The following is a 226,021-nucleotide window of genomic DNA, read 5'->3' on the forward strand; positions in this document are numbered from 1 at the left end:
ATCGGCGTGATGAATCTCGGTCGCTTGCTCGAGAGCGGCAAGCCCGATGAGTTGTACGCGCGACCGGCAACGCGTTTCGTCGCCACGTTCCTGGGCGCTGCGAATCTGTTGCTCGCTCGTCAGACCGAGCAGGGCATTCGCTTTGGCGCGGCGCCGGTGAATGCGCGACGGGTCGAGAAGCTCGACGGCGGGCGCGAGCAGGAAGTGGTCGCGGTGCTACGCCCTGAAGAAGTCGAGCTCGCGCCGACGCGCGACAACCTGCGCACCAACTTCATCGCGAATGGCATCGTCGAAGAGCAGGTCTTTACCGGCGCGTATGAGCGCATGCGCGTGCGCATGGCCGATGGCGCGGCCACTGCTCACATCGCGACGCCGAACACGAACGGCGGCAGCGCACCGGCGGCGTTGCTCGACGTGACTCGCACCCAGCATGAGCAGCGTCTGTTCCCGGTGGCGCTCGGACAATCGGTGGCCATCGGCGTACGCCGCATTCACGTGTTGCCGACGCCGCTGTCCAGCTACACTGCGTACGGTTCGGATGAGGCGTCATGCGAACGACTGTCTCAGCATCCGTTCCTCGTTGAGCTCGCGAGCCGGATGAAGACGCGGATCATCAAGCGCAGCGAAGCGCCGCTGGTCGCATGCGATGCGCCGGCGAGCGCGCCTGTCTCCGGTGTGGCCGTGATTGCCGCGGGTCAGAAGACGGCGGAGCAATTGCAGTGGCTGTTACAGAACGGCGCGGGCGAAGTGCTGGTGTTGCCGGCGCATTCCTCGCCGCCGCAACGAGTGTTGATTCATTGGGCGGACGATTCGGCACGCCGGTCGACGCTCGCCGTCGCCGCGAGTCTGCTGCGTCATGTGGCGGCCGAAGCGGTGTACGTCGGCATTCTGCCCGAAGGCTCGAGCGGTGAATCGCAGCGTCCTTTCGGCGTGCGCACGCTGCTCGATGCGCGATCCGAAGCGCAGGCCGTGCATGGCCTGGAGATGCGCACCGAGTTGCGATTCGGCGCGGCCGCCGACGAGTTGCAGCGGCAGTTGAATGAATCTCAGGATCCGATGTTGATTCTCGGCGTGTCCGATCCGGCCCAGCTGCGTAGCACGTTCGGCGCGTTGTTCACGGCGGGTGCGACCTATCCGATGATGATCGTTTATCGGCCCAGCAAAGACACTGACGGAGCCGCTGAATGATCCGCTTCAATAAGCAACTGCTGCTGGCCGCGGGCCTCGGGTTGATGACGCTGCTCGCCGGTTGCGGCGGCAAAGAAGAATCCGGCCGCGTGACCTTGCTCAATGTCAGCTACGACCCGACGCGAGAGTTGTATCGCGAGTTCAACGAGAGCTTCTCGAAGAAGTGGGAGCAAGAGCACCACCAGCGTGTGACGATCAAACAATCGCATGCCGGCTCGGGCAGTCAGGCACGTGCGGTGATCGATGGTCTGGATGCGGACGTGGTCACGCTCGCGCTTGCTTACGACATCGATTCGATCCAGATCAAAGGCAAGCGGCTCGGCGCCGACTGGCAGAAGCGTCTGCCGGATAACAGCTCGCCCTATACCTCGACCATCGTGTTCCTGGTGCGCAAGGGCAATCCCAAGCAAATCAAGGATTGGCCCGATCTGATTCGCGACGGAGTGTCGGTCGTCACACCGAATCCGAAGACTTCGGGGGGCGCACGTTGGAATTATCTCGCCGCGTGGGGCTCGGTGCTTCGCACGGAGCTCGGCGGCGATTGGTCCAAGCTCGACGATCCGGCATCGGAGCAAGTCGTTGCGGCCGCGGAGAAGAAGGCGGAAGCCTATGTGACGGCGCTGTACACGCACGTACCGGTGCTCGACAGCGGCGCGCGTGGCGCGACGAATACGTTCGTGCAACGTGAGATCGGCGACGTGCTGCTCGCGTGGGAGAACGAAGCACTGCTCGCCATCAAAGAATTGGGCCCCGACAAGGTTGAGATCGTGGTGCCGAGCGCCAGCATTCTCGCCGAACCGCCGGTGGCGGTGGTCGATACCGTCGTCGATCGTCGCGGCACGCGCCAGATCGCCGAGGCGTATCTGAAGTACTTATATGAAGAGCCGGGCCAGGAGTTGGCCGCGAAACATTACTTCCGTCCGCGCAATCCCGCGGTTCTGCAGCGGTACCAGGAACAGTTCCCGGCGCTCGAGCTGTTCAACATCGATCAGGTATTCGGCGGCTGGAAGGCGACGCACGAGAAGCACTTCGCCGACGGCGCGATGTTCGATCGTATTTATGGCGGCGGGAGCAAGCCGAAATGAGCTTCCGGCAGCCATCCATCCTGCCGGGCTTCGGACTGACGCTGGGCTTCTCGACCTTCTTTCTGTCGGCCATCATCCTGGTGCCGCTCGCGGCACTGGTCATGAAGACCGCGACCATGGGTTGGAGCGACTTCGTGCGCGTCGCCACCGATGCTCGCGCGTTGGCGTCGTATCGATTGAGCTTTGGCGCCTCCATCCTGGCCGCGACCTTGAACAGCGTGTTCGGCTTCATCATCGCCTGGACGCTGGTGCGCTATGAGTTTCCAGGCCGCAAAATCATCGACGCTCTGATCGATATGCCGTTCGCGTTGCCGACCGCCGTGTCCGGCATCGCGTTGACGGCGGTGTTCGCGGAGAACGGCTGGATCGGTCAGCACCTCGCGCCGTTCGGTATCAAGGTGGCCTACACCTGGATCGGCGTGGTCGTGGCCTTGACGTTGATCGGGTTGCCGTTCGTCGTGCGCTCGGTGCAGCCGGCCATCGCCGAAGTGCAGCGGGATCTGGAAGACGCGGCCGAAACGCTCGGCGCGGGGCGCTTCACAATTTTCCGTCGCATCGTATTGCCCACCGTGTTTCCTGCACTGGCGACCGGCTTCACGCTGGCGTTCGCACGCGCGGTCGGTGAGTACGGCTCGGTGATCTTCATCGCCGGCAACCTGCCGATGCGCACCGAGATCACGCCGCTGCTGATCGTGATCAAGCTGGAGCAGTTCGACTATAAAGGAGCGGCGGCGCTCGGCTTCATCATGCTGACCATGTCGTTCGTGATGCTCCTGTCCATCAACCTGCTACAGGCCTGGAGCCGTCGGCGCATCGTCGCGGGGGCACGCTGATGGCCGGCGGTCCTTCCAAGGAAATGTTGGCGGAAATCGCGAGCCGGCCCGGCCGCGATACGGTGGTCTCGTCCGTCGTAAAGTACATTTTCATCCTGACGTCGCTCGGCTTCCTGGCGGCGCTGCTGTTCGCGCCGCTGGCTACCGTGTTCATCACGGCCCTGAGCAAGGGCTGGGAGATGTACTTTGAGAGCTTCAAGGACGAAGACACCCTCGCCGCGATCAAGCTGACGCTGACGGTGGCCGCCATCGTCGTGCCCACCAACACCATCTTCGGTATCGCCGCGGCCTGGGCGATCGCGAAGTTCGAGTTCCGGGGCAAGAGCTTCCTGATCACCCTGATCGACCTGCCGATCGCGGTGTCGCCGGTCATATCGGGTCTCGTGTATGTGCTGCTGTTCGGCGCGCAGGGCTGGTTCGGCCTGTGGCTGCAGGAGCATGACATCAGCATCATCTTCGCGGTGCCGGGCATCGTGCTCGCGACCATGTTCGTGACGTTCCCATATGTCGCGCGCGAACTGATTCCGTTGATGCAGCAGTTGGGCAACGACGAGGAAGAGGCCGCGATCACGCTTGGCGCGGGCGGCTTGATGACGTTCTTCCACGTCACTTTGCCGAAGATTCGCTGGGGCCTGGTGTACGGCGTAATCCTGTGTAACGCGCGTGCGATGGGCGAGTTCGGCGCTGTCTCGGTCGTGTCCGGTCACGTGCGTGGCCTGACGACGACTATGCCGCTGCACGTGGAAATCCTTTATAACGAGTACAACTTCGTCGGCTCGTTCGCAGTGGCTTCGCTGCTGACCTTGCTGGCGGTGCTGACCTTGATCATCAAATCCTTAGTGGAGATGAAGAGGAAGTGATCGATCGCTTCTTCTCGTATGTGATCGACCGCATTCAGCAGTTCATCGACGGACTGCAGATCGATACCTCGCGCGCGAGTCTCGGGGTGTGGATCGCGGTCATCAACGTCGCCATCGTGCTGTTGCTGGTCGGCGGTATTTCCATTTCGGCGATCGGGTCGCTGCGCGATCTCGCCGATCAGCAAGGCAAGTCACGCGTTCAGCTGGCTGGCGCGATGGCGCGTGAAGATATCCGGCGGTTTAGCGAAGACGCGCTGACCCACGCCAAGTCCGTTGCCGATCGACAGACGCTGCAACGACTGCTCGCGGATCGGCGCTCGGCCACGGTCGGTCCGTATCTGCGTCGTTCCTGCAACTCGGACACCATTGCTTCGTGCGCGGTGTTCGAAGGCGGTCAGCTGATCGCGCAAGCCGGCGTGGAATTGCCCTGGGAGTTGATCCAGTCCTCCGCCGCCGAACAGGGCGAGCGATTCATGGCCGTGCCGTTGGGATCTCAGTACGCGTTGCTCGGCGCGTCGGCGCAGGTCGGTGGGGCGACAGAACGACGTGTGTATGTCGCTCGCCTGCTCGATGCAAGGATGGCGCAGCTGTTGACCGAGCGTGTCGGCACGCCGATCCGGCTGATCAACTACCGCTTGTTCATCGAAGATCGCAAGGTCGACGATTTCACTCGTCTGCACTCGGCGGGACTGTCCGACGGGCGCTCGGCGGTGATGCGGCTCGATGATCTCGACTTGTACGCCGCGAGCTTCCCGATTTTTGCAGTGTCGGGCGAAGCGATCGCATTTCTCGAAGCGCGCTTGCCGTCGTCGGAGATCGACGCGTCGGTCGGCGGGCTCGCGAAACGGTTGCTCATCACCGCCATCATTCTCGCGGCGCTGGCTGTGTTGGCTGGCATCGTGCTCGGCCGGCAGGTCACGGGTCCGGTCACAACGCTGACGGATGCGGTGGAAAAACTCGGCCATGGCGACTTCTCCACGTCGATTCCGGTCGGCGGCACGCGTGAGGTCGGCAAGCTCGCGCGCACCATCGAGGACATGCGGAACAACCTGGTCGAGCTGACGGGCACATTGCGTCGTCGCGAAGCCGAGGCGCAGGCTGTGCTCGATGGCATCGTCGAAGGCGTGTACGCCGTCGATAAATCGCGCGTCATTCGTTATTTGAATCCGCAGGCCGCTCAGTTGCTGGGCGTGCAAGCTCACGAAGCCATCGGCCGCTTCTGCGGCGATGTGTTGAAGCCGTGTCGCGATTCGAACGGCGTGCGTCCGTGCGAAACCAATTGCCCCATCCTGCGTGCGCGCCACGAAGGCAGCTCGCAGGCGACGGAACGTTTGCAACTGAGCGACGGCGCGCCGCGCATCACGATCATCACGAGCTCCAGCCCGGTCGATGAATTGCAGGTGCAGGTCATTCGCGACGAGACCGAGCTGGAAGGTGTGCGTCGTGCGCGCGACTCGGTGCTCGTCAATATCTCGCACGAGTTCCGGACGCCGCTGGCCGCGCAGCTCGCGTCGATCGAACTGTTGCGTGATGGCTTCGATTCGATGTCCACCGACCAGCAGAAGGAACTGGTGCTGTCGTTGGAGCGCGGCGCCTTGCGCTTGACGCGACTCATCGACAATTTGCTCGAGAGCGTGCGCATCGAGTCAGGCCAGCTCAGCATTCGCCATCAGGCGGTGGCGCTGTCCGAGGTGGTCGAAGATGCGGATGCGCTCATTGGCGCTTTGCTCGCTCAGCGTCGCCAGCGCCTGGAAGTGGATTTGCCCGAAGACCTGCCGAATGTGGATGGTGATGGCCCGCGACTGACGCAGGTGTACGTCAACCTGCTGGCGAACGCGAGCAAGTTCGCGCCGGAAGACAGTGTCGTGCGCATTGGCGCCCAGGCGACGGGTGAGTTCGTCACCAGCTGGGTAGAGGATGAAGGTCCCGGCGTGCCCGAGATCGAGAGTAACTCGATCTTCGATCGGTTCTATCGCAGCGGTAGCCAGGAACCGGAGCCGGGTGGCTTGGGTCTAGGATTGTGGATCGTGAAATCCATCGTCGAACGGCATGGAGGTACCATTGCCGCGCGACGAACCGCCGAGGGACGCACCCGTTTCGAAGTGAAGCTGCGACAGACTGCCGAGTAACCTAATGAAGATTTTATCTGCCGACGATGACAAGGATCTGCTGGCGTTGATCGCCTTCACGCTGTCGCAGGCGGGCTATCTGGTGGTCAAAGCCAGCGATGGCACGCAGGCCTTGCGCGCGTTCGAGAGCGAAGGGCCCGATCTGGTGATCCTCGACATCAACATGCCGGGTGCCACGGGCTTTCAGGTGTGCGAACAGATTCGCACCAAGTCGCGCGTGCCGGTGATGATGTTGACGGTGCGGGGCGAAGAGGAAGATCTGGTTCGTGCGCTCGAGTTGGGCGCCGACGACTATCTGAGCAAGCCCTTCAGTCCGCGCACGCTCCTCGCACGCGTGAAAGCGCTGCTGCGTCGGGCAGGGATGGAGAACACCGCGCCGCTCGCGGCCGGTCGTATTCGGCTCGATGTGGACGAACACACCGTGCAGGTCGGTGCGAATCAGCCGCTGCGTCTCACCAAGCTCGAGCTGCGCCTGTTACAGATGTTGATCGCCAATGCCGGGCACACTGTCAGCTCGGATCGTTTGCTGATGCAGGTGTGGGGCCACAAGGGCTCGGGCGATCGTCAGTTGCTGAAGCAGCTGGTGCATCGGCTACGGCAGAAAATCGAGATCGATCCGGCCGCGCCCCAGATGCTCCAGACCGCCCCGGGTGCCGGTTACAAACTCGTTGTCGAGTGAGTCGGCCGCACGCATTCTTACGCGCGTGTGGTTATAAATCGGTTGTAAAGTCATAGCATTCCCTGCGCCGTTTCGTGACTGCCACGTTACAGACTTGATACCGTCCATTCCCTAGTCTGTCGCTTCCAAAGCAATGGGAGCGACGATTGGCGGGGCTGCTTCGAACCATAGTGATTGTCGGCGGCGGATTCAGCGGCACGGTGGTGGCCGCGAATCTGTTGCGACGTCCGCCGCCGGGACCGACGCGTCTGATCCTGATCGAGCGTGCGGACCAGGTGGCGCGAGGCGCCGCTTACGCTGAGCGTGGCTTCCCTTATCTGCTCAACGTGCCGGCCAGCCGTATGTCGGCGAATTCGGCGGCGCCCAAGGAATTTCTGGAGTTCGCGCAGCGGCGCATTCCCAAGGTCACGGGCGAGGATTTCCTGCCACGTACCTTGTACGGCGAGTATTTGAGTGAAGTGCTGCTCGCCGCGCAGCTCAGCGCGCCAGGAAACATTCGTCTCGAGATCGTCAAAGGCGCGGTCGCCAACCTGCGGCGTATCGAACGTCATCTGCCGTTGCGGGTGGAACTGGAAGACGGTCGACGCTTCACCGCGGATGATGTGGTGCTCGCGCTCGGCAATCCCAAGCCCGCTTCTTTGTCCGCGGCCAGGGATGTATTGACCCATCCGGCGTACATCGCCGATCCGTGGACGGTCGATCTCAAGTTCGCTCGTTCGCAAACCGTATTGTTGATCGGCACGGGCCTGACGACCGCGGACATCATCAATGTCGCGGCGTCAGATCCGCAACGGACGCCGACGTTGCATGCCTTGTCGCGTCATGGGCTCGTGCCGCCTCGACAAACGCCGTTCCGTCCCGATGCATTCAAAGGCGACGGCAATGCTCTGTTGTTGGCGGCATCGACGTCGCTTCGACGCCTCGTCAATACCGTGCGTCTTCTCGCTAACGAAGCGGAGCAGATGGGCGGCGACTGGCGCGAGGCGATCACCTTCGTTCGTAACATGGCGCCGACTATCTGGCAGCGATTGCCGGAGCGCGATCGAGTGCGGTTCCTGCGTCACGTGCGTGCGCATTGGGACATCTATCGCCACCGTCTGCCACCGGAGCTGATCCAGAAGATGGACACGCTGCGTAATGCGGAGCGTCTGACCATTCACGCCGGCCACATCAAACAAATCATTCCGCGCGAAGAGCGGATCGAAGTGGTTTGGCGGCCGCGTGGCAAACAGCAATTGCGCACTCAGCAATTCGATCGAGTCATCAACTGCACGGGCCCCGACTACGCCATCGCGCGCTCCACCGAGCCGGTGTGGCGCAACCTCGTGCAATGCGGGCTGGCGGTGCCCGATTCGCTGGGGCTGGGGCTGCGTACCGGACCGAATGGCGCCGTCGTCGACGCCGATGGCTGGCCGGGCCCGCATCTTTTTTATGTTGGGCCGATGTTGCGTGCCGACCATTGGGAGGCAACTGCGGCTCATGAACTACGCGGGCACGCTGAAAAGCTCGCGGCATTGTTGGCTACGGAGCGCCGTTGAAGCCATGAGAATCCTGGTCGCCGATGACGATGCGGATTTGCGGGCACTGATCGGATTCACGCTGATGCAGGCGGGATTCGATATCTGTACCGCGGTCGATGGGGAAAGCGCGTTGCAAGCGTTCCAACGCGATTCGCCCGACATGGTGCTGCTCGATATCAACATGCCGGAGCCGAATGGCTTGAAGGTGTGTCGTGAGATTCGCGGCCGCTCGCCGGTGCCCATCATGATGTTGACGGTGCGCGATGTCGAAGAGGATCTGATCGAAGCGTTCGATTCGGGCGCCGACGACTACGTGCACAAGCCTTTCAGTCCGCGTGCGTTGCTGGCGAGAGTGCGGGCATTGATCCGGCGTTCGGAGCCATTCGATTCGGGGCCGGTGACGGCGGGGCAGTTACGCCTCGATCCGGATCAACGAACCTTGCAGTTCGGCGCGGCGCCGCCGATTCGACTCACGCCGCTCGAATTGAAAGCCATTCAGTTGCTCATGGTGACGCCGGGCCGAACCGTCACCGCGGAGAAGTTGTTACTTCATCTGTGGGGACGTGCCACCGCTCGCGAGCGTCGCACGCTCAAGCAGCTCATTTATCGGCTGCGTCACAAGATAGAGACGGATGCGTCGACACCGGAAGTGCTGCAGACCACGCCGGGCGCGGGCTACAAGCTCGTGGCCGACTAAGATCGTGTTGCTATCTGTTCATAGCGCATAACCGGAGATCGGGCCAGACGACGAGATCGCTGACCGGCGTGTCACTGGCCATCGACTGACCTCATGACCCGCGCCGCGTAAATTGCCAGACCAGCGGTACAGCAATCGACAAGGGGTTGCGGTGCCGTGGGCTGCAAGCCGCATTCTCCCCCTGGGCCGGCAGTCTTAGTTCGCCCCTCTCGTCGCCCCCTCACTGCGACGAGAGGGGTCTTTTCCTTTCTCGTAGCTCGCCACGAATTCCGGACTCGCGCTCAACCGCTCCGCCAGCTGCGGTTGCGTGAGCGAGGCACGTTGCCGCGCGGTCGTGAGCCTGTCGAGCAGTTGCCGATAATTCGGCGTTCGAAGCGACGTCATCGGGCGTTCATCCTGCCGGCGGAATATCCCATTTCGAGATACTGTAGCAGTTCACAAATCGTGGTAAACGCGGGGAAATCCAGGCGCCCCGGCCGGCTCGGATCCCCCTTGCGACCCGCTTGTGTCAATAACGTAATGTTCTTGTGACCGCCGCGCGGCAGAATGCCGGCCTCCTTCCGGGTTGCACAGGAATCTACGGACAGTGGCCGACGCAGTAAGCGGGTGGGCAAAGTGGCGCATCTGGTTGATCGCGGCCGGCGCCGGTCTGATCAGCCTGCTGCTGTTCGACGCCTTCCGCGTGCTGCTCGCCGAAGTCCACTTCTACAAGGTCTTGCAGCAGATGGAGTCCGAGCCTCTGCAGGACCTGCTGCTGGCGCTGGGCGCGACGGCGCTGAGCTATCTGGTGCTCACCGGTTACGACCTGTCCGCCATGAAGTACGCGGAGGTGCAGATCCGTCGGTCCACGGTCCTGCTGACTTCCTTCATCGCTTACGCACTCGGTAATACCGTCGGTCTGGGCGTTCTGACAGGCGGCGCGGTCCGCATGCGCCTGTACACGGCCGCCGGTATCGAGGCCAACAAAGTCGCGCAGGTGATCGCGTTCAATGCCAGCGCATTCACGTTCGGCACCGCCGCGTTTGGCGCCGCCGGGTTGCTGTGGGGGGCGGACGGAGTCGCTCAGCTTGCGCACATGCCAGCGTGGCTGTTGCGGGTGATTGCCGGGGCGGTGTTGATCGGCGTCGCTGGGTTCATCGCGCTGTCGGTCCGACGCCGCGAAATCATGGTCGCATGGCGCTGGAAAGTGCGGTTGCCGCCGGCCGGCCTGGCCGTCCAACAGCTCTTGATCTCAGCGCTGGATTTGATCGCCTCGGCCGCGACGCTGTGGGTCCTGCTACCGCCGGGCGCCGTTCCCGCAGGCGAGTTCATGGCCTGGTACGCGATCGCACTGGTGCTTGGCCTCTTGAGTCATGTGCCGGGCGGCCTCGGTGTGTTCGAAGCGGTGATCCTGCTCGCGTGCGGCGACCGTGCGCCGGTCGAGCACATCGTCAGCGCGCTGGTGCTCTACCGCGTTATCTACTATTTGTTGCCGCTGATTCTGGCGGCCGTGCTGTTGGCCGCCTATGAAGTGCGAGCCGGCATCGCTGCTCCGATCGGTCGCGCAGCGGTGCGACTGTCGCCGATGTTGCTGGCGACGATGACGTTCATTGCCGGCGGCTGGCTGCTGGTCTCGGGTGTCACGCCGGCTTCGGCGCAAGCCACCGATATGCTGGCCTTGCGGGTGCCGCTGACGTTGGTCGAGGCGTCGCATTTTCTGGGCAGTGTCACCGGCTTCGCGATGATCGTCATCGCGCGTGGTTTGTTACATCGTCTCGATGCCGCGTGGTGGTCGGCGTTCGTGCTGGCGCTGGTCGCCGCAGTGTTGGCGATGCCCAAAGGGTTCGCACTGATTCAAGCGTGCTATCTCGTGGTGCTCGCAATCCTTTTATATATGTCGCGTGCGCAGTTCGATCGACGCTCGGCACTGTTCTCGAATCCATTGCGCGGCGTGTGGTTGCTCTCGGTGGTGTGGATGGTGGCGGCGACGGTGTTCCTGCTGTTCTTCGCCTACCGTCGCGTCGACTACACCAACGAGCTGTGGTGGCAATTCGAGTTCAATGCCAACGCGCCACGCTCACTGCGCGCCATGATGGGTGTGATGGTGGCCGGCTTGGGATTCGCGCTGTGGCAACTGTTGCGCCCGTCACCGGGCGCACCCGCGCTGCCGTCTCATGAAGAACTGGAGCGGGCGAGTAACATCGTGCGCACTCAGTCCTCGGCGGAGGCGAATCTCGCGCTGATGGGCGACAAGCATCTGCTGTTCTCGACGCAAGGCAACGCGTTCATCATGTATGGCCGGCAGGGCCGCTCATGGATCTCGTTGTTCGATCCGGTCGGCCGGCAGTCCGAGTGGCAGGAGCTGATCTGGCGCTTCATCGAGCTGGCGACCGATCACGGCGGTCGCGCCACGTTCTATCAGGTGCGCGGCGATTCGTTGCCGCTGTATCTCGACGCCGGCATGCGGGCTTTCAAGTTGGGCGAGTACGCCTACGTCCAGCTGCAGGACTTCACGATCAAGGGCTCGAAGCGCTCGCATTTGCGACAAGCGATCAATCGCGGCGAGCGTGACGGGCTCGAGTTCTCGCTGGCGCAGCCGGCGGAAGTGAGCGCTCTGCTGCCACAACTGCGGACCATTTCGGATGCGTGGCTGGAAGGCCAGGAGACGCGCGAAAAAGGCTTCTCGCTCGGCTCGTTCGAGCCGGCGTATTTGTCGCGACAATCGTGCGCCATCGTGCGGCAGCAGGGTCAGATCGTCGCCTTCGCCAATCTGTTGTGTACGCAGATGAAGAACGAGGCCAGCGTCGACCTGATGCGTCAGCTGCCGCTCGCGCCCCCGGGCACCATGGATTTTCTGTTCACCAAGCTCATGTTGTATTTCCAGAGCGAGGGCTTTCAGCGCTTCGGACTGGGCATGGCGCCCATGTCCGGCATGGCGAGCCACGAGCTGGCGCCGCGCTGGCATCGCTTCGGCCGGATGCTGTTCGACTATGGCGAGACGTTCTATAACTTCCGCGGCCTGCGCGGCTTCAAAGACAAATTCGATCCGGTGTGGGAACCTCGCTATCTGGTCGCCGGCGGCGGCTTGACCCCGCTGCTCACCCTGGCCGACGTGGCCACGTTGATCAGCGGCGGATTGCGAGGAATGATTGCGAAATGAGCTTAGCCCGCTGCTGGTTCGCGCTGCTGCTGTTGGTGCTGGGATCGACCGCGTCCGCTGAGACGATCTCGCACGGTCGCTTCGACAAGATAGCCATCTATCGGCCGCAAGGCGAAGCGCAACAGACGGTGCTGTTCTTTTCCGGCCAGCATGGCTGGAACGTCGAGCTCGACCCCATTGCGCAATCGCTGGCACGGCAGGGCGCGCTGGTGGCGGGCATCGATGCGCCCGCGTTCTTTCGTAACCTGGACAAGGACGGCGACAAGTGCGTGTCGCCCGATGGCGATCTGGAGAATTTGAGTCATTTCCTCCAGGCCTACTATCGATTGCCGACGTATCGGCCGGCGTTGCTGATCGGCACATCGGCCAGCGCGCAGTTCGTGTATGCAATGTTGGCGCAGGCACCGCAGGGAACGTTCGGCGGCGGCATCTCGCTCGGGTTCTGTCCGACGCCTGCGTTGAAGAAGCCGTTGTGTCCAACCAGCAAGACGGCGACGTCGCCCGTTCTGAGTGCGCCCTGGACGGTGCTCCAGGGCATTCACGATCGACAGTGCCAGGCTCAAGCCAAGTCGTTCCTCGCGGGCGTGAAGCAGGCCGAGGTAATCGCCATTCCCGGCGATAACTATGGCGAAGGCGACTTCCACACTTGGGAGCCACAGTTTGCAGCTGCGTTCCAACACCTGGCGGCGCGCACGCGTGGCTTGCCAACGGTCAGCGCGGCTGAGCTGAAAGATCTGCCGCTTGTCGAAGTGCACACACCCAGCGATGCCGACACGCTGGCTGTGCTGATCTCCGGCGATGGCGGCTGGGCGGGCATCGACAAGGAGCTGGCGGCGGCGTTGTCGAAGCAAGGCATGCCGGTGGTCGGTCTCGATTCGCTGCGCTACTTCTGGAAGAAGCGCACGCCCGAGAGCACCGCGGCTGACGTCGATCGTTTGATGCGCTATTACTTGAACGCCTGGAAGAAGAAGCAGGTGTTACTGGTCGGTTACTCGCAGGGCGCCGACGTGATGCCCTTCGTCGTGAATCGATTGCCGACCGCAACACGGGATCGACTGCGCATGGTCGCGTTGCTGTCGCTCTCGCAGACCGCGGTGTTCGAATTCCATTTGCAGAACTGGATTGGCGCAGCGAAAGACGCAATTCCTGTCACGCCCGAGCTGTTGAGAATGAAAGGCGTTCACGGCGTGTGTATCTATGGCGCGAATGACACAGACTCGTTGTGCGGCAAGCCAGCGGCTAAATCATTGCAAGTAGTGAAGCTTAGCGGCGGTCATCATTTCGATGGCAACTACGCCAAGCTGGCCGCGTTGCTCTTGAGCCACATGCGCTGATCCTCTCGACATGCCGCGATGATCTGAGCGGAGTGGTCACTCGTTGCGTGCTTGCTGTACGCTGCGTCGGCAGATCTCAGTGACGGGAACTGCAGACACCCTGACGCGTTAGTTTGCGCGCAGTCGAACAGCGGCGCTTGACCCGAAGGCGGGAGCAGCGAGATGAAGAACAAGTCCGAGACGCAGACCTGGAGCGAGTGGCAACAGGCTGTCGTGAAGCTGATTCGTGAAGACTTCAGCGATGTGCTCACTGAGGTGGGTGAAGAGGACGTGGATTGGGACGCGTGGCGCCCGCTCTACGAGCAAGGGCTGACCCCGCGAGAGGCGGTGGCCGACGCCTTCCTGTTATTGCCGGCCTGACGCCGTCATAACACTTATGCGCGGCGACCCATAGTAAGCAGGGCCCGCCAGTCCAATACTCTAGGCTCTGTCACACTGGAGCCGCCGAGTGAGCGCATCCCAACGTTTGCCCGTGATCTTCTTCGGTCACGGCAATCCCATGAATGCCCTGGCCGACAATGTATACACGCGCGGCTGGCGGCAGATCTGCAGTGCGTTTCCCAAGCCGCGAGCGGTGTTGTGCGTGTCGGCGCATTGGTATGTGCCCTACACCGCAGTCACGGCTGTGCAGTCGCCGCGAACCATTCACGATTTCGGTGGCTTCCCTCGCGAGCTGTTCGAGTTTCAGTACCCCGCGCCCGGGAGTCCCGAGATTGCGGCCGAGGTTCGCGATTTAGTCGGCGCGGAACTCGACAGCACCTGGGGATTGGATCACGGCTCGTGGAGTGTGCTGTGTCACTGCTATCCCGATGCCGATGTGCCAGTCATTCAACTCAGCATCAATGAGACGCTGACGGCGCGAGACCACTATCGCCTCGGTGCCGCGCTCGCGCCGTTGCGAGAGCAGGGCATTCTGATCGCCGGCAGCGGCAACCTCGTTCATAACCTGCACACGTACGGTTGGGGTCGACGAGTGGTCGAGCCTTACGATTGGGCGGTGCGCTTCGAGCAGCAGGCACGTGCGTGGATGCTTGCAGGTGAACATCAACCGCTGATTGATTACGAAACATTGGGCAAGGACGCGGCGCTGTCCGCCCCGACGCCGGATCATTATCTGCCGTTGCTATATGTATTAGGGGCACGGCTGCCCGGCGACAACGTCAGCTTCCCCATCGAAGGCGTCGACGGCGGATCGATCTCGATGTTAACGGTACAGCTGAGTTAGCTATTACCACTTCAGGCACATGGATGTGCCCGCCGCCCTGCGGCGGCTCCGAGGGAAAAATCGCATTTTTCCCGTCGGAGCACGGCCGGCGCGACAGGATGTCGCGATCGGCCGTCCGATTAAATGTTTAGCCGCCGCCCTGACGTTCCTGCAACTTCGCAGCGACGCGCTCGCGCACGTCGGCATTAGCCGTCATCGTTTCCACGATCTGATTGAACTCATCGACCTTCAGGCCGGACTTCTCGACCGCGGCGATCATGTCGGACTCGGCCTTCGCTTTCACTTGATCCGCTTGTGCCGGCTCCTTTGCCGTCTGCAGATCGTTGGCCGCCTTTTCCTGAATGGTCTGTACTGCGACGTACGCATCCGCGAACTGCTCGATCTTCTGATCGCTGATCTGCGCGGACGCGGCGGAATTCGGGGCTGGCGCCTCATTCGTCGGCGGCGTTTCCGCCGGCGATGCTGGAGACGGATATTCCTGGGCCGGCGGTGCGGGCTCTTGCACCTGCGCCCATGCCGCGGGGGCTCCTACGGCGCTCGCAGCGAATAGCGCGGTGTAAACAAGGTTGGAACGTAAACTCATGAGGATCTCCTCGTCTTGCGGCAATCTCCAGGGGTGAATACCGCCCGCGCAGACGAGGTTCCCCGCGCGCAAACATTTAGTAAATCGCTGTCGTCACAGGCCGACGCGTGTGGTCAGCCCTCGGACGTCACAATCGGCAGACACTAAGAATTTTTCACCATCGACATCACCTGGCCCGCGTCGAGCGTGCTGGCTTTGTGCTGGATCTCAGACGAGTACTGCCCTTGTAATTGTTTGGCCTGACCGAGCAACGACTGATAGGTCTGTTGAATCAGTGCCGTGTTCATCTGCCGGCCACCAGAGTAATAGCGCTTCGCGAGCTGGCCGAGCGCATACGTTGTTGCAAACGAGAACGCGGCGCCCGCTGTGGCACGGCCGAGTCCGCGACCGAGGCCGCCAGCGACGCTGCCGAGCAAACCACCCAGCAACTTGCGACCGATCTGTTCGACGTATTGCGAAGTGAGGCCGACGCCGGCGGTCGCGATGAACTCACGAATGTGACCTTTGTCGAGCTGAAAGCCGTAAGCCTGACCGATGCGATACACCAGTTTGATTTGCAGCGGAATGATGGCCATGGTGGCCAACGACTGTGGCAACAACTCGATGGCGCCATTCACGATCGAGTGATTGAGGATGTACTTGTCCATCTCAGCGTCGGACATCGTTGCTTGCCGGACGCCGTTATCGATCGGCAGCGGGGCGTCGGCGAGCACTGCCGCGTCCTTTTCAAGTTGTGCCGTTTGCTGAGTGTCGAGATTCAGCGCCACGCGCAACTCTTGCAGAAACTTCTGTTCGGCGGGGCTGGCAACCGCGTCGGCATCGCAGACGCAGACCGCCATTTCATAAGCGAGCTGACGATGTGAAGGCTCGCTGAGCACGGCTGCCGCTTGCGCGACGTTCACGCGCTTGAGCAGCACATTCTGATACAGCTGCGACAGTTGCGGCGCGCCGGGCTCGCCGGTCAAGGACTCGGCGATCCGTTTGATCTCCTCACGCTCGCGCTCGTCCTTGGCGCCGTCGCTAAATGCCGCCAGCAGGGCAATGGTCAGAACAGCTTCTTGCTCGCGCGCATTCATCGACGTCACCTGTTTCGTGTGGGCACTCCGTTATTTCTTGGCCGGAGCGCGCTGTTGACTCAAGGCCACGCCCCCCAGAATCAATGCGCCGGCAACGGCCATGCTGAGGGTGAGCGGCTCGCTCAAAAACACCCACGCCCAGATTACGCCGAACAGCGGCACCAGATAAGTCACCGTCGACGTGCGGGGCGCACCGATGCGATACAACAGCCTGTAATAAAGGAAGTACGCAAGGCCAGTGCACAGCACCCCTAACATGACCGCGGACAACCAGGAAAGTGCCGGAGGAGACACGCTCGGCCAGGTCGCGAACGCCAGCGGAGCGACGGCGATCGAGGCGCAAAGCACCGTGCCGGCAGCCACCGCGCTCGGTGGCAGATCGTGCAAGTAACGCTTGGTGAAATTTCCACCAAAGCCATACAGGATGGAGGCGAGTACGCCCGCGAGGGCGGCGGGCAGCACGCTGCCGCCAGAGGTCTTGCCGCTCGCGAGCACGGCGACACCGATGAAGCCGAGTAGCAAGCCAAGCGCGCTGCGTTTGCTGATCTTTTCGCCGAACAATGCCCACGCGACGATGCTGGTGAACATCACGACCGTCGCGTTACTGATCGCGACCACACCCGCGGGTGCCCGCTGAGCGGCCCAGGCGAAGAGCACGAACGGCGCGGCGGAGTTGACGATGCCGATGCCCAGAAAGCGCAACCAATGCGATGGCTTGATCTGATCCTTCACTCGTAGCAGGAACGGCAACAGGATCAGCGCGCCGAGTGCCAGACGCATTTCGACCAGTGCGAATGCGCCGAAGTCTTTGGCCGCGATCCGCATGAACAGGAAGGAGCTGCCCCACACCGCGCCGAGCAGCAGCAACTCGCCCGGCGTGAGCCAGGCATGGACCGCCGGAGCAATGGGAGTGGCCGCGGCCGAGGACCGCAAAGTGGGTTCGGAGCTGGACATGGGATGGACCGGAAAAGTTAGCGGCGCGTCGTCATCGACGGCCGGACAGCAGCGAGTTGCGCGACACAAATATCATTTGCGCCCCACGCTGTCACGGTGTTTGCCCGATATCGGCAGCGACTGTCCCGTGCGGATAACTTTAGTTGATGCCGGCCCGGTGATCGATAAATCTGAGCTAACGATAGCCCTTGGCCTGCAACGAGAACAGGTGTGAGTAATGACCGTTCAACTGCATCAGCGCATCGTGACTGCCGCGCTCGATGATCCGACCGTTCTCGATCACGACGATCTGGTCCGCCATGCGCACGGTCGAAAACCGATGCGAGATCAGGATCGCGATCCGGCCGCGGGTCAGCGTCCGGAAGTGCTCGAAGATGGTGGCTTCGGCGCTGGCATCCATGGCCGACGTGGGCTCGTCGAGCACCAGGATGTCGGCACGCGAGCGCATGAACGCGCGTGACAAAGCGATCTTCTGCCACTGACCGCCCGACAGCTCGCGGCCGTCGTTGAACCACTTGCCGAGCGGCGTGCGATAGCCGGCCGGCAATGTTTCGACGATGGGCGCGGCCATGCCTTTCTCGCCCGCGTCACGCCAGCGCTCTTCGTCCTCGAAGTGACGCACGTCGCCGGCGCCGATGTTTTCACCGAGCAGCAGCTGATAGCGCGTGAAGTCCTGGAAGATCACGCCGATACGATCGCGCAGCGCTATCTCATCCCACTCTTGCAGATCCTGACCGTCGAGCAGGATGCGCCCGGACGTCGGTGTGTACAACCGCGTCAGCAGTTTGATCATCGTCGTCTTGCCCGAGCCGTTCTCGCCGACCAATGCCAGCGATTCGCCCGGGCGGATGTGCAGATCGATGTCGATGAGCGTTGGTTGTTCGGCACCGGGATAAGTGAAGCTCACTTTCTCGAAGCGAATGCCGTCGTCGGGTTTGGGACCCCGTGTGGCTGCGCCTTGGTCGCCGTTCACGGGTGTTTCCAAGTAGTCGTACAGCGTCGACAGATACAAATTGTCTTCATACATGCCGCCCACCGCGGACAGGATCGCCGACACCGCCGATTGTCCCTGCCGGAACAACATCAGATACATCGTCATCTGGCCCAGCGTGATGCGCGTGGCGATGGCGGAGAGCGCGATCCAGGCGTACGCGCCATACAACGTGGCTGTCCCGATCAGCCCGAGGAAAAAGCCCCAGGTGTCGCGACGGATCGTGAGATTGCGATCCTCGTGATACAGCTTGTTGAAAATGTTTCGATAGCGATCCAGGAACAAAGGCCCGAGCCCGAACAGCTTCACTTCCTTGGCGTGATCCTCGCGCGCGAGCACCGTTTCCAGATACAGCTGCATGCGCGTTTCTGGCGAGCGCCACAGGAACAAGCGGAACTTATCGCCGGAGAACTTCGCCTCGGCCAGAAACGCCGGCAGGCCCGCGAGAATCAGCAGCGCGACCGCCCAGGGCGAGAAGTGCAGCAGCAACGAGCCGAAGCTCAGCAGCGAGATCGCGTTCTGTGCCAGACCGAACGTGCGCGTCACGAGCGACAGCGGACGGCTCGATGCTTCGCGCCGTGCGCGGGTGAGCTTGTCGTAGAAGTCGGAGTTCTCGAAGTGCGACAGCTCGAGCGTCAGTGCCTTCTCGAGGATCATGACGTTGACGCGCTGACCGAGCTGAGCTCGTAGCAGCGATTGGCACAGATTGAGTCCGCGCTGCGCGCCCGCGATCGCGGCGACGAGCGCGCCTTCGCCGACCACCAGCCACAAGGCGTGATTCGTTAACGCCTCGCGAGTGCCGGGCGTTGCCTGAATGGCGGCAACGACCGCGTCGACAATGAGCGCACCAACGTAAGCGACGGCAGCGGGCAGGGCGCCCGCGACCAACGTCAGCAGCGCGAACGCAATCGTGAGCGGACGACTCGTGGTCCACACGAGCTCCAGCGCACGCGTGCTATAGGCGAACACTCCGGCGAAACCACGCGCCAGTTCAGGTTTTGTATTGGTGGGTCGTCGCAATGAGCTCATGCGCGCGTCTTCGATTGCTTTGTCATCTGCAGCAGCACAGAATCTCCGGCATCCAGTGGTTCAAGAGATGGCCCTTTCATGAGCGATCCCCGGGATAAACGATCCCAGGAGCCTCCCGCCCCAACCGGAGCTGCCGACGACTCGCAAGCCGACAAGCGCTCCGGACGGATCTCCTATGATGAGCGCGGCAACTCGGTGTGGGAATGGCAGCTCGAGACCGGCGTCTACAGCCGCGACATCAGCACGCAGCGCCTGAAGAAGCTCGACCTGAACGATCTGTCCATCGCCGATACCGCCACTCATCAGCGGCCGCCGGGGCTGGAGCCCGAGCCCCGCAAGCCCGGCGGCGGCTCCAATCCTTACGACAATTCCTCGACAGCGCGCGGCAACGTTGGCACCAACCCGTACAATAGTGGCGGCAAAGCGCCACTCAAGCCCGCCGCCGACCCGAAGCGCAAGCCGACCGACCTGAAGAAGCTGCAGGAATGGATGGAGCTGAGGAAGCGCGTCGAGCAGAACAAGCGCGACGACGAATAAAAAACGACCGATCGGACTCCTGTCACGACGGTCGTGCTCCGTCGGGAAAAAACATGGTTTTTCCCTCGGAGCCGCCGCCTCTTAGGCGGCGAGGCACATCCATGTGCCTAGGGTGGCTCCGATTAAGCGATCAGTTCGGTGCGTAGATTTGATCAAAGACGCCGCCGTCGGCGAAGTGCACCTTCTGCGCCTGTTCCCAACCGCCGAAATCCTTGATGGTCACCAGCGGCAGCTTCGGGAACGTCTTCTCGTACTTCGCGGCTACGGTCTGGTCGATCGGGCGGTAGAAGTTCTTGGCGATGATCTCCTGCGCTTCCGGGCTGTACAGGTACTTCAGGTACTCGGTCGCCACATCGCGCGTGCCTCGCTTCAGGACGACCTTGTCGACCACCGTCACCGGCGGCTCGGCCAGGATGCTCAGGCTCGGCACCACAATTTCCACCTTGTCCGGGCCCAGCTCTTTAATCGAGAGGAACGCTTCGTTCTCCCACGCCAGCAGCACATCGCCGATGCCGCGCTGGACGAACGTCGTCGTCGAGCCGCGGGCGCCGGTGTCAAGCACGGGCACGTGGCTGTACAGCTTCTTCGTGTACTCTTTCGCAGAAGCTTCGCTGCCGCCGGGCTGCTTCAACGCCCACGCCCAGGCGGCGAGATAATTCCAACGCGCGCCGCCTGACGTCTTCGGATTCGGCGTGATCACTTCCACGCCCGGCTTCACTAGATCGGCCCAATCCTTGATGCCTTTCGGATTGCCCTTGCGTACCAGGAATACGATGGTCGAGGTGTACGGCGAAGAGTTGTGCGGCAGGCGGGACTGCCAGTTCACCGGCAACAATTTGCCGTTGGTGGCGAGGGCGTCGATATCGCCGGCGAGCGCCAATGTCACAACGTCGGCTGGCAGGCCATCGATGACAGTGCGCGCCTGTTTGCCCGAGCCACCGTGCGATTGTTTGATCGTGACTTTGTCGCCGGTCTTCTTCTGCCAGTACGCCTCGAACGCTTTGTTGTAGTCCTCGTAGAGCTCGCGTGTCGGATCGTAAGAAACATTCAGCAGAGTCACGTCGGCGGCTTGCGCCACCGGACCGCTGAGGGCGAAGCCGGCGAGCGCGATGCCCGCCCACTTGCGCCATGAGAACAGTTTGGAACCAGTCATGAGTTGCTATCTCCAGTAGTAACGATGATCAGAAACCCACCGCGAAGCGGGTAAACAAAGCTTTCTCGTCGGGGCGGTCGCCGGTGGCGGCGCCGCCATCGAAGCGGGTGACGTCGTAGTCGAGCGACCATTTGTAGTTCTGGGTCAGATACCAGTTCACGCCCACGCCCCACGCGCTGGCTTTGCTGGCACTGGTGGCCAGGTTGGCGAACGAATCGGCATCGCCGACGAACGCGTCGTCGTCGATATCGAGCTCGTGATAGCGTGCGACCAGCTCGATCGCGCCCCAAGTGCCCTGGCTCGGATCGAACACGGATTGCGACGTGAAACCGCGGAAGGATTGGTCTTCGCCGGTCGCGAACCACGCGAATTGCAGCTGCCAGGCGGAGTTGTCGAGCGTCGCGCGACGCAGGCCCGCGGTCGGCGTGAGTCGCGAGACCTCCTGAGAAACCTTCACGTACTCGCCGAGCACGGCGAAGCTGCCGAGCGCGTAGTACGCTTGCGGCGTCCAGCGCAAACGCTCGCCATCGGCGATCGTGCCGTTCACGGCGGGCGCAGTAGCACTTGCCGCGGTCGTGGCGCGATAACTGAAGAATGTCTGTTGACCCGGCGTTCGGTAAGCGGGAAGCAGCGAGCTCGTCGTGCTGCCGGTCGAATTCACGTACGTGCCCGCGATGCCGAAACCCAGGCCGCGGAGTGCGAAGTTGTCGGAGTTCAGGAAGGGCTGGAAGAACACACGCGCGGCCCAATCGCCCTTGGTGTCGTTCTCCACATCCGGGTTCGGCGTGTTGGCGTCGCTGCTGCTCCCGTCGCTCACGCCGTTGAAATAGCCGATCGAATAATTCACCACGCCGCCGATGATGTCGCTGCCAATCTGCACACCCAGATCGCGGTTGGGCACCAGGCTGGTGGGAAAGCCGCGTTCGATGAAACGCAGATCGTTGGCCGATACCAGCCGTTCGAGACCCACCGGCACTTTGAACTTACCGGCAGTGACGGTCGCCCACGGTTTGAAGCGCGCGGCCAGGAATGCGTCGAGGATGATGGTGCGGCCGCCGGCGAAATCCGGCGTGAAGCGAAAGTCATAAATCTTGTTCAACGTGCCTTCGAACGTCGGGCGCACGCGTCGCAGGATCCAGGTGTCGGCGGTGGCAGGCGTGACGTCGTCCGGGAAATAGCGCCCGTCGAAATGCAGCGTGCCGCGGAAGCGGGCGACGTTGGCGCTGTCGGCGGACTGAATGCGAAAGCCTTGCTGAGGCGACGCGCGCACGATGGGCGTGATTGGCACCGCGGCCTTCGCCGCTTCTTCGTTCAATTCGAGCTTGCGTTCGAGAATGCGGATTTTTTGTTCCTGCTCATCCAGCCGTTGACGCAGATCGGCCAGTTCGTCCGCATGGACGTTGACCATGGCCAGACTCAGGACCAGGCCGAGGCTGCCTCGGATTGCATTGGAAGACATAAGATTCCCCCATGAATGTTCGGAAGTGGCAGCACCGTTAACCAGTTGCGACGGCCCGAGGGCAATCGTAGGAGGGGGCAGGTGATCGATCAGTCGGGGTAACGTGACAAACGGGTATCAACCCGGGCGCGTAGGTAGAACTTGCGGACCCGAGCGCTTACCGGGACATAACCCGATTGCATACAGGGAAGTTGACTGAGGCTCGGGCGGCCGGTAATACTCGCGCCCATGATTCAGTCGCTTGCATCCCATCGCTGGTGGTGGCGACCCTCACAGGAGAGGGCCGCTGGAGCTCGCTGGGCGTAACAAACACACACTAGCCAAGCATCCAAAGAACCCATCTCCGCGCACCGATCCGGAGATGGGTTTTTTATCGCCCCTCGCCGGACCGAAGAGCACGGTTCATCGCCGAGGACAGTTCAGTGCAACCACCCTTCGACATCGCCGCAGACCTGGATACTCCAGTCTCGGCCTATTTGAAGCTCAAGCCGTTCAAGCCGCGCTTTCTGCTGGAAAGCGTCGAGGGCGGCGAACGGCTGGCGCGGTATTCCTTCATCGGCTTCGGCGACTGCCTGGAGGTCCGGCTCGATGAGCGGGGCCTGAGCATCGACGGCCGCATCGGCCCGCCGCCGCAAACCCAGGCCGAGTTGTTGAGTGCACTGCGCAGTGCACTGGCCCGAGCACCCCAGCCCAGTCCGCAGATTCCTGGCGTGCCGTTGCCGGGTGGTTTGGTCGGTGCCGCGAGCTACGATTTGGTGCGCCGCTTCGAGCGCCTTCCGCCGCGAACGCCGCTGGCCGAGCCCACCCCCGAAGCGCACTACCTCGCCCCTCGCTCACTGCTCGTCTTCGATCACCTCACCCGCGGCGTCGCGCTCTTGCATGCCGGCAGCGAAAGCGAGCGAATTGCTCTGCGCCGGGAAGTCGTCAAGGCACTGCGCGGTGCCATTCCGGCCAGCGACAAGAAGATCAAGTATTCGCCGGCCGTCGGCAGCCTCACCGAAGAGCAGTACATCCAGGGCGTGCATCGTGTGAAGGAGTACATCGCCGCCGGCGATGTGTATCAGCTGGTGTTGTCGGTGCGCTTTGCCGGTCTATGTGAGATGGAGCCGTTCGAGGCCTATCGCGCGCTCCGTCTGCTGAATCCCTCTCCTTATATGTATTTCTGCGAGCTGGGCGACGCGACTATCGTCGGTTCCTCGCCGGAAGCGTTGGTGAAGTTGTCGCGCGGTCGCGGCTCGATGCGTCCGATCGCCGGCACCCGGCCGCGCGGTCGCGATTCGGTCGAAGATGCTTTGTTACAAAAAGAGCTGCTGGCCGATCCGAAGGAAAACGCCGAGCACATCATGCTCGTCGATCTGGCCCGCAACGATCTGGGTCGAGTTGCGAAGGCCGGCACGGTCAATGTGAATCCCTATCGTAGTATCGAGCGCTACAGCCATGTGATGCACATCGTCAGCGGTGTGAACGGCGAGCTGGCGCCCGGCAAAGATGCCTTCGATTTGTTTGCTGCTGCTTTCCCGGCGGGCACGCTGGTCGGCGCGCCGAAAGTGCGCGCGATGGAAATCATCGATGAGTTGGAGCCGATACGACGCGGCTTCTACGGCGGCACCGTCGGCTATTTCGGCCACGGCGGCGACATGGATCACGCGATCACCATTCGTACGATGGTCTTCCGCGGCGATACTTATAGTTATCAAGCAGGCGCGGGTGTGGTCGCGGACAGTGTCCCGGCCGCCGAATATCAAGAAGTCCTGGCCAAGAGCGCCATCCTGCGTCGTGCCCTGGCGTTGGCGGAGGAAGGGTTGTGAGCCACCATCAAGAAACAGCGCGTTTGCTGCTGATCGACAACTACGATTCGTTTACCTACAACCTGGTGCAGGCCTTCATGGTGCTCGGTGCCGAAGTGCTCGTGCATCGGAACGACAGCATCACGGTCGATCAAGCGAAGTCGCTGAAGCCCACGCATCTGTGCATCTCGCCGGGCCCCGGCACGCCATACGATGCGGGCGTGTCGATGCGAATGATCGAAGCGTTCGCGGGCGAAGTGCCGATTTTCGGCGTCTGCCTTGGACATCAGTCACTCGTCGAAGTCTTCGGCGGTAAAGTTGTTCGGGCCGGTCGTCTCATGCATGGCAAGACGTCACTGGTTCATCACGACGGCCAGAGCATTCTGAAGAACATGCCCGAGCCGTTCGAAGCGGGCCGCTATCACTCGCTGATCGCGCAGCCCGACACGCTGCCCGATACGCTCGAAGTGACAGCGCGCACCGATGAAGGCGAAATCATGGGCGTGCGGCACAAGACCTTCAACATCGAAGGCGTGCAGTTCCATCCCGAAAGCGTGCTGACCCCGCAAGGGCCGGTGCTGATGGGCAACTTCCTGCAGCAGCGTTCCGGCAAGCGAGCGGCATGATCATGCGCCAGACGCTCGAACGATTGCTCGACCGCAATAACTTGAGCGAGCAGGAAGCCTCGGAGCTGCTGGTGGCGTTGACCGATCCGACGCTTGCTCCCGCCATGGGCGGCGCGGTCCTCGCAGCGTTGCGAGCGAAGGGCGTGACGGCGGATGAAGTGCGCGGTTTTGCGAAGAGCATGCGCAAGCTCGCGCGTCGTCCGGAGTTGCCGCCGGGCGGGCCGTTGGTCGATATGGTCGGCACGGGCGGCGATGGTTCGGGCAGTTTCAATCTTTCCACCGGTGCTGCGTTGCTGGTCGCGTCGATGGGCATTCGTGTCGCGAAGCACGGCACCAGCTCCGTTTCCAGTCGCAGCGGCAGCGCGGATGTCATCCGAGCGCTTGGCTTGAATCTGCCGCTCGATGAGCGGACCGCCGGTGAATGTTTGGGCTCGACGGGCTTTACGTTTTTCTTCGCGCCTCACTATCACCCGGCGATGAAAGCGGTGATGCCGATTCGGCAAGCGCTCGGCGTACGTACTGTGTTCAACATTCTCGGCCCGTTGTCGAATCCCGCCGAGCCGGATTTTCATTTGATCGGCGCTTATAACGTCGACATCGCGGCGTTGATGGCCGAGACGATGGCGGGCATGCCGTTGAAGCGCGCTTACGTTGTGCACGGCGCGTCGGGATGGGATGAAGCGACGCCGATCGGGCCGTTCACGCTGTTCGACGTCACGCCCGGCAAGGTTGTGCGGACGACCCGTAGCGCCGAGGAATTCATGCTGCCCCAATGCAGCGTCGAAGAGTTGAAGGGTGGCGATGCGGCCTACAACGCCGAGCATTTGCGCGCCGTTTTGGAGGGGCGGGAGCAGGGTGCTCACCGCAACGCGTTGATCCTGCAAGCGGCGCTGGTGCTCGAATTGCTCGGTAAAGCCGCTTCGGCGCAGGATGCGGCGCATATGGCGCAGGATGCCATCGAGAGCGGCGCCGGGCGGCGTCTGCTGGAAAAATTGACGGCTTTCGGCCAGAAGCAATCGGCCGCGAGCCAGGGGCGCTGATATGTCCGGCTTGCTTGCTCAAATGACTCAATCGAGCCAGACGCGGCTCGAAGAAGCGCGTGCGCGCGAACCCGAAAAGGCGTTGTGGGCGCGAGCCTGCGATATGCCGGCGGCACCTCCGCTGCGGCTGTCGCCCGAAGGTTTCGACGTCATTGCTGAGTGCAAATTGCATTCGCCGTCGGCCGGCGATTTGTCTGCCAACACCAGCGATGTGGAAAGTCGCGTTACTGAATATGCGTGCGGTGGAGCGTGCGCGGTGTCCGTGCTCACCGAGCCGCTGCGCTTCGGTGGCAAGCTCGAACATTTGACCAAAGCGGCGCGCGTGCTTGCACCTCACAACGTGCCGGTGATGCGCAAAGACTTTCTCATCGATCCTTATCAAGTGATCGAAGGTCGGGTGGCTGGCGCGGGTGGCGTGCTCGTCATCGTTCGCATGCTCGACAAGAGTCGCATCACGGCGCTGCTCGACTGCGCGGCGATGCTGAAGATGTTTGTTTTGCTCGAAGCCTTCGACGCCGCCGATCTGCAGATCGCGCGCGAAGTGCTGGCGCTGCGCCGAGGGCACGATGAGCAGATCCTGGTCGGGCTCAATTGCCGCGATCTGGACAAGCTCACCGTCGAGCTGTCGCGCTTGTCGGATCTCGCCGATAGCATGCCGACCGGCTTCGCGCCGGTGGCTGAGAGCGGTGTGAATACGCTCGACGATGTGACGAAGATCGTCAGCCTCGGTTATCGCGTCGCCCTGATCGGCACGACGCTCATGAACTCGCCGCAACCGCGGGAGCTGCTGGGCAAGATGCTCGCGACCGGTCGTCAGACCGCGATGGGCATGGCCACTCGCAAGCTGCGCATCGCGAAGGGCGAAGTGAGCTGAGAATGAGCGCCACGCGACCCTCAATGCTCGCACTCGACCTTTGCCTCGATGGCACGCGTCGCTGCCATCACGCGGAGCACGACATCGCTGCCATCCACGGCGGCCAGTGCATCCAGCAAATGGCGACCACGCGCACGGTCGAGTTGTGAGCGACAGCATGTGGGTCAAAGTCTGTGGCTTGACCACGCCCGATGCTGTCGCGGCGGCGGTCGATGCCGGCGTGGACGCGGTCGGTTTCGTATTCGCCGAATCGAAGCGCCGAGTAACGCCGCGACAGGCGGCGGAGCTGGCGCGCGATGTACCACGTGAGATCGTGAGGGTCGCAGTGATGTTGCATCCATCGCAGGCCGAGATCGACGAGGTGTGGTCGCAGTTCCGGCCGGATGTTTTGCAAACGGATGCCGACGATCTCGCGTCGCTGCAGGTGCCGACGGATTTGAAAGTGACGCCGGTGTTTCGAGCAGGCCGTGAACTGCCAGCGACGCTGCCGTCGCGACTGCTATTCGAAGGCCCGACGAGCGGCACGGGCGAGACGACAGATTGGTCGGCCGCCGCAAGGCTCGCGGCTCGTACGCAGCTGATATTGGCGGGTGGCTTGAAGCCGGCGAACGTGGCCGATGCGATCGCCGCGGCAAAGCCGTGGGGCGTCGACGTGAGCAGCGGTGTAGAAGCGCGGCCCGGCGTGAAGGATCCACAGAAGATTTATGACTTTGTCCGTATCGCAAGGGCGGCGGGCAGCGGAGCAACGAAATGAAACATTCCTTGAGCAAGAGCGAGCAGCAGACGCTGATCGCCAACGTCCAGCAGGACGCCTATCCCGACGAGCGCGGCCGCTTCGGCCCCTTCGGCGGTCGCTATATTCCGGAGACGCTGGTGCCGGCGCTCGACCGGTTGCAGGTCGGCGTCGACAAATATCTGCGCGATCCGGAGTTCCTGCGCGAATTTCACGACGAGCTGCACAACTGGGTCGGTCGCGCCACACCGCTGACCTTCGCGCGCACCCTGTCACAGAAATGGGGCGCTGAAATCTGGTTGAAACGCGAAGACCTCGCGCACACCGGCGCGCACAAGATCAACAACTCCATCGGCCAGGTGCTGCTGGCGAAGAAACTCGGCGCGAAGCGAGTGATCGCCGAGACCGGCGCAGGTCAGCATGGTGTTGCATCGGCCGCCGCGTGCGCACGACTCGGCATGCCGTGCACGGTGTATATGGGCTCGGTCGACATGGAGCGTCAGGCGCCGAACGTCGGCCGCATGAAGTTGCTCGGTGCCACGGTCGTTCCGGTCACCAGCGGCGACAAAACATTGCGCGCTGCTGTCGACGAAGCGCTGCGTGACTGGGTGTCCGATCCGAACGGCACGTATTACTGCCTGGGCTCGGCGATCGGTCCGCATCCGTATCCTTACATCGTGCGTGAGTTGCAGTCGGTCATCGGTCGCGAAGCTCGCGTGCAGATCCTCGAGCGCACCGGCAAGTTGCCCGACCTCGTCGTCGCCTGTGTCGGCGGCGGCTCGAATGCGATCGGCATGTTCCATCCGTTCGTCAAAGACAAGGACGTGCAGATGCTCGGTCTCGAAGCCGGCGGCATCGGCTCGGGGCTCGGTCAGAACGCGGCGTCCATCGCTTACGGCACGCCGGGTGTCCTGCAAGGATGTTTCTCGTTGTTGTTACAGGACGAGAACGGCCAGATTCAAGAAACGCATTCCGTGTCGGCGGGTCTCGACTATCCCGGTGTCGGTCCGGAGCACGCGCTGCTTGCGAGCATCGATCGCGTGAAGTACGAAGCCGTGAACGACGACGACGCGCTCGCCGCGTTGGCCGAGTGTTGTGCGGCCGAAGGCATTCTGCCTGCGATCGAATCGTCGCACGCACTGGCCGGCGCGAAACGCTCTGCCCTCGCCAATCCGGGCAAGCGCATTCTGATCGCGCTCTCGGGTCGCGGCGACAAAGACATGCCGACGTTGCAACGTACTCTGTTGAAGGATGTGCTCTGATGCCCGCTCGTGATTCCATCAGCACCGCGATTCGCAACCGACGCGCCACGGGTCAGCCGGCGCTGATCGCTTACATCACCGCGGGCTTTCCCAAGAAGGAAAGTTTCATTCAGCAACTGAACGCGGTCGGCGCCGTGGCCGATGTCGTCGAAGTCGGTGTGCCGTTCACCGACCCGATGGCCGACGGCACGACCATTCAGCGTTCCAGTCGCGCCGCTCTGGATCAAGGCGTGTCGTTGCGCTGGATTCTGCAGGAGCTGACGCGTGCGGAAGTGAAGCCGAAGGCGCCGTTGCTGCTGATGAGCTATCTGAATCCGCTGCTCGCCTATGGCATCGACAAGTTGCCCGAGGACGCGGCGCGTGCCGGCATCGCGGGCTTCATCGTTCCCGATCTGCCGTTCGAAGAAAGTCACGAGCTGCGTAACGCATTGGATGCGCGCGGCCTGGCGCTCGTTCAGTTTGTGACACCGGTGACGCCGGTGGAGCGCATGCAGATGCTGACCGAAGGCAGCGGCGGTTTCATTTATGCGGTGACCATGACGGGCACGACCGGCAAGAACGTGGCGGTTCCTGAAGAAGTATTGCAGTACTTCGAGCGCGTCAAAAAGATTTCGCCGGTGCCGGTGTGCGCGGGCTTCGGCATTCGCAGTCGCGAGCAAGTGCAACGCCTGGCGCCGTTCATCGATGGCGCGATCGTCGGCTCGGCGCTGGTCGAAGTGCTGGAGCGAGGCGAAGACCCGGCGAAATTCCTGCTCTCGCTACGCGAGTAAGCAGCGAGCGTCGACACTGTCGTGCGCGAGCGACGGTAAATATTTCCAGTTGATGAACGCGCTGCTACGTTCAGGTGACGTAGTGGCGCGATGGGTCCATCGTTCACTTGCGTTGCGGCCGTGACTCCAGGAACAATCCGCCAAAAGACGATGTGGGCGGGGAGTGATGGCGTCGAAGTCTCCAGGATTTTTCGCAGGGTTGTTTGGGGCCAAGAAAGCCCCTGAGCCCGCTCGTCCATCTGCTACTCAGACTAATCCATATCACGCCGTGTCGGTGCTGCCTGGTACCGATGCCTGCGCCGCTGCTTATCGATTTTCCGGTCAGCGCTTTTTGTCCCGGCAGGCGCCGCGCCTGCCGCTGCCCAGCTGCGATGCCAAGACTTGCGGCTGTAGGTTCAAACATCACAAGGATCGTCGCTCCGGGCCGCGCCGGAACAGCGACATCGGTATGGTGATGGCGGGCTTTTCAGGAAACGAGCGCCGGCAGACACGCGGCCGCCGCGCTACCGATCACTACTAGCGCTTTCCGGCGAGAACGCTGACAGACGGCTCTGCGTACGGAGCATGTCTTCTTCGGTCAGCTCTGGAAGATCGGCGCGCATCTTCAGCAGCAGCGCTTCGAAGGCCGGTGCCGGCACCGCCGGACTACAGAAGAATCCTTGATACTGATCGCAGCCCAACTCGCGCAAGTAGCCGAGTTGCTCGGCGGTTTCGACGCCTTCCGCCACCACACGCAGCCGCAAGTTGTGAGCAAGCGAGATGATGGCTTTGACGATGGACGCGTCGTCCGGATTGGACATCAGGTCGCGCACGAAGCTGCGATCGATCTTCAGCTTGTCGAGCGGGAAGCGGCGCAGATAACTCAAGCTCGAATAACCGGTGCCGAAGTCGTCGATGGAAATATGCACGCCCATGGTGCTCAGGAATTCCAGCGTCGAAGCCGACTTCTCGGCGTCGTCCATGATGGCGCTTTCGGTGAGCTCGAGCTCCAGATAACCGGGCTGCAGTTGCGCCTCGTCGAGCGCGGAGCGCACCACCGCGACCAGATCGACGTGCCGGAATTGTTTGGCTGAAAGATTCACCGCCACGCGCACCGGCGACATTCCTGAATCGATCCAGGAACGCACCTGGCTGCAGGAGGTGCGTAGCACCCACTCGCCGATCTGCACGATCAGTCCGGTGTCTTCGGCAATGGGAATGAAAACATTCGGCGGCACCAGCCCGCGCGTGGGATGACGCCAGCGAAGCAAGGCTTCAGCGCTACGAATGCGATTGGTGCCGATGTCGACCTTGGGCTGATAGTGCAGCTCCAGCTGACCCAGCTCGATCGCCCGACGCAGATCGTTCTCCAGCGCCACGCGCTCGTCCGCGGCATTCGACATTTCCAATGCGTAGAAACGATAGCTGCCGCGCGTCGATGCTTTCGCGCTGCGCAGGGCCATCTCCGCCCGACGCAACAGCACGTCGAACGTTTCGCCATCGAGCGGATACATGCTGACGCCCATGGTCAGCGAGGTATGAATGTCGAACGACGCAATGACGAACGGCTCGCGCACCGCTTCGGTAATCTTGTTGACCAGCGCCTCGGCCTCGCGCGGGCCCTTCAGCTCGCGCGCGATGATGGTGAACTCGTCACCCGCCAGTCGGGCGAGCACGTTGTTGTAACCGAGCACGCCCCGCAATCGTTGCGACAACGCGAGCAACAGCTCGTCGCCGGCCTGGTGACCGAGCGAATCGTTGAGGGGCTTGAGGCGATCGACGTTGAGGACGATGACCGCGAATTCATTGCCGCTGTGCTTGGCATCGACAATGGCTTGGGCGGCGACGGCCGCGGCGGCGCGCCGGGTGGGCAGGCCGGTCAGATAATCGGCGCCGTCACGTCGGCGCAGGACCCGCTCCCGATGCAATTGGATCGCGAACCAGGTGGCGACAGCGGTGGGGGCCGCGAGGATCGCGAGCAACGGCAAATACGCCAGCCAGTAGTGAAAAGTCCCTTGCATGTAACCAAAGCGTCGTCGTGCCCCGCCGAGCGAGACGTCTGTTGAACATATCGGGCACAGACCCTGGGGCTTGAGCCCCCTAGGCCCAAAGAACACTGACAGCCATCGTCCAAGTCGCGAAGTGTGCGCCGGTTCGCACGGCTCGTCGTCTCGATTAACGTAATGCGACCTCGGTTAGAATCGGGGCATGCGCTCCATCTGTGTGTTTTGCGGCTCCAACCCGGGCCACCGCCCTGAATATATGGACCTGGCCCGGGAGACCGGTCGCCTGATCGCCGAGCGACAGCTCACCCTGGTTTACGGCGGCGGCAAGGTGGGGCTGATGGGCGCCCTCGCGGACTCGGCGCTGGCGGCCGGCGGGCGGGTCGTCGGCATCATTCCCCAAATGTTGCTGGAGCGCGAAGCGGGTCACCGTGGTTTGACCGATCTTCGGGTCGTCAGCACCCTGTCGGAGCGCAAGTTTCAAATGGGTGTAATGTCCGACGCCTTTCTGACCCTACCTGGGGGCATCGGCACCATGGACGAGCTGTTCGAGGCCTGGAGCTGGGCCCAGCTGGGGCTGCATAAAAAGCCCAGCGGCCTGCTGAATTTCCGCGGCTATTACGATCATCTGGTCCAATACCTGGATCTGGCCGTGTCCGAGGGCTTTCAGCAGGCGCAGCATCGGGCCGCGCTGCTGGTCGGGACCGAGGTCGGGCCGTTGCTCGATCAGCTGCAGGCCGCCGCCAAAATCGCCCCAGCGGCGTAATTCCGCTGCCACGAGTCACCTTGACACTGATGCCCCCGGCCTGCAGCCTTCGGGCCGCTCATCGACCGTAGAGGATTCCTATGTTCCGAACCATGCTCCAGGCCAAGCTGCACCGGGTGCGCGTGACCCAGGCCGATCTCGATTACGAAGGATCGTGCGGTATTGACGAAGGGCTGCTGGAAGCGTCCGGTCTTCGGGAAAATCAGTACATCGAGCTGTATAACGTCAACAACGGCGAGCGCTTCTCGACCTACATCATCAAGGCGCCTCGCGGCTCCGGCGCGATCTCGTTGAACGGCGCGGCCGCCCGCCGGGCGATGGTCGGGGATCTGCTGATCATCTGCTCGTATTCTCAGTATTCGGAAGCCGAGGTCGAGAATCACCAGCCCATCGTCGTGCTCGTCGACGAGAACAATCAGCCCCGCGTGAAACCGCTGCGGGCCGCGTCGTAAGGCGCCGTTCGTATGGAGCTGGTCACCTGGTTCATCGATTTCATCCTGCATCTCGATAAACATCTCATCGAGCTGATCGCCGATTATTCCTACTGGATCTACGCGATCCTGTTCGTGATTATTTTTTGCGAGACCGGCGTGGTGGTGACGCCTATCTTGCCCGGCGATTCCTTATTGTTTGCACTGGGTGCCTTGGCGGCGGTCGATACCACCGGGACATTGAATGCGCCGGCGTTGTGGGCGATGTTGATGATTGCCGCCTGGCTGGGCGATGCGACCAACTTTCGTATCGGCCGGGCGGTGGGGCCGAAGGCGTTCAGCGGGACCATTCCCTGGCTGAAGAAGGAATATCTGGATCGGACGCACGCGTTCTATGAGAAGTACGGCGGCAAGACCATCGTGCTGGCTCGCTTCGTCCCGATCGTGCGGACGTTCGCGCCGTTCGTGGCGGGCGTGGGCGATATGAATCGAGCCAAGTTCTTCACCTACAATTTGCTGGGCGGGTTCCTGTGGGTGTCGATTTTCATCTGGGGCGGGTACTTGTTCGGCAATGTACCGCTCATCAAGGAGAACTTCGGCATCGTCACGATTTTGATCATCGTGATTTCGGTGATGCCGGTCGTGTGGGAACTGCTCCGCCCGAACAAGCCGGCCGGCGCGTAACTACTTCCGCAGCGTGAACAGGCCCGCGATGCTCGCGCCGAGTAGCGTGTAGGCGAGCCAATCCGGGCCGGTTTCACTCACGAGGAGCAGGACGCTGATCAGCGCGCCGGCGGCGGTCACTATAGTGACGTCGCGGCGGCGGCCGTCTTCTTGGATGGTCTGTTTGAGACGTTCGATCTCCGTCGTATCGATGGGTACGCGGAAGCGACCGTCCGACGCGCGTTGGATCGCATTCTCGACGAGCGGCGGCAATTGATGAATCGCCTGCAACATATCCGGCAGCTGTTTCCGCACATCGCGGGCCAAAGCACGCAAACTCCAGCGTTCGGCGACCCACTGCCGTAGCAACGGCTGAGCGGTCTTCCAAAGGTCCAGGTCCGGGTACAGCTGACGACCGACACCCTCGATCTGCAGCAGTGTCTTCTGAATCAGCATGAGCTGAGGCTGCATCTGCGCATCGAAGCGCTGGGCCGCTTCGAACAGGCTGATCAATACCTGGCCAAACGAAATCTCCCGCAGGGGCTTATTGGCAATAGGCTCGCACACCGTCCGCACCGCCGACTCCAGCTCATCGACGCGAACGTGCGAAGGAATCCAGCCCGAGTCGATATGCAGCTGAGCGATCCGGCGATAGTCATGCTCGAAGAACGCAAGAAAGTTCTCAGCGAGATAATGCTGGTCGCGCGGTGCCAGCGTGCCGACGATGCCGAAGTCGACTGCGGCGTATTGAGGCTGCTCGGGATTGTCGAGCAGCACGAAGATGTTGCCGGGATGCATGTCGGCGTGGAAAAAGTTGTGACGGAACGCCTGCGTGAAAAAGATCTCCACGCCATTCTCGGCCAGCCGCTGAATGTTCGCACCGCGACGCTGCAGTTCGGCGACGTCATTGATCAGCACGCCCTGCACCCGCTCCATCACCATCACGTTACTGCGGGTGTAATCCCAATAAACCTCGGGCACGTACAACAACCGCGAGTTCACGAAGTTACGTTTGAGCTGCGCGGCGTTGGCGGCTTCGCGCTTCAGGTCCAGCTCATCGAGAATGGTCTTTTCATATTCGCGAACCAGCTCGACCGGCCGCAGCTTCGGCGCATCGCTCCAGTAACGATTCGCCAGGTCGGCGAGCGCATACAGCACTTCGACATCGCGCTCGATCAGCTTGCGAATGCCAGGCCGTACGATCTTGACGACCACTTCTTTGCCATCTTTCAGCTGAGCGCCATGTACCTGCGCGATGGTGGCCGCCGCCAGCGGGGCGGCATCGAAGCGAGCGAACACATCGCCAACCGGACGCTCATAGGCCGACTCAACAATCGCACGCGCCGCTTCGTTCGAGAACGGCGGCACGCGGTCCTGCAACTTCTCCAGCTCGTCAGCGATGTCTCGCGGCAGCAGGTCGCGACGGGTCGAGAGCGTCTGGCCGAACTTCATGAAGATCGGGCCCAGCTCTTCCAGCGCCAGGCGCAACCGTTCGCCGCGCGAGGCCGAGGCCTTGCGCCGGAACCAGGTGTTCGGCGACAGATAGAACGCGAACCGGACCGGCCGGAACAGATGGGTCGCGACGATGATCTCGTCCAGGCGATGACGCACCAGGACGCGTTGAATCTGCAGCAGCCGGGAAAGAACTCTCAGGCGCATGCGTCAACCGCGCTTGCGTTCGAGCAGGGCCAGGCGAGCTTCGAAGCGATCGACATCGTCGCGCACCTTGTCGACGCCTGTGAGGAATTCGTCCGCTTCAGTCCGGCTGGGAGCATCGCGCCCTTCTTCTTGGAGATATTCAGAAACATTCTGCGCAAAGGTGTCCGCGGCCCGTCGTGCGAAGCCGAGCGCCGAGCGCGCGACGTTGCCGACCTGGTGAGCGGCGACATCGCCGATGACTCGCGACAGCTCTTCTTCCAGATCGGGGCGCGCATGCTTGAGCAGCTCGCTGAAGGTTTGCGCAATCTCGGCATCGCCGTGAATGTGCACCGAGCTGGTCCGCAACGCCGTTTCAGGCGCGGGGCCGGCCATGCGAAGCAACGACAACGGCGTGCCCGACAGCGTCGCATTCGGCGTGCCGTCGTGCTGAGTGTCGAGCGACATCTGCTCGCCGTTCGACTTGAAATAAATGCTGAGTGGCAAGCCATCGATATGCAGTGCCAGCACCTTCGAATCAAGACGACGACACAACGCACGCGCCGCCGATGAAGCGGCGATGTTGCGATTGAGCGCGGATTCCAGCGGCGTCAGGCGCATATCAGAAACGATAGCCGCGATGCAGGGCGACGATGCCGCCGGTGAGATTGTGATATTTGCAGTTCTCCAGCCCCGCCTCCTGCATCATTTCGATCAAGGCCGGCTGCGTGGGGAACTTGCGAATCGATTCGGCCAGGTAACGATAGCTGGCCTCATCGCGCGCCACGACTTTGCCCAGCCAGGGCAACACGGAGAACGAATAGGCGTCGTACAGCGGCTTCAAGCCCGGAACGACAGGATGCGAGAACTCGAGGATCAGCAGCTGACCGCCGGGCTTCAGGACGCGCGTCATGGAGCGCAGAGCCGCAGCCTTGTCCGTGACATTGCGCAATCCAAAGCCAATGGTCACGCAATCGAAGGTGCTGTCGGGAAACGGCAGCCGCTCGGCGTTGGCGAGCGAGTAGCGAACATTGTTCACGAAGCCGCGGTCGGTCATCGCGTCGCGACCTTCCGCCAGCATCGCCGGATTGATATCGGTCAAAACGACCAAGCCGTCTTCGCCGACCTGCTTGCACATGCCCGCCGACAGGTCGCCGGTGCCGCCGGCCACGTCGAGTGCACGCTGGCCGGGACGCAAACCGGTCTGCGACAGTGCGAAGCGCTTCCACAGCCGGTGCGTGCCCGCCGACATCAAGTCGTTCATCAGGTCGTAGTTGCCCGCGACCGATTCGAACACGGCCCGGACCCGCGCCTGTTTTTCCGCGACCGGCACCTGCTGGTAGCCGAAGTCGGTGGTGGCGTCCTGGGAAGACTTGGGGGAGTTGGCGGTCATGGTCGTCGCTGGCTGTGACGAGCCATTTTAATCAAGATCGCCACTGACCTGCGACTTCATCTGTCATCCGTGGCAGGGAAATGTCCTGGCCGGCGAACGTAGCGATATCGACAGGCTCGGGATCGGCTACCGCGGCGGCGGCTTCAACGAAAACGCGCCCGCCGGCTTTTTCGGCAGCACGGTCGGATAAGCGATGCCCAGTTCCTTGAGCCGGTCCAGATAGCTCTGCCATTTCTGCGGCCGGTCCCGGCCCAGCTCGTACAGGTAGGCCCAGGTGTAGAGGCCGGTATTGTGGCCGTCGTCGAACACCAGTTTGACGGCGTAGTTGCCCACCGGCTCGACCTGAGTGATCGTGACTTCGTGCTTGCCGAGCTGCAGCTGTTCCTGGCCCGGGCCATGACCGCGCACCTCGGCCGACGGCGAGAACACCCGCAGATATTCATACGGCAGCTCGAACACCGAGCCGTCGTCGAAGCTCACTTCCAGCACGCGGGACTTGGTCCGCGATTTGATGTTGGTCGGATGCGGCATGGCCGGTCTGACGCTACAGGATGTAACGGGTCAGGTCTTCATCCTTCACCAGTTCGCCCAGGTGCTTCTCCACATAGGCCTGGTCGACGGTGACATTGAAACCATTCTTGTCGGCCGCTTCATACGACAACACTTCGAGCAGGCGCTCCAGCACCGTGTGCAAGCGACGCGCGCCAATGTTTTCGGTGCGCTCGTTCACTTGATACGCGACCTCGGCAATTCGGCGGACACCGCTCTCGTTGAACTCGAGCGTGACCCCTTCGGTCGCGAGCAGCGCCTTGTACTGAGTGCACAGCGAGGCATCGGGCTCGGTGAGAATACGAATGAAGTCTTCGACTTTGAGCGCATCGAGCTCCACTCGAATCGGAAAGCGACCCTGCAATTCGGGAATCAGGTCCGAAGGCTTGGACATATGAAACGCGCCGGACGCGATGAAGAGGATATGGTCCGTCTTCACCATGCCGTGCTTGGTCGTAACGGTGCTGCCTTCCACGAGCGGCAGCAAATCACGCTGCACGCCTTCACGCGAAACGTCGGCGCCGTGAGTTTCCTGGCGACGCGCGATCTTGTCGATCTCGTCGATGAACACGATGCCGTTCTGCTCGGCGTTTTGTAACGCGCGCATCTTCAGCTCTTCTTCGTTGACCATCTTCGCGGCTTCTTCGTCCGTGAGCAGCTTGAAGGCTTCACGAACTTTCACTTTGCGCGTCTTGGTGCGCGAGCCGCCGAGGTTGGAGAACATGCTCTGCAATTGATTGGTGAGGTCTTCCATGCCGGCGGGCGCCATGATCTCGACGCCGACCGGCAGGGCGCGGACTTCGATCTCGATCTCACGATCGTCGAGCTGGCCTTCGCGTAGCATCTTGCGGAATTTCTGCCGCGTTTCGCCGTCGCGCGGCGTGGGCTCGGGCTCGGAGGTGAAGCCCATGGATTTGGGACGCGGCAGTAACGCATCGAGCACGCGCTCCTCGGCGGCATCCATGGCGCGATGACGCACCTTTTCCATTTCTTCTTCGCGAGTCATCTTGACCGCGACGTCCATCAAATCCTTGATGATGGAATCGACCTCGCGGCCGACGTAACCGACTTCGGTGAATTTGGTGGCTTCGACTTTGATGAACGGCGCCCGCGCGAGGCGGGCGAGACGACGGGCGATCTCGGTCTTGCCAACGCCGGTGGGGCCGATCATCAGAATGTTCTTCGGCGTGATTTCAGCGCGCAGCGCTTCGGCGACCTGCATGCGGCGCCAACGGTTGCGCAACGCGATGGCGACGGCGCGCTTGGCCGCGCCCTGGCCGACAATGTGCTTGTCGAGCTCTTGAACGATTTCTCTGGGAGTCATTGACATACAGGTGGAAGAGTTATTTCAACTCTTCGATCGTGAGATTGCGATTGGTGTAGATACAAATATCGGCGGCAATGTTCAATGCCTTCTCCACGATCGTGCGGGCATCGAGCTCGGTGTTCTGTAACAACGCGCGGGCGGCGGATTGAGCGAACGGGCCGCCGGAGCCGATGGCCATGATATCGTCTTCGGGCTCGATGACGTCGCCGTTGCCCGAAATAATGAACGAGCTCTTGGTGTCGGCCACGCACAGCAGAGCTTCCAGGCGGCGCAGGCTGCGATCGCTGCGCCAGTCCTTCGCGAGCTCGATGGCGGCGCGCGTCAAGTTGCCGTACTGCTGCAGCTTGGCTTCGAAACGCTCGAACAACGTGAACGCGTCGGCGGTGCCGCCGGCGAAACCTGCCAGCACTTTACCGTCGTAAAGGCGCCGCACCTTGCGGGCGTTGCCCTTCATGACGGTGTTCCCTAAGGAGACCTGACCGTCGCCGCCGATGCAAACGATGCCGTTGCGACGGACGGAGAGGATGGTGGTTGCGTGGGGTGATTCGCTCATGTTCTGTCTGCTTACCGCGCCGTCAGCTCTTCCGGCGTGCCCGCGGGTGGGCAGCATCGTAGATCTTGGCTAGGTGCTGGAAATCAAGGTGGGTATAAATCTGAGTGGTTGCTATGTTGGCATGACCCAGCAGTTCCTGTACGCCACGCAGATCCTGGCTGGACTCCAGCAGATGCGTGGCGAACGAATGGCGGAACATGTGCGGGTGAACGTGCACGCCCAGGCCTTGGCTCTGGGCCCACGCTGCCACTTGTTTCTGAACCGAGCGCGGGCTGATGCGATCGCCGCGTTTGCCGACGAACAGCGCGGTATTTCCTACGTCGGCGAGCTTGGTGCGCTCGAGCAGCCAGCGACTGATCGCTTCCACCGCGTAGCGGCCGACAGGCACGACGCGAGTCTTGCCGCCTTTGCCGAGCACGCGAACGGTGCGATCTGCCAGGTCGATGTCGGTCAGATCGAGTCCGACCAGCTCCGACAGACGCAGGCCCGAGGAATAAAACAATTCCATCATCGCCTTGTCGCGCGCACTGATTTCTTCGACGGTGCGGAAGCTGAGCAGGCGGGTCATCTGATCGACGTCGATGGTCGAGGGCAAACGTTTCTTGGCTTTCGGCGCCTGCACCTCGACGCCGGGGTTGGCCTTGACCACGTTCTCGCGCAATAGAAAGTTATAAAAACTGCGCAGCGCGCTCAGGCGCCGTTGAATGGTTCGAGGCGAAGCGCCGGAGCGATGCTCGGCGGCGGCGAAGGAACGAACATGCTGACCGTCGACCTTCGACCAATCGGTCAGGCCGTGCTTGTCGCAATGAGCGACGAAACGTTTCAGGTCGCGACGATAGTTGGAATCCGTGTGCGGCGACATGCGCCGCTCCACGGACAGGTGGCTGAAGAATTTCGGCAGCCAGGCGAGGGCGGACTCATCCATTGATCGACGCCCGCGCGACCGCGAAATCAGGCGGCCGCGACGGCCTCGCTCACCAGGTCACCGATGCGCGCCAGGAAGTCGGTGCTCATGGTGGGGTGGAAACGTTGCGCATCCGGGCTGCCGATCGCCAGCAGACCGAAGCCGAGCTCGCGGCCCAGCGGCACCAGCGCGGCGGAGCCGATCTCGATCGTGCCGGCGCCGAACAGGAAGTCACGTTGGCTGTCGCGAATCTGACCGCAGCGGGGCCGGGCCGATTCGAACAGGGTGTCGAACATTTTCAACTCGGTCGCGTTCGGGTCGATCAGGCGCAGATGACGGCTGTCGATGCTGGTGAAGCCGGTCGCGCGGGTCGGTGCGAGCAGCAGCAACCATTCGGAAGCGCCGAAGTCTTCCCGCAGCGATGTTTCCATCGAGTCCAGCAAGGTGGCGGCATTGCGTGCGCGCACCAGGCGGCTGGCGAGGCGATGGATTTTCGCGGCCAGCACGTCGTTGCTCCGAGCCACGTCGATCAGCTCGCGCAGACGGGATTCCAATGCCTGATTTTTCTCACGCAGCGCCGAGACCTGACGCTCGACCAGCGACACGGTGGCATTGCCACGGCTGTGCGGGAGCTTGAGCTTGGTGAGCAGCGTGGCGTGCCGCTCGAAGAAGTCGGCGTTGTTCTGCAGGTAATCGGCGATTTCGGCCTCGCTGGGCCCACTGTCAGCCAGCTTGCTGGTCACCGCCGGGGTGAGCGTTTCCACATCGGCACCGCGGACCGGTTGCTTGCTCATACAGTTGCCTTGTTCTCTCGATTCGCGTTCAAACTTCCACCGTCCCTTCGAAAACGGTGACCGCCGGGCCGGTGAGCCACAGCGCTTCGCCAGGTCCGGGCCAGCGCACCATCATGCGACCGCCCGGCGCGTCCACCTGCACTTCCGCTTGCAGCAGACCCCATCGTCGTCCGACTGCGACAGCGGCGCACGCGCCGGTGCCACAGGCTTGCGTCTCCCCTACGCCGCGCTCGAACACCCGCAGCCGGATGTGAGTCGGGCTCACCACTTCCATGAAGCCCACGTTGGCGCGCTTCGGGAAGCGGGAATGATTCTCTACCGCGGGCCCCAGCGTGTCCACGGCGGCATCCCGCACCGAAGGCACTTGCATGACCGCATGCGGGTTGCCCATCGAAACGGCGCCGATCTGCAGCTCCTTCTCGCCGACCCGCAGCGGATACACGTCGGCTTCTCGTGAAGCTTCGAACGGCAGCGACGCGGGCGAAAAGTCGGGCACGCCCATATCGACGGACACCAGGCCGTCGTCCCTCAGGAAGCCGTTGACCCGGCCGCCGGGGCTGTCCATCTGCACGCTGGATTTACCGAGCTTGCGAGCGACCAGGCTGGCGATACAACGCGCGCCGTTACCACACTGCTCGACCTCCGAGCCGTCGGCGTTGAAGATGCGATAGAACACATCGAAGCCGGTTTTAGCGGGGGGCATCAGTACCAGTGCCTGATCGAAACCGATCCCGACGCGACGGTCGGCGAGGCGGCGAAACACTTCGGCGGAGGGCAGTTCAGTGCCGGCCGGAGCGTCGAATACGATGAAATCGTTGCCCAGGCCCTGCATCTTGGTGAAAGACAGGCGCATGCGCGAAGCATATCATTCGTGACAACGCGAAACCCAGCACAGTCCGGCGCGCCTCGCCGGGCCCAAGATGCTGTCTCTTTTGACGGGGGAAGCGAGGATTTTCATGCGCCACGTGATGGTAATGAACTCCAAAGGCGGTAGCGGCAAGAGCACTCTGGCGACCAACATCGCTTGTTACTTTGCGGGCGAGGGCTCCAAGGTGACGATCGCCGACTACGATCCGCAACGTTCCAGCCTCGACTGGCTGGCCATGCGTCCTGCCGATCTGCCGAGTATTGCCGGCGTGCCGGCGTATGACGAAGGCATCCGCGGCGTGCCCAGAGATACCGATGTGCTGGTCATCGACGCCCCGGCCCGGACGCACGGCGCGGAGATGAACGAGCTGGTGCGTCGGGCCGAGACCATTCTCATTCCGGTGATGCCCTCGCCCATCGATATGAAAGCCTCGGCGCGCTTCATGGAAGAGCTGCTCGAGCTGGGCAAGGTGCAACGTCAACAGGCGCGGCTCGGCATGGTGGCGAACCGGGTGCGGGAGAACACGCTGCTGTTCGACGAGCTGGATCAGTATCTCGACAAGCTGAAGGTGCCTTATCTCGGTCAGCTGCGTCAGTCGACCAACTATCTGCGGGCCTATCAGCGCGGCATGAGCATCTTCGAGCTGCCCGAATATCTGGCCAGCCCGGACTGGGAGCAGTGGAAGCCCATCACCAAGTGGCTCGACAGTAAGAAGAGCCAGCCGAGTTAGAGGCTGGCGCGGATGCCGGCCTCCAGATCGGGGTAGCGCAGGGTCACGCCGAGATGTTTCAGCATGCGGTCATTACTGACCCGGCGCGATTCATTGAGGAATGACAGGCGCTCCGGGCTGAATGTCAGCTGCGCTTCTTCCATTGACACCCGCGGTGGGCGAGGCAGGCCGGTGAGCTCCGCGACCAGATCGATGAACGAGGTCGAGCTGATGGAGTTGCCGTCGGTGACGTTATAAACACCGCGCGCTTCTTTGTTCTCGATCGCCGCCTCGCAGGCCGAGACCAGGTCGTCCACATGAATACGATTGGTGATGCCCGCATCTTCGGGGCGCACTACCGGCTCTGACTTTCGCAATCGTTCCAGCGGCAGGCGGTCGGGACCGTAGATTCCCGGCACTCGGAGCACCACGCGCCGAACCCGCCGTTCGTGACACCACACGCGGGTCATTTCTTCAGCGCTGACACGACGACGGGCGCGCTCGGTGAGCGGCATGACGGGCGTGCTTTCGTCGACGAGGCCGCCCTGCGAGTCGCCGTACACGCCGGTCGTGCTCATATAAACAAAACTTTTCGGCGGCACGAACGCCAGGTGCAGGAAGCGGTCGAGCCGCAGATCGCTCTCGCCTGAGCCGGGCGGCGGAGCGAGATAAACGATGGCTTCCTGATCCAGCCGCTCCGGGATGCTCGAGCCGACCCGCGGCCGATCGAGATCGATCACGAGGGTCTTCAATCCCTGCCGCTCGAGCGCGGCGGCCTTGTCGTTGGCGCGAATCAGGGCAGTGATCTCATATCGATCGCGCAGGCGGGCGGCCAGGCGCTGGCCCACATAGCCACATCCGGCAATCAGAATGTGCGGTCGGCCCTCGCTACGAAACTGGGTCATGCGCGCCCTCGGGCCATCGACTTGACACGGTGTCGGTTCATATTTAAATTTCAGAAAAGACAGAAATTACGGATGGATCTAGCCATGCAGCTGACACCTACCATGCATCGTTGTGTGCTCCATTGGGGCGAAATGGCCGGCCGCTGGGGCGTCTCCCGTTCGGTAGCGCAGATCCATGCCCTATTGTTCCTGGCACCGACGCCGCTCACGGCGGACGACATTGCCGAGACGCTGAACGTGGCGAGATCCAATGTCAGTGTCAGTATCAAGGAGCTGCAGGCCTGGGATCTGGTCAGCGTGACTCATCAACTGGGCGATCGGCGCGATTATTTTCAGGCGCGCAAGGATATATGGGAAGTGCTCACGATGATCATGGACGGTCGTAAGAAGCGTGAAATCGACCCGACTTTACAGATGTTGCGTGAGGCTACCGCTGACGCCAGGAAGGATCAGGAAACCCCTGAGCAGGTGAAACAGCGCATCGGCGACATGCTCGAATTCCTGGAGGAAGTCTCGGGCTGGTACGACCAGGTCCGCGCCATGCCGCGGCCCACGCTGTTGAAGCTCATGCGCATGGGCACGAAGGTCGCCAAGATCGTCACATGAGCCGTCCAGAGTGGCAACGCGCGCCGCGGCGTGTCGCCCGTTCGGACGCGCCCTGCATCGTGTTGGTCACCGGTGCGACCGGCTTTATCGGTCGCAGGCTCTGTCGACGGTTGCTCGCCGATGGTCACAGCGTCATTGCGTTAACTCGCAATGGTCAGCGAGCTCGCGCGGTGTTTGGCTCGATGGTGCGCGTAGTCACTTCGCTCGATGAAATCATTTCGAGTGAACGGATCGATTGGATCGTCAATCTCGCCGGCGCTCCTATTTTCGCCGGGCTGTGGACACCCGCGCGGCGCGCCGAATTGCTCGACAGCCGGTTGGGCGTTACAAACAAAATCACCGAGCTGATCGCGCGACTCGAGCACAAGCCCGAGGTGCTGATCAATGCGAGCGCCGTGGGTTACTACGGTGTGCGCGGGGAAGAGGAAATCACCGAAGCGGCGCGGGGCCAGCCGATCTTTCAATCGCATCTGTGTCAGGCGTGGGAGCTGGCGGCGCAAGCGGCCGAACAATATGACGTTCGTGTCTGCCGCCTGCGCTTCGGCATCGTGCTCGGCATGTCAGGCGGCGCGTTGCCCGGTTTGATTCGGCCGGCTCGCATGCGACTGCGCGTAGTGCTCGGGTCCGGGCAACAGTGGCAGTCGTGGGTTCACATCGACGATCTGCTCGACCTGATGTGGTTTTGTATCAAGCAGGACGACATGAGCGGCGGCATCAATGTCACTTCGCCGCAGCCGGTTCGGCAGCAAGAGTTCGCCGCGGCGCTGGCGGCACAGTTCGGTCGATCTATTCCCGTGCGCGTGCCGGCGGGGATCTTGCGAGCGTCGCTCGGTGAGTTGTCACAACTGCTGCTCGAAGGGCAGCGGGTGCTGCCAACCAAGGCGTTGAACGCGGGCTTCGCCTTTCGCTATCCCGAATTGAAAGCAGCGCTCGCCGACCTGCTGCGCGCTAAAGATCCTGCGGTGGGATGAAGGCGCCACCCAGTTTGGCCAGCGCGTCCGGTGCGTAATCGAACGAATCGAAGAACAACTGTTCGGGCGGCAGGCCGCGATGCGTGAATTCGTGACGGATCGTTTCCACCATCACCGGCGGGCCGCTGGCGTAAACATCGACCTTGGTGAGATCGGAATGATCTGCCAGCGCGGCCGCATGCACCCAGCCCGTTCGACCCTGCCATTGATCTTCAGCGCGCGGCGCTGACAGAACCGGAATGTATCGAAGGTTGGGATGTTGCTCGCACAGCGCTCGAAGATGCGCGTCCTCATACAAGTCGTTGGCGGTCTGTGCGCCCCAATAGAGATACAGCGGCCGCCGGTCACCGACTTCGAGCAGACTGTGCAGCATCGAACGTAGCGGCGCGTAGCCGGTGCCGCCACCGACGAGCAACGCCGGTCGCGGCGATTCGCGACGGAACCAGAATTGACCGAGTGGCCCTTCGATTCTCAGCAGCGCCTTTTCCAGCGTGCCGTCGAACAGCTGTTGCGTGAACTCGCCGCTCGAGACCCGGCGGATGTGCAGTTCGAGCAACTTGCCGTCGCCCGGCGTGCTCGCGATCGAGAAGCTGCGGCGTCGGTTCTGCGGCAGCATCACGTCCAGGTACTGGCCGGGCGCGAAATGGAAATATTCGTTGGCCGGCATCTTCAGGAACACCGCCATGATGTCGGGCGTGAGTCGTTCCAGCCGCTCGATGCGACAAGGCAAGCTCTTGAGCACGATCTCCGGTGCCGGCGGGCGGATCTCGCGCACCTCGACGGTAAGATCTTCGCTGGCCGCGTGGGCCTGACACAGCAGAGCGTAGCCGTCGCGCTCTTCGTCTTCCATCAATCCCAGCGGCCGACCATGCGGATAACTCACTTCGCCGTGACGAATGCGGGCGCGGCAGGACGAGCAGTGTCCGCTCTTGCAGCTGTGCGGAAGATTCAATCCCGCGCGCAGAGCTGCATCGAGAATGGTCTCACCGCGTTCGACAGTGAGAATCTGCTGCGACGGAAGCAGCGTAACGCGAGCGTAGGGCCGGGCGGACATGGGGAAGGCCTAATTTCTCCGGCGATCGCTTTGCCTGCGCTCCAGCCAGCGGCGGGCGCGGATCTTCGGGAGGTTGGCTTTGCGGCCCACTGCTAGCGCGAGTGCATCGTTCAAGGCTTTCACAGAGCGCTCGCGTTCGCCGAGCTGTTCCATGAGGCTGGCGAGCAGTTGATACGCCTCCAGGCGCGGACGGATCGCGATGCTGGTTTCGAGGAAGCTGCGGGCTTTGCCGTAGAGCTCGGCACGAGTGGCAAGCTGCGCACAGGTGAACAGTAATGCCGCGTCATCGCCGTGCTCGGGCAGCCAAGCCTCGGCGCGATCCAGCGTCTTCAGCGGCTCGTCGGTTTCCAACTCGCCGTACGCGAGCACCGCCGATTCATTCCATTGTTTGTTGATGCAATCACGCAGCGCTGCTTCCGCAGCTTCATGATCGCCGCAGGCCATCGACGCGCGGGCATACGCGACCACGATCTCCGGATGTTTGGCGAGCGACTTGGAGGTTTCCTTCCAGGCCGCTTTCAATTCGTTGAGGTCGCCCTGGGTCGCGGCGTCTTTCAGCCGATCCAGATGAACCTGCGCGACCGTTTCGTCGGCCATCGCGGCCGTGATGCCGCGAGTACTGCGCAGACGCGGCTCCAAGGCCTGCAGTTTCTGCCAATCGCCTGACTGACGATAGGCACGAGCCAGCAACAACAGACCGCGCGCGTTCTGCTGTTTCATCGCTTCGAGTTGTTCGAGCGTCGTCAGTGCTGCTTGCAATTGCTTGTGCTTGAGCAGGACTTCGGCCTGCATGACGAGCGCCGGGGCGCGGCGATCGGGAGCAACTTCCAACGCGCGCTGAAGATATTCATCGCGCCGTTCAGAGGCACCTTGCAGGTCCGCGGCGCGAGCCGCCGTCAGATAGTGAGCCGCGGGGCTTTCGGCTTCACGCACATTACGAGTCAGCGTGTTCTCGGCGGCTTCCCAGTTTCCTTCGGACAGTTCCAGGATGCCTTGAGCGAAGCTGCGACGTGCGCGCTCGTGGCGTCGTGCTTCTTGAGCTGCTTTCCATGTGCGACGTGCGGTGATGAGCTTGATCAGCAATCTCACCGCGAAGTACGCGGCGACCAGCAGCAGCCCGAACGTTACTGCGGACATTTCGATCAATCGACCGGCGAAGCGCAATGCCACGTAACCGGGATCGCCCAACACGATGTTGGCGATCAGACCGGCGACGATCATTGCCGCGGCGATGTATAGACCGCTTTTCATCGCGGTTACTCCGGGCCTCGACGCGACGGGACCATCCGGCGCAGTGCGTTGATCGAGTTGGTCACGGTCGGCAGCGTGGGATCGATGTTGATCGGCTCCAGCGCCTGCACCTCGTTCAGCAGCGACTGGGCTTCGGGGCTGGAAAGATCGAAGAAATCGCCGAGCGAGCGACGCGCGCCGGCCAACGCCGTGCGATACGCCTGCCCGTCGTGACGGATGACCGCTGTGCGGGCCGCGAAAAATAATAACTGCAGATGCTGGCGCCTCAACAACGCTTCTTCGGCCGTGATGACGCTGCCGGACGCGTCGTCGACTTTACGCACGACGATCAGATTCGAGAAAGTCTGGCTGAGGATGGCGCCGGCGCGAGCAAACATTCCATCCGGCAACCTGGCGCGATCGAACGCATTGCGCTCGGTGACCAGGATGCCTTTGACCGGCGCGTCGCTGGCGCGTTCTTCAGCGCCAATCAGCTTGGATAGAATGCCGGTGGTGTCGGGCAGCTGCACGGCTCGCATTGCCTGCAGTTCTTTGGCGATCTCCTGACGAACAGCGGCGAACGAAGGATCGCGCAACGACGCCAGGCGCAAATCGGCCGACTCCAGCGCGACGATCGCAGTCTCGACATCCCGATCCAACGTGAGCCGGCGCTGGGCCAGCTCGAGAAGAAACAAAGCTTCGGCACGCGACCAGGCGCGCTCCGGCCCTTCGGCGCGACCGCGCAGCTCTTCGACGGAAGAGGCCAGTTCCTGCAACTGTTGAGGTGCGTCGTTCAGCGTGTCCAGGCGACGATTCAGATCGCGATGGGCCTGACGCTCGCGGCTGGCCTGGCTCTTCAATTCGGCACGTAACAGTTCCCGATCCGAGTTGGAGGCGGCCACGGCGGCATTCGCGGTATCGAGCTTGTCCCGGATTGCATCCAGGCGCACCAGGCTATAGCCGGCGATGGCCAGTGCGAGCACGGCAATAGCCGTCGTCAATCGACTGTACGTATGCGCGCGACGGGATCTCGACGAATCGCCGAGAGCAGACGAGCTGATGGATTCTGGACCGGTCTCGGCCATAGGGGCCATAAGAAAGGGCGCTGCTTGCGACGCGCGTATCCTAACACGCAGTGCCGATTTCAAGCCGCCCGGGCGCGGGTTCTCCAATTGGCCAATGCACCGATCATCGACGCATCGTCGGCGCCGTTCGCGACAATCAGCGTCCCGTTCCAGCCCGCCTCCGCCGCGGCATCGGCAATGCGCCGGCTCGCCGCCAGCAGCGCGGTTTCGCGCAATAACGCGCGGCCCCGGTCGGACAACATCCCGATCAGGTTATGCAGAGTTTCAATGCTGGTGGCGGTGACCACGTCGATGCCTTCGTTCTGCCAGCGTGTTTCCAGCGCATCGCGTGTGGCGTCGTCGATCGTGGGGCGAACGCGTCGATAAACGTCCAGTGTCTCGACCACCAGGCCGCGAGCGCTGAACGATTCCTGCATGAGCTCGCGACCGCCCGAGCCGCGCACGATCAATACCTTCGCGCCGTCGGGCAATGTGAGATCCGGATGGGCCAGCAACGCTTCGCTGTTGAAGCCCGCTTCAGGAACGATATCGGCCGGCAGTGACGTCTGTTTCAATGCCGCCGCAGTTGCCTTGCCGATGGCGGCGACTCGCGCCGTCGGGCTCTTCTCGATCAAGTGCACGCCATGCGCGACCGCGTTGACGCTCACAAAGATGATCAGATCGTGACCGCTCGCCACGGCGGCAGTGACAGGCTCGATCTCGACCGCGGGAAACGCAATCGCCGTCGCGCCTTTCTGCTGAATCTGTTCGCACAAGCCGGCCGCTTGCGAGGCTGGGCGAGTCACGAGAACAGTGAGCTCCGCCAGCGGCGGCATCACTTTCGGAATCATGGCGCCTCCTGCCGCAAGCGTTCGAGCAAGGCGCCGGCGCCGTCTTTCAACAACTCTTCCGCCAGCCGCACGCCGATGGCTTCTGCATCGGTGACCGGGCCGAGATGCGCGCCGCGATACATCTCGCGACCGTCGGGCGAGCCGATGACGCCGTGGAGTTGCAACTGATCGCCGTTGAGCGTCGCGAAACCCGCGATGGGAGATTGGCAGCTGCCTTCGAGCCGTTGCGCGAACGAGCGCTCCGCCAAACAACATTGCCACGACTGCGGGTCATTCAGCGCACGGACGTAAGCGATGTTACGTGCGTCGTCGTCACGGCATTCGATGCCGATGATGCCTTGACCCACGGCTGGCACCGATTGCTCGGCGCCGAAATATTCCGTGATGCGACTCTCCAGCCCGAGACGAATCAAGCCCGCGGCCGCGAGGATGATCGCGTCGTACTGATCTTCGTCGAGCTTGCGCAGACGAGTATCGACATTGCCTCGCAAAGTGATGAGCTCGAGATCCGGCCGCGCCTGTTTCAACTGACATTGCCGGCGCAAGCTCGAGGTGCCCACACGCGCACCTTGCGGCAGGCTCGCGAAACTCTTGTGACGGGTAGAAACAAACGCATCGCGCGGATCGGCACGCGGCAGCATCGCCGCCAGTGTGAACCCCGGCGGCATGTCGCTCGGCACGTCCTTCATGGAATGCACGGCGATATCGGCGCGATGCTCCGACATGGCCAGTTCCAGCTCCTTGATGAACAGGCCCTTGCCGCCGATGTTGGCCAGCGGTCGATCGAGGATGCGATCGCCTTGCGTGGTCATCGGCACCAGGTCGACTTTCAAGCCCGGATGCTTGTTTCTAAGCAAGGCCGCGACGTGCTCGGCCTGCCACAGGGCCAGGCGGCTCTGCCGCGTGGCGATACGCAATGTATGTTCGGAGATACTCATGGCAATTCTGCTGACACGGCCAGGGCTTTTTCCGCGCGCCGCATCTCGAGCCAGAAACGGATCAACGCGATGATGAGCGCGAGCACGACCGGTCCGAGGAACAGGCCGATGGCGCCGAAGGCGGCCAATCCGCCCAGCACGCCGATGAACACGGTCAGCGTACCGACATTGGCGCGACCCGACACCAGCATCGGCCGCACCACGTTGTCGACCAGCGACACCAGCACCGCACCCCACACCAACATGAAAATCGTCGCGCCCCAGCGGCCTTCCACCGCCAGCACCAGCGCCGCCGGGCCCCACACCAGTGCGGTACCGCCGAACGGCAACAAAGCGACCAGCGCGGCGATGACGCCGAACACGATGGGCGAGGGCAAGCTCACGATCAGGAAAGAAATGCCGACCAGCGTGCCCTGAATCAGCGCGGTCAGCCCGGTGCCATACACCATGGCGCGCGTGACCCCCGCCAGGTGATCGAACAGCTTGGCCTTGGGAGCCTCGGCCATGGGAATCAGCTCGCGCGTGGTGTCCACCATCTCGCCGCCGTCGCGGATGAAGAAGAACAGCATGAACTCCATCAGCACGAAACCGACCACGGTGCCGACCGCGCCCAGGAACACTTTGCCGGTCAGCGACGCCAGTGTCTGCAGCGCCTCTTTGGAGCCTTGGGTGAACCAGGCCTGCAGCTGCGCCAGATCCACATCGAGGGTCCGGTCGAGCCAGGCCAGCCCCTCGCGCACCCAGGGAACATTCGCCAGATTCAACACGTTGCCAGTTGTCTGGCCAGCGACCTTGTTCTGCACGAGCTGCAGCAGATCGCCGACCTGGGCCGCGAAGGCCGCGCTCAGCGCGGTCAACGGGCCGATGATGACGACGAATGTGAGCACGGTCAGCAACGCCGCCGAGAGTTGGGGTCTGCCGCGCAGCCGGGCGGCCAGCCGCACATGCAGCGGATGAAGCAGAAACGCAATGAAGATCGCCCACAGCAACGGGCCCAGGAAGGGCTGGACGATCTTGAACAAGGCCAGACCCAGCACCAGGCACGTCACCAATGCGAACGTGCGCGCGTAGAACCGATCTTTTGCCGGTGCGACGCGTGGCGGTTGAGTCATGGGCATTCCATTCCGTGTGGCCGCGGGCCCGCGGCAAAGGCCGCCATGCTAGCACCGCCGCACGCTCACCGGTTTGCTAACATCTGATGCACGAAGCTCGAGAGGAACGACTCATGAATGCCCAAGTAGACGTGACTACCGACCAGCTGGTCGCGGATTTGAAGACCGTCATGGAGGATGCCGAGGCGCTGCTCAAGGCCACCTCGACGCTCACCGGCGAGAAGATCCAGGAAGTGCGTGCGCGGGCCGAAGAGTCGCTGCGCCAGGCCAAGGTGCGCTTGAGCGAAGTCGAGGAAGAGGCGATGCGCCGCGCCCGCGAGATCGCCGACGCCGCCGACGAGTACGTGCACGAAAATCCGTGGCAGTCGGTCGGCATCGCCGCCGGCATCGGCCTGGTGGTCGGACTGTTGCTCGCCCGTCGCTGAGCGCGATCCGAGTCGACTCCGCCATGGCAGTGGAAACGCACGATCCGCACGTCGGCGCACGGGCTACGCCAGAGGGCGCACGCCCGGTCGCCGGTCTGTTTCAGTCGCTCAATAATTTTCTGGCGACGTTCGTCGCCATCGTGCACACCCGGCTGGAGCTGCTGACCACCGAGTTGCAGGAAGAGGTGCGGCAGGTCGGCGGGATTCTGCTGTGGGCCTTCATCGCGGCGTTCGCGGCGATGATGGGCTTGTTCCTGGTGGCGCTGGCGGTGATCTTCGTGTTCTGGGACACGCACCGGCTGGCGGCCTCGGTGGCGATGGTCGGTATGTTCGTCCTGGTCGCGGTGGTGGCCGGGATGATTCTCCGGCACAAGCTGAGCACCAAGCCGCCGTTGCTGGACGATACGTTGGCGGAGCTCGCCAGGGATCGCGATCAGCTGAAGGCCCGTTTGTGAGTAGCGAACGCTTCAATCAGTTGACGGCCAAGCATTCCAACCTGCGATTGCGCGCAGCCGTGCAGCGTCGTGCGTTGGGCTCGACCATGAACGAGATCGAGCATCACCTGAGCGGCCTGGATCGAGGCCTCGGCGCCGCTCAGCGTGCGCTGAGGAATCCGGCGGTGCTGATCGGCGGCGTGGCGGTGGTCGCGTTGCTCGGGCCGAAACGGCTGATGCGCTGGGTGAGTCGCGGCGCGTTGATATATACGACCGCGCGGCGCTTCATGCGCCTGCGCCCGCGTCAGGAGTGACTTTCGCCTCGAATGCGCCGTAGCAGCTCGGACGCGTGGCGTCGGCTGACTTCCAACACTTCACCGCACTCGCGAACTCTCACGACGTATTGACCGGAATCGGTGCGCTCCACCGCGGAGATGTATTTTTCCGCGATCAAGGCATTGCGATGGATGCGCACGAAGTCCGGCGCGAACTCTTCGGCCAGCGCCTTCAACGATTCGTCGATCAGGCTCTCGCCGCCTTTGTGGCGCACGGTCACGTACTTCTGATCGGCGACGAAATAATAAATATCCGATAGCGGGATCAGCTTCAGCGTCTCGCCGAGACGCGCGCAGATCTGCTCGCGACGATGCTCGAGTCGCGCCGTCTCGGCGACCTTCACCAGACGCGTCGGAGAAATGCGCGACGCGTGGCGCAGCGCGTGTGCGAGCTTCTCTTTACGGACCGGTTTCAACAAATAGCCGACAGCTTCGGTTTCAAAGGCTTCAACGGCGTATTGATCGTAAGCGGTGGTGAAGATCACGGCCGGCGGATCTTCCAGCGAATCGATGTGACGCGCGATCTGAATGCCCGACAGGCCGGGCATGCGCACATCGAGCAACACGACGTCGGGACGCAGCTCGCCGCACGTCGCCAGTGCTTGCTCGCCGTTGTCGGCCTCGCCGACGACCTCGCAGTCCTCGATTTCTTCCAACAGCCGCCGCAACCGTTCCCGCGCGGGCGACTCATCGTCGACAATTAATAAACGCATGACCTAGCCGTTTACCATATCGTCGCCAGCATACGGAAAGATCAGCCGGGCGCAAAATTCGCCCTCCCGCTGCTCGACCTCGACCCGGGCGCGGCCCGGCCAGGCCAGCTCCAGGCGCTGCCGGATGTTCTCCAGCGCCATGCGGTTGCCCTCGCGATTGGCATAGCCGGTCTGGGTCAGGATGGGATTGCGCACTTCGATGTGCAGCTGGTCGTCCTGACGGCGGCCGACGATGGAAACCTCGCCTCCGCGCGGCAACGTCTCGACGCCGTGATACACGGCGTTCTCGAGCAGCGGTTGCACGATCAGGCTCGGCACGAGGGCGCGCATCGGCAGCTCATCCACGTCCCAGTGCACGGTGAGTCGATCGCCGAGACGCAGTTGTTCGATACGTTGATGAGTGCGCGCGATCTCCAGCTCGTCCTTGAGAGGAATGCGTGCGCTGGCGTCGCTCAAGCTGGCGCGAAACAAATCGGCGAGGTCTTCGACCGCCTGCTCGGCGCGCTCCGGACTGGAGCGCGTCAATGCGGCGATGGTGTTCATGCTGTTGAACAGGAAGTGCGGGCGAATGCGCGCTTGCAGAGCGCGGATGCGAGCGAGCGCTTCCAGCTCGATCGTGCGCTTCCATTCGGCGCTGACATAGAAATAACGCAGCGCCAGCGCGCTCACGATGAAGCCGACGACGATGTTTCTCAGCACGAAGCCGGCGTGCTCGCGCGGAAAGAAGCCGGGCTCGCCGCCGGTCGACTCGCTGCCCCACACCTGGCCCACTTGAAACACCACTTCCGACACCAGGCCGATGGTGACAACCAGCATGCCGATAGCGACCATCGCCGCGCGGCCCGGTTGCATCGTCTGCAACCACGGCCGCGAGCGACACAGCACGGCGGAGCAGGTGAGGCCGATCCACAAAAGAAACATCGAGCCGCCGGCCAGGTCGGTCCAGAAATTATCGTGCAACGCCTGCCGGGCCAGCGCGATCACCAGCGCCACCAGCTCGGCGATCAGCACTACCACGAAGATCGCCGGCGACGCGCAGAAATCCGGCAGAAAGAACGTAGGCGCCTTGGCGGCGGGCGATGACGTGGCGCGAGTTTCGGAGGCGGACGCCACCATGGCAGCAGACTTTTAGGGTTTGTTGTCCCGGGCCGCGGCGAACAGCGCGTCCTTCAGGCGGAACAAGGTGGAGATGTCCTCGTCGCCATGACCTTGCTCGATCAGGCGTCGGTAATGAACCAGCGTCATCTCGATCAAGGGCAGCTGCACACCGTGGCGGGCGGCCATGGCGCGGCAGATTTTCAGGTCTTTCTCGTGCAGCTTCACGCGGAAGCCGGCGGGGTAAGCGTCCCGCAGGATGTTCGGCGCGCGGTTCACGAAGTACCAGCTGGAGCCCGCGCCTTTACCGAGCGTGTCGATGAGACGATCGAGCGGCAGATCCTCGGACTTCGCAAAGGCCATGGCCTCGGCGACCGCCTGGATCACGCCGGCACACATGATTTGATTGGTGGCCTTCGCCGCCTGGCCGGAGCCGCTGGCGCCGAAGTGCGTAACTGCCCGGCCCATGGCCTGCAAGACCGGCTGGGCGCGTTCGAAAGCTTTTTCATCGCCGCCGACCATGATGGCGAGCGTGCCGTCGCGCGCACCTTCGGTGCCGCCGCTGACGGGCGCGTCGAGGAACTGCGCGCCGGCCGCGTTCAACCGATGAGCCGCGGTGCGCGCCGTGTCGGCGCTGATGGTGGAACAGTCGATGACGATGGTGCCGCGCTTGATCACTGGCAACAGTTCATCGATCACCGCGAGCACATCCGCATCGGCGGACACGCAGGTGACGATGACATCGCACAGGGGCGCGAGATCGGCGAGTTTAGTGACGGCCTTGCTGCCGGTTTCTTGCGCGAGCGCGGTGGCTTTTTCAGCCGTGCGATTCCATACGGCGCTCAGCAGTCCATGCTTGTGAAGGTTGCGCGCCATGCCCAGGCCCATCGCGCCCAGGCCGACAAATCCAGCTCGCAGGGTCACTGGCACATCACATCCATGGAAGCTTTGGCGGAGGCACGCGCGGCATCGAGCTCGGCATCGGTGAGATAGCGACGCTCGCCATCCTTCCCTTGTTCATACAGCTTGGGCGAATTCATGTAGCGATCGTAACGCTCGCGCGCCTTGATGCAACGGTCCGCTTTGTCTTTGGCGGTCGTTTCGGCGGCGGCTTTCTGTTCCGGGGTCGAATTGCCCGTGGGCTTCGAGTTCGCGGACTGAACCGCGGCTTGCGAGCGCTCCTGCGCGGCGACCACGTCGGTGCGCTGGGATTGGACGTTGAGCCGTTCGGCCGGCAATGACGGCGGCTTGTCGGTGTACTGGATGTTGCCTTTCTCGTCTTTGTACTTGTAGACGTCGGCAACGGCGGTTCCAGCCGCCATCACCGCGGCCAGGGTCAGCAACAACACAGGTCTGAACATGGCAGTCTCCACGAGTCTCAAATAGCCCGGGCGTCCGTTTCGCCGGTGCGGATCCGGATGGCATGACCCAGCGGGATCACGAAGATCTTGCCGTCGCCGATGCGACCGGTATTGGCGACCTGGACGATGGCCTCCAGCACCTGGTCGACCCGGTCGTCGTCGATGGCCACTTCGATCTTGCACTTGGGCAGGAAGTCGACCACGTACTCGGCACCCCGGTACAGCTCAGTGTGCCCGCGTTGCCGGCCGAAGCCTTTGACCTCCGTCACCGTTACACCGGCCACGCCGAGCTCCGATAGCGCCTCGCGCACCTCGTCCACTTTGAAGGGCTTGATGATGGCGACTACCAGTTTCACGCCGCGGTCCTATGTAAAGAACGTCGGCAGTCTAGCAGGACGGGTCCCGACCGGGGATTAAGACAGTCCCCGTCATCGTGCAGGATTGAGGACTACGTCACGTTGGTGCCTGGCGAGCAGGTATCCCCCTGTCCACAAAAAGAAAACGGGCGCCGAAGCGCCCGTTTTCACCCCATGCCGAATGAGTGGCGATTAGAGGTTGTAGCCCCGCTCGCCGTGCTCGGTCGTGTCCAGGCCCTCGGTCTCGACTTCGTCGCTGACCCGCAGCCCGATGACCAGATCGACCAGCTTGAAGGCAATGAAGGACACGATGCCCGACCAGACGATCGTGGTGCCCACACCCCACAGCTGCGCGTAAACCTGCGGACCGATGCCCGCGAAGCCCCACGTGCCGGCGACGTAGTCATAGATGCCGGTGCCGCCCAGCGAGGGCGCGTTGAACACGCCGGTCAGGATGGCGCCGAGGATACCGCCGACGCAGTGGACGCCGAATACGTCCAGCGAATCGTCGTAGCCCAGGGCCGCTTTCAACTTGGTGACCGCGAACAAGCAGATCACGCCGGCCAGCAGGCCGATCACGATCGCACCCATCGGGCCGACCCAGCCGCAGGCCGGAGTGATGGCGACCAGACCGGCCACCGCGCCCGACGCCGCGCCGAGCATCGTCGGCGTGCCGCGGAAGATCCACTCAGCAAAGGTCCAGGCGATGACCGCGGCGGCGGTGGCCACGAAGGTGTTGATGAACACTTGCGCGGCGAACGCGTTCGACTCGAGGTTCGAGCCGACGTTGAAGCCGAACCAACCCACCCACAGCAGCGAAGCACCAATCATGATCAGCGGCACGTTGTGCGGCGTCATCGCGGTTGTGCCGTAGCCCTTGCGCTTGCCGACCAGGATGCAGCCGACCAGACCGGCGATACCCGCGTTGATGTGCACGACCGTGCCGCCCGCGAAGTCGAGCGCGCCTTTCTGGAAGAGGAAACCCGCGCCCGCCGTGGCAGCAGCCGCGGCTTCAGGAGTCGTGTATGCATCCGGGCCCGCCCAGAACCACACCATGTGCGCGATCGGCAGATAAGAGAAGGTGAACCACAACACCACGAACGTCAGCACCGCGGAGAACTTCATGCGCTCGGCGAACGCGCCCACGATCAAGCACGCGGTGATCGCGGCGAATGTCATCTGGAACGCGGCGTAAATATATTCGGGAACGTAGATGCCTTTGCTGAAGGTCGCCGCCGGCGTCAGGTTGCCGGCCGCATCGAGCATGCCCGCAAGGAACATCCGATCGAAACCGCCGAAGAACGCGTTGCCGCCGGAGAACGCGACGCTGTAGCCGTACACCGCCCACAGCACCGACAGCAAGCTGAAGACGACGAACACTTGCATCGATACCGACAGCACGTTCTTCGCGCGGACCATGCCGCCGTAGAACAGCGCCAGGCCGGGCACGGCCATCAGGATGACGAGCAGCGTGCTGGTCATCATCCACGCGATATCACCCTTGTCGTAGGTCGGAGCGGCGGGCGCAGCGGCTGCTTCGGCCGGAGCAGCGGCTTCAGCCGGCGCGGCCTCCGCAGGCGCAGCTACGGCAGCTGCAGGTTCCGCGGCTGGAGCGTCTTGCGCCAACGCCATGTCAGGCGCTGCGATGATCGCGAATGCGACCAGCGCGAGGCTCCATAGGTAAGTGAGCACGCGGCTCGTTGCCAAGGGTTTTTTCACTGTCGTTCTCCTACGAAGAGATAGATCGTTCGTTTGCCAGGTGCTGTTGTCGGAAATAAAAACTCACACTGCCTCGACGCCGGTCTCGCCGGTGCGGATGCGCACGGCTTGAGCGAGGTCGATGACAAAAATCTTGCCGTCGCCGATTTTTCCGGTGCGTGCGACGTTGGTGATGGCTTCGACCACTTGCTCGGCGATCGAATCGTCCACGGCCAGCTCGATCTTGGTCTTCGGCAGAAAATCCACGCGGTACTCGGCTCCGCGATACAGCTCGGTGTGACCGCGCTGGCGACCGAAGCCCTGCACCTCCGTGACCGTGATGCCTTGAACTCCGATATCCGCGACGGCCTGTCGGACGTCATCCAGCTTGAACGGCTTGATGATCGCGGTTATCAACTTCATTGCATTCCGGCTCCGGGTTCATGGGCGCGGCTTGCGGGCTAGTCGTGACTAGTCGTAGTAGGTTCCAAGCGCGCCGCATCGGAAATGCATCATCTGTGCCACGAATTCGTGCAAGCAAACCAACGCCGCCGTGGCCGAGAACGGGGCATCGGCGCACTTTCTCGGTGCGAAAATTCCAGCCCTTTGCTTCAACTCGGAGCAAAATGCCGTCTGGCTGCCCCGTAAGCGTGGAGTGACGACCACGAACGGGCGATTTTGAGGCTTAATGCCGATCCCCAAGAATCTTTAAACCCCGATGTTAGGAGTCTGATCCGTGGACCCCCGTTCGCTCGATGACCTCGCCCGCCGCCTCGCCTCCGCCGTTCCGCCCGGCGTGCAGGCGTTGCGTCGCGATCTGGAAGAAAACTTCAAAGCGGTGCTGCAGGCCGGGTTGAGCAAACTCGACCTGGTGTCGCGTCAGGAATTCGATGTGCAAGCCGGCGTGCTACGCCGGACCCGCGAGAAACTCGAAGCGCTGGAGGCGCGCCTCGCGGAATTGGAGAAGAAAAATCCCTAGCTGATTTCTGCCATCGCCGTGACTTTGTTTCGCGGCGATTCGCCCGCTCAATCGTGCGCTGACGTTCCTGTGCCCGTGATCGAATAGCGCCGAACGGCTGCTGATATCAGTGGCCGATATGGCGCCGTTGCGATCGTTGTCGCGACGGCATGGGAATGTTTCAGGAGGCCACGGATGGCAATGGCGACTGTCTTGAGTCGCGCGCAACACGGCATGGATGCGCCGCTCGTGCGCGTCGAAATCGATCTCAGCGGCGGCCTGCCGCGCTTCACTATCGTTGGTCTCGCCGAAGCGGTTGTTAAAGAAAGTCGCGACCGAGTGCGTGCGGCTATCACCAACTGCGGTTTCGAATGGCCAGAAGGTCGAGTCACGGCGAATCTTTCGCCGGCCGACTTGCCCAAGGACGGCGGGCGCTACGATTTACCGATCGCGCTCGGTCTGCTGCTCGCGTCGGGCCAGCTTCCTGCCGATTCGCTTCGTGAATGTGAGTTTTACGGTGAGCTGTCGCTCGGCGGTGAAGTGCAATCGATGCAAGGCGTGTTACTCGCTGCCGTCGCGGCGACGCGAGCCAAACATTCCATCTTTGTTCCGCGTGCCAACGTTGCCGAGGCCGCGCTCGTCACTGGATGTCGAATCGCCATCGCATCTACCTTGCCCGATGTGGTCGCTCATGCCACCGGCAAGGCGCCGTTGTATTTCATTAGTGGCGCCGCGCCTGACGATACGAGTCGTGGGCTCGATGCGGATCTATGCGAGGTGCGCGGTCAGGAAACTGCCAAGCGCGCATTAGAAATCGCCGCCGCCGGCGCTCACTCGTTACTTTTCATCGGGCCACCCGGCACGGGAAAAAGCATGCTCGCGCAACGCCTGCCCGGTCTGTTGCCACCGATGAGTGAAGACGAAGCGCTCGAAGTGGCGGCCGTGCGCAGCGTGGCTCGTCTTCCCATCGATACCTCTCGCTGGCGCACTCGACCGTTTCGTACTCCCCATCACTCCGCTTCCTCCGTTGCGCTGGTCGGCGGCGGCTCTCGCCCGCGCCCCGGCGAAATTTCACTCGCGCATCACGGCGTCTTGTTTCTAGATGAGTTGCCTGAGTACGCCGCGCGCGGCGCTCGAAGTTCTGCGCGAACCGTTGGAGACAGGCGTTATCACCATCTCACGCGCCGCTCAGCAGGCCGAATTCCCAGCGTCGTTCCAGTTCGTCGCGGCGATGAATCCTTGCCCCTGCGGCTATCTCGGCGACGAGCGCGGCATTTGTCACTGCACGTATGAGCAAGTGCGCAAGTACAAGAACCGCCTGTCCGGTCCGCTGATCGATCGTCTCGATCTGCACGTCGAAGTTCTCCGCGTGCCGCATGAAGCGTTGTACGCCCCAAATCCCGACGCGGAAACGAGTGCAACCGTCATGGCTCGTGTGATCCGCGTGCGTGAGAGGCAGCTCGCTCGGCAAGGGTGTCCGAACGCTCGTCTGCTAACACGGGAAATCGAGCGCCTCTGCACTCCCACTTCGGGCGCCCGCGACTTGCTCGATCAAGCGTCGAACAAATTCGGCTTCTCAGCGCGGGCGTATCACCGCGTTTTGAAGGTGGCTCGGACTATCGCGGACATCGCCGATGCCGAGCGAATCGACAAGGCGCACATCAGTGAAGCACTGATGCTCAGGAAGTTGGATCGAGACGAGAGAGGCGGGGTGGGAGAGAGGTCGCCGCGCTGATTCGCGGCGACCTCGAAAGGCAGGATTACTTGGAGCCGGCGACCATGTAGTCGACCGCATTCATGATCGACTTATCGGCCAGATCCGCGCGGCCACCCTTCGGCGGCATGAAGCCCGAGCTACCCTGGAAGCCTTCGAGCGCGTGCTTGTGGAGCGTGTCCGCGCCCTTCGCGATACGCGGGCCCCAGGCGGCCTTGTCGCCGTACTTCGGCGCGCCGGCGACACCGGCACCGTGGCAGGCCATGCAGGCCATGTTGAACACTTCTTCGCCCCCCAGCTCCTTGGCCGGTTCCGCGGACGCGGCCTGGACCGGCGCCAGCGCCGAGTTGTCCTGACCCGCAATCGCGACCTTGGCCACCGGCGCGATGCGCTCGGCCACCACGGCCTGGTTGACCGGATCGGTGATCACATGCTTTTCCTGGGTGCCGGAAGCGACGATGCGCGCCAACACATATAGAAGGATGGCAATGCCGATCAAAATGCCGAGTACCAGCATGAAGGTGTCAAAGAACTTTCTATCGTGCTCGGCGCTCACTTCGGCTCCAACAACAGGCTACAGGGGCGGGTAAAGCCACATGGCAAAACGGCGCGCAGTATAACGGTGTCGCCGTTCCCGATAAACTCAACAGGCTAACTCTCTGACCCGACGTGGATTTTGCACCCAGGGTTGGGCCGGACGACAAGGCCGGCTATGATTCGCGCCCCGCCCCCAGGTCCGCCGGCCGGGACCCGCCCGCCAGGCGGGGCTGCTACAATTCGTCTCGCACGCGCCCGTAGCTCAGTTGGATAGAGTATCGGTTTCCGAAGCCGAGGGTCACTGGTTCGAATCCAGTCGGGCGCGCCACCTTCCTCCATCGCCGTTCCGCTGTCCATGAGCACAGCCATCGAAGAAGCCAAGCGCGCCGGGATCGACATGAGCCTCGTCGAAACCAGCCTCGGCTACTCCTACGAAAAGCGAGTCGAGCAGCATCAAGCCGCGCTCGAGTTGGCGCTCGAACTGCAGCGCATCGGACGACAACTCCGGGGCGGAGATCAATCAGCTGATCGAGCTGTTTGCGCCGCCGGCATCGACTGCTCAGTTCAACAAACGTTTGCTCCTTCGATCGTCACGACACGCGCACGCGAAGCACGCCGCCATTTCTATAGACGCCGCCGATTGGAATGCCACCGGTCGCCGCATCCGCATCGTTGGCATGGTTGCCGGGCAGAGACTCGAAGATGAGTTGACCGCCGGACAGCAGCGCGAGACCGGGGAATTGATAGCGGCCGTTGATGGGGTGATTCAGGCGGACGACATCGGGGGCGGAGATGGAGGCGGAGCCGGCCTGTGCATGATCGACCGTTCCAACCGCGCGAGTGCCGATGAACAGATCCTGGGTCGCAGCGCTCTTGAGCGTGCAGTACACGAGAGCGACGGACGAATAGTTGCCGCTGCCATCCACGTAGATGCCATAACTGCGGGAGCCGCCGAAGACCTGGACCGACTTAATGTCGAAGATCGAATAGTTCACATGCGGAGCGTTGATGCGGATCGCGCTGTGACCGTTGTTGTCCTCCATCCAGACGCCATCGAGTGTGGCTGCGATGCCTAGCGCATCACGATCCATATCGTCGAGCAGGACGCCGCCGGTGCTGGAAATGCCAGAGGTGCCGCAGGCTTCGATGGCGCCGCCCGAGATAGAGAACAAAGATCCTTGCGTCACTTTGACGCCCCAGTTCGTGCAGCCGCCGATGGCGCAATCACGCAAGGCGACAGCGTTGAGCGTGCTCGAAGAGGTGTCGCCTTCGAATCCGATCGGGCAATTCAAAATACGGCACCGGTAGATGGTCGAGGTGACCACGCCGTGAAAGTACACGCCACGGGAGGAGAAGCCGTAAATGGCGCAGTCCTGGACCGAGAAATTCCCGTAGTTGTCGACCTGCAGCCCGATGGTGCCGTAGCCGTTGCCATCGAGGGTGAGATCGCGAACGGTGAAGCCGCCGGCCGGTACGATGCCGCCGCCGTTGCTGAGGTGAACCAGCGGTTGAGCAGCGATGGATTTGATGAGCGACTGTTCTTTGCCGACGCCTCGGAGCGCGGTGTTAGCAAGCGCAGTGATGCCGCTCGTGAGATAGACGCCCGCCGCGAACTGCACGATGCCGCCCCAATTCAACGAGCTCACGCATTTTTGAATCGCGCTCGTGCAATCCACGACGCCGTTGCCGACGGCGCCAAACCATTCGGGGTACACGGTCGGTACGGCGCCTTTGGCCGTGCCGAGCTTCACTACGCCCGACCCGGCGAAAATCTTTGCGCCCGGCGGTGCGACGACTGAGCCGTTGATGGAGAGCTGCACGCCGCTGTCGACGGTCAACAATCCACCTTGGCGAAATTCGAGCGTGACACCGGCAGCGATGACGGTGTTCGACTCGATGCGATAACTGCCGCCCTCGATGATGACATTGCCGCCGCCCGCCGCCGACACCGTTGAGGCATTCTGCAGGGCCGCTGCGCAAGCGGTCGTGCCATTCCCAACTCCGCCGAATCGACGCAAGTCAGCGGGTGGGTAGCTGTAGTCGACCGGTGTGATTTCAGTGCTCGATTCCTGGGACGTCAGTGGAAAACACGGCGGAGTGCACGTCTGCGCCTGTGCGCGTTGTGACAGCAAAGTCGAGCCTGCAACCGACCCGAGCAGGACTTTGGAAAGATTGCGACGATCCATGATGAGGCGACTCCTTCGCTACGCACGTAAACACCGGTGGATAGGAAGATATCCACGGTTTACGCCGTCGGTTTAGATGGAGACGGCTCGCGGACCCGTTGAATCCGCGAGCCGTGCCATCAGCTCAGAAACAGAAAGACGACCCGATCAAGGTGCGTAGCGTGGTGTGATTCCACGATTCCGCGGTGTGAGCGACGGCGAACGCTTGAATCGAGTGGCAGCCGCCGTCGTTGTACGGCAGTGTGAAGCTCCACTGCGAGACATTGATGCCGTATTGATTGGCGATGTCGCTGCGATAGCCGTTGGGGACTGTCGTGCCCCAGTAGCCGCCATCCACATAAATATCGACGTAGGGCGGGATCACCGCAGTTCGGTCCACCGCCCAGCCAGTGACCAGGCCGCTGCTCGGATCGAGCGACTCGATATAGCCGGCCATTGTGTTGTAGCCCTGATTGTTGAACTGCGCCTGCCAGGTCTGGAGGATGGGGGCGGACGTCGCATGAGTAATGCCGTGCCAGAATTCGCCCGGCAGGACCTCGAGCTCATCCCAGCCGAAAAAGCCTGCGATCAGCCATACCATGGGAGCGTCCCAGCCCGAGGCGTTGAGATTGTTGGCGTAGTTGAAATAACCCGCCAGCCACGACGCGGGCGTGGCCGGGTTCTGGTAGTTCGGCGAATTGCGATGGAAAGTCCCCGGCACCAGTGCGAGCTGCTGGCTGTTCTTGGAACGATGCGAGACGATCCAGTTGTAATACGGCTGCACCGTGCTGAACGGCACGTTGTAATAATCGAGCGAGATGACGTCGATGTAGGGCCGGTTGAAAATGCACGACGCCTGCATCCATTTCATCTCGGGCTCGCTGAAGTTCACCCAGAAGCGGGTTGCTGGCGCGATGCTCTTCACCGCGGCGGCCGCGTTTGGAAGATAAGTCTCGACAGCCCAGATCTGGTTGATGCGCGGATCCCCAGGTGCGCAGGGGTTCGACTTGTTCTGCGCACCGGTGGCGAACCAGTACGGCTCGTCGATCACAACGGCTGCAACTCGGGACCAGTCATAGCCGAGGTTGGCGAGATAACCGGCGAGATTGGGATCTTGATAGACCCCGTCGAGCGACAGAATGGCGCGCCCCGCGGGTTGCGCCTGGCCTGCTGAAAACCAGGCTAGATCGGTGTAGCCAGGATTGCTGTTACCAAACAGCGCCATCTCGAATCGTCTGATCGCCGCGCTTGCATCGACTGAGAGTGTCATCGAAATGACACAACACCCGACGAGCAAAACCCTGCGCGCAATCCTTTCCCACAAACGTGAATTCCGTTCGTTCATGTCGACTCCATTTGCTTGAACCGCCCACTCCCTCGGGACGCGTCAATGCTTGCGCAAGCAACGGTCGCGTGTCAATCCAGACGAGTTACGCGTGCTCCGTCATCAGCACCGATCTCAACAGATCCACCAGCGTCGACTCATCGAACGGCTTGGGCAGAAGAGTTAGATCGTGATCCGCGGCGAACCGCCGCGTCTCGGGCGTCTCCAGTCCGGTGGTGAGAATCACAGGTAACGAAGGTTGCTGGTGAAGCAGGTGTTGAATCACGGTCGCGCCGCTGCGATCGGGGAGCGCCATGTCCACCAACGCGGCATCCCATTCGACGCCCGGTCGCTCCTCGATCACGGTGCTGCCCAGATAAGCGCAATCGACGTCGAAGCCCGCTTCGCTCAGTGCCTCGCGAAGCGAGAGCGCGACGAGGAGTTCGTCCTCTACAAGCAAGATACGCGCAGTCATGGCGAATAAAACCAAGCAGCGGTCTGGCCAGACCCGATTTATCTAATAGGCTGAGGACAGCAGATGTATCGAATCACGCGCTCGAAGTGATCCGCGATTATGCGTACGCGCGCCATGGAGCGCGCCTCGATAAACATAGGTTAATCGCATCACGCAGTGCAACCATTCGCGCGGCTCGCTCGTGTCTGAAGAGTAGGAGCAAAGAAGCGCGCATGATCTATAACGTACTGGTCGCAGCAGCCGACAACGACACGTGGTCCTCGATCGCCAGCGGCGTGCGACGGTATCAAGCGGAAGCGGCGATCGTGCGAGTCAAGGATGGCGAACAGGCCGTGCGTTACTTGTTTCAGAGAGGCCTGTTCACGGAGGAGCCGGAGACGCCGCATTTAGTCGTGCTGTCGGCGGAGTTATCGATCGTGTCGGCGGATGCCATCATCGAACGGCTGCGTCAGCATCCGCGGACCCGTGCGATCCCCGTGATCGTCATTCGGCAAGATGCGGTCCGTGACGATCTCGAGGAGGAGTCGGAAAGCGAGCGGTGCCTGCTAACTCCGGGGGCGGTGGTGATCTTCGCCAGCGAGCGGCTCGAGAAACAAGTAGCGAGCGCGCTGAGCCACCTTCACCGCGCCGACGCGCCCATGGCAACCAGTGTTCCGTGCAACCTTCAATGATCGCGCAGTAACGGTCGAAGTCGCAGGGCAGGGGGATGTAAGCATTGGCATCGAACTTGTTGTAGCGTCGATAAATGCGCGGGTTGCGTTCGAGGCTCGTCAGCACCACCGGGACACTGCAGGTGAGTGGATGCGCCCGCATCAGATCGAGCACGCACAAGCCGCTGACCGTTTTCATTTCCAGACTGAGCAGCACCAGCTGCGGCAGGCCGGGCCGGCGCCCCGCGAACGTCCCGGTCGAAAACAAATACTGTAAAGCTTCGCTACCGTCGAAGAGATGCAGCACCCGCGCCCGTGGCGCTACTTGTTCGAATGCAAAAAGCGCGGTCTGCGCGTCCAGCGGGTGGTCGTTTACGACGAGAACATCGGCGCTTGGAACCATACGAATGCCCCGCTGGTACGAGTCGATGGCATCAACGAAATCCGACCCGCGCCGATGAAGTTCCCTTGGACTGAATCTCACTTTTAAGGGGCAATTCGCCCAATTAATCGTCCGCTTTTGCCGCTGCCGCCCGGGCATGTTGTCGGTGGTGCGACGGACGTTGGTTGTCATTTGACAACCAGTGTTTTTGGCGGTTACTCTAAAGGTGTGCAAGATGCAGCGAGCGAAGCATCCGAAAAAGGAAGTGGAGCAAGCGCTACGGCATGCGGAACAGCTGGGCTGGCGGGTCGAGCCTGGAGGCAGTCATGCCTGGGGGCGGATGTACTGTCCTCACAATCTTCCGGAATGCCGTTGCGGCAAGTTTTGTATCGCGAGCATCTGGAGCACGCCGAAGAATGCCAGCGATCATGCGTGCCGCTTACGGCGCGTGGTTGATAACTGCGTGATCCGCGCGTTATGCGACGATGAATGTGGCGAGGAGTGAGCGATGAAGTATGACTTTGATCTGACTTTCAAGCTCGCCGACCCGGGCCCGGTAAGAGACGATGTGGTCGGGCGCCTCGGCGAGGCGGGGTGCGATGATGCGTTGGTCGGTGTTGGTGTGCCGGGGCGCGTCGCGTTGATGTTCACTCGCGAGGCCGGCACGGCGAAGCAGGCGATCGTCAGCGCGCTCGAGGATGTGAAGCGGGCGCTGCCGGATGCGGAGTTGATCGAAGTCGGGCCCGACCTGGTGGGTCTGAGCGACATCGCCGAGCACGTCGGCGTGTCGAGGCAGAACATGCGCAAGTTGATGATGAGTCATGCTGCGGCGTTTCCCGCGCCCATGCACGATGGAAGCACGGCGCTATGGCATCTTGCTCCCGTGCTCGAGTGGCTCAACACGCGAGAAGGTTATGCCATCGACAAGCATCTGCTGGACATCGCGCGCACGGCGATGCGCGTCAATCTTGCGAAGGAATTGGAGCGCCTCGACCAGCCAGTCGAGAAACGAATCCGCGCGTTGGTAGCCTAAAGCGCGTATCAAAGAACGCGGCCCCGGTGCGCACTGAGTCGCACCGGGGCCGCGATGTCATCGACTCACAATCGATCGATTACAGCTTGGCCACCGCCTTGACGGAGCCGTCCACCGCGCTCGAGTCGATATAGCCGATCGCCTTCGGATCGGAGGCGACCCAGGCCTTCACATCGGCATCGCTCTTCAGCTCTTTCGGCGGAGTCGCCTTGCCCGTGAAGGTCAGGCGCGCCCAAGTGGCCTTGGCCTGTGCGCTCGAGCGACCGGTGGCCTTCTGATAGAAGTCACCGCGAATACCCGCCGCTTCCGGCTGATCGGCCAGCGCCGCAGTGCTGCCGTCCGGGAACGTCGTCGAGTTGCCGAGATAGAGCGCGGAGATCTGTTCCGCGCTCAGACTGGCAGCCGCGTTCTTCGGATTGACGATCACCACCACTTCCGCGTTCGCGGCGCCGGCGCCGAGCGCCAGGGCGGCGAGCACACACCATTTCAAGTTACGCATGGCTCACCTGTTAGAACAAGAAGTCGGCCGTGAGGGTGTACATGTTGACGCTGTCATGGAAGCCAGCCGGCACAGCGTTCAGGAAGCCCTTGCCGCCGTCCTTCGGATCAATGTGATCGTACTGACCTTTCAGCACCGCGCCCTTGAGGAACGCGAACGCCGGCAGTTCATAGCGCAGGCCAACCGCGTAGCTGTTCTGGTCGCTGGTGCCAGCGGCGAGGCCGTCGAGCTGGTTGTCGAGCGCGATGCCAACCGGCGTCGTGCGCGGAACCAGATTCGTGAAGCGATCGCTGTCCACGCTCAGAGTGGCGTAGGTCGCGTACGGCGCGAAGCTGCCGAAACGATGACCGACGGTCAGATAGGCGCCCGAGAGCTCGGCGACGACGACGCGCTCGCTGCTGCGCTTGGCGTATTCGGAAATCACAAATGTGCTGCCGTCGTCGTACTGCACGCCGACGTTGAAGATCGGCGACTTGTTACCGTCGAAGCCCACCTTCTTCGCCACGTCCGCATAGCCGGCGTTGACGAGCGCGTTGACGATGCCCTGCGTGCTGCGCATTTCACCGTCGTACTTCTTGGTGTGATAACCGATGCGACCCGTGAACGAGCCGATTTCGCCGGTCACGGCCAGGCCGTACCAATCTTTCACATCGATGTCCTGATCGCCGCCGGTCGACAGCGGCAGCACCAGCTTGGAAACGCCGGCGTAAGGCTGCACGGTGACTTTCACCGGGCCGACATTGTTGGACCACACCGCATCGACGCCGGTCATCTGATACACCGGGCTGATGCCATAAACTTCCAGCGGCGGACGCACCCAAGTGTTGGCGTAGCCGAGGTACACGGAGTCGGAGAACATGAAGGTCGGCGGGCGGGTCAGACCGGCGCGGATCGCCAGGTTCGACAGCGGCTGCCACTTCAAGTACGCCCAGTCGAGGCTCGGGCCGAAGTCGCCGTCGGGCTGCGTCTTCACCACGCCCTGCGCGGTCACCGACCACTGGTCGTCGAAGCGCACCGTGCCCTGCAGGCCGAGAATCGAGTCATATTCCACCGAACCGGAGGAATCGATCGCTTCCTTGTTGGTAGAGGAGCGGTACAACACGCCGTCCTTGTCCACTTCGGAATAGCCGGCAGTGCTGAAGCCACTGTAGTGAAAATCAACTGCCGAGCTGACCGACGGCAGCGCGGCGCAAACCGCCGCCGCTAAAATGGAACCACGAAAACGCATGAGATAGATGCTCCTGGACAAATCGTCGCTAGTCTTGATCGTCAATGAATCCGACTCTCAATCGGGTCGCGTATCGGGAAGCAGGCGACGTTTCTTGAGCAGCTCTGCAGCGGCATTGCACAACCCACCAACTGGCTCACACCCGTTGGCGCGCGTTCGCCTCATTCGTTGATTAGACGAAACCCTAAGCCACCGCTTTTTCGTGCATTGACCTGACAACGTGTGCCTGGCGCAACGGTTTTTAACCGCGCGATTGGTCTGCTCGCGCGACCACTGTTGCGCCGGATCGACACGGGCACGTGCGAACGTGTTTGCCGGGGAAAAGATGAGCGGGCGCTCAGCACGCCGCTGAATCAGGCGAGAGGTAGATCGATGAGCGTTACAGCGCCGCGTAGAGGAGATGAATCGCGAGCAACGCCAGGCCGATGAAGAACCATCGCCGGAACCGTTCGGGCGAGACGCGGCGGCGAATCCATCCGCCGAGCATCATGCCGACCAGGGCGGGCACGACAGCGATGGCTGAGTTCGAGACAGCCTCGAACTCAAGTGCATCATGCCAAAGCAGGCCGAGAGCGAGCGCCACTGTTGAGACAGTGAACGACAGCCCGAGTGCTTGAACCAGTTCATCGCGCGCCAGGCCGAGCCCGGCGAGATACGGAACGGCGGGAACAACAAATGTTCCGGTTGCGCCTGTGATAAATCCCGTGACGACGCCGACGACCGGCCCGGCCCATCGCTCCGTTCCAGGTGATACGTTGATATGAAAGTTGCGCAGGCCCGCCGCTGCGTAAATCAATAGTGCTCCGCCCAGCGCCGCGCCCGCGACGGTCGACTTCGTTGAGGCGATCACGCCGGCAGCGATGAAGGTGCTTGCGAAGACTGCGAGCAGCGTTGGCCACAGTCGTCGCAAGAGCGCGCCGAGGCGCGGGCCTTCCGCGAGTTGCCAAACGTTAGTAATGAACGAGGGCAGCAACAAAATGGCAGCCGCCTCGGCCGGCGGCATTCGAAGACTGAGCAGGCCCATCGCAACGGTCGGCAAGCCCAATCCGACGACGCCCTTCACCGCGCCCGCGAGCAGGAAGATCAGCGTGACGTAGACGGTTGCGGACGTGAGCGTCATATCACATCACAAAGCGGCAGGCAGTCGCGCGAGTTTGGCTCGCGCCACGTGCAGCTCACAATGCGCCTCTCGCAAAGCCTGATATCGGCAAATGCGAAGCTCCGGCCGCGCGAAATCGCAGGCCGGTTCGCATAGGTCTGGCCTCCGCGCTGCCGATGATGGTATAGCAGGAGGAATGGCAACACTCACCGGTCGTACTATCGCCGTTCCCGAAACTCGGGAGCTGGACGTCTTCACCGCTATGCTCGAGCGCCGGGGCGCGACGGTCTTACGCTGCCCGCTCGTCGCAATCCTCGATGCGCCCGATCCGAAACCCATCCTCGAGTGGCTGCACGCTTTCATTGCCGGCTCCTGTGATGACTTGATCCTGCTGACAGGCGAAGGCTTGCGCCGCCTGCTCAGCTGCATCGATAAGAATGAGCCGTCATTGCGCGAGCCGTTCGTGCAGCGCTTGGGCGCGGTGAGAAAGATCACGCGAGGCCCGAAGCCCGCGCGTGCTCTGCGAGAGCTGGGACTCAAACCAGAAATCGCGGCTGAATCGCCGACCACGCAAGGCGTGATCGATTCGTTGCGTGCCGAGAATCTGCAAGGTCGCAAAGTCGGTGTGCAATTGTATGGCGCCGAGCCGAACCTGCCGCTGATGGAGTTCCTGCAGTCGGCCGGAGCGCAAGTGCTGACCGTCGCGCCTTATGTGTATGCCGACAAGCTTGCCGACGACGCCGTTCGCGATCTCATGCAGAAGATGGCGGCGGGCAGCGTGGACATCATCGCGTTCACCAGCACGCCGCAAGTCGAGCGCTTGTTCAGTGTCGGTCCGCTGGAGTTGGTGAGAGCGGCGTTCGAGAAGACCGAGGTTGCGGCCATCGGCCCGGTCGTGGCCGATGCGCTGAAGCGGCACGATATTCCCGTGCGACTGATGCCAGAGGATTCGTTCTTCATGAAGCCGCTGACCACCGCGATCGAGCAGGGCATCGGCACGCGCAACGACAACGGCGAAAGTTAAAAACCGGCCGTCCCTGGCCGCCGGCGGCAGCGCGCACCCGAAGTGGGGTTCGGGCGGGTGCTCGCCAAGAGCACTGAGGGTGCCTGTTTCGTACTGCAGTTTGTTTGGCGTTTGGTCAACGGCTTGTAACAGTGTGTAACGGCGCTCGCCGCGCTTGAGATTGACCGGGCGCCTGCCGTACAAGGGCGGGATGCGCGCCGCCGCCAACTTACTCATAGTCGAAGACGATCCCGAGATCCGGCAGCTGGTGGCCGATCTCATGCGCCGTGAAGGCTTCGAGGTCGATGCGGCTGAGGATGCGCGCGGCATGGACGACGTGCTCGCCCGTCGCCGGCCCGATCTGATCGTGTTGGATCTGATGCTGCCGGGCGAAGATGGCTTGTCTATATGCCGCCGGCTGCGCGCACATAGCAACTTGCCCATTCTGATGCTCACGGCGAAGAGCGACGAGGTCGATCGGGTCGTCGGCCTGGAAATGGGCGCTGACGATTATCTGGTCAAACCGTTCGGGCCTCGTGAGTTGCTGGCGAGAGTGCGAGCGCTGTTGCGACGGGGTGCCGCGGCATCGCCGGTCGTGCGTGAACGACGTTTCTCATTCGGCGGCTTTGTCATCGATCTGGACGCGCGCGAGCTCGTCGATCAAAGCAATGCGCCGGTCGCATTGACGGCCGCTGAGTTCGATCTGCTTGCCTGTTTCATTCAGCATCCGCGACGCGTGCTGACGCGCGAGCAGATCTTGAGTTGGACGCGGGGGCGCATGGCCGATCCGTTCGATCGCACCGTGGACATGCAGATCTCCCGCTTGCGTCGCAAGCTCGACGCGGCCAGTCCGTCCACGAAGTTGATCACGACTGTGCGCAACGGTGGCTATCTATTCACCGCGCACGTCGGGAATGTCGCGTGATCACGAGGCTGACATTTGCCTCGCGACTGGGCTTGATCGTGGTGCTGAGCCTGATCGTCGCCTGGATCGCCTCGACCGCCATCTTCTATATGGCCACGGCGAGAGAAGACGGAGAGACCCGGCCACTGCCGTTGCCGCGACAGATCGCGGCCATCGTTCAATTGCTCGAGCAGGCACGCGACAACACGGAACGTTCGCTGATCATCCGGGCCGTCGGCTCGCAGAAGTTCAGCGTCAAGCTGGAGAGCGCACTGCCGCTGTTGCAAACCCCGGACGAGCGTCCATTCGAACTGCGTGCGCGGCAGTTGGACAAGGCGTTCGATGAGATCGGCGGGCGGCCGTTCAGCCTGACGTTCGATGCAAGCGGCGGTCACAGCCCGCCGCGGTTTTCGTATATGACGCCGACCGATCTGGAGTTGCGCGTCCGCTTGAGCACGGGTGAAACATTGGTCATTCGCGGCTATCACCGGCCCACGACCAACGTCTATGGCATGCCCATCGGATCGATCGCGGGACTGGTCGGCACACTTACCGGCCTGGTTGCCTTGATCATCATGCATCGACAAACGAGGCCGCTGGCGCGACTGGCGGCGACGGTCGATCAATTCGATTTTTCCGGTCAGCCGACCATGCTGACCGAAGCGCGCTCGGCGGCTCCTGAAATTCGCGCGCTCATCGCCGCATTCAATCGCTTGCAGTCCCGCCTGGCGCAGCTGTTGCGTGCACGCATGGCGATGCTCGGCGGTATATCTCACGACGTGAGAACCTTTGCGACTCGGCTGCGTCTGCGCGTCGATCACATTCCCGAAAAGGCGGATCGCGACCGCGCCGTGGCCGACATCGACGACATGATTCGTTTGCTCGACGACGCGTTGCTGGCGAGTCGCGCCGGGGCCGGCGAGCTGGTCGAGGAGCTGGTGGAGTTCAGGCAAGTCGTGCGAGATGAAGTGGACGATCGCTCCGCTGAACGCGCGCCGATTCATTTGCAGCCGGTGACAGCGACGGAAGATGCCATCGTGCTCGGAGATCGCGTGGCTCTACGTCGAGTGGTGGCGAATCTCATCGACAACGCCCTGCAGTACGGCCGCGCCGCGCACGTGCAGGTAGATGCGAGCGATCAATCCGTGCGGCTGACAGTTGATGACGAAGGTCCGGGCATTCCAGTGGAACAGCGCGAAGCCTTGCTCGAACCGTTCGTTCGTTTGGAAGCATCCCGAAATCGCCGTACCGGTGGCGCCGGTCTCGGGCTGGCCGTCGTGCGCAGTCTCGTTGAAGCGCACGGCGGCGCGATCGATATTGGCGACGCGCCCACCGGTGGCGCTCGCTTCACCGTCAGCCTGCCGCTATTTCATGCGTGAGTCGCTAGTGCGACTCGTCGTGATAAATGATGATCGACAGAAACCGGATCGGCAGTCGCAGTAGCGTCTGCGGCCCGTGTGGCACGTTGCCGCTGAACGTTAACGTGTCGCCAGGCTTGAGCAGATAGTTCTCGCTGCCGTGTCGATAGCGCAGCGAGCCTTCCAGCATATGAATGAACTCGGTGCCCGGATGCTGGAACTCGGGGAAGATCTCGCTCTTGTCGGTGAGGGTCACCAGGAACGGCTCGAACGCCTTGCGCGGCCCGCGATCCGACGCCAGCAAATGATAGGTGTGGCCTCGCTTCGTGCCGCGCCGGACCACTTCCAATCCTTCGCCTTTGCGAACCAACTGCGCGTCGCTTGCCTGCGTTTCGATGCCTCGAAACAGCGCAGGTAAGTCAGCGCCCAGAGCGGCGGCCAACGCAGCGACTGTTTCCAGGCTCGGGCTCACCGCGCCGGTTTCGACGCGGCTCAACATCGCCTGACTGATATTCGCGCGGACCGCCACGTCGGCGAGCGTCAGCCCTTGCGCCGTGCGCAACTGGCGAATGCTCGCGCCCACGCTGGCCGCCAGCGAGGAGGGCGCGCTTGCCGGGTTTTCGACCGGGGCTTTCTTGGTTTTCTTGGTCATGGGGGCCAAGAGTAGCCGAAAAGCCGGTCTCTACCCACTTAACCTATACGCAAACTATTTGACCTACAGTTAAGTCGCTGGCATCTTCCGATGCGTGGTGCGCTCGGCAACGGCGCTGGCGCTGCTTCGTAGGTGGACTCGGATCTTCGGGAGACGACGAGTGAACACTGCAGCGGCCCAAGAATTCCTGCACAAACATCAAGTGCGCTACGTGCTGGCGCAGTTCGTCGATATTCACGGCGCCGCCAAGGCCAAAGCCGTACCGGTCGAGCATCTGGACATGGTGCTCGGCGACGGCGCGGGATTTGCCGGCTTCGCGTTGTGGGGCTTCGGCATGGGGCCGCAAGGGCCCGACTACATGGCGGTCGGCGATCTCGCAACTCTGAGCTTGATTCCGTGGATGCCGGGGTATGCGCGCATCGTGTGCAACGGCTTTGTTCGCCGCAAGCCCTATCCCTACTGCTCGCGCGTGGCTCTGAAAGCCCAACTCGATCGGCTCGCGGCACGCGGCATGACGCTCTACACCGGCATCGAACCTGAATTCATGTTGTTGGCTCGGGGGGCAGATGGCAGGCTCGCACCGTGCGACGCCTCGGACGCTCTCGATAAACCCTGCTATGACTACAAAGGTTTATCGAGAGCGGCGACTTTCCTGGACAAGATGGTGTCGTCACTGCGCAGTGTCGATATCGACGTGTATCAGATCGATCACGAGGACGCGAACGGCCAGTTCGAAGTGAACTTCACGTACGCGGACGCGATGCGGAGCGCGGACAACTTCACGTTCGTGAAAATGGCGGCCAGCGAGATCGCGCGCCAATGCGGGATGATCGCCAGCTTCATGCCCAAGCCGTTCTCGAATCGCACCGGCAGCGGCGCGCACTTTCATGTTTCTGTCGGCGACTCGCAAACCAAGAATTTGTTCTACGACCCGAACGATGCCAACGGGCTCGCGTTGTCGAAGATGGCGTATCACTTCCTCGGCGGCATTCTTCAGCATGCACGCGCCCTCACGGCAGTGTGCGCACCGACGGTGAATTCATACAAACGATTGGTGGTTGGACGCGCGCTCTCCGGAGCGACATGGGCGCCGGCGTACATCGCTTACGGCGACAACAATCGCACCGCCTGCGTTCGCATCCCCGGCGGTCGGCTGGAGTTCCGGTTGCCCGATGCTGGATGCAATCCCTATCTGGTCACGGCAGCGCTGGTCGCGGCGGGCCTGGATGGTATCGATCGCAAGCTCGATCCTGGCAAGCCGAACAACTCAAATCTCTACGAGTGCTCGCCGGCGCAGCTGGCCGCAGAAGGCATTCGGCTGCTGCCGCAGAACCTGCTCGAGGCAGTGACCGAACTCGAGCGCGACGAGGTGATCTGTGCCGCACTGGGCGAAGAGTTGTCCCGCGAGTTTATCGAGCTGAAGCGCATGGAATGGACCGAGTACGCGCGCCATGTGTCCGACTGGGAAACGAATCGTTATCTGGAATTCTTTTAACTCGCCCTTCCTCTTGAAGCTCTGGTTATCGTCATGTGTGGAATCGTTGGGTTGTTATTGAAGAATGCATCGCTACGGCCGAGATTGGGCGAGTTGATGGTGCCGATGATGATCGGCATGACCGAGCGCGGACCGGATTCCGCCGGGCTCGCCGTGTTCACCGAGCCGGTCGCTGGCCCACTCCATAAGCTGAGCCTGTATGCCGGCGCTGCGCCGACCGATTGGAAACAACTTCAGCGCGATCTTTGCGGGGCAATCGACGGCGAGCACACGTTCAAGGTGACGGCTAATCATGCCGTGCTGACGACCAGTGCTACGCCCGAAGCCATAGAAACATGGTTGAGCTCGCACGCGCCTGAGCTGACCGTGCTCTGTGTCGGTCGCGCGATCGATCTTTACAAGGACACGGGTGCGCCCGCCGAAGTCGCGAAGCGCTACGAGTTCGCGCAACTCAAAGGCACGCATCTCGTCGGTCACACTCGGATGGCGACGGAGTCCGCTGTGACCCCCGCTCACGCGCATCCATTCACAGCGGGACAGGACTTTTGTCTGGTCCACAATGGCTCTTTGTCGAACCCCTACATGGTCCGTCGCAAACTCGAACCGCTCGACATCGAGTTCGAAACGGACAACGACACCGAGGCGGCCTGCCGCTACTTCGAGTGGCGATTGCGAGAGGGCGATTCATTACGAGCGGCCGTCCATCGAGGGTTCGAAGAGCTCGACGGCTTCTACACGTTCCTGATGGGCACGGATCGGGAGCTGGCGCTGGTACGCGATGCGTTCGCCTGCAAGCCTGCCATCGTCGCCGAAACCGACGACTACGTGGCCGTCGCGTCGGAGTTCAGATCGCTCGCTCATCTGCCGCGTGTTCATGACGCTCATTTGTTCGAGCCCAAGCCGCAGGAAGTTTATTCGTGGCACATTTAAATCAGGCGCCCGTCGCCGAGGATATTCCTCGCAACGATGCACCGTTCCGAGCGTCCAGCACCGGCGCTAGCTCGCTCGATACAAACGTGCGCGAGTTCGATCTGGCATCGACGTCGGTGCGCGAATTGAATCGATACTTACACAAAGATCTGCCGGCCGTCGCTGCCCCGAAGGTTGTGGTGACTCATCCCGACGGCGCGCATTCGATCGCCTGCGGGCTCGACGCACCAGTCGACGTCGAAGTACACGGACACGTCGGTTACTACGTCGCCGGCATGAACAAGCACGCTCGTGTCGCGGTGAATGGAAACGCGGGTCCCGGCGCTGCTGAGAACATGATGTCCGGCTTCGTCCGCATTCGCGGCTTTGCTTCAACGAGTGCGGGCGCCTCCGCACGGGGCGGCTGCCTCGTGATCGAGGGCGATGCTTCTCTTCGATGTGGAATTTCTTTGAAGGGTGCGGACATCGTCGTTGGCGGCAGCGTCGGCAGCTTCTCCGCTTTCATGGCGCAGGCAGGCCGCATGGTCATTTGCGGTGGCGCCGGCGATGCACTCGGCGACTCTTTGTATGAAGCGGTGATCTACGTGCGCGGCGAAGTGAAATCGCTCGGTGCCGACGCGCGCTTCGAACCGATGAGCGCGGAGGATAAGAAAGCAGTGGCTGAGTTACTCAGCCTGGCGGGCTTCAAGCACGATCCCGCCGAATTCCGCCGGATCGCATCGGCGCGACAGCTCTATCACTGGAATGCCGAGGCGAATCAGGAGTACTGACCATGTCCGCCGCTGAATCGAACGCGCTGAGTGCGCACCTGTCTTTGGAAGAATCAGCCGGCTTCGACCGCAAGGTCATCGATTACGTGCAGCGTGCGGCCGCGACCGGGCTGTACGAAATCCGTGGCCTGGGCGCGAAGCGCAAGGTCCCGCACTTCGATGACCTGGTGTTCTTGGGCGCGTCACTGTCTCGTTATCCGTTGGAGGGATATCGAGAGAAATGCACGACGCGCACCGTGCTGGGCTCGAGGTATGCGAGCAAGCCCGTCGAATTAGAAATTCCTATCACCGTTGCGGGAATGAGCTTCGGCGCGTTGTCGGCGAATGTGAAGGAGGCGTTGGGTCGTGCGGCCAGCGAGCTCGGCACTTCGACGACCACAGGCGATGGCGGCATGACCAGCGAAGAGCGTGGCTCGTCGAAGACGCTCGTATATCAATGTTTGCCGTCGCGTTACGGCTTCGATCCCGACGACGTGCGGCGTGCGGACGCCATCGAGATTGTGATCGGGCAGGGTGCGAAGCCGGGGGGCGGTGGCATGCTGCTCGGTCAGAAAGTGAATCCTCGGGTCGCGCGCATGCGCACGTTGCCTGAAGGCGTCGATCAGCGTTCTGCATGTCGGCATCCCGACTGGACCGGTCCCGACGATCTCGCCATCAAGATTCGCGAGCTGCGTGAAATCACCGACTGGGAGAAGCCCATCTATGTGAAGGTCGGCGCCACGCGTGTGTTCAACGACGTGAAGCTCGCGGTGCATGCGGGCGCCGATGTGGTCGTGGTCGACGGCATGCAAGGAGGCACGGCCGCGACGCAGACGGTGTTCATCGAGCATGTAGGCATTCCCACTTTGGCGGCGTTACGGCAGGCGGTCGATGCGCTGGATGATTTGAATATGCGCGGCCAGGTACAGCTGATTATCTCCGGCGGTATTCGCACCGGTGCCGATGTCGCCAAGGCGCTCGCTATGGGCGCCGACGCGGTCTCGATCGGGCAAGGTGTGTTGATGGCGCTGGGTTGTAACAGCGATACCTACGTGCAGAACGGACAGCATGTGTCCGCTGTTGCGGACTATAGCGCGCTGGGGACAGCGCCCGGCTTCTGCCATCACTGCCACACGGGACGTTGCCCGGTCGGCGTCACCACACAGGATCCGATGTTAGAGCAACGGCTGCAGCCCGCGATCGGCGCACGTCGCGTGCGAAACTATTTGAAGACGATGAACATGGAGCTCACCACCATCGCGCGTGCCTGTGGCAAGCAGGATGTACATCATCTCGAGCGAGAAGATCTGGTGGCGCTGAGCGTGGAAGCAGCAGCGATGGCGCGAGTGCCGCTCGCTGGAACGCAATGGATTCCAGGCATGGAGCGAAACTGATCTGTATCATTTTCGATGTGATTCCGACGTACAGAATAAAAACACGAATGTCACGCGCGCCATTGCAATGATTTATTAAGCGCGTTGACCCTTGCTGACAGTGTCACGTACAACACCCCGAGTGCTTCACAAAACGCGGTCATGACGGCCGCGGCAAGCACCAAACAAAGTTCGCGGCGACCACGAGCGACGCAATGAGCGCGGCGCGCGGCTGAGCCTGCGAACGACTGACGATAGAACACGCACCAGCAAGTGTTCGCCGACGCGGCGGGCAACAGCCGCAGTTCTAGTGGGGGACAGTATGATTCCGAGTTGCAGTCCGTGGGTACGGCGTGTCCGCACGTCGCGCGATGGCGTGGCCATCAATCAGAAGTTGCGGGATGGAGTGCGTAACGTGCTGGCAGGCTCGCTGCTGCTCGGCAGCTGCGCCGCTGTGGCCCAACAGGCCAGCGTCGAAGAGCTGGAAGTCATCGTGGTGACCGGCTCATATATTCAAGGCACGGCCGAGGACGCGGCGCTGCCCGTCGACGTGTTCACCGCCGAAGACCTGCAAATGCAGGGCTCGCCGTCGATGGTGGATCTGGTGAAGTCCATTCCTGCCGTGCAGGGGGTGCTCGGCGAATCGAATCAATTCGGCTCGGCGCAATCCACTGGCACCAGCAACATCAACCTGCGTGGCATCGGTGCGGTACGCACGCTGGTGCTGATGAACGGTCGGCGACTCGCGGGGTCTCCCACCGGTAACGGCGTCGATACCAATCTGTTGCCGATGGCGGCGATCGGTCGCATCGAAGTGCTGAAGGACGGCGCGGCCGCGACGTACGGTTCCGATGCTGTCGCCGGTGTCGTCAACTTCATCACCAAAACCAATGTGGATGGTCTGGCGCTCGACGCGTCGTACAGTTACATCGATGGCTCAGAGGGCGACTACCATGCAAACGCCTTATGGGGCCATCGCGCCGATACATGGAACATCATGGTGGCCGCTGGCTATCGTCATCGCTCCGAGTTGAACTCGACCGATCGCGACTGGGCGGTGCGCACTTTCGCGGAGAATCCGCAAGGCGGCTTCTCCTCCGCCGGCAGCCCGGGACAATTCATCCTGCCCACGGGCGAGACGACGCTGCCGACCTACCGCGATCCGGGCTGTTCGGCGGTGGGAGGATTCGAGCTTCCCGGCAACGGCTGTCGCTTCCAATACATCACCTTCGACAATCTGGTCGAGCGCGAAGAGCACTATCAGGTCTACAGCGAATTCAACATGGACCTCGGCGAGAAGACCGGGCTGCATGTGGAAGCGCTGTATGCCGCGCATGAGGCGCCGGAGGAAAACTCTTCGCCCTCGTATGGCCCACAGCAAGGCGCGAATCTGAGCGCGACACCTGCCGTGAGTCTGGTGTCGCCGACCTACATCATTCCGTTCAGCAATCCGGGCTTGCAGGCTCTGCTTCCGTCTGTCATGGCGTCTCTCGGCACCGGCGCAGCGGCCGACGTCCAGCGGGCCGCTCTCCAACAGCGAGGCTACATTGCCGCGAGCGGCTTGCAATGGCGCCCGCTCGGTAATGGCGGCAATCCGCTCACCGGCGAAGGCAAGAAGGACGAACGTTTGTTCGACGGCTTCCGTTTGTCGGCGAGTCTCGATGGCGAGTTCGGCCCGGAGATCGGTTGGGATGCCGGCGTGACTTACAGCGAGAACACTCGCGAGACCAGCACGCCGGATATTCTCGCGTACCGCCTGCAGCGCGCGTTGAGCGGCCTGGGTGGACCGGATTGCGCGGCGGGCGCGCTGGCCGGCTCGGCCGGATGTTTGTATTTCAATCCGTTCTCCAGCGCTCTTGCGGGCAATCCCTCGACGGGCGTGACCAACCCCAACTACAACCCCAATCTCGCCAACGATCCGCGCCTGATCGATTGGATGTTCGAAGAGAACGGTTGGAGGGACACCTCCTCGACGTTCGCCGTCGACCTCGTCTTCAACGGCGAGCTGCCGCTGTCGTTGCCCGGTGGCGCCATCGGTTGGGCGGCCGGCGGTCAGTACCGCGACGAAGGCTTCGAGCGCCGGGTCAACTACTGGACCGACATCGACAAGAATCCCTGCGTCGATACGCCGGTGAACGGCAATGTGAATTGCTCGGTGCAGTTCGGCGTATTCACTTTCTTCGGCCCGCTGCGCAATCAGGATCTGAGTCGCGATGTGTTCGGCGTGTTCGGCGAGGTGAATCTCCCGATACTGGAATCGTTGCAAGCGCAAGTCGCGCTTCGTTACGAGGACTATGGCGGCCTGGTGGGCTCGACCACCAATCCGAAAATCTCGCTGCGTTGGCAGGCGCTCGATTGGCTTGCACTGCGTGGCTCGGCGGGCAGCACGTTCCGTGGCCCTCAGCAGACGCAGCTGTTGGACGGCTTCAGTACAACGCTGTCCTACACGAGCGTGGCACAAAACTATAAGCCTTACGCCAACTACGGTAATCCGGATCTGGAGCCGGAAGAGGCGGACACGTTCAACGTCGGCGCCATCGTGCAGGCGGGCAATTTCAAGGGCTCGCTCGATTATTGGAGCTTCAACTTCAAGAATCCCATCGTCACCGAGGGTGGTACGGAGCTGGTCGCGGCATTCTTCGGATCGGTCCGGGGCGGTCCGAACCATTGCGCCGACGCTGCCTACGATGCTTTGCAGACTCGCTTTACGTTCACGACTCCCACGGCTTGTAGCGCCGAGGCGCTGGTTCGCACGCGGGTCAACGTCATCAACGGACCGGAAGAAAACATCTCCGGCCTGGATGCGAGCCTGGCGTATCAGTTCGAGGGTGTGCTGGGCGGTGAGTTGCTGGTCGGCGTGGATGCTTCATACACCCTGGAATACAAGCGCGATGCGCTGATCGTCGAGGGCATCCAGATTCAGGCCAAGAATGATTTTGCCGGCACGCGTGGCGCTGCGGGTCTGACTGCGCTGCCTGACTTGCGTGGTTCGGTGTATCTCGATTACAGCACCGGAAATCACGGTGTACGTTGGACGACTCGATATATCGAGGGTGTGACCGATATCCGTTCGAGCGTGGCGGCCACGTCTCGTGAGGTGGGATCGTTCCTGACGCACGACCTGGTGTATCGGTTGCAGTTGCCGGGGGAGACCACGTTCTCGGCGTCGGTGATCAACGTGACCGATCGCGATCCGCCGCTGGTGCTGCTGGATCTGAGCTACGATCCGTTCATCGGCAATCCGCTCGGGCGTTACTTCAAGGTGGCTGCGAGCAAGCAGTTCTAAAAACAAAACGCCGCTCGACATCGAGCGGCGTTTTTCCATGGGTCAGTCCTCGAGCGTCCAGCCTTTTTCCCAGGGTGGCTCCGGCCCGAAGGTCGTGGCGATGAAATCGACGAACGCACGTACCTTCGGCATCAGATTGCGTCGCTCCGGATAAACGGCGTGGACCGCAAGCTCCGGTGGTCTGAACTTGCACAGCAAGGGTTTCAGCTCGCCCGAGCGCAGTTGATCGCACAGATAAAACGTCGGCAACTGAATGATGCCGCCTCCCGCAACCGCAGCTGCGCGATTGACGAGCCCGTTGTTCGAGTGAAGGTTGCCGTTCACCGGCACCACGTACTCTTCGCCTTCGCTGTCCGTGAAGCGCCACTCACGCGGCGCGCTCAACAACGAATAAAGAATGCAGTTATGCTCGAGCAGATCTTCGGGGCGTTCCGGGACGCCGTGCTTCGCGAGATAGCCGGGCGATGCGCAGATGATCTGGCGCGTCGGTGCGATCTTGCGTGCAATCAAATTCGAATCGCGCAGCCGGCCGATGCGGATCGCGACGTCGAAGCCTTCCTCGACCAGGTCGACTTGCCGATCGTCCATGTTCAGCTCGACGGTGACGCCGGGATAGCGCTCCATGAATGTTTGTATCGACGGGCCGAGCTGCAGAATGCTGAACGACATCGGCGCGGACACGCGCAACGTGCCACGCGGCTCCGTTTGAAAGCGCGCGACTTCCAGTTCGGCATTCTCGATCTCACGCAGCGCGCTGCCGGTGCGGCGAAACAACTCGGAGCCGGCCTCGGTGAGGCTGAGTCGGCGTGTCGTGCGATTCAACAAACGCGCGCCCAGCTTCTCCTCCAGGCGGGTGACGGCCTTGCTGACCACGGGCTGTGACATTTCCAGCGCCTCGGCCGCCGCCGTGAAACTGGAGAGCTCGACTACTTTGACGAAAATCGCGATGTCGGTGAGGTTTTGCATCTAGGGCCTGTGAACACTCATTGGATGGGCTGCGACGAGCTATTGCGGTTCAGGGCTAGGCGGGACGACCGCCGTGTACTCTCTGTACTCAAGGGAGGACTAACGACGTCCTGAACCGCAATAGCTCGTCCCATAAAACAATATTCATTCATTAGAGGGTTGCGCCTCGAATCGCCTGCCGCTGCGTTACAAAGCTTGCCCTTGTCGACACAAGGGCTGCGCTTTGCGCCTTGCTGCAGGCGATTGGAGGCGCAACGCAGCCCATCCAATGAGTGTTCACAGGCCCTAGTTTGATTTGGGGAATAAATCCCATGCCTGGGAGCCCGATGATCCGGCGCCCGCGGCTGACTAACGTAGCACCCATCAGGTCGGGCGTCGCCTGGCCGCCAATGAAGGTGCTGTCATGTCCACTCAGGATACTCTCCAGGCTCGCGACTTTTTCGCCCAGAAGCTGGCTTTCCTCACCGGGCCGTTCGAATTGAACGGCCAGATGCGCCGGAACGAGCCGATCACCATCGTCGACGTCCGACTGCCCAGCGACTATCAGGCCGGTCACATTCCCGGCGCCATCAACTTGCCGCAAGGCAAGTGGCATACGCTCGCGGGCTTGCGCAAAGATCGCACGGCCGTCCTTTATTGCTACAGCCAGACCTGCAAGCTTGCCGCCGCCGCCGCGGTGGAGCTGGCGTCCGCTGGATTTCCGGTCGTCGAGATGGAAGGCGGATTCGACGCCTGGGTGAAGAACGAGTTGCCGGTCGAGCGTTGAGGATACAACTCGTTTATGTCTGGAAAATGAGCCCCTCCCCCGCGCCGGGGGAGGGGTTGGGCTGGGGGCCGCCAAGCAAATTACTGCGGCTCGAGACGTTCTCCTTCCGGCGGCGGAAACTCACTGCAAACTTCACGCAGCCAGTCCCTGAATCGAATCACCTTCGGCACTTCAAAGTTATGCGCCGGCGCGACGAAGTAATAAGAGTTGTGCTGCCTCACGCTCTGCGTTGACGGCCGCACCAGCCGCCCCGACGCGAGATCGCCCGCGACCAGCGACCATCTCGCCAGCACCAAGCCATGCCCCTGCTCAGCCGCCGCTAACACCGACGCGGAGTCATCGAGAATCGGACCGCGCTCGATGCGTGTCGTGTCACCGCCGACCCGTCGCAGCCAATCCACCCACGGCTCGCTCGCGCTATGAAGCAGCGGATACTTATTCAGATCGCCGAGCGTCGTGATCGGCCCGAGTTTCGCGAACAGCGCGGGACTGGCGACCGGGAACACCCAGTCATCGAGCATCTTCTCCGCCTGCAACTGCGGCCAGCTGCCCGAGCCATAACGAACGGCCGCGTGAAAATCGGTCTGCATGAAGTCGACGAGCTCGCGGCTGGCGCTGAAACGCAGGTCCACTTCGGGATGCTTCTGATAAAAATCGCCGAGCCGCGGCAGCAGCCACTTCTGCAGGAACGAGCCGAGCAGGCTGATGTTGAGCAAGCCGCTACTACGATCGAGGCGCAATTGATCGACCGCGCGTGTCAGCTCGCCCATGCCTCGTTGCACGCCCGGCAACAAACGCGCACCCTGTGGCGTGAGACGGACCGAGCGGCTGTGCCGGACGAAGAGGGGCGTCTCGAGGAATTCTTCGAGCGATTTGATGTGCGAGCTGACCGCCGCGGTGGTGACGTTCAGGGACTGAGCCGCGCCCGTGAAGCTCAAGTGGGCGGCGACGGCTTCGAACGCCCGCAGGGCATTCAAAGGCAATTTGGTGTCAGCGCTCATCCTCGTTCCGCCGCTTCGTTCAAAATTCTTTTAATCCATGAACCCGAAACGCCACACGAACCCTCGCAAGCGCAACGAAAATATATCGATTCACTTAATGATGCAAGGTACGATACCGGTCCTTTGAGCGCCTGGGAGGCAGCCATGACCAGCCTGCACATTGAGCCGGCGACCCCGGCCGACGTGCCGATGATCCTGCAGTTGATTCGCGAGCTCGCGGAGTTCGAGCGGCTGCTGGATGAGGTGACGGCGACTGAAGCGCAGTTGCACGAGCACCTGTTCGGCCCGAAGCCAAAGGCCGAAGTCATCATGGGTCGCCTGCCGGGCGGCGAAGTCGCCGGCTTCGCGCTGTACTTCCACAACTTCTCGACCTTCCTGGCCAAGCCCGGCATTTATCTCGAGGACCTGTACGTTCGTCAGCAGTATCGAGGCCGCGGCTATGGCGAGCAGCTGTTACGCCGTCTCGCGGGGATTGCAATCGAGCGAAATTGCGGTCGGCTCGAATGGTCCGTGCTCGATTGGAATCAGCGCGCCATCGATTTCTATAAGAGCCTGGGCGCGGTGCCGATGAATGAATGGACCATCTATCGCGTGACCGGGTCGGCCTTACAAAAGCTCGGCAACGGCGGCTGATTCATGCGTGCAATCGATTCTTTCGATGGCACCGATTGGAAATAACTGCCGATAAATCGTCGCTCATTGCGTTTACCGTGCTGGCGGCCGACACAGGCGCGGTGTATTTTCGGACGCGATTGCTGGCGGCGCAGGATGCGCCGGGCCAGCCCAGGGGTTACTAAATAATTTCGCGCTGGACCAACGAGGGTTCGCATGTCCATCCGCGCCTTGCGCTACCTCATCGCTCTTGCCGAGTGTTTGAATTTCACTCGTGCCGCCGAGCGTTGCTCCGTCACCCAATCCACATTGAGCATTCAGCTGCGCAAGCTCGAAGATTATCTCGGCGTGCGTTTATTCGAACGCGATCGCTCGCATGTCGCGCTCACTGAAGATGGTCGCAAGGTACTTCGCTTTGCTCGTGTCGCTGTTCGCGCGGCCGATCGCATCGTTACTGTCAGCCGCAATGGCCGACTTCACTCGAGCGCCCTGGTCTCCGCACCGGAGGTGCTTATTGATGAGATCAATTGTCAGCGCGTGCCCATTGATTAGACTTCGTCTAATTTAGACACGGGCTACGACTAAATCGTCGAGCTCAGCAGGGGAGACACAGCATGGGACCGCCGATCCATACCGTGCGCGTGGTGACGTGCGCCAGTATTTTGTCTGGCCTGTTTGCAATGGGAGCCGCGCTCGCTCAACCGTTGGGCCTGCCGCCAGTCCCTGTCCCCGCAAATAATCCACAAACGCCCGAGAAGATCGCGCTCGGCGACAAGCTCTTCAATGACAAACGTTTCAGCAGCACCGGTGAAGTGAGCTGCGCGACTTGTCACGATCCGAAAAAAGCGTTCACCGACAGTCCGCTGGTGACGTCGGAAGGCATCAACAAGCTCACCGGCACGCGCAACGCGCCGACGGTGATCAACTCCGCGTACTTCAAGTTGTTCTTCTGGGACGGTCGTTCGCTCGACATGGAAGATCAGGCGCAGCACCCGATCGTCAATCCGGTCGAGATGGGCCTGGTGAATCACGATCCGGTGTTGAAGATCGTGCGTACCGATCCCGACTACGTGGCGCGCTTCAAGAAAGTCTTCAACAAGGAAGGCGAGCAGGTCACGATGAAGGAAGTGCAGCAGGCCATCGCCAGCTTCGAGCGCACCATCGTCGCGGGCGATTCGCCGTGGGATCGCTGGTACTACGGTGGCGATCAGCAAGCCGTGAACGAACAAGTGAAGCGCGGCTTCAGCGTGTTTCTCACCAAGGGGCGCTGTGTTTCATGCCATGCGATCGAGCAGGATTACGCGCTGTTTACCGACAATCGATTTCATAACATCGGTGTCGGCGTGAATCGCATTCAGGCTGAAATCCCGCAGTTCGCGCCGGCGTTCCTCACCGCGAAGAGCGCGGGCACCGACGTGGACAAAGCCGTGCTCACGAATCCAAAAGCGTCCGAGCTGGGTCGCTTCGCTGTGACCGACACGCTCGATGAGATCGGTGCTTTCAAGACGTCGACGCTGCGTAACGTCGCGGTGACCGCGCCGTTCATGCATGACGGCAGCTTGAAGACGCTGCGCGACGTGGTCGAGCACTACAACAACGGCGGCGTCACCAAGAGTGGCGATGTGGTGAACGACTTCCTGAGCGGCGGCATTCGGCCGTTGAACCTTACCGACGATGAAATCAGCGATCTGGTCGCGTTCATGGAATCGTTGACGAGCCCGCAGTTCGCCGCGCAGAAGGCCGCGTCGGCGAATCCTGCGTCCTGCAATGTGAAGACCACTGCGGTGGCCAACGCCAGCCCGGTAGCACCGCCCAGCAAGTCCGTCGGCGGCGGAGAGGGGATGTAACATGGACATCAAATACGATCGCCGCAGCTTCATCAAGACATCGACGGTGGGTGTGGCCGGCGCGGCGCTGCCGCTGACCATGGTGGAGCTGGCCTTCGCGAAGCCGAGCGACAACTTCACGTTCGCATACATCTCGGATTCGCACATTCAGCAGATCAAGGGCAATCAGTTCGTGCGCAACTGGGATCGCGGTTTGATTCGCGCCGTCGCCGAAACGAATCTGCTCACGCCCAAGCCGGACTTTGTGATCTTCGGCGGCGACCTGGCGCAGATGGGCTCGAAGCCCGAGCTCGATCACGGCGCGGAGCTGCTGTCGAAGCTCAACGGCAAGGTTTATCACGTGATGGGCGAGCACGATTATTACCTCGACCTCGGCGAGTACTGGTCGAAGCTGTTCGGCAAGCAGTACTACAGCTTCGAGCACAAGGGCGTGCACTTCGTGGTGTTGAACAGCATCCTCACGCACGACGAGTGGACGTTCAATCGCTGGCCGACCGCTCAACAGCGCATGGCCGAAATGGCCGGCCTCGACAATCCGAACGGCTCGCCGTTCATGGTCGGCGTCAAGCAGCGCGAGTGGCTGAAGAAAGATCTGGCGAAAGTGAAGAAGGACACGCCGGTCGTAGTGTTCTCGCATTCGCCACTGCAGAAAATCTACAAGGGCTGGAATTTCTGGACCGATGACGCGGAAGAGGTGCAGGCATTGCTCGCGCCGTTCGACAAAGTCACGGTGTTCTACGGCCACGTGCACCAGATCCAGTACAACCAGATCGGCAACATTGCCTTCACGTCCGCGATGGCGACGGCGTGGCCCTGGCCTTACCCGCAGAGCTACGCGCAGGCTCAGCAGTTGCTACCGAAGCTGACGGTGCAGATGAATCGCGCCGACCCGTTCTTCGAACGCGACGCCACCGGCTGGCAGTTCATCGATGTGAACAGCGGCCGCGCCAGCGCGACTTTCAATCTCTACAACAACAAAGTGCGCACCGTGGCGTTCGATCCGCAGGCCGGGCATCCTATGGACAAGACCTATCAGGATCCCGATAAGCGCATCCAGCCTCAAACGCACTATTGAGAGCCAACATGAAAATCGCATCCGTCATTGCTTGTGCCGCGCTGGCGCTGGGTGTCTCCGGGCTAGCCCGTGCCGACGAGTTCAGCCAGGAAGATCTGGCTCGCTGGCAGGAACAGTTCGACGGCGTAGTGAAAGAAGGCCGCGCGCTGTTTACCGATGCCAAGCTCGGCAAGAACGGTGTGGTGTGCGCGCAGTGCCATCCGAACGCCGCCAACACCCATCCGGAAACTTATCCCAAGTTTCAGAAGCAGCTCGGTAAGGTCGCGAATCTGTGGGAGATGGTGAACTGGTGTATCCGGAATCCGCTCGAGGGCGATCAGCTCGCCGCCGACGATCCGAAGATGACGGCCCTCCTGTCTTACATCGCCTGGGAGCGTCGCGGTGTGAAGCTGGAGCCAGGTAAGCACTGATGCGCTGGTTTGCCCGCTCGTTAGTGACGGCTGCGGCGCTCATGTTCGCCGCGGTCTCTCAGGCTGGCGACACGCCGAAGATCGATCAAGCGTCGCTGCTGAAGCGGATCGAGAAGAAGGACACCTCGATGGTGATCCTCGACGTGCGTACTCCCGAAGAGTACGCGGCGGGTCACGTTCCCGGTGCCATCAATATTCCTTACACGCACCTGCCTTCGCGCATCTCCGAAGTCGCCGACGCCGCGGACAAGGACATCATCGTGTACTGCGCTACTGGTATCAGAGCGGAGAAAGGCGCCGAACGCCTGCGCGAAAACGGCTTCGCCAAGCTGTTACACCTCGACGGCGACATGAAGGCTTGGGAAGCGCAGAAGCGATCGGTCGAGAAATAGCGCTCAGCCGAGCGCTTGATCCAGATCCGCGATCAAGTCTTCGGCACTCTCCAATCCCACCGACAGCCGCAGCAGATTCTGCGGCGTCACCGTGTGCGGCCCTTCAACCGACGCACGATGTTCGACCAACGACTCCACGCCGCCGAGGCTCGTCGCACGAATAAACAACTGCAACTTCGCGGCGACAGCGAAGGCGGCGTCGCGATCGCCGCGGACGTTGAACGACAGCATGGCGCCGAAGCCGCCCTTCATCTGACGTTGCGCGATTGCGTGACCGGGGTGGGTGTCCAGCCCAGGATAGAACACGCGTTCCACATTTTTATGACTCTGCAGAAAGCCCGCGAGCCGACTCGCGTTGTGAGTCTGTGCGCGCAGGCGACATGACAGCGTTGTGAGGCTGCGGCGGATCAACCAGCAATCGAAAGGCGAAGGCACGCTGCCAACGGTCTGCTGATAGTCGCGCAGTTTGTCGGAGAGTCCGCCGCGATCGCGCGTGACGACCGCGCCGCCCATTACGTCGCTGTGACCGCCGAAGTACTTCGTGCTCGAGTGCATGACCAGATCGGCGCCGAGCTCGAGCGGCCGTTGCCACACCGGCGTTGCGAAGGTGTTGTCACAACAGACCATGGCGCCACGACCGTGAGCCAGCTCGGCAATGGCTTCGATGTCGCTGATGTTGAGCATCGGGTTCGAGGGTGTCTCGATCCAGACGAGGCGCGTCTCTTTGCGGAGCGCATCGCGCACGGCGTCGACACGCGTCATGTCGACGAACGTATGGGTGACGCCCATCGGAGCCAGCACGTCGCGCAGTTGTTTGGCCGTGCCGTGATACGACTCGACCGGCGCGATCACGTGCTCGCCCGGTCGCAACAGGCTGAAGACCGCCATCGACGCGGCCGACCCTGAGCTGTACGTCGTTGCGTCCTCACCGCCTTCGAGCGCGGCGATGCATTCTTCCAAGGGTTTGCGGCTTGGATTGTCCGCGCGTCCATAGGAGAAACCGCGCGACCATTCGCCATCGATGTCCCGCTCGAACGTCGTGCTCATCTGAATCGACGGGGCGACGGCGCCGGTGGCGTGCTCGACTTCGCGTCCGACATGGACCGACAGGGTTTCGAACTTCATCATGGGCTTCCTGATCAAGACCGAAGCACTCTACTGCAAAGTCCGCGCGCCGGCATGTTTGATCTCCGAAGGCGGGCACGGGTTATGATCGCGCGCATGAGCTCATCGAAACCGCGCGTCATCGACGTCCCAGATCTCCCACCACCCAACGGTCACTACGCTTACGGCATCGAGCATGGCGGCGTGATCTACGCCTCCGGCCAGCTCGGTCGCGGTCCCAGCATGACCGATGCGGAGGCGGGCGACATCTCCCGCCAGACGCGCTTCTGTCTGGAAAAGATCGAGAAGGTGCTGCGCGCGGCGAACAGCGATCTGTCGCGTTTACTGAAAGTGAACATCACCATAGTAAACATGGACGATTGGCCGGCGGTGAATGCCGTCTACAGCGAGATGCTGGGCGCGCATCGCCCGGCGCGTGCGGTCATCGCCGCGAAGGATTTGCATTTCGGCGCGCTTATCGAAATCGAGGCCATCGCCGCCGCCTGAAAAAACGCTCCCCGTCTTGCGACGGAGAGCGAGTGGGGGTCCGAGGAATTACTTAAGGCGTCGCTGGGGAAATGTGTCCCGGCGGTGTGGCATCGGCGGCTGCGGATGACGCGGCCGTCTTCTTCACTTCGATTGCCGGCGGAATGAGCTTGTACATCACCGGCGTGACGACTCGCGCGACCAGCGTCGACGAAATCAAGCCGCCGATGATCACCCACGCCAGCGGCGAGTACATGCCCGCGTTCTGCAACGCCAGCGGCAACAGGCCACCAATCGCCGTCGCGCTGGTCAACAGAATCGGCAGGAAGCGAATCTCACCGGCGCGCTCGATGGCTTCATCGAGCGGCATGCCGTCCGCTCGCAATTGATTCGTGAAGTCCACCAGCAGGATCGAGTTCTTGGTCTCGATACCGATCAGCGCGATGAACCCGATGGTCGCCGTGAACGAGATGCTGTAACCGGCCAGGCCCAGCGCCAGAATGCCGCCCGCGATACCGAAAGGCACGACGCTCAGCACGATCAACGTGCTCTTGAAGCTGCCGAACTCCAGCACCAGCACCGCGACGATGCCGAGCAACGCCACGATCGTCGCGGCTTGCAAGCCACCGAAACTTTCAGCACGACTCTCCAGTTCGCCGCCCGGCACATAGGAATAGCCGCGCGGCCACTGCATTTGATCGAGTCGACTCAGCACCTCGGTCGTCACGCGGTCGGTGTTGTAACCGTTCTGAACTTCCGCATTGATCGTCACCGCACGCGAACGGTTGTAGCGATCGATCTGCGTCGGCGCAGCGGCGAACTCCACCTGCGCGAGCTGACTCAGCGGCAATGTCGCGCCGCTCAATGTCGTCACACGAACCTGATCGAGGGCATGGATGTCAGCACGCTCGGTGATCGGTGTGCGAACCATGATGTCGTACTGCTCGCCATCGGTCTCTTTGTAACGGCTCGCCGGAATGCCCGCGACCGCCAATCGCACGGCGCGGTCGAATTCAATGGCCGGCACACCGAATAGCGCCGCCTTCTGCGAATCGATCTTCAGCTCCAGGTTGGTCCGCTTGATGCGCACGGGATTCTCGACATCGCGCGTGCCCGGCGTCTCCTTGATCACCTGCTCGACCTTGCCCGCCAGCCGATCCAGCTCGTCGAGCTCCGGCCCGACGACGCGAATCGCAATCGGCGCCGTGATCGGCGGACCGTTCTGGAATTCCTTCACATAGATGTGCGCGTTCGGATACTGCTTCAGCTCCCGACGCAGCGCTTCCAGTTTCTTCGGCGTGTCGCTGGTGTCGTACGACTTCAGCTTGACGAAGATGTCGCCGTAGTTGGTCGCGCCTTCGTTGCCGAACTCGTTGTAATAGATCTTTGGGTTGCCGTGGCCGAGGTTGGTGAAGTACGACGCGACATCGGGCATCGCAGTCAAGCGGTCCTCGACGAACTTCAGCGCGCGATCCGTCTCGGCGAGGCTGCTGCCGTCCGGCGTCTCCACCGTGATGATGAAGTTCGGCGTATCGGCTTTCGGAAACAGACTGAAGCCGATGATTGCGCCCACGCCAATCATGATCACGAAGCAGGCGGCCAGCGAGCCCCACACGGTCAACTTCGGTTTGGCCAATGCCTTATGCAGCAGCGGCTGATAGAACCGATGAATGCCACGCTGCACCGACTGCAACAGGCGATTGCCTTCCGCTTTCTCGTGCTTGCTGAGGATGCGGCTGGCGAGGAACGGGATGATGGTCAGCGCGATCAGCAACGACGCGAGCACGGTCGACAGCACCGCCGTCGGTAGCACGCGAATGAATTTACCGGACGGACCGGACAACATCATCAACGGCAGAAAGGCGAAGATGATCGTCGCCGTACAGCCCAGGATGGCCAGGAAGATCTGACGTGTCGCCAGGATCGCTGCCTGCGTGCGCGAGTGACCCTCGCGCAAGAAGCGTGAGATGTTTTCGACGACCACGATGGAGTCGTCGACGAGGAGACCGAGCGCGACGACGAAACCGGCGATCGAGATTTGATTCAGCGAGTAGCCGACCATGTGCAGCGTAGACACACCGATGGCCAGCGACAGCGGAATGGAGATCATCACGATGCTTGCCGCACGCAACCCGAGAGGCAGCAGTGTGATAGCGACCAAGGCAATCGCGATGGCGAAGTCGGTGGTGAGTCGATTCAAGCGCGTCGCGACGTTTTCCGACTGATCGAACCCCAGCTCCAGCTTGATGCGCTTGGGAAGTTGTTGCTCGAACTTCTTTGAGGCTTCGAGCACGCGTTCGCGCACTTGGAAGATGTTGTAGCCGTCTTTCTGATTTGCCGTGACGAACACCGCACGTTGACCGTTGAAGCGGCCGAGGTACGTGTGTTCCTGCGTATCCCAGTTCACTTCGGCAACGTCGCGAATGCGCACAGTGCGGCCGTCGACAGCGGCGACGACCGTGTCGCGCACTTCGTCCAACGACTCGTAGCTACCAGAAGTCTTGACGCTGAAGCTCCGGCTGCCCACGTCAATCGCGCCGCCGGGCACCGTCGTGTTCTCGCTTTGTAGGGCTTCGATCACTCTGCTCGGTGCGAGTCGCAGCTCGGCCATGCGAGGTAGATCGAGCGCGACGCGTAGCTCGCGTGCGGGATAGGCCCACGTTTCGGCGGTTCGAACGCCATCGACCGCTTTCAATATGTCTTTGAGATCGCGAGCCTGATCTTCCAGCTCGCGATACGGCGCATCCGGCGACACCAATGCGAACTGCACGATGTTCACCAGGCCCGGATTGCTCTTCTTGATCTCCAGCCGCGCGATCTCGGCCGGCAACGACGGTCGCAGCGCGTTGATCTCTCGCACCACCTCGTCGTATTTCTCTTCGGCATCGGCGGTGCTGTAGAACTCGGCAATCATCGTCGCCAGACCGTCGTTGCTGAACGACTCGATCTTCTTGATGTCGTCCAGTTCGCTGATCCGGTCCTCGATGGGCTTGACGACCAGGCGTTCCACATCGCGCGGCTCGGCGCCGGGATACGCAACGATGATTTGATAGATGGGAATCGGGAAGTACGGATCTTCCTGTCGCGGAATGCTCATGAACGACGAAATGCCGAGCGCCACGAGCATGGCGAACGCGACCAGCGTGAACTGGTAGCGCTTGATGGGAAATTCCAGGAAGCTCATGCGCTACTCCCGGTTCGCGGTCAGGGGCTCGGCGAGGGTCACTTCCTCGCCGTCTTCCAGGTACTGCGCGCCGTCGGTGATGACTTGCTCGCCGGCTTTCAAGCCTGTGTTGAGCGCGACAGTCTCGCCTTCGATGAAGGCCACATCGACCTCACGTCGGCGCGCGTGATTCTGTTCGAGCACGAACACACGAGCGGTGCGGCCGTCACCTTCAACGATGGCCCCGATGGGAACGTAGATGCGCTCGCCGGCCTTGGCGGTCGCAGGAATGATGGTGAGCTTCGCGACCAGGCCGCTCTTCAACGGCAGATCGGTCGGGTCCAGGGAGACTTCGATGCCGAACATGCCGCTGCCCGTATCGGAAGCGCCGGACACCTCGGTGACTTTGCCAGTTAACGTTTTGCCGGGCAGGGCATCGAGACGAATCTGCGCTTCGTCGCCCAGCTTCACTTGCACGATCTCCCGATCGGCCAGCCCCGTGCGCACGATGAACCCTTTGTCCTTCGCGCCGAGCACCAGGATCGGATTGCCTGCCTGCACCAGCTCGCGCTCTTCAGCGAGACGACGGAGCACTGTGCCGTCGTGGGGCGCAACGATCGCGGCGTAACTCCAGTTGAACTTCGCGGAGTTCAATGCGGCTTCGTTCACAGCCAGCTGCGTTCGCAGATCCTGTAGCTGTTCGAGGCTAATAACCTTATCGGCGTACAGGCGTTCACCACGTTCGAGATCGCGACGCGCTTTCTCATGCGCCTGCGCCGCTTGCTCAACCTGCGCATCGATTTCCGTCTGCTCGATCTCAGCCAGCTTCTGACCTTTGCGCACCTGATCGCCCTCGGTCACCGACAGTCGACGAATGACGCCGCCGACTTTGAAGGACAGGCGAATCTCATCTTCATTGGCGAGCAAGCCGTTCGTGCGAATGGACGGCGCGGCCGGACCAACGACCGCCGGTGCTGTGCGCACTCGCGAGAGCTCGACGGGCGGCGGATCGTCGGCATTGCTGTTGCAACCCGCGATGGCCAACAAGCTGGCGGACAGTAGCAGGGGCGGTAGAACACTGAACAGGCGCGGCATGATCAGACTCCTGGATCGAGCGGGATGTCACCCGTCGAGGTCGCATATTCCAGCTCGGCGCGGCGCGCGAGCACGTTGAAGCGAGTGAGGTTGTGATTCAGCTCGGCGCCGGTGAGCGCGCTCCGGGCGTCGATGAACTCGACCTGGCTGATCACGCCTTCGTCACGTTTGCGGCTGGCGATGCGGAAGGCCGCTCGCGCCGCTTCCGCTCGAGCCGCGGCGGTCGCCAGCGAATCTCGCGCGGTGGTGAGTCGATCGTAAGACTGTTGCACTTCGAGTCGGATCTGCTGCGCGATCTCTTCCTGTCGCAACACCAGTTGTTTCTCGGCGGCGCGGGCTTGATGAACGCGCGCGGTGTCACCACCGCCATCGAAGAGGCGCCAGGTGAAGATCAGCGATGCCGTGCCGAAGTTATAACCGTCGCCAAAACGATAATCCTCGCCCTGCGTGCCCGCATCCACGCCGAGCGACAAGGTCGGCCATTTCTGCTTGCGAGCAATCCGCACCTGCTCTTCGCTCGCGCGTCGCAACTGTTCGTTCTGGGCGATTTCCGGGCGACGATTCAGCGCCATCGACCACAGCTGTTCGAGGGCGGCTTCGCTGCCGGTGGCGTTGTTTGGAGGCGCGGTCGGCTCGATCGACGACTGCAGCTGTCGATTGAGCAGGAAGTTGAAATAGCTTTGCGCCTGAGTGGCCAGATTCTGGGTCTCGCGCTTCTGTTGCTCGACTTCCAGCAACTCGGCTTTGGCTCGCAACACCAGGTCTTCGGTGATCTTGCCGTTGCCGTACAACGATTCGTTGACGCGCAGGTTCTCTTGTAACAACGCCTCGCTGGCGGCCACGATCTCGACCGAGCTGCGCGCCTTCAACCAATCCACATAAGCAACGGTGATGTCGCGACGGAGTGCACGAGCGATTGCCATTCGATTGAAGCTGCTCGCATCTAACAACGCGCGCTGCGCTCGGACCGCGGCCGGAATTGCGGGCGCATACAACGGCTGACGCAGCAGCAAGCGCGTGTCTTGCTCTTCGGTGCGCAGGAACGGAATGCTCTCGTTGGCAACCTGAGGGAAGCGTGCCGGCTGGCCTTGCGCGATCAGCATCTCGTTCAAGGTCGAGTAAACGGGATTGAGCGCGGAACCAATCGGAATGTCGATGACGCGGCCGCCGTCGGCGCGCGTATAGCGGGCTTCGAAAGAAAGCTCGGGGAAGAATCGGGCGCGAGCTTCAGAGAGCGCTTCGGCCGCTTTCTCGACTTCAAGATGCTGGCTCTGCAGGGCGAGGTTGCTGCGCAAGCCTTCGGCCACATAGTTGGCGACCACCGTGTCGAAGTCCCCGCCCGCTGGCGCTTGTGCCCAGGCGCCGCTCGCGCTCAGGCACAGGCCGATCATCGCCAGAAGAGGTGGCGCTCGCATGCTCGAATCCCTTTCGTGGCCGCCCGTCCCGGTTGCCACAGTTGTTCAGTCGTTAGACAAGTGTCAAAAAATGCTCAAATAAAAACCAGCGTTAATCGGCCAACGACCGCCCCGTACCGGCCAGGGTGTAGCGAATCATCGCGATGGCCTGCTGGGTCAGCTGCGTCACCGTGATGCCGACCTCGGCCAGCGGCCCGGCTTTGGTGATCGCAATCTGCGTCAGCCCGTGCGTAAAACCCCAGAGCACCCGCGAAGTTACGTGCAGGTCGCCGATGTCGGCGCGAATACTTCCATCGCGTTGACCGGCTTCGAGCGAAGCCACCACCACGTCGTGAACCTTCAGGCCCATCTGGAACGCCGTCGCTTCATGCGACCCTTCCTCAGGCGTGCCCGTCGCGCGCTGTTCGAGGCGCGAGCAAGCGTCGAAATAATGGGGAAATTCCATACCGAACGCCATGTAGGCCCGACCCATGGCTTCGATCTGATCCAGACCGATGCGAGTGCGCGCACTGGCCTCTTCGAAGCGTGAGTGAAGGGTTTCCAGCGCACGGCTGGTGATTGCCAGCAGTAACTCGCCCTTGTCCTTGAAGTACACGTATACCAGAGCTCGACTTAGCCGAGCCTTACGTGCCACGCCGTCCATGGTGACGGCTTCCCAACCCGTCTCTCGATACAGGCTCTCGGCCGCATCGACGATTTCATTGCGTCGGCGGTCTTTCTCTTCCTGGCGGCGATCGGCGATATAGGACATGGGCGCATGGTGCGCCAGTCGTTGACACAGTGTCAATGACTAAATCGGTGTCTAAGGAGAACGGGCGACGCCGACCACCAGGGTGCCCGGGCCGCCGTGCGCGGTGAGGGTGGCGCCGACCGGCATCACGAACGCGCTTTCGATGTGTGGATGCGCGCATCGCAGCTGATCGAGCAGATCGTACGCGTCGGCTTCGGCGCTCGCATGACCAATGCCGATGCGATAGGACTGGCCGCTGTTCATGCGGCGGGTGATGAATCGAATCAGCTTCGCGCGCCGGTGGCGACGACCGAACAACATGCCGGCGGGCGCGACGCGGCCATCGGCATGACTCGCGAGCACCGGCGAGAGACCCAACGCGTTCGCGATGGACTTCACCGCGGGCTTCACTCGTCCGCCTCGAACGGCGTATTCGAGTGAGCCGATCAAAGCGTACGTGCGCGTGAGAGGAATCATCTTGCGAACGGCGGCGACGATGTGTGCGGCGTCGAAACCTTTGGCGGCCAACTCGGCGGCGTAGGTCGCGAGCAATCCTTGGCCAATCGATGCGTTGCCTGAGTCGAGCACTTCGATCGTGCTCGCGCTTTGCACTCGCTCCGCGGCGGACTGCGCAGCGTTGTACGTGCCGCTGACCTTTCCTGTGACATTGATCGAAACGACCGCGTCGAAATGCGAGGCGAGGAATTCGAACTGACGACGAAAGTCCCCGGCCGGTGGCTGCGATGTTTTGGGATGCTTCGGGTTGCGCACCAGCTCGGCCAGAAATTCCTCGGGCGACAGGCCGACCTTATCCAGATAACTCTGCTCGCCAAACTGAATACGTAGCGGCACGATATGAATGCCGAGTTGATCCAGCAGGTCATCGGGAATGTCAGCGACTGAATCGGTCACGATGGCGACGCGACGCTGCCGATCATGCGTCGCTTGTTGCTGGCGCTGCATGTCGTCGGCTTTCTGACCGGTCACTTCGCCGAACAATCCGGCGATCCGAAACACCTCGGCCGGCTCGTTGACGTGAATGTGAACTTTGGATTTGCGTGTCGTTCCCGCCAGCACCAGCGATGAACCGAGCGCCGCGAGTTGTTCGCGTAGCTTGCGACGATCGATGTTCGCACTCGTGATCGTGCATTCGGTGCAGAAGCGGTGGGACAGGTCGTGCGTTTCGCCGGCAGCCGCTTCGTGTTCCGCCTCGGCGACGGTGACTTCGGCGGGCTCGGCATCCACGTCGAGATGCAAATGATCGGTCATGCCTTCGAGCAGATCGACAAAGCCCTGTGCGCCGGCATCGACGACGCGAGCGGCACGCAGCTCCTCGAGTTGATCCGATGTTCGTTGAAGAGACGTACGAGCTTTGTTGAGCGCTTGTGAAAACAGGCCGAGGTAGTCATGCAGGCCGGTGGCGGCGAGACGCGCCGTCTCGGCGGCGAAGTCGGTGATCACCGTGAGCACGGTGCCTTCGCGCGGCTCGGACAAACTATCGCGTGCATACGTCGCGCCGGTGGTCACTGCCGTCGCAAATTGCGCGGTTGATAACGCGGCGTGTGATGCGGCGCTGTCGCCCATGCCAAGAAAGAACTGCGCCAGGATCGCGCCGGAGTTGCCACGAGCACCATCGAGTGCCGCGTCGGCCGCACGAGTGAGCGTGCTTCCCGCGTGATCATCCGCGCCTCGGCGAAGACTCGCGAGCACGGCACCCATGGTGAGCGCCATGTTGGTCCCGGTGTCGCCATCGGGCACGGGGAATACGTTGATACGATTTAAATGCTCCTGATCGGCGAGCAGGCGTTGAATGCCGGCGCGGAGCAGGCGGCTGAGGCGGGCGCCATTCAGTTCGTGAACGGGTGCAGGCATGACAAGTCCGTTCGCCATTCATGCCTGCGAAGATTCACAGGCAGTTGTTATTGTCTGGGTAGTAAGAACCGTAGACCGCGCTGATTGAGGATCACACCTTCAGGGGTGATCCGCTCCACCGTCGGGCCTTCCTTGAGCACTTCGCCTTCCAGGTACTTTTTCATGTTCACGAATACGAAGCGCTCGCTGGGCTTCTGCGAATTCACGTGAATGTCCAGGTGCAGATCGGGCAGGTTGGTGCCACTCGACGCCAGATCCTCGAGCGTCGGCAATGTTTCATTGCCGACCAGCGCGCCGTTGCCCGCAGCGGGCGCATTCGCGGCTTGTTTCGCTTCAAACACAGCGCCCGAAGGCAGCGGAGCAACGGAAGGCGGCTGGATCTGACGAACCATCGGCGGACCGGCCGGTACGGCGGCGGCGCTGGACAGATGTGAGTTCGCCGGATCCTCCGGATAACCTTCGCCGTAGCCGCTCGCTTCGTCCGCCAGCGAGCGAACCGATGGATCGGTGGGCACCGTCTGCTGATAGTTCTGCGGTTGTTGCTGCTGATATTGGTACTGCTGAGCCGGCGCAGGCTGAGCGTTGTAGTTCTGTTGAGGCGCGGCCTGTGGCGGTGGCGCGCTCTGCATGGGAGCCGGTGCTGCTTGAGCCGACTGCGTGGGCTTCGCATCGCCATTGCGAAGCAGGACGACCAGCAACACACCGAGATTCACAACGAGCAACGCCGCGACAGCAACGACCCACCACGGCCGCTCGTTGTTGCGACGGATCACTCGCACATCGGCCAGTGAAGGACCGGTGTTGCGTTGACGCTCGTTCTCGGATTTTTTCAGGGCATCGAGAATGAAGCTCATCAGCTCGTTCCCCGAGCCTGAGACACCAGCACCGGCGTGCCGGGCGTGTTGCCGATCGCGTCGAGCACGATCTGAGTCTGCACGCCGGCGATGCCGTCGACGTTCAAGCGATACTGACGCTGAAAGTCCTCGACCATTTTCACCAGGTCCTCATCGTAATAATCGCTGGCCGGCTCGCTCTCGGGCTTGCCTGCGACAGTATTGAGCTTGGTACGCAGCCAGCGCACGCCGTCGCCTTGCATGCCGGCCGACAGCGGACGCGACGAGCCGAGTTGCGGGCGCCACATCACCAGATAGTCGCCGTACCAGAGTCGTGACAACGACGCGATCGATACCATCCTGGTTTCATCCGGCAAGTTGATCTTCGCGGTGTCGCCCACCAGCCCGGACACCACGACCTGATGCGCGTTACTGTCCTCGTCGATCAGTGTCAGGATCGCGGGACGATTCAATGTCCGCAGCTGACCCCAGGTGCCTTGCTGATAAACACACGCGAGCCCTTGTTTGCTCGCCTGGTCGCATGGCCGGCCGCCTTTCGGCGTGAACTTCGCGCCCCACAGCGCGAACAGCTGACTGAATGCGCTCTCGGTATTCGTCATGCCGACCTTTTCCACCAGGACTTCGGCGACGTCTTGAGGACGCGGCGGTGGCGGTGGCAGAACGGGCTCAGCTTGCGCGAGCTGAACTGGCGCTGCTTCCACGACAGCAGGTGCGGGCGCAGCGGCGACGGGTTCTTCAGCGTCGGTCGTGCGAGTGAGCGTCCAGATGCCGAGCGCCAGGCCGAGCACGGCGATACTTCCCGCCGAACCGACGAGCAGCTTCATCCACGGCGGATTGAACGAGCGACCATACACTTCGCTCGCGGCCTCACGAATCATTCCCGGCCCGATGCGATGTTGTTCCTGCGTGAACGCGCCGAGCAGCGCGCGATCGCAAATCACATTGATGATTCGAGGCACGCCGCCGCTCAAGCGATGGATTTCGCGCAAGGCCGCGGTACTGAAAATCTCACCTTGGGCGCCAGCGACTTTCAGTCGGTGATTCACATACGACGCCGTCTCGCTTCGAGACAAGGGCGCGAGGTGATAGCGACCGGTGATGCGCTGAGCGAGCTGACGCAGTTCGACCCGATCCAACAATTCGCGCAGCTCGGGCTGGCCGATCAGGATGATCTGCAGCAGCTTCTTCGACGCGGTCTCGAGATTCGTCAGCAGACGCACCTGCTCGAGCGTCGCCGGCATCAGGTTCTGCGCCTCGTCGACGATTACCACGATGCGACGGCCTTTGGCATTCGCTTCGAGCAGGCGACGATTCAGCAGATCCACCAGATCCTTGATGCTGGTGGCGTCCTCATCGCGCATGAAGATGCCCAGCTCTTCGCAGATCGTCAGGACAAACTCAACCGGCGTTAATTGAGGATTGAGGATCACCGCCACGTCGGCATGGCCCGGCATGCGCTCCAGCAGCGAGCGCACGATGGTGGTCTTGCCGGTACCGACCTCGCCCGTCAGCTGGATGAAGCCGCCGGCCTCGGTAATACCGTACAAAAGATGCGCGAGCGCCTCCGCATGCCGCTCGCTCATGAAGAGGTAACGCGGGTCGGGAGTAATCGCAAAGGGCTTCTCGCCCAGGCCAAAAAAGCTCGTGTACATGCTGAGTTGCGCTATCGCGAGGTCGTCATGATGCGCCCTGAAATCGTCCCGTCAAGCCGCCTGTGACGGCGGAAATCCGCCCCCTGTCGGCGAACCGACACGTCGGGCATTCCAGCAGTTCGTCGCAGGCACGACATTGGTGACCGTCCGTGCCTTGCTGGGGCCGGTCCGGCCCGATACCCTTCGCAGCCACTTTTCCCACTCCGATCAATGTCATCGCCGCCCTGTACGGGGGCTGAAGGCGCCATGCAAGCACTGACCTTCCGCGAGCTCACAAAGACCTACAAGAACGGCGTTCAGGCGCTGAAGGGCATCGATCTGGCCGTGGAGGAAGGGGATTTCTTCGCGCTGCTGGGGCCCAATGGCGCCGGCAAGACCACCGCTATCGGCATCGTTACCTCTTTGGTCAACAAGACCGGCGGCAAAGTTCAGGTCTTCGGCCACGACATCGACACGGAGCTCGCGGTCGCCAAGTCCTGCATCGGCCTGGTGCCCCAGGAAATCAACTTTAACCAATTTGAAACAGTCACCACGATCCTGCTGAACCAGGCGGGGTTCTACGGCATTCCCCGCCATGTGGCTTCCCAGCGGCTCGAGAAATATCTGACCGCACTGCAGTTGTGGGAAAAGCGGAATGCGGTGTCGCGCACGTTGTCGGGCGGCATGAAGCGCCGTTTGATGATTGCCCGTGCGCTGATGCATGAGCCGCGCTTGCTGATCCTCGACGAGCCGACCGCCGGCGTGGATATCGAAGTCCGTCGCACGATGTGGACGTTCATGCGGGACATCAACGCCGCCGGCACGACCATCATCCTGACCACGCACTATCTCGAGGAAGCTGAGAACCTGTGCCGCCATGTCGCCATCATCGACAAGGGGCGCATCATCGAGAACGACCGGATGAGCCGCGTGCTGCGCAAACTGCAGACCGAGGTGTTCGTGTTCAATCTGCGCAATCCCATCGCTGTAGCGCCTGTCCTACCAGGCTATGCGGTGAGCATGCCGGACGATCATTCCCTGGAGATCGAGGTCTCCAAGGATCAAAGTCTGAACGACATTTTCTCCCAACTGTCCGCGTCCGGCATCGAGGTGCTGTCGATGCGGAACAAGACCAACCGACTGGAAGAGCTGTTCATGCGGCTGGTGAATCAGAAAGAGGCCGCCCATGGATAAAGCTGTCGAATCGTCGAATCTCGCGCCGAGCCTGCGAGAGCCCGCGCTGTTGAAAACAAACATCGTCGGCTTCAACACCATCGTCATTCGCGAGTTCAATCGGATCATTCGCATCTGGGGCCAGACCATCGTCCCGCCGGCGATCACCGCGACTCTGTACTTCATCATCTTCGGCAGCCTGATCGGCGGCCGCATCGGCGACATGGGCGGCTACACGTACATTCAGTACATCGCGCCCGGCTTGATCATGATGTCGGTGATCACGAACTCGTACGGCAACGTCGTGTCGTCCTTCTTCGGCGCGAAGTTCGGTAAGCACATCGAAGAGTTGCTGGTGTCGCCGCTGCCCGGCTGGCTGATCGTGGCGGGCTATGCGGTTGGCGGCATCGTGCGCGGCATGATTGTCGGCGGCGTCGTTACTGCGATTACGCTGATCTTCACGCATATGAAGATTCATAGCATCGGCGTGGTGATCTCGGCGGTGCTGCTCAGCTCCATCGTGTTCGCACTGGCCGGCATGATCAACGCCATCTTCGCCAAGAACTTCGATCAGATCTCGTTCATCCCGACCTTCGTGCTCACGCCGCTGACGTATCTGGGCGGCGTGTTCTATACGATCAAGCTGCTGCCCGGCTGGGCCCAGGGCATTTCGCACGGCAATCCCATTCTTTATATGGTGAACGCGTTCCGCTACGGTTTCCTGGGCGTGTCCGACGTGAACGTGGGATTGGCGTACACCATCATGATCGGCGCTGCCGTTGTTTTGTATGTTGCCTGCGTGTGGCTGCTGTACCGGGGTGTCGGCACGCGCGAGTAACGGCATGCCACCGCCTTGGCGGTGTTATTGCTCGTAGAGCACTGAACCTTTCCTGCGCGGGGAAGTACGCATTGTTGAGCCGCCGGGCTGGCGGCTTAGCTATGTCGAAAACAAACATCCACCCGCCGCAGTCGCAGGGAAGCTCGTGGCCAATGAAGCTGAATATCAGCGCGGTCCGTTCGGCGTGCTGTTCGCCTGGCTCGGGTTGTTTGCCGGCGGCGCCATGGGCGCGGAGACAAAAGCCGTCCTCACGATTGCGATCTGCGCTTCCCTGATGGCGGCTATCGGCTTCTACATCGGCCGCCTGAGTGATGCGTTGATCGCCTGGCTGACGTTCATTTTCGTCGCGGTGATCGAGTTGCTCGTCAACGATGCGATCCGTCACGCGCTGATGGGCGTATTCAGCTGAAGTCGTTCAGTGTCCCCACACTGCGAGCACCAGCTTGCCGGTGACCCGTCGCTGCGAGATCAGGGCATGCGCGCTCGCGACTTGGTCGAGTGGAAATACTGCCTGAACGTGCGGTGACAGCTCACCGATTTTCACCAGCGCGGCGAGCGCTTCGAGTCCGTCCGCGTCGGGTTCGACGAGGTATGACGTCGCACGAACTCCGCGCGCGGCGGCTTCGGACTGCAGTTCTGGAACCCACGCTGCCTGCGCGCTGATCAGCAAGCCGCCCTTGCGTAAAGTGGGGAGCATCGCCAGGCAGGTTTCGCCGCCGACCAGTTCGATCACCACGTCTACGCCTTGAACGGATTTTTGAATCGGGGTCGTGGTGTAGTCGAAGACTTCGTCCGCTCCCAGCATTCTGCAGAACTCGTGTTTCTCGGTGCGCGCCGTTGCGATCACGTGGGCGCCGAGATATTTCGCAATTTGTATCGCCAGGTGCCCGACGCCGCCAGCGCCGCCATTGATCAACACTCGCATGCCCGAGCGGAGCTCGGCGACATCCACCAGCATCTGCCAAGCGGTGAGTCCTGCGAGTGGCAACGCCGCTGCGTGCACGAAGTCGAGCTCGGCAGGTTTGTGTGCGAAGTGCCTTGAGGGTGCCACGGCATATTCGGCATACGCGCCGCCTGCTCTCGGAAACCAGGGCATGCCAAAGACTTCGTCGCCTGGCTTGAATCGAGTGACGCCGTAGCCGACTGCTTCGACGACGCCGGCCATATCCCAGCCCGGAATATGCGGAAGACTCAGCGCCCGCATATACGCCTTGCCTTCGCGAGTGAAGACATCGACCGGATTCACGCCCGCAGCTTCGATGCGAACCAGAATTTCGGTCGGGAGTGGTGAGGGCCTCCCTAATTCAACACGTCGAAGTTGATCGGGTCCGCCCCAGGCCTGCTGTTGAATCGCATACATCGTCGCCATCGCTGCTCTCCACGGGTTCATTGACACGATACAGATCTGTATCTACTATCGCTACAGATCTGTAGCGTGGTGAGCTGAGGCGCAGAAAGCCCGTCCCCGCGCCTGTCGGTGCGCGTGGGATTCGACAAATCATCTTTAGTAACGAAATGAAAGCGCGCGTGGTCGCGCAATATCACTTACCATTTCGCGTGGCCGCGTTCGCGGCCTACATAAGGAGTAGTGTCATGAAAACCAAACCCACCCACCTCGACGTTTGCTTTCGAAGCCACCAGTAAACGCCGCCGCGGTTTCCCCTCCGAACAGCGCGTCAAGCGCGGCACGCGCATCGTGCACGGAGACAAGGAGTTGATTCGAGAAACTCGGCCGCAACGACCCGTGCCCCTGCGGCTCCTGGAGGTCGTTTCAAGAAGTGCTGCATGCTCACCGGCCAGTACGACGGCTCCGACCGGCACTACTACGAGCGCTAAACATTCCACCGAGGTGCCCGCCGCAAGGCGGGCCTCCTCATGCGACTTCCGACCATTGCAGCGGAGCGGGCAGCTCCACGTCTGCAAACTCTAGATGAATGACGCGCCTCGCCTGCGAGGACGTAGCTTTTCTCGAGGCATGCAGTAGCAGCGGCTTGAAGAGCATGGCATCGCCGATGTTCACGGCGCACAGATGTTTACCCATGCGCTCCGCGACGCCAGCGGCGTCGCCTGCAGGTAGCCTGCCCAGGCAATGAGATTCTGGGACCACCCAAAGCGCGCCATTCGATTCATCCGCTGGGTCGAGATGGAGGCGCACTGTCAGCATGCGATCTAGAATATGCGCGGGCGGCTGCACGTGCGGCACGCCGTCCTTCGACGACCAGGTCACGAAGCCCTGAATTTCAACCCGACGTTGCACGGCGATGGCGAGATCCTGATGCCACGCGACCTGCCAGTTCGTCTCCTGGCTCTTGTTGAAATAGATGGAACGCACCAGTCGTGCATTGGCGCTGAGGCCTGTTTCAACCAGTGCTCGAAGTTCAGGAGATTGCGCGAGCGTGCGCACGCTGGGAACCAATTGCGTCAGACCGCGAAAGCCTGCGGCTGGAACATCAGGCAATTGCGCGTCGATATCGTGTGCCAGCATCTCAGCGTGAGATCGTTCGATAACGCCCTCAACGACCGCGAATCCCACATGATCAAGTTGGCTTCGCATGCGCGGATCGCTTCAACGGCAAGTACACGTCCGTAATCATCTCGTCTTCCTGAACGTTCGGTCCGACGTTTACATAGTGGAAGAAGATTGGGAAATTACCCAACTGCTCGCCACTCGCTGGCAGCCACTCTCGATAGAGATAAACGGCTGCGGCGTTGTGTCGGCGTGAGCCGAGGTGGCGGGCGACGGCGCAGCGGTTTGAGGGGATGAGCTTGGCGACGATGCCCTGGGGATTGGGTTCGACGGGTAGATCGTAGCTCACACAGAAGTCCACACGATGGTCCGCGGGAGCGACGGTTTGTGGATCGGTGTAGTGCACGCCGTAAGTGCGATGATTCGCAGGTGAGAGGCGGTGTTGAAGGCGCCACTCGATCAGCTTCTTCGAAGTTTCATACTCCAGCGCCGGTGGGCCGCGATGCTCGGCGACGGCGACTCGGGTGGCGGGGAATTGCGCTATCTGGACTTCCACGAATCACCGGTCATTTGTTTCGGGAACCGAGCGATCCCGGCGAGGGCGAGTGATCTTCGGGCTCGGATGGCAATCAGCGGACAGCTGAGTCTCACGCGCCATCCGCGAGGCGCGCTCCATGCCTTGTGAGCTGAGCACGCAGAGATAAGTGATAAACATCGCGGGGATGAGCGCGAAGGCGACGGCTTGCCAGCCCTTCTTGATCTTCACCCGGCCATAGACCTTGCGCCCGGGCGGGGGATAGCGGCGTGTCGCGAAGGTTTCGATCGACTGACGGGCCGTGAGCAGCACGATCATGATCGCCGCTGCCAGCGGAGCGCCGACGAATGCGCCGTAAATTAGTAGAGTCGAACCGGAGATACCGAAGATCGTCTGGCAGGCGGCGTCGGCGGAGAACGAGCGGAAGCGGGGCAGGGCCCACCAATACAAAGCAGCGCCCGTCAGTGCGGCGAGTACAGCATGCAGAAGCAGCCGACGCCGGCGCTCCTTGGGCGAATACTGAGGTGCGAACTCCGGCTCCATGGGGCGCGAACCTTCCGGTAGCACGGCAACGGTGTCAAGACCCGGTCAGCGCCGCAAAGGGTCATAACATCGAGTTCTGGCAGCTGCCGCAGGAACGCGTGAATTCACTCGACCGCAATCAGGAATCCGATCGGCCGCTTCCCGAGTTTAGCTGCGCACCCGTCTCTCGAGCGCGCATGAAAATGAAATATCACGCAAGCGTGGAGCAAACGAGCGCGCATCCGAGCCTGCGCGAGCTGTACGCGCGCTCATTGGTGCCCGAGCTCCATGACGTCACGACGCCGTCGATCCAGAAAGAACCGGAGTCGCGACAATCGCTTCGCAGCCCGCGATTGATCGGCGAGCGCGCTCATCGCTTTCATTTTCTGGACACCTCGTCCATCGACTACCTGCAGGTTGACGGCAACTACGTCACCATCCATGTCGGCGAGGATCGCTATCTGACGCGCGCCACGTTGAAGTATCTGTCCGATGTGCTGACCCCATATGACTTCATGCGGATCGACCGCTCGTTGCTGATCAACTTACAGCAGGTCGACTACATCGAGCGCCTCGAGAGCGGCCGCTTCGGATTTCAGCTGCACTGTGGCCGCTACCTGGTCTCGAATCGAGAGCGCGGCGGCGCAATCCTACGGCTCCTCAGAAGCGGCGTCTTTTGAGCAACATTCGAATGTGACAGCGAGGCAGGGCACCCGCTGGCGGGGCGCTCACACAGTCAGTCGCGACTCAACCTCGACTTGCGTCACTTGTCACGCGCGCAGGGCGCTTCATCCCATTCTCCGGCAACGCATCGACGCGCTCGCCTAACTATCGAAGCATTCGGTTCGCGGGGGAAAACCTGTGTGCCGTTGTACGCACGCAAAGGCCGGCGTCTGCACACAGCAAGGGTAGTCCCCGCTGCACAGAGGACAAGGTCTATGTCGTACTTGAACATTTACACCGGCGTCGTGGCGCTCGGGCTCACCGTCGGTACCCCGGTTCTGCAGGCAGTTGCCGCTGAGCCCGAGGCGGTCGAAGAGATCGTCGTCACCGGATCGCGCATTCGCCGCACCGACGAAGGCGCACTCCCCGTTCAAACCATCACCCAGGCGCAGATTCAGAGCCAGGGCGTGACGACATCCGAACAGTTTCTGCAAACAGTCTCGGTTGCCGTGCAAGGCAATACCAACACGGTATCGGCGTCCGGTTCCGGCGTGACCTCCGGTGGCGTGTCGAGTGTGTCGCTGCGGGGCTTGGGCTCACAACGCACGCTCGTGCTCATCGACGGACGTCGCGTTGCCGGTGGCGGCACGATCACCGACAGCACCTCCGTCGATATCAACAGCATTCCGCTCGCAGCCGTGGAGCGCGTCGAGGTGCTGAAGGAAGGTGCGTCGTCCGTGTACGGCTCCGATGCGATTGCCGGCGTCATCAACTTCATCTTGCGCAAGAACTATCAAGGCGCGGATGTGAATGCCTACTACGGCGATAGCACCGATGGCGGCGCCGGTATTTCCAAGGCCAGTGCCGTGCTCGGGTATGGCGATATCAAATCGGATCGTTTCAATGTGATGCTGGTCGGCAGCTGGCAAAAGGAGAAGGCGCTGTTCGGACGCCAGCGCAGCTTTGCGGATTCCAGCATCAACGAGGGCGCGGAGAACGACACAACGTCGGGTAACGCATTTCCAGCCAACGTGGCTTCCGAAGACGGCGATGTCTCCGGCAATCCCGGAGCGCCAGGGTGCTCGCCGTCGGTATCGGATCCGTTCTTCAGTCCAGATGTGTGTCGCTACGATCCATCGCCGCAAGTCGCGCTGCTGCCCGAAGCTGAGCGCTGGAATGTCTACGGCACCGCCCGATATGCGGTGACGTCGGATATCACTGCGTATCTGGAAGCGTCGTACAGCAGGAACTGGCAGGAGTACACCATTCAGCCGGTGCCGATCTCCGACCAGTTCGCGCTGCCCGCGAACAATCCGTTGTTCAATCTCGATCCATACAACGGCTTCGCGACAGTGTTATTGCGTCCGTCGAGTCCGTTCTATCCAACCGCGCTCGTCACCGGACAGACGGGCGGCGCGACGCCCGATCTGCTGGTGCGTTATCGCTCGGCGATCACCGGTAATCGCCGGTGGACCGACACCATCGAACAGCCGCGCTTCGTGCTCGGTATCGGTGGCGACAGCGGCACCTGGAATTGGGACGTAGCGGGGCTGTATTCGGAGACCACGCTGACCGAGGACTTCCGCAACGGCGCGCCGGCGTACTCGCGAATCCTGCCGCTGCTCAATAGCGGTCAGGTGAATTTCTTCGGCGACAACTCGGCCGACGTCCTGGCGGCCGCGGACGCGACCCAGTTCAGAGGCGAGGCGTATCAGACCAAGACGCGGATCGAAGGTGTGGCCGCCAGCGTCACGCACGATCTCGTCGCGATGAAAGCGGGCGCGCTGGCGCTGGCGTTGGGCGTGGAATATCGCAGTGAAAAATTCGAAACCATCCCGAGCGAGGCGATTCAGTCAGGCGATATTTCATCTTATGGCGGCAACTTCTTCCCCATCGATCGGAGTCGCGATGTGTTCGCGGGGTTCGCGGAATTGAACATTCCGATTCTGCAGTCGCTGGAAGCGAATCTCGCCGTGCGTTACGACGACTATCAAGGCACAGGTAGCAAGACCGTCCCGAAGATCAGCCTGCGTTGGAGACCGACGGACTGGGTGTTGTTACGTGCGTCCGCTGGTCAAGGCTTCCGCGCACCGAGCCTGTCGGAATTGTGGCAACCGCAAGTGACGGGCGTGTCGGCGGCGGGTCTCAACGATCCTGCGCGCTGCGGAGTGGCCGACGCGAACGGCGTGGTCAATCAGGACTCGCGGGACTGCGCGACCCAGTTCCCGATCACGCTCGGTGGCAATCCGAATTTGAAGCCTGAGGAATCGGACAACTACACGCTCGGTGTGGTCTTCGAGCCCTCGCCGAACTACTCGTTCGGTTTCGACGGCTTCTATGTGAAGCTCAAGGAAACGATCATTTTCGGCGTCAGTCCGACAGCTATTCTCGCCGACATCGATCGCTTCGGCAGCCTCGTCACGCGCGGCGCGCCGGAGGCGGCGACACCCGGCCTGCCGGGACGCATCGTCAACATCGACCAGGTCAATCTGAACTTCGGCGAGACTCGAGTGGCGGGCGTGGATGCCGACTTTCGCACGCGCTTCGACATCGGTCGCGCCGGCGCGATTACTGCGTCGATCGTGGGCACGTACTTCACCAAGTACGACATCCAGAACCCGGATGGCAGTTTCGACAGCATCCTCGGCGAAGTTACTCCTGTCGTGAACGGTGCCGGCGGTGTGATACCTCGGTGGCATCACTATTTGACGCTCGGTTGGAGTCTCGGCCCCTGGGATGCGACGATCACGCAGAACTTCCAGACGAGCTACCAGGACCTGCCAGGCAACTTCCAGGACACCGAGGTCGCGGGATTCAAGCCGCGTGACGTGGCTTCCTATTTAACCCATGACGCGCAGGTGGCCTACCATCTGGACAACTGGCGCTTCGCGGTCGGCGCTCGTAATTTCATGAACCGCGACCCACCGTATACAAATGCCGGTGGCCAGAACTTTTTCCAGACTGGCTACGACCCTGGCTACGCCGATCCACGCGGCCGGTTCTGGTACGGTCAATTGACCTATTCGTTCGCGGGAGGCGCAAGCCAATAATAGTCACAACACGCACGCGTGCGGGCGCACCGGGAGTGTGTCAAGCTCGTCTCGAGTAAGGGAAGTCCGCCGGAGTAGCCGCCAGTCATGCGCTTCGTCGATCCATGCCCGGTCGTTTGCCCGGGCTGTGGCAAGGAAAGCCGTTATCCGCCGCGAGAGCTCGTGGCGTTGAGCTCGATCTGTCATCACTGCTCGACCTCGCTTGAATCGGTGGGTCGGGAAATGCGCGCGGGATTGAGCAGCTGGAGCGCTCATCTCGCCAAAATGAACATGGCCGTCGAACTGGAGCGCGTCTTCGGCATTGAAGCCTCGGACGCCGACCTGGAGCAGATCAAAGTCCCCGTCGATTTCGTGCGGTTCATTCGCAATCGTGCGGGCGTCGCTGCTTCGTCAAAGGATGTCGACAGCGAAGTGCTCGCGGCGCTGACTCGCACGCGGCAGACCACCGCAAACATTTCGGATCTGAAAGTTGCTTTCGAAGCGTTGTTCCCGGTCGCGGAGCATCCCTAACCAGTCTCGTAGATTGCTGGAACACATAAAAACCGCCGATGCGACATGTAGAGTCGCGCCTCGAACGGACACCGGAGATTCCATGAAAAATACCGCGATGCTGGCGTTACTCGGTCTTGTGATGGCGCCGCTGGGCCACGCGGCGGATGCTGGCAATACCCGCATGCTGTCGAGCCCGGCCGTGCACGGTCAGAATCTGGCCTTCGTCTACGACAACGATATCTGGCTGACTTCGCTGACCGGCGGCAGTGCGCGGCGTTTGACGCAGGCCCCCGGCAAGGAATCGGCACTGCGTTTTTCTCCGGACGGGCAGTGGCTGGCGTTCAGCGCCAACTACGGCGATAACACCGATGTATACGTGATGCCGGCGCAGGGCGGCGAAGCACGGCGGCTCACCTGGCATCCCGGTCGCGACGTCGTGGTCGGGTTCACGCCGAACGGACGCGTCTTGTTTTATTCCGAACGCGGCCGATACGTGGCTCAATCCACACAGCTCTATTCAATCGCCGTCACCGGCGGCGTGCCCGAGCGTCTGCCTGTGCCGCTCGGGACCAAGGCCTCGTTGTCCGCTGACGGGCGCACGCTTGCATACATTCCGAATCGCGAAGTGTTCCGGCAATGGAAGAACTATCGCGGCGGCACGCAGAGCCGGGTGTGGCTGATGGATATGGGCGACTACTCGGTCAAGGAAGTGCCCAAGCCGGCGGGCGGCAGTAACGACACCGATCCGATGTGGGTCGGCGGCACTTTGTATTTCAACTCCGACCGCAATGGCGAGTTCAATCTGTTCCGCCAGGATGCCAGCGGCGTCACTCAACTCACGCAGCTGAAAGATTTCCCCATCACCGATCCGACGACAGACGGTGGGGGTGTCATCGTATTCGAGCACGCCGGCTATCTGCATCGGCTGGATACTCGCGACAACTCGGTGCAGCAGCTGCGCATCTCGGCGATTTCTGACCTGGTCGAGACACGCCCGCGCCTGGCGAGCGATCCGAAATGGATTCGCGAAGCCGCGGCGTCGCCTGACCTCAAGCGCATGGCGTTCAACTATCGCGGCGAGATTGTCACGGTGCCGGCGGAGAAGGGCGATGCGCGGCAGCTCACTCGCTCGACCGGTGCGAACGATCACTCGCCGGCCTGGTCCGCCGATGGCAAGCAGATCGCTTGGTTCTCCGACAGCAGCGGTGAATATGAGCTGCTGATCGGGGATCAGGACGGCAAAGGCAAGCCGCGTCGTTATAAGTTGGCGGGCGCCGGCTTCTACGACAGCCCGGTGTTTTCTCCCGACGGCGCTCGCATCGCCTATCGCGATAACAGCCAATCGTTGTGGGTGACCGAGACGGCCACCGGCAAGAACATCAAGATCGCGTCCGAGCCGTTCTATTCGCCGCTCAATCTGATGCGGGCCAGCTGGTCGCCGGATTCGCGCTGGCTGGCGTACACGGTGCAGGCGGCGGGTTTGATCCAGACCGTGAATGTCTGGTCGGCGGACACGGCCCGCTCGATTCAGGTGACCGATGGCCTGTCGGAAATGCTCGAGCCGGTGTTCGATCCGAACGGCGAGTTCCTGTATGTGCTGGCCTCCACCGATGCCGGCCCGCTGAAGGATTGGTTCTCGCAAATCAACATCGACACTCCGGTGCGTTACGGCCTGTATGCCATCAGCTTGCGACAGGACGGTCCGAGCGCCGTGCCTCCGCAGAGCGATGAAGTGGATCTCAATGCGCTGACCAGCGCACCGGCCGAGTCCGAGAACAAGAAAACTAAAGACAAGGACAAGAGTGCCAGCACGGCGCCGGCAGTTCGTATCGACGCCATCGGCATCGAGGATCGTATCGTCGCGCTACCGGTGGGCACCGGCGTGCGTCACGACCTGCGCGTCGGTGCGAGCGGCGAGATTTATTTCATCGAAGGCTCAGGCGCGACGGCGCAGGAAGCGCTCAGCAAGCCTGGCGAGCTGAAGCGCTTCACGCTCGACAAGCGCGAAGTGAAGACGCTGGCGCGTGGCGTGGACAGCTTCCTGCTGTCGCGCGATGGCAAGCGGATCGGTTATCACGTCGGCCAGGACTGGTTTGTTACGGACGTGGCGGATGAGTTGCCGCCGGGCAAGGGCAAGCTCGCGCTCAACACCGTCAGCGTTGCCGTCGATCCGCGAGCCGAGTGGTCGCAGATTCTCGATGAGGCGTGGCGGATCAACCGCGATTACTTCTATGCCACCAACTATCACGGCGCGAACTGGCCGGCGATGCGCGAGAAATATCGCGCGTTCCTGCCGGATCTCGCCCGCCGCAGCGATCTCGAGAAGGTCATCGAGATGATGTTGAGCGAGTTGGCGGTGGGTCATAGTTTCCAAACACCGGGTGACGACCCCTTCAAGCCGGCGAAGATTGGCGTGGGCTTGCTCGGCGTCGACTACACCGTTGAGCAGGGGCGCTATCGCTTCGGCAAGATTCTGGGAGGCTTGAACTGGAACCCGGATTTGCGCTCGCCGCTTCGCGCGCCGGGCGTGTACGTCAAGCCCGGCGAATATCTGTTGGCGGTGGACGGCGTCGAACTGCGCACCCCGACCAGCGTGTATTCGTTGTTTGAGAATCGGGTCGATCGGCAAGTGCGCCTCACGGTCGGCCCGAGTGCCGACGGGAAGGGTTCGCGCGATGTCGTCGTCGTGCCGATCGCCGATGAAACCTCATTGCGTTACATGGATTGGGTGGAAGGAAACATCCGCTATGTTTCGGAGAAGAGTGGCGGCCGTCTCGCGTACGTGCACGTGCCCGACACGACGACCAGCGGCCATACGATGTTCAAGCGGTACTTCTATCCGCAGTCGCAACGGGCCGGGATCATCCTGGACGAGCGCTTCAACCGCGGCGGCCAGATTGCCGATTACTACATCGACATTCTGCGTCGGCCGCCTATCGCGCATTGGAAGCTGCGTTACGGCGAAGACCTGACCAGCCCGCGCGGCGCCATTCAGGGACCGAAGATTCTGCTCGCGGATGAGAACGCGGGTTCCGGTGGCGACTTGCTGCCGTGGATGTTCAAACATTTCGAGATCGGACCGATCGTCGGTAAGCGGACGTGGGGCGGTCTCGTCGGCATCCTCGGCTACCCGCCGCTGATGGACGGTGGCGGCATCACGTCGCCGAATATCGCGTTCTGGACCGAGCAGGGCTACGGCGTGGAGAACGAGGGTGTCGCGCCGGATGTGGATGTGGAGCAGTGGCCTCGTGAGGTGAACGCCGGTCGCGATCCGCAACTCGATCGTGCGATTGAGATGGCGCTGGCGGAACTCGCGAAGCATCCCGCTACTGCGCCGAAGGCGCCACCGCCGCCGGTGCGGGTCAGATAGCTGACTTCATGGAGAGAAACCGTATGCGCTCGCTGTGTCTATTCGCGTTACTGGCGTCGACCGCGAGCGCTACGGATTTCATCGGCATGACGTATCCGCCGTTTCGCGATGGGATGCAGAGCACGGTTGGCGGGTGCGTCGCGGGGAGTCGCGGTCCCGAGCATGAATGTGATTATTCCGTGGGGACCCTCGAGAGTTCGGAAGGCAAGCCCATCGTGCTGATTGGCTCACGCCTCGTGGGGCATGACGAACAACAGAAGGCGATTTGGAAGGTCACGTCCTCGGTTGCGTATCCAGACGTTCCCGACGGCTATTCGCTCGCGATTGCGAGCTGCCAGGTCAACGGCGAGGACGATCAAACAATCGTCGCGGTCGTTCGGAACGAAGAGGCCGAATGGCTCGGACGCTTCCTCTGGATACGCCGCTTCGACTTGGACAAGGAAGTCTTCGTGGAGCAACCCGCCGAAGGCGTTCAGTGCCGGAACGAGGCTGCCGGACTCTGAGCTACGCGGCCGCGCACTTCTTCACTGTTTCCAGCGTTCGCGTCGTGATCTCCGTGCCGAACGTTTTCTCGATGAGCCGCATGAACTCCGGCGACCCCGGCTGCGGCACGTAAGATACCAGCACTTCCTGGCCCCGCACGGCCAGGATTCTTGCCTCATTCAACTTGATCGGCAGTGACAGCTTCGCCGTCGGCACTTCGCGAAGAAACGTCACCACGTGCTTCGACTTCGCCGGCAGACGAAACTCACTGTAGGGATCGGCGTCGATCAACTCGCTCAACGCCTTCGTCGATCGCACGATGGTCAGGAAGCTGCGATCCAGATGCTCCTGCATCGCCTTCTCCGCCTTGCGCGCCAGCGCCGTTTCCGATTTAGACGGCGAGTCGAACACCACATTACCGCTGGAAAGCAGGGTCTTCACATTCGTGAACCCCGCCTTCTCAAACGCCTTCTTCACCTCAGGCATCTTCGCATTCATCGGGCTCACGCCTCGAAGAAAGGCGACATAGCGGGGCATGACCGGCTCCTGCAGGTTGGATCGACCGATCATAACGATTCCTCGTCGACGACGCCTGCGTCTGTCGTCTATCCTGAGGTATCTGCACTGGTGTAGCCGTCATGAATACCAGAAAACGACTGCCGATCCTCTGTGCGCTGAGCTTGATGGCTGCCTGTGGCGGGGCCGTTTCCTGGACCGCAGCGTGCGGCTGCGTCCCTGCTGCAGTGGGACTGGCCGAAGAACTGGGCGTCGACCAGTCCACCGAGTTCACTCCCTCCGTCCTCGTCGACATAGTCGACGCCCGCCTGCGGCCTCAGGCCTCGGCAGTCGATCTCGAGTTCGTACGTTCGCTTGGGGGCACATTCGATCGCGGTTGCCATGCGCGTGCGTCAATCGACATTCAATGTACCTTCTGGCTTTGGCATCGGGACGGCATGGAGCGCGGTATTCAACTGAATGTTCGGGAGCGAACGACGAAGGACGATCTGAGGATTAGTGCGCGCTACGTATATGAGCTGGCTCCGCGTTGACGTCTTCGCGGAAGCGTTACAATACGAAGCCATGGGCCGGTGGAATCGATTCTCGTGCTATGCAGTCTGAGCGCTTCCAATTCTCGGTCTCTCGACACATCACTTATCTTGCTGGCTATCTGAACGCCGTCGGCCGGCTGCAAACGACGGATTCAGAGCTCTGGGCGCATACAGCACATGATGCGAGCGCCGTTCCGGCGCTCAGGCTTGCAGAGCGGTCGCGAGCGGTTGTGGAGAATTGGAGCAGGGAGTTCGGGTCGCTTGTGGAGGATTTTCTCCGGCTGGATCAGCGGGAGCGGCTGGGCTTTTATCTCATCGACTATATCTGTTATTTCGAGGATTTCACCCCGCACGCCGAGTGCTTCAAGCTCGACTGCGAGCCGCTGAGTTCGGGCACCATCGAGCAGGCCGTTTACCTGCTGCAGCTCGAAGGCAATCAAGAGGTCCTGCTGATATTCCAGCGAATAGACAAGGCGCGACGCTCGCCCTCCGAGATTGAATGACGTTTTCGCAGAACGTTAGAAGCTGGTGAGCTCCGCTGCAGCCCAGAGGCCGAAACCAAAGACGGCGTGTGTGATGAGACTCTGCAGCCGTGCTGCGCTGGGATTCGCTGTACGCGAGGCGGCGATGCCGGCGCCCATGCCTGGTTGCATCAGAAGGAAGGGCACGGCGACCGTGCCGAGGCCGAATACCAACGCGGCAACGATCGTTGGCTCGTGAAGCCATTCGAATCCCACGATCCCAATCAACCCGGCGGCGAACGCTACGCCGGTGGCGTAATGAGTGATCCAGCCAATCACCCGCTCCCCTGCGACCGGTGAAGCGGCTGCGATCCGGTCGTGTCGAAATGTGCCCTTCGCCATGTGCCCCATCCACCGCCCGACCATGGTGTAGTCAGGTGCTGGCAGGCCTAACAACGACTTCCGAATCACTCCCCAAACATCCAGGATCACGGTCGCGCCGATGCCGGTGAAGATCAAGGAGAGCACGTCATTCATGGGCAGGATGCCACTTCAAGTCCACTTGAGGTCAAGAGGCAACCGTTGTCGATGTTTCCAGCGTGCGGCATGCTACGCAAAAATAAACATCCTGGGGGACGGGGAGTCATGCGAAATATAGTGACGGTCCTGATCGTTGCGGGTTTCGTGGGGTATGGATACACACAATACCGGGCGGCATCGCAACAACCGGCAGTAGACGCAGAGCTGTCTGAGGCATACGAGGGTGAAAGCCGTTCGCCATTTACATGCGACGGCCGAGAACATTGCTCACAGATGACATCCTGCGAAGAGGCGACCTACTTTATCCGCCACTGTCCGGGCGCTCGAATGGACGGGGACAACGACGGCGTTCCGTGCGAAAGCCAGTGGTGTAAGCGGTAAGCGTTACTTCAGCTCGCGCTGGCGCACCGTCTTTCTGTAGATCTCAATTCGGGTGCCCGCAAAGTCAAATGGTTACAACACTCAGGGCGCTGCGTCGCTATCATGGGGGTGCCGTCACGGAGACATACATGTGGATCATCTTTGGTTGGGAGAAGGAACAGAAGCCGCTGGGCGTAGTGGCGACGACCTACTGTTATGACTGCCGGCGCAGCTCCGAATGGCTGGTTTCGAAAGAATCGGAATGGGTCACCCTGTCGGCCATCCGCGTCTTCCGTTTTATCTTGAAGCACCATCTGCACTGTACTGGCTGCAGTGCCGTTTTCCCTCTGACGCAGGCCGAGTTCAAGCAGATCGACCGTCACATGCGGCAGCATGAATCCATCGACGGCACGGACCTTCACGGCTCCCTGGCCAAGACAATCGAAGCCGAGCAATTGGCGGGGAAGACACCGCTCCAGTTGAAGTTCATCCGCGAGTCCATGGCGGCCCAGGAACAGTACAAGGCGGCGATCAGGTCGCAGAACGACCAATCGCCTTAGAGCCAAGTGGCCGTTTCCGCAGAAACGTTCGGGGTGACTCGATATACCGCCCCGTCCTCTTGAACCCTAAGATGCCAATACTCCGGCCAGCGTGAGCGATGCGCGACCGCGACAATGAGGATGCCGTCCGAATCGGGGCGGTAAATCACTGCGAACGGGAAGCCGCGGACGAAAATCCGACGTGTATTTTTGGATGCGGGTGAGCCAGAGAAAGGAAATGCGAGGGCTCTTGCTGCTGCCGCTTCCACGGCGTTGGTAAATCGCACGCCGAGGTCAGGCTCTTGCGTGTGGTAATACGCGACTTCAGCGAGAAACTCACGTCGAGCGGACGCGATGAATCTCGCGCGTTTCATCTTGAGATACGGCGTGCGTCGGCGAACACATCCTCGGCCGGATACGCGGTGACTTCTCCGCGATCGAAGGCTGCGAGGCGCTGCTCGATTTCCTCCGCCCAGGCCTTTTCGATGTCAGACGACGGTGAGCCGAGTGACTCCAGCAGGGAATTGATGAGCTTCGCGCGATCTTCAGTCGACAACGCGCGGGCTTGCTCAAGGATTTGTTTCAGGGAAGTCGGCATAACTAGACCCCTCGTCTGAAGATGCAGTCTACAAGGATCGGACGGCATCAGTGGCGATCTGCCGCTTAAAACCAGAATTCAGGGAATCCCCCGGAGGGCTGAGAGCGAATCGTCAGGACGTAGCTCGTTCAGCATCTAATATGAACAGCGACTCCGGGAGGCGTTCAAAATGATTGTCACGAGCGTAAAGATCGATTGCGCCCGCATCACCGATTGGCCTTCGTTCCATGCGGTGTTTGCGGAGACGTTTGGGTTTCCGGCGTTCTATGGAAAGAACATCAGTGCCTGGATCGATTGCCTGACCTCATTGGATGCTCCCGAGGAAGGCATGACGACGCTGCACTGTGCGCCCGGCACGGTGGTCACGCTACGGCTCGATCATGTGCGCGACTTCCGGAAGCGGTGTCCGGAGCAGTATGCGGCACTCATCGAGTGCTCGGCATTCGTCAATTGGCGGCGGAATGAGAAGGATCTGGCGTCGGTGCTCGCGCTGAGCTTTCATGACTAGGAGGGGATCGGAACCGATCCCCTCCGTCGACACCGAGGATCAGGGAAGCTCCGTCGTCCCCATCAAATACCGGTCGCACTCGCGGGCCGCGCCGCGGCCTTCGTTGATGGCCCACACGATCAAGCTCTGACCGCGACGGCAATCGCCGGCGGCGAACACGCCTTTCAGGCTCGTGGTGAACTTGCCGTGATCGGCTTTCACGTTGCTGCGAGGGTCGGTTTCAACCGCGAGATCCTTCAGCAGCATCTGCTCAGGGCCGAGGAAGCCCATGGCGAGCAGGACCAGCTGAGCGGGATAAACCTTCTCGGTGCCCGGCACTTCGACAGGAACGAAGCCGCCCTTGTCGTTCTTCTGCCAATCGATCTGCACGGTAACCACTTCCGAAACAGCACCAGCGGCGTCAACACCGAAGCGCTTCACGGTCGTGAGATACGTGCGCGGGTCAGCGCCGAACTTGGCGGCCGCTTCTTCCTGGCCGTAGTCCATCTTGTAAACCTTGGGCCACTCCGGCCAAGGATTGTCGGAGGCGCGATCCATCGGCGGCTGCGCCATGATTTCGATTTGAGTGACGGTCTTGCAGCCCTGGCGCACGGCCGTGCCGACGCAGTCGGTGCCGGTGTCGCCGCCGCCGATCACGATCACGTCTTTGCCGCGAGCGTGGATCGGAGCGTGGTCCGCGCCGCCGTTCAACAGAGCCTGGGTGCTGCCGGTGAGATATTCCATGGCGAAGTGCACGCCCTTGGCGGCGCGGCCCTGAACTGGCAAATCACGAGGCTGAGTCGCACCCGTCGCAATGACGATAGCGTCGAAGTCTTTGCGAAGCAGCTGCGGCTCGACGTTGTCACCGACGTTGGCGTTGCAGATGAACTTGATGCCTTCCTGCTCCATCAATTTCAAGCGACGCTCAACGACTTCCTTCTTATCGAGCTTCATGTTCGGAATACCGTACATGAGCAAACCGCCCGGACGATCCGCACGCTCAAGCACAGTCACGGTGTGACCGGCCTTGTTCAACTGAGCAGCGGCAGCCAAACCGGCAGGGCCAGAGCCGATAACAGCAACGCGCTTGCCGGTGCGAGTCTTCGGTGGCTCAGGTAGAACCCAGCCTTCTTCCCAACCCCGATCGACAATCGCGTTCTCGATCGTCTTGATCGTGACGGGAGGATTGTTGATGCCGAGCACGCACGAGCCTTCGCACGGCGCCGGGCACACGCGACCGGTGAACTCCGGGAAGTTGTTGGTCATGTGCAGACGGTCGAGCGCTTCGCGCCACAGCCCGCGATAGACCAGGTCGTTCCATTCCGGAATCACGTTGTTCACCGGACAGCCCGAGGCCATGCCGCTGATCAATTTGCCGGTGTGACAGAACGGCACGCCGCAATCCATACAGCGAGCGGCTTGATTGCGCAGCCGCTTGTCTTCCATGTGGTGATGGAATTCTTTCCAGTCCTTGACGCGCTCCTGCGGAGTGCGATCGACCGGCAGCTCGCGTAGATACTCGATAAATCCTGTTGGCTTACCCATGGCTCTCAGTTACCTCCCACGCGCGCCGTGTCCTTGGCGTTTTCTTCGAACGCGACCATGATCGCGTCGTCGCCGGTGAGGCCTTGTTCGTGGGCGCGGGCGATACAAGCCAGCATGCGCTTGTAGTCACGCGGCAGCACACGAACGAACTTCTTCACCATGTCGTTCCAGTTATCGAGCACCTGCCGGGCGCGGGCGCTCTTGGTATAGCCGTAGTGGCGCTCGATCATCGCGCCAACCGCGGCGATTTCTTCCGGCTCGTCCAAGGGCCCGACATCGACCATTTCTTTGTTGACCTTGGTGTGGAAGTCGCCGTGCTCATCGAGCACATACGCCACACCACCGGACATACCGGCGCCGAAGTTGCGGCCGGCGGGCCCGAGCACGATCACACGACCTCCGGTCATGTATTCGCAGCCGTGATCGCCGACAGCTTCGACGACAGCGTGCACGCCGCTGTTACGAACGCAGAAACGTTCGCCGGCCATGCCGCCGATGTATGCCTCGCCGCTGGTCGCGCCATACAGCGCGACGTTGCCGATGATGATGTTCTCGTAAGAAACAAACGTCGAACCAGCCGGCGGGAACAGTACGAGCTTGCCGCCCGACAGGCCCTTGCCGAGATAGTCGTTGGCATCGCCTTCCAATGAGAAGGTCATGCCACGCGGCAGGAACGCGCCGAAGCTTTGACCGGCCGATCCCTTGAAGCGGATCTTGATCGTGTCTTCAGGCAAACCGGCGGCGCCGTACTTGCGAGTGATCTCGCTGCCGGTGATGGTGCCGGCGACGCGATTCACGTTGCGAATCGGCAGCTCGGCCTCGACCTTCTCGCCGCGCTCGATCGCAGGTTTGCAGATCTCGAGCAGCTTCGTCAGGTCGAGCGACTTCTCCAGGCCATGATCCTGTTCCATCTGCTTGAAGCGCGGCGTGCCATCGCTGGAGTCCGGCGAATACAGCAGGTTGCTGAAGTCCAGACCCCGAGCCTTCCAGTGATTCACGGCCTTGCGCGGCTCGAGGCGATCGACGCGGCCGATCATTTCCTCGATGGTGCGGAAGCCGAGCTGCGCCATGAGCTCGCGCATCTCCATGGCGATGAAGCGCATGAAATTGACGACGTGCTCCGGCTTGCCCGCGAACTTCTCGCGCAGACGCGGATCTTGAGTCGCGATGCCGGCGGGGCAGGTGTTCAAGTGACAGACGCGCATCATGATGCAGCCCGTCGCCACCAGCGGTGCCGTCGCGAAGCCGTACTCTTCGGCGCCGAGCAGAGCGGCGACGATCACGTCGCGACCCGTCTTCAGCTGACCGTCGGTTTCGACTGCGATCCGGCTACGCAGATTGTTCATCACCAGCGTCTGGTGAGTTTCGGCGAGGCCGAGCTCCCACGGCAGACCGGCATGAGCAAGCGACGTTTGCGGAGACGCACCCGTGCCGCCGTCGTGACCGCTGACGAGCACCACGTCCGCATGCGCCTTCGCGACGCCCGCAGCCACCGTGCCGACGCCCACTTCGGCCACCAGCTTGACGCTGATGCGAGCGCGACGGTTCGCGTTCTTCAAGTCATGAATCAGCTCGGCCAGATCTTCGATCGAGTAGATGTCATGGTGCGGCGGCGGCGAAATCAAACCGACGCCCGCGGTGGTGTGACGAGTCTTGGCGATCCACGGATACACCTTGGTGCCCGGCAGCTGACCGCCTTCGCCCGGCTTCGCGCCTTGTGCCATCTTGATCTGAATCTCATTGGCGCTGACCAGATATTCGCTGGTCACACCGAAGCGGCCCGACGCGACCTGTTTGATCGCCGAGTTCTTCGAATCGCCATTCGCCATCGGCTTGAAGCGCGCCGGATCTTCGCCACCTTCGCCGGTGTTGCTCTTGCCGCCGATACGATTCATGGCGATCGCCAGCGTCTCGTGCGCTTCCTGGCTGATCGAGCCGTACGACATCGCGCCCGTCTTGAAGCGCTTCATGATCGCTTCGATGGGCTCGACTTCCTCGAGCGGCACGGCGTCGCCGAACTTGAAGTCCAGCAGGCCGCGCAGAGTGCAGAGGTTGGTCGCCTGCTCGTTGATCAGCTTCGAGTATTCCTTGAACTGATTGAAGTTGTCGTTGCGGACGGACTTCTGCAGCCGGTGAATCGACTCGGGGTTGAACAGGTGATATTCGCCGTCCGCGCGCCACTGATACTGACCGCCGACGGGCAGCGTGTGACGATCGGTCGGACGCTCCGGGAAGGCGGCACGGTGACGCACCAGAACTTCCTGGGCGATCACGTCCATGCCGATGCCGCCGACGCGCGACGCCGTCCAGGTGAAGTACTCGTCGATCACGTCCTGACGCAGGCCGACCGCTTCGAACACTTGAGCGCCGCGATAGCTCTGGATGGCCGAAATGCCCATCTTCGCCATCACCTTGATGATGCCCTTGGTCGCGGCCTTCACCAGGTTCTTGCACGCCGTCTTGTGATCGATGTTGGTCAGGCGGTCGTCGCGGATCATGCTGTCGATGGTTTCGAACGCGACGTAAGGATTGATCGCGCTGACGCCATAGCCGATCAGCAATGCGAAGTGATGCACTTCGCGCGCTTCACCGGTCTCGATCACGAGGCTGACGCGCGTGCGCAGACCTTCGCGAATCAAATAGTGATGCAGGCCGGCGACCGCGAGCAGCGCCGGGATGGGCGCGAACTCTTTGTTCACCCCGCGATCGCTCAGGATGAGGACGTTCACTTCCTCTTCCTCGATCATGCGGCGAGCCATCAGCCGGATTTCTTCCATCGACTTCACCAGGCCTTTCTCGCCGCGGGTCACGCGGAACAGGCTCGGCAGCACACCCACGCGCAGGCCCGGCAAATCCATCCGGCGCACTTTGGCGAACTCTTCGTTGGTGAGAATCGGCCACTTCAATTCCAGACGACGGCAATCGGCCGGCTGCGGATTCAGCAAATTGCCTTCCGAGCCCAGACGCGTTTCCGCCGAAGTGATGATTTCTTCGCGGATGCTATCGATCGGCGGGTTGGTGACTTGCGCGAACAGCTGCTTGAAATAGTCGTACAGCAGGCGCGGCTTGTTCGACAGCACCGCGAGCGGCGTGTCGTTGCCCATCGAGCCCACGGCTTCGACGCCGCTCTGAGCCATCGGCGCGAGAATGATGCGCTCGTCTTCGAACGTGTAGCCGAATGCGATCTGACGTTGCAGCAGTGTGTCGTGATCCGGCGCCGGCACTTCGGGCGCGGTCGGCAGATCGTTGACGTGCACCAGGTGATCGTTCAGCCACTGGCGGTACGGACGCTCGGTGGTGACGGCCTTCTTGATCTCTTCGTCTTCGACGATGCGGCCCTGCTCGGTGTCGACCAGGAACATGCGGCCGGGCTGCAAGCGGCCCTTCTGCAAGATGGTTTCCGGCGCGATATCGAGCACGCCCGCTTCGGACGCCATCACGACCAGGCCGTCCTTGGTCACGTAGTAACGGGAAGGACGCAAACCATTGCGGTCAAGCACGGCGCCAATCGCTTTACCGTCGGTGAACGCGATGGCGGCGGGGCCGTCCCACGGTTCCATCACCGAGGAGTGATATTGGTAGAACGCGCGCTTGTTGTCGTCCATGGTCTGATGATTCGACCAGGGCTCGGGAATCATCATCATCATGGCGTGCGGCAGCGAACGGCCTGCCAGCACCAGCAGCTCGAGCGTGTTGTCGAACATCGCCGAGTCGCTGCCGTTCGGGTTGATGATCGGCAGGATCTGTTCCATGTCGTCGCCGAACGCTTCGGACTGGAACAGCGCTTCGCGCGCGTGCATCCAGTTCGCGTTGCCACGGACGGTGTTGATCTCGCCGTTGTGAGCGACGTAACGATACGGGTGGGCGCGATCCCAGCTCGGGAACGTGTTGGTGCTGAAGCGCGAATGCACCAGCGCGATCGCCGTCTCCATGGTCGGATCCTGCAGATCCGGGAAGTAGGGACCGAGCTGTTCGGTAAGCAGCATGCCCTTATAGACAAGTGTCTTGTAGGACAGGCTGGCAACGTACCAGGATGCCGCACCTTCCATCGTCGAAGTGCGAATCTCGGTATAGGCGCGCTTGCGGATCACGTACAGCTTGCGCTCGAACGCCAGCGCGTCGGGCAACGACGGATTACGCGCGACAAACACCTGCCGCATATACGGCTCGCACGATTTCGCGGTGTCGCCGAGCGAAGAGTTGTTGGTCGGGACCGTGCGCCAGCCGAGGACAGTCTGTCCCTCCGACTGCACGATCTGCTCGAAGCGCTCCTCGATGCGCCGACGCAGTGTGGGATTACGCGGCAAGAACACGATGCCGCAGCCGTAATGCTCGGGCTCGGGCAAGTCGATGCGCGACTTCTTCGCCGCCGCCGCCAGGAACTGGTGCGGCATCTGGAGCAACACGCCAGCGCCGTCGCCGGTGTTGGTCTCGGCACCGCAGGCGCCGCGGTGATCCAGATTAGTCAGGACCTGCAGGCCCTGTTGCAGAATCTTGTGCGATTTTCGGCCTTTAATATCGACGACAAAGCCGACGCCGCAAGCGTCGTGCTCATAAGCGGGATCATAAAGACCCTGCTTTTCTGGACGGGTGGTTCGCCCCTTCAGGGCGACCTCGTTCGCGGCCCCTTCCTTGGAGGCCCGCTCAGTGCCGTTACTCATATTGGCCTACCGTTACCATCATCGGGAAATTCGGTCCGGCCAAGCATCGCCTGCGAGCGACGGGCATGGCCAGGGCCGCACATCGAGCCCACCTGCAGTGGAGCAGCGTACGTTGCTGCATCCCAAGCGGAGCGCCCGGCGCGGGACCGTCGCCGCGCATGCGGCGCCTGATCGGCGGTGCTGACACCGCGACCACGGTCTAAGTCATTGATTCAGTAGGGTCGACTCGCGAGAGTCGGCGATGCGTAAGGCCGGCCAGGGCCCCGACGCGGACACGCGCGTTGAATACAACCCGAAGGAATGGCAGTCATATTACAGAGGTCGGCCCCTGCGTCAATGCGCCACGAAAGACAAGGGCCTGCGGGTTATTTCCGCATCACCTCCAGGAAGCTCAGTTTCCATGCATGGCATGCCGGGCCAGCAATGTACGTTAGTTGCATTTACCAGCTGGGAAGCTCGCTGGAATGATGCCGGCACTATGGCGGACCGCCACAGACCGGGCAGCGAAACAGAGTGGGAGCTGTCCGCTTGACCGTCTCCAGACTGCGTGATCAGATCCTCAGTCCCGGCGACCGGCGGCCCAAACTGGCTTTAAATCAAGTATTTCGCACCGTCGGCGCGGTTCGAGCGCCTGCTTGCTCATCCGTTGGGAGAAAGTTATGAAGTCCGTATCGGCCCGTGTTTCAGGGGTGAAGACGCTGGGCGTACGCGCTGCTGTCGTCGCCGCGTTGTCCGTGGTGGGCTTGCCGCTCACAGCGAGCGCGCAAGATGGCATCGAGCACTGTGACAAGCCCATGGGCGCGCTCGCGGTGGTCGAGCCGCAGGATTATGTGTCGCAGTCGCTGTCTCGTTACGGCCTGCAGTCGCCCACCGGTTTGATCCGCATGATGGTTCAGCAGTCGAACTGCTTCATCGTCGTGGAACGCGGCATCGGCATGCAGAACATGATGCAGGAACGCGCCCTGCAGGAGTCCGGCGAGCTGCGCCAGGGCTCGAACATGGGCGGCGGCCAGATGGTCAGCGCCGATTTCGTGCTCACTCCGGCGGTGGTGTTTTCTGAAAACGATTCGGGCGGCATCGGTGGCGCGCTCGGCGGCCTGCTCCCAGGCTCGAAAGGTCGCGCACTCGGCGCCGTCGCCGGCGGCCTGAAATTCAAGGAAGCGCAGACCAGCATGCTCGTGACCGACGCGCGTTCAGGCGTTCAGGTTGCTTCCGCTGAAGGCAACTCGAAGAAAGCGGATTTGAATTTGGGCGGTGCTTTGTTCGGTAGCAGCGCGGCCGGCGCACTCGGTGGTTACACCAAGACCAACGAAGGCAAAGTGATCGCGGCCAGCCTCGCGGACAACTACAACAACATCGTACGCTCGGTCCGCAATCAGCCGAGCCTACAGCGCGATGTGGGCACGCTCGCGGAAGAGTCGGCGAAGAAGACCAAGGGCGGCGCCGTGTACAACGAAGGCGACACCATCGTGCCGAAGCTCGGCAACTTGAAGGTTTACTCGTCGCCGAGCGAAGCGGGGAAGCCGGTCGCGACTTTGTCGAAGGGCGAAGAGATGATCTTCATGGGCGAAGAGAAAGACGGCTTCCTGAAGATCGAGTCCAGCAACGGCGGCGGCTGGGTGAAGAAGGTTTTGGTAACGCGTTAATCAGCTGACGCGCGAGACGGAACAAAGCCGGGCGGGATGAAAGTCTCGCCCGGCTTTTTATTTTCCCCAACGCCAGGCCAGCGGCTTTTCGCCTTTGAACCAGTGAATGGCGATGAGCACCGCTGTGCTCACCAGCATCAGAATCCAGAATTCTCTTCTATGTTGAGGTAAGAAGATCTTTGCGCCGGCGAAGAGCAAAGCGATATAGCCGACCTGAACGCCCCCTCCTTGCCAGCAGTTCGCGAGCCCCCATCCCCAGCCGTAACGCTTCGCAGGAAACCAGAACTTCGGTTGGTCTTCGCTCATGGTGCCTCGCTCGTTCCTTTAAGCTTGATGCCGTCTGTTCCTCTCGGCGAATGTTATGCGGCGAGGTTCAACTGCCAGGACACGCCGAACCGATCGTTCAACCAGCCAAACCGTTTGGAGAAGCCATAGTTGCCCAGCGGCATCAGGACCTGGCCACCCTCTGACAGAACGGCGAACACGCGCTCCAGCTCGGCCGCTGAATCGAAGTCTACGAACGTGGAGCTCGAAGGCGTGAATGTGAAGCCATGTTTGATCGGGCTGTCCGAGCACATGAACTCGCGGCCGCAGAGCGTGAAGGTGGCGACCTTGATGGTCCCCGCCGGTCCGCCTTGTCCTTCGGCGTAGTGCTCGACTCGCACCATTCGGGAATCGGGAAAAGTGGCGAAATACAGATCCAGTGCCGCTTGGGCCGTGCCGCCCTGGAACATCAGAAAAGGTTTGGCCGTCGTCATGGCGATCTCACAAGCGTTCTCGTGACGCGATATATCATACCGATCTTCATGCCAGGAGCTCAGCATGATGTCTCAAGATCCCTCTTGCCGAAGCGCGACACTGCGTCTCTTCCAAGATGACGTCGGCATACGCGGCATACATTTGCTTCGCCGCTCGCTCGAGGGACATGCCACCGACGCCGGTGCCCAGCGCGGGCGATAGTAATGATCTAATGTGACTAGAAGCCTGGGCCGCGCGCAGGGCGGCGCGGAATGCGAGATATACGTTCACGGTATGGGCGATGTCTTGTGGAATGCGCATCGTTGGAGCGCTGACGAGATAGGGAATATCGGCGTGCTGTGTGGGAATGACGACGGCATTGCCGACGGGTAACTCACCTGCATGCTCTCGGCGCAGAGTTTCCTGCAGCCGGTCTTGAAGATCCCATCCAAAGAATTCCGAATAGGCCAGATCGATGCCGCCATCCATGAAACCAAAGCTGTTTGCCGGACTGAGGATGGCGTCTGCCTTCCTCCTGAGGATGTTGCCCACGTGAATCGCTACGCCCGGTTGCGAGCCGAACTGCCGGGCCCAGGCTTGCGCCATGGTCGGATCGAGAGCGCACAGGTGAATGTCCATCTCAGCTTTTCGGGTCAACGAAAGTGTTCGTGAATTTTTGCACGATCGCATCGGCGCTGGAGCCGGCATGCATCTGAAGCCAGGAGCGTAGCGGCAGTACGAAGCCGGCGATGTCATTCGCTGCTTTACGAACGGCACGATCGAATTGATCGGAGGTAAAGACCAGGGGAGATTCCGATTCCGGCTTGGCGCCCCAGGCGCCGTCCGACCAGACGTAGACCTTGCCTTCCAGGACTTCGACCAGCGGCGCGGGATCGTGACCCGTCCACGGCGGGCCGCCGCCGTAAAGCACGTTCAACCATTCCTTCCAGGTTTCCAAGCCGCAACAGCAGCTCGGCAACACCGTGTGGTCGGCGCCCACGGCGGCAAGTCCGCCCGGCAGTATCTTTGGAAACGTTCGCACGAGTTCCTTAGCAGATTGAGCCGGAGCGCTTTGACCTCTGCCATAGCACGACAGAGTACTAACGACGAGAGCGACTTCACCTTCTGTCGCGGCAGGCGAGAGACGAACGTAAGCCGGCCATGGCTCCGGCGGCAAGCTGAACCACAGGTCCTCCTTCGGCACGGCGATCTCAACGACCGCGTGGATTTCTGCGCCTCGACTGCTCATGTCGGTGTTGTATCATTTCCCGCATCGATGTTCATGACAGGAGAGAGCATGTTCAATCACATCATGATCGGTTCGAACGATATCGAGCGCTCGAAGCGTTTTTACGACGCGGTGCTGGCAACGCTCGGTGCCGGCGAGCCGGTGCGGAATGAGGCGGGGACCGGTCATGTGCGACTCTTCTATCGCCACAATGGCAGCACCTTTTGCATCACCGAGCCCATCAACGACGAAACGGCGACGTTTGCAAACGGCGGCACCATCGGGTTCAAGTGCAACTCGCCGGAGCAAGTACGCGAGTTTCATGACGTGGCGATCGCCCACGGGGGTGTGTCGATCGAAGATCCGCCAGGCCTGCGCAACGGCAGCTTGGGCCCGATGCACCTGGCTTATGTGCGAGATCCCGACGGCAACAAGCTGTGCGCGATCTATCGCGTCAAGCAGTAAGGTCGTCGGTGCTTTGCAAAGTGTGGTGATCTCCGCACGGATGAGCGGGTCGATGAAAAAGAATTGGCGGCGCTCCGCGAGTTCGTTCTACAGCGCGGGGCAGGAGGCCGGGCCGAACAGGGCAAGGATCTTCGGCCAGCCGCTCACATAAAGCGACAGGTCATAGGCAAACATGAGGGCGGCTGCGATCCACAGCGGCACTCGGTTGAACCGTCGCGCAAGCAGGGCGAGGACGGCGCCCGTGAATGCGATCAAGACGCTCGGGCGCAACAGGCCTCCGCCGCCGGACAGAAATAGCAAGACCAGCGGGATTTGCGAGGCGAACATGGCGGCGAAAACGATGCTCAACCATGGTTTCTGATCGCTGCGGAAGTTATCCAACCAAGAGGAAGGCGGCATACTTCGCAAGGCGCGGAAAGCGAACACGAATAGCAAGGGTCCGGTCGCGACCGTCACCAGCTCCCAGCGGGGCAGGTCGCAGCGGATCAAAAGCGTCGGCAGTGAGACCGCCAGGCCGACTAACAGAGCGTCGAGGATCGATAGTCGCTGCCGGGTGAGTTTGAGCGGAATGACGCAAATCAGGGCGGCCAGGAACTGCTGGCACGCCGTCTCTGCGAGGGCGATGACTTTCGCGCTGCCAACGGCGCGCGACAAAGTCACGAAGGTCTCGCTCGACAATATCGGCGCCCACACGACCAATGCGACCACGGACGAGAGCGCGAGTGTGGCGATCGCCAGTGTGTATAGCTTCCGTTCAATCTCAAGATACATTGGGGTGGAACGTTACGCCGGCTTGCGAGGAGTGCGGCTAGTCGAGGCGGACGTTGCCGTTCATCACAGCGATCCGCTTGACGATCGGGCGCGCGGCCAGCGACGGGTTGCGAGTTTTCAATAGCGCCAGATCCCGCGACTCCTGGTCTCGAAACTCAGTGATGTTCTCGAAGCTGCACGCGAAGGACATATAGAACTCACCGATGTACAGGACCTCGCCCGCCGCAATGGAGAATTCGGCCTTCGGCACCTTCTTCGGGCTCACATAGGGGTTGAGCACGGAAGGGTAGAGCTGATAGTTGCCAGGTTGCACCGTGAACGCGCTCAAGCTGCCCTGGTGATCCGGGAAATCGCTCTTCAGAACATACGCATCGACATTGATGCCGACGATGCCGTCCTTGCCATAACGCGCGCCGGCGGGCGCCAGGTTCAGCATCGTAGCGGTCGCGATACATCGATCGGCGGCGCCGGTGGATAGAACGACGATCGCCGATCCGCTGGCCAACGTGGCGGGATCCAGTTTTTCCGGCGCCAGTCGATTGTTCATCGTGCCGCAGCCGGCCACAGTGCAGGCGAGCACAACCACAGCAACCATTTTATTCATGAGGCCTTCCTTGCTGACTCTGAGGTGCATGAGCACGCGTCGGAGCGCAGATTAAGCAAGGCCACGGAAAAATCCAGAACCTGGTCCTCACTTCGGAGGGCGGCGAAGGGCGATTACTTCGGCGCCCGAATCCAATCCAACCGATCGTCCGGTTCTTTCTTCGGCGAAGCTTTCACCCAGTTCGTTTCGTTATTCACATCGCCCTTACCCGTGTACTTCGCATAAGCGGGATACGGGAACAGCGGGCGAGTGCGGATCACGCCTTGCGGGCCGCTTTGAGTGGCGACGACGCGCTCCGGCGCCTGACCTTTCTCCACCCACTTCACCAGCTCAGGCAACAACTCAAACGTATTGGGCGCGTTGCCGCCGCGACAATGAAACATTCCGGGGACCATGAACACGCGAAACCAGTCGCGCACTTTTTCGCCGCCGCCCTGACGTGACGTCACTTGAGCGTAGTAATCGAGCAGCGCCATCGGTGAAACGCCAGCATCGGCCCAGCCGTGATACACAATCAACTTGCCGCCGCGTTGTTCGAATTCACGCAGATCCGGCGCGGTGTGGGGCGCAACGGGATCGTACTTACCCGCCATCTCTTCCGTCTTCTCCGCATCGGTATCGAAGTTAAAGGTGCGATAGTTGTAATCCGCGGGCGGATTCGTCGGGAACGCGAGATAGCGCAAGTAACCTTCCGCGAGCGAGCGGCGGCCGGCGCCACTCCAAGAGAGCTCGCTGCCATAAGGCGTCGCGCCCGGCATCAGCTTCTCGCCCTTGCTGTTGACCGGTCCACTGTAGAGCGCCTTCGCCGCCGCAACTTGTTCGGCAGTCAAACAATCCGGTCCATCGCCGCTCTTGCACTGAATCTTCGCGGGATCGAAGCTGCACGCACGCGGGTCGGTGAGAATGCCGTCGGCGAGGCCGTCGAGCTTGTCACACGATTTCATGACGGCTTTGTTCAGCACATCGAGCTTCGCAGGCGTGAAGACTTCAGAGCCGTCGTCGCGCAGCAGCTTTTGTGCATCCCAGTTGTTGGCGATCGCGCCGAGGCGACCGGGGAAGGCCGGGTCGCCGGCGATGATGCCGTCGAAGTCGGCAGGATAGCGTTGCGCTTCGGTAAGTCCCTCTCGGCCGCCGGTCGAGCATCCGCGAAAATATGAGCGCGCCGGACGCTTGGCGTAGTAACGTTCCGCCAAGGCCTTACCGGCAATGGACATCAAATGCGTGGACCGGCCAGCGAAGTCTTCGCGGAGCGCAGGATCGCTCCCCCAGACTGGATCTTTCACGACCAGCCCGACGTGCCCCATGTTGTGAGCCGCGACGACAAAGTTGTCGGCCAGCGCGTCGGCGCAGTTGTTGATGTTGATGACGCCGCAGAAGCCGCCGCAGCCCACCTGAAAATAACGGCCGTTCCAGCTCTTGCTCGGCAACCGCACCTCGAACTGAATCTGCGGCTGAATGACACCGTTGACGGCGCAATACTCGGCCGTGCCGTCTTTGGCCGGCACCAGCTTTGCCGAAAGCACCGAGAGCGGGGCCTCGAAGGTGTTCTTAAAATCTTCCTCGACCAGCCGTTCGCAGGGAATCGCGCCGCCGATCTGAGCATCGAGCGTCGCGACCGCAGCCGACCCCTGCGACGCGTGCGCGCCACTGGTTGCCGCAAGGAGCGCTACATAGAACAGGAAGTGGGCAGTAAGGACTCTGATGGTGGACTGCACGGGCTTTCCTCTCGACTCGCAGGGTTGAGAATCTTTTGGTCACGGACGGACCGGGCGCAAGGACGGTGCATGAAATGTGCGTCGCCGCACCAACTTTGCGCGCATTCCGACTCGAGCCAGGCTTGAATTATCACCGCCAGGCTCTCTATGATCGTCATACATCATACAAAAATACCATCGTATTATCGGTTCGAATGGTGGTATGCAAGTTGCAGTGCTTGAGAGTTGTGGGTTGTGGGGATGCGCGACGCGGTCGCGTCGCATAACTTTGAGGAGCTTGCATGAGAGTCAGCACTAACCGGCTCGGTGGCCGGGTCGCCGTCCGGATCGGCCACGCCGTCGCGCTGGCGGCGACCGCCGTGGTCACTGTCGCGAACGCGCAGGAGTCGGTCGTCGAGGAGATCGTCGTGACCGCGACCAAGCGCGAAACGACGATGAAGGACACCCCCGCGGCCATTGCGGCTGTCAGCGGCGACGCCATTCGCGAGAACGCCGCGTTCTCGCTGGAAAGTTTCACGCGCATGGATCCGTCCATTCAGGTCAACAACCGCGGCGTGGGCGACAACCAGATCATCGTTCGCGGCATTTCCTCGTCGGGCAAGCCCACGGTCGGCTTGTACTTCGACGAAGCGGTCATCACCGGTCTCGGTCTCGATGGCGGCAGCGACAATCAACCGAACATCCAGCTGCACGACATGCAGCGCATCGAAATCCTCAAAGGTCCGCAGGGCACGCTGTTCGGTGCCGGCTCGATGAGCGGCACGGTGCGGTTCATCACCAACAAGCCGGATCTGGGCAAGCAGTCGTTCTCGTTCAGCGGCGCGGCTGCGAGCGTGAAGGACGGCAATCCCTTCTATCAGGGCGAAGCCGTCGCCAACCTGCCCATCATCGAAGATAAGCTCGGCGCACGCGCGGTCGTGTGGGGCGACACCGGCGGCGGTTACATCGATCAAACGCGCAACGGCGTGACGCATGATGATGTGAACGATCAAACGGTGTGGGGCACGCGCCTGTCACTGGCTTCGCAGATCACCGATCAGCTCAAGGTCACCGTGATGGGGCTGTATCAGGAAAGTCAGGCCGACGGCTCGCAGTACTTCGAGTTCAGCGAAGGTCCCTACAACAACATTTCGCCGACGCAGGAGCCGTTCGAGGACGAGATCAAGCTGTTCAGCGCGGTCGCCGATTACGACGCGGGCTTCGGTGTGTTCACCGGCACGGTGTCGTACATGGACCGCACGCTGGAGTTCTCGCGCGATAGCACGCCGACGGCGCAGCGCTTCAACCTCGGTGTCGATCTCGCGTATCACCAGGCTCAGGACATTTCCAACCTGTCCTCGGAATTCCGCTTCGCGTCGACGTTCGACGCGCCGGTGCAATTCGTGGCCGGCGTTTTCTACGCCGAGCAGGAATCCACTGCGAAGAACGCCGCGCTCGTGGCCGATCCCGCCACCGGCAAGGCACGTTGCGACTTCCATGCGGATTGCGTGTCGTCCGGCTTTGCGCGCGATGACATCAACTCGGCGACGGGCGACGTCAACATCGATCAGTTCGCGGCGTTCTCTGAAGTTTCGTGGGCCTTCACCGACAAGCTCACGGGCACGCTCGGCCTGCGTTACTACATGGCCGATATCACTCAACAGACCGTGACCACTCAGTCGTTGCGTCACCCGGTATTCACGCCGGTGCAGGCGGCGCCCGTGCTCTCGCTCGACGAGGACACCAGCGAAAACGAGACGAGCTACAACTTCGCGCTCTCGTACGCGCTGACCAACGACACCACGTTGTACAGCCGTATCGCATCGGGCTTCCGTCCCGGCGGCGCGAACGATGCGGACGCGGCGGCTCAGCAGGGCGTGATCGCGCCTGCCGAGTACACGTCCGACACGCTGTGGAGCTTCGAGGTCGGTGCGAAGTCGTACTTCGCCGATCGCATGTTCTACACCGAAGTGTCGTTGTATCGGATCAACTGGTCCGATCAGCAGATCTCCGTGACCGATCCGGGCGGCACGTTCGTGTACATCGCCAATGCGGGTAAGAGCTACGTCAACGGCTTTGAATTCCAGTTGAACGGTCAGCCGACCGATCAGCTGTCGTTCAACCTGGGCGCGACCTACACCGACTCGCGTCTGTCCGAAGATCTGCCGTCCACGGCGCAGGTCTCGGGCTTCGATGGCGATCGCGTGCCGTACACGCCGAAATGGTCGTTCGCCGGTCAGTTGACCTACGAAGTGCCGTTCTCGTCGACGTTGACGGGCTACGCGAGCACCAACTTCAACTATCGCGGCGTCTCGTACACCAACTTCAACAACCAGTCGGATGACTATCAGGAGCTGGATAGTTACTTCCTGCTCGGCCTGCGCGCGGGTGTGCGTGTGGACGGTTGGGACGCGGGTGTGTTCGTCGACAACGTGACGGACGAAACACCGGAGATCGGTTTGCGCGTGTCGGGCGACGGCTATCGCGTCTATACGACGCGGCCGCTGACCGCCGGTGTGCGTGTGTCCAAGCAGTTCTGATCGTTATGTGATCACGGCGGCCGCCTCCGAACCGGGGCGGCCGCTTTTTGTTTATCTTTCGAACGCGGCCCTCCATGGTTGAAGTGAAAACCTTTTACAAAGCTTCCTCCGAGCCGGTCTTCATGCGGGGCTGGGTCACCGTCGTGGTGTGCCTGCTCGGCATTTCCACGGGGCCGGCCGCCTTCGGTCTGGCCTCGTTGTTTCTTTTGGGCGGCCCGATCGGCGCGGAGTTCGGGTGGAGTCGCACGGCGATCAGTGCGGCCGTGTCGGTGATGATGTTATGCACGGCGGTGTCGCTGCCGTTCATGGGGCGGCTGGTCGATCGCTTCGGGGTGAAGAGGATCCTGGTGCCGTCGATCATCATCTTCGGCCTGTGTTTCCTGGCGGCGTCGATGATCAGCAGTTACTGGCAGTTCATCGCGCTGTACGTAGCGATGGGCACGATCGCCGTGGGCACGAACAGCGTGCCGTACATGCGTGTGCTCACATCGTGGTTTGATCGACGCCGGGGTCTCGCCATCGGCATCGCTGGCAGCGGCACCGGATTGGGCTTCGGCTATGTGCCACTCATCACGCAAGAGCTGGTATCGCACTATGGCTGGCGCGGCGGCTATTTCGGCCTCGGTCTGATCATGTTGTTGTTCACGCTGCCGATGATTGTGTTTCTTCTGCATGAGAAGCCTCAGTCGCTGGGCTTGCATCCCGACGGTGCGATTTCCGATGCGCCCCCCGAACATCCGGTCGCCACCGGCGATACGCTTGCCGAAGCCATGCGCCGACGTGACTTCTGGAGCTTGATCACAATTTTCTCCGGCCTGGCTTTCGTGCTGTACGGACTGATTCCGCACATGGTGCCGATGCTTCAGGATCGCGGCGTCCCGGCGGGGCTGGCTGCGGGGTTGGCCTCGGCGTTTGGCTGGTCCGCGTTCGGCGGCCGATTGCTCATCGGCTTTCTGGTCGATCGTTTCGACGCGCGACGTATCGCCTTCGTGTTCTTCTCGTTGTCGGCGGTGGGGTTGGGGCTGTTGTCAGCGCCGTTGCCGATCTGGGCGTTTACTGTCGCCGCGATCCTGCTCGGACTGAGCTTGGGCGCTGAAGTGGATATGCTCGCGTATCTCACCAGCCGCTACTTCGGTTTGAAGAACTTCGCGCAGATCTTCGGCGCGATGTTCTCGGCGGTGATGGTGGCGATGAGCTTGAGTCCGCTGGCGTTTGGCTACGTGTTCGACCACACGGGTTCGTACAAGTCGATTCTCGCGCTCGGTGTGCCGCTGTGTGTGCTGGCGATCGTGCTGGTGCTGATGTTGCGACCGTATGGTGAGCGCGCTCGCGGCGGCCCGGTCTCCATCACTTGATGAATAAAAAAAGGCCCGAGGTCTCGCGACCCCGGGCCTAGCCTCATAACCTTCGGCGGATCAGGCCGACTCTTTCGGCCCGCCCTTGTCCGCGATCTGCACGCGGAAACCCGAGCGCAGCTGCGGGAAGTAATCCCAAATCGCCAGGTGCTGCGTGCAGCGGTTGTCCCAGAACGCCACCGAGTGCGGCTCCCAACGGAAGCGCACCTGGAAGTACGCGTTCTCGCAGTGATGGAACAGGAACTGCAGGATCGCCGCGCTCTCCGCGTCCGGCACCTCATTGATGCGCGCAGTGAAGCCCTTGTTCACGAACAGCACTTTGCGGCCCGTCACCGGATGCGTGCGAATGACCGGATGAACCGCGACCGGGAATTTGCCATCGGGATTGAACCGACCAAATGCGAGTTTTCCGTCATGCGTTGCTGTGAGGCCCTCGAGATAGGCCTTCATGCGATCCGACAGCGCCTCGTACGCGGCATACATGCTCGCGAACACAGTGTCGCCGCCCATCGTCGGCAGCGTGTGCAAATAGAGAATGCTGCCCATCGGAGGAATCGTCGCGCACGACATGTCGGTGTGCCATTCCTCGCCGGCGACGTGCTTCGAATTCGCATCCGCCTGCAGCTTGCGCACTTCCGGATGATCCGGCAGGCCCTGCAGCGCATGGATCTGCAGCTCGCCGAAGTACTGACCGACGCGCTTCAACGACGGCGGATCGAGCGCCTGGTTGCGGAAGAAAATCACCTGATGATCGGCGATGGCCGCATTCAGATCGGCGATCTGCTGATCGCTCAGCGGCTTGCTCAGGTCGATGCCGGAGATGACGGCGCCGATGGTCGGCGTCAGCCGGTCGGCGGTAATGGTCTGGTAGCTCTGGCTGGGCGGAACGGCTGGCTTCGGATTGGCGGCCATAGGAATCTCGAAAGGGGACGGTTTATTTACGAAGCAACTTTGCGGTCAGCAGCGGCATCGCGAGCTCGCACGAGGTCGAGCGCAACGTCGGTGATCATGTCTTCCTGGCCGCCGACCATGCGACGCCGGCCGAGCTCGACCAGAATGGTGCGAGTGTCGAGTCCGTACATCGCCGCGGCTTTTTCGGCGTGACGCAGGAATGAGGAATAAACGCCGGCATAACCGAGCGTCAGGGTTTCGCGATCGACGCGCACCGGCCGGTCCTGCAACGGGCGAACCAGGTCTTCCGCAGCGTCCATCAGCTTGAACAGATCGCAGCCATGCTGCCATCCGTAAACGTCGGCGGCGGCGATGAAGACTTCCAGCGGCGCATTGCCCGCGCCCGCGCCCATGCCGGCGAGGCTGGCGTCGACGCGAATCGCGCCGTTCTTCACAGCGAGAATCGAATTGGCGACGCCCAGGCTCAAATTGTGATGCGCGTGAATACCGCGCTGAGTCTCAGGCTTCAGCACGCGATCGTAAGCTTGGAAGCGCGCGGCGGTGTCGTCCATCGTCATCGCGCCACCGGAGTCGGTCACATACACACAATGCGCGCCGTAGCTTTCCATCAACTTCGCTTGCGCGGCGAGCTGCTCGGGCGGACTCATGTGGCTCATCATCAAGAAGCCGGACACATCCATGCCGAGGTTGCGCGCATATTCGATGTGTTGCTGAGAAACATCCGCTTCGGTGCAGTGAGTGGCGATGCGCACCGAGCGCACGCCGAGATCGAACGCGTGACGCAAGTCATGAACGGTGCCGATGCCGGGCAACAGCAGCGTCGTGAGCTTCGTGTGCTTGATGACTTCGGCGACGGCTTCGATCCATTCCCAATCGGTGTGTTTGCCGAAGCCGTAGTTGAAAGAGGAGCCGGCGAGGCCATCGCCATGCGCGACTTCGATGGCATCGACGCGCGCTTCATCCAGCGCTCGCGCAATCTTTTTAACGTGATCGATGCCGTATTGATGACGGATGGCGTGCATGCCATCGCGCAATGTCACATCTTGAATGTAGAGCTTGCTGGTCGGGCTCATGCAGCGATCTCCTCACGGAGATTGAGGGCCACGCGCTCGGCGGTGCGGAGCGCGGCGGACGTCATGATATCGAGATTTCCCGCGTAGGCCGGCAGATAATGCGCGGCGCCTTCCACTTCCAGGAATACGCTGACCTTGAGTCCGACGAACGATTCGTCGACGCCCTCGAACGGCAGCTTGATGCCCGGGCCGACGCGCTCGAATTGCACGCGTTGTTTCAGGCGATATCCGGGAACGTAACTTTGCACTTCCGAGACCATGCTCTGCACGGACGCTTCGATCGCGCTTTCGTCGGCGAGCGCGGTGAGGCAATACACCGTATCGCGCATCACCAGCGGAGGCTCGGCGGGGTTCAGCACGATAATGGCCTTACCGTGCCGCGCCCCGCCTACCTGTTCGATAGCTCGTGCCGTGGTCTCAGTAAACTCGTCAATGTTTGCTCGCGTGCCGGGGCCGGCGGATTTGCTGGCGATGGACGCGACAATCTCCGCGTATAACACCGGTGCGACTTTGCCGACCGCGGCGACGATGGGAATGGTCGCCTGACCGCCGCAAGTCACCATGTTCAGATTCGCCGCGCCGAGATGCTGATCGCCGTTGACCGGCGGAATAACGAACGGACCGACCGCGGCCGGGGTCAGATCGATCAGCGTCTTGCCGTGCGCGCGTAACACCTCGTCGTGATGTTTGTGTGCGCCGGCGGAGGTGGCGTCGAATACCAGGCGCACATCTTTGAATTCCGGCATGGTCAGGAATCCGTCGATGCCCTGCGAGGTGGTCGCGACGCCGAGCCGCTTGGCCCGCGCCAGACCCTCGGACTGAGGATCGACGCCAACCATCGCGGCCATCCGCAAGGTGCGGCTGGTGCGCAGGATCTTGATCATCAGGTCCGTGCCGATGTTGCCGGAGCCGATGATCGCTACGGGGACGCGGGCTGTCGTGTCCATGGCCTGTAGTGACGGGTGATGGGTGCCATTAAGGTAGTATGATCATACAATATTATCAAATACCGCCTGATGGACGGCGGTCATGAGGCTCGCGATGCGACGTAATGTGCGGCTCGGCATGATCGGGTTCGGCGCCATGGGGCGCGAGGTCCTGACTGGCCTCGAGAAACTGGGCGAGACCGACAATCTGCAGGCGGTGCTGGTCCGGCCCGGTCGCGAGGCTCCGAAGGCGGTTCATGATGTCGAAGCGTTGATCGCCGCGCGACCTCAGGTCGTCATGGAATGCGCCGGCCATTCGGCGGTGAAGGAATTCGCGGCGCCGCTGCTGCGCGCAGGGGTCGATGTGATTATTTCGTCGGTCGGCGCGCTCGCGGATGACCAGGTCAGAAACGAATTGCTCACCGCGGAACGCGGTGGCGGGCGGGCGCTGCTGCCGGCAGGCGCGATCGCCGGTCTCGATGGGTTATTGGCCGCGAGGCTCGCCGGTTTGGATGAAGTGACCTACACATCCTTCAAGCCGCCGCATGCGTGGCGCGGGACGTCGGCTGAGCAGGTACTTGACTTAAACCATTCCGAAGCGGAGCGCGAATTCTTCGCGGGCTCGGCGCGCGAGGCGGCTCTGGCGTATCCGAAGAACGTCAATGTCGGTGTAGCTATCGCCTTGGTGGGCTTGGGAATGGATGCGACGCGTGTGCGGCTGGTGTCGTCGCGCAACGTGACCGACCCGCTCGGCCGCATCGAGGCGAGCGGCGCGTTCGGTTACTTCCGTTTCGATATTTTCGCGCGTGCAGCGATGGATAATCCGAAAACTTCGGCGCTGACCGCGTACAGTATCGTGCAATGTGCGCGCCTCGGCGGCGCCTTGCCGATTGCCGGTTTGTGCTCGCCAACGACGCCAGCATCCCTTTGATTTTGCCGCCGCTTCTGCGCGCGTCAGTAAGCTCGAGGAAGGACCTTGGAATACCAGGATCTAAGAATTGTTGAAAATCCGACGCTGGTGCGGGAGCACGCGCTGGACAAGCTGCGTAATGCGATCAGCCGAGGCTTGTATCCGCCGGGCATGAGGTTGGTGGAGCGCGAGCTGTGCGAGGCGCTGGGTGTCAGCCGCACGTCGGTGCGCGAGGCTTTGCGTCAGCTGCAGGCGGAGAACCTGATCGAAGTCGGCAAGCGTCGGAATATCACTGTCGCGATCGTTTCGGCGAAGGACGCGGAAGACATTTATCTCATGCGAGAGATGCTGGAGACGCTGGCAGTGAAGCGTTTCGTGGCGCTGGCCGATGATAATGCGGTGAAGAAGCTGGCGCGCATCCACAAGGATTTGCGCAAGGTGCTGAACAAGGGCGATGTGCGCGAGCTGGCCATCATGGCGGGCGAGTTCTACGAGACCATTCTCAACGGCTCGGGAAGCAAGGTGATTGCCGACATGGCGCGTCAGTTGCTGACGCGAGTGAACTATCTGCGCATGCGCTCGATGGCCGAGCCACACCGTCTCGAAGACGGCATGCACGAGTGGGACACCTTGATGGAAGCCATCAACGCTCGCGATCCGGAAGCCGCGGCGAAAGCCATGGGGTCGCATTTGGCGAATGCTCGCAAGGCGATTGTTGCGAAGCTCAAGCACGAAGAAGAGCAGGCCGCTGCCGCTGTGCCCGAGCGGGCCACCGCCGCTCGTCGCTCCGGCTGACGCCGGGCCGAGGGGCGGTAGCCCCGATAACCCTGGATGGGCGGGTGGACTCCTAATTGTGTGATTCTATGTTTGTCATACAAAGTCTGCCCCGCTACACTCTCCGCCATAGCCAGCGGAAGTTCGATCTATGGGCACAGCGCGGGATAGAGAGCGGGTCATCATTGCCGGTGCAGGGCCGATCGGCGCTGTCCTGGCTTACGCGCTGAGGCAGCGAGACATCCCTGTTCTCTTAATCGAGGCCCTGCCCGCGCCGGAAATCGATTGCCGCGCAGCCTCGTGCCATCCGCCGACCGTCGCGATGCTGGAGGAGCTCGGGCTGCTGGAAGACGGTCTCGAGCAAGGCCTCGTCTCCCCCGTATTCAACTATCTAGATCGCGTGACCGGCCAACTCGTCGGTCGCTTCGACATCGAAGCGATGCGCGATCGTCCCAAGCATCCCTACGTTCTGCAGTGGGAGCAGTACAAAATCGTCGGCACCGTACTCAAGCGTCTAGCAGACGACGCCGGCGCCGAGATCCGCATGTCGACCCGCGTCGTCGCAATCGCGCAGGACGCAGATAAAGTCGAAGTCACTGTGACATTGCCCGACGGCAGTAACGAAATCCTCAGCGGCCGCTATCTCGTCGGTTGCGACGGCGGAAGAAGCACCATCCGCAAGCTGGCCGACATCGAATTCGATGGCTTCACCTGGCCGGAACGTTTCCTAAAAATCGACACCCGCTTCGATTTCTTCGGGTTGCGCCCCGAGCTGAGCAACCGCAATTATTTCTCCGATCCCGACGAGTGGTTGAACCTTTTCAAGGCGCGCGGCGCCAGCGGCGAAGGGATGTGGCGCGCTGTGAGCCCCACGCTCCCGGAGCAAACCGATGACGAGCTGTTATCACCGGACGCCGTCGAAGCGCGTCTGCAGAAGTTTTGTCCCAAACCCGGCCGCTATGAAATCGCGACGATCGCGCTATACAAAGTGCACCAGCGTGTGGCTGCGACGTTCAATCGTGGTCGCGTGCTACTCGCGGGCGACTCGGCGCATGTGAATAATCCGGTCGGCGGTATGGGCATGAACGGCGGTATTCACGACGCTATCAATCTCGCCGATAAACTGAAGGCGATCTGGTTCGAAGGCGCCGACCCGCAGCCGCTGCTGGATCGTTACACTCGGCAGCGTCGTAAGGCGCAGGTCGATTACGTGCAGGCGCAGAGCATTCAGAACAAGCAGACGCTCGGCGAAAAAGATCCGGTCGAGCGGGCGAAGAAGCTGGATGGCATTCGACGTCAGTCGGCCGATCCCGAGTTGCACGATGCATTCATTCGTCGCGCCTGTCTGATCGATAGCCTGCGCGATGCGAACGCCACTCTGTAGAGGTTTCCGCCATGTCCGTTGCACGTCATTCGCGTCCGCCCGAACTGGTCGGGGCCTCGCTCGAGCAAATCATGGATCGTTACGTCGCGCGCTTCGCCGATCGCGTGCCGGACTGGAATGCGTTCTCGGATGCAAACATCGACGGCTACCGACGCGCGCAGCATCGCTTCGTCGGCGCGGGCGCGTCGGGTAAGCACGATGACAGCACCATCGTGCCGGCCGGTAACTTCACGCTGTCGATCATGCTGGTGCCGCCGGGGCAGGGCAACGCGCCGCATACGCATGAAGTCGAAGAGATCTTTTTCGTGCTTCAAGGGCGCTGTGTCGTGTTCATCGAAGAGGAAGACGGCCGGCGCTTGAGCAAGGAGCTGGGCCAGTGGGAAATGATTTCCTGTCCGCCGGGCGTCATTCATGGCTATGTGAATGAAACCAACGAGCCGGTGTATCTGCAGGTCATGCTCGGTCGCGGCCGGCCCGAGACCGCGGGCTTCGCCGATCAGAAACTGTTCGAGAACAAGAACGCGCATCTGACGCGCTAACCGATGTTCACGACTCGCCCGGAGATTCGCGGCACCTACGGCGTCGTTGCGTCGACGCATTGGATCGCGTCGGGCGTCGGCATGGCGATGCTCGAGCGCGGCGGTAACGCCTTCGATGCGGCCGTCGCCATCGGCTTCGTGTTGCAAATCGTCGAGCCTCACTTGTGCGGGCCCGCCGGTGAAGTGCCGATCATTTTCCGCTCGGCGCGCGACACCAAGCCTATCGTGCTGTGTGGTCAGGGCGTGGCGCCCGCCGCTGCGACCATTGAGCATATGCGCTCGATGAATCTCGACATGGTACCGGGCTCGGGATTGATTGCCGCGGTCGTGCCGGGTTCGTTCGATGCGTGGATGACGCTGCTTCGAGATCACGGCAGCATGCGGCTCGCCGAGGTCATGGAGCCGGCGATTCATTACGCCGAAGCGGGGCATCCATTGTTGCCCGGCGTGTCGCGGGCGATTGCGGATGTCGCCGATGCATTCCGAAAGGAATGGCCAACGTCCGCGCCAGTCTGGTTGCCGAACAACGAAGTGCCAACGGCACATCAGCTCTTTCGCAATCCGACGCTCGCCGCGACCTGGCGAAAGATTCTCAGTGCAGCGGGTGATGGCACGCGCGAGCAACAGATCGAGCGCGCCCGGGCGGCGTGGTCGAGTGGGTTTGTCGCGGAGGCTATCGATCGTTTCTGTCGCACGCAGGAACTGATGGATGCGAGCGGTGAGCGCCACAAAGGCTTGCTCACGGGCGACGACATGGCGAAGTGGCAAGCCACTTACGAATCGCCGCAAGCGCTCCGTTATCGCGACTGGACCTTTCACAAGACCGGGCCTTGGGGGCAGGGGCCGGTGTTGTTGCAAGCATTGTCGCTGCTCGCCGGATATGACTTGTCGAAGCTGCCGGCATCGGAGCCGGAGTTCGTGCACGTCGTGCTCGAGTCGCTCAAGCTCGCGTTCGCGGATCGCGAGGCGTACTACGGCGATCCGAATTTCACTCAGGTTCCGCTCGACGCTTTGTTGAGCGAGAGCTACGCGGCCGAGCGTCGCAAGCTGATCGGCGACAGCGCCTCGCAGGAGTTGCGCCCTGGCGTGCTGCCTGGCTTCGAGGCGCAGGTCGCCAAGAGTCTGAGCCTGGTTCGTATCGCCAAGAACGAAAGCGCGGGTCTCGGCGTGGGCGAGCCGACGATGATGCATTTGAAGCCGACGCTGAAGCCCGGCGACACGGTGCACTTCGATGTGATCGATCGCTTCGGCAACATGGTCTCCGCCACGCCGTCGGGCGGCTGGCCGCAATCGTCGCCGACCCTTCCGGAGCTGGGATTTGCGTTGAATACACGCGCGCAGATGTTCTGGTTGGAGCCTGGCTTGCCCGGCAGCCTCGAACCCGGCAAACGGCCGCGCACGACGCTCACACCGACGCTGGCGACGCGCGATGATGGGTTGTCGTTGATCTGCGGCACGCCCGGGGGCGATCAGCAGGATCAGTGGCAGTTGATCCTGTTACTGCGTTACATCCATCACGGGCTCGATCTGCAGCAGGCTATAGATGCGCCGCTATTCCACAGCGTGCACTTCCCGGCGTCGTTCTATCCGCGCGAGGCGCTGTTAGGAACGGCGGTGATCGAAGAGAGCTACGGCGAGAAAGTGATCGCCGAGCTGAAGCGCCGAGGTCACAAAGTGAAAGTCGCGCCGGAGTGGTCGGCGGGTCGACTCACCGCGGCTTCGCGCGGAACGGATGGAATATTAAGAGCTGCGGCCACGCCACGTTTGATGCAAGCGTACGCAGTCGGAAGATAGGCGAAGCTTCTCGCCGCCGCCGAAGGCGGCGTGCGAACTCTGTTAGCTCTTCAGCAGCAAATAAACTGTGCCGTCGACGATATCGATCGGCCAGGTACGCAGCGCCTGCTTGCACGGCAAGCTCTTCGCCTTGCCGGAGCAAACATCGAAGCTGCCGCCGTGCATCGGGCAGAACACGATGCTTCCTTGCAGCCGTCCTTCGGACAACGACGCAATGGCGTGCGTGCACTCGTCGTCGACCGCATAGAGCTTGCCGTCGACATTGCACACCAGGATGGGATCAATGCCTTCCGGCTGAACACGCAACATGCCGCCGGGCGCAACGTCGCCCGCCTCACACAACTGCAGGCGTCGATCAGCAGGAATCATCGCGGCTTCAGCGCTCACTAACACGGACCTGAAAGGGAACTTGGTTGTAGTATTGTCATACAAAGTTCCGGTAGTCAACTGTAATCTGCGCAGTCCGTGAACGCGCTCCACGGCGCGTTCGGGTGGCCATTCGCGGGCCCGGTCGGCGTTCGTAGAGGGCACGTTCAGTCCCCGTTGCTTGCGCAACAGCCGAGCGCGACGCACTGCACTCTCGTACTTGCATTGACGCTTGTGAAGTGAGTTTGTATAACTTGGGTGCACCGAATAAGAAACAATAGATGGCGCGTCGCGGGCATCGATTTTCGAGAACAACGATTGAGTTCCAAAGAACGACACGGCAGTCGCACGCGCGATACGCATGCAAAGAATCGTTCGGCCGAGCTGATGCGTGTGGCCACCGCGAGTTTGCGAAGCAACTGGCTGCCTGATGTGTTCGCCTCAGTGTTCGATGTGATCGCTCTCAACGGTCGCGGCATGCGATTCCATGAAGTTCCTCGGGAGCACAGCCAGGCGCTAGCAGAATTCCTGCAGCTTCATGTAGGGGAGCTGCGGCGATGCCAGAATCGGCGCTTGGGGTCGATGTCCGCCTCGTTCAAAACGTTCTTGAGGAGAGCGCTGGCTCGTTACGCCGACGAGCTCAGTGACGACTCAGGTCGAGAGGTCATGTTCGCGCTAAACGCCATCGATAGGGTGTTCTGGGGAGTCTCGCCCGGTGCGCGCGGCGCGGACCTGTGGCCGTATCTGGGGATGTATCGAGCCTTGTTACGAGAGCAGCGGCCGCTGTTACGAGGCGTGTCTGGGCATTTGCTGCCGAGAGTGGGGCGCGCCGCTCAGCCCGCGCGGAGCGAACGTGACTTCTTCTCCAGCCTATGTCGGATGCAAGCGCACGATGGCTGCGGCATCGAATATCTACTGTGCGATCGCTTGGGGCCGACAGGTGCCGCGCCCCTCGCTCCCGGTCGCAGATCGATGCGGGTTGGAGTGGTGGCGGCCGTGCAGCACCCTTCTGAATTGAGCTGGACGGTCGATAAAAGGAGGCAGGTTTATTCTGTTGCTCTGAAGCCTGAGGCGGAAGCGGCCGTCATTCGACGAACGCTGGCCGGCTTGCAATGGCTGGCGGCGGAGGGTGCCGAGATCGTGCTGCTCCCCGAGTTGGTTGCTTCCACGGCGCTCGATGAGCGAGTTCGCGAATGGCTGCTGGCCTGCAAGTCGAGCAAGCCGCGGCTGGTGATTACTGGCACCTATTTGAAATCCGTTCCGGGCAGGCGTCAGGCACGCAATCGTGCCCACGCTGTCGACGGCGACGGACTGGAGTTGTGGTATCAGGACAAGATGCATCAGTACAACTTCACCGCGGACCATCAGCGCGACGGCGGCTGCATACTCGCCGACGAGGCCCTGGTCGAAGATATCGACGTCTCGGATCGTTCTCTGGTCATCGTGGATTCGCCGCTCGGTGAGCGCATCGCGATCCAGATATGTGAAGACTTCGCGCGTACCGTGCCTCAGAAGCAATTGCTGGTCGAAGCCGGCGTCAACGTCTTGCTCGTGCCCGTCATGGCCGCGGCCAAGAAACATCCGCCAGCTATCAAGACGGAATGGCTCAAGCGCTGTGCACTGGACTTTGCGGACGAGGTCAGGGCACTGAGTCTGGTGAGCAATTCCGGCGCGCTGCTCTGTCCCGAGGGGCGCCCGCGCGAGGTGAGCGACTATGTATGCGCCGTGGATTCTTACAAAACTAAAACTTACAACTCAGCGAAGCCCTTCCCTGGATTAACCGAAATCGATGCAATTTTGCTGCAGGTGGAACTGTGATGCCTGTCGGATTTCCTGCCATCAAGTTGATCTGATAGGTATCGATATATATATTCAAGGAACCGTGCAGGAGGACCGCTTATGTCACAGGCCAAGGAACTGCAGGCTCCGATCGAACAATTGCTCCATGCCCTATACCGACGTGAGGCTGCGACGATCAGTAAACTGGCGGCGGCCTTTTCCAAGGAGGCGCGGCGCCATCGTGTCATTCAGGCCAAGGGCGCCGCCGCCGTAGCGGCAACCGAGTACCTGCTCGGTGCGTGGGAGGTGCTGGAGGCATTGGCGATTCGAGCCAATGCCAGGCAGGCGCAAAATGCTCAAGTCAGTGTCGCGAAGCTGCGCTACGGGTTGGATGTGTTGGCGCTCCTCGCTCATCGCCGCGGGCATGCTGTTAGCCCCGGGGCGCTGACGGAAGGGCTGCGGAAGCAGCATGAGGAGGGCGTACACGGGAACAACGTGTCGCGCCTCATTGCCCGGTTGAAAGCGGCGGATCTGGTGGCCGCGCACGAGGGCGGCACTGGCGATGCTCGCACCAAGCCCATCCAGATTACTGAGAGCGGCTGGGATGTTCTGGAAGGGCTCAGGCCCGGGTGGAGAGCCTACGTCCGGTCGCGCATAGGTGAGCCCGTGCAGCCAACGGAGCATATTGGCGCTCCGCGAGACAAGTCGTTGCCCGTGGCACGCGTCGTCCCTCTCGCAGCGTCCTCCAAGAAGCTGGGCGGGACGAAGAGCGCGAGGAAGCACAAGCAAACCCCGCGGACGGCTCGCAGCGTCGGAAAAGCCATGAAGCTTTCCGCCGCCCGGAGCGACTAAGCTCAGCCGCCCGGCTGAAAGCGCTCGGCGCGGATGGCTTTATCGGTCACGCCGTGCGAGGTCAGCGCTTTGCGCGCGGCATCGACCATCGGCGGCGGGCCGCACAGATAGCAAACGGTCGTCGCGTCGAAGTCTTCCTTTTGGAGCAGCGACACCGCCGTGCCGGTGCGCAAGTCTCCATCCGCACCTTCCATGACGGCGATGCGCACTTCGAGCTCCGGCATCTCGGCGACGAGTGCGGCGAGCTCCAATTCATAGAACAGTTCCTGCCGTCGCGTGCAGCCGAAACACAGCAGCGCGGGTTGTCCGCGGCCGCGCAGCGAGCGAATCATCGACAACACCGGCGCGAGCCCGGTGCCGCCAGCAACAAACACGTGTCGACGCGCGCGATCGTCGAGTCCGAAGGAGCCCAGCGGCGCTTGCAGTTTCACGCGATCGCCGACCTTCGCGATCTCCTGCAACCAGCGTGACATTTTTCCGTCAGGCACCAGACGGATCATCAGCTCGATCAAAGGCAGCTCGGCGGTCGTGCTGGCGATGGAATAGGCGCGGGCCTCGCCGACGCCTGGCGCGGCGAGGCGAATGTACTGGCCGCTCTGGAAAACGAAATCCTCGGCGCGATCGAGCTTCAGCGTCAGCAGCGCAACCGACGGCGCACCACGCCGCAGGTCCACGATCTGCGCTGAATGCTTCGAGGGTGCGGAGGCGGCTGAGCCCAGCGAGTAGGGCAGCTCGAACGACGCGTCCGAATTCAGGCGGGTGAGACAGGCGGGTCGCAGTCCGGCCACCAGCTCATCCGCGTTGACTGGGACTTTGCCAGTCAAATCAACGACGGTCTGGCCGTCCAGACATTGCACTACGCAGCTGCCGCAGCTGCCGGTGCAACAGTCATAACGGACCGGCAGATCCACAGCCAGCGCGCCTTCCAGCACGGTTTGACCGGCTTCCACCTCGACGGTGCGTTCCGCGCCGTCCTGAAAAATCAATCGCGCCCGATGCATTAAGGTAACCGCTTGCCGACCATGTTGCATGATTATCATACAATCATATAACGTTGCCTCAGCAAGAGGGCGAACCATGGATCACAGAGTCGGCGAGACCGCGCAAGCCTTGTTGGATGCCTATAGCGGCGCGCCGCTGCCTCCGATCCGTAGTCGATTCGATGCGGGCGACACCCGCGCGGCCTATGCCGTTCAGCTGGCGCAGATCGAGCATTGGATCGGTCAGGGCCGCCGGCCGGTGGGCCGCAAGATCGGGCTCACCTCGCCGGCGGTACAGAAGCAGCTGGGCGTGGCGGAGCCTGATTTCGGTCAGTTGTTCGCGGACATGGTGTATGGCACCGGCGAGACGATTCCGGTCTCCCGTCTGCAGCAGCCCCGCGTGGAGGCCGAGATTGCGCTGATCCTGTCGCGCGACTTGGATATGGAGCACGCGACGGTGGCCGACGTGATTGCATCGGTCGGATGTGTCTTGCCGGCGCTGGAAGTCGTCGGCAGTCGTATCGCCGGTTGGCAGATCGACATCGTCGACACCATTGCCGACAACGCATCGTCGGGCGTGCTGGTGCTCGGCGGTCCGGCGCAGCGGATCGAAGGACTCGACCTGGTGAATTGCGCGATGACGATGACACTGAACGGCAAGCCAGTGTCGAGCGGCTACGGTCGCGATTGTCTCGGCGGCCCGCTCAACGCGGCCGTGTGGCTTGCCCGCCGCTCGCGCGAGCTCGGCCGCCCGCTGAAACAAGGCGAGCTGGTGATGACGGGCGCGCTCGGGCCGATGGCGTCCGTGCAAGCGGGCGACGTAGTGCACGCGACCATCGCCGGTATCGGCCAGGTCGGCGTGCAGTTCGCATAACTGAATATTTGTTTCGAGAACGAGAGTAGATCATGAGTGATGACGCGCAAACCCCGGAAGGCGTCCGCCCCGAAGTTGCCGCAGCCGTCGGCGACTGGCGCGGCTATGTGGAAGCGAAGATGGGCTTTCGCAATCACTGGTATCCGGTGCGCTTTTCCAACGAGCTGGCCGAAGGTCAGCTGCTGACTCTGCAAGTGCTCGGCGAGAAGCTGCTGATCAAGCGCATCGACGGCAAGGTCTACGCGATCCGCGATCGTTGTTTGCATCGTGGCGTGCCGCTGTCGCGCAAGCCCGATTGCTATACAAAGGACACGATCACTTGCTGGTATCACGGCTACACGTATCGTTTCCAAACCGGCGAGCTGGTGAACATTCTCGCCGTGCCCGACAGTCGCTTGATCGGCCGTCGCAAGATCCAGAGCTTCCCGTGTCAGGAAGCGAAGGGCTTGATCTTCGTATTCATCGGCGACCTGGATCCGGTGCCGCCGCTGAGCCAGGACGTGCCGCCGGGCTTCCTCGATGACGACGTGATGATTCTCGGCAAGCATCGGGTGGTGAATTCGAACTGGCGCCTCGGGGCCGAGAACGGTTTCGATGCGCTCCATATCTTCATTCACAAAGACACGACGCTGCGTCACTTCCGCACCTTCAACTTCCCGATCGGCCACACGCCGCTGCCGGGCGCGGTGAAAGTGGTGGAAGACGCGGACGGCCCGAAGGGCGTGATCGATGACTTCGCTCAGCACAAGCCGATTTGGGACGGCGTGATCGACGGTCGCGTCGTGGTCCGCGGTCCGCGCTCGCAACAGGTGCAGGGAACATCAGCTTCAGTCGGCACGTCGATCTGGCTGCCGGGTGTGTTGAAAGTCGAACAGTTCCCGCTGCCGGGGCTGACGCAGTTCGAGTGGTACGTGCCCATCGATGGCAAGACGCATCTGTATGTGCAGACCATCGGCCAGCAAGTGCAGACCGACGAGGACCGGAACAATTTCGCGAACGAATTCGAATCCGTCTACAAGCCGCACGGCCTCGATGGCTTCAATGCCGACGACATCTGGGCGCGCGAAGTCACCGAGCCGTTCTATGCTGACGACTACGGCTGGGTGGATGAGATGTTGTGTGAGCCGGATACGACGATCCTCGAATGGCGCCGCCTCGCGAGCCGCGCGAACCGTGGCATCCAGACTCCTCAAGACCTGCGCTGAGCCTTGCACATGACTGAATTCGCCTCGAACTTCGTCGACACCAACGGCATCCGCACGCACTACCTCGAAGCGGGCAGCGGCCCGACGCTAGTACTCATGCATGGCGGCGGCGCGGGCGCCGATGCATATGGCAACTGGCGCGAGTGCATTCCGATCTTCGCAAAGAAATATCGCGTGATCGCTCCGGACATGGTCGGCTTCGGCCGCAGCGACAAGCCGTCGCCGGAGGGTTTCGTCTACGATCAGCCAAACCGTAATCGTCAGCTGGTGACGCTGCTCGATGCGCTCAACATCGAGAAGGCCTTCCTCGTTGGCAATTCCATGGGCGGCGCGACTTGTATCGGTGCGACCTTGCAGCGTCCGGAACGGGTCGAGCGACTGGTGCTGATGGGCAGCGCGGGTCTGCCGATTCCGGAAAAACCGTCGCCGCAGTTGCTGCACAACTTGAATTACGATTTCACCGTGGACGGCATGCGTCGCGTGATCGCCGGTCTCACCTCGCCGAAATATTCGCCGCCGGAAGAGCTGGTTCAGTATCGCTTCAACCTGACCAATGAGCCGGGTGCGAAAGCTGCGCTGGCGGCGGTGAATGCCGAGACGCGCAAGGGCACGCTGAACTATCCGGAAGACGAGCTGCGCAAGATCAAACAACCGACGCTGATCGTGAACGGCAAGGAAGACGGCGTGTCGACGCTGGCGCGTGCGTATCGCTTCCTCGAGCTGTTCGAAAACAGCTGGGGTTACATCGTGCCCCACTGCGGTCACTGGGCGATGATCGAGCACACCGCTGATTTCTGCGCGGCCGTCGATCGGTTCCTGTCGCAGCCGGTGAATTGACGTGTCGACTCCGCCGCGTGGTGTGCACGAGCTGATCGAGCACTTGATCGAGACGCCCACGGATCGCGGCCTGATTCGAACCAGTCCCGACGTGTTGTTCGATCGCTTCGAGGTGCCCGCGGAAGTGCGTGAGACGTTGCGCACCGGCGGGCGCGACGACTTGCATCGCCTCGGTATTCATCCCAATCTGGTGATCAAATGGCTGATCTGGTCGGGCCGGCCGACCATGCCGTTCTTCCCCATCGATTATTACTTCGCGAGGCGCTGACCGTGGGCAAGATCGTGGGCGCGTTCGCCATGTCGCATGTGCTGGGCGCACCCGGCGGCCTCGAAGAGCAGGCCGAGCGGGTGTTCGTGGGTATGAAAGAGCTCGGCCGCCAGCTGCGCGAGACTCATCCGACGTTGCTGATCGTGATCACCAGCGATCATTTGAATAATTTCCGGCTCGATCAACCCATGCCGTTCGCGATCGGCACCGCCGACGTCTATACGCCGTACGGCGACATGGGGCTGCCGACCGATCAGATCCGCGGTGACGCGTCGTTCTCGACCGGCTTTGCGATGTTTGTTAACGATCGCGGCTTCAAACTCGCCAAGCCGCCGCGCTTGCGTCCGGATCATGGCGTGATGATTCCGCTCGGCATCGTCGATCCGAAGCGTGAGCTGCCGGTCGTGCCGTTGTATGTGAACACCGTTTATACGCCGGGGCCGACGCCGCAAGAGAGCTGGCGATTGGGCGAGCTGTTGCGTGCGTATGTCGCTGAGTACTGCAAGGCTGAGGAGCGCGTCGCGTTGCTGGCCGGCGGTGGCTTGTCGCACTGGCTCGGCGTGCCCGAGGAAGGGCGGGTCAACGAGACTTGGGATCGCTGGTTCATGAAGATGCTGGCGACCGGGCAGGGTTTGAGTCTCGCCAAGCTCAGCAACGAGCAAATCTTGATTGACGCCGGCAACGGTGGCCTGGAAGTGAACTCCTGGATTACGCTGGCGGGCGCTGTTCCGAGTGCGACTGGCGAAGTTCTGTTTTACGAGGCGATTCCCGCCTGGGCGAGCGGCATGGCCGGCATGGCATTTCAGCTCGGCGCATAACGCCGCCACCGTTTCATTTTTTTCACTGACCGAGTTGCTCGATCCCGTCGTGCCGGCAGCTGAGGGTGGCCATGCTCGCCGTCGTATTTGTTGCGGCCGTGAGGGCATGAGGACGGTGGGGTTATGGAGAAGAAGGACTGGTTATGAATAGAGGCAGCTGCTAAGTGATAACGTCTTGGGATCTATTGATCGCGGCACTGGCGGCGGTCGGGGCCGGTTTGATCAACGCATTGGCGGGCGGCGGCACACTGATCAGCTTTCCGGTGCTGGTCGCGGTCGGCGTGCCTCCGGTGGCTGCGAATATCACGAACGCGGTCGCACTGTGTCCCGGCTACTTCGGCGCGACCATCGCGCAATTGCCGAATCTCAAGGGCCAGCGCGATAAGTTGCTGTTGCTGGTGCCAGTGGCCGTGTTGGGCGGCCTCGCAGGCGGCATGATTCTGCTGAGAACGGGTGAGCGCACGTTCACCGCGCTCGTGCCCTGGATGATTCTCGCCGCGTCGGTACTTCTCGCTGTCCAAGAGCCGGTGAAGAAGTTCGTCAGCAAGCGACTCTCGAATCCCTCTCATAAGCATCACACGGCGCTGTTCTCGGCGTTGCCGATCGCGGCTGCCGCTATCTACGGCGGATTTTTCAGCGCGGGCATGAGCGTGCTGTTGCTCGCCGTGCTCGGCCTGACGCTCGACGATTCGCTGACTCGACTGAACGCCCTCAAGCAGGTGCTGGCGTTCAGCGTGAACATCGCCGCGGCGGTGTTCTTCCTGTTCTCGGATCAGGTCGTCTGGACTGCCGCTGCCGTCATGGCGATTGGCGCGCTGATCGGTGGCGCACTCGGCGGCAAGCTCGCCGGGAAACTGCCCCCCGCCGTCCTGCGCTGGGTCGTGGTGGTCGCGGGAATCGCGATTGCCATCGCCTACTGGGTGAAATCCCGCTAACCGACCCAACCTCGGAACCACCGCACCCGTCGAGGGGCGGGTGTCATTGGACTGCCGGGCTCTCTACAATCGGCAGTTCTGCGTCCTTTGCATTCCGGATCCGGGGTCCATCATGACTGTACCGAGCACCGATCTGCCGGCATTTTCTGCAATCAAGCCTGCTGAAGTGGAAGGCAGGCTGCGCGCCTTGCTGGATGGCAACCGCGCTGAACTGGAGCGATTGCTGACGAACAATGCGGCGAGCTGGGACTCGGTGATCGTGCCGCTCGAGGAGATGCAGCACCGCCTGTCCCGGACCTGGTCGCCGGTCGGGCACATGAATGGCGTGGTGAATACTGACGAGCTGCGCGCTGCCTACAACGCGTGTCTGCCGCTGCTCACCGCCTGGAACACGGATCTCGCGCAGAACGAGCGCCTTTATCAGGCGTATGAGACCGTGCTGAAGAACGAAGGCGCACGCCTGTCGCCGGGTCAGCGCAAGTTGGTCGAGAACGCGCTTCGCGATTTCCGTCTGGCTGGCGTCGCGCTGCCCGCGGATAAGAAGCAGCGTTACAAGGAGCTGGTCGAGCGGCTGGCGACGTTGCAGTCGAAGTTCGACGAGAACGTGCTCGATGCGACCAACGCCTGGTCGCGTTTGCTCACCGATCCGAAAGAAATCGAAGGGCTGCCGGCGCCGATCATCGAGCGCGCTCGCGCGGCTGCGGAAGCTAAACAGCAAACCGGTTGGTTGTTCACCCTCGATGCGCCGAACTACACAGCCGTGATGATGCATGCTGCCCACGAGCCGCTGCGTCGTGACTTCTATCATGGCTGGACGACGCGCGCGTCCGATCAGGATGGCAACGAAGGCCGTTGGGACAACACTGAGCTGATGGATCAGATCCTCGCGGTCCGTCACGAGGTCGCGAATCTGGTCGGCTATCCGAACTACGCGGAATATTCGCTCGCGACCAAGATGGCGTCGTCGGTGCCGGAAGTTCGTGCCTTCCTCGAACAGCTGGCGACGAAGAGCAAGCCGGTCGCGCAAAAAGAATTCGATGACCTCACGAAGTTCGCGGGCCGCGAGTTGAATGCCTGGGACGTGGCGTTCTACGCCGAGAAGCTCAAGCGCGAACGGTTCAATCTCTCTGAAGAAGCTTTGCGTCCTTACTTCCCGCTGCCGCATGTGCTGTCGGGTATGTTCACGGTCGCTGAGAAGTTGTATGGCGTGAAGATCGCCGAGCGCACGGGCGTGGATATCTATCATCCCGATGTTCGTTTCTACGACATCCTCAATGAGGATGGCTCACGGCGTGGCAGCTTCTTCGTCGACCTCTACGCTCGCGCCAAGAAGCGCGGTGGCGCGTGGATGGATGAGTGTGTGGGTCGCAAGCAGCTGGCGGGCGCTACGGCGTTGCCGGTTGCTTATCTGGTCTGCAATTTCATGCCGCCGGTGGGCTCGCAACCGTCGTTGCTGACGCACTCGGAAGTCGTGACGATGTTCCATGAGTTCGGTCATGGTCTGCATCACATGCTCACGCGAGTGGATTATCCGAGCATTGCCGGTATCAACGGCGTTGCTTGGGATGCGGTCGAGTTGCCGAGTCAGTTCATGGAGAACTTCGCGTGGCGCGCGGAAGTGATTCCGATGATTTCGTCTCACGTGGAGACAGGGGCTCCGTTGCCGGAGGCGGAGCTGGAGCGATTGCTCGGCACGCGCACGTTCCAGGCGGGGATGCAGACGGTGCGACAGCTCGAATTCGCGCTGTTCGATCTGCGCATTCACAGTGAGTTCGTGCCGGGCGCGGCGAGCAACGTTCTGAAGACGCTTCAAGAGGTTCGTGCGCAGGTTGCGGTGGTGAAGCCGCCCGAGTTCAACCGGTTCCCGAACAGCTTTCAGCATATTTTCTCGGGCGGTTACGCGGCGGGGTACTACAGCTACAAGTGGGGTGAGGTGCTGGCGGCCGATGCGTTCAGTGCGTTCGAGGAAGGCGGCATTTTCAATCGCGCCGTGTCGACCAAGTTCCTGTCTTCTATTCTGGAGCAGGGTGGTAGTCGGGATGCGATGGATGCATTCGTTGAGTTCCGCGGGCGGAAGCCGACGATTGAGCCGTTGTTGAAGCAGTTGGGGCTCGCCGCGTAACGCGGCCGCAAAGTATTTTTTTCTCGTAACAGCCAGGATTGCACGGCGAGCTTACGGGCTCGCCGGAACGCGCCATGACAATAGAAACTTATAAGGGCATCGCTCCCACGCTCGGAGAGCGCGTCTATATCCATCCGGCGGCGGTGGTCATCGGCAAGGTAACCATCGGTGACGACTCGTCTGTCTGGCCGACGGCGGTCATTCGCGGCGACGTGCACTCGATTCAGATTGGCGCACGTACCAGCGTTCAGGACGGCTCAGTGCTGCACGTCACGCACGATGGTCCGTACGCGCCGGGCGGGCGGTCGTTGATCATCGGTTCGGATGTGACAGTGGGCCATCGCGTGACATTGCACGCGTGCACGATCGGCAATGCCTGCTTGATCGGCATGGGCGCAATCCTGCTCGACAACGTCGTGGTCGAAGACTTGGTGATGATTGGCGCCGGCACGCTGGTGCCGCCGGGCAAGGTGCTGGAGAAGGGCGGCCTGTATGTGGGCAGCCCGGCCAAGCGCGTGCGCGATTTGACGGAGAAGGAAATCGCTTTCCTGACGTATTCAGCCGCGCACTACGTAAAGGTCAAAGACGAGTATCTGCGATCACGTGCGTGAGGTCAGCGCCGGCTGCTCAGGCAGTCGGCGGTTGCGCGACAATCTGAGGATGGACGGGCGGCGAAGTTATTCGTTACGCCTGTGCCTTGATCGCTTCCAGCACCGGCTTCGTATCGGGCTTCATTCCACGCCACAACAGAAACGCTTCGGCCGCCTGCTCCACTAACATTCCCCAGCCCGTCTCAGCGCGGCCCGCGCCGACGGTCTTGGACCAGCGAGTGAATGAGGTATCGCCCTTGCCGTACGCCATGTCGTAGCACAGCGTCGCTGGGCCGATGGCCGTGCGGGGAATGGGCGGGATGTCATCTTGCAGGCTGGCCGAGGTGGCATTCAGCACCAGATCGAAGACCCCGTCGCTGACATCCTCGAACGTGCAGCCTCGCACCGTGCCGAGCAGTTCGAACTCTTCGGCCAATTCAACAGCGCGCTGCTTGGTGCGATTTGCGATCTCGATGCACTCGGGGGCGGCCGCTAACAACGGGCCCATCACACCACGCGCGGCACCGCCGGCGCCAAGTAACAAAATGCGAGTGCCTGCGATGTCGAAGCCCAGGTTCCGCGTGAGGTCGATGACGAGGCCGGCGCCGTCGGTGTTATCGCCGAGCAAGCCATCGCTCTTCCAAACCAACGTGTTCACAGCGCGAGCGATCTCGGCGCGAGGCGTGCGATATCGCGTCACGATATTCGCTGCCTGTTTGTGAGGCACTGTGATATTCAACCCTTTGCCGCCGGATGCGAAGAACGCTCCAACATCCCGCTCGAAGTTTTCCGGTGTCACGGCCAGGCGCGTGTAGCTCATGGCCTGACCGGTCTGCTTGGCGAACAGACCGTGGATGAACGGTGACCAGCTGTGCTGGATGGGGTAGCCGACCACCGCGTAGCGATCGATGCTGTCGTTCATGGCGCTTATCTCGCTTCTTTGAGCCAGGCCGCCGCCTTCTTGGCGAAATAAGTGAGAATCCCGTCCGCGCCGGCACGGCGAATGGACATCAATGTTTCCAATACGATGGCGCGCTCGTCCAGCCAGCCATTGCGAAACGCGGCCATCTGCATCGCGTATTCGCCGCTTACTTGATAAACGAACGTCGGCGCGCCGAAGGTGTCTTTCACCCGGCGCACGATGTCCAGATAGGGCAGACCGGGCTTGATCATCACCATGTCCGCGCCTTCCTGCAGATCGAGCGCTACTTCACGTAACGCTTCATCGGTGTTCGCAGGGTCCATCTGATAGTTATATTTGTTGCCCTTGCCGAGATTCGCGGCCGAGCCGACGGCGTCGCGGAACGGGCTGTAGAAATTCGACGCGTACTTCGCCGAGTAGGCGAGGATGCGGGTGTTGACGTGGCCGCCCAACTCGAGCGCTTCGCGGATGGCGCCGATGCGGCCGTCCATCATGTCGCTCGGCGCGACCACGTCGGCGCCGGCGTCGGCATGGGACAGCGCTTGTTTCACCAGCGCTTCGACCGTGATGTCGTTGACCACATAACCGGATGCATCGACGATGCCGTCCTGGCCGTGCGTGGTGTAGGGATCGAGTGCAACGTCGGTGATCACGCCCAGCTCTGGCACCGCCTTTTTGACGGCGCGCACGGCTCGCTGCGCCAGGCCTTCGGGATTCCACGACTCCTTGCCGTCGTTACTCTTGGCCGACGGATCGGTGACCGGGAACAGCGCCAGCGCCGGAATGCCCAGCTCCACCAGCGACTCGGCCTCGCGCACCAGCTCATCGACGCTGACGCGCTCGATGCCGGGCATGCTGTCCACGGTTTGCCGCCGCGACTGGCCTTCGATCACGAACATCGGATAGATCAGGTTGTCGGGGCTCAGCGAGGTTTCACGCATCAGCCGGCGTGAAAAGTCGCTAAACCGCATGCGTCTCATGCGAGTGCTGGGGAATTCTCCTGACTGCAAATTAAACATGACGGCTTCAGGCTCGCGTGACGGCCAAACTATAGACAGCGAAATTCTACACCTGCGGAAGCTGGGATTCGTCGACTACCCTGGCCGATCCGGGTGATCATTGGTCGAAACGCTTCGCCCGAGCAGGGGTTGAGGCTGATACGTAAGTAGAGACTGGAGAAGGTTAAGAGAAGTTCATGCGTGAACCCACCCGCTGCACCTGGCCGCTCGGCGGCAACGAGCTCTACCTGGAGTACCACGATAAGGAATGGGGTGTGCCCGCCTGGGACGATCGCACCCAGTTCGAGTTCCTGATTCTGGAGGGGGCGCAGGCCGGGCTGTCCTGGTCGACCATTCTCAACAAGCGCGACGGCTACCGGGCCGCCTTCGCCGGCTTCGACCCTGAACGCATTGCGAAATTCGGCAAGCGGGACGTGGCGCGGCTGATGAAGGACCCGGGCATCGTGCGCAATCGGCTGAAGATCGAGTCCGCCATCGGCAATGCCAAAGCCTTCCTGGCGTTCCAGGGCGACTTCGCCAAGCACCTGTGGAGCTTCGTCGGCGGCAAGCCCATTCAGAACAACATTGCCGAGCACGGCAAGGTTCCGGCCACCAGCCCGGAGTCGGATGCGCTGAGCAAGGACCTGAAGAAGCGCGGCTTTCGCTTCGTGGGCAGCACCATCATCTATGCGCACATGCAGGCGACCGGCATGGTGAACGATCACCTCACCAGCTGCTTCCGCTACAAGCAGTGCAAGGCGCTGGGAAAGAAGGCCGCTTAGCTCACTCAGGAACCAGCCACTGGATGTTCACGCCGCCCGCGCCGTCTTCGGCCATCGCGGCGTGCGCTTCGCGAAGGGCGGGGGCGATCTCTGCGTCGAACTGCCAGGGCGGATTGGCGACGATCAGGCCGGAGCCGTTCAAGCCGAGCGGCGAATCGGCCGGCCGCACGCTCAGCTCCACCAGCAATAACTTTCTCAATCCCGAGTTTTGCAGCGACAGCTGCAGTCGCTGCGTTTCGCGACCGGCCTTGATTGGATACCACAGCGCGAACATGCCATTCGGCCAGCGGCTCATGCCGAGCAGCAGCGCTTTCTCGACTTGTGCGAATTCATTTTCCGATTCGTAGGGCGGATCGATCAGCACCAGGCCGCGATTCTCGCGAGGCGGAAGATACGTTTTCAGCGCGGCATAACCATCGCCGCACACGACCGAGACACCGCGTCGACCGCGCGTCGCCTGTTCGAGCGCTTGGGCCTCGGCGATTTGCTTTTCCACCAATACGATGCGGTCGCCCGGTCGCAGATCGCGCGCCGCCAATACCGGCGAGCCCGGATAACGCTGCGTGGTGATCGCGGAGATCTCTTCCGGGGAACTAACGGCGTCCAGATACCGCCGAAGATCTGGAGAGGCGCGAGTAATGCGCAGAGCGCGGCCTACGCCGCCCTGCGACTCGTTGCCGCGTAATGCATCGTGGGACAAGAGGTCATACCAGCCTCGGCCGGCGTGAGTGTCCAGGTAGAACAGCGGCTTGGGCTTACGCTTCAGACGGTCGAGCAGGGCCAGCAGCACGATGTGCTTGTGGACATCGGCGAAGTTGCCGGCATGGAACACGTGGCGATAATTCACGGGCGAAGATCAGGGCAGAACTTGAGAGGGACAGATCCATGATCGTACTGAATTCTCCAGCGCGAGGCTCTTCGATCCTGGCCGTACTGGTGTTGACCACGCTGACCGCGGCCTGCTCGAGCGGTTCGCGCGACGATCGCCGCGCCGCAGCCGCTGAACCCGCATCGGTGGAGAGTCGGAAGGCAGTCGTGGGTAAAGAGAGCAGAGAAATGCCAGCGCAGCGCGCACCTGGCGAGGAGCGCATGCCCATGCAAGGCACAGGTGAAGTACCGCAGCAGTTGCTCGCGATTTTCCAGGACGATCTGGCGCGACGCGCGCTGGTGAAGCACGACGCGATTACCGTCTTGAGCGCGACCGAACAGCAATGGCCGGATGGCTCGATGGGTTGTCCGCAGCCCGGAATGATGTACACGCAGATGGTCGTGCCCGGCTATCGCGTCGTCCTGCAGGCGAGCGGCAATCGCTACGCCTATCACTCGGATCAGCGCGGCAACTTCGTCGTGTGCTCGAACGGCATGGCATTCAAGCCGGTGAAAGAGCAGAACAAAGGCGAGCCGCCGGCGGAGTGATTATGAGCGCGCCAATAAAAAAGCCCCGGGCATTGCTGACCGGGGCTTCATTCCGAAAGTTGGAGACGATCAGAACTTGATCTTCCCGCCCGGCGGCGCGACGAACAGCGCCTCGGTGCTCTTCGTGGCACCACCGCAGTTGCTTGCGGTCGCGCAACGATCGCCGTCGGTCTGAATCATCACGCCCAGTTCCTTGGTCGTGCCCGGGATCTGACCGAAGTCATACACCGAGACATTACCGCTCGCACCGCCCGCCAGATCGCTGGCCGGCGCCGCGAAGTAACGTTCGCCGAATGGCACGATCTTCAGACCTTCGATCGAGTCGCCTGGCCCGCCGAAGTAGAAGTCATCAGCGAACACCGAGACCCCAACCACTTTACGTGCTTCCACATCGGCCGCGGTCAGACCGAACTGTTCGAGGCACGCGTTCAACACGGTGGTGCTCGAGTTGGTCGGATGCTCGACGAACCAGAACGCGTCGGCGTCGCCCGTGGCGAGATTGATGGACCATGCGAGTTGTCGGCCATCGCTCAGCTCGTTCAACGATACGTCACGATTCAGCAGCCAGTAGTCGTCCTCGCCATCGTTGTTGAGGTCCAGGGCGATACGATGATCGACCGCAACCGGCAGCGTCTCACGCTCCCACATGTTCACCGCGAACGACCACAGGTAGCCGGACGAGCAAACATCGGTCGGCACTTCCAACGTCGTGACACCGACGGCGCGCAAGTCGGGGCGCGGCGCATTCTCACCGCGTTCGCCCGGCGGCGTGTTCGGGCTGGTTGCCAATAGTGAGTAACCGTTGAGCTGCGCAGCGCCGACACCGCGATTCTTCAGGCTGATCGTACCGACGCCACCGCTGCCCGCTTTCCACGTCGGGCCGCCCACGACTTGAGTATCGGCGGACTTACGCGGCAACACATGCCAGGGCAGCGTGAACTTCTCAGGCTTGCCAAACAGCGCGACCTTCTCGAACACCAGATAACCGTCGTACTCCTGCAAGGTCAGCGGCACGGGGTTCGGGCCATCGGGGCCGGCGTTCATCAAGTTGTTACGCAACTTGCTGCCTTCGATGGTCATGAACACATCGATAGTGCGATCGCCCTTGGCGGGGACCGCGATCAACGGCAACGCATGGATCTTCACCGCGCCGTTGGCGACATCGTTGGCGAAGCGATAGGTCGGCTTCACCTTGAAGATCGCCGCTTGCTTGGAACGGTTGAAGACGCGCACGCGCTTGTGCACGAGAACCGCCTTGTCCGCCACGTCGACGAAGCCGAAGCTCACGCCGCCGCTGCGAGTGCCGGTCTTCACCAGATCGAAGCCATAAGCACCAGCCGTTGCGGCTGCCGCGCGATCGACACGAACTTCACCACCGCCAATCCGTGAGATCGGTGCGAGCGAGTCCGGAATCACACCGGAGGGCGTGCCCGGTTGTTCGATGTCGGTCTCCGCGTTGTTGATCAGCAGTTGTTTCAATCTCTGCGGAGCCACCGTCGGATACAGCTGTTTCAACAAAGCCGCCGAGCCCGTGACCATCGGGGCGGCGCCCGACGTCCCGCCGAAAGCATCGGACTGAGTGCCGGAGCCCGACATCGCCGACACCGACGCGCCCGGCGCGCCAATCTCAGGCTTGATGCGGAAGTCTTCGAACATCGGTCCGCGCGACGATGTGGATGTGACCGAGCTGATCAACGGGAAGGTGTTATCGGGATCGAAGGTCACCGTCGCGCCGGTGCGGATCGCATTCGCGTCGGCCTGGCTGATCATGTAGCCCGGAATCGTGATGGGCACGCCATCCGAAAACGCGCCGGTGAATGGCGCGCTGCCGTCGACCAGGCCGATGACGCCGATCAATGCACCGCCTGCCTGGATGTTGCGAATCTTGTCGGAGAACGTGCAGCTGCCACGATTCACCAATGCGATCCGTCCCGTCAGCGAGCCTGCCGCAAACGGCGTGCAGCCGAGCGCGTTGCTCGCCGTGAAGACCACCGGTGCGGTAATCGCCGTCGTCAGTTCAGCGGACCAGTCTTGATGAATCGCGCCTCGCTGCGCCGGCGTGACTGCCGGCGTAACGATCGTCATCAGATCGACGACTGCGGAGGGAACATTGGTCTGCGCAACCGACAGCGCCGTTACAGCGGCCGCGGGCGAGCCCGTGATGAAGGGTTTATCAGAGCCGTTGCCCGCCGACGCCACAGTGAACGCGCCGAGTTTCGTGCCGCGATCGACCGCTGCGGACAGATCGTCGTCGAATGGCTGGCCATAGTCCGAACCGAGGGACATGTTGATGATGTCCGCGTGATCGGATGGATCGCCGTCGCCGTTCGGATCGATGGCCCACTCGAACGATTGCATCAGTGCGACGCCGCTACACGTGGAGGTCGGGACGGCGCACGCCTTGACCGCATACAACTTCACATCCGGCGCGACGCCATTCTTGCCGCCGATGATGTCGGCGACGTGCGTGCCATGTCCGCCGAAGGTGCTTTGATCGGGAGCTGCGATCGGATCCGGATCTGGCGCGAGCGGCGGGCCGCCGGCAGCACCGGTCCAGGCCTCGCCAACGAAGTCATAACCGCCGATGACCTTTGCCGTTGGGAACAGCCCATCGGTGGTAGTGTTGCGAGGATCGGCGGCTGAGGTGCCCCACGCCTTCGCATAGGCTTCCGCGGTTCCGGCGCCACCCAATGATTTATGGGTGTAGTCGATGCCGCTGTCGATCACCGCGACTCGCACGCCTTTGCCGGTCACGCCCAGGCCGTGCAATGTTTCACCGCCGATGTATGGGACGGTTTCTGTGAGATTGCGCTTGTAGTTACCGGTCGGCGCGACCCGCGTCACCGCGCGATCGTTTGCAAGCGCTTTGACGTCGGTCGAGTCGATCTCGAGAAACACCGTATTCGCAACCAGCTGAACCGAGCCGATGACCGTGGCGCTCGGTGCGCTCTGCGCGATGCGGCTGATGAACGCTGTTTGTTCGATCAGCACATCGGCTTTGCTGGTTCCGGTGCGATCGCCGACGGGGGCGGTGTTCAGTGAGACGGCGACTTGCACGCGCGTCGGCGTGCCGGAGTTACGTAGTAGCTGTGTGACATCGTTGAGCTGCGAGCGAGCCGGTGTTGGCAAGCGCGACTCCAGTCTTTTGGAGCCGGTTGCCACAGCGCGCTGAGCGGCGCTGGCATCGGCGGCCACTACCGTCAGCACGGTCGTGGCGATCAGCGACAGTGGACCCACTGTCGCCCTCCTGCGAAAGTTAGTCATGATGATCCCCTTGCTGTTATCTGCAATCGCGCGACATTCGCCGCCTTCGCTCGGCGTAGTTGCAGTTCCGCGGCCAGACGGTTTCGAATGCGCAATCGCTGCAACCGACGCTACTCCTGCATCGCGGCTAATTCAATTACGCAAAACTTTCCAAGCGCGTGCGCGCCGCTGTCGTGACTAACAAAAGTTAGTGCGAGGGGATTTGTATACTGAGAAGTGTCAGCGAGCTCGACACCCTCACAAGCGACGTGAATGTTTTATTTCAGCTCGCGGAGCCAGTCGCGCGGTCGGAGGAAATCTGAATAGAGGCGCGCTTCCGGGGTGCCGGGCTCGGGCGTCCAGTTATATTCCCAGCGCACCAGCGGCGGCAGCGACATGAGGATGGATTCGGTGCGGCCGCCGGACTGCAGGCCGAAGTGCGTGCCGCGGTCGTAGACCAGGTTGAATTCGACGTAGCGCCCGCGACGATACAGCTGGAACTGCCGTTCCCGTTCGCCATGCGGATGATCCTTGCGACGCTCGACGATGGGCAGGTAGGCCTTCAGGAAATGATCGCCGACGCTGCGTTGATACTCGAAGCAGCGCTCGAAGCCCCATTCGTTCAGGTCGTCGAAGAACAGGCCGCCGACGCCGCGCGTCTCGTTACGATGTTTCAGAAAGAAATATCGGTCGCACCAGTCCTTGTGCTTGGAATACACGTCGTCGCCGAACGGTGCGCAGGCTTGATGCGCGGTCCGGTGCCAGTGCAGGACGTCTTCGTCGAATGCGTAGTAAGGCGTGAGATCGAAGCCGCCGCCGAACCACCACGCGCCCGGTGAGCCGTCTTTGGGAATGGCGTTGAAGAAACGAACGTTGGCGTGCGTCGTCGGGATGTAAGGATTCCACGGGTGGATGACAAGCGACACGCCCGTCGCCATCCATTGCGCATCGGCCAGCTCGGGCCGCTGCGCGGTGGCGCTCGGCGGCAGGCGAGAGCCCATGACATGAGAGAAGTTGACGCCGGCCTGTTCGAAGACTTTGCCGCTACGGAGCACGCGGCTGTCGCCGCCGCCACCTTCGGACCGATCCCAACGATCGCTGCTGAACGTCGCGCCGCCGTCGATCTGCTCGATGCCCGAACAAATGCGATCCTGCAGTCCACGCAGGTAGGCGAGAACGGCATCAGCGTCGACGGCCATCAAACGATCTCCAATTGAGCGAGTACAGCCATGATGCGGCCAAGCTGCCAGCCAGGGAAGTCGGGTGCGAATGCCCGCACCGTGCCGCGAGTTACAGCTCTATTGAGCGACAAAGCCGCCGGCCAGCAGCTGGCGCTGCATGGTCGACGGCGTGTGGCGCGAGGATTACTTTGGCTTGGCGGGGGCTTTCTTGGCCGGCGTTTTCGCGGCCGGCTTGGCCGCTGACCTGGCAGTTGCCGTTTTCGCGGGAGCTTTCTTGGCAGGCGTCTTCGCCGCGTCCGAAGTCGGAGCCTTCGCTGTTTTCGCCGGCGTGGTCTTGCTCTTGGCGGCAGCCTTCACTGGCTTCTCTGCCGATTCGGCGGGCGCGTCCGTCTTCGCAGCGGTCTTCTTCGCGAAGCGACCGAAACGGCCTTTGCCACGCTCGGGCGCAGCCTTGAGCAGCTCCACGCACTCGTCCAGGGTCAGCGTCTTCGGATCGCGTTCCTTCGGAATCTTGGCGTTCTTCACCTTGTCGGTGATGTACGGGCCGAAGCGGCCGTTCAACACCTGAATGCCGGCTTCCTCGAAATTCAGAATGGTCCGATTCGCATCCAGCTCTTCCTTGGCCTTGATCAGCTCGAGCGCACGGGGCAGCTCGATGGTGTACGGGTCGTCGTCCTTGATGGACGCGAACTTTTTCGCGCCATATTGAATGTAAGGACCGAAGCGGCCGATGGCGACGCGAATCGAATGGCCGTCGCTCATCTGACCCACGGTCCGGGGCAGGGTGAACAACTCCAGCGCTTCCGGCAGCGTGATGGTGTCCATTCGCTGCGTGGCCTTGAGGCTTGCGAACTTCGGTTTCTCTTCGTCGTCCTTCGTGCCCATCTGCACGAACGGACCGTACTTGCCGTAGCGAACCGAAATGGGCTTGCCGGTCACCGGATCGGCGCCGAGCTCGCGGGCTTCGGAAACGTCTTCGCGCGTGACCGTCTCATCGACCACATCGACGCGTTCTTTGAATTCGGTCCAGAAGCGCTCCAGCACCGGCACCCAGGCCTCGCGGCCGTCGGCGATCTCGTCGAGGTCGTCTTCCATCTTGGCGGTGAAGCCGTACTCGACATAGTGATGGAAATTCCGTGTCAGGAATTTATTAACGATCTTGCCCAGATCCGTCGGTGTGAAGCGCCGATTCTCGAGCGCCGTATATTTCTTGTTGACCAGCGTGGAAATGATGCTGGCATAGGTCGAGGGCCGGCCGATGCCGTGTTCTTCCAGCGCTTTGACCAGACTCGCTTCCGAGAAGCGCGGCGGCGGCTCGGTAAAGTGCTGTTCGCCACGCAGTTCGAGCAGCGTCACCTGATCGCCGACGTCCATCGCGGGCAGGATGCGATCGTTGTCGTCCTCGATCGTGTCGTCCTGGCCTTCCTTATAAACGGCGATGTAGCCTGGCTTCACCAGCGTCGAGCCGTTGGCACGCAGGACGGCGGTCGAGCCGTCACGCTTCGCGCTCGTGCCGGGCACGAGGTCGACGGCGACGGTGTCATACACGGCCGGCTCCATCTGGCTCGCGACCGCGCGCTTCCAGATCAGGCTGTAGAGCTTGAGCTGGTCGGCGTCGATCTTGCCGGCGAGGCGATCGGGAGTAATAGAAGCGGACGTGGGACGAATCGCTTCGTGCGCTTCCTGTGCGTTCTTCGACTTCGTCTTATAAGTGCGCGGCGACTCGGGCACCGAGTCTTTGCCGTACTCGCGCTCGATCACCTGCCGAATCTCGGCGATGGCTTCGTTGGCGAGGTTCACCGAATCGGTACGCATATAGGTGATGAGACCGACGGCGCCTTCGCCGAAGTCCACACCTTCATACAGCTGCTGCGCCAGGCGCATCGTGCGCTGAGCGCCGAAGCCGAGCTTGCGGGCCGATTCCTGTTGCAGCGTCGACGTCGTGAACGGCGGCGACGGATTGCGCTTGCGCTGCTTCTTGTCGATGTTGGCGACGCTGAGCTTGCCGTTGGCAGCGCGCTCGATGGCAGTGCGCACATCGGTAGCCTGGCCCTCGTTCGTCACCGTGAACTGTTCGACCTTCTCACCGCGGAACTCGATCAGTCGCGCCGGGAATGTTTGCTTCGACTTCTCGACGTCCGCATCGATGGTCCAGTACTCGCGCGGCTTGAAGGCGAGAATCTCTTCCTCGCGCTCGCAGATCATGCGCAGCGCCGGGCTCTGCACGCGACCGGCGGATGCGCCGGGCAGACCCGCTTTCTTCCACAGCAGCGGCGAGATGTTGAAGCCGACCAGGTAATCGAGCGCGCGTCGCGCCTGCTGCGCGTTCACCAGATCCTGCGAGATGTCGCGCGGCTGACCGATGGCTTCGCGAATGGCGTTCTTGGTGATCTCGTAGAACACCACGCGATGCACGTCCTTGCCGTCGAGCACGCCTTGTTCCTTGAGCAGCTCGGTGAGGTGCCAGGAAATGGCTTCGCCTTCGCGGTCAGGGTCGGTCGCCAGATACAGAGCGTCGGATTTCTTGAGCGCTTTGGCGATGGCCTGAACGTGTTTCTCGTTCTTTTCCAGGATCTGATAGCGCATGGCGAATTTGCGCTTCGGATCGACGGCGCCTTCCTTCGGCACCAGGTCCCGGACGTGGCCATAGGAAGCGAGCACCTCGAAATTTTTGCCGAGGTACTTCTTGATGGTCTTCGCCTTTGCAGGCGATTCCACGATGACTAGATTCTTCTGCTCCATAAAAAAAGAAACCGCGGTGGCCGCGGTGCTGCTGAAAACTGCGGTGTGTTAACCGCGGTTCTTCAGTGCACCACTTGCAGACGGTTATCGAATACCAAGTCCTCCATCCGCAGGTAAGCGCTCTGTTGACCGGGCTGGCTGAACAGCACCATGAGCACCACCCACTTCACCTGTTCAATGTCGATCTGTTGTACGTCGAGCGCCAGCAGACGGTCGATGACCAGCTCACGCTGCGCCGGGCTGATGATGCCGATGTTCTCCAGGTACAGGATGTACCCGCGGCATTCGGTATCGAGCCGTGCCTGTTCGCGCGCATCGAAGATGCGAATCGCTCGCGACCCCGGAATGGCGCCAGCGCGGTTCGGATCGGCCGACAGCTGCTCGAGCCACTCGAGCGCGCGGCCCACTTCTCGTTCGGAAAATCCGGCGCGTTCCAGTTCGTCCCGGAGAGTGTCGCGGTCGGGTTCGGGGGCGCAGTCCAGATCGGCGTCGAAGTAATTCTCGAAGAGATAGATCAGGATATCGAGAACGCTTTCCTTCATTTCGCTGCCTTGTCGTCGAAAGGGCCTCGGCCGCTTTCGACCAGACTATTCGTGCGCCGGGCGTACCGCCCGCCAGGGCAGGCGTCGATGCGCGCCTCCAGTTCGAGGATCAGCAGCATGGACGCTACCTCGTCGGCCTTGAGGCCGGTACGTGCGATCAAAACATCGACACTGGCCGGCTCGAAGCCGAGCGCATCTAACAGGATTTCATACCCTTTGTCCAATGCCGGGGCTAAAACTGCTGTGCTTTCAGCGGTTTTGGTCGCGGTCGGGGTGAGCGCGGCCGCCAGCGGGCCAAGCTCGGCGAATATATCGTCCGCCGTTTCCACCAGCTGCGCGCCCTCGCGGATCAGTTTGTGGCAACCGCGTGAAAGCGGATTATGAATCGAGCCGGGGATCGCGAAGACCTCGCGCCCTTGCTCCGCTGCCAGCCGAGCCGTGATCAACGAACCGCTCCGCACTGCAGCCTCCACCACCAACGTACCCAGTGACAATCCACTGATAATGCGATTGCGCCGGGGAAAGTTGCTTCTGCTCGCCGGCGTGCCCAGGGGAAATTCGCTGACCAGCGCGCCGCCGGATGCAATTTCCGCTGACAACCCAGCATTGGCCCGCGGGTAGTCGATATCAAGGCCAGTACCGCACACGGCGATCGTCAGGCCGCCGCCATCGAGCGCGCCTCTGTGGGCGGCTGTATCGATGCCGATCGCCAATCCGCTGGTGATCGTCAGGCCTGATCGCGCCAGATGCGTAGCAAACCGGCGCGCGATGTCATGTCCAGCCTGACTGGGATTGCGCGAGCCGACAATCGCCAGCTGCGGCAGGCTCAATGCATCGGGATTGCCACGCACCAGCAGGCCGGTCGGCGCGTCGGGTGAAGCAGCCAGCAGCGCTGGGTAGCGAGCCGAGCCGCGGGGAATGAAATGATGCGCTGGATGATCCAGCCAGCGCAGGTGTCGTTCCAACAATTGGGGCTGCGTGCCGGCGTGGTAACCGGGCACGAGGGCCTGTTCCAGCCATTTTTTGAGCTCGTCCATGAGCTCACGAAGCTACCCTCGGTCGAGGCGCGCTTATGGGGTTTTAGCGCGGTCGCCCTGGCGAATTTCGTGCGTTGTTTCCATCACGAGCGCGTAGCTCATGTTGTCGAACGCTTTGAACACCATCAGCACACCGGCACGCTCGTCGGGCAACTGCACGTTGCTACCGAAGTTCGCGCTGCGGCTACGACGAGCGGCGAGGCCGCCTTCTTTGAAGGTATCGCGCACCACACCGCCGCGCTGATACACGGCGAGGATGTGGCCAGGCTCGAGGCCCGCGGATGAGCCGCGATTCAGCGCGACGACTTGATACTGACCCATCACCGTGTGACTACGCACGGCGATGATGCCGGCATCGATGTCGGAGGAGGGCGAGTGCGGAACGAAGTCCACATTCACATCCACTGACTCCGGGAACACCTTGTCGCCTTGCAGGACTTCGCGCGTCGAATCGGTCATCACCAGCTTGGCCGGATCGCCTTCAGTCGCGACGGGGCCCGAGCCCACGTACATGCCCGAGTATCCGAGCAGCGCGTTGTTGTCCGGATCGCGGAGTTCTTCTTCGACATGGATGACGCTGTAGCGCGTCTCCAGCGCCGCGTCGCCGATGCCGCGTGCGTACACTTCATTGCCGATCGCGCCGATCATGTGCGAGTCGCGCATCGCGACCACATACGGCGCGGTCTTCACCTGATCCTTGGTCAACAGCGTCGGCCGGCCCATGAAGCTGGCGACGATGTCGTAGGGAATCGCGGTAATGGCCTGGCTCAACGGAGAGCGTCGCACTTCGGGCGACAGGCGCTTGCCGCCACGACCGCTTTCCACGGTTTCGCCGCCTCGTTCAGCCACCGTCAGACGGGGCTGACCGTCGATGTAGACCAGCTTGAGCACGTCGCCGGGATAAATCAGGTGGGGATTGGCGATCTGGGGGTTCACGTACCAGATTTCCGGCCAATACCAGGGCTCCTTCAGGAACACCTTGGAAATGTCCCAGAGGGTGTCGCCGGTCTTCACCACATATTGATCGGGGGCATTGGTGGCCAGCGGAATATTGCTGCCGGAGCCGACGGTTTGGGCCGGGCCATCCTGGGCGAGGGTGCTCGGCGGTGCCAGCAGGCCCGCGGTGACGGTCAGACCAGCGACCAGGCTCAGCAGGATCGCCGGACGAAGTGCCAGATTCGCAGTTTTCATGCGCTTCAACGAGCTCCCATTAGAGTCCCTGAACAGCGACGCCCGGGGTGTTTTTCCGGCGCGTAAGGTGTTGTACCGACGCGCAAAAACCCAATCGGGGCCGACATTAAGTTCAACAGTGGCCGAACTTTAGCAGCATCATTGCAACGAGTGCAGAAATGGGGCTCCAGCCCGCGACGTGGTTCTCATTCCTGCGCTCGGCGCCCCCGCGGGGCGCCCATTCATCTTGTCTATGGCAGTCTTGGCCACACAGGGCTTGTTTCCTGCCAAATCAACTGCAGACTAGGCGATAGTTTCCGCCTTCCGACGTTTTCGAACATGGCACTACTTCCGATTCTCGAATTTCCCGATCCGCGCCTGCGCACCAAAGCGCAGCCCGTGGAACAGGTGGATGCCGCCCTGCGAAAGCTGATCGACGACATGTTCGAGACCATGTACGCCGCCCCGGGTATCGGCCTGGCCGCCACCCAGGTGAATGTTCACAAGCGGCTGCTGGTCATCGACATCAGCGAAAAGCGCAATGAGCGCCTGGTGCTGATCAATCCCGAGATCGTCGATCACAGCGGCATGGAGGAAACCGAAGAGGGATGTCTGTCCGTCCCCGGGATCTATGAGAAGGTCAAACGCGCCGACCGCATCCGCGTGCGGGCGCTGGATCGCGACGGCAAGCAGTTCGAGCTCGATGCCGACGGGCTGCTGGCGGTGTGCATTCAGCATGAGATGGATCATCTCGAAGGCAAGCTGTTCGTCGACTACCTGTCGGACCTGAAGCGCACTCGCATTCGTAAGAAGCTCGAGAAGGACCGCAAGGAAAAGGCCGCCGACGCGGCTCGCGGGCGGAGCAAGGCGCTCTAACCGTTGCTGACGAGCGGGGCCGAAAGGCCCCTCTCTGTTTTTGGGCCGATCTTTTAAGTGGCGCGAAGTGCAATACGAACACTTAAACTGCCCGCCCCACTCCGGTTGAGTTCGATGTCATCCCAGTTGTCACTGATCTTTGCGGGCACGCCCGAGTTCTCCGTGTCCGCGCTGGAAGCGTTGGTCGCCTCGCGCCATCGTGTGCTGGCGGTTTACACGCAGCCGGACCGGCCGGCGGGCCGTGGGCAGCAGGTGACGATGAGCGCGGTGAAGCAGTGCGCGCTCAAGCATCAGTTGCCAGTCGAGCAACCGCAGACGTTGAAAGATCCCGCGGCGGTGGAGCGGCTTGCGCACTACCAGGCCGATCTCATGATCGTGGTCGCGTATGGATTGCTCTTGCCGAAGACCGTGCTCGATACGCCGCGACTCGGTTGCGTGAATATTCACGCCTCGCTACTCCCGCGATGGCGGGGAGCGGCGCCGATTCAGCGGGCGATTCAGGCGGGAGATAAAGAGAGTGGCGTGACCATCATGCAGATGGACGTCGGTCTCGACACCGGTCCGATGCTGCTCGAACGAATCACGCCGATCGACGCGCGCGAAACCGGCGCGACGCTGCACGATCGTTTGTCGACGCTCGGCGCCGCAGCCGTATTGGAAGCTATCGATGCAATCGCGGCGGGCACCGCGAAGCCGGTGGAGCAGCCGAAGGAAGGCGCGACGTATGCCGCGAAGATCAAGAAGGAAGAAGCGTTGATCGACTGGTCGAAGTCCGCCGTCGAGATCGATCGACACGTGCGCGCGTTCAATCCGTGGCCCATCGCCGAGACACGTTGGAACGGTCAGCAGCTGCGCGTCTGGGAAGCATCGCCGCTCAATAAGAAATCTTCCGCCGCGCCGGGCACGGTCGTGGCAACGAGCGGCGAGGGCATCGAAGTTGCGACCGGCGACGGAACGTTACAACTCACTCGCGTGCAAGCGGCAGGTCGCAAGGCCATGCCCGCCGTGGATTTCCTCAGAGCGCATCGCCCCGAAGGCGCGGTCCTTGGAACGTGAGCGCATCAGCCGCAGTCAGAGCCAGAGCCGCGAGAGTGGTCGCGGAAGTCGTCGAGCGCGGTCGTTCGCTCGACGCGGTGCTGGCCGAGGAAAGCACGAGTAACAAACAAGAGCGCGGCCTGCTTCGGTCGCTGAGTTACGACAGCATTCGCTGGTACGTGCGACTCGATGCCTTGCTCACGCGCCTGCTCGCTCGACCCAATCAAGAACTCGAGCCGGAGATTCGCGCGCTCGCCATCGTCGGCTTGTGCCAGTTGATATACACGGATATTCCCGAGCATGCGGCCGTCGCGGAGACCGTCGCGGCGACGAGAGTGCTCAAGCAGCCGCGCGCTTCGGGACTGGTGAACGCCATTTTGCGTCGCTGTCAGCGCGAACACGCGCAGTTGTTGCCGAAGATCGATCGCGATCTGGCCGTGCGCACGGCGCATCCGCGCTGGCTCGTCGAGAAGTTGCGCAAGGACTGGGGCGATCGGGCCAACGATATTCTCGATGCGAACAATCAGCGGCCGCCATTCTGGATTCGTGTGAATCGGGCGCGCGTCACGGCTGCGAACTATCGAGAGCAATTACAGGCCAGGCAGATCGGTGTGCTCGCCAGCGCTTTCGACGACACGGCGCTGTTGCTCGACCAGGCAATGGATGTCAGCGAATTACCGGGCTTCGACGACGGCTGGGTCTCGGTGCAGGACGCCGCCGCGCAACTCGCGGGTCATCTGCTCGAGCCGCAGGCGGGCGAGCGCATTCTGGATGCCTGTGCCGCGCCCGGCGGCAAAACCGGCCACTTGCTCGAGCTGGCACCTGAACTTGCCGCGCTCACCGCGGTCGATGTTTCTCCCGAGCGGCTAACGCGCGTCTCGCAGAATTTGCAGAGGTTGGGCGTGACCGCGAAGATCGTCGCGGCGGATGCCGCGGAGCCGGCGAGCTGGTGGGACGGCAAACCGTTCAACCGGATCTTGCTGGACGTGCCCTGTTCCGCGACCGGCGTCATCCGCCGTCATCCGGACATCAAGCTGCTGCGCCGGAGCGATGACATCGCGGCACTGGCGGCGCGCCAGTCGCAGTTGTTGCGGGCTTTGTGGCCGCTGCTCCAGCCAGGTGGCAGATTGCTCTATGCCAGCTGCTCCGCCTTACAGGCCGAGACCACCGCGGTCATCGCGGACTTTCTGCGTGACGAGCCGACCGCACGCGACGCCACTGGCGACAGGCTGCAGGCGTTGCCGCCCATTGGGGAGGGAACGCATATCGGGACTCATGGCTTAAGAATCGCAGCGGGTTCCGCGGGGATGGACGGTTTTTATTATGCTCTGCTCGACAAGCGGCCTGGCCCAAGTGGCGACTTGCCTGCATCAATCAACATGAACTCGTCCAATCTCGGTTAAGGATGCTCCGTGGCGGCAAGCCCAACCTGGCGCGATGTGCTTTGCCCGAGTCCGCTGGACGCGATCGTCCGGTGTGCTTTGGCGTGGCTCGCGGCAGGGTTCGCGGCGCTCGGCTGCCTGCTTGGAGCGGCGGCCTCGGCCGCCGAGACGCCGGTCCGCTTCGAAGTCCGTTCCGCTTATGTTGAACCGGCGGATCGCGTCTACGAGCTGAACGCCACCCTCAACTTCGATCTGCCCGAGGGCGCCCGGGCCGCGATCCGTGAAGGCGTGCCGCTCACCCTGCATCTGGAAATCGTCGTCAAACGCCAGCGCAGTTACTGGCTGGACGAGACGGTCGCGACCCTCGACCAATCCTACGAACTGGCGTACCGCGCCCTGAGCGAGCGCTATCTGGTACGCAATTTAAATAGCGGCGAACAAGCGTCTTATGCGACGCTGGACGCCGCGCTCGATGCCCTGCGCGTGATCAGCCGCCTGCCGATTCTGGACCAGGCGCTGGTGTCGCCGAACCGGCGGCACGAAATCAGCGTGCGCGGTAGCCTCGATGTGCGCACGATGCCCGATGCCTTGCGCTTCGTGCTGTTCTGGTCGGATGACTGGCGGCAGCGCAGCGAGTGGTACACATGGTCGCCGCAACTCTGAAACGCACGCTCGTCTCGATCCTGGTGCTCATCGGATCGGGGCTGTGGGTGGCCGCGTTGCTCATCATGGCGCAGACCGTGCAGCAGTCGGCGCACTTCAGCGATCTGCATCCTTTCATCGTCGGCGTCAACGTCGCGGGCCTGCTGGTCCTGTCGATTCTGATCGGCGGCCGCCTCGCGCAACTGGTGCGCGACTGGCGCAAGCGAGTGGTCGGCTCGCGTCTCGAAGCGCGCATGGTGTGGATGTCGGCGACGCTCGCAATGGCGCCGCTGTTGCTGGTGTTCTATTTCTCCGTGGTGTTCCTCAACAAGGGCATCGACAGCTGGTTCCACGTCGAGATTCGCCAGGGATTGGAAGACGCGTTGACGCTGTCACGCGCCGCGCTCGATCTGCGCATGCGCGAATATTTGGAACGGACGCGCGCGGTCGCGGCCCGTATTGCTCCACTGCGCGTCGGCTCGTACCAAGAGCTGGATGAGTTGCGCCGACAGAATGAAGCGGTGGAGATCACACTGCTTGCGTCGAACAGCCGCATCCTCGCAACGAGCTCCGATCGGCTCGGCGACATCGTGCCCGCGCCGTTGAGCGATGAAATGACGATGCAAGTTCGTCAGGGCCGCGACTACGTCGCGCTCGATCCTGCCGCGGGCGGCGGTTATCTGGTACGCACGGCGGTTCGCGTGCCGCAGGTTCTGCCCGGCGATGAGCAGCGCGTACTGCAGGCCATATATCCAATCGAACGACGACTCGGCGAGTTGGCTGACACGGTCGAATCTTCGTATCAGCGTTACGGCGAGAAGGCGCGCTTACGCGAGCCGTTGAAAACAAGCTTCACGCTCACGCTGACATTGGTATTGCTGTTGTCGCTGTTCGGGGCGTTGTACGGCGCCTTCTGGGCCGCGCGCCGACTGGTGCGTCCGATTCAAGACCTGGTCGCGGGCACGCGCGCGGTCGCGAAGGGCGACTTCGATTTGCGCTTGCCGCTGACCTCGCACGACGAAATGGGCATCCTGGTGCATTCGTTCAACGACATGACCAAGCGACTCGCGAAGTCGCGCGAGGAGACCCGACGTGTGCAGCAGGCTGTCGAAGCCGAGCGCGCCAATCTCGCGGTCATTCTGGCCCGCTTGTCCACGGGCGTGATTTCGCTCGAGCCCGATCGAACCATTCGTACCGCGAACCAGGCCGCGTGCTCCATTCTCGGGGTCGATGTGGACACCTTGATCGGCAAGCCGCTGTCGCAGACGGAAAGCGAGAGCACGCTGTTCGAACAGTTCCAGTCCACCTGTAGCGCGCATCTGGCCGCCGGCCAGAGCGAGTGGCGCGAGCAGCTGGTGCTCCAGGGCGAATCGACCCGGCGCATCCTGATGTGTGCCTGTACCACGCTGTCCGGCGAGGACCAGACGCCCGGCGGCTATGTCATCGTGTTCGACGACATCACCACCCTCCTGCAGGCCCAGCGCGACGCGGCTTGGGGCGAGGTGGCGCGGCGTCTGGCGCACGAAATCAAGAACCCGCTGACGCCTATCCAGCTGTCCGCGGAACGGCTGCGCCATAAACTGCTGGGGCACATCGACGCGACCCAGGGCCAGGTCCTGGACCGGGCCACCCACACCATCGTCCAGCAGGTGGAGGCCATGAAGGAGATGGTCAACGCCTTCAGCGAATACGCGCGCACGCCGGAGATGGATGTGTCACGCTTCGACTTGAACCAGCTCATCGGCGAAGTGGCGGAGCTGTATCGCGCGCCGGGCCGGCCGGGCACGACCCTGCAGCTGCAGAAGGGGCTGCCGGACATCGAGGCGGACCGTGGCCGCCTGCGTCAGATCATCCATAATCTGCTCGCCAATGCCTGGGAAGCGCTGGAGGGGACGCCGAATCCGTCGGTGCGCGTGGTGACGCGGCTGATCGAGAAGGGCAGCGGGGCGACGGCGAGCCGCGCGGCGGAGATCGTCGTCGAGGACAATGGACCGGGCTTCCGGCCGGACGTGATCGGCCAGGTGTTCGATCCTTATGTAACGACCAAACCGAAAGGCACGGGCCTGGGGCTCGCGATCGTGAAAAAAATAGTCGAAGAGCACGGCGGAGCCATAGACGCGGATAATGTGCGCACAGGAGGTGCGCGGGTGTGTATCGAGTTGCCGTTGACTGCGGTCCGCGGTGGCGGTCCGATTCGCGAACGGCGCACCGGACCGAGGAGGGAGCGGGCATGAGTGCAGCGCGCATACTAGTCGTCGATGACGAAAGCGAGATCCGCGGGCTTCTGAAAGAAATCCTCGCGGACGAAGGTTACGAGGTGGACGTCGCCGCGGATGCCGCGGAGGCGCGCTCCGCCCGTGCGCAACACGATCCCGATCTGGTTCTGCTCGATATCTGGATGCCTGACACGGACGGCATCACTTTGCTCCGTGAGTGGGTGCAGCCAAACGGCACGTCTTGCCCGGTCGTCATGATGTCGGGCCACGGCACCGTGGAGACGGCGGTCGAAGCGACACGTCTCGGTGCCTTCGATTTCGTCGAGAAGCCACTGTCGCTCGCCAAGCTGTTGCGCACGGTCGAGCGGGCGCTGGATTCCGGTCGTAACAAACGTCAGAGCGGACGCTCGCTGACGCCGCCTCTGCTCGCGCCCGTCGGCAAGAGCCGCGCGATGGCCGCGCTTCGTGAGCAAGTTCAACAGGTCGCGCCGCATGAGACACCGGTGCTGATCGTCGGTGAGCCGGGCACGGGGCGCGAGGCGTTCGCGCGTTACATTCATTCGTTGAGCCCGCGTGCGACGGCGCCGTTCGTGCAGCTGGTTGCGACCGGCGTCAGCGACGACGGCGCGGCCGCGGCGTTGTTCGGCACCGAAGATTCCAATGGCGTTCATGCCGGTGTGTTCGAGCAGGCGGCCGGCGGTGTGCTGTTCATCAATGGCGTCGAGGATTTGCCGCCCAAGGCGCAGGGCTTGTTGGTCGCCGCGCTCGAGACGCGGACGTTTACGCGCGTCGGTGGCGCGACGCCTGTTAATACCAATGTTCGAATCATCGGCTCCGCGACCTCGCGTTTCTTGAACGCCGAGGGCACGGGCGTGCGGCTCGAGCTGCTGTCGCGCTTGAATGTCATTACTTTGAATGTGCCGCCGCTGCGTGACTACGCGCAGGACGTGCCGGATCTGCTACGTCACTACGTCGATCGTTTGGTTGATGAGCAGCACCTTCCGTTCCGCCGCTTCGGCGTCGCCGCGCAGAATCGCCTGCGGAATTATCCGTGGCCGGGGAATGTGCGTGAGCTGCGGAATCTGGTGCAGCGGTTGTTGATCCTCGGCGGCGAGGAAGAGATTCGACTGGATGAGATCGAGCGTGAGCTCGCGGCTCATGCGCCTACCAACGAACCTTTAGTGAAACAGGATTTGTTGGCGCTGCCGTTGCGTGAGGCGCGCGAACATTTCGAACGCGCTTATTTGCAGCAGCAGCTGATTCTTTGCAACGGCAAAGTCGGTCAGCTCGCCAAGCGCGTCGGCATGGAGCGCACTCACCTTTATCGCAAGCTTCGCTCGCTCGGCGTGGATTTTCGTCAGCTCGCTGAAGACTAAGCTTTCGCTTCGCGTTGCCGCTAACGCGTTGCGCGCAGCCTTCGGCAGAGCTGGGGCGTAGGTGGGGGCTCGGGAAACTCGCGAGCGTCTTCACCGTTGGCTGACTTTGCCTTCGATGGCTGCCGCACGATTTGGGCTGCTGCCGCTTCACTGCCAGTGTCGCTCGTTCGCGCTAACGCGCTCCGAGCTGCAACGCGCGTCGTCGGTTGTACTGCGAGCCTGCACGGCTTGCTCGACTGGCCGCGGCGGTACCGTCACCGTGGTTGCGAACTTCCCGAGACCCCCACCTTTCCCCAGCTCAAAGATGCGCGACTCGAGACAGGCTCGCGGTTGCCGTCGCCTGACTTTGCCTTCTAGCTCTGCCGCACGATTTGGGCTGTTGCCGCTTCACTGCCAGTGTCGCTCGTTCGCGCTAACGCGCTCCGAGCTGCAACGCGCGTCGTCACTTGTGCTGCGACCTCGGGCGGCTTGCTCGAATGGCCGCGGCGAGATGGTCACCGTGGTTGCGAACTTCCCGAGACCCGCACCTTTCCCCAGCTGGAAGATGCGAGACTCGAGGCAAGCCCGCGGTTGCCCTCAATGCACGACTCGAAGCGGGCCTGCGGTTCCCGTCGATACGCAAGGCGGCTAGGGGTTGCCGTCGATGCGCGACTCGAAGCGTGGCTCGTGATCGCCTTGCGGGAGCGGTAGAAGACTGTGCGCATAAGCCCGCGAAGCGGGGCTCTGAAACATCCCCGCGAAGCGGGGAAGAAAAAAACAAAACGCTCTCTCGGCCGGCCGCGGCGAAGCCAGCGGCAAGGCTACTCGCCGACGCGAATAACTAGAGCGTCGATCTGCGCCTGCCGCAGCTTGCTCCGCGTTTCTTCGAGCTTCTGCAAGTTAGTAATCGGCCCGACGCGCACCCGGTGCCAGGTATCTTTATCGATGGTCACTTTCTGAACCTTCGACTCCACGCCCTGCAGGGCGATCAACGCCCTTACGCGATCCGCATCTTTGAAATTACGGAACGACCCCGCCTGCAAAATATAAGCACCCGGCTTTTCCACCGGGCCAGCGACGACCGCCGGCGCGGCACCGCCGCGCGCATCCTGCTCAGGGATGACGACTTCGTATTTGGGCAGCATTTCGTAGAAGTCGAATTGCTGCGTCTCCGAATCTTCCTGGGACGCGGGCGCCGGCTTGGTCTGCCCCTTCGCCTCGTCGCGGATCATGGGCGCGGCGGTTTGCTGGGAGGCTAAGCGCGCCTCGGTGCGGCGGTCGAAGAGATAGACGCCGAGCGCGACGGCGAGGCCGAGCGCGAGGCCGCAGACGAAGCCGGCCATGCCGGACAGCCCGGACGAGCCGGTGCGACGCTTGGAATGTTTGTAGTCCTTGGCCATCAGACAGTGGAATCAGCAGCTCGAGCAAGTAACGTTTACCAGCGCGCAAGTTTGCGCTGGTCTGTCATTCCTCGCCAGCTGTCGCCGTCTTTTTCGATTCCATCTTCTCGGGCGCCGACACGCCGAGCAGTTTGAGGCCGTTTTCCAGCACCTGACGGGTCGCCGCGACCAGGTTCAGGCGGGCGTTACGCAGCTTCACGTCGTCAATGATGAACTTGTGCGCGTTGTAGTACGCGTGGAAATCGCCCGCCAATTCGCGCAGGTAATGCGCGAGCTGATGCGGCTCGAGATCGCGCGCGGCGTTTTCCAGCAGCTCCGGATAGTAGGTCGCGCGGCGGATCAGCGCTTTCTCGTGCGGCTCGGAGAGCCGATCGACGTTGGCCTCGCCGATGTCGCGATCGTGCGTCAGGCCTTTCTCCTGCAGCTGACGGAACACGCTGCAAACGCGCGCGTGCGCCATCTGCACGTAGTACACCGGGTTCTCTTCGCCCTCAGCCAGCGCGAGATCGATGTCGAAGACGAACTCCGAATCGGCCTTGCGCGAGACGAGGAAGAAACGCACGGCATCGCGGCCAACCCAGTCGATCAAATCACGCACCGTCACGTAGGAGCCCGCGCGCTTGGAAATCTTCACTTCCTCGCCGCCGCGCATGACCTTCACCATCTTGTGAAGCACGTAGTCGGGATAACCCTTCGGGATACCGACGTTCAGCGCCTGCAAGCCCGCGCGCACGCGCGAGATCGTGCCGTGATGATCGGTGCCCTGAACGTTGATGGCGCGGAAGAAACCACGCTGCCACTTGGTGACGTGATACGCGACGTCGGGCAGGAAGTAGGTGTATGTGCCGTCCGACTTACGCATGACACGATCTTTGTCATCGCCGAAGTCCGTGGTCTTCAGCCACAGCGCGTTGTCCTTCTCGTACGTGTGGCCGCTCGCGATCAGGCCCTGCACGGTCGAATCGACCTTGCCGTCGCTGTACAGGCTCGACTCGAGGTAATACGTGTCGAAGCGCACGCCGAACTTCTGCAGATCCATGTCCTGCTCGTGTCGCAGGCAGGTGACGGCGAAGCGGCGGATCGCATCGAGATCGTCGATCTTGCCGTTCGCGCGAATCGGCTCGCCGTCGAAGGCGTGCACGGTCTTGCGCGCGAGGAAGTCATTCGCGATGTCCTGGATGTACTCGCCCGCGTACCAGCCTTCCTGCCATTCCGGATCGCCGGGCTTGTGGCCACGCGCACGGGCCTGCACCGACAGCGCGAGGTTCTGGATCTGCACGCCGGCGTCGTTGTAGTAGAACTCACGGCTGACCGGATGACCCTGCGATTGCAACAGGGCCGCGAGCGCATCGCCGAGCGCGGCTTGCCGGCCGTGGCCGACATGGAGCGGGCCCGTGGGATTGGCCGAGACGAATTCGACGACGACGCTCTGCCCGGCGCCGCGCTTGTTGTAACCATAGGCCACGCCGAGATCGAAAATGCGCGAGATCTCTTGCTGGTACGCCTGCGGCGACAGATGGAAATTGATGAAGCCGGGGCCGGCGATCTCGATCTTGCTGACCAGTTCGCCGGTAGGAATGCAATCGACGATGGCCTGGGCGAGCTGCCGCGGGTTCTTGCGCGCGGGTTTTGCCAGCTGCAACGCAATGTTTGTCGAGAAATCGCCGTGCGCGGGGTCGCGTGTGCGCTCGACATCCACGGTGGGATGCACATCCGCAGGGAGAATGTCGGGCGGCAGACAGGCCAACGCGGCCTGCACGAGGCGTTCGATCTGGTACTTCACAAAGAGCAGGGGAGAGTGATGTTCGAGACAGTGTACTCAACTCAACTCGGCCGCATCTACATCGATCGACCAGCGCACGCGACGGGCCTCCGGGAGCATGGGAAGCAGGGGCAGCCAGCCGCTAAGAAACTTCTGCAATGGCGAGTGGCTGGGCGCGCGTATTAGTAGCTGGGCGCGGAAGCGGCCGGCGCGGCGTTCCATGGGCGCGGGCGCGGGGCCGAGCAGCTTCACGCCGCGAACCGGGAAGTCGACCGCGAGATCGTGCGCATCTTGCAGGAATTTCAGCGGCGCCTGCTGATCGGTCGCCTCCGCGCGCAGCAGCGCGATCCGGGCGAACGGCGGCCAGCCGCTTTGTTCACGTTCTGTCAACGCGCCCTCGGCAAAAGCCGCGTAGCCGCCCGTCAGCAGTAATGTAAGCAGCGGATGCTCGGGATATTCCGTCTGAATCAGCACTTCGCCAGGACGATCCGCCCGACCGGCGCGGCCGGCGACTTGCACGATGGTTTGGGCGAGGCGTTCCGGTGCGCGAAAGTCCGTACTGAACAAGCCCTGATCGGCGTTCAGCACCACCACCAGCGTGACCTTGGGGAAGTCATGGCCTTTGGTCAGCATTTGCGTGCCGACCAGAATGCGGATTTCGCCGCGGTTCACGCGCGCCAGCGTTTCTTCCAGCTCGCCCTTACGGCGCATGCTGTCGCGGTCGATACGCGCCATCGGTGCGTTAGTAAACAACTGCTGGATCGCCTCTTCGATGCGTTCCGTGCCTTGCCCCACGGGCTTCACGTCGGCGAAGCAGTTCGGGCAGCCGGGCGGCAGAGGTTCTTGCGAACCGCAGTGATGACAGACGAGATCGCGGCCACGCGCGTGCACGGTCAAATGAGCGTCACATCGGCGGCAGTGAGCGGACCATCCGCAGTTTGGGCAGAACAGCACGGGCGCGTAGCCGCGGCGGTTGATGAACAGCATCACCTGTCCACCGGCGTCGAGATGACGCTGAATGGTCATCACGGTGGGCGTGGCGATGCCCTGAGTCGCGCCATGCTTGCGCAGATCGACCAAGGCGACCTGCGGCGGACGCGCGCTGCCGGCGCGGTACGGAAGGTGCGAGAGCGTTTCGGGTTGTTTCCGGGCGCGTGCCAATGTTTCCAGCGACGGCGTCGCCGAGCCGAGCACGACCGGAATGCCCAACCGCTGTGCGCGCACCAGCGCCAGATCGCGCGCCGAATATCGAAAGCCGTCCTGCTGTTTGAACGAGCCATCGTGCTCTTCATCGATGATGATGAGGCCCGGGTGGAGCAGCGGACTGAAGATGGCCGAGCGTGTGCCAATGACGATGCGAGCCGTGCCTTCGCGCGCGTCTCGCCACGCGGCCAGGCGCTCGGTGTCATTCAAACCAGAGTGAAGTACCGCGAGGGGCGCGTCGAAGCGTCCACGGAATCGCCCGATCAACTGCGGTGTGAGTGCGATTTCGGGCACGAGCACCAACACCTGCTGGCCGCGCGCGAGAACCGACTCGATCACTTGCAGATACACCTCGGTCTTGCCGCTGCCGGTCACGCCGTAAAGCAAGTGGGATGCGAAGGTACCGAGCGTTTTCTGAATTCGCTCAACCGCGGCGGCCTGCGCTTCGTTGAGCGGCGGCCCTTCTCGCACGACCGAGACGGGCGGTATCTCATCGGTCTTCTCGCGAGCGAATTGCTCGACGAAGCCGCGCTCTTCGAGATTGCGCAGGGCTGAGGACGGGCTCTCTGTCGCGTTCAGAATCTCGGAAGCGGGCGCGTGCTCATGCTTCGTGAGGTACTCTGCGATGGCGCGCAGACGAATCGAGCGCGCGGGCAGCTTCGCGAGTGCTTCCTCACGTCCCAGTGCCGTGAGTCGCCAAAGAATCTGCTCTTCGCGAATGGGCGCGCCACTTCTGAGCAGCACGGGCATCGCGGAGGTGAGCACTTCGCCAACCGGATGGCGGTAGTACTCCGCGGCCCAGGTCAGTAGCGCGAGTAAATCGGGTGAGAAAGTCGGCTCGCTGTCGATGACTTCGAACGCCGCGCGCAGTTTGTTTGCCGGAACTTCGGTTTGATCTCGGCCTTCGACGACTACGCCAACCACGCGGCGACGACCGAACGGCACCCACACTCGAAAGCCGGCGCCGACCGTGACGTCCGCGGGCGCGCGATAATCGAACACTTGCCGCAGCGGAGTGTCGATGGCGACCGCCAGATACGGGGTCCGGTCTATGCACAAAACCTGTGGACAACTCTGTGCATTGTTTGGGGTGAAGCGACTCAAGTGCTCATTCCACGGACGAGTTTCGTCAGTGCTCAATTTTTAGACGCGGTTCACAGCACGCTTAGTCAACCGCGCGCAGTCGACAGCGTTGCAAGCAGAACGGTCGTTACGAAGGTGCCTGGAGTATATGGGGCTCTTTGCTACCCTCTGCGCAGCGGGCGATGCCCCGCCTGCCGTGGAGGAACAGTCTCTGGATCAGCTGCGCACGCTGGATCGCTTTCTCGTTAGCGTCGAGAAGCGTGCGTTCCGGATCGCCAGGATTGCCGTGCGTAACGACGACGATGCGCTGGATATCGTACAGGACGCGATGCTGCAGCTGGCGCGTCGCTACGCCCAGCGACCCGCCGGGGAATGGCGGCCGCTGTTCTACCGAATTCTGCAAAACCGGATCCGGGACTGTCAGCGTCGCCGGAAGGTGCGCGCCAAATTGATGAGCTGGCTGCCGGGGTGGAAGGCCGAGGAGGATGAGGTCGCCGATCCCTACGAAGGCGTGGCCGATGCGCGCCCGCAGCCGCAGGATCTGCTCGCGACCGACCAGGCCATGGCCAAGCTGGAGCACGCGCTCGCCGGGCTGCCTGGCCGACAGCAAGAGGCGTTCATGTTGCGTAACTTCGAAGGCATGGATGTCGCGCAAACCGCTGAGGCCATGGGCTGCAGCGAAGGCAGCGTCAAGACACACTACTCACGCGCGGTCCACACACTACGCGAGCAGTTGGGAGCTGCATGGTGAACACCCCCGATCCCCTCGAAGAGCGCAGTCGCGAGCTGTTTGACGACAGCGTCGAGCGCCTCGATGCGCGCACCCGCTCGCGGCTGAATCAAGCCCGGCAGCAGGCGCTGGAGGAAGCAAAGAAGGGTCGGGTCCGCCGCTATTGGCTCGGCGCACCCCTCGGCGGTCTGGCCGCGGCCGCTCTGATCGCGGTGATCGTGATTCGCAGTGGCGGAGAAGCCGTGGCGCCAAGCGGCGAGAATGCCAGCAACCTGTTAGATGACTTCGATATCGTGGCTGATGCCGACAGTTTCGAGCTGATTCAGGACGTGGAGTTCTACTCCTGGCTGGCCGATCAGAGCGAAAACCCCGGCTGACCATGCTCAGGATGCTGTTCTTAATGGGCTGGATGCTATTGGGCGCGATCACGCAGGCGGCCGACGAGATCGAGCCGTTGGATGCCGATTTCCTCGAATATCTCGCCAACATGGAGGATGAAGACGACGATTGGACGCTGCTCGAAGATGCCCCGCGCAAACCCACCGAGCGCGAGCAGGCCAGCAAGGCCGAAGCGCCGAAGCCAAGCAAAGAGGCGGCAAAACCTGCCGTGGATGAGCGATGACCAGCCGGTTGATGTGGGTCCTGTCCCTGATGCTGAGCGCCTTGCTGCTGGCGGCGACGCCCGCACGCGCGGCTCAGACGGGCGGCGCGGGCGTGAGCTGGCAGGAGCTGTCTCCCGAGCAGCAGAAATTGTTGGCCAAGTTCGAATCGCGCTGGGCCGATCTGCCCTTGGCGCGGCAGCAGTCGCTGGCCAAAGGCTCGCAGCGCTGGCTGAGCATGCCGCCGGAACAGCGGCAGCAGGCCAAGCAGCGGTTTCAGCGCTGGCAGTCGCTGGACGTGCAGCAGCGGCGCGAGATGCGCCGCATGTTCAACCAGTTCAAGAAGCTGCCGCCCGAGGAGCAAGCGCGCATCCGTAACAACTTCCAGCGCTTCAAAGATCTGCCGCCCGAGCAGCGGCAGCAGCTCCGCAAGCAGTTTCAGCAGCTCACACCGGAGCAGCGTCAGCGTCTGAAGGAGCGGCTGCGCAAGCAGCCATGACCGGCCAGTTCGCGAGCTGCTTCGGCGGCCACTCCCACGCGTTCAGCTGCATGGCCTCGCTCGCGCCGATTCGCGCGGCGGCAATGAAGATGTCCGGACGAGGCTGAAACACCGCCGCGCTCCAGCTCGACGCTGTGGGCACGCGACCGCGCCACTCACCGTCGTCCGTCCAGAAAACGCAATGACGAAGCGCATCGACCAGGTTCAGCTGCAAAGCCTTCGCGAACGATTCCTTCAACGTCCATAACGTATAGAACAGCGCCTGCCGCGATTCAGGTGCCGCGGATTCGAGCGCGCTTACCTCGCGTTCATCGAAGGCAAAGCGCGCGAGTCGGAGCACATCGCGCGCTCGATTGATTTCCAAATCCACGCCGATGCGCGATCCGGTAGGCGCAATCAACAGTGCCGCGTGCTCCGCGCTGTGGCTCATGCTGTGCGCGGCCGAGCCGACATCCGCAATGGCGAGTAGCGCGCGACTGACCTCGAAGTCCGCGCGTCGTCGCGCGCCATGAGCGCCAGCGAGCCGCGCTCGGTCAGCCTCGGACAGCGTCGACGGATCGAAATGCGCACGCGCGGTTGGAAATGCCAGCCAGAGCGTCAGACGAGTGTCCGCCGCTGCGCGATTCAGGCTGAAGGGATTGGCCGTTAGCGCATGTAGGTTGCCGTGCATGACTACGGCATCATAATTCCTCCCCATGAACGCCGAACCGCAACTCGCCAACGAAGCCGCCGACGCCGCCACCGGCCGTCGTGACCGTCGGGACTTCTGGTACTGGCGGCTGTTCATGACCGGATTCAGCTTTTCCCTGTTCGGCCTGGGGGCATTAATCGTCGGCGCGGTGCTGCTGCCGATGGTCAAGCTCATCCCGGCCTCGCGCGAAAAGAAGCGCAATCGGGCGCGTGCAGTCATGAGCGGGGCGCTCCGGTTCTTCATCGGCGTCATGCATCGGGGCGGCGTGTTGACCTACGAGGTCCACGGTCGCGAGCGCCTCGGTCGATTCGGCCAGATGGTCGTGGCGAATCACCCGACGCTGATCGATGTGGTCTTTCTGCTGGCATTCATTCCAACCGCAGGTTGCGTGGTCAAACAGGGGTTGTGGCGCAACCCGTTGACGCGCTGGGCGGTGACCATGGCGGAATTCATTCCCAACGACCAGACCGCGAGCATGATCGAAGGCGCCGCCGATGCCTTGCGCGACCGTCAATCGCTGATTTTCTTCCCTGAAGGGACGCGCACCCGCCCCAACGAGCCCATGGTGTTTCACCGCGGAGCCGCCAATGTTGCCCTACGCGCAGCGAATGAGCTCACGCCTGTCTACATCCGCTGTCAGCCAACCACGCTGACTAAATCCGAGCCGTGGTACCGGATTCCGGCCCGGCGGCCGCATTTCAGCCTGGTGGTCGGCGAAGACCTGGACTTAAGTCCCTACCGGAATACGCCGTTACCGCTAGCATCACGGGCCTTGAACGAGGCCATGCACCGGCATTTTCAGCAGGAATTAGCGCGCCAGCGGCCGGGACGAGCGTAAGACCGTCCGACAGCCGGCGCGGCTGTACGGTGTGTGTGCCCCGAATTAAACTGCGCGCCGAGTTCACGGACCGGTGAAGCGCGCGTAGACGGGCTTAGACACCGAGTCGCAGGCCACCGATCCCCAACAGAGCAGTTCATGCAGTCGCAAGATCAAATCCTCGAACGCATCCGCCAGACGCTGGTCGAGCTGTTTGAGCTCGAGCCGGCCCGGATCACGCCCGAGGCGCGCCTGTACGAGGACCTGGAGATCGACAGCATCGATGTGGTGGACCTGATGGATGAAGTGCAGAAGCACACCGGCCGCAAGGTCACACCGGAGGACTTCCGTTCCGTGCGCACGGTCAATGATCTGGCGGCAGTCGTACAGCGGCTGCTGCATGCCTGACGCACGCCGCGGTTGAGATCGAGCCATGCTTCCTCCGGCCAAGTTCAACACCAAATTCGCCGTGTGCGTGGTCGTGCCCGTGTACAACCACGAGCATGCGATCGGCACTGTGGTGAGCCGACTGCGCGAGCAGGGCTTGCCGGTGATCCTCGTTGACGATGGCTGCAGCCCCGCGTGTGCGCGGGTGCTGGATCAGCTCAGTGAATTGCCCGAGGTCACGCTGATCCGTCATGAGGTCAATCGTGGCAAGGGCGTGGCAGTCATCACAGGCTTCCGTGGCGCCGCCAAGCTCGGCTTCACTCATGCGATTCAGGTCGACGCCGATGGTCAGCACACGCTGAGCGACGCGCGTCGATTCGTCGAAGCCGCGCGCGAAGCGCCCGACGCCGTGATCTGCGGTCGCCCCGTGTTCGACGCCAGCATTCCGAAAGCGCGCTACTACGGTCGCTATCTCACGCACGGCATGGTCTGGCTGCAGACTTTGTCGTTCGACATCATCGATTCGATGTGCGGTTTCCGTTTGTATCCGCTCAAGACCACGCTCGCGCTGGCGGACTCTCAGCACATCGGCCCGCGCATGGATTTCGATTCGGAGATCATCGTGCGGCTGCACTGGCGCCAGGTGCCGATGCGCTGGATCGATACGCGCGTGTCCTATCCCATCGACGGCGTGTCTCATTTCCGCATGTTCCTGGACAACGTGCGCATGACCTGGCTGCACATCCGAATGACGCTCGGCATGTTGATCCGCTTGCCCGTGTTGCTGTGGCGAAAGATCGCGCGGACCAAGCCTGCGGCCGAGGTGCAGGAGCAGGAGCGCGATGCGAATGCTTGACGCTCATGCGCCCTGAAATGCGAAAAGAGGGCGCGATCAGCGCGAGCATCGACGTCACCGTGGCTTTTCACGACATCGACATCATCGGTGTCATGTGGCACGGCCACTATCTGAAGTATCTGGAAACCGCGCGCTGGGCTCTGATGGACCAGCTCGACTTCGGCTACGACACGATGGCGGCGTCCGGTTACGCCTGGCCCATCGTGGAAATGCATGTGAAGTATCTGCATGCCGCGCGCATGGGTGATCGGTTGAATGTGCGCGCATCGCTGGTCGAGTGGGAAAACCGGATCACGATGAACTATCTGGTGACGCGCGCCGACGATCAGGAACGCGTGGCGCGCGGCAAGAGCGTGCAGGTGGCGGTGGATGCCAAGACCCACGCTTTGCAGTTCGAGACGCCCGAGCCGTTGCTCGCTCGCGTACGTCAGGCATTGATGAGGAATGAAATTGGAACGTGACGTCATTGTCATTGGCGCGGGCCCGTCCGGCGCAATCAGCTCGGCGCTATTGAAGCAGCGGGGCTGGAACGTGCTGGTGCTCGAAGGCCAGCGTTTCCCGCGCTTCTCCATTGGCGAGAGCCTGCTGACGCATTGCCTGGATTTCGTTGACGAGGCCGGCATGATGCCGGCGGTGGAACGCGCCGGCTTTCAGTTCAAGAATGGCGCGGCTTTCGTGCGCGGCGATGAGTACGGCGATTTCGACTTCAGCGACAAATTCACCAAGGGTCGCGACTCCACTTTTCAAGTGCAGCGTGCGGCGTTCGACAAAGTGCTCGCCGACGAAGCGGAGAAGCAGGGCGTCGAGATTCGATATGAAACTCGGGTGACTGCCGTCGACAACAGCGGAGCCAAGCCGCGCGTGCGCGCCGTCGATGCCAAAGGCGTCGAATATGAAGTCGAGGGCAAGTTTCTGCTCGACGCCAGCGGCTTCGGCCGCGTGTTGCCGAAGCTGCTCGATCTGGAAACGCCATCGAAGTTTCCGGTGCGCAATGCTGTGTTCACCCACGTGGCCGATGGCGCCGCGCCCGATGCTTTCGATCGCAACAAGATTCAGGTGATCGTGCACCCGGGGCACCGCGATGTGTGGTTCTGGCTGATTCCGTTCGCCAATGGCCGCTGTTCGCTGGGCTGTGTGGCGCGCAAGGAGTTCTTCGACACCTATCCGGCGCAGCTCGAAGAGCGCTTGAAAAAGCTGGTGAGCGAGGAGCCGTTTCTAACTCGCGTGCTGGCGAATGCAACTTGGGATACTCCGGCACGCGAGCTGACCGGCTACGCTGCCAATGTGAAGTCCATGCACGGCAAAGGCTTCGCGCTGCTCGGCAATGCCGCCGAGTTTCTGGATCCAGTGTTCTCGTCGGGCGTCACCATTGCGATGCGCTCGGCCAGCATGGCCGCGGGACTGCTGGATCGGCAGTTGCGCGGAGAGACAGTCGATTGGACCAACGATTTCGAGATTCCGCTGCGCAAGGGCGTGGACACATTCCGTGCTTACGTCAAAGCGTGGTACGACGGTCGCTTCCAGGACATCATGTTTGCGAAAACTCAACCGCCGGGCATTCGCGCCATGATCTGCTCCATCCTGGCCGGTTACGCGTGGGACCAGAGCAATCCGTTCGTGGCCGAGCCCGAGCGTCGTCTCGACATGGTTGCCAAGCTCTGCGCGGCGTGAGGAAGACTTTGGAACAACGTGATGTCATCGTGATTGGCGCCGGCCCGTCGGGCTCGATCGCCTCTGCATTGCTGAAAAAGCGCGGCTGGGACGTGCTGGTGCTCGAAGGTCAGCGGTTCCCGCGCTTCTCCATCGGCGAGAGCTTGTTGCCGCACTGTCTGGACTTTGTGGAAGAGGCGGGCATGTTGTCCGCGGTCGAGAGCGTCGGCTTTCAGTTCAAGAACGGCGCGGCCTTCCTGCGCGGCGATGAATATGGCGCGTTCGATTTCTCACAAAAGTTCGGCGACGGCCGCGACTCGACCTTTCAAGTGGCCCGCGCCACGTTCGACAAAGTGCTCGCGGACGAGGCGGAGAAGCTGGGGGTCGAGATTCGCTACGAGACTCGCGTTACCGCTGTCGACGTGAGCGGCGACAAGCCGCGCGTGCGAGCCGTCGATGTGACGGGCAAGGAATATGAAGCCGAAGGCAAGTTCCTGCTCGACGCCAGCGGTTTCGCGCGCGTGTTGCCGAAGCTGCTCGATCTCGAAACTCCCTCGCCCTTCGCGCCGCGTAATGCGGTGTTCACGCAGGTTGCCGACGGCTCCGCGCCCGACGCGTTCGATCGCGACAAGGTGCAGATCGCCATTCATCCGCACAACCGCGACGTGTGGTACTGGTTGATTCCGTTCTCGAACGGCCGCGTTTCGATCGGTTGCGCGGCGACCCCGGAATTCTTCGCGAAGTATCCGGAGCAGTTGGATGACCGGTTGAAAGCGCTGGTGAAAGAAGAGCCGTTCATGGCGCGCGTGCTGACCAATGCCGTGTGGGACACGCCGGTGCGCGGCATGTCGGGCTACTCGGCGAATGTGAAGTCCATGCACGGCAAGGGGTTCGCGCTGCTGGGGAACGCGGCGGAATTTCTGGATCCGATCTTCTCCTCCGGCATCACCATTGCGATGCGCTCGTCCAGCATGGCCGTGCGCGTGCTGGATCGTCAGCTGCGTGGCGAAACGGTCGATTGGACCAATGAATTCGAGCGGCCGCTGCGTAAGGGCGTCGACACGTTCCGCGCCTACGTCAAGGCGTGGTACGACGGTCGCTTCCAGGACATCATGTTCGCGAAGAATCAGCCGGCCGGCATCCGCGGCATGATCTGCGCCATCCTCGCCGGTTATGCGTGGGATGAATCCAATCCGTTCGTGGCTGAAGCCGAGCGCCGCCTCGACATGGTTGCTAAGCTCTGCGCCGCATGAGCGACACGATTCTCGTCACCGGCTCCAGCCGCGGTATCGGCCGCGCCATCGCGCTACGCGCGGCGGCGGACGGCTTCGATGTCGTCGTGCATTGCCGGTCACGGCGTGATGAAGCCGAGGCGGTCGCGGGCGAGATCAAAGCGCTGGGCCGTCAGTCGCGAGTCCTGCAGTTCGATGTTTCCGATCGCGCCGCCTGCGCCGACGCCCTGGCCGCCGATATCGGCGCGCACGGGGCTTACTATGGCGTCGTGCATAACGCGGGCATTCATTCGGACGCCGCGTTTCCCGCAATGACAGGTGAGCAGTGGGATGGCGTCATCCGGACCAATCTCGATGCGTTCTACAACGTGCTCCAGCCCTTGATCATGCCGATGGTGCGTCGACGCGCGCCGGGTCGCATCGTCACCTTGGCTTCGGTTTCAGGAGTCGTCGGTAATCGCGGCCAGGTGAACTACAGCGCCGCGAAAGCTGGCGTCATCGGCGCGACCAAGGCGTTGGCGGTCGAGCTGGCGAAACGAAACATCACGGTCAATTGCGTCGCGCCGGGGTTGATCAGCACCGAAATGGTCGACGAGAACGTGCCCATGGAAGACATCCTCAAGGCGATTCCCGCCCAGCGCGCCGGAACGGCAGAGGAAGTCGCCGCTGCGGTAACGTTTCTTTTATCGCGCGATGCTTCGTACATCACTCGCCAGGTGCTCTCGGTCAACGGAGGACTGTGCTGATGCGTCGTGTGGTGGTCACCGGCATGGGTGGACTGTGCGGGCTCGGCACGAACTGGCCCGAGATTCACGCCGGGCTGCGTGCGCGCAAGAACGCGATTCGCACCATGCACGAGTGGGATCGCCACAAGGACATGAACACCCGGCTGGGCGGCCCCATCGAATTTACTCCGCCGGCGCATTGGACTCGCAAACAACTGCGTAGCATGGGTCGAGTGTCGCAACTCGCGGTGCGTGCTGCTGAGCTGGCGATTGCCGACGCCGGGTTGACTGGATCTCCCATCATTGCCAGCGGCGCGACCGGTGTTTCCTCCGGCTCGTCCACGGGCAGCACTGCGGACATCTCGGCTTTTGCCGCCATGATTTTGCACGCTGACTCGAGCGGGCTGAACGCGAACTCGTACGTTCGCATGATGCCGCACACGACCGCGGCCAACGTCGGCATCTTCTTCGGCGCGAAGGGCCGGATCATTCCGACGTCGAGCGCTTGCACGTCCGGCAGCCAGGGCGTCGGCTACGCGTACGAGGCCATCAAGTTCGGCCGGCAGGATGTGATGATTGCCGGTGGTGCCGAAGAACTGTGCCCCACCGAGGCGATGGCATTCGATACGTTGTATGCGACGAGCCGTCGCAACGATCAGCCGCACACGACGCCGCGTCCTTACGACCGCGACCGCGACGGTCTGGTGGTCGGTGAAGGCGGGGCGATGCTGATCCTCGAAGAGTTGGAACACGCTCAGCGGCGTGGTGCCCGCATTCATGCGGAGCTCGTCGGCTTCGGCAGCAATTCCGACGGCGTGCACGTCACCAAGCCGGAAGAGACGACGATGCGCGTGGTGATGGAGCTGGCGCTGCAGGATGCCGGCATTTCGCCTGATGTCGTCGGCTACGTGAACGGTCACGGCACGGCGACCGAGCATGGCGATATCGCCGAAACCCGTGCGACCTCCGCGTTGTTCGGTAAGCGCATGCCGCTCAGCTCGCAGAAGAGTTACCTGGGCCACACGCTCGGCGCCTGTGGCGCGCTGGAAGCCTGGTTCAGCATCGAGATGATGAACGCCGGCTGGTTCGCGCCGACGCTGAATCTGGACAACATCGATCCGCGCTGTGGCGAGCTCGAATACATCACCGGTGAAGGCCGCGGCATCAGCACCGAGTACGTGATGAACAACAACTTCGCGTTCGGTGGCGTGAACACTTCGATGGTGTTCAAGCGCTGGAAGTGAGTCGCCTGCAGTGACCACTTCCGGGACGGACACGCTGCCGTTATTTCTTTCGTCGAATGCGCAGCGACCCATTGCGTGGCGTCGTGGCGCGCCGGTTCCGCTCTCCGAATTTCAGACCCACGTCGCCTCCGTAGTCGCCGGCCTGCCGAAACATGCCGCGCCGGCGGCGATGATCAATCTCTGCGAGGACCGTTACAAATTCCTCGTTGCTTACGCCGCGGCATTGAGCGTCGGTCACACGGTGCTGTTGCCGTCGTCGCGCGCCGATCAAGTCGTGGCCGACGTGGCAAGCGCCAATGCGGGGAGCTATCGCATCGATGATGACGCGGTCGACGCGGCGCTGGCGCAAGCTTCCACCGATTCGATCAACGAACGCATTCCGGCCGACATGACGGCCATGATCGGCTACACCTCGGGCAGCACGGGTCAGCCCAAAACATTTCCGAAGCTCTGGCGCACCGTGAACGGCAGTAACGCGCGCAACGCTCAGTCGATTCGCGCCGCGATTGCCGATAAGACGTCGACGGTGTGGGCGCTCGCGACCGTTCCGCCTCAACATATGTACGGCATGGAGATGAGCGTGCTGTTGCCGTTGGTCGGCGACATGGCCGTTCATGCCGGCCGGCCGTTGTTCCCAGCCGATATCGCCGCCGCGTTAGCTGAGATTCCGCGACCGCGCGTGCTCATCAGTACGCCGGTGCATTTGCGCGCCATCGTCGGTTCCGACCAGCAGTTTCCTGAAGTCGATGTGATCGTCAGCGCCACGGCGCCGCTGGATCAGCCGCTGGCTGCCGCAGTGACCGCGAAGCTCGGCGGTGAAATGGTTGAAATGTTTGGATCCACTGAAACTTGTGTATTCGCCAGCCGGCTCACCGCCAAAGAAGAGCAATGGCGGCTTTACGACGGTGTGCAGTTGGAGCCGCGCGACGACGGCACGCTGGTCAACGCGCCCTGGTTCGTCGAGCCGGTGTTGTTGCAGGATATCGTGGAGCTGCAGCCGGGCAATCGCTTCGTGGTGCGCGGGCGTAGTTCCGACATGATTGAAGTCGCCGGCAAGCGCGCCTCGCTGACCGATCTCACCAAACGGTTGCTGGCCATTCCGGGCGTGCAGGAAGCGGCGGTGTTTCAGCCCGATGCCGACGCGGTGGGCACGATTCGACGGGTCGCCGCGCTGGTCGTGGCGCCGACGCTCACGGCGCGTGAAGTGTTGGATCAGCTCGCCGCTGGCGTCGACAGCGCATTCCTGCCGCGCCCTTTGCTGATTGTGGATAGCCTGCCGAGGAACGAGCTGGGCAAGCTGCCACGTGAGAATTTGTTAAGAGCCCTGCGGCGAGAGTGAGATCGCCTCGATCTCGAGCAGCAACTCGCGACGGCAGACATCGGCCGCCACGAACAGAATCTCGCTGGTGGGATAGAGCTGGCGCAGGCGTTCGGCGATGCGCGGCGTGAGTGCCGGGTCGCGGACATACACTTTCAGCAAATCCCCGCGATTTGCGCTCCGGGGACGCCGGACATGCGGTGCGAACGAGCTGAGATTCCGGATCGTCTCCTCGAGCTGTTCCATCGCATCGTCGTGATGTTGGGAATGATGGCCGACGATGCTCGCCGTGCCCGAAATCAGCAAAGTATCGTCCGGCGCAATCAAGGCCCGCGCGAACACAGGGCTCACCGGCCCGTGCACCCGGGGATAGTGATATGCGCTGACCTGCCGGGGATTTTCCAGCGATTGACCCGCGACCGTTCCTGCCAGCCAGAACACCTGCAGGATATGGTCGGAGTGATGCTTGCCGATGGCGGTCGCTGAGGGGTAGCTCTGAGACACCTCGCCCAGGCCGCGACCGCGTCCGACATTGAACTGACGATAGCGCTCCAGATCGCCCGAGCCCTCGTTGATCGCGTCCATGTAATTCCACATGCGCAGCAGATGGGGAAACCCTGACTGCTGCTGGAAACGGCGGATCGCGGCATAGGCGCGCTCGGCTGTCAGCAGAATTCCGCCATGCTCGCGCTCGTCCAGCTCTACGACCGCGAACAAATAATGACCGTCGTGGGCATAACGCACCTGACAGGGGGGCGACCCCGCGCCATCGGACCATTGACCAGTGTGGACCGGTCCGGTCGCAAACCATAATTCCGCCCCAGGTGTCGGAGCCGAGTTCGCAGCGTGCAGCGGTTCCAGTCCCACATCGATGGTCAGCCCGGCGGGCTGGCCAGTCCCCGCAGCCTTCGCCTCCGAGCGCAGCCGCGCCCCGAAACGGATGGTCGCCAGCACCCCGGCGGGTAGCTCGCCGAGGCGGTCGAGCGGATGATAGGCAACGCGCAGGGCGGTGGCGGGGAGGGACTGGGCTGGTTGCTCGCCAGAACTGCTGCGCATCACGTCGTCAAATTACTGGTTGGTTGGGGGTTGGAAAACGTGCGCGCCATTCGAAGCTCGCGCGGGCCGGATGATACACTTCGCGCCCCGCGGTTCGCCGCTCCAACGTCGCAAATCAGCCTTTCGTACCAGGGCCTGTTTCGTTCATGTCAGCAACCCAATCCGCGGGTGAGCGCGAGCTCGCCGAACTCATCGTTACCGCACTCAACCTGGAAGGCGTCGTGCCCGGGGATATCGATCCCGAAGCGCCGCTGTTCAAGACCGGGCTGAGCCTGGATTCCATCGACGCGCTCGAGCTCGCACTGGAAATCTCCAAGCGCTACGGCTTTCAGCTGCGCTCGGACGATGAAAACAATGTGCGTATTTTCAGCTCACTGCGCTCGCTGGCCGCACACATCGCAACCCATCGCGTGAGCGCCTGAGGCGGCGCCGATCGCAACGGAATTGATTTGGCAATCGTGTAACAACAGGGAGACGACAAAATGAATCGCACCCAGCGGGCTCGTTGGTGGTCGGGTTTGTTGCTGCTGCCGTTACTGGCGTTGCTGATGGGCGCGCGGCAGGTGCCGTTGGTCGATCCGGAGCCGTTCGCGGTGCCGGCCGGCCTGAGCGAAGCCAAGGTGGTCAAGGCCATCAAGGTGGCGCTGGTGGGCCGCCAATGGGAAGTGACCGAGGAGCACCCGGGCAAGATCATCAGCACGCTTCACTTGCGCGAGCACATGGCCAAGATCAGCATCGATTACGACGCCAGCAAGATCGCGATCCGTTACCTGGATTCGGGCGAGCTGATGTACGCGCAGAAGAAGGGCGTCACGGTGATCCATCGGAATTATCTGAGCTGGATCCAGAATCTGGTGAACGACATCCAGCGCAACATGGTGCTGGTGGCCGACGCCTCCTGACGACTTTGGACAGATGCAATCCCGACCTCTGAGAATCACTGCTTACACACTTTGCTCCGCGGTCGGGGATGGACGCGCGGCGACGCTCGCGGCACTGCGTGAGCGTCGCTCCGGTCTGAGCAAGAACGATTTCGGTCCTTCGCCCATCCATACCTGGATCGGGCGCGTTGCTGGGCTCGAAGAACAGGAGCTGCCAGCCGAGCTCGCCGATTGGGACTGTCGTAACAATCGACTCGCCTGGCGCGGCCTGGCCACTGACGAATTTCTCACGGCGGCCCGTGAAGCTCGCGAGCGCTATGGCGCCGACCGCGTGGCGGTCGTCATGGGCACGTCGACATCGAGCATCGGTGCCAGCGAAGACGCTTATGCGCGCCTCGATCCCGATGGCCGTTATCCGGCCGATCTGCGTCGCCCCATCATTCATACGCCGCATTCGCTGGGCGATTTCGTTCAGCACGCGCTGGGGCTCACCGGCCTGAGCGTGACGGTCGCGACGGCGTGCTCTTCCAGTGCCAAAGTGTTCGCGCAAGCGGAACGTTTGATTCGCGTCGGGCTGGCCGATGCGGCCATCGTCGGTGGTGTGGACTCGCTGTGTGGCAGCGTTTTGTTTGGTTTCAATTCGCTCGAGCTGGTGTCGCCCGAGCAATGTCAGCCGTTCGATGTGCAACGTCGCGGCATCAATCTGGGTGAAGCGGCCGGGTTCGCCTTGTTGGAAAAACAGGCACAGCAAGGCGCATGGTTGCTGGGCTATGGCGAGTCCAACGATGCGCACCACATGTCGACGCCGCATCCCGAAGGTCTCGGCGCGCGGCTCGCTCTAAAAGATGCGCTCAGGCGTGCGGACTTGCAGCCCGAGGACATCGATTACATCAATCTGCATGGCACCGCGAGCCAGAAGAACGATGAAGTCGAAGCGAAGATCGTCGCCGATCTGTTTCCTGCCAGCACCTGCGCCAGCTCCACTAAAGGTTGGACCGGTCACACGTTGGGTGCCGCCGGCATCGTCGAAGCGGCGATCAGCCTGATCGCGCTCGAACATCAGCTGTTGCCGGGTACGTTGAATTTGCGAGTGCCCGATCTGGCCTGCGGTCCGCAGATCCAGCGTGACAACGTGCAGCGCAAGGCGAGCCATGCGTTGAGCTTTTCGTTCGGCTTCGGCGGCAGCAATTGTGTGCTGGCGTTCGGGAGAGATCGATGACGCTCCGGGTCGCGATCGAAGGCATTTCTTTCTGGGCCCCGCGTCTGCCGGGCTGGGATATCGCACGCGCCGTGATTCTCGGCGAGCAAGCGCCGCCCGAAACGCCGAGTCCTCGTCCGTCGCCGACGCTGCTTGCGCCGACCGAGCGGCGGCGCGCTCCCGATACGGTGGCTGTCGCGCTGGAAGTTGCGGTTCGTGCGTGCGAAGCGTCCGGACGTAAACCGTCGGACTTGCCGTCGGTGTTCGCCTCGACGCACGGCGATCTCGCGATCAGCGATTACATGTGCTCGACCTTGGCGACCACGCCCACGTTGATCTCGCCGGTCAAATTCCACAATTCCGTTCACAACGCGGCGGCGGGTTACTGGAGCATCGGCACTGGCAGCCTCGCGCCGTACACCGCGATCAGCGCTTACGAATCCACCTTCGGTGAGGGCTTGGTTGAGGCGGCCACTCAAGTCGTTTGCGAGAATCGGCCCGTGTTGTATGTCGCGTTCGATATCGAAGCGAAGGGCGCGCTCTCCACTATGGCGCCGAGCCGCGGCTTGTTAGGCGCCGCGTTGGTGCTGGCGCCGGTGATTCAATCGCAGCAGCAGCGCAGTTTGATTCTCACGACCGAGTCTGTTGCCGAATGCCAGCCGACGCCGGCGCGGTCCGCGGCAGCGCCGTTGGTTGCTGACAATGCGCTCGCCCCGTGTTTGCCGTTCTTCGAAGTGCTGGCGAGCTCGAGCCCTCGCACGCTGTGCCTGGCGCTGAGCCGGAACACAGCATTGAATGTCCAAGTGAATTAAAACAATGAACGCATCGACCGAAGCCCCCAAAGTGGATGTCACCATCCTGGGCGGCGGACTGGCAGGACTGACGCTCGCCATTCAATTGCGCCGGCAGTTTCCTTCGCTGTCGATGCGGATCATCGAGCGTCGCCGGCATCCGGTGCCGCCGGCCGCGCACAAGGTCGGCGAGTCGTCGGTGGAAATCGGTGCGCATTATTTCGATACGGTGCTCGGGCTCAAAGAACATCTGATGAGCGCGCAGCTGAAGAAATTCGGCTTCCGCTTTTTCTTCTCCGAAGGTCGCGAAGACCTGGATAACGTCACCGAGCTGGGCGCGAGTCGTTATCTCTCGACGCCGAGTTATCAGCTCGACCGCGGCTTGTTTGAAAACTATCTCGGCGAGCACGTGCGCGAGCAGGGCGTCGAGTTCCTCGATGGCGCGGTCGTGCGTAGTTTCGACGTGGGCACGCAGGGCGCAGAGCATGTCGTGCGCTATGAAGTCGACGGCGCGCACCACGAGGTTCGTTCGCGCTGGCTGATCGACGCGTCGGGTCGCGCGGGCCTGGTCAAGCGCAAGCTCGGCTTACAGCAGGACAATGCGCATAACGCCAACGCCATCTGGTTCCGCATCGGCACCAAGATCGATGTGGACGAGTGGTCGTCGGATGCGACCTGGCTGAATCGGTGCGATCCGCCGTACCGCTGGCTGTCCACCAATCATTTGTGCGGCGAAGGCTACTGGGCGTGGTTGATCCCGCTGGCGTCGGGCTCGCACTCTGTCGGCATCGTCTGCGACGCCGTCACTCATCCGCTTGAGACCATGAATACATTCGAGAAGTCGCTCGAGTGGTTCCGCGTGCATCAGCCGCGGCTCGCGCGGGAGCTCGAAGGCAAGCAGCACCTGCTGCAGGATTTTTGTTTCCTGCGCAATTTCTCTTACGGCTGCAAGCAAGTGTTCTCGGGCGACCGCTGGGCGCTCACGGGCGAGGCCGGCGTGTTCCTCGATCCGTTCTATTCGCCCGGTAGCGACTTCATCGGCATCAGCAACACGTACATCACCGATCTGATCGCGCGCGATCTGCAAGGCGAGCTGATCAATGGCCGCTCGCATGTGTATCAGCAGCTCTACTTCTCGTTCTACGAGAGCACGCTGTCGCTCTACACGAATCAATACGCCATGTTCGGCGATCCGGAAGTCATGCCGGTGAAGGTGATCTGGGACTACACGTACTACTGGGGCGTGCTGTGCCAGCTGTTCTTCCAGCGCCGGCTGACCGATCTGGCCAACCTGAGCCGGCTCTCGGATCATTTAAATCATTCGCGCGCATTGAACGTGGCCATGCAGAATTTCATGCGCGAATGGTCGAAGCTCAGCGCTCGTCGTAACGACGCGGTGTTGCTGGATCAGGCGTCACTGCCTTGGTTCGCGGAATTGAATCGCGGCTTGCGTGACGAGCTCGATGAGGAAGGATTCCGTGCCCGGGTCATCGAATACACGGGTTTGTTGAATTCGCTCGCGGCCGAAATCATCGAAAAAGCATGCGGTGAGCATCCGTCACTCGACGCCACCGAAGCGCGCAAGCTGTTGAGCGCAGTCCCGGCAACTGTCTCGGAATCGCTGCTTTTTACGAAGGCAGCTTGAGCAGCACGGCGGCGCGACCTTCCGCCGCCACTTCGCCGTTGTGAGTGATCTTGAAGCTGTACTGCTGGCTGGATTCCGCCGACTGCAGACAGATCGCCTCGACGCGTAGCGCACCCTCCAGACCGTCGATGTAATCGCAGGCGAAGGTCACGGATCTCAGCGCGACCAGCATGCCGGGTCGCGCCTGCCTGGGTGCAGCTCTCAGCGCGCCGTGCACTGCCATCGCTTGTGCGCCGTATTCGCACAGATGAACCGCGCGCAGTTTGCCGTCCACACGCAGCGGGTTTTCAAGATCGCGATGCGAAGCGGTTTCCAGAACGATGCGCGTGTCGTCCCATTCGACGATGTGCTCCCACAGGCACATGCCACCTTGGTGAGGAATCAGCGCTGCGATGTCTTCACGTGCCATGGCTGGGAGCGGCGGGTCGGGTCAGGAGGAGGGCGAGCACGAAATTAGAAATAACGCCGATCGACACCGTCAAGCCCAGTGCTCGAAGCACCGGCAGCGAGGACAGCGCGAGCAGGGCGAACACCATCAGTGTCGAGATCGAGCATACGAGCAGCGCATGCAGCGTGCGCCGCTGCTCCATGGGATCGTCGGCCGCGTGCTCGAAGAACAGGGCGTAGTCGAGGCCCAGGCCGGCGGCGAGGATCAGGGCGATCAGATGAAACAACGTCATCGACACGCCCGCGGCCTGCAGAATGCCGATGATCAGCAAGGTGGTCAGCGCCATCGGCGCAAGCACACGATAAACGCGCGAGGCCTGGCGCAACGAGACCATTACGACGCCGACCAGCAGCACGGCGGCAATCGCCAGGCTCCACAGAATCTTGATGCGCTGATGGGTCACGAGTGTTTCTGACGCGTCCTTCGTGTCCAGCAGCGTCACGCCTTCTCCGGCGGCAGCCGCGAAGCGCTCGAGGGCGGCGACATCTTCAACACCGCTGAAGGTCACGAGCGCGGTGGTCCGTTGGGCGGCTTTGTCTGTTCCTTTGGCGTGCTGAGTCAGCAGCATTTCGACGCTCACGCCGAGCGGCGAGTCGCGCAATTGATCGACGGTCAGCAAGCGCAGGTGACGCGCCTTCTCCACATCCTCGAAGAACGGCTCGAACACATCGGGTCGGAACGGAGTGTCTTTGACAGCTGCGTCGACATCGGCACGCAGCGTCGCGGGCTCGGGCAAGCGCGCCTGTCGTTGACGCTGCTTCTCCGCCGTCGGAACGTAGCGCGCGGCGTGGTCATAGCCGGTGATCGCACCGTCGGCGACCAACTTCTGCAGCGGCTCGTCCAACTGTTCCAGCTTCTTCAGCGCGTATTCGGTATCGGCGGCGTTGATGACCAACAGATACCGCACATCGGGTGTGCCCAGTTCGTTACGCAATGCCTGGTCCTGGATCAACAGCTCTTTCGGCACCGGGGTGAGCTTGCTCAGATCGCTTTCCCACATGGGCTGAGGGGCGAGCGCCATGGTGCCGATGGCAAGAACGATCAAGGCCACGCCGGCCCAGCGCGGACGAGGCAAACGTTCCATCCGTTGCCACAGTTTGCCGAGCCACGCCGAGTCGCCGAAGTCGCGACCCTTCGTATCCATCAGCACCGGTAGGCCGAAGCGTGTTGTCAGGCCGGCGACAGCCAGGCCCGCCACTGTGAAGCACGCGAGCTGCGCCAGACCGATGACTCCTGAGAGCAGGAATGTGCCATACGCGATACAGGTGCTCGCGACACCCGTCGCAAGCGTTGGCCACAACTCGCGAGCCGCTTCGTCGGGCGACCGGGTGGTGTGAGCATGGCTGAGCAAATGAATCGGATAATCCTGCGCGACACCGATCAGCGTGAAGCCGAAGGCCAGCGTGATGCCGTGGACTTCTCCGAATAGCGCGCTCACGGCCGCGAGGCCCGCCAAGCCCGCGCTAGCGAGTGGCAGCGCGCTCAATATAACGGTGCCGACGCTTCGATAAGCGACGAGCAACAAGATAATCATGCCGACCGTCGCGCCCGCGCCAAGCAGCGTAGCTTCGCCGCGAGTCCGCTCCTCCATCATCACGGAGAATTTGCCGGCGCCGCTGAAGGTCAGCGTCACACCATCGTCGCGCTTCAGTCGCTCGCCTTCGGCATTCAATTGTTCGACCGCGAGGCGTTGCTGATCGGGATCGAAGGCCGCAGCGCGCGTTTGGGCCAGCAGCAGTGCGCGCTTGCCTTCGCGATCGAACCAGACATCGAACAGCCGGTTGGGCTCCTGCATCGGCTGCCAACGTTGCAAGACCTTCAGCAATTCGAGGGTCGGATCGCGCGGTAGCCACGGTTCAAGAAAGGCGCCCGCGGGTGATGCTAAATCACGCGCACGTTCCTGCAGCTCCGAGTGCAGATACTTTTCATCGAGCGGCCGTTCGTCCAATGTGGTCGACAACAAATATCGATACGCCAGCAGCTCATCCGGCACGCTGTCGAGAGAAATATCGCCATTGGTGACGATGCGGAAGTACGGGCTCGACTGCAGATTCTCGACCAGCGTGCGCGACGCGTCGGCAAGCTGCTCCGGTTCCGCGCCTTCCAGCGAGATCACCATCACTCGCGATGCCGGGCCCTCGCCGATCTCCTCTAACAACAACTGTTGTTCAGGTGTCGTCGGGCTCGGAAGAAACAAGCGCAGGTCGGTGCTGACTTGCAGTTGCCGCTGTACGAACCACGTCAGCCCCGCCAGCAACACCAGCCAGACGAACAGGATCAGTAAAGCCGAGCGAGTGAGTTTCATGCGCGATGGTGCTTAGGTGCCCTGGCCGCCGCCGCAGCGCCGCTGCAAGGCGACCAATGTCACATCGGCGGCGACCGGCTCGGCCGCGGTCGCGCCCAGGAGCAACACACTGGAGGCACCATCGGCGGTCGTCATCGAAAAGCAGCGCGGGTCGCTCTGATGGCCGTTCACTTCGATCTGCTGCAAACGGCGACGAGCTTTGGTATCGGTAGGCGTGAGCTTGAGCGTCCACGCGTCGTCATTGCCGCTCATCTCCACATCGAAGGTCTTGCGCAGCGATGCGGCATCGCCCGACAGCATGGCCGAGAATCCCGATAACAATCCCCGCAGCTCCGGCGCATGTTTCAAAGCGAAGCTGCGCGGCTTCTCGCCTTCGCGTTCCACTTTGACGGATTCGCCGCGAATGGACGTATGTTCGCGATAGGGCGTGGTGACCCGTCGATCCAGGCTTTCCGGCCCGGAATACCCCAGGTCGCCCGACACGATGAGCGGCGCCCGCAGCAGCTTCGAGAAGCGCACTTCGGTGAATGAGACCGTGGCGGGGGCGGGCTTGGCGAGACGGCCGATCAGCGTATCGGCGCTTTGATCAGTCTGGCCGGCGCTCCACGCCGTCAGCGGCGCGAGCAACGCCAGAATTGTCAGAGCTAGGGGAGGAAGTCGAATTGAGGTGCCAGAAATCATAGAAGTTGAACCAATTGTACGGGGCGTTGCGGGTGTAATGGGCCAGCCGGTCCGCATACCGTTGAATGATGGCATTGAGACTCGTCTCGCGGTTGGAGCGTTCCACGCGCACCGTGTCGGCGAACGCTTCGAAGTGCAGGTCGTAACGATTGCCGCCGCGGTACAGGCCGAAGCACAGGACCACCGGCACTTTGAGCGCCGCCGCGAGTTGCCACGGCCCGGTCGGAAAGGGCGCGGGATCGCCGAGGAAGTTCACAATCGACATTTGATTGTCCGGCCGGGCGCGATCCACCAGCAGGGTGACCAGGGCGCCTTCGTCCAGGGCTTCCTTGATTGCCAGCGCGGTGACCGCACCGTCCTGGCGCGCATTGATGATGGAGCGCGCCAGCTCCGGGTTGAACGCGTGCAGGAAGTTGGTCAGCGCCGCGTTGTGTTCGATGTCCAGCACGACGCGCACTTTCACGTCCTTCCGGACTTCGCCTAGCACGCGCAAAGCATCGAAGCTGCCGAGGTGCGAGCCGAAGATCAGCACGCCTTGTTTCTTGGCCCATTGCGCCCGCAGGACGTCCAGGCCATGCACCCGGACATCGAAACGTTTGAAGCTTTCGGACAGCAGGAACAGACGGTCGAGGATGACCGAGGCGAAGTAATGGAACTGCTTGGCGACATCTTTCAGCGTGGGCTTGCGCCCCAGCACTCGCTGCAAATAGTCACGCGAAGCGCGTCGTTCCGGGGCTCGCTTCAGCAGAAAGAACGCCGTGATGGGGAAGAGCACCAGGCGCGCGGGCGCACGTCCGCACAGCCGGGCGAACAGGCTGATCAGTCGATATCCGAAGACGCCGCCGGCTTCGGGACGTTCGAGCCATTGCTGTTTCACGCCACGGGTCCGTGATCGTCCGCCGCGATTCGAAACAATCCCTGAGCGATTGCCGAGCCGTCGCGGCTGACGGTGAAGCGCAGCTCCCCGGCGTCCAGCTTCAATTGCAGATCCGCCGGCTCATCGGGCAGCAGCGGCGCAGTGAACTTGGCATTGGGTAGCGCCACCGCGCGCACCGGGCGCTGCAGCCAGCGTTCCGCTTCCTGCAGGACGCAATCGAGCAGCACCACGCCGGGCACGATCGGCTGGCCCGGAAAATGGCCGGGCAGCGACGGATGATTCGCGGCGATCCGCAGAACGGTGGCGTGGGCGAGGGGATTCATGGCCTTCAACGACGAGGGTCAGCGACGTTGCTGACCAGGCGCGGCATGGCCGCGAGTACCTTGAGAAAAAAATCCAGCATGTTGCGGTAGGGCTGCCGCGGGAAGCGGTGGCTGCGGTAAGCGTACTCAATCAGGAAGAAGGCCGCGACCAGCAAATATCCGATGAGGTTGGCGAACAGCGACCACCACTCCTCGGGCACCGTGACGGGCGGCGTGACCCCGCCGGCCAGCAGCATGCCGCCGGGCTCGGCGAGTAGGCCCAACACCAGATTGGTCGCCGACAGCGTCACGAAGAACGCTGTCCAGGCTTGCGTCAGCTTGCGCGCGTACTCCAGTACGGCCGGCTCGGGCTCGCCGATGCCGCCAGGGCCGGCCTCCATGATCCGGACCAGCTGTTCGATTAGCGGAACCTGCCCGGCGAGCAGTGTGCTGCCAAATACGCCCGCCATGAATCCTGGAACCAGCACCGGTGCGATATACAGCGGCAACGTGGCGTGTGTGGAACGCGATAACCACCACAGGCCCGCGACCACCGGCGGCAGCGCCAGCCAGGCCGCGACGCTGCGCCGGCCGAGGGCCGGCACCATGGGCAGGACGATCAATAGCCCCAATGCAATGGCAATCAGCGTCACGCTGTTGGAAATGACGCCGAAGTGAGCGACGAGCGGGTACGCGAGCACCAGCAAGGCCCGGCCAATAGCGGTAAACACTCGGGAGTCAACTGCCATTCGATGGGCGTCGTCGGTTTCGTTCAATCGAAGCAGTGTGAACTGCTGGCATCCTGGCGGCGTCGCGTGGTTTGATGGCGCCGAACATTCGCAGGCGCGAAGCATGCGCGTGTTGCCGAGCGCGGACAAGGCATCCACAATGGTGGGAATTTTATGTGCAAACGTCGAGCTTCGGGGGAGGATCGGTCGGCATGGCAGTGAAGATTGCTGTTCTGAAGGAAACACGTGCCAATGAGAAGCGCGTCGCCCTGGTTCCGGCGGTGGCCGACAAGCTGATCAAGCTCGGTGCCGAGATTCACCTGCAGGCCGGCGCCGGCGACGCCGTCAAGCTGCCGGATTCCGCATTCAAGAATGTGAGATTCAGCGCCGATCCGCTCGAGCTGGTGCGCGATGCCGATGTGGTGGCGAGCGTGCAGCCGCCCGATGCCAGCATCGTGAATGCGATGAAGCCGGGCGCCATCCTGATTTCATTCATTTATGCCCACAAGGAAGTCGAGCTGACCAAATTACTGCGCGATCGTCATATCACGACGTTTGCCATGGAGCTGGTGCCGCGTATCACGCGCGCTCAGGCCATGGATGCGCTGTCGAGTCAGGCGGCGCTTTCCGGGTATTACGCAGCGCTGCTCGGTGCCACTCATCTGGCGCGCATTCTGCCGATGATGACGACGGCCGTTGGCTCGATTCGCCCGGCCCGCACGTTGGTGATGGGCCTCGGTGTCGCAGGACTGCAAGCGCTGGCAACAGCGCGGCGTTTGGGCGCGATGACCGAAGGTTACGACGTGCGGCCTGAAACAAAAGAGCAGGCTGAATCGCTCGGCGCGAAGTTCGTCGATACCGGCGTCGATGCCCGCGGTGCAGGCGGTTACGCGCGCGAGCTGACGCCGGAAGAAAAAGAAAAGATTGCCAGTGTCGTCACCAAGCATATTCAACAAGCCGACATCATTATCACGACCGCGGCCATTCCGGGCCGGCCCTCGCCGAAGCTGATCAGCAAGGCGCAGGTCGATGGCATGAAGGCCGGCAGCGTGATTGTCGATCTGGCCGCGGAAGGTGGCGGCAACTGTGAATACACGCAGCCGGGCGAGACGATACAAGTGGGCCAGGTGACCATCGTCGCGCCGCTCAACGTGCCGAGCATGCTCGGCGAGCATGCGAGCGAGTTGTACGCGAAGAACCAACTCAACCTGATCGAGCTGTTCGTCAAGGAAGGCGGCATCCGGCTCGACTGGACCGACGAGGTGGTCGCCAAAACCGCGCTCACGCACGATGGCAAGATCGTCAACGAGGCCGCGCAGAAACTCATCGCATGACCGCGTCGTTGCGATCCGGGGGGCCGCGCGGCCCAAGCATTACATACTTATCCCATGACAGCACCCGGCGCCAGCCGGGCCGCTGTCCTGGCCAAGTATCAGCCATAAGTAACGAATGACTCCGAGGAAATAATGGACCTCGCTACCACGCTGACGGGCTTCGTCGCCCTGTACATCTTCATGCTCGCGGCTTTCACCGGCTACGAGATCATCGGTCGCGTGCCGGCCATTCTGCATACGCCGCTGATGTCCGGCTCGAACTTCGTGCACGGTATCGTCGTGGTCGGCGCGATGTATGCGCTGCTCAACGCCACTTCATTGGTCGAACAGCTCATTGGTTTCGCCGGCGTGCTGCTCGGCGCGGGTAACGCGGCCGGCGGTTACGTCGTGACCGAGCGCATGCTGGAAATGTTCAAGCCCAGCGACAAGAAGGCTTCCGGCGAGCAGAAGAAGGCATAAGCGCCCATGAACCTCACCCCGCAGTTCGTGATCGACGCCAGCTATTTCGCCGCGGCGTTTCTTTTCATCTATGGCTTGAAGCGCATGTCATCGCCGGTGACGGCGCGCTCGGGCATCGTGGTGGCCGGCGTCGGCATGCTGGTCGCGGTGCTCGCCAGCTTTCTTTATTACTTCGGCGTCAACGAGGCAGCGATTCCTCATCTGGGCGCAAACATCGGCTTCGCTGTAGCGGCGCTGGTGTTGGGGACCGGCTGGGCCTGGTGGAAAGGCAAGCGCGTCGCGATGACCGAGATGCCGCAGATGGTCGCGCTCTACAACGGCATGGGCGGCGGCGCAGCCGCGTGTATCGCGGCGGTCGAGTTGCTACGAACCAGTGCGGTTCATCAAACCATTCCGCTGTTACTGGCCGTCATCGGCGCGTTGATCGGTGCGATCTCGTTGTCCGGCTCCTTGATCGCCTGGGCCAAGCTCAACGGCACCATCAATGGCGTGTGGCGGATCAGTGGTCAGCAGATCCTCAACGGCATCGTGTTCCTGGCGACGCTGGGTGTGGGTGTCTACATCGTGTTCGTCGCGCATGGTCACGCCGATCCGAAGGTGGTCGCGGCGTTCTTCATCGGCGCGTTGATTTTCGGCGTGATGATGACGATGCCGATCGGCGGCGCGGACATGCCGGTCGTGATCTCGCTGTACAACGCCTTCACCGGCCTGGCGGTGGGCTTTGAAGGTTACGTGCTGCAGAACCCGGCGCTGATGATCGCCGGCATGGTGGTCGGCTCAGCCGGTACGTTGCTCACGCTGTTGATGGCGAAGGCGATGAACCGCAGCGTGTCGAATGTGATCTTCAGTAACTTCGGCGATGGCGGCGGCGAGCAACAGGGCGAGATCAAAGGCTCGCAGAAGCCCGCTGAAGCCGGCGACGCCGCGATCAACATGCGCTACGCGTCGAAGGTCATCATCGCGCCGGGCTACGGCCTGGCGGTCGCGCAAGCCCAGCACAAGTTATATGAATTCGTAAAGCTGCTGACGGATGCGGGGGTCGAAGTGAAGTTCGCGATTCATCCGGTCGCGGGCCGCATGCCGGGCCACATGAACGTGTTGCTCGCCGAAGCGGGCGTGCCGTACGACATGATCTACGATCTGGAAGACATCAACGCCGAGTTCAAAGAAGCGGACGTGGCGGTCGTCATCGGTGCGAACGATACGGTGAACCCGGCAGCGCGCACCAACAAATCGAGCCCGATCTATGGCATGCCGATCCTGAACGTGGATCAGGCCAAGCAGGTCTACGTCATCAAGCGCGGTCAGGGTAAGGGTTACTCGGGCGTGGAGAACGAGCTGTTCTTCGCCGACAACTGCAACCTGGTCTATGGCGACGCGCAGAAGGTGATGGTGGCGATGATCCAGGCGGTGAAGTCGCTCGAGGGTGGCCACTGACCTCCGGTTCCTACATAAACCTTCCTTAATTGCCCCTCCCCGGGAGGGGCGGTACCCTGCCATTTCCTTTCTCGCGGGCTCGGAGCCGTGGCTAGAGTACTCATCATCGAAGACGACCGCGTGACCGCTGATGAAATCTGCGCCGAATTGCAGCGATACGGGCTGGATACGGAGTGGGTCGGCGACGGTGCCACCGGGCTGGAGCGGGCGCGAGGGGGATTTTATGACGCGATCACTCTGGATCGCATGCTCCCCGGCCTGGACGGTTTGACTGTGGTCACCAAGCTTCGCGAGTACGGCGTGCAGACGCCGGTGCTGATGATCAGCGCCCTGTCCGATGCCGACGAGCGAGTGCGCGGCCTGCGGGCCGGCGGGGACGACTATCTCACCAAGCCGTTCAACCCCGACGAAATGGCCGCCCGCATCGAAGTGCTGCTGCGCCGGCACGCCAATGTGTCGCGACCCATGGCGCTGCGGGTCGGCGATCTGCAGCTCGATCTGATCGACCGCACGGCCAGGCGCGGCGAAGTATTGCTCGATCTACTGCCCACCGAATTCCGGCTGCTCGAATTCCTGATGCGTCATAGCGGTCGGGTGCTGACGCGCACGATGATCTTCGAGGCCGTCTGGGGCTATCATTTCGATCCCGGCACCAATGTGATCGAAGTTCACATCGGTCGGCTGCGGCGCAAGCTCGATCCGCCGGAGCGGGAGCCGCTCATTCACACGGTTCGCGGAGTAGGGTACGTGCTTGAAGCTCGGTGAGCTGTCACGCATCAGCACAGTTCGATTGCTGCCGGTCTACGGCGTTCTATTCGTGTTGTGGAGTGTGCTGCTGATCGGCTGGGTGCAGTACGACACCAAACGCTATCTCTCCAGCGTCGTCGACGAAATTCTCCGTCAGCGCGTTCATTACCTGAGTCACATCGACCGGGATCGTCTGCCCGAGGCGATGGCGCAAACCGACGCGCTCGATTTGCGCGGCGTGATGCTCTACGGATTGTTCGATCCTCAGGGCAACAAGATCACCGGCAACATCGAGAAAATTCCCGATGGCGTTTCGCTGGACGGCGTCGTGCACGCGGTGCCCGGCGGTATCCAGCGGATCGGCGCCAACGAGCCCGTGAATGCGCGCGGTCTCGCCAGGGAAGTCGAGGGTGGCGACGTGCTGATTCTGGCGCGTGCCACGAGCGTGCTGGATCAAGTCAACACCATCATCTTCCGCTCGCTGTTGTGGGGGCTCACGCTCACCATCATTCCCGGATTGATTGGCGGACTGTGGCTCGCGCGAGGCCCGTTACGGCGCATTCGGACGCTCGAGTCGGCCGCACAGCCCATCATGCGCGGCGACCTGCATCAGCGCCTGCCGGTATCGGGACGTCGCGATGAGCTCGATATGCTCGCCGGCATCGTCAATTCGATGCTGGAAGAAATCGAACGATTGATGAGCGAAGTCAAAGGCGTGTGCGACAGCATCGCGCATGACTTGCGCACGCCGCTGACCCGACTGCGCTCGCAATTGCATCGTATGCATCGCGAGGCGTCCGACAGTGCGCATGCCAGCGTCGTCGAACAGGCGATTCTCGATGTCGATTCGTTGTTGGATCGATTCCGCGCACTGTTACGAATCTCCGAGCTGGAAGACATGCATCGTCGCGCCGGCTTCACCGAAGTGCATCTGGCGAGCACGCTGGATCACGTGCGCGAGATCTACACACCGCTGGCCGAAGACAAGCACATCACGTTCTCTTTCGAGATCGCGCCCAGCGTTCCAACCGTACGCGGCGATCCGAATCTGCTCTTGGAGGCTGTTTCAAACATCGTCGACAACGCGATCAAGTTCACGCCCGCGGGCGGCAGCATACATTTGCGCCTGATGCCGGATGCCGATGTCGGCGCACGCATCGATGTGATCGATAGCGGGCCGGGCATTCAAAACTCGGAACGAGAGGCGGTCCTGCAGCGGTTTTACCGAGGCACGTGTAGTAACAAAGATGTCTCGGGCTGGGGCTTGGGCTTGTCGATCGTCGCGGCCATCGTCAAACTGCACGGGTTCAAGTTGCAGATCGTCGATAATCCGGCAGGTGGCGCCTGGCTCTCGCTTCTATGTGGGCCGGCGCGCACGGGCGCTACTTAAAAAAGCTTTCATCTGCTGGACGGTTTGGCGGGGGATGAGCGGACCCATAATGGTCCTTCGTAGGTTGCTCTCGCCCGCATGCTCGGTATTGTCAAAATCGCTCTGCGCCGCCCGTACACGTTCATCGTGCTGGCGCTACTCATCCTGATCTTCGGCGTGCTCTCGATCCTGCGCACGCCCACGGATATCTTTCCTAACATCCGCATTCCGGTCATCAGCGTGGTGTGGCAGTACACCGGTCTGCCGCCCGATGGCATGGCGGGTCGCATCACCACCAATTTCCAGCGCACGTTGACCACCATGGTCAACGATATCGAGCACATCGAAGCCAACTCGTACACCGGCTTCGGCGTCATCAAGGTTTTCTTCCAACCGAACGTCGATATCAACATGGCCAATGCGCAGGTGACGGCCGCCGCGCAGACGGTCTTGCGCCAGATGCCACAAGGCACGAATCCGCCAAACATCCTGAACTACAACGCTTCCACCGTCGGCATCCTGCAGCTGGCGCTGTCCGGCGAGGGCATGACGGAGCAGGAGCTCAGCGACTTAGGTATCAACTACGTCCGCACCTTTCTGATCACGGTGCCGGGCGCCTCGGTGCCGTATCCGTTCGGCGGCAAGAACCGGCAGATCCAGATCGATCTCGACCCCGCGGCTTTGCAGGCGCGCGGCTTGTCGGGCACGGACGTGGCCAATGCGCTGGCGGCGCAGAATCTGATCACGCCGGTGGGCACGCAGAAAATCGGCAGTTTCGAGTACGCCATCAATTTGAACAACAGCCCGTCGGCGATCGAGGACCTAGGCCGGTTGCCGATTCGTCTGGTCGGCGGCGCGATGGTTTATTTGCGAGATGTCGCCCACGTGCGTGACGGTAATTCGCCGCAGACCAATATCGTGCATGTCGCTGGCAATCGCTCGGTGCTGCTCACGGTGCTGAAGAGCGGTGCCGCTTCGACCCTGGCCGTGATCGAGGGCGTGAAGAAACGCGTCGAGGAAGTGAAGGATCAGCTGCCGGAATCGTTGCAGATCAAGCTCATCGGCGATCAATCCATCTTCGTTCGCAGCGCCATCACCGGCGTGGTTGCTGAAGGCGCCATCGCGGCACTGCTGACCAGTCTGATGATCCTGCTGTTCCTGGGCAGCTGGCGCTCCACCGTCATCATCGCCACCTCGATTCCGCTGGCCATCCTCGGCTCGATCTTTCTGCTGGCGCTGACCGGTCAGACACTCAACATCATGACCCTGGGCGGACTGGCGCTGGCGGTCGGCATCCTGGTCGACGATGCGACCGTCACCATCGAAAACATCAACTGGCATCTCGAGCACGGCAAGGATGTGCATACGTCCATCCTCGACGGCGCGGCACAGATTGTGACGCCCGCGTTCGTATCGTTGCTGTGTATTTGTATCGTGTTCGTGCCGATGTTCTTCCTCGAAGGCGTGGCGCGCTTCCTGTTCGTGCCCATGGCGCTGGCCGTGATCTACGCGATGGTGTGCTCGTTCATTCTGTCGCGCACGCTGGTGCCGACCATGGCGATGTATCTGCTGAAGCCGCACTCGCACGAGGATGCGAACGCGCCGACGTCGAACCCGCTGGTGAAATTCCAGCGCGGCTTCTCGGAGAGGTTCGAACGTTTCCGCGGCAGCTACAAAGAAATGCTGACCGTGGCGATGTCTCATCGGCGCGGCTTCGTCACGGCATTCATGGTGTTTGTGGTCGCGTCGTTCGCGCTCGTGCCGTTCCTGGGGCGCAATTTCTTTCCGTCGGTGGATGCCGGTCGCATCATGGTTCACTTCCGCGCGCAGCCCGGCACGCGTGTGGAGGAAACAGTGGCCGTTTCGGCGCGCATCCAGGATGTCATCCGGCAAGTGATTCCGGCGCGTGAGTTGGCCCTGGTGGTGGACAACATCGGCATGCCGTTTTCCAGCATCAACATGACTTACAACAACACGGGCACCATCGGTACGGCGGACGGGGATATCCAGATCACGCTGGAGGAAGATCACAAGCCGACCGCGGATTACGTGCGCAAACTGCGTGAGGAGCTGCCGAAACGATTCCCCGGCACCACGTTCGCCTTCACGCCGGCCGACATCGTCAGCCAGATCCTGAACTTCGGCACGCCATCGCCCATCGATCTGCAGATCCGCGGCAACAACTTCGCGGCGAATTTCGCTTACGCCGAAGCTTTGCTCGCCGACATCAAACGGATTCCGGGCATCGCCGATGCGCGTATTCAGCAAGCTCGTGGCTTGCCCACGTTCAGTGTCGATGTCGATCGCACGCGTGCTCAGTACGCCGGTCTCACCGAGCGCGATGTCACCAACAGCATGGTGGTGAATCTCGCCGGCTCAGTGCAGGTCGCGCCGACCTTCTGGCTGAACCCGAAGACCAACATCCAGTACCCCATCGTGCTGCAGACTCCGCAGTACAAGATGGATGAGTTGAACTCGCTGGAAACATTGCCGATCACCGGCACGAACTCCACTTCGGCGCATCTGCTCGGCGGCATCGCGGACATCACCCGCACTACGTCGAGCGGAGTGGTCTCTCAATACAACATTCAACCCATCGTGCAGATTTACGGCACCACGCAGGGCACCGATCTCGGCGCGGTGGCTACGCAGATCCGAAAGATATTGGATGTGCACGCCAAGGATCTGCCGAAGGGCTCGTCAGTGGCGCTGCTCGGCCAGGTGCGCACCATGGAGAGCTCGTTCTCGGGACTGATGTGGGGTCTGATCGGCGCCGTCGTGCTGATTTATCTGCTGATCGTCGTGAACTTCCAATCGTGGAGCGATCCGCTGGTGATCATCAGCGCGCTGCCGGCGGCGCTGGCCGGCATCATCTGGATGCTGTTCACGACATTCACGACGTTGTCGGTACCTGCGTTGACGGGCGCGATCATGTGTATGGGCGTGGCCACCGCGAACAGCGTGCTGGTCATCAGCTTCGCGCGTGAGCGGCTGGAAGAATTGGCCGATCCCATCGCCGCCGCTATCGATGCCGGCTTCGTGCGTTTCCGTCCCGTGCTGATGACGGCCCTGGCGATGATCATCGGCATGGCGCCGATGGCGCTGGGTCTGGGCGATGGTGGTGAGCAGAATGCGCCGCTCGGTCGCGCCGTGATCGGCGGATTGATCTTCGCCACCGTCGCCACGCTCATTTTCGTTCCTGTCGTTTTCAGCATCGTGCACCGTAATTACGTCCGCAAGCCCGCGGAGCATCCGCTGCTGGCCGGAGAGCCTCATGCCGCCCACTGAGTCACATCGCGGGTTACGCCGCGCCGGCATCGTTATCGCCGTCATTGCCGTTGTCATCGTCGTTTCCGGTATCGGGATCCGCGTCAGCGATCATCGCCAGATGACCGAGTGGACCGAAGAACAAGCCATTCCCACCGTCGCGGTGGTCGCGCCAACTCAAGGTGAAGCCGACGCACGAATCGAGATGCCTGGCCGATTGGAAGCGTTCGCACGAGCGCCGCTGAATGCGCGGGTGTCGGGCTACTTGAAGACCTGGAAGGCCGATATCGGTACGCCGGTGAAGACCGGTCAGCTGATCGCGGAAATCGAAGCGCCGGATATCGAGCAGCAGTTGTTGCAAGCGGAAGCGGATCTCGCCAGCGCCGAAGCGAATGCCGCGCTCGCGGCGAGCACCGCCAAGCGCTGGCAATCGATGCTCGGTCGCGACTCCGTTTCCAAACAGGAAGTGGAGGAGAAGGCGGGCGATCTGGCGGCCAAAGAAGCGTTGGCCAAAGCCGCGCGAGCCAACGTCGAGCGTTTGCGAACGATGCGAGGCTTCACTCGTATCGTGGCGCCATTCGATGGTGTGGTCACCGCGCGCAATACAGATATCGGTGAGCTCATTACTGCCGGCGGCGGCACGGGCCGGGAGTTGTTTGTTGTTTCTGATACGCGCAAGTTGCGTGTGTATGTGAATGTGCCGCAGTCGTATGTGAGCCGCCTCAATACGGAAGCGAAGGCGCTGATCACCGTGCCCGAGCATCCTGGGAAAGAATATTCGGCGGCGGTCGCCGCGTCGGCCGGCGCTGTGAACGTTGCGACTGGCACGACACTGCTGCAGCTCACGGTCGATAACAAAGCGGGCGAGCTGTTGCCCGGCGGTTATGCCAGTGTCAGCTTCGAGCTGCTGGGCGGGGCGAAAGCGCTGCGCGTGCCGGCCAGTGCCTTGATCTTCGATCAATCGGGGCTACGGGTGGCCACGGTCGACTCGGAAAGTCGCGTCGTCATGAAGCCCATCACCATCGCTCGCGATCATGGCTCTTTCATCGAGGTCGGCGGCGGCATTGAAGCGTCCGATCGCGTTATTTCCACGCCGCCGGACGGATTGATGGCTGGCAGTGCTGTGCGCGTGCTCGAACCGACTGCGAAGGAAGCGAATGCGGGCTGAACTGTCGATAGTCGCGGCGCTCGCGCTGGCTGGCTGCTCGTTCGCGCCCAAGCTCGAGCTGCCTGCCGTTCCCGTTGCTGAATCTTACAAAGAGCCGGCGCCGTGGACGCAGGCCGCGCCGGCGGATCGACTGCCTCGTGATGCGTGGTGGCTGCTGTACGGCGACGAAGATCTGAACCGTCTGCAAACGCAGCTCGTTCAGAACAGTCCCGATCTGCAAGCGGCCCTGGCGCGCTATCAACAAGCGAAGGCCTATGCGGATCAGCTGCGTTCCGGTTTGTTTCCTTCCTTTGGCGTGCGGGCCGATGGCGCTCGAGTGCGGCAATCCGAGACGCGTCCGCCGGCGGGTGGGGCGACGCCTCGCTACTACAACTCGTATGCGACCAGTGTCGAGGCGACGTATGAAGTCGATCTCTGGGGGCGCGTGCGCAATGACGTGAATGCCGGAAGGTTCGAAGCGAGCGCCGCTGCCGCTGACCTGGAGTCCGCGCGCCTCAGTCTTCAGGCGCAACTGGCTGACTATTACATCGCGCTCTACGGCCTGGATCGCGAGGCGGCGCTGCTCGCAGATACGGTGACTGCCTACGATCGCGCGGTGTCGCTCACCAAGGAGCGGCATGATGCGGGCATCGTTTCGGGACTGGACGTGGCGCGAGCTCAAACTCAGCTCGACACCGCGCGTTCGCAGGTTGCGCAGAATCAGGCACAGCGCGCGACGCTCGAGCATGCGATTGCGGTGCTTGTAGGAGAGTCACCGTCGCAATTCTCCCTGGAGCCTCGCTCCGCGCCCTTGCAGTTGCCACAGATCCCCAGCGACGTACCGACCAACCTCTTGCAGCGCCGGCCGGACATCGCCGCCGCTCAACGTCGCACCGCTGCCGCCAATGCCAGCGTCGGCGTCGCCCGCGCCGCTTATTTCCCATCGATCACGCTGAATGGCGCTTACGGCTTCGAGAGCAATCGCTCGAGCGAGTGGCTGACCGCGCCCAATGCGGCCTGGTCCGTCGGGCCCTCCATCCTGCTCGAACTGTTCGATTTCGGCGGCCGCCGGGCGCGCGTCGAGCAGGCGAAAGCCGTCCTGGATGAGGCCGGCGCGAGCTATCGAGGGGTCGTGTTAGGGGCTTTTCAGGAAGTCGAAGACAACCTGGCCCTGCTTTATCACTACGGAAACGCCGCAGAGTCCGAGCGCTCGGCCGTCACTTCGGCACAACAGTCGCTGGACTTCGCCATGAACCGCTACCGGGAGGGTGCGGTCAGCTACCTGGAAGTGGTTCAGTCGCAGACCACCGCGTTAACTACGCAGCGTGAGGCATTGGACTTGGAAACCAGACAGTTACGGGCCAGTGTGGCGCTGATTCGCGCGCTCGGCGGGGGTTGGGAGGGCTGAAAAAGCCCGGCACGTTGAATCTTTACACGAGGGTCGCGTATCTTAGGATGTAGTGCCCTTGCTGTGTCTGAGTCGTGCAATCACAACTGTACAACTTGACCCAAGAGATCCTGAGGACCGATGTCTCAGGAATGCCCCTGGAGTGGATTGACTACCGGGACGCGGTACGGCTGTACCATACGGAACAGGTGGCATACACCTGTGGTACGAGGCTTTACCGGCTGTTCGGTGGGACCAACGCGCGCTCCGGGTTGCAGACTGTGGTGGAAGTGAATTCCATCATCGCCACGGTCGGTCACACTCACAATCCAGGCAACCTGCGGCACGACTACACGCCGCCGCTGAACAACCAGACCTTGTTCAAGCGCGACGCGCACTTGTGCATGTACTGCGGGCAGCGCTTCCCGACCAGCATGCTGTCGCGGGATCACATCCGGCCGCTCAGCCAGGGCGGACTGGATCTGTGGACCAATGTGGTGACGGCTTGCCGTCGTTGTAACAACCAGAAGGCGTCGCTCACGCCTGAACAGGCCGGCCTGCAATTGATCGCCGTGCCGTTCAAGCCGACTTACGCCGAATACATTTACTTGAAAGGCCGCCGGGTGCTGGCGGACCAGATGGAATATCTGCTGGCGCATTTCCCGCGCTCGAGTCCGTTGCACGCCCGTCTAAAATTGCAGTGTTGAATTCTGAGTTCGTCGTCCAGCAGCCGGTGTATCTGATCGATGCATCGGTGTTCGTGTTCCGTGCCTGGCATTCCGTCCCCATCGAGGTAGTCGACCCCGACGGCAACGCCGTCAATGCACTCCACGGATTCAGTCGTTTCCTCGGCGATTTGATCGAGCAGGTGCGCCCCCAGCACATGGCGGTCGCGTTCGACGCCAGCCTGGTCACGTCGTATCGCAAGCGGATCTATCCGGCCTACAAGGCCAATCGCGAGCCCGCACCCGAGGATTTGAAGCGTCAGTTCCTGCAGTGCCAGCGGGTGTGCGCGGGCCTCGGCATCGCTTCATTCGTGAGCGGCGAATACGAGGCCGACGACGTCATCGGCACGCTCGCCGCTCGCGCCCGAGCCGAAGGTCGCAAGGTCGTGATCGTCACGCGCGACAAGGATCTTTCCCAGCTGGTGCGCCCCGGCGATGAATATTGGGATTACATCAGCGACAAACGTTTCGGCTACGACCGGATCGCTGATCGGTTCGGCGTGCAGCCTGAACGGATGGCGTGCTTCCTGGCGTTGATGGGAGATGCGGTCGACAACATTCCCGGCGTCCCCGGCGTCGGTCGCAAGACCGCGTCCACGTTGTTCTATCACTTCGAGTCGTTGACGCATTTGTATAACGACCTGGACCGCGTGCTGAAGATCAAGCTGCGCAATGCCGGCTTCGTGTGCGGCCAGTTGCGTGACTATCGCGAGTCCGCGTTTCTTGCCCGGCAGCTCACCGAAATAGCCTGCGATATGCCGCTCGATGTGGAGCTGGATCAGCTGCGTCGCCGGCCGCCGGACCTGGGCGAGCTCAACAAGCTCTACGACACGGTCGGCTTCGGCCGCCTGCTCCGCAATCAAGCCGAGCGCATCGTCGCGCTCAGCTAGCGCATTTCGCGTGCGTCGGGCACGCGATTGACGGCGCAAAGTCCCACCAGATCGCCCGTTCGAGCCGACCTCCCGATCGCATCCTGGCGACCCCTGCTTCAGGAGTTGCCATGCGAATCGTCGTCCTTGTCTTCGTAGCCGTGCTGTCGACGGACGTCTTCGGCGCGCAGACCGCCATTTACCGCTGCGCTGATGAGAGTGGGCCGGTTTACTCGGATCAGCCGTGCTCGACGAGCGCCGAACCCCACGAAGTCGATGACAGTCGCGTGACCGTCTACACGCCGGTCCCGGCGGCGAAGGGTGCATCAACAACGGCCGCGACCAAACCGGCAAAGGCCAGGCGCGCCAAAGCCGTGCGACTTCCAGATCCCGCCAGGCACGAAGCCGCCTGCGCCAGGCTCGAGCAGGCATTGCGTGACGTGCGTACCAAGATGCGTACCGGCTACGGTGCCAAGGAGGGCGAACGCTTGAAGGTGCGCCGTCGCCAGCTCGACGAGCGTCGACGGATTGAGAAATGCGGCTGATGAAACTTCCGCCGCTTGTGAGGTAGTACCAGCAGCGCATGCTGTGAGCGCATAATGTCGTCGTACGGAGTCAGCCACACCTCAGCAAGTAATAAGCAACGGCAAAGTCAGGGGGTCGTCATGGTTGCGTTTACTACTACACACATGGGATTGAAACGGATTGCGGCCGGTCTGCTCGCGGCGGTCTGGTTGCTGGCCGCGCCGCTGGCGGCGCAGGCGCAGGACGACAAAGCGGTCGACGACCTGATGAATCAGGCGAACAAGGCCATGCAGAAGGGTCAGCCGCGCGATGCGGAGAACCTGCTGCGCAAGGCGATCGAAGCGGCACCCACTCGCTCGGACCTGTACGCGTTGCGCGCTCGCGCCCGCGACTCTTCGGGCAAGTTCGACGCCGCGCTCGAAGACGCCAACAAGTACATCGAGCTGGAGCCGAAGGACGCCTACGGTTACTTGACCCGCTCGCGCATCTACGTGTCGCTGGACAAGCCGGAGATGGCGCTGGCCGATGCCAGCAAGGCCATCGAGCTGGAGCCCAACGAGCCGGATGGCTACTACCGCCGCTCGGACATCTATCGCGAGATGAACAAGGACAACGAAGCCAAGGCGGATGAGAAAAAGGCCGAGGAGCTGGAGAAGCGGTGACCCGAAGGTTGCGCGACCGAAGGAGCGCAGCTGGGGATATCCCGCGGGAGATCGGAAAGCGAGTTGTAAGTGCGGGCCATGTCTATGACATGGCGCCGCCCGGCAAGAGTAGGTTCAGCGGGGCGCGTTGGCCACGCGGAACACCGGATACAGGTTGTAACGCTCGTCCCATGACGAGTGGCGTCGATAGAAGAAGTCCAGCCGGGCATTCGGGTCGGCAGCGAACTTCGGATCTTCCAGACGGCGCTCGAATTCACGGCGCAGCGCCGGGTCCTTCTTCAGCATCTCTTCGGCCACCGCCTCGGCCACGTACGCTTCCATATATTCCTTGCGCTCGAACGCCGTGGCGAAGTAACCCCAGCTCACCAGCGAATCCGGATCGCGGGGCTCGAGCAAGGTCATCGCCAGTTCCGACTTGGCTTGCGCGATCGGCACGAACAGCGCGCCCGCAGCCACATCCTGCTTCTCTTTGGCCCAGTCGCCCTCGACTGAGAAGCTGCTACGGCCTTCGAAGGTCGAGCTGTCCGTCGCCGCCTTGGTGGCGCGGAATACTTCGACTTCCGCTCCCGTCTGTGCCTGAGCGATCGTACGAAACTCGATGCCGTGGACAGTCAGCTTCTCAGCGACCATACGTGCATGACTCGGCGGCACCAGATAGCCGCCACGCGGCGCGGCCACAGTAATCGCCGGCTGAACTTCATCGCGCAACGGCAGGCGCCAGATCTGCGGACGCTTATCGTTGTAGCGAGTCAGCAGCGCGCCCGACACCGCCGAAGGCACGCGCTCATATTCGTACCCGCGAAAGTCGATCGTCTTGATGTGCGGCGTATTGGTGTACGTGATGTTCACGGTGGAGCCACCGATACCCGCCGACTCCTTGTCGGCCGCTTGTGCCGCTGCCAGCCATTGCTTGCCGTCGCGCGCCGCCATTTCCATCAAGGAAATAATGGTGTGATGAGTGATGCGCACGCGGGTGGGATAGTCCTTCCACGAGTGCGTTTCCACCAGGATGCCCAGACGGTTCCGGCTCGCCCAATACGCTTGTGAGAACCGCTTCGGGCCGACGGCCACGGCGAAGCCTGTCGTAGGATCGTCGTCCTTGAGGAACGATGGATAGAAGTCGACCGGCAGTGAGCCCTTCGCGGTGGCGCGCTTCATCAACTCATCGCGAACCGCTACGCCGACCTGACGGATGGGCTCGCGCCCGGCCAACGTCGGCGAGACGCTGTAAGAGATGTCGTGTTCGAACTTCGCGCCGTCGGTGACGTGCAGGTCGACATAGAGGATCGGATCCCATTCGCCCAACAGACGCAGCATCGCTTGCATCTCGGGCGCCTCGGCCTTGACGTAGTCGCGATTCAAGTTGAGGTTCTGCGAGGTCACGCGCCAGCCCATTTCTTCCGGGCCGACCTGGTTCGGCCGATTCCAACGGCCGAAGCGCTCGTGGCCGTCGACGTTGAAGACCGGCACGAACACCAGGGTCGCGGTCTTCAAAGCATCTTTGGCCAGCGAGCCTTCGAGCATCTGGCGCAAGGCGAGGAAGCCCGCGTCCTTGCCGTCGATTTCGCCGGCGTGAATCCCGCCTTGCATGAGCACGACCGGCCGACCGGCACGATGCGCGGCGGTGGCGTCGAGCGTGCCATCGGCGGAAGCGGCCAATGCCAGCATGGGGCGCCCTTCGGGCGTGCGGCCGAATTCGAAACAGCGCACCTGCTGCGGCCACTGTTGCTGGAACGCCGGGCACAGGCGTTCAACTTCCTCGTACCGGCCGGTGCGCTTGTTGCCGGACTGCTCGGCGACGGTACGCAGGGAATTGGCGCTAGGCGCGGCAACCGTTACCTGCCCTAGCGAGCAGAGGGCAATGAGCGCTGCGAGTAAACCAGTCTTGTGACGAATCATTGATGACTTCCTGTACGGGCAGGCGCGCAAGATTACTGTATTGGTAGGTCTGAATCTGTCTCGTTTCCGGCGCCAGTAGCGCTAAAATTACGCGCCGGTGGCCATTTGGACTGCCGGCAGGAGACGGCGTTGAAACTGAGCAGATCGAACGGGAATGCGGCAACGACGCTGCATGAAGTGGGCTGTGTGTTGTTACAGCCGGACGAGCTGGCGGCGGAGTGCCACGTGCAGCTCGCGGATCTGGGCAAGCTGGCGCCCAGCTGGAATCAGTTGCCTCGCGACGCATATCTGCGCGACGGCGGTCGCTACCGGTCGCGGCGTCACAGTTGTTTTATTCAAGAGCGCGGCAACGGGCTGCAGCTCGTTCCCCATCGCGCGCACTGGCAGCCCACTGAATACAACGCGCTCCACGGCGGCATGGAACGTTGGTTCGATCCCATGACCCCCGAGGTGCTGCAAGCGCCCGTGTGGAATCAGCTCATCAACGGGCTCGCCGAGTTGTTTGCACGCGCGCGGCCCGTGCCGCGTTGGTATATCGAGGCGCATCAGTTTCGTATTGATACCGCCGAAGGCATCGGCCGGCCGACACCTGAAGGTGCGCATCGCGATGGCGTCGATTACGTCGCCGTGATTTTGGTGAATCGCTTCAATGTGCGCGGCGGTGAAACGCGCGTGTTCGAGGCTGAAGGCACTTCCGGCGTGCGCTTCACCATGAGCGCGCCGTGGTCGGCGCTGTTGCTGGACGACGCGAAGGTGATTCACGAGACCACGCCCATCCAGAACGATGGCCCGGGCGGCGTGCGGGACACCTTGGTGATCACGTTCCGCGAGCGCGGGTTCCAGGCGCCGGGTGCTTGAGTACAATGACGCGTCGTTGATATAGGTAACTGCTCATGCCCACGTTCGCCGCCCGGTTGCGTCAGAAAATTGCCGAGCACAGCCCGCTGTGTGTCGGTATCGATCCGTCCGCGGCGTTGCTGAAGTCCTGCAATTTGCCCAACACGCCCGAAGGTGCGTTCGAGTTCAGCAAGCGCGTGCTGGAAGCGGCGGACTTTCGCATCTCACTGCTCAAGCCGCAGTCGGCATTCTTCGAGCGCTTCGGCAGTGCCGGGTTGAAGGCGGTCGAAGAGCTCACGACGCTGGCGCGTAGTCGCGAAGTGCTGGTGCTGCTCGATGGCAAACGCGGCGACATCGATACCACCGGCGCCGCTTACGCCGAAGGTTATTTCTCATCGACGACGACGCTGCGTGTCGATGCGGTGACGACGCATGTATATCTCGGCCTGGCAGCGCTCGATCCGTTCCTGGATATCGCCGTGCGCGCCGAGGGCGGTGTGTTCGTCGTCGTGCGCTCCTCCAATCCGGAAGGTCGCGAGCTGCAAACAGCGCGTCTGGCGAATGGCGAGACCGTTGCTCAGAACCTGTGCCGCGAGATCACGGTGCGCAATCGGAAACAGGGCGAAGGGCTGCAGTACATTGGTGCCGTCGTTGGTGCCACTTGTGACGATGCCGCCGAGACTGTGGACGCGCTGCCGCAGTCCTTCATTCTCGCGCCGGGTGTCGGTGCGCAAGGCGCAACCATTCAGGATGTGTTGAAGCGGATGCCGTCGGCGCGCGGTCGCGTGTTGCCGAATGTTTCCAGAGCAATCCTGGCAAACGGCGGCGGTGTCTCCGAGATTCGTACGACCATCCGCAGCTTGCAGGAGCAGGCTCGCGAGCTGCTGTAGCCAATCGTCATGCCGCTCGCTGCCGCACTGAGTCGTGCGCTAGGGACTGAGGTTGCGGCAGGTTCGGAGCGGAGTGTCGGCGGCGGCTCGATCAATTCCTGTGCTCGCTTCGAAAGCGAGGCCGGTCCGTTGTTCGTCAAGTACGGTGAGCCGTCGAGCCTGGCCATGTTTCAGGCTGAAGCGGACGGACTCGCGGAGTTGGCCAAGGCTCGCGCCGTTCGCGTTCCAAACGTGCTGGCAGTCGATGAGCTGGAAGGCATCGCCTTTCTCGCGCTCGAATGGATCGACCTGCGTGGCGGCTCCTCCAGCAGTGAGAGAAAACTCGGAGAGTTGCTTGCCGCCCAACATCGCGTGACGCGCGATAAGTTCGGTTGGCATCGCGACAACACCATCGGCTCGACGCCTCAATCCAATCGTGAGACCGGCGATTGGGTCGAGTTCCTGCGCGAGCAGCGACTTCGTCCGCAACTAACGTTGGCGAAGAGCAATGGCGCGAGCAAGGAGCTCATCGACAGCAGCGAGCGCCTTTGCGAACAGCTCGCTCTCTTCTTCACTGACTATAGACCGGTGCCATCGCTGCTCCACGGCGATTTGTGGGGCGGTAATTGGGGCAGCGATGCGAGCGGTCAGCCGGTGCTGTTCGATCCGGCGGTGTATTTCGGCGATCGCGAGGCCGATCTGGCCATGACCCGGTTATTCGGCGGCTTCGGGGCGTCGTTCTATTCGGCGTATCAAAGTGCGTGGCCGTTGGATGCAGGCGCAACGTCGCGAGTCACGCTCTACAACCTGTATCACGTGCTGAATCATTTCAATCTGTTCGGCGGCGGGTATCTACGGCAGGCGCTGGGAATGATCCAGCGCCTGCTTGCCGAGCTGCATTGAGTTCAGGTCTTGGCCGGAATTCGCACCGAGCCGCCGACGCGCTCGTGCAGGATGTTGCCGCTGGTTTTGGCGCGCACGCTGAAATTGCCGCCGATGTCGCTCACATTGACGCTGCCAGAGCTGTCCCTGTCGATTGTGGCATTCTTCTTCACGTCGCGAATGGTGATGTCGCCCGAGCTGTCCTCGACGATTTCGGCATTGCCCGTGACTTTGGCGATGGCGATGTCGCCGGAGCTGTCGGTTTTGATTTTCACATCGCCGCGCACATCTTCGATGTCGATGTTGCCGGAGCTGTCTTCCACTTCGACGTTGCCGACCACGCTGACCACGCGGATCTCGCCGGAGCTGTCGTTGATGATCAGATTGCCGTTGATGTTCTTCAGCAGCTGATCGCCCGAGCTGTCGTCGACCTTGGACGCGCCGACATCGCTCAATTCCAGATCGCCGCTCGAGTCGGTCACGTCGAGCTCCGCGTCGCGCGGCACGGTGAGGTCCAGGTCCAGCGAGGTGTAGCGACCGAAGCTGAACATGTCGCCCATGCCTTCAGCCATCACCACTGTTAAATAAACCGTGTCGTTCTCACGACGACTTTCCAGCGCGATCTTGCCGAGCAAGCTTTCGGACGAGGCGCAGGCGCGGCCGGTCGCTTTGACGCCGCCCGTCGCCTCGCCGCGAATCTTGAGATAGCCCGCGCCAGCGGACACCACCACTTTCTTGACCGGGCCGTTGAAGTTGGCGGCGCGATCCGAGCTGAACTGGCATTCCTCTGCCCCCGCCGTAGCGGCGATGCCGCTCAGCAAACTGACGCTCAACAGCTGGGCCGCAAACTTCTTCATGAAGGACTTCCTGTGCGAATAAGTAAAGCTGAATGCCCGCGCGCACCAGGGAAGAAGGCTCGTCCCTGGGCCTGCGTAAGGGGCTGCAAAGATAGGAGCAGATCAGCCGGTTTGCAAAATTTTGCGAAGGGCGGTCGTTAGCAACCGACGTTGCATCGCTTGCGACAAAGAATCGGCACGAGCGAGGCCCATGCGCGCGAGATGCGGCTGAACTGCGGGCACAGGCGATCCATTTAACAGTGCGTCGAGCAGCGTTAACACGCGGCCCGACCACGACTGTGTCGACGCTTGCAAGGAGCGCAAGGCCTTCGACAGCACGAGCTCTTCGGCGGTGAAGTCCGTACCGAACGGCAATTCAGCAAACAAGCCGCGCTCGCGCCAGGGCGCGAATTTTCTGGCGAGCTGCTGTGGCGTGTTGGCCCGCGCCGCTTCCGGAATGGACCAATTCTTCGGCAATTTGCCGGCGCGCTGCGCGTCGGCGACGAATGCTCGCTGGAAGCGGGCGTCCATGATGCCGACCAGGGCTTCGACGATCTCACGATCGGTGCGGCCGCGCAGGTCGGCGATGCCATATTCAGTGACGACGATGTCGCGCAGATGGCGCGGCACGGTGCAATGACCGTAGGTCCAAACAACGTTGGATGAAGTGACGCCGTCGGCCGTCCGCGTCGAGCGCAGACAAAGAATGGAGCGGGCTTCGGGTAGCGCGTGCGCCATCGCCACGAAGTTATATTGACCGCCCACGCCGCTGACGACGCGACCGTCCGCGAGCGCATCGGAAACGGCAGCGCCCAAGCCGGTGACCATCATCGTCGTGTTCACAAAGCGCGCGTAGCGGCGTTGGGCGACCTTCAATTCCCATTCATGGCCATACAGCTCGTTGACGAAGCTGATGCCGCGCATTGCAAACATTCGGCGCTGAACGGCGGGCAGTTCACGCAAGCCCGTGTAGAAACCTTTCGGGCCGAAGAAGAAACCCGCGTCGGCGAGCACGCCGTTGCGCAACGTTTCGCCGAGACAGTACTGCGCAATCTGCGCGCGTTGTTCAGGGTCGGAGAACGTCGCTCGCAATTGCTGACCGTCCGGCGTGATCAGCACGCCGCGGTCGTAGTCGACATCGTCGCGAAACAAACCGACTTCGCGGAATTCCTGAAAGTCGGCAAACGACATTCGATTCATGCCGGCTTCGACCAGTGCGTCGAGCGTGTGCAGACTGACGTTTTCATCGATATGACCGTCATCGATCAGTCGCTGCAGCTTGGCGCTCGGGTACACGCGGCGCTTCAGGATGCCGCTGCGATACAGATCCAGAAAGCCATCGGCGAGCATTTCGGTACAGCCATACAGGCCGCGCTCGAACGGCGCTGTGCCACCTTCGGTCTCGATGAGTCGGCGATGTCGAGCGAGCATGCCGGTCGATTCCAGGACCTCGCGATAGAGCGCGGGTTGCTGCTGGCGCAGCTGTAAGGCGTAGCAAATGCCGTCGCCCAGCTCTCCGATGCCCAACTGCAAGGTGCCACCGTCGCGAATCAGCGTGCTGACGTTCAGTGCGATCGCATGTTCCGTCGGCGGGATCGGCATGTTGGGCGGACTGAACAGCGCCGTGCCCGGGTCCTGAACCAGAAAATCAAACGTGTCGGCGGTGACCAGCGCGTCGCCGTACATGAAGGGCAGATCACGATGCACCTGACCGATCAGGACGAATGGTTTGCTACTGCCGGCCGCGCGCATCGCTGCGATTTGCGGCAACAGGTCGGCGGTCATGTCCGCATTGGAGCCGAGACTCAGCAAGCCCGGCGCTTCGTTGGCCGGCGGGGCGGCCACGAGCTGCGCGATCACGTTGAGTCCGCGGCGCAAGGCATCGCGCGCGACGTGCGTGTAGTTGCTGCTGAGATAGTGCTGCTGTAAATGTTCGTTGCGCAGCCAGGCGCCGGGTTCCATATAGAACTCGAGCACCTCGATGTTCGCCGGCAGCTGCTGCCGCTCGATCAGCCGTAGGTAATCCAGCTCCGGATAGTTGCCGAACACCCGGCGTGTGAACGGCTCGATGAAGCGCTTTTCTAAATCGCTACGACCGCGCGGCACCCGCAGCGACAGCGCAGTGATGATGGTGAGTTTTACATGAGGGTCGGCAACAGCGCGGGCCACGAACGCGTTGACCAGCGTGTTCGGCTTGCCGATGGCGACGGGCAAGCCCAGCACGACATGCTTGCCGACGCGAGTGAGCGTGGCTTCCACGCATTCGTCGGGTGCCGTGAATTTGAGCGGCGCGGCTGCAGTCATCGATGCTTGCTTATCGAAGCCCGGTCGTGGCTTGGATCATGAAGCGCCTTTCAGTCGCAGCGAGAACTTCACTTGCACGTCGTTGCCGACCGTGGAAGTGTCTTTCCAGTCGCCCTGACCGACGCCGAAGTCCAGTCGTTTGATTTTTGCCGTGCCCTTGAGCCAGGCGCCGCCGTCCTTGCTTTCGAAAGTGAAGTCGATGGGCACGTCCTTGGTCACATTGCGCAGCGTGAGCTTGCCGGTGGCGGAATATTTGTTGCCGCCCTTGTCGGTGAACTTGTCGGCGACATACTGCGCGGTCGGGAAACGCTTAACGTCGAACAGATCGGCGCTCTTGATGGTCGTGTCTCGCTCGCCGTCCTGCGTGTTCACGGAAGCGGTGTCGATCTTCACATCGAAGCGGCTGGCCGCCAGGTTCTTCGGGTCGAAGCTGATATCGGCGGTGAACTTGTCGAAGCCGCCTTCGAACTGCGCGCCGGCCTGCTCGCC

216 protein-coding genes, 1 tRNA gene and 3 pseudogenes (2 of these 220 running past the window's edge) are annotated in these 226,021 nt (G+C 62.0%); 125 read left to right on the forward strand and 95 right to left on the reverse strand.

The window, feature by feature from the left end:
• The 8 genes from ACFPN2_RS15005 to ACFPN2_RS15040 form a co-directional block, all read left to right on the forward strand.
• On the forward strand, window positions 1-1,188 hold the 3' portion of the coding sequence (locus ACFPN2_RS15005; RefSeq protein WP_380597863.1) for an ABC transporter ATP-binding protein. It extends 606 nt beyond the left edge of the window; 1,188 of the gene's 1,794 nt are visible here — the last part of the coding sequence; its start codon lies off the left edge, out of view; it ends in the stop codon at window positions 1,186-1,188.
• A complete protein-coding gene (locus ACFPN2_RS15010) occupies window positions 1,185-2,273 on the forward strand; it encodes a sulfate ABC transporter substrate-binding protein (protein ID WP_380597865.1) in 1,089 nt (362 codons plus the stop codon). Before ACFPN2_RS15005 ends, ACFPN2_RS15010 begins: the two co-directional genes overlap by 4 nt.
• Window positions 2,270-3,106, forward strand: a complete 837-nt coding sequence (cysT, locus tag ACFPN2_RS15015; protein ID WP_380597867.1) for a sulfate ABC transporter permease subunit CysT — start codon at window positions 2,270-2,272, stop codon at window positions 3,104-3,106. The genes ACFPN2_RS15010 and cysT overlap by 4 nt, the downstream gene beginning before the upstream one ends.
• Entirely contained in the window at window positions 3,106-3,966 is an 861-nt protein-coding gene (gene cysW / locus ACFPN2_RS15020; RefSeq protein ID WP_380597869.1) for a sulfate ABC transporter permease subunit CysW, read from the forward strand. The genes cysT and cysW overlap by 1 nt, the downstream gene beginning before the upstream one ends.
• Complete coding sequence (locus ACFPN2_RS15025; RefSeq protein WP_380597871.1) at window positions 3,963-6,095, forward strand: sensor histidine kinase; 2,133 nt, start codon at window positions 3,963-3,965, stop codon at window positions 6,093-6,095. The genes cysW and ACFPN2_RS15025 overlap by 4 nt, the downstream gene beginning before the upstream one ends.
• A 4-nt stretch (window positions 6,096-6,099) precedes the next feature.
• Complete coding sequence (locus tag ACFPN2_RS15030; RefSeq protein ID WP_380597873.1) at window positions 6,100-6,774, forward strand: response regulator; 675 nt, start codon at window positions 6,100-6,102, stop codon at window positions 6,772-6,774.
• 146 nt (window positions 6,775-6,920) lie between these two features.
• A complete protein-coding gene (locus tag ACFPN2_RS15035; protein WP_380597875.1) occupies window positions 6,921-8,312 on the forward strand; it encodes an FAD/NAD(P)-binding protein in 1,392 nt (463 codons plus the stop codon).
• 4 nt (window positions 8,313-8,316) lie between these two features.
• Window positions 8,317-8,991 (forward strand): response regulator transcription factor, encoded by a 675-nt coding sequence (locus tag ACFPN2_RS15040; protein ID WP_380597877.1) that lies wholly within the window; start codon window positions 8,317-8,319, stop codon window positions 8,989-8,991.
• Window positions 8,992-9,186: 195 nt separating this feature from the next.
• Here ACFPN2_RS15040 and ACFPN2_RS15045 read toward each other — a convergent pair whose 3' ends face one another.
• Window positions 9,187-9,375 (reverse strand): helix-turn-helix domain-containing protein, encoded by a 189-nt coding sequence (locus ACFPN2_RS15045; protein WP_380597879.1) that lies wholly within the window; start codon window positions 9,373-9,375, stop codon window positions 9,187-9,189.
• A gap of 202 nt (window positions 9,376-9,577) precedes the next feature.
• Here ACFPN2_RS15045 and mprF point away from each other — a divergent pair, with 202 nt between their 5' ends.
• The 4 genes from mprF (at window position 9,578) to ygiD (ending at window position 14,689) form a co-directional block, all read left to right on the forward strand.
• Window positions 9,578-12,130, forward strand: coding sequence for a bifunctional lysylphosphatidylglycerol flippase/synthetase MprF (gene mprF / locus ACFPN2_RS15050; protein WP_380597881.1), 2,553 nt, complete (start codon window positions 9,578-9,580; stop codon window positions 12,128-12,130).
• Complete coding sequence (locus tag ACFPN2_RS15055) at window positions 12,127-13,464, forward strand: virulence factor family protein (protein WP_380597883.1); 1,338 nt, start codon at window positions 12,127-12,129, stop codon at window positions 13,462-13,464. Before mprF ends, ACFPN2_RS15055 begins: the two co-directional genes overlap by 4 nt.
• 162 nt (window positions 13,465-13,626) lie before the next feature.
• A complete protein-coding gene (locus ACFPN2_RS15060) occupies window positions 13,627-13,824 on the forward strand; it encodes a hypothetical protein (protein ID WP_380597885.1) in 198 nt (65 codons plus the stop codon).
• Window positions 13,825-13,912: 88 nt separating this feature from the next.
• Window positions 13,913-14,689, forward strand: coding sequence for a 4,5-DOPA-extradiol-dioxygenase (ygiD, locus tag ACFPN2_RS15065; protein WP_380597887.1), 777 nt, complete (start codon window positions 13,913-13,915; stop codon window positions 14,687-14,689).
• Window positions 14,690-14,816: 127 nt separating this feature from the next.
• On the opposite strand, the gene ACFPN2_RS15070 is transcribed toward ygiD, so the two are convergent.
• The 4 genes from ACFPN2_RS15070 to ACFPN2_RS15085 all read right to left on the reverse strand — a co-directional run bounded on the left by ACFPN2_RS15070 (window position 14,817) and on the right by ACFPN2_RS15085 (window position 19,322).
• Window positions 14,817-15,272, reverse strand: a complete 456-nt coding sequence (locus ACFPN2_RS15070; protein WP_380597888.1) for a DUF4168 domain-containing protein — start codon at window positions 15,270-15,272, stop codon at window positions 14,817-14,819.
• Window positions 15,273-15,415: 143 nt separating this feature from the next.
• On the reverse strand, window positions 15,416-16,348 hold the full coding sequence (locus ACFPN2_RS15075) for a DUF533 domain-containing protein (protein WP_380597890.1): 933 nt from the start codon (window positions 16,346-16,348) through the stop codon (window positions 15,416-15,418).
• Between the two features lie 30 nt (window positions 16,349-16,378).
• A complete protein-coding gene (locus ACFPN2_RS15080; RefSeq protein WP_380597891.1) occupies window positions 16,379-17,302 on the reverse strand; it encodes a DMT family transporter in 924 nt (307 codons plus the stop codon).
• Window positions 17,303-17,477: 175 nt separating this feature from the next.
• The gene (locus ACFPN2_RS15085) at window positions 17,478-19,322 is read right to left on the reverse strand and encodes an ABC transporter ATP-binding protein (RefSeq protein WP_380597893.1); all 1,845 of its coding nucleotides are present in this window, start codon (window positions 19,320-19,322) and stop codon (window positions 17,478-17,480) included.
• A gap of 78 nt (window positions 19,323-19,400) precedes the next feature.
• Between ACFPN2_RS15085 and ACFPN2_RS15090 the strand changes: the two genes are divergently transcribed.
• The gene (locus tag ACFPN2_RS15090) at window positions 19,401-19,859 is read left to right on the forward strand and encodes a hypothetical protein (protein ID WP_380597895.1); all 459 of its coding nucleotides are present in this window, start codon (window positions 19,401-19,403) and stop codon (window positions 19,857-19,859) included.
• A 130-nt stretch (window positions 19,860-19,989) separates the two neighbouring features.
• On the opposite strand, the gene ACFPN2_RS15095 is transcribed toward ACFPN2_RS15090, so the two are convergent.
• The gene (locus ACFPN2_RS15095; RefSeq protein ID WP_380597897.1) at window positions 19,990-21,012 is read right to left on the reverse strand and encodes a sulfate ABC transporter substrate-binding protein; all 1,023 of its coding nucleotides are present in this window, start codon (window positions 21,010-21,012) and stop codon (window positions 19,990-19,992) included.
• A gap of 28 nt (window positions 21,013-21,040) precedes the next feature.
• Entirely contained in the window at window positions 21,041-22,471 is a 1,431-nt protein-coding gene (locus ACFPN2_RS15100; protein ID WP_380597899.1) for an OprO/OprP family phosphate-selective porin, read from the reverse strand.
• A 422-nt stretch (window positions 22,472-22,893) separates the two neighbouring features.
• Here ACFPN2_RS15100 and ACFPN2_RS15105 point away from each other — a divergent pair, with 422 nt between their 5' ends.
• From ACFPN2_RS15105 to trpA, 8 genes are read left to right on the forward strand one after another with little or no spacing between them, the layout of a single operon-like run.
• Window positions 22,894-24,279, forward strand: a complete 1,386-nt coding sequence (locus tag ACFPN2_RS15105; protein ID WP_380597901.1) for an anthranilate synthase component I family protein — start codon at window positions 22,894-22,896, stop codon at window positions 24,277-24,279.
• Entirely contained in the window at window positions 24,276-24,884 is a 609-nt protein-coding gene (locus ACFPN2_RS15110) for an anthranilate synthase component II (protein ID WP_380597903.1), read from the forward strand. The genes ACFPN2_RS15105 and ACFPN2_RS15110 overlap by 4 nt, the downstream gene beginning before the upstream one ends.
• Window positions 24,881-25,924: an anthranilate phosphoribosyltransferase gene (gene trpD / locus ACFPN2_RS15115; protein ID WP_380597905.1), complete on the forward strand. Its 1,044-nt coding sequence runs from the start codon at window positions 24,881-24,883 to the stop codon at window positions 25,922-25,924. Before ACFPN2_RS15110 ends, trpD begins: the two co-directional genes overlap by 4 nt.
• Before the next feature lies 1 nt (window position 25,925).
• Window positions 25,926-26,798 (forward strand): indole-3-glycerol phosphate synthase TrpC, encoded by an 873-nt coding sequence (locus tag ACFPN2_RS15120; protein WP_380597907.1) that lies wholly within the window; start codon window positions 25,926-25,928, stop codon window positions 26,796-26,798.
• Between the two features lie 2 nt (window positions 26,799-26,800).
• Window positions 26,801-26,947 carry a hypothetical protein gene (locus ACFPN2_RS15125; RefSeq protein ID WP_380597909.1) on the forward strand — a complete coding sequence of 49 codons (147 nt, stop codon included), beginning with the start codon at window positions 26,801-26,803 and terminating at the stop codon, window positions 26,945-26,947.
• Between the two features lie 8 nt (window positions 26,948-26,955).
• Entirely contained in the window at window positions 26,956-27,552 is a 597-nt protein-coding gene (locus ACFPN2_RS15130) for a phosphoribosylanthranilate isomerase (protein WP_380597911.1), read from the forward strand.
• Window positions 27,549-28,793, forward strand: coding sequence for a tryptophan synthase subunit beta (trpB, locus tag ACFPN2_RS15135; protein ID WP_380597913.1), 1,245 nt, complete (start codon window positions 27,549-27,551; stop codon window positions 28,791-28,793). The genes ACFPN2_RS15130 and trpB overlap by 4 nt, the downstream gene beginning before the upstream one ends.
• Entirely contained in the window at window positions 28,793-29,563 is a 771-nt protein-coding gene (trpA, locus tag ACFPN2_RS15140; RefSeq protein ID WP_380597914.1) for a tryptophan synthase subunit alpha, read from the forward strand. Before trpB ends, trpA begins: the two co-directional genes overlap by 1 nt.
• 503 nt (window positions 29,564-30,066) lie before the next feature.
• Here trpA and ACFPN2_RS15145 read toward each other — a convergent pair.
• A complete protein-coding gene (locus ACFPN2_RS15145; protein WP_380597916.1) occupies window positions 30,067-31,563 on the reverse strand; it encodes a putative bifunctional diguanylate cyclase/phosphodiesterase in 1,497 nt (498 codons plus the stop codon).
• Between the two features lie 187 nt (window positions 31,564-31,750).
• Here ACFPN2_RS15145 and ACFPN2_RS15150 point away from each other — a divergent pair, with 187 nt between their 5' ends.
• From ACFPN2_RS15150 to ACFPN2_RS15160, 3 genes are all read left to right on the forward strand, one after another.
• Complete coding sequence (locus ACFPN2_RS15150) at window positions 31,751-32,311, forward strand: LOG family protein (protein ID WP_380597918.1); 561 nt, start codon at window positions 31,751-31,753, stop codon at window positions 32,309-32,311.
• A gap of 80 nt (window positions 32,312-32,391) precedes the next feature.
• A complete protein-coding gene (gene panD / locus ACFPN2_RS15155; protein ID WP_380597920.1) occupies window positions 32,392-32,763 on the forward strand; it encodes an aspartate 1-decarboxylase in 372 nt (123 codons plus the stop codon).
• 12 nt (window positions 32,764-32,775) lie between these two features.
• On the forward strand, window positions 32,776-33,426 hold the full coding sequence (locus tag ACFPN2_RS15160) for a DedA family protein (RefSeq protein ID WP_380597922.1): 651 nt from the start codon (window positions 32,776-32,778) through the stop codon (window positions 33,424-33,426).
• Here ACFPN2_RS15160 and ubiB read toward each other — a convergent pair whose 3' ends face one another.
• The 9 genes from ubiB to dapF form a co-directional block, all read right to left on the reverse strand.
• Window positions 33,427-35,064 (reverse strand): ubiquinone biosynthesis regulatory protein kinase UbiB, encoded by a 1,638-nt coding sequence (gene ubiB, locus ACFPN2_RS15165; RefSeq protein ID WP_380597923.1) that lies wholly within the window; start codon window positions 35,062-35,064, stop codon window positions 33,427-33,429.
• Window positions 35,065-35,067: 3 nt separating this feature from the next.
• Window positions 35,068-35,661 carry a ubiquinone biosynthesis accessory factor UbiJ gene (locus ACFPN2_RS15170; RefSeq protein WP_380597925.1) on the reverse strand — a complete coding sequence of 198 codons (594 nt, stop codon included), beginning with the start codon at window positions 35,659-35,661 and terminating at the stop codon, window positions 35,068-35,070.
• A 1-nt stretch (window position 35,662) separates the two neighbouring features.
• Window positions 35,663-36,433: a bifunctional demethylmenaquinone methyltransferase/2-methoxy-6-polyprenyl-1,4-benzoquinol methylase UbiE gene (ubiE, locus tag ACFPN2_RS15175; RefSeq protein ID WP_380597927.1), complete on the reverse strand. Its 771-nt coding sequence runs from the start codon at window positions 36,431-36,433 to the stop codon at window positions 35,663-35,665.
• A 126-nt stretch (window positions 36,434-36,559) separates the two neighbouring features.
• On the reverse strand, window positions 36,560-36,964 hold the full coding sequence (locus ACFPN2_RS15180) for a gamma-butyrobetaine hydroxylase family protein (protein WP_380597929.1): 405 nt from the start codon (window positions 36,962-36,964) through the stop codon (window positions 36,560-36,562).
• 13 nt (window positions 36,965-36,977) lie between these two features.
• Entirely contained in the window at window positions 36,978-38,306 is a 1,329-nt protein-coding gene (gene hslU / locus ACFPN2_RS15185; RefSeq protein ID WP_380597931.1) for an ATP-dependent protease ATPase subunit HslU, read from the reverse strand.
• Window positions 38,307-38,325: 19 nt separating this feature from the next.
• Window positions 38,326-38,862, reverse strand: coding sequence for an ATP-dependent protease subunit HslV (hslV, locus tag ACFPN2_RS15190; RefSeq protein WP_380597933.1), 537 nt, complete (start codon window positions 38,860-38,862; stop codon window positions 38,326-38,328).
• Between the two features lie 22 nt (window positions 38,863-38,884).
• The gene (gene xerC / locus ACFPN2_RS15195; protein ID WP_380597935.1) at window positions 38,885-39,787 is read right to left on the reverse strand and encodes a tyrosine recombinase XerC; all 903 of its coding nucleotides are present in this window, start codon (window positions 39,785-39,787) and stop codon (window positions 38,885-38,887) included.
• 26 nt (window positions 39,788-39,813) lie between these two features.
• Window positions 39,814-40,560, reverse strand: a complete 747-nt coding sequence (locus ACFPN2_RS15200; RefSeq protein WP_380597937.1) for a DUF484 family protein — start codon at window positions 40,558-40,560, stop codon at window positions 39,814-39,816.
• Between the two features lie 28 nt (window positions 40,561-40,588).
• Window positions 40,589-41,407, reverse strand: coding sequence for a diaminopimelate epimerase (gene dapF, locus ACFPN2_RS15205; protein WP_380600139.1), 819 nt, complete (start codon window positions 41,405-41,407; stop codon window positions 40,589-40,591).
• Window positions 41,408-41,516: 109 nt separating this feature from the next.
• Here dapF and ACFPN2_RS15210 point away from each other — a divergent pair, with 109 nt between their 5' ends.
• On the forward strand, window positions 41,517-42,158 hold the full coding sequence (locus ACFPN2_RS15210; RefSeq protein ID WP_380597939.1) for a nucleotide-binding protein: 642 nt from the start codon (window positions 41,517-41,519) through the stop codon (window positions 42,156-42,158).
• On the opposite strand, the gene ACFPN2_RS15215 is transcribed toward ACFPN2_RS15210, so the two are convergent.
• Window positions 42,155-43,042 (reverse strand): SDR family oxidoreductase, encoded by an 888-nt coding sequence (locus tag ACFPN2_RS15215; RefSeq protein ID WP_380597941.1) that lies wholly within the window; start codon window positions 43,040-43,042, stop codon window positions 42,155-42,157. The genes ACFPN2_RS15210 and ACFPN2_RS15215 overlap by 4 nt on opposite strands.
• An 84-nt stretch (window positions 43,043-43,126) precedes the next feature.
• On the opposite strand from ACFPN2_RS15215, the gene ACFPN2_RS15220 reads away from it, so the two are divergent.
• Both ACFPN2_RS15220 and ACFPN2_RS15225 read left to right on the forward strand, forming a co-directional pair.
• Window positions 43,127-43,648: a GbsR/MarR family transcriptional regulator gene (locus ACFPN2_RS15220; protein ID WP_380597942.1), complete on the forward strand. Its 522-nt coding sequence runs from the start codon at window positions 43,127-43,129 to the stop codon at window positions 43,646-43,648.
• Window positions 43,645-44,619 carry a TIGR01777 family oxidoreductase gene (locus ACFPN2_RS15225; RefSeq protein ID WP_380597944.1) on the forward strand — a complete coding sequence of 325 codons (975 nt, stop codon included), beginning with the start codon at window positions 43,645-43,647 and terminating at the stop codon, window positions 44,617-44,619. Before ACFPN2_RS15220 ends, ACFPN2_RS15225 begins: the two co-directional genes overlap by 4 nt.
• Here ACFPN2_RS15225 and ACFPN2_RS15230 read toward each other — a convergent pair.
• The 6 genes from ACFPN2_RS15230 to ACFPN2_RS15255 form a co-directional block, all read right to left on the reverse strand.
• Window positions 44,597-45,673: a 2Fe-2S iron-sulfur cluster-binding protein gene (locus ACFPN2_RS15230; protein ID WP_380597946.1), complete on the reverse strand. Its 1,077-nt coding sequence runs from the start codon at window positions 45,671-45,673 to the stop codon at window positions 44,597-44,599. The two genes, ACFPN2_RS15225 and ACFPN2_RS15230, sit on opposite strands and share 23 nt — an antisense overlap.
• 9 nt (window positions 45,674-45,682) lie before the next feature.
• Window positions 45,683-46,924, reverse strand: coding sequence for a heme biosynthesis HemY N-terminal domain-containing protein (locus ACFPN2_RS15235; protein WP_380597948.1), 1,242 nt, complete (start codon window positions 46,922-46,924; stop codon window positions 45,683-45,685).
• A 5-nt stretch (window positions 46,925-46,929) separates the two neighbouring features.
• Window positions 46,930-47,904 carry a uroporphyrinogen-III C-methyltransferase gene (locus ACFPN2_RS15240; RefSeq protein WP_380597950.1) on the reverse strand — a complete coding sequence of 325 codons (975 nt, stop codon included), beginning with the start codon at window positions 47,902-47,904 and terminating at the stop codon, window positions 46,930-46,932.
• A gap of 143 nt (window positions 47,905-48,047) precedes the next feature.
• Complete coding sequence (locus tag ACFPN2_RS15245; protein WP_380597952.1) at window positions 48,048-48,818, reverse strand: uroporphyrinogen-III synthase; 771 nt, start codon at window positions 48,816-48,818, stop codon at window positions 48,048-48,050.
• Window positions 48,815-49,750 carry a hydroxymethylbilane synthase gene (gene hemC, locus ACFPN2_RS15250; RefSeq protein WP_380600141.1) on the reverse strand — a complete coding sequence of 312 codons (936 nt, stop codon included), beginning with the start codon at window positions 49,748-49,750 and terminating at the stop codon, window positions 48,815-48,817. The genes ACFPN2_RS15245 and hemC overlap by 4 nt, the downstream gene beginning before the upstream one ends.
• A gap of 2 nt (window positions 49,751-49,752) precedes the next feature.
• On the reverse strand, window positions 49,753-50,868 hold the full coding sequence (locus ACFPN2_RS15255; RefSeq protein WP_380597953.1) for an AI-2E family transporter: 1,116 nt from the start codon (window positions 50,866-50,868) through the stop codon (window positions 49,753-49,755).
• A gap of 113 nt (window positions 50,869-50,981) precedes the next feature.
• On the opposite strand from ACFPN2_RS15255, the gene ACFPN2_RS15260 reads away from it, so the two are divergent.
• Genes ACFPN2_RS15260 through ACFPN2_RS15270 form a run of 3 tightly spaced genes read left to right on the forward strand, consistent with a single transcriptional unit; the run spans window position 50,982 to window position 52,041 of the window.
• The gene (locus ACFPN2_RS15260; RefSeq protein WP_129776137.1) at window positions 50,982-51,293 is read left to right on the forward strand and encodes an ElaB/YgaM/YqjD family protein; all 312 of its coding nucleotides are present in this window, start codon (window positions 50,982-50,984) and stop codon (window positions 51,291-51,293) included.
• A 23-nt stretch (window positions 51,294-51,316) separates the two neighbouring features.
• A complete protein-coding gene (locus ACFPN2_RS15265; protein WP_380597955.1) occupies window positions 51,317-51,748 on the forward strand; it encodes a phage holin family protein in 432 nt (143 codons plus the stop codon).
• Window positions 51,745-52,041: a YqjK family protein gene (locus tag ACFPN2_RS15270; protein WP_380597957.1), complete on the forward strand. Its 297-nt coding sequence runs from the start codon at window positions 51,745-51,747 to the stop codon at window positions 52,039-52,041. The genes ACFPN2_RS15265 and ACFPN2_RS15270 overlap by 4 nt, the downstream gene beginning before the upstream one ends.
• On the opposite strand, the gene ACFPN2_RS15275 is transcribed toward ACFPN2_RS15270, so the two are convergent.
• From ACFPN2_RS15275 to ACFPN2_RS15305, 7 genes are all read right to left on the reverse strand, one after another.
• Window positions 52,032-52,775, reverse strand: a complete 744-nt coding sequence (locus ACFPN2_RS15275) for a LytR/AlgR family response regulator transcription factor (RefSeq protein WP_129776140.1) — start codon at window positions 52,773-52,775, stop codon at window positions 52,032-52,034. The two genes, ACFPN2_RS15270 and ACFPN2_RS15275, sit on opposite strands and share 10 nt — an antisense overlap.
• A gap of 3 nt (window positions 52,776-52,778) precedes the next feature.
• Complete coding sequence (locus tag ACFPN2_RS15280) at window positions 52,779-53,891, reverse strand: sensor histidine kinase (protein ID WP_380597959.1); 1,113 nt, start codon at window positions 53,889-53,891, stop codon at window positions 52,779-52,781.
• A gap of 12 nt (window positions 53,892-53,903) precedes the next feature.
• Window positions 53,904-54,800: an NAD(P)-dependent oxidoreductase gene (locus tag ACFPN2_RS15285; RefSeq protein WP_380597961.1), complete on the reverse strand. Its 897-nt coding sequence runs from the start codon at window positions 54,798-54,800 to the stop codon at window positions 53,904-53,906.
• Entirely contained in the window at window positions 54,791-55,231 is a 441-nt protein-coding gene (locus ACFPN2_RS15290; protein WP_380597963.1) for a DUF4124 domain-containing protein, read from the reverse strand. The genes ACFPN2_RS15285 and ACFPN2_RS15290 overlap by 10 nt, the downstream gene beginning before the upstream one ends.
• A 17-nt stretch (window positions 55,232-55,248) precedes the next feature.
• Window positions 55,249-55,587 carry a P-II family nitrogen regulator gene (locus ACFPN2_RS15295; RefSeq protein WP_380597965.1) on the reverse strand — a complete coding sequence of 113 codons (339 nt, stop codon included), beginning with the start codon at window positions 55,585-55,587 and terminating at the stop codon, window positions 55,249-55,251.
• A gap of 192 nt (window positions 55,588-55,779) precedes the next feature.
• A complete protein-coding gene (locus tag ACFPN2_RS15300) occupies window positions 55,780-57,219 on the reverse strand; it encodes an ammonium transporter (protein WP_380600142.1) in 1,440 nt (479 codons plus the stop codon).
• Between the two features lie 150 nt (window positions 57,220-57,369).
• The gene (locus ACFPN2_RS15305) at window positions 57,370-57,708 is read right to left on the reverse strand and encodes a P-II family nitrogen regulator (protein WP_116807584.1); all 339 of its coding nucleotides are present in this window, start codon (window positions 57,706-57,708) and stop codon (window positions 57,370-57,372) included.
• Between the two features lie 313 nt (window positions 57,709-58,021).
• Here ACFPN2_RS15305 and ubiK point away from each other — a divergent pair, with 313 nt between their 5' ends.
• Both ubiK and ACFPN2_RS15315 read left to right on the forward strand, forming a co-directional pair.
• Entirely contained in the window at window positions 58,022-58,264 is a 243-nt protein-coding gene (gene ubiK / locus ACFPN2_RS15310; RefSeq protein ID WP_129776144.1) for a ubiquinone biosynthesis accessory factor UbiK, read from the forward strand.
• A 174-nt stretch (window positions 58,265-58,438) separates the two neighbouring features.
• Window positions 58,439-59,978 (forward strand): annotated as a pseudogene (locus ACFPN2_RS15315) (YifB family Mg chelatase-like AAA ATPase).
• 25 nt (window positions 59,979-60,003) lie between these two features.
• On the opposite strand, the gene ACFPN2_RS15320 reads toward ACFPN2_RS15315, so the two are convergent.
• Window positions 60,004-60,513, reverse strand: a complete 510-nt coding sequence (locus ACFPN2_RS15320) for a c-type cytochrome (protein WP_380597967.1) — start codon at window positions 60,511-60,513, stop codon at window positions 60,004-60,006.
• Window positions 60,514-60,745: 232 nt separating this feature from the next.
• On the opposite strand from ACFPN2_RS15320, the gene ACFPN2_RS15325 reads away from it, so the two are divergent.
• Window positions 60,746-60,822: transfer RNA gene (locus tag ACFPN2_RS15325), tRNA-Arg, on the forward strand.
• A gap of 262 nt (window positions 60,823-61,084) precedes the next feature.
• Here ACFPN2_RS15325 and ACFPN2_RS15330 read toward each other — a convergent pair.
• From ACFPN2_RS15330 to ACFPN2_RS15340, 3 genes are all read right to left on the reverse strand, one after another.
• Entirely contained in the window at window positions 61,085-62,680 is a 1,596-nt protein-coding gene (locus ACFPN2_RS15330; RefSeq protein ID WP_380597969.1) for a right-handed parallel beta-helix repeat-containing protein, read from the reverse strand.
• A gap of 124 nt (window positions 62,681-62,804) precedes the next feature.
• Window positions 62,805-63,929 (reverse strand): hypothetical protein, encoded by a 1,125-nt coding sequence (locus ACFPN2_RS15335; protein ID WP_380597971.1) that lies wholly within the window; start codon window positions 63,927-63,929, stop codon window positions 62,805-62,807.
• Window positions 63,930-64,089: 160 nt separating this feature from the next.
• Window positions 64,090-64,458 carry a response regulator gene (locus ACFPN2_RS15340; RefSeq protein ID WP_380597973.1) on the reverse strand — a complete coding sequence of 123 codons (369 nt, stop codon included), beginning with the start codon at window positions 64,456-64,458 and terminating at the stop codon, window positions 64,090-64,092.
• 212 nt (window positions 64,459-64,670) lie between these two features.
• On the opposite strand from ACFPN2_RS15340, the gene ACFPN2_RS15345 reads away from it, so the two are divergent.
• From ACFPN2_RS15345 to ACFPN2_RS15355, 3 genes are all read left to right on the forward strand, one after another.
• Window positions 64,671-65,129 carry a response regulator gene (locus ACFPN2_RS15345; RefSeq protein ID WP_380597974.1) on the forward strand — a complete coding sequence of 153 codons (459 nt, stop codon included), beginning with the start codon at window positions 64,671-64,673 and terminating at the stop codon, window positions 65,127-65,129.
• Between the two features lie 596 nt (window positions 65,130-65,725).
• Window positions 65,726-65,995, forward strand: a complete 270-nt coding sequence (locus ACFPN2_RS15350) for a hypothetical protein (protein ID WP_380597976.1) — start codon at window positions 65,726-65,728, stop codon at window positions 65,993-65,995.
• Between the two features lie 3 nt (window positions 65,996-65,998).
• Window positions 65,999-66,523: a helix-turn-helix transcriptional regulator gene (locus ACFPN2_RS15355; protein WP_380597978.1), complete on the forward strand. Its 525-nt coding sequence runs from the start codon at window positions 65,999-66,001 to the stop codon at window positions 66,521-66,523.
• 79 nt (window positions 66,524-66,602) lie between these two features.
• On the opposite strand, the gene ACFPN2_RS15360 is transcribed toward ACFPN2_RS15355, so the two are convergent.
• The 3 genes from ACFPN2_RS15360 to ACFPN2_RS15370 all read right to left on the reverse strand — a co-directional run bounded on the left by ACFPN2_RS15360 (window position 66,603) and on the right by ACFPN2_RS15370 (window position 69,370).
• Window positions 66,603-67,022 (reverse strand): hypothetical protein, encoded by a 420-nt coding sequence (locus ACFPN2_RS15360; RefSeq protein WP_380597980.1) that lies wholly within the window; start codon window positions 67,020-67,022, stop codon window positions 66,603-66,605.
• A 10-nt stretch (window positions 67,023-67,032) separates the two neighbouring features.
• Window positions 67,033-68,250 carry a porin family protein gene (locus tag ACFPN2_RS15365; RefSeq protein ID WP_380597982.1) on the reverse strand — a complete coding sequence of 406 codons (1,218 nt, stop codon included), beginning with the start codon at window positions 68,248-68,250 and terminating at the stop codon, window positions 67,033-67,035.
• Between the two features lie 379 nt (window positions 68,251-68,629).
• Window positions 68,630-69,370 (reverse strand): sulfite exporter TauE/SafE family protein, encoded by a 741-nt coding sequence (locus ACFPN2_RS15370; RefSeq protein ID WP_380597984.1) that lies wholly within the window; start codon window positions 69,368-69,370, stop codon window positions 68,630-68,632.
• A gap of 175 nt (window positions 69,371-69,545) precedes the next feature.
• Between ACFPN2_RS15370 and ACFPN2_RS15375 the strand changes: the two genes are divergently transcribed.
• From ACFPN2_RS15375 to ACFPN2_RS15385, 3 genes are all read left to right on the forward strand, one after another.
• Window positions 69,546-70,373: a uroporphyrinogen-III synthase gene (locus tag ACFPN2_RS15375; RefSeq protein ID WP_380597986.1), complete on the forward strand. Its 828-nt coding sequence runs from the start codon at window positions 69,546-69,548 to the stop codon at window positions 70,371-70,373.
• Window positions 70,374-70,563: 190 nt separating this feature from the next.
• Window positions 70,564-71,277 (forward strand): response regulator, encoded by a 714-nt coding sequence (locus tag ACFPN2_RS15380; RefSeq protein WP_380597987.1) that lies wholly within the window; start codon window positions 70,564-70,566, stop codon window positions 71,275-71,277.
• The gene (locus tag ACFPN2_RS15385) at window positions 71,274-72,635 is read left to right on the forward strand and encodes a sensor histidine kinase (protein ID WP_380597989.1); all 1,362 of its coding nucleotides are present in this window, start codon (window positions 71,274-71,276) and stop codon (window positions 72,633-72,635) included. The genes ACFPN2_RS15380 and ACFPN2_RS15385 overlap by 4 nt, the downstream gene beginning before the upstream one ends.
• A gap of 4 nt (window positions 72,636-72,639) precedes the next feature.
• Here the strand turns inward: ACFPN2_RS15385 and ACFPN2_RS15390 are convergent, their stop codons facing one another.
• Window positions 72,640-73,266, reverse strand: coding sequence for a helix-turn-helix domain-containing protein (locus tag ACFPN2_RS15390; RefSeq protein WP_380597991.1), 627 nt, complete (start codon window positions 73,264-73,266; stop codon window positions 72,640-72,642).
• A gap of 160 nt (window positions 73,267-73,426) precedes the next feature.
• On the opposite strand from ACFPN2_RS15390, the gene glnT reads away from it, so the two are divergent.
• From glnT to ACFPN2_RS15415, 5 genes are all read left to right on the forward strand, one after another.
• Complete coding sequence (gene glnT / locus ACFPN2_RS15395) at window positions 73,427-74,761, forward strand: type III glutamate--ammonia ligase (protein ID WP_380597993.1); 1,335 nt, start codon at window positions 73,427-73,429, stop codon at window positions 74,759-74,761.
• A 33-nt stretch (window positions 74,762-74,794) separates the two neighbouring features.
• Window positions 74,795-75,691 (forward strand): class II glutamine amidotransferase domain-containing protein, encoded by an 897-nt coding sequence (locus tag ACFPN2_RS15400; protein ID WP_380597995.1) that lies wholly within the window; start codon window positions 74,795-74,797, stop codon window positions 75,689-75,691.
• 86 nt (window positions 75,692-75,777) lie between these two features.
• Complete coding sequence (locus ACFPN2_RS15405) at window positions 75,778-76,461, forward strand: GltB/FmdC/FwdC-like GXGXG domain-containing protein (protein ID WP_380600144.1); 684 nt, start codon at window positions 75,778-75,780, stop codon at window positions 76,459-76,461.
• 2 nt (window positions 76,462-76,463) lie between these two features.
• Window positions 76,464-77,834 carry an FMN-binding glutamate synthase family protein gene (locus tag ACFPN2_RS15410; RefSeq protein WP_380597997.1) on the forward strand — a complete coding sequence of 457 codons (1,371 nt, stop codon included), beginning with the start codon at window positions 76,464-76,466 and terminating at the stop codon, window positions 77,832-77,834.
• 301 nt (window positions 77,835-78,135) lie between these two features.
• Window positions 78,136-81,099 carry a TonB-dependent receptor domain-containing protein gene (locus ACFPN2_RS15415; RefSeq protein WP_380597999.1) on the forward strand — a complete coding sequence of 988 codons (2,964 nt, stop codon included), beginning with the start codon at window positions 78,136-78,138 and terminating at the stop codon, window positions 81,097-81,099.
• Between the two features lie 42 nt (window positions 81,100-81,141).
• Here the strand turns inward: ACFPN2_RS15415 and ACFPN2_RS15420 are convergent, their stop codons facing one another.
• On the reverse strand, window positions 81,142-82,065 hold the full coding sequence (locus ACFPN2_RS15420; RefSeq protein WP_380598001.1) for a LysR family transcriptional regulator: 924 nt from the start codon (window positions 82,063-82,065) through the stop codon (window positions 81,142-81,144).
• 403 nt (window positions 82,066-82,468) lie between these two features.
• Between ACFPN2_RS15420 and ACFPN2_RS15425 the strand changes: the two genes are divergently transcribed.
• The gene (locus ACFPN2_RS15425; RefSeq protein WP_380598003.1) at window positions 82,469-82,831 is read left to right on the forward strand and encodes a rhodanese-like domain-containing protein; all 363 of its coding nucleotides are present in this window, start codon (window positions 82,469-82,471) and stop codon (window positions 82,829-82,831) included.
• Between the two features lie 80 nt (window positions 82,832-82,911).
• On the opposite strand, the gene gcvA is transcribed toward ACFPN2_RS15425, so the two are convergent.
• Entirely contained in the window at window positions 82,912-83,832 is a 921-nt protein-coding gene (gcvA, locus tag ACFPN2_RS15430; protein WP_129776164.1) for a transcriptional regulator GcvA, read from the reverse strand.
• 144 nt (window positions 83,833-83,976) lie between these two features.
• Here gcvA and ACFPN2_RS15435 point away from each other — a divergent pair, with 144 nt between their 5' ends.
• The 6 genes from ACFPN2_RS15435 to ACFPN2_RS15460 all read left to right on the forward strand — a co-directional run bounded on the left by ACFPN2_RS15435 (window position 83,977) and on the right by ACFPN2_RS15460 (window position 88,168).
• Complete coding sequence (locus ACFPN2_RS15435; protein ID WP_380598005.1) at window positions 83,977-84,465, forward strand: GNAT family N-acetyltransferase; 489 nt, start codon at window positions 83,977-83,979, stop codon at window positions 84,463-84,465.
• A 195-nt stretch (window positions 84,466-84,660) separates the two neighbouring features.
• Window positions 84,661-84,996: a LysR family transcriptional regulator gene (locus tag ACFPN2_RS15440; protein WP_380598007.1), complete on the forward strand. Its 336-nt coding sequence runs from the start codon at window positions 84,661-84,663 to the stop codon at window positions 84,994-84,996.
• Between the two features lie 62 nt (window positions 84,997-85,058).
• Window positions 85,059-86,291, forward strand: a complete 1,233-nt coding sequence (locus ACFPN2_RS15445) for a cytochrome-c peroxidase (protein WP_380598008.1) — start codon at window positions 85,059-85,061, stop codon at window positions 86,289-86,291.
• A 1-nt stretch (window position 86,292) separates the two neighbouring features.
• Window positions 86,293-87,366, forward strand: coding sequence for a metallophosphoesterase (locus ACFPN2_RS15450; RefSeq protein ID WP_380598010.1), 1,074 nt, complete (start codon window positions 86,293-86,295; stop codon window positions 87,364-87,366).
• Between the two features lie 8 nt (window positions 87,367-87,374).
• Window positions 87,375-87,776 carry a c-type cytochrome gene (locus ACFPN2_RS15455; RefSeq protein WP_380598012.1) on the forward strand — a complete coding sequence of 134 codons (402 nt, stop codon included), beginning with the start codon at window positions 87,375-87,377 and terminating at the stop codon, window positions 87,774-87,776.
• Window positions 87,776-88,168 (forward strand): rhodanese-like domain-containing protein, encoded by a 393-nt coding sequence (locus tag ACFPN2_RS15460; RefSeq protein WP_380598013.1) that lies wholly within the window; start codon window positions 87,776-87,778, stop codon window positions 88,166-88,168. The genes ACFPN2_RS15455 and ACFPN2_RS15460 overlap by 1 nt, the downstream gene beginning before the upstream one ends.
• Window positions 88,169-88,171: 3 nt before the next feature.
• On the opposite strand, the gene ACFPN2_RS15465 is transcribed toward ACFPN2_RS15460, so the two are convergent.
• The gene (locus ACFPN2_RS15465) at window positions 88,172-89,293 is read right to left on the reverse strand and encodes a trans-sulfuration enzyme family protein (RefSeq protein ID WP_380600146.1); all 1,122 of its coding nucleotides are present in this window, start codon (window positions 89,291-89,293) and stop codon (window positions 88,172-88,174) included.
• 96 nt (window positions 89,294-89,389) lie between these two features.
• Here ACFPN2_RS15465 and ACFPN2_RS15470 point away from each other — a divergent pair, with 96 nt between their 5' ends.
• On the forward strand, window positions 89,390-89,779 hold the full coding sequence (locus tag ACFPN2_RS15470) for a RidA family protein (RefSeq protein WP_380598015.1): 390 nt from the start codon (window positions 89,390-89,392) through the stop codon (window positions 89,777-89,779).
• Between the two features lie 52 nt (window positions 89,780-89,831).
• Here the strand turns inward: ACFPN2_RS15470 and ACFPN2_RS15475 are convergent, their stop codons facing one another.
• The 7 genes from ACFPN2_RS15475 to ACFPN2_RS15505 all read right to left on the reverse strand — a co-directional run bounded on the left by ACFPN2_RS15475 (window position 89,832) and on the right by ACFPN2_RS15505 (window position 100,539).
• Window positions 89,832-92,942, reverse strand: a complete 3,111-nt coding sequence (locus tag ACFPN2_RS15475; RefSeq protein WP_380598017.1) for an efflux RND transporter permease subunit — start codon at window positions 92,940-92,942, stop codon at window positions 89,832-89,834.
• 3 nt (window positions 92,943-92,945) lie between these two features.
• A complete protein-coding gene (locus ACFPN2_RS15480) occupies window positions 92,946-94,016 on the reverse strand; it encodes an efflux RND transporter periplasmic adaptor subunit (protein WP_380598019.1) in 1,071 nt (356 codons plus the stop codon).
• A 2-nt stretch (window positions 94,017-94,018) separates the two neighbouring features.
• Window positions 94,019-95,431: a TolC family protein gene (locus tag ACFPN2_RS15485; protein ID WP_380598021.1), complete on the reverse strand. Its 1,413-nt coding sequence runs from the start codon at window positions 95,429-95,431 to the stop codon at window positions 94,019-94,021.
• Between the two features lie 91 nt (window positions 95,432-95,522).
• Window positions 95,523-96,182, reverse strand: coding sequence for a TetR/AcrR family transcriptional regulator (locus ACFPN2_RS15490; RefSeq protein WP_380598023.1), 660 nt, complete (start codon window positions 96,180-96,182; stop codon window positions 95,523-95,525).
• Between the two features lie 51 nt (window positions 96,183-96,233).
• On the reverse strand, window positions 96,234-98,033 hold the full coding sequence (locus tag ACFPN2_RS15495; protein WP_380598025.1) for a DAK2 domain-containing protein: 1,800 nt from the start codon (window positions 98,031-98,033) through the stop codon (window positions 96,234-96,236).
• A 47-nt stretch (window positions 98,034-98,080) separates the two neighbouring features.
• Entirely contained in the window at window positions 98,081-98,887 is an 807-nt protein-coding gene (locus ACFPN2_RS15500; protein ID WP_380598027.1) for a general secretion pathway protein GspB, read from the reverse strand.
• Entirely contained in the window at window positions 98,887-100,539 is a 1,653-nt protein-coding gene (locus ACFPN2_RS15505; protein ID WP_380598029.1) for an ExeA family protein, read from the reverse strand. Before ACFPN2_RS15505 ends, ACFPN2_RS15500 begins: the two co-directional genes overlap by 1 nt.
• Window positions 100,540-100,785: 246 nt before the next feature.
• On the opposite strand from ACFPN2_RS15505, the gene ACFPN2_RS15510 reads away from it, so the two are divergent.
• The 3 genes from ACFPN2_RS15510 (at window position 100,786) to ACFPN2_RS15520 (ending at window position 102,938) form a co-directional block, all read left to right on the forward strand.
• Window positions 100,786-101,712: an ABC transporter ATP-binding protein gene (locus ACFPN2_RS15510; RefSeq protein ID WP_380598031.1), complete on the forward strand. Its 927-nt coding sequence runs from the start codon at window positions 100,786-100,788 to the stop codon at window positions 101,710-101,712.
• Window positions 101,705-102,529: an ABC transporter permease gene (locus tag ACFPN2_RS15515; RefSeq protein ID WP_380598033.1), complete on the forward strand. Its 825-nt coding sequence runs from the start codon at window positions 101,705-101,707 to the stop codon at window positions 102,527-102,529. Before ACFPN2_RS15510 ends, ACFPN2_RS15515 begins: the two co-directional genes overlap by 8 nt.
• A gap of 145 nt (window positions 102,530-102,674) precedes the next feature.
• Window positions 102,675-102,938: a hypothetical protein gene (locus ACFPN2_RS15520; RefSeq protein ID WP_380598035.1), complete on the forward strand. Its 264-nt coding sequence runs from the start codon at window positions 102,675-102,677 to the stop codon at window positions 102,936-102,938.
• Window positions 102,939-102,944: 6 nt separating this feature from the next.
• Here ACFPN2_RS15520 and ACFPN2_RS15525 read toward each other — a convergent pair whose 3' ends face one another.
• Window positions 102,945-103,898: an NADP-dependent oxidoreductase gene (locus ACFPN2_RS15525; RefSeq protein WP_380598037.1), complete on the reverse strand. Its 954-nt coding sequence runs from the start codon at window positions 103,896-103,898 to the stop codon at window positions 102,945-102,947.
• Between the two features lie 373 nt (window positions 103,899-104,271).
• On the opposite strand from ACFPN2_RS15525, the pseudogene ACFPN2_RS15530 reads away from it, so the two are divergent.
• Window positions 104,272-104,463: pseudogene (locus tag ACFPN2_RS15530) on the forward strand (hypothetical protein); the annotation flags it as partial.
• Here ACFPN2_RS15530 and ACFPN2_RS15535 read toward each other — a convergent pair.
• From ACFPN2_RS15535 to ACFPN2_RS15545, 3 genes are read right to left on the reverse strand one after another with little or no spacing between them, the layout of a single operon-like run.
• Window positions 104,403-105,083, reverse strand: a complete 681-nt coding sequence (locus tag ACFPN2_RS15535) for a phytanoyl-CoA dioxygenase family protein (RefSeq protein WP_380598039.1) — start codon at window positions 105,081-105,083, stop codon at window positions 104,403-104,405. The pseudogene ACFPN2_RS15530 and the gene ACFPN2_RS15535 overlap by 61 nt on opposite strands.
• Complete coding sequence (locus tag ACFPN2_RS15540) at window positions 105,067-105,552, reverse strand: AraC family transcriptional regulator (RefSeq protein ID WP_380598041.1); 486 nt, start codon at window positions 105,550-105,552, stop codon at window positions 105,067-105,069. Before ACFPN2_RS15540 ends, ACFPN2_RS15535 begins: the two co-directional genes overlap by 17 nt.
• Window positions 105,553-105,555: 3 nt before the next feature.
• Complete coding sequence (locus ACFPN2_RS15545; RefSeq protein ID WP_380598043.1) at window positions 105,556-106,074, reverse strand: hypothetical protein; 519 nt, start codon at window positions 106,072-106,074, stop codon at window positions 105,556-105,558.
• Window positions 106,075-106,250: 176 nt separating this feature from the next.
• On the opposite strand from ACFPN2_RS15545, the gene ACFPN2_RS15550 reads away from it, so the two are divergent.
• The 5 genes from ACFPN2_RS15550 to ACFPN2_RS15570 all read left to right on the forward strand — a co-directional run bounded on the left by ACFPN2_RS15550 (window position 106,251) and on the right by ACFPN2_RS15570 (window position 114,131).
• Window positions 106,251-106,733 carry a LytTR family DNA-binding domain-containing protein gene (locus tag ACFPN2_RS15550; RefSeq protein WP_380598045.1) on the forward strand — a complete coding sequence of 161 codons (483 nt, stop codon included), beginning with the start codon at window positions 106,251-106,253 and terminating at the stop codon, window positions 106,731-106,733.
• A gap of 258 nt (window positions 106,734-106,991) precedes the next feature.
• Window positions 106,992-109,766, forward strand: coding sequence for a TonB-dependent receptor plug domain-containing protein (locus tag ACFPN2_RS15555; protein ID WP_380598047.1), 2,775 nt, complete (start codon window positions 106,992-106,994; stop codon window positions 109,764-109,766).
• 87 nt (window positions 109,767-109,853) lie between these two features.
• Window positions 109,854-110,276, forward strand: coding sequence for a hypothetical protein (locus ACFPN2_RS15560; protein ID WP_380598049.1), 423 nt, complete (start codon window positions 109,854-109,856; stop codon window positions 110,274-110,276).
• Window positions 110,277-110,358: 82 nt separating this feature from the next.
• Complete coding sequence (locus tag ACFPN2_RS15565) at window positions 110,359-113,628, forward strand: S41 family peptidase (RefSeq protein WP_380598051.1); 3,270 nt, start codon at window positions 110,359-110,361, stop codon at window positions 113,626-113,628.
• Between the two features lie 8 nt (window positions 113,629-113,636).
• Window positions 113,637-114,131: a hypothetical protein gene (locus ACFPN2_RS15570; RefSeq protein WP_380598053.1), complete on the forward strand. Its 495-nt coding sequence runs from the start codon at window positions 113,637-113,639 to the stop codon at window positions 114,129-114,131.
• Window position 114,132: 1 nt separating this feature from the next.
• Here ACFPN2_RS15570 and ACFPN2_RS15575 read toward each other — a convergent pair whose 3' ends face one another.
• Window positions 114,133-114,681: a DUF1697 domain-containing protein gene (locus tag ACFPN2_RS15575; RefSeq protein WP_380598055.1), complete on the reverse strand. Its 549-nt coding sequence runs from the start codon at window positions 114,679-114,681 to the stop codon at window positions 114,133-114,135.
• A 538-nt stretch (window positions 114,682-115,219) separates the two neighbouring features.
• Here ACFPN2_RS15575 and ACFPN2_RS15580 point away from each other — a divergent pair.
• Window positions 115,220-115,663, forward strand: a complete 444-nt coding sequence (locus ACFPN2_RS15580) for a hypothetical protein (RefSeq protein ID WP_380598057.1) — start codon at window positions 115,220-115,222, stop codon at window positions 115,661-115,663.
• Window positions 115,664-115,678: 15 nt separating this feature from the next.
• On the opposite strand, the gene ACFPN2_RS15585 is transcribed toward ACFPN2_RS15580, so the two are convergent.
• The gene (locus ACFPN2_RS15585) at window positions 115,679-116,158 is read right to left on the reverse strand and encodes a DUF2938 domain-containing protein (protein ID WP_380598058.1); all 480 of its coding nucleotides are present in this window, start codon (window positions 116,156-116,158) and stop codon (window positions 115,679-115,681) included.
• A gap of 240 nt (window positions 116,159-116,398) precedes the next feature.
• Here ACFPN2_RS15585 and ACFPN2_RS15590 point away from each other — a divergent pair.
• Together ACFPN2_RS15590 and ACFPN2_RS15595 are read left to right on the forward strand one after the other, a co-directional pair.
• Window positions 116,399-116,542: pseudogene (locus ACFPN2_RS15590) on the forward strand (excalibur calcium-binding domain-containing protein); the annotation flags it as partial.
• A gap of 128 nt (window positions 116,543-116,670) precedes the next feature.
• Complete coding sequence (locus ACFPN2_RS15595) at window positions 116,671-117,081, forward strand: hypothetical protein (protein WP_380598060.1); 411 nt, start codon at window positions 116,671-116,673, stop codon at window positions 117,079-117,081.
• On the opposite strand, the gene ACFPN2_RS15600 is transcribed toward ACFPN2_RS15595, so the two are convergent.
• Window positions 117,078-117,434: a type II toxin-antitoxin system RelE/ParE family toxin gene (locus ACFPN2_RS15600; RefSeq protein WP_380598062.1), complete on the reverse strand. Its 357-nt coding sequence runs from the start codon at window positions 117,432-117,434 to the stop codon at window positions 117,078-117,080. The genes ACFPN2_RS15595 and ACFPN2_RS15600 overlap by 4 nt on opposite strands.
• Entirely contained in the window at window positions 117,431-117,658 is a 228-nt protein-coding gene (locus ACFPN2_RS15605; protein ID WP_380598064.1) for an addiction module protein, read from the reverse strand. Before ACFPN2_RS15605 ends, ACFPN2_RS15600 begins: the two co-directional genes overlap by 4 nt.
• A 169-nt stretch (window positions 117,659-117,827) precedes the next feature.
• Between ACFPN2_RS15605 and ACFPN2_RS15610 the strand changes: the two genes are divergently transcribed.
• Window positions 117,828-118,166 carry a barstar family protein gene (locus tag ACFPN2_RS15610; RefSeq protein ID WP_380598066.1) on the forward strand — a complete coding sequence of 113 codons (339 nt, stop codon included), beginning with the start codon at window positions 117,828-117,830 and terminating at the stop codon, window positions 118,164-118,166.
• A gap of 39 nt (window positions 118,167-118,205) precedes the next feature.
• Here the strand turns inward: ACFPN2_RS15610 and ACFPN2_RS15615 are convergent, their stop codons facing one another.
• Together ACFPN2_RS15615 and gltB are read right to left on the reverse strand one after the other, a co-directional pair.
• Window positions 118,206-119,690 (reverse strand): glutamate synthase subunit beta, encoded by a 1,485-nt coding sequence (locus ACFPN2_RS15615; RefSeq protein ID WP_380598068.1) that lies wholly within the window; start codon window positions 119,688-119,690, stop codon window positions 118,206-118,208.
• Window positions 119,691-119,695: 5 nt separating this feature from the next.
• A complete protein-coding gene (gene gltB / locus ACFPN2_RS15620; RefSeq protein ID WP_380598069.1) occupies window positions 119,696-124,351 on the reverse strand; it encodes a glutamate synthase large subunit in 4,656 nt (1,551 codons plus the stop codon).
• Window positions 124,352-125,010: 659 nt separating this feature from the next.
• Between gltB and ACFPN2_RS15625 the strand changes: the two genes are divergently transcribed.
• Window positions 125,011-125,997: an SH3 domain-containing protein gene (locus ACFPN2_RS15625; RefSeq protein ID WP_380598071.1), complete on the forward strand. Its 987-nt coding sequence runs from the start codon at window positions 125,011-125,013 to the stop codon at window positions 125,995-125,997.
• Window positions 125,998-126,054: 57 nt separating this feature from the next.
• Here the strand turns inward: ACFPN2_RS15625 and ACFPN2_RS15630 are convergent, their stop codons facing one another.
• From ACFPN2_RS15630 to ACFPN2_RS15645, 4 genes are read right to left on the reverse strand one after another with little or no spacing between them, the layout of a single operon-like run.
• Window positions 126,055-126,303, reverse strand: a complete 249-nt coding sequence (locus tag ACFPN2_RS15630; protein ID WP_380598073.1) for a hypothetical protein — start codon at window positions 126,301-126,303, stop codon at window positions 126,055-126,057.
• Window positions 126,304-126,356: 53 nt separating this feature from the next.
• On the reverse strand, window positions 126,357-126,755 hold the full coding sequence (locus tag ACFPN2_RS15635; protein ID WP_380598075.1) for a VOC family protein: 399 nt from the start codon (window positions 126,753-126,755) through the stop codon (window positions 126,357-126,359).
• Window positions 126,756-126,801: 46 nt separating this feature from the next.
• Window positions 126,802-127,374 (reverse strand): macro domain-containing protein, encoded by a 573-nt coding sequence (locus ACFPN2_RS15640; RefSeq protein WP_380598077.1) that lies wholly within the window; start codon window positions 127,372-127,374, stop codon window positions 126,802-126,804.
• A gap of 1 nt (window position 127,375) precedes the next feature.
• A complete protein-coding gene (locus ACFPN2_RS15645; protein ID WP_380598079.1) occupies window positions 127,376-127,777 on the reverse strand; it encodes a hypothetical protein in 402 nt (133 codons plus the stop codon).
• Window positions 127,778-128,032: 255 nt separating this feature from the next.
• On the opposite strand from ACFPN2_RS15645, the gene ACFPN2_RS15650 reads away from it, so the two are divergent.
• Window positions 128,033-128,428 carry a VOC family protein gene (locus tag ACFPN2_RS15650; protein WP_380598081.1) on the forward strand — a complete coding sequence of 132 codons (396 nt, stop codon included), beginning with the start codon at window positions 128,033-128,035 and terminating at the stop codon, window positions 128,426-128,428.
• An 87-nt stretch (window positions 128,429-128,515) separates the two neighbouring features.
• On the opposite strand, the gene ACFPN2_RS15655 is transcribed toward ACFPN2_RS15650, so the two are convergent.
• From ACFPN2_RS15655 to ACFPN2_RS15665, 3 genes are all read right to left on the reverse strand, one after another.
• Window positions 128,516-129,199 carry a hypothetical protein gene (locus ACFPN2_RS15655; RefSeq protein WP_380598083.1) on the reverse strand — a complete coding sequence of 228 codons (684 nt, stop codon included), beginning with the start codon at window positions 129,197-129,199 and terminating at the stop codon, window positions 128,516-128,518.
• Window positions 129,200-129,236: 37 nt separating this feature from the next.
• Complete coding sequence (locus ACFPN2_RS15660; RefSeq protein WP_380598085.1) at window positions 129,237-129,803, reverse strand: hypothetical protein; 567 nt, start codon at window positions 129,801-129,803, stop codon at window positions 129,237-129,239.
• A gap of 113 nt (window positions 129,804-129,916) precedes the next feature.
• Window positions 129,917-131,518, reverse strand: coding sequence for a tannase/feruloyl esterase family alpha/beta hydrolase (locus ACFPN2_RS15665; RefSeq protein ID WP_380598087.1), 1,602 nt, complete (start codon window positions 131,516-131,518; stop codon window positions 129,917-129,919).
• Between the two features lie 281 nt (window positions 131,519-131,799).
• Between ACFPN2_RS15665 and ACFPN2_RS15670 the strand changes: the two genes are divergently transcribed.
• Both ACFPN2_RS15670 and ACFPN2_RS15675 read left to right on the forward strand, forming a co-directional pair.
• A complete protein-coding gene (locus ACFPN2_RS15670) occupies window positions 131,800-134,037 on the forward strand; it encodes a TonB-dependent receptor (RefSeq protein ID WP_380598089.1) in 2,238 nt (745 codons plus the stop codon).
• A 74-nt stretch (window positions 134,038-134,111) separates the two neighbouring features.
• Window positions 134,112-135,392 carry an MFS transporter gene (locus tag ACFPN2_RS15675; protein ID WP_380598090.1) on the forward strand — a complete coding sequence of 427 codons (1,281 nt, stop codon included), beginning with the start codon at window positions 134,112-134,114 and terminating at the stop codon, window positions 135,390-135,392.
• Between the two features lie 60 nt (window positions 135,393-135,452).
• On the opposite strand, the gene ACFPN2_RS15680 is transcribed toward ACFPN2_RS15675, so the two are convergent.
• From ACFPN2_RS15680 to ACFPN2_RS15690, 3 genes are read right to left on the reverse strand one after another with little or no spacing between them, the layout of a single operon-like run.
• Window positions 135,453-136,304, reverse strand: coding sequence for a TauD/TfdA dioxygenase family protein (locus ACFPN2_RS15680; RefSeq protein WP_380598092.1), 852 nt, complete (start codon window positions 136,302-136,304; stop codon window positions 135,453-135,455).
• Window positions 136,305-136,330: 26 nt separating this feature from the next.
• Window positions 136,331-137,377, reverse strand: coding sequence for a 4-hydroxy-2-oxovalerate aldolase (gene dmpG / locus ACFPN2_RS15685; protein ID WP_380598094.1), 1,047 nt, complete (start codon window positions 137,375-137,377; stop codon window positions 136,331-136,333).
• A complete protein-coding gene (locus tag ACFPN2_RS15690; protein WP_380598096.1) occupies window positions 137,374-138,324 on the reverse strand; it encodes an acetaldehyde dehydrogenase (acetylating) in 951 nt (316 codons plus the stop codon). Before ACFPN2_RS15690 ends, dmpG begins: the two co-directional genes overlap by 4 nt.
• A gap of 94 nt (window positions 138,325-138,418) precedes the next feature.
• Between ACFPN2_RS15690 and ACFPN2_RS15695 the strand changes: the two genes are divergently transcribed.
• The 5 genes from ACFPN2_RS15695 (at window position 138,419) to ACFPN2_RS15715 (ending at window position 143,704) form a co-directional block, all read left to right on the forward strand.
• Entirely contained in the window at window positions 138,419-139,234 is an 816-nt protein-coding gene (locus ACFPN2_RS15695) for an aspartate dehydrogenase (protein ID WP_380598098.1), read from the forward strand.
• Window positions 139,235-139,279: 45 nt separating this feature from the next.
• Window positions 139,280-140,008, forward strand: coding sequence for a GntR family transcriptional regulator (locus ACFPN2_RS15700; protein ID WP_380598100.1), 729 nt, complete (start codon window positions 139,280-139,282; stop codon window positions 140,006-140,008).
• A gap of 130 nt (window positions 140,009-140,138) precedes the next feature.
• Window positions 140,139-141,371 carry an FAD-dependent oxidoreductase gene (locus ACFPN2_RS15705; RefSeq protein WP_380598102.1) on the forward strand — a complete coding sequence of 411 codons (1,233 nt, stop codon included), beginning with the start codon at window positions 140,139-140,141 and terminating at the stop codon, window positions 141,369-141,371.
• Between the two features lie 11 nt (window positions 141,372-141,382).
• Window positions 141,383-141,910, forward strand: coding sequence for a cupin domain-containing protein (locus tag ACFPN2_RS15710; RefSeq protein ID WP_380598104.1), 528 nt, complete (start codon window positions 141,383-141,385; stop codon window positions 141,908-141,910).
• A gap of 3 nt (window positions 141,911-141,913) precedes the next feature.
• Complete coding sequence (locus ACFPN2_RS15715; RefSeq protein ID WP_380598106.1) at window positions 141,914-143,704, forward strand: gamma-glutamyltransferase family protein; 1,791 nt, start codon at window positions 141,914-141,916, stop codon at window positions 143,702-143,704.
• Window positions 143,705-143,746: 42 nt separating this feature from the next.
• On the opposite strand, the gene ACFPN2_RS15720 is transcribed toward ACFPN2_RS15715, so the two are convergent.
• Window positions 143,747-144,073 carry a non-heme iron oxygenase ferredoxin subunit gene (locus ACFPN2_RS15720; protein WP_380598108.1) on the reverse strand — a complete coding sequence of 109 codons (327 nt, stop codon included), beginning with the start codon at window positions 144,071-144,073 and terminating at the stop codon, window positions 143,747-143,749.
• 315 nt (window positions 144,074-144,388) lie between these two features.
• Between ACFPN2_RS15720 and ACFPN2_RS15725 the strand changes: the two genes are divergently transcribed.
• Complete coding sequence (locus ACFPN2_RS15725) at window positions 144,389-145,888, forward strand: hypothetical protein (protein WP_380598110.1); 1,500 nt, start codon at window positions 144,389-144,391, stop codon at window positions 145,886-145,888.
• 81 nt (window positions 145,889-145,969) lie between these two features.
• On the forward strand, window positions 145,970-146,701 hold the full coding sequence (locus ACFPN2_RS15730) for a hypothetical protein (RefSeq protein WP_380598112.1): 732 nt from the start codon (window positions 145,970-145,972) through the stop codon (window positions 146,699-146,701).
• 2 nt (window positions 146,702-146,703) lie between these two features.
• Here the strand turns inward: ACFPN2_RS15730 and ACFPN2_RS15735 are convergent, their stop codons facing one another.
• Window positions 146,704-147,702, reverse strand: a complete 999-nt coding sequence (locus ACFPN2_RS15735) for a 2Fe-2S iron-sulfur cluster binding domain-containing protein (RefSeq protein ID WP_380598113.1) — start codon at window positions 147,700-147,702, stop codon at window positions 146,704-146,706.
• Window positions 147,703-147,778: 76 nt separating this feature from the next.
• Here ACFPN2_RS15735 and ACFPN2_RS15740 point away from each other — a divergent pair, with 76 nt between their 5' ends.
• From ACFPN2_RS15740 to ACFPN2_RS15775, 8 genes are all read left to right on the forward strand, one after another.
• A complete protein-coding gene (locus ACFPN2_RS15740) occupies window positions 147,779-148,555 on the forward strand; it encodes a 2-keto-4-pentenoate hydratase (RefSeq protein ID WP_380598115.1) in 777 nt (258 codons plus the stop codon).
• A gap of 32 nt (window positions 148,556-148,587) precedes the next feature.
• Window positions 148,588-149,760, forward strand: a complete 1,173-nt coding sequence (locus ACFPN2_RS15745) for a Rieske 2Fe-2S domain-containing protein (RefSeq protein WP_380598117.1) — start codon at window positions 148,588-148,590, stop codon at window positions 149,758-149,760.
• 9 nt (window positions 149,761-149,769) lie between these two features.
• Window positions 149,770-150,597: an alpha/beta fold hydrolase gene (locus ACFPN2_RS15750; RefSeq protein WP_380598119.1), complete on the forward strand. Its 828-nt coding sequence runs from the start codon at window positions 149,770-149,772 to the stop codon at window positions 150,595-150,597.
• 1 nt (window position 150,598) lies between these two features.
• The gene (locus ACFPN2_RS15755; protein WP_380598120.1) at window positions 150,599-150,865 is read left to right on the forward strand and encodes a hypothetical protein; all 267 of its coding nucleotides are present in this window, start codon (window positions 150,599-150,601) and stop codon (window positions 150,863-150,865) included.
• Complete coding sequence (locus ACFPN2_RS15760; RefSeq protein WP_380598122.1) at window positions 150,796-151,683, forward strand: DODA-type extradiol aromatic ring-opening family dioxygenase; 888 nt, start codon at window positions 150,796-150,798, stop codon at window positions 151,681-151,683. The genes ACFPN2_RS15755 and ACFPN2_RS15760 overlap by 70 nt, the downstream gene beginning before the upstream one ends.
• A 164-nt stretch (window positions 151,684-151,847) precedes the next feature.
• On the forward strand, window positions 151,848-152,618 hold the full coding sequence (locus ACFPN2_RS15765; protein WP_380598124.1) for a sulfite exporter TauE/SafE family protein: 771 nt from the start codon (window positions 151,848-151,850) through the stop codon (window positions 152,616-152,618).
• A gap of 112 nt (window positions 152,619-152,730) precedes the next feature.
• Entirely contained in the window at window positions 152,731-154,740 is a 2,010-nt protein-coding gene (locus ACFPN2_RS15770; protein ID WP_380598126.1) for a M3 family metallopeptidase, read from the forward strand.
• 74 nt (window positions 154,741-154,814) lie between these two features.
• Window positions 154,815-155,351, forward strand: coding sequence for a gamma carbonic anhydrase family protein (locus ACFPN2_RS15775; RefSeq protein WP_380598127.1), 537 nt, complete (start codon window positions 154,815-154,817; stop codon window positions 155,349-155,351).
• 73 nt (window positions 155,352-155,424) lie between these two features.
• Here the strand turns inward: ACFPN2_RS15775 and aroE are convergent, their stop codons facing one another.
• Both aroE and hemB read right to left on the reverse strand, forming a co-directional pair.
• Window positions 155,425-156,252: a shikimate dehydrogenase gene (gene aroE, locus ACFPN2_RS15780; protein ID WP_380598129.1), complete on the reverse strand. Its 828-nt coding sequence runs from the start codon at window positions 156,250-156,252 to the stop codon at window positions 155,425-155,427.
• A 5-nt stretch (window positions 156,253-156,257) separates the two neighbouring features.
• Window positions 156,258-157,271: a porphobilinogen synthase gene (gene hemB, locus ACFPN2_RS15785; protein WP_380598131.1), complete on the reverse strand. Its 1,014-nt coding sequence runs from the start codon at window positions 157,269-157,271 to the stop codon at window positions 156,258-156,260.
• Window positions 157,272-157,447: 176 nt separating this feature from the next.
• On the opposite strand from hemB, the gene ACFPN2_RS15790 reads away from it, so the two are divergent.
• On the forward strand, window positions 157,448-158,032 hold the full coding sequence (locus ACFPN2_RS15790) for a DNA-3-methyladenine glycosylase I (RefSeq protein WP_380598133.1): 585 nt from the start codon (window positions 157,448-157,450) through the stop codon (window positions 158,030-158,032).
• A 1-nt stretch (window position 158,033) separates the two neighbouring features.
• Here ACFPN2_RS15790 and ACFPN2_RS15795 read toward each other — a convergent pair whose 3' ends face one another.
• Window positions 158,034-158,879 (reverse strand): 23S rRNA (adenine(2030)-N(6))-methyltransferase RlmJ, encoded by an 846-nt coding sequence (locus ACFPN2_RS15795; protein WP_380598135.1) that lies wholly within the window; start codon window positions 158,877-158,879, stop codon window positions 158,034-158,036.
• Between the two features lie 38 nt (window positions 158,880-158,917).
• Between ACFPN2_RS15795 and ACFPN2_RS15800 the strand changes: the two genes are divergently transcribed.
• On the forward strand, window positions 158,918-159,448 hold the full coding sequence (locus tag ACFPN2_RS15800) for a hypothetical protein (protein ID WP_380598136.1): 531 nt from the start codon (window positions 158,918-158,920) through the stop codon (window positions 159,446-159,448).
• Between the two features lie 69 nt (window positions 159,449-159,517).
• Here ACFPN2_RS15800 and ACFPN2_RS15805 read toward each other — a convergent pair whose 3' ends face one another.
• The 6 genes from ACFPN2_RS15805 to ACFPN2_RS15830 form a co-directional block, all read right to left on the reverse strand.
• Complete coding sequence (locus ACFPN2_RS15805; RefSeq protein ID WP_380598137.1) at window positions 159,518-162,685, reverse strand: S8 family serine peptidase; 3,168 nt, start codon at window positions 162,683-162,685, stop codon at window positions 159,518-159,520.
• 284 nt (window positions 162,686-162,969) lie between these two features.
• Complete coding sequence (hemF, locus tag ACFPN2_RS15810) at window positions 162,970-163,890, reverse strand: oxygen-dependent coproporphyrinogen oxidase (RefSeq protein ID WP_380598138.1); 921 nt, start codon at window positions 163,888-163,890, stop codon at window positions 162,970-162,972.
• Between the two features lie 165 nt (window positions 163,891-164,055).
• The gene (locus ACFPN2_RS15815; protein WP_380598139.1) at window positions 164,056-166,614 is read right to left on the reverse strand and encodes a DNA topoisomerase I; all 2,559 of its coding nucleotides are present in this window, start codon (window positions 166,612-166,614) and stop codon (window positions 164,056-164,058) included.
• 62 nt (window positions 166,615-166,676) lie between these two features.
• Window positions 166,677-167,156 (reverse strand): Smg family protein, encoded by a 480-nt coding sequence (locus tag ACFPN2_RS15820; protein WP_129641229.1) that lies wholly within the window; start codon window positions 167,154-167,156, stop codon window positions 166,677-166,679.
• Window positions 167,153-168,193, reverse strand: a complete 1,041-nt coding sequence (gene dprA / locus ACFPN2_RS15825; protein ID WP_380598140.1) for a DNA-processing protein DprA — start codon at window positions 168,191-168,193, stop codon at window positions 167,153-167,155. Before dprA ends, ACFPN2_RS15820 begins: the two co-directional genes overlap by 4 nt.
• A gap of 33 nt (window positions 168,194-168,226) precedes the next feature.
• Entirely contained in the window at window positions 168,227-169,384 is a 1,158-nt protein-coding gene (locus ACFPN2_RS15830; RefSeq protein WP_380598141.1) for a LysM peptidoglycan-binding domain-containing protein, read from the reverse strand.
• Window positions 169,385-169,702: 318 nt separating this feature from the next.
• Between ACFPN2_RS15830 and def the strand changes: the two genes are divergently transcribed.
• The 6 genes from def (at window position 169,703) to ACFPN2_RS15860 (ending at window position 176,890) form a co-directional block, all read left to right on the forward strand.
• On the forward strand, window positions 169,703-170,239 hold the full coding sequence (def, locus tag ACFPN2_RS15835; RefSeq protein WP_380598142.1) for a peptide deformylase: 537 nt from the start codon (window positions 169,703-169,705) through the stop codon (window positions 170,237-170,239).
• Between the two features lie 114 nt (window positions 170,240-170,353).
• Window positions 170,354-171,295: a methionyl-tRNA formyltransferase gene (gene fmt, locus ACFPN2_RS15840; RefSeq protein WP_380598143.1), complete on the forward strand. Its 942-nt coding sequence runs from the start codon at window positions 170,354-170,356 to the stop codon at window positions 171,293-171,295.
• The gene (rsmB, locus tag ACFPN2_RS15845) at window positions 171,292-172,677 is read left to right on the forward strand and encodes a 16S rRNA (cytosine(967)-C(5))-methyltransferase RsmB (protein ID WP_380598144.1); all 1,386 of its coding nucleotides are present in this window, start codon (window positions 171,292-171,294) and stop codon (window positions 172,675-172,677) included. Before fmt ends, rsmB begins: the two co-directional genes overlap by 4 nt.
• Before the next feature lie 9 nt (window positions 172,678-172,686).
• Window positions 172,687-173,319, forward strand: coding sequence for a DUF4390 domain-containing protein (locus tag ACFPN2_RS15850; protein WP_380598145.1), 633 nt, complete (start codon window positions 172,687-172,689; stop codon window positions 173,317-173,319).
• Window positions 173,301-175,532 carry a sensor histidine kinase gene (locus tag ACFPN2_RS15855; protein WP_380598147.1) on the forward strand — a complete coding sequence of 744 codons (2,232 nt, stop codon included), beginning with the start codon at window positions 173,301-173,303 and terminating at the stop codon, window positions 175,530-175,532. Before ACFPN2_RS15850 ends, ACFPN2_RS15855 begins: the two co-directional genes overlap by 19 nt.
• On the forward strand, window positions 175,529-176,890 hold the full coding sequence (locus tag ACFPN2_RS15860) for a sigma-54-dependent transcriptional regulator (RefSeq protein ID WP_380598149.1): 1,362 nt from the start codon (window positions 175,529-175,531) through the stop codon (window positions 176,888-176,890). The genes ACFPN2_RS15855 and ACFPN2_RS15860 overlap by 4 nt, the downstream gene beginning before the upstream one ends.
• Before the next feature lie 800 nt (window positions 176,891-177,690).
• Here ACFPN2_RS15860 and ACFPN2_RS15865 read toward each other — a convergent pair.
• The 3 genes from ACFPN2_RS15865 to ACFPN2_RS15875 all read right to left on the reverse strand — a co-directional run bounded on the left by ACFPN2_RS15865 (window position 177,691) and on the right by ACFPN2_RS15875 (window position 182,338).
• Window positions 177,691-178,212 carry an SPOR domain-containing protein gene (locus ACFPN2_RS15865; RefSeq protein ID WP_380598151.1) on the reverse strand — a complete coding sequence of 174 codons (522 nt, stop codon included), beginning with the start codon at window positions 178,210-178,212 and terminating at the stop codon, window positions 177,691-177,693.
• 121 nt (window positions 178,213-178,333) lie between these two features.
• Complete coding sequence (argS, locus tag ACFPN2_RS15870) at window positions 178,334-180,052, reverse strand: arginine--tRNA ligase (RefSeq protein ID WP_380598153.1); 1,719 nt, start codon at window positions 180,050-180,052, stop codon at window positions 178,334-178,336.
• Between the two features lie 36 nt (window positions 180,053-180,088).
• Window positions 180,089-182,338, reverse strand: a complete 2,250-nt coding sequence (locus ACFPN2_RS15875) for a primosomal protein N' (RefSeq protein ID WP_380598155.1) — start codon at window positions 182,336-182,338, stop codon at window positions 180,089-180,091.
• A gap of 175 nt (window positions 182,339-182,513) precedes the next feature.
• Here ACFPN2_RS15875 and ACFPN2_RS15880 point away from each other — a divergent pair, with 175 nt between their 5' ends.
• Genes ACFPN2_RS15880 through ACFPN2_RS15895 form a run of 4 tightly spaced genes read left to right on the forward strand, consistent with a single transcriptional unit; the run spans window position 182,514 to window position 184,145 of the window.
• Entirely contained in the window at window positions 182,514-183,068 is a 555-nt protein-coding gene (locus ACFPN2_RS15880) for an RNA polymerase sigma factor (protein ID WP_380598157.1), read from the forward strand.
• Window positions 183,062-183,424 (forward strand): hypothetical protein, encoded by a 363-nt coding sequence (locus ACFPN2_RS15885; protein WP_380598159.1) that lies wholly within the window; start codon window positions 183,062-183,064, stop codon window positions 183,422-183,424. The genes ACFPN2_RS15880 and ACFPN2_RS15885 overlap by 7 nt, the downstream gene beginning before the upstream one ends.
• A gap of 38 nt (window positions 183,425-183,462) precedes the next feature.
• Window positions 183,463-183,669, forward strand: a complete 207-nt coding sequence (locus ACFPN2_RS15890) for a hypothetical protein (protein WP_380598161.1) — start codon at window positions 183,463-183,465, stop codon at window positions 183,667-183,669.
• Window positions 183,666-184,145, forward strand: coding sequence for a DUF3106 domain-containing protein (locus ACFPN2_RS15895; RefSeq protein WP_380598163.1), 480 nt, complete (start codon window positions 183,666-183,668; stop codon window positions 184,143-184,145). The genes ACFPN2_RS15890 and ACFPN2_RS15895 overlap by 4 nt, the downstream gene beginning before the upstream one ends.
• Here the strand turns inward: ACFPN2_RS15895 and ACFPN2_RS15900 are convergent.
• Entirely contained in the window at window positions 184,093-184,815 is a 723-nt protein-coding gene (locus ACFPN2_RS15900) for a 4'-phosphopantetheinyl transferase family protein (protein WP_380598165.1), read from the reverse strand. The two genes, ACFPN2_RS15895 and ACFPN2_RS15900, sit on opposite strands and share 53 nt — an antisense overlap.
• A 115-nt stretch (window positions 184,816-184,930) precedes the next feature.
• Between ACFPN2_RS15900 and ACFPN2_RS15905 the strand changes: the two genes are divergently transcribed.
• The 9 genes from ACFPN2_RS15905 (at window position 184,931) to ACFPN2_RS15945 (ending at window position 193,086) form a co-directional block, all read left to right on the forward strand.
• The gene (locus ACFPN2_RS15905) at window positions 184,931-185,674 is read left to right on the forward strand and encodes a lysophospholipid acyltransferase family protein (RefSeq protein WP_380600148.1); all 744 of its coding nucleotides are present in this window, start codon (window positions 184,931-184,933) and stop codon (window positions 185,672-185,674) included.
• A gap of 138 nt (window positions 185,675-185,812) precedes the next feature.
• Entirely contained in the window at window positions 185,813-186,061 is a 249-nt protein-coding gene (locus ACFPN2_RS15910; protein WP_380598167.1) for an acyl carrier protein, read from the forward strand.
• A gap of 25 nt (window positions 186,062-186,086) precedes the next feature.
• On the forward strand, window positions 186,087-186,896 hold the full coding sequence (locus tag ACFPN2_RS15915) for a glycosyltransferase family 2 protein (protein ID WP_380598169.1): 810 nt from the start codon (window positions 186,087-186,089) through the stop codon (window positions 186,894-186,896).
• A gap of 17 nt (window positions 186,897-186,913) precedes the next feature.
• Entirely contained in the window at window positions 186,914-187,357 is a 444-nt protein-coding gene (locus tag ACFPN2_RS15920) for an acyl-CoA thioesterase (protein WP_380598171.1), read from the forward strand.
• Window positions 187,341-188,567: an NAD(P)/FAD-dependent oxidoreductase gene (locus tag ACFPN2_RS15925; RefSeq protein WP_380598173.1), complete on the forward strand. Its 1,227-nt coding sequence runs from the start codon at window positions 187,341-187,343 to the stop codon at window positions 188,565-188,567. Before ACFPN2_RS15920 ends, ACFPN2_RS15925 begins: the two co-directional genes overlap by 17 nt.
• A gap of 8 nt (window positions 188,568-188,575) precedes the next feature.
• Window positions 188,576-189,799, forward strand: coding sequence for an NAD(P)/FAD-dependent oxidoreductase (locus ACFPN2_RS15930; protein ID WP_380598175.1), 1,224 nt, complete (start codon window positions 188,576-188,578; stop codon window positions 189,797-189,799).
• Window positions 189,796-190,524 (forward strand): 3-oxoacyl-ACP reductase FabG, encoded by a 729-nt coding sequence (gene fabG, locus ACFPN2_RS15935; RefSeq protein ID WP_380598177.1) that lies wholly within the window; start codon window positions 189,796-189,798, stop codon window positions 190,522-190,524. The genes ACFPN2_RS15930 and fabG overlap by 4 nt, the downstream gene beginning before the upstream one ends.
• Window positions 190,524-191,747 (forward strand): beta-ketoacyl-ACP synthase, encoded by a 1,224-nt coding sequence (locus tag ACFPN2_RS15940; RefSeq protein WP_380598179.1) that lies wholly within the window; start codon window positions 190,524-190,526, stop codon window positions 191,745-191,747. Before fabG ends, ACFPN2_RS15940 begins: the two co-directional genes overlap by 1 nt.
• Before the next feature lie 10 nt (window positions 191,748-191,757).
• Window positions 191,758-193,086, forward strand: a complete 1,329-nt coding sequence (locus ACFPN2_RS15945; protein WP_380598181.1) for an AMP-binding protein — start codon at window positions 191,758-191,760, stop codon at window positions 193,084-193,086.
• On the opposite strand, the gene ACFPN2_RS15950 is transcribed toward ACFPN2_RS15945, so the two are convergent.
• Complete coding sequence (locus ACFPN2_RS15950; protein WP_380598183.1) at window positions 193,063-194,121, reverse strand: chorismate transformation FkbO/Hyg5 family protein; 1,059 nt, start codon at window positions 194,119-194,121, stop codon at window positions 193,063-193,065. The two genes, ACFPN2_RS15945 and ACFPN2_RS15950, sit on opposite strands and share 24 nt — an antisense overlap.
• 146 nt (window positions 194,122-194,267) lie before the next feature.
• Here ACFPN2_RS15950 and ACFPN2_RS15955 point away from each other — a divergent pair, with 146 nt between their 5' ends.
• From ACFPN2_RS15955 to ACFPN2_RS15975, 5 genes are read left to right on the forward strand one after another with little or no spacing between them, the layout of a single operon-like run.
• Window positions 194,268-194,543, forward strand: coding sequence for a phosphopantetheine-binding protein (locus ACFPN2_RS15955; RefSeq protein WP_380598185.1), 276 nt, complete (start codon window positions 194,268-194,270; stop codon window positions 194,541-194,543).
• Window positions 194,544-194,603: 60 nt separating this feature from the next.
• The gene (locus ACFPN2_RS15960; RefSeq protein ID WP_380598187.1) at window positions 194,604-195,023 is read left to right on the forward strand and encodes a hypothetical protein; all 420 of its coding nucleotides are present in this window, start codon (window positions 194,604-194,606) and stop codon (window positions 195,021-195,023) included.
• Between the two features lie 13 nt (window positions 195,024-195,036).
• On the forward strand, window positions 195,037-196,221 hold the full coding sequence (locus tag ACFPN2_RS15965) for a beta-ketoacyl-[acyl-carrier-protein] synthase family protein (RefSeq protein WP_380598189.1): 1,185 nt from the start codon (window positions 195,037-195,039) through the stop codon (window positions 196,219-196,221).
• The gene (locus ACFPN2_RS15970; protein WP_380598191.1) at window positions 196,218-197,012 is read left to right on the forward strand and encodes a beta-ketoacyl synthase chain length factor; all 795 of its coding nucleotides are present in this window, start codon (window positions 196,218-196,220) and stop codon (window positions 197,010-197,012) included. Before ACFPN2_RS15965 ends, ACFPN2_RS15970 begins: the two co-directional genes overlap by 4 nt.
• Before the next feature lie 4 nt (window positions 197,013-197,016).
• Window positions 197,017-198,636, forward strand: a complete 1,620-nt coding sequence (locus tag ACFPN2_RS15975; protein ID WP_380598193.1) for an NAD(P)/FAD-dependent oxidoreductase — start codon at window positions 197,017-197,019, stop codon at window positions 198,634-198,636.
• On the opposite strand, the gene ACFPN2_RS15980 is transcribed toward ACFPN2_RS15975, so the two are convergent.
• The 6 genes from ACFPN2_RS15980 to ACFPN2_RS16005 are packed head-to-tail and all read right to left on the reverse strand — an operon-like array spanning window position 198,620 to window position 204,127.
• Window positions 198,620-199,045: a hotdog family protein gene (locus ACFPN2_RS15980; RefSeq protein WP_380598195.1), complete on the reverse strand. Its 426-nt coding sequence runs from the start codon at window positions 199,043-199,045 to the stop codon at window positions 198,620-198,622. The genes ACFPN2_RS15975 and ACFPN2_RS15980 overlap by 17 nt on opposite strands.
• Window positions 199,035-201,389, reverse strand: a complete 2,355-nt coding sequence (locus ACFPN2_RS15985) for an MMPL family transporter (RefSeq protein WP_380598197.1) — start codon at window positions 201,387-201,389, stop codon at window positions 199,035-199,037. The genes ACFPN2_RS15980 and ACFPN2_RS15985 overlap by 11 nt, the downstream gene beginning before the upstream one ends.
• Window positions 201,390-201,401: 12 nt before the next feature.
• A complete protein-coding gene (locus ACFPN2_RS15990) occupies window positions 201,402-202,016 on the reverse strand; it encodes a LolA-related protein (protein ID WP_380598199.1) in 615 nt (204 codons plus the stop codon).
• Window positions 201,976-202,947, reverse strand: coding sequence for an LpxL/LpxP family acyltransferase (locus ACFPN2_RS15995; RefSeq protein ID WP_380598201.1), 972 nt, complete (start codon window positions 202,945-202,947; stop codon window positions 201,976-201,978). The genes ACFPN2_RS15990 and ACFPN2_RS15995 overlap by 41 nt, the downstream gene beginning before the upstream one ends.
• A complete protein-coding gene (locus ACFPN2_RS16000; RefSeq protein WP_380598203.1) occupies window positions 202,944-203,270 on the reverse strand; it encodes an ApeI family dehydratase in 327 nt (108 codons plus the stop codon). Before ACFPN2_RS16000 ends, ACFPN2_RS15995 begins: the two co-directional genes overlap by 4 nt.
• 5 nt (window positions 203,271-203,275) lie before the next feature.
• Window positions 203,276-204,127: a COG4648 family protein gene (locus ACFPN2_RS16005; protein ID WP_380598205.1), complete on the reverse strand. Its 852-nt coding sequence runs from the start codon at window positions 204,125-204,127 to the stop codon at window positions 203,276-203,278.
• 62 nt (window positions 204,128-204,189) lie between these two features.
• On the opposite strand from ACFPN2_RS16005, the gene ACFPN2_RS16010 reads away from it, so the two are divergent.
• The 12 genes from ACFPN2_RS16010 to ACFPN2_RS16065 all read left to right on the forward strand — a co-directional run bounded on the left by ACFPN2_RS16010 (window position 204,190) and on the right by ACFPN2_RS16065 (window position 217,905).
• Window positions 204,190-205,311, forward strand: a complete 1,122-nt coding sequence (locus tag ACFPN2_RS16010; protein ID WP_380598207.1) for an NAD(P) transhydrogenase subunit alpha — start codon at window positions 204,190-204,192, stop codon at window positions 205,309-205,311.
• 132 nt (window positions 205,312-205,443) lie between these two features.
• Entirely contained in the window at window positions 205,444-205,770 is a 327-nt protein-coding gene (locus ACFPN2_RS16015) for an NAD(P) transhydrogenase subunit alpha part 2 (protein ID WP_380598209.1), read from the forward strand.
• Window positions 205,771-205,776: 6 nt separating this feature from the next.
• Window positions 205,777-207,207 (forward strand): NAD(P)(+) transhydrogenase (Re/Si-specific) subunit beta, encoded by a 1,431-nt coding sequence (locus ACFPN2_RS16020; protein WP_380598211.1) that lies wholly within the window; start codon window positions 205,777-205,779, stop codon window positions 207,205-207,207.
• Between the two features lie 87 nt (window positions 207,208-207,294).
• On the forward strand, window positions 207,295-207,972 hold the full coding sequence (locus tag ACFPN2_RS16025; protein WP_380598213.1) for a response regulator transcription factor: 678 nt from the start codon (window positions 207,295-207,297) through the stop codon (window positions 207,970-207,972).
• Window positions 207,959-209,344 (forward strand): sensor histidine kinase, encoded by a 1,386-nt coding sequence (locus ACFPN2_RS16030; RefSeq protein WP_380598215.1) that lies wholly within the window; start codon window positions 207,959-207,961, stop codon window positions 209,342-209,344. The genes ACFPN2_RS16025 and ACFPN2_RS16030 overlap by 14 nt, the downstream gene beginning before the upstream one ends.
• A gap of 78 nt (window positions 209,345-209,422) precedes the next feature.
• On the forward strand, window positions 209,423-212,611 hold the full coding sequence (locus ACFPN2_RS16035; protein ID WP_380598217.1) for an efflux RND transporter permease subunit: 3,189 nt from the start codon (window positions 209,423-209,425) through the stop codon (window positions 212,609-212,611).
• Entirely contained in the window at window positions 212,598-213,758 is a 1,161-nt protein-coding gene (locus ACFPN2_RS16040; protein ID WP_380598219.1) for an efflux RND transporter periplasmic adaptor subunit, read from the forward strand. Before ACFPN2_RS16035 ends, ACFPN2_RS16040 begins: the two co-directional genes overlap by 14 nt.
• Window positions 213,748-215,145: an efflux transporter outer membrane subunit gene (locus ACFPN2_RS16045; protein WP_380598221.1), complete on the forward strand. Its 1,398-nt coding sequence runs from the start codon at window positions 213,748-213,750 to the stop codon at window positions 215,143-215,145. The genes ACFPN2_RS16040 and ACFPN2_RS16045 overlap by 11 nt, the downstream gene beginning before the upstream one ends.
• 131 nt (window positions 215,146-215,276) lie before the next feature.
• Complete coding sequence (locus tag ACFPN2_RS16050) at window positions 215,277-215,831, forward strand: HNH endonuclease (protein WP_380600149.1); 555 nt, start codon at window positions 215,277-215,279, stop codon at window positions 215,829-215,831.
• Window positions 215,825-216,739 carry a 5'-3' exonuclease gene (locus ACFPN2_RS16055; RefSeq protein WP_380598223.1) on the forward strand — a complete coding sequence of 305 codons (915 nt, stop codon included), beginning with the start codon at window positions 215,825-215,827 and terminating at the stop codon, window positions 216,737-216,739. The genes ACFPN2_RS16050 and ACFPN2_RS16055 overlap by 7 nt, the downstream gene beginning before the upstream one ends.
• Before the next feature lie 110 nt (window positions 216,740-216,849).
• A complete protein-coding gene (locus ACFPN2_RS16060) occupies window positions 216,850-217,263 on the forward strand; it encodes a hypothetical protein (protein ID WP_380598225.1) in 414 nt (137 codons plus the stop codon).
• Between the two features lie 120 nt (window positions 217,264-217,383).
• Window positions 217,384-217,905 (forward strand): tetratricopeptide repeat protein, encoded by a 522-nt coding sequence (locus tag ACFPN2_RS16065; protein ID WP_380598227.1) that lies wholly within the window; start codon window positions 217,384-217,386, stop codon window positions 217,903-217,905.
• A 114-nt stretch (window positions 217,906-218,019) separates the two neighbouring features.
• Here ACFPN2_RS16065 and ACFPN2_RS16070 read toward each other — a convergent pair whose 3' ends face one another.
• Entirely contained in the window at window positions 218,020-219,804 is a 1,785-nt protein-coding gene (locus ACFPN2_RS16070; RefSeq protein WP_380598229.1) for a M14 family metallopeptidase, read from the reverse strand.
• 129 nt (window positions 219,805-219,933) lie between these two features.
• Here ACFPN2_RS16070 and ACFPN2_RS16075 point away from each other — a divergent pair, with 129 nt between their 5' ends.
• The 3 genes from ACFPN2_RS16075 to ACFPN2_RS16085 are packed head-to-tail and all read left to right on the forward strand — an operon-like array spanning window position 219,934 to window position 222,413.
• Window positions 219,934-220,662, forward strand: a complete 729-nt coding sequence (locus ACFPN2_RS16075) for a 2OG-Fe dioxygenase family protein (protein WP_380598231.1) — start codon at window positions 219,934-219,936, stop codon at window positions 220,660-220,662.
• 35 nt (window positions 220,663-220,697) lie between these two features.
• Complete coding sequence (gene pyrF, locus ACFPN2_RS16080; protein WP_380598233.1) at window positions 220,698-221,531, forward strand: orotidine-5'-phosphate decarboxylase; 834 nt, start codon at window positions 220,698-220,700, stop codon at window positions 221,529-221,531.
• Window positions 221,532-221,540: 9 nt separating this feature from the next.
• Complete coding sequence (locus ACFPN2_RS16085) at window positions 221,541-222,413, forward strand: fructosamine kinase family protein (protein WP_380598235.1); 873 nt, start codon at window positions 221,541-221,543, stop codon at window positions 222,411-222,413.
• Window positions 222,414-222,415: 2 nt separating this feature from the next.
• On the opposite strand, the gene ACFPN2_RS16090 is transcribed toward ACFPN2_RS16085, so the two are convergent.
• The 3 genes from ACFPN2_RS16090 to ACFPN2_RS16100 form a co-directional block, all read right to left on the reverse strand.
• Window positions 222,416-223,249 (reverse strand): DUF4097 family beta strand repeat-containing protein, encoded by an 834-nt coding sequence (locus ACFPN2_RS16090; RefSeq protein ID WP_380598237.1) that lies wholly within the window; start codon window positions 223,247-223,249, stop codon window positions 222,416-222,418.
• A 102-nt stretch (window positions 223,250-223,351) separates the two neighbouring features.
• Window positions 223,352-225,532 carry an acetyl-CoA hydrolase/transferase C-terminal domain-containing protein gene (locus ACFPN2_RS16095; protein WP_380598239.1) on the reverse strand — a complete coding sequence of 727 codons (2,181 nt, stop codon included), beginning with the start codon at window positions 225,530-225,532 and terminating at the stop codon, window positions 223,352-223,354.
• 36 nt (window positions 225,533-225,568) lie between these two features.
• Window positions 225,569-226,021, reverse strand: partial view of a YceI family protein gene (locus ACFPN2_RS16100; RefSeq protein WP_380598241.1) — the 3' portion only. 144 nt of this gene lie beyond the right edge of the window; 453 of the gene's 597 nt are visible here — the last part of the coding sequence; its start codon lies beyond the right edge, outside the window — the gene reads right to left on this strand; its stop codon occupies window positions 225,569-225,571.

The organism is Steroidobacter flavus (assembly GCF_042651805.1).
Classification (GTDB): Bacteria; Pseudomonadota; Gammaproteobacteria; order Steroidobacterales; family Steroidobacteraceae; genus Steroidobacter; species Steroidobacter flavus.

Bases quoted from the DNA above. Each gene is read 5' to 3' on its own strand.
- ACFPN2_RS15010 (WP_380597865.1), top strand. From the start codon at position 1,185: ATGATCCGCTTCAATAAGCAACTGCTGCTGGCCGCGGGCCTCGGGTTG.
- cysT (WP_380597867.1), top strand. From the start codon at position 2,270: ATGAGCTTCCGGCAGCCATCCATCCTGCCGGGCTTCGGACTGACGCTG.
- cysW (WP_380597869.1), top strand. From the start codon at position 3,106: ATGGCCGGCGGTCCTTCCAAGGAAATGTTGGCGGAAATCGCGAGCCGG.
- ACFPN2_RS15030 (WP_380597873.1), top strand. From the start codon at position 6,100: ATGAAGATTTTATCTGCCGACGATGACAAGGATCTGCTGGCGTTGATC.
- ACFPN2_RS15040 (WP_380597877.1), top strand. From the start codon at position 8,317: ATGAGAATCCTGGTCGCCGATGACGATGCGGATTTGCGGGCACTGATC.
- ACFPN2_RS15045 (WP_380597879.1), bottom strand. From the start codon at position 9,375: ATGACGTCGCTTCGAACGCCGAATTATCGGCAACTGCTCGACAGGCTC.
- ACFPN2_RS15055 (WP_380597883.1), top strand. From the start codon at position 12,127: ATGAGCTTAGCCCGCTGCTGGTTCGCGCTGCTGCTGTTGGTGCTGGGA.
- ACFPN2_RS15060 (WP_380597885.1), top strand. From the start codon at position 13,627: ATGAAGAACAAGTCCGAGACGCAGACCTGGAGCGAGTGGCAACAGGCT.
- ACFPN2_RS15070 (WP_380597888.1), bottom strand. From the start codon at position 15,272: ATGAGTTTACGTTCCAACCTTGTTTACACCGCGCTATTCGCTGCGAGC.
- ACFPN2_RS15075 (WP_380597890.1), bottom strand. From the start codon at position 16,348: ATGAATGCGCGCGAGCAAGAAGCTGTTCTGACCATTGCCCTGCTGGCG.
- ACFPN2_RS15080 (WP_380597891.1), bottom strand. From the start codon at position 17,302: ATGTCCAGCTCCGAACCCACTTTGCGGTCCTCGGCCGCGGCCACTCCC.
- ACFPN2_RS15085 (WP_380597893.1), bottom strand. From the start codon at position 19,322: ATGAGCTCATTGCGACGACCCACCAATACAAAACCTGAACTGGCGCGT.
- ACFPN2_RS15090 (WP_380597895.1), top strand. From the start codon at position 19,401: ATGAGCGATCCCCGGGATAAACGATCCCAGGAGCCTCCCGCCCCAACC.
- ACFPN2_RS15095 (WP_380597897.1), bottom strand. From the start codon at position 21,012: ATGACTGGTTCCAAACTGTTCTCATGGCGCAAGTGGGCGGGCATCGCG.
- ACFPN2_RS15100 (WP_380597899.1), bottom strand. From the start codon at position 22,471: ATGTCTTCCAATGCAATCCGAGGCAGCCTCGGCCTGGTCCTGAGTCTG.
- trpD (WP_380597905.1), top strand. From the start codon at position 24,881: ATGATCATGCGCCAGACGCTCGAACGATTGCTCGACCGCAATAACTTG.
- ACFPN2_RS15120 (WP_380597907.1), top strand. From the start codon at position 25,926: ATGTCCGGCTTGCTTGCTCAAATGACTCAATCGAGCCAGACGCGGCTC.
- ACFPN2_RS15125 (WP_380597909.1), top strand. From the start codon at position 26,801: ATGAGCGCCACGCGACCCTCAATGCTCGCACTCGACCTTTGCCTCGAT.
- ACFPN2_RS15130 (WP_380597911.1), top strand. From the start codon at position 26,956: ATGTGGGTCAAAGTCTGTGGCTTGACCACGCCCGATGCTGTCGCGGCG.
- trpB (WP_380597913.1), top strand. From the start codon at position 27,549: ATGAAACATTCCTTGAGCAAGAGCGAGCAGCAGACGCTGATCGCCAAC.
- trpA (WP_380597914.1), top strand. From the start codon at position 28,793: ATGCCCGCTCGTGATTCCATCAGCACCGCGATTCGCAACCGACGCGCC.
- ACFPN2_RS15145 (WP_380597916.1), bottom strand. From the start codon at position 31,563: ATGCAAGGGACTTTTCACTACTGGCTGGCGTATTTGCCGTTGCTCGCG.
- ACFPN2_RS15150 (WP_380597918.1), top strand. From the start codon at position 31,751: ATGCGCTCCATCTGTGTGTTTTGCGGCTCCAACCCGGGCCACCGCCCT.
- panD (WP_380597920.1), top strand. From the start codon at position 32,392: ATGTTCCGAACCATGCTCCAGGCCAAGCTGCACCGGGTGCGCGTGACC.
- ACFPN2_RS15160 (WP_380597922.1), top strand. From the start codon at position 32,776: ATGGAGCTGGTCACCTGGTTCATCGATTTCATCCTGCATCTCGATAAA.
- ubiB (WP_380597923.1), bottom strand. From the start codon at position 35,064: ATGCGCCTGAGAGTTCTTTCCCGGCTGCTGCAGATTCAACGCGTCCTG.
- ACFPN2_RS15170 (WP_380597925.1), bottom strand. From the start codon at position 35,661: ATGCGCCTGACGCCGCTGGAATCCGCGCTCAATCGCAACATCGCCGCT.
- ubiE (WP_380597927.1), bottom strand. From the start codon at position 36,433: ATGACCGCCAACTCCCCCAAGTCTTCCCAGGACGCCACCACCGACTTC.
- ACFPN2_RS15180 (WP_380597929.1), bottom strand. From the start codon at position 36,964: ATGCCGCATCCGACCAACATCAAATCGCGGACCAAGTCCCGCGTGCTG.
- hslU (WP_380597931.1), bottom strand. From the start codon at position 38,306: ATGACTCCCAGAGAAATCGTTCAAGAGCTCGACAAGCACATTGTCGGC.
- hslV (WP_380597933.1), bottom strand. From the start codon at position 38,862: ATGAGCGAATCACCCCACGCAACCACCATCCTCTCCGTCCGTCGCAAC.
- xerC (WP_380597935.1), bottom strand. From the start codon at position 39,787: ATGGATGAGTCCGCCCTCGCCTGGCTGCCGAAATTCTTCAGCCACCTG.
- ACFPN2_RS15200 (WP_380597937.1), bottom strand. From the start codon at position 40,560: ATGAGCAAGCAACCGGTCCGCGGTGCCGATGTGGAAACGCTCACCCCG.
- ACFPN2_RS15210 (WP_380597939.1), top strand. From the start codon at position 41,517: ATGCGCCACGTGATGGTAATGAACTCCAAAGGCGGTAGCGGCAAGAGC.
- ACFPN2_RS15215 (WP_380597941.1), bottom strand. From the start codon at position 43,042: ATGACCCAGTTTCGTAGCGAGGGCCGACCGCACATTCTGATTGCCGGA.
- ACFPN2_RS15220 (WP_380597942.1), top strand. From the start codon at position 43,127: ATGCAGCTGACACCTACCATGCATCGTTGTGTGCTCCATTGGGGCGAA.
- ACFPN2_RS15225 (WP_380597944.1), top strand. From the start codon at position 43,645: ATGAGCCGTCCAGAGTGGCAACGCGCGCCGCGGCGTGTCGCCCGTTCG.
- ACFPN2_RS15230 (WP_380597946.1), bottom strand. From the start codon at position 45,673: ATGTCCGCCCGGCCCTACGCTCGCGTTACGCTGCTTCCGTCGCAGCAG.
- ACFPN2_RS15235 (WP_380597948.1), bottom strand. From the start codon at position 46,924: ATGAAAAGCGGTCTATACATCGCCGCGGCAATGATCGTCGCCGGTCTG.
- ACFPN2_RS15245 (WP_380597952.1), bottom strand. From the start codon at position 48,818: ATGATTCCGAAAGTGATGCCGCCGCTGGCGGAGCTCACTGTTCTCGTG.
- ACFPN2_RS15255 (WP_380597953.1), bottom strand. From the start codon at position 50,868: ATGACTCAACCGCCACGCGTCGCACCGGCAAAAGATCGGTTCTACGCG.
- ACFPN2_RS15260 (WP_129776137.1), top strand. From the start codon at position 50,982: ATGAATGCCCAAGTAGACGTGACTACCGACCAGCTGGTCGCGGATTTG.
- ACFPN2_RS15265 (WP_380597955.1), top strand. From the start codon at position 51,317: ATGGCAGTGGAAACGCACGATCCGCACGTCGGCGCACGGGCTACGCCA.
- ACFPN2_RS15275 (WP_129776140.1), bottom strand. From the start codon at position 52,775: ATGCGTTTATTAATTGTCGACGATGAGTCGCCCGCGCGGGAACGGTTG.
- ACFPN2_RS15280 (WP_380597959.1), bottom strand. From the start codon at position 53,891: ATGGTGGCGTCCGCCTCCGAAACTCGCGCCACGTCATCGCCCGCCGCC.
- ACFPN2_RS15290 (WP_380597963.1), bottom strand. From the start codon at position 55,231: ATGTTCAGACCTGTGTTGTTGCTGACCCTGGCCGCGGTGATGGCGGCT.
- ACFPN2_RS15300 (WP_380600142.1), bottom strand. From the start codon at position 57,219: ATGGCGTTGGCGCAAGACGCTCCAGCCGCGGAACCTGCAGCTGCCGTA.
- ACFPN2_RS15305 (WP_116807584.1), bottom strand. From the start codon at position 57,708: ATGAAGTTGATAACCGCGATCATCAAGCCGTTCAAGCTGGATGACGTC.
- ACFPN2_RS15330 (WP_380597969.1), bottom strand. From the start codon at position 62,680: ATGGATCGTCGCAATCTTTCCAAAGTCCTGCTCGGGTCGGTTGCAGGC.
- ACFPN2_RS15335 (WP_380597971.1), bottom strand. From the start codon at position 63,929: ATGACACTCTCAGTCGATGCAAGCGCGGCGATCAGACGATTCGAGATG.
- ACFPN2_RS15340 (WP_380597973.1), bottom strand. From the start codon at position 64,458: ATGACTGCGCGTATCTTGCTTGTAGAGGACGAACTCCTCGTCGCGCTC.
- ACFPN2_RS15345 (WP_380597974.1), top strand. From the start codon at position 64,671: ATGATCTATAACGTACTGGTCGCAGCAGCCGACAACGACACGTGGTCC.
- ACFPN2_RS15350 (WP_380597976.1), top strand. From the start codon at position 65,726: ATGCAGCGAGCGAAGCATCCGAAAAAGGAAGTGGAGCAAGCGCTACGG.
- ACFPN2_RS15355 (WP_380597978.1), top strand. From the start codon at position 65,999: ATGAAGTATGACTTTGATCTGACTTTCAAGCTCGCCGACCCGGGCCCG.
- ACFPN2_RS15360 (WP_380597980.1), bottom strand. From the start codon at position 67,022: ATGCGTAACTTGAAATGGTGTGTGCTCGCCGCCCTGGCGCTCGGCGCC.
- ACFPN2_RS15365 (WP_380597982.1), bottom strand. From the start codon at position 68,250: ATGCGTTTTCGTGGTTCCATTTTAGCGGCGGCGGTTTGCGCCGCGCTG.
- ACFPN2_RS15370 (WP_380597984.1), bottom strand. From the start codon at position 69,370: ATGACGCTCACGTCCGCAACCGTCTACGTCACGCTGATCTTCCTGCTC.
- ACFPN2_RS15375 (WP_380597986.1), top strand. From the start codon at position 69,546: ATGGCAACACTCACCGGTCGTACTATCGCCGTTCCCGAAACTCGGGAG.
- ACFPN2_RS15380 (WP_380597987.1), top strand. From the start codon at position 70,564: ATGCGCGCCGCCGCCAACTTACTCATAGTCGAAGACGATCCCGAGATC.
- ACFPN2_RS15390 (WP_380597991.1), bottom strand. From the start codon at position 73,266: ATGACCAAGAAAACCAAGAAAGCCCCGGTCGAAAACCCGGCAAGCGCG.
- ACFPN2_RS15400 (WP_380597995.1), top strand. From the start codon at position 74,795: ATGTGTGGAATCGTTGGGTTGTTATTGAAGAATGCATCGCTACGGCCG.
- ACFPN2_RS15410 (WP_380597997.1), top strand. From the start codon at position 76,464: ATGTCCGCCGCTGAATCGAACGCGCTGAGTGCGCACCTGTCTTTGGAA.
- ACFPN2_RS15415 (WP_380597999.1), top strand. From the start codon at position 78,136: ATGATTCCGAGTTGCAGTCCGTGGGTACGGCGTGTCCGCACGTCGCGC.
- ACFPN2_RS15420 (WP_380598001.1), bottom strand. From the start codon at position 82,065: ATGCAAAACCTCACCGACATCGCGATTTTCGTCAAAGTAGTCGAGCTC.
- ACFPN2_RS15425 (WP_380598003.1), top strand. From the start codon at position 82,469: ATGTCCACTCAGGATACTCTCCAGGCTCGCGACTTTTTCGCCCAGAAG.
- gcvA (WP_129776164.1), bottom strand. From the start codon at position 83,832: ATGAGCGCTGACACCAAATTGCCTTTGAATGCCCTGCGGGCGTTCGAA.
- ACFPN2_RS15435 (WP_380598005.1), top strand. From the start codon at position 83,977: ATGACCAGCCTGCACATTGAGCCGGCGACCCCGGCCGACGTGCCGATG.
- ACFPN2_RS15440 (WP_380598007.1), top strand. From the start codon at position 84,661: ATGTCCATCCGCGCCTTGCGCTACCTCATCGCTCTTGCCGAGTGTTTG.
- ACFPN2_RS15445 (WP_380598008.1), top strand. From the start codon at position 85,059: ATGGGACCGCCGATCCATACCGTGCGCGTGGTGACGTGCGCCAGTATT.
- ACFPN2_RS15450 (WP_380598010.1), top strand. From the start codon at position 86,293: ATGGACATCAAATACGATCGCCGCAGCTTCATCAAGACATCGACGGTG.
- ACFPN2_RS15455 (WP_380598012.1), top strand. From the start codon at position 87,375: ATGAAAATCGCATCCGTCATTGCTTGTGCCGCGCTGGCGCTGGGTGTC.
- ACFPN2_RS15460 (WP_380598013.1), top strand. From the start codon at position 87,776: ATGCGCTGGTTTGCCCGCTCGTTAGTGACGGCTGCGGCGCTCATGTTC.
- ACFPN2_RS15465 (WP_380600146.1), bottom strand. From the start codon at position 89,293: ATGAAGTTCGAAACCCTGTCGGTCCATGTCGGACGCGAAGTCGAGCAC.
- ACFPN2_RS15470 (WP_380598015.1), top strand. From the start codon at position 89,390: ATGAGCTCATCGAAACCGCGCGTCATCGACGTCCCAGATCTCCCACCA.
- ACFPN2_RS15475 (WP_380598017.1), bottom strand. From the start codon at position 92,942: ATGAGCTTCCTGGAATTTCCCATCAAGCGCTACCAGTTCACGCTGGTC.
- ACFPN2_RS15480 (WP_380598019.1), bottom strand. From the start codon at position 94,016: ATGCCGCGCCTGTTCAGTGTTCTACCGCCCCTGCTACTGTCCGCCAGC.
- ACFPN2_RS15485 (WP_380598021.1), bottom strand. From the start codon at position 95,431: ATGCGAGCGCCACCTCTTCTGGCGATGATCGGCCTGTGCCTGAGCGCG.
- ACFPN2_RS15490 (WP_380598023.1), bottom strand. From the start codon at position 96,182: ATGTCCTATATCGCCGATCGCCGCCAGGAAGAGAAAGACCGCCGACGC.
- ACFPN2_RS15495 (WP_380598025.1), bottom strand. From the start codon at position 98,033: ATGCCTGCACCCGTTCACGAACTGAATGGCGCCCGCCTCAGCCGCCTG.
- ACFPN2_RS15500 (WP_380598027.1), bottom strand. From the start codon at position 98,887: ATGAGCTTCATTCTCGATGCCCTGAAAAAATCCGAGAACGAGCGTCAA.
- ACFPN2_RS15505 (WP_380598029.1), bottom strand. From the start codon at position 100,539: ATGTACACGAGCTTTTTTGGCCTGGGCGAGAAGCCCTTTGCGATTACT.
- ACFPN2_RS15510 (WP_380598031.1), top strand. From the start codon at position 100,786: ATGCAAGCACTGACCTTCCGCGAGCTCACAAAGACCTACAAGAACGGC.
- ACFPN2_RS15515 (WP_380598033.1), top strand. From the start codon at position 101,705: ATGGATAAAGCTGTCGAATCGTCGAATCTCGCGCCGAGCCTGCGAGAG.
- ACFPN2_RS15525 (WP_380598037.1), bottom strand. From the start codon at position 103,898: ATGGCGACGATGTATGCGATTCAACAGCAGGCCTGGGGCGGACCCGAT.
- ACFPN2_RS15535 (WP_380598039.1), bottom strand. From the start codon at position 105,083: ATGCGAAGCCAACTTGATCATGTGGGATTCGCGGTCGTTGAGGGCGTT.
- ACFPN2_RS15545 (WP_380598043.1), bottom strand. From the start codon at position 106,074: ATGGAGCCGGAGTTCGCACCTCAGTATTCGCCCAAGGAGCGCCGGCGT.
- ACFPN2_RS15550 (WP_380598045.1), top strand. From the start codon at position 106,251: ATGAAAATGAAATATCACGCAAGCGTGGAGCAAACGAGCGCGCATCCG.
- ACFPN2_RS15555 (WP_380598047.1), top strand. From the start codon at position 106,992: ATGTCGTACTTGAACATTTACACCGGCGTCGTGGCGCTCGGGCTCACC.
- ACFPN2_RS15560 (WP_380598049.1), top strand. From the start codon at position 109,854: ATGCGCTTCGTCGATCCATGCCCGGTCGTTTGCCCGGGCTGTGGCAAG.
- ACFPN2_RS15565 (WP_380598051.1), top strand. From the start codon at position 110,359: ATGAAAAATACCGCGATGCTGGCGTTACTCGGTCTTGTGATGGCGCCG.
- ACFPN2_RS15570 (WP_380598053.1), top strand. From the start codon at position 113,637: ATGGAGAGAAACCGTATGCGCTCGCTGTGTCTATTCGCGTTACTGGCG.
- ACFPN2_RS15575 (WP_380598055.1), bottom strand. From the start codon at position 114,681: ATGATCGGTCGATCCAACCTGCAGGAGCCGGTCATGCCCCGCTATGTC.
- ACFPN2_RS15580 (WP_380598057.1), top strand. From the start codon at position 115,220: ATGCAGTCTGAGCGCTTCCAATTCTCGGTCTCTCGACACATCACTTAT.
- ACFPN2_RS15585 (WP_380598058.1), bottom strand. From the start codon at position 116,158: ATGAATGACGTGCTCTCCTTGATCTTCACCGGCATCGGCGCGACCGTG.
- ACFPN2_RS15595 (WP_380598060.1), top strand. From the start codon at position 116,671: ATGTGGATCATCTTTGGTTGGGAGAAGGAACAGAAGCCGCTGGGCGTA.
- ACFPN2_RS15600 (WP_380598062.1), bottom strand. From the start codon at position 117,434: ATGAAACGCGCGAGATTCATCGCGTCCGCTCGACGTGAGTTTCTCGCT.
- ACFPN2_RS15605 (WP_380598064.1), bottom strand. From the start codon at position 117,658: ATGCCGACTTCCCTGAAACAAATCCTTGAGCAAGCCCGCGCGTTGTCG.
- ACFPN2_RS15610 (WP_380598066.1), top strand. From the start codon at position 117,828: ATGATTGTCACGAGCGTAAAGATCGATTGCGCCCGCATCACCGATTGG.
- ACFPN2_RS15615 (WP_380598068.1), bottom strand. From the start codon at position 119,690: ATGGGTAAGCCAACAGGATTTATCGAGTATCTACGCGAGCTGCCGGTC.
- gltB (WP_380598069.1), bottom strand. From the start codon at position 124,351: ATGAGTAACGGCACTGAGCGGGCCTCCAAGGAAGGGGCCGCGAACGAG.
- ACFPN2_RS15625 (WP_380598071.1), top strand. From the start codon at position 125,011: ATGAAGTCCGTATCGGCCCGTGTTTCAGGGGTGAAGACGCTGGGCGTA.
- ACFPN2_RS15630 (WP_380598073.1), bottom strand. From the start codon at position 126,303: ATGAGCGAAGACCAACCGAAGTTCTGGTTTCCTGCGAAGCGTTACGGC.
- ACFPN2_RS15635 (WP_380598075.1), bottom strand. From the start codon at position 126,755: ATGACGACGGCCAAACCTTTTCTGATGTTCCAGGGCGGCACGGCCCAA.
- ACFPN2_RS15640 (WP_380598077.1), bottom strand. From the start codon at position 127,374: ATGGACATTCACCTGTGCGCTCTCGATCCGACCATGGCGCAAGCCTGG.
- ACFPN2_RS15650 (WP_380598081.1), top strand. From the start codon at position 128,033: ATGTTCAATCACATCATGATCGGTTCGAACGATATCGAGCGCTCGAAG.
- ACFPN2_RS15655 (WP_380598083.1), bottom strand. From the start codon at position 129,199: ATGTATCTTGAGATTGAACGGAAGCTATACACACTGGCGATCGCCACA.
- ACFPN2_RS15660 (WP_380598085.1), bottom strand. From the start codon at position 129,803: ATGAATAAAATGGTTGCTGTGGTTGTGCTCGCCTGCACTGTGGCCGGC.
- ACFPN2_RS15670 (WP_380598089.1), top strand. From the start codon at position 131,800: ATGAGAGTCAGCACTAACCGGCTCGGTGGCCGGGTCGCCGTCCGGATC.
- ACFPN2_RS15675 (WP_380598090.1), top strand. From the start codon at position 134,112: ATGGTTGAAGTGAAAACCTTTTACAAAGCTTCCTCCGAGCCGGTCTTC.
- ACFPN2_RS15680 (WP_380598092.1), bottom strand. From the start codon at position 136,304: ATGGCCGCCAATCCGAAGCCAGCCGTTCCGCCCAGCCAGAGCTACCAG.
- dmpG (WP_380598094.1), bottom strand. From the start codon at position 137,377: ATGAGCCCGACCAGCAAGCTCTACATTCAAGATGTGACATTGCGCGAT.
- ACFPN2_RS15690 (WP_380598096.1), bottom strand. From the start codon at position 138,324: ATGGACACGACAGCCCGCGTCCCCGTAGCGATCATCGGCTCCGGCAAC.
- ACFPN2_RS15695 (WP_380598098.1), top strand. From the start codon at position 138,419: ATGCGACGTAATGTGCGGCTCGGCATGATCGGGTTCGGCGCCATGGGG.
- ACFPN2_RS15705 (WP_380598102.1), top strand. From the start codon at position 140,139: ATGGGCACAGCGCGGGATAGAGAGCGGGTCATCATTGCCGGTGCAGGG.
- ACFPN2_RS15710 (WP_380598104.1), top strand. From the start codon at position 141,383: ATGTCCGTTGCACGTCATTCGCGTCCGCCCGAACTGGTCGGGGCCTCG.
- ACFPN2_RS15715 (WP_380598106.1), top strand. From the start codon at position 141,914: ATGTTCACGACTCGCCCGGAGATTCGCGGCACCTACGGCGTCGTTGCG.
- ACFPN2_RS15720 (WP_380598108.1), bottom strand. From the start codon at position 144,073: ATGATTCCTGCTGATCGACGCCTGCAGTTGTGTGAGGCGGGCGACGTT.
- ACFPN2_RS15730 (WP_380598112.1), top strand. From the start codon at position 145,970: ATGTCACAGGCCAAGGAACTGCAGGCTCCGATCGAACAATTGCTCCAT.
- ACFPN2_RS15735 (WP_380598113.1), bottom strand. From the start codon at position 147,702: ATGCATCGGGCGCGATTGATTTTTCAGGACGGCGCGGAACGCACCGTC.
- ACFPN2_RS15740 (WP_380598115.1), top strand. From the start codon at position 147,779: ATGGATCACAGAGTCGGCGAGACCGCGCAAGCCTTGTTGGATGCCTAT.
- ACFPN2_RS15745 (WP_380598117.1), top strand. From the start codon at position 148,588: ATGAGTGATGACGCGCAAACCCCGGAAGGCGTCCGCCCCGAAGTTGCC.
- ACFPN2_RS15750 (WP_380598119.1), top strand. From the start codon at position 149,770: ATGACTGAATTCGCCTCGAACTTCGTCGACACCAACGGCATCCGCACG.
- ACFPN2_RS15760 (WP_380598122.1), top strand. From the start codon at position 150,796: ATGGCTGATCTGGTCGGGCCGGCCGACCATGCCGTTCTTCCCCATCGA.
- ACFPN2_RS15770 (WP_380598126.1), top strand. From the start codon at position 152,731: ATGACTGTACCGAGCACCGATCTGCCGGCATTTTCTGCAATCAAGCCT.
- ACFPN2_RS15775 (WP_380598127.1), top strand. From the start codon at position 154,815: ATGACAATAGAAACTTATAAGGGCATCGCTCCCACGCTCGGAGAGCGC.
- aroE (WP_380598129.1), bottom strand. From the start codon at position 156,252: ATGAACGACAGCATCGATCGCTACGCGGTGGTCGGCTACCCCATCCAG.
- hemB (WP_380598131.1), bottom strand. From the start codon at position 157,271: ATGTTTAATTTGCAGTCAGGAGAATTCCCCAGCACTCGCATGAGACGC.
- ACFPN2_RS15790 (WP_380598133.1), top strand. From the start codon at position 157,448: ATGCGTGAACCCACCCGCTGCACCTGGCCGCTCGGCGGCAACGAGCTC.
- ACFPN2_RS15800 (WP_380598136.1), top strand. From the start codon at position 158,918: ATGATCGTACTGAATTCTCCAGCGCGAGGCTCTTCGATCCTGGCCGTA.
- hemF (WP_380598138.1), bottom strand. From the start codon at position 163,890: ATGGCCGTCGACGCTGATGCCGTTCTCGCCTACCTGCGTGGACTGCAG.
- ACFPN2_RS15815 (WP_380598139.1), bottom strand. From the start codon at position 166,614: ATGGAGCAGAAGAATCTAGTCATCGTGGAATCGCCTGCAAAGGCGAAG.
- ACFPN2_RS15820 (WP_129641229.1), bottom strand. From the start codon at position 167,156: ATGAAGGAAAGCGTTCTCGATATCCTGATCTATCTCTTCGAGAATTAC.
- dprA (WP_380598140.1), bottom strand. From the start codon at position 168,193: ATGGACGAGCTCAAAAAATGGCTGGAACAGGCCCTCGTGCCCGGTTAC.
- ACFPN2_RS15830 (WP_380598141.1), bottom strand. From the start codon at position 169,384: ATGAAAACTGCGAATCTGGCACTTCGTCCGGCGATCCTGCTGAGCCTG.
- def (WP_380598142.1), top strand. From the start codon at position 169,703: ATGGCACTACTTCCGATTCTCGAATTTCCCGATCCGCGCCTGCGCACC.
- fmt (WP_380598143.1), top strand. From the start codon at position 170,354: ATGTCATCCCAGTTGTCACTGATCTTTGCGGGCACGCCCGAGTTCTCC.
- ACFPN2_RS15855 (WP_380598147.1), top strand. From the start codon at position 173,301: ATGGTCGCCGCAACTCTGAAACGCACGCTCGTCTCGATCCTGGTGCTC.
- ACFPN2_RS15860 (WP_380598149.1), top strand. From the start codon at position 175,529: ATGAGTGCAGCGCGCATACTAGTCGTCGATGACGAAAGCGAGATCCGC.
- ACFPN2_RS15865 (WP_380598151.1), bottom strand. From the start codon at position 178,212: ATGGCCGGCTTCGTCTGCGGCCTCGCGCTCGGCCTCGCCGTCGCGCTC.
- ACFPN2_RS15885 (WP_380598159.1), top strand. From the start codon at position 183,062: ATGGTGAACACCCCCGATCCCCTCGAAGAGCGCAGTCGCGAGCTGTTT.
- ACFPN2_RS15895 (WP_380598163.1), top strand. From the start codon at position 183,666: ATGACCAGCCGGTTGATGTGGGTCCTGTCCCTGATGCTGAGCGCCTTG.
- ACFPN2_RS15900 (WP_380598165.1), bottom strand. From the start codon at position 184,815: ATGCACGGCAACCTACATGCGCTAACGGCCAATCCCTTCAGCCTGAAT.
- ACFPN2_RS15905 (WP_380600148.1), top strand. From the start codon at position 184,931: ATGACCGGATTCAGCTTTTCCCTGTTCGGCCTGGGGGCATTAATCGTC.
- ACFPN2_RS15910 (WP_380598167.1), top strand. From the start codon at position 185,813: ATGCAGTCGCAAGATCAAATCCTCGAACGCATCCGCCAGACGCTGGTC.
- ACFPN2_RS15915 (WP_380598169.1), top strand. From the start codon at position 186,087: ATGCTTCCTCCGGCCAAGTTCAACACCAAATTCGCCGTGTGCGTGGTC.
- ACFPN2_RS15920 (WP_380598171.1), top strand. From the start codon at position 186,914: ATGCGAAAAGAGGGCGCGATCAGCGCGAGCATCGACGTCACCGTGGCT.
- ACFPN2_RS15925 (WP_380598173.1), top strand. From the start codon at position 187,341: ATGAAATTGGAACGTGACGTCATTGTCATTGGCGCGGGCCCGTCCGGC.
- fabG (WP_380598177.1), top strand. From the start codon at position 189,796: ATGAGCGACACGATTCTCGTCACCGGCTCCAGCCGCGGTATCGGCCGC.
- ACFPN2_RS15940 (WP_380598179.1), top strand. From the start codon at position 190,524: ATGCGTCGTGTGGTGGTCACCGGCATGGGTGGACTGTGCGGGCTCGGC.
- ACFPN2_RS15950 (WP_380598183.1), bottom strand. From the start codon at position 194,121: ATGCGCAGCAGTTCTGGCGAGCAACCAGCCCAGTCCCTCCCCGCCACC.
- ACFPN2_RS15955 (WP_380598185.1), top strand. From the start codon at position 194,268: ATGTCAGCAACCCAATCCGCGGGTGAGCGCGAGCTCGCCGAACTCATC.
- ACFPN2_RS15960 (WP_380598187.1), top strand. From the start codon at position 194,604: ATGAATCGCACCCAGCGGGCTCGTTGGTGGTCGGGTTTGTTGCTGCTG.
- ACFPN2_RS15965 (WP_380598189.1), top strand. From the start codon at position 195,037: ATGCAATCCCGACCTCTGAGAATCACTGCTTACACACTTTGCTCCGCG.
- ACFPN2_RS15970 (WP_380598191.1), top strand. From the start codon at position 196,218: ATGACGCTCCGGGTCGCGATCGAAGGCATTTCTTTCTGGGCCCCGCGT.
- ACFPN2_RS15975 (WP_380598193.1), top strand. From the start codon at position 197,017: ATGAACGCATCGACCGAAGCCCCCAAAGTGGATGTCACCATCCTGGGC.
- ACFPN2_RS15980 (WP_380598195.1), bottom strand. From the start codon at position 199,045: ATGGCACGTGAAGACATCGCAGCGCTGATTCCTCACCAAGGTGGCATG.
- ACFPN2_RS15985 (WP_380598197.1), bottom strand. From the start codon at position 201,389: ATGAAACTCACTCGCTCGGCTTTACTGATCCTGTTCGTCTGGCTGGTG.
- ACFPN2_RS16000 (WP_380598203.1), bottom strand. From the start codon at position 203,270: ATGAATCCCCTCGCCCACGCCACCGTTCTGCGGATCGCCGCGAATCAT.
- ACFPN2_RS16010 (WP_380598207.1), top strand. From the start codon at position 204,190: ATGGCAGTGAAGATTGCTGTTCTGAAGGAAACACGTGCCAATGAGAAG.
- ACFPN2_RS16015 (WP_380598209.1), top strand. From the start codon at position 205,444: ATGGACCTCGCTACCACGCTGACGGGCTTCGTCGCCCTGTACATCTTC.
- ACFPN2_RS16020 (WP_380598211.1), top strand. From the start codon at position 205,777: ATGAACCTCACCCCGCAGTTCGTGATCGACGCCAGCTATTTCGCCGCG.
- ACFPN2_RS16035 (WP_380598217.1), top strand. From the start codon at position 209,423: ATGCTCGGTATTGTCAAAATCGCTCTGCGCCGCCCGTACACGTTCATC.
- ACFPN2_RS16040 (WP_380598219.1), top strand. From the start codon at position 212,598: ATGCCGCCCACTGAGTCACATCGCGGGTTACGCCGCGCCGGCATCGTT.
- ACFPN2_RS16045 (WP_380598221.1), top strand. From the start codon at position 213,748: ATGCGGGCTGAACTGTCGATAGTCGCGGCGCTCGCGCTGGCTGGCTGC.
- ACFPN2_RS16050 (WP_380600149.1), top strand. From the start codon at position 215,277: ATGCCCCTGGAGTGGATTGACTACCGGGACGCGGTACGGCTGTACCAT.
- ACFPN2_RS16060 (WP_380598225.1), top strand. From the start codon at position 216,850: ATGCGAATCGTCGTCCTTGTCTTCGTAGCCGTGCTGTCGACGGACGTC.
- ACFPN2_RS16065 (WP_380598227.1), top strand. From the start codon at position 217,384: ATGGTTGCGTTTACTACTACACACATGGGATTGAAACGGATTGCGGCC.
- ACFPN2_RS16070 (WP_380598229.1), bottom strand. From the start codon at position 219,804: ATGATTCGTCACAAGACTGGTTTACTCGCAGCGCTCATTGCCCTCTGC.
- pyrF (WP_380598233.1), top strand. From the start codon at position 220,698: ATGCCCACGTTCGCCGCCCGGTTGCGTCAGAAAATTGCCGAGCACAGC.
- ACFPN2_RS16085 (WP_380598235.1), top strand. From the start codon at position 221,541: ATGCCGCTCGCTGCCGCACTGAGTCGTGCGCTAGGGACTGAGGTTGCG.
- ACFPN2_RS16090 (WP_380598237.1), bottom strand. From the start codon at position 223,249: ATGAAGAAGTTTGCGGCCCAGCTGTTGAGCGTCAGTTTGCTGAGCGGC.
- ACFPN2_RS16095 (WP_380598239.1), bottom strand. From the start codon at position 225,532: ATGACTGCAGCCGCGCCGCTCAAATTCACGGCACCCGACGAATGCGTG.